Source organism: Elizabethkingia miricola (assembly GCF_001675285.1).
Lineage (GTDB): Bacteria > Bacteroidota > Bacteroidia > Flavobacteriales > Weeksellaceae > Elizabethkingia > Elizabethkingia miricola.
The window spans coordinates 1-173,137 of sequence record NZ_LSGQ01000032.1 but is presented as its reverse complement, the minus strand read 5'-3'; the positions used below and the strand labels follow the sequence as shown (position 1 = coordinate 173,137).

149 protein-coding genes and 2 tRNA genes are annotated in these 173,137 nt (G+C 35.1%); 80 read left to right on the top strand and 71 right to left on the bottom strand.

Features of this window, described 5'->3' with window-relative positions:
- Positions 1–41: 41 nt before the first annotated feature.
- The 20 genes from ATE49_RS19135 to ATE49_RS19040 all read left to right on the top strand — a co-directional run bounded on the left by ATE49_RS19135 (position 42) and on the right by ATE49_RS19040 (position 24,532).
- Positions 42–115: transfer RNA gene (locus tag ATE49_RS19135), tRNA-Asp, on the top strand.
- Positions 116–1,141: 1,026 nt separating this feature from the next.
- A complete protein-coding gene (locus tag ATE49_RS19130; RefSeq protein ID WP_065083403.1) occupies positions 1,142–2,278 on the top strand; it encodes a helix-turn-helix domain-containing protein in 1,137 nt (378 codons plus the stop codon).
- A gap of 105 nt (positions 2,279–2,383) precedes the next feature.
- Positions 2,384–4,783: an outer membrane beta-barrel family protein gene (locus ATE49_RS19125; protein ID WP_169817124.1), complete on the top strand. Its 2,400-nt coding sequence runs from the start codon at positions 2,384–2,386 to the stop codon at positions 4,781–4,783.
- Between the two features lie 244 nt (positions 4,784–5,027).
- Positions 5,028–6,422, top strand: coding sequence for a serine hydrolase (locus tag ATE49_RS19120; RefSeq protein WP_065083401.1), 1,395 nt, complete (start codon positions 5,028–5,030; stop codon positions 6,420–6,422).
- Positions 6,423–6,667: 245 nt separating this feature from the next.
- Positions 6,668–7,180: a hypothetical protein gene (locus ATE49_RS19115; RefSeq protein WP_234107953.1), complete on the top strand. Its 513-nt coding sequence runs from the start codon at positions 6,668–6,670 to the stop codon at positions 7,178–7,180.
- A gap of 669 nt (positions 7,181–7,849) precedes the next feature.
- Complete coding sequence (locus ATE49_RS19110; RefSeq protein WP_065083400.1) at positions 7,850–8,521, top strand: response regulator transcription factor; 672 nt, start codon at positions 7,850–7,852, stop codon at positions 8,519–8,521.
- Positions 8,522–8,540: 19 nt separating this feature from the next.
- Positions 8,541–9,083: a type VI secretion system TssO gene (gene tssO, locus ATE49_RS19105; protein WP_065083399.1), complete on the top strand. Its 543-nt coding sequence runs from the start codon at positions 8,541–8,543 to the stop codon at positions 9,081–9,083.
- Positions 9,084–9,093: 10 nt separating this feature from the next.
- The gene (gene tssO / locus ATE49_RS19100; RefSeq protein WP_024566860.1) at positions 9,094–9,621 is read left to right on the top strand and encodes a type VI secretion system TssO; all 528 of its coding nucleotides are present in this window, start codon (positions 9,094–9,096) and stop codon (positions 9,619–9,621) included.
- A 16-nt stretch (positions 9,622–9,637) separates the two neighbouring features.
- Positions 9,638–10,552 carry a PKD domain-containing protein gene (locus ATE49_RS19095; protein ID WP_059155447.1) on the top strand — a complete coding sequence of 305 codons (915 nt, stop codon included), beginning with the start codon at positions 9,638–9,640 and terminating at the stop codon, positions 10,550–10,552.
- A gap of 25 nt (positions 10,553–10,577) precedes the next feature.
- Positions 10,578–12,944 carry a type VI secretion system protein TssR domain-containing protein gene (tssR, locus tag ATE49_RS19090; protein WP_065083398.1) on the top strand — a complete coding sequence of 789 codons (2,367 nt, stop codon included), beginning with the start codon at positions 10,578–10,580 and terminating at the stop codon, positions 12,942–12,944.
- Positions 12,945–13,065: 121 nt separating this feature from the next.
- Entirely contained in the window at positions 13,066–13,473 is a 408-nt protein-coding gene (gene tssD / locus ATE49_RS19085) for a type VI secretion system tube protein TssD (protein ID WP_065083397.1), read from the top strand.
- A gap of 54 nt (positions 13,474–13,527) precedes the next feature.
- Positions 13,528–14,406, top strand: coding sequence for a lytic transglycosylase domain-containing protein (locus ATE49_RS19080; protein ID WP_260256204.1), 879 nt, complete (start codon positions 13,528–13,530; stop codon positions 14,404–14,406).
- A 74-nt stretch (positions 14,407–14,480) separates the two neighbouring features.
- Positions 14,481–14,921, top strand: coding sequence for a GPW/gp25 family protein (locus ATE49_RS19075; protein ID WP_034870016.1), 441 nt, complete (start codon positions 14,481–14,483; stop codon positions 14,919–14,921).
- A gap of 22 nt (positions 14,922–14,943) precedes the next feature.
- On the top strand, positions 14,944–16,824 hold the full coding sequence (locus ATE49_RS19070) for a type VI secretion system baseplate subunit TssF (RefSeq protein ID WP_065083395.1): 1,881 nt from the start codon (positions 14,944–14,946) through the stop codon (positions 16,822–16,824).
- Positions 16,825–16,854: 30 nt separating this feature from the next.
- Positions 16,855–17,799 (top strand): hypothetical protein, encoded by a 945-nt coding sequence (locus ATE49_RS19065; RefSeq protein ID WP_065083394.1) that lies wholly within the window; start codon positions 16,855–16,857, stop codon positions 17,797–17,799.
- A gap of 54 nt (positions 17,800–17,853) precedes the next feature.
- Positions 17,854–18,774 (top strand): TssN family type VI secretion system protein, encoded by a 921-nt coding sequence (locus ATE49_RS19060; protein ID WP_065083393.1) that lies wholly within the window; start codon positions 17,854–17,856, stop codon positions 18,772–18,774.
- Positions 18,775–18,783: 9 nt separating this feature from the next.
- Positions 18,784–19,929: a hypothetical protein gene (locus ATE49_RS19055; protein WP_059155455.1), complete on the top strand. Its 1,146-nt coding sequence runs from the start codon at positions 18,784–18,786 to the stop codon at positions 19,927–19,929.
- 53 nt (positions 19,930–19,982) lie between these two features.
- Positions 19,983–20,525: a type VI secretion system contractile sheath small subunit gene (locus tag ATE49_RS19050; protein WP_081278516.1), complete on the top strand. Its 543-nt coding sequence runs from the start codon at positions 19,983–19,985 to the stop codon at positions 20,523–20,525.
- 27 nt (positions 20,526–20,552) lie between these two features.
- Positions 20,553–21,917, top strand: coding sequence for a DUF5458 family protein (locus ATE49_RS19045; RefSeq protein ID WP_065083392.1), 1,365 nt, complete (start codon positions 20,553–20,555; stop codon positions 21,915–21,917).
- 122 nt (positions 21,918–22,039) lie between these two features.
- On the top strand, positions 22,040–24,532 hold the full coding sequence (locus tag ATE49_RS19040) for an ATP-dependent Clp protease ATP-binding subunit (protein WP_065083391.1): 2,493 nt from the start codon (positions 22,040–22,042) through the stop codon (positions 24,530–24,532).
- 51 nt (positions 24,533–24,583) lie between these two features.
- Here ATE49_RS19040 and tssD (ATE49_RS19035) read toward each other — a convergent pair whose 3' ends face one another.
- Positions 24,584–24,991, bottom strand: a complete 408-nt coding sequence (tssD, locus tag ATE49_RS19035) for a type VI secretion system tube protein TssD (RefSeq protein ID WP_065083390.1) — start codon at positions 24,989–24,991, stop codon at positions 24,584–24,586.
- A 268-nt stretch (positions 24,992–25,259) separates the two neighbouring features.
- On the opposite strand from tssD (ATE49_RS19035), the gene ATE49_RS19030 reads away from it, so the two are divergent.
- The 13 genes from ATE49_RS19030 (at position 25,260) to ATE49_RS18970 (ending at position 42,012) form a co-directional block, all read left to right on the top strand.
- Positions 25,260–27,233: a type VI secretion system Vgr family protein gene (locus tag ATE49_RS19030; protein ID WP_065083389.1), complete on the top strand. Its 1,974-nt coding sequence runs from the start codon at positions 25,260–25,262 to the stop codon at positions 27,231–27,233.
- Between the two features lie 2 nt (positions 27,234–27,235).
- Complete coding sequence (locus ATE49_RS19025; RefSeq protein ID WP_065083388.1) at positions 27,236–28,882, top strand: T6SS phospholipase effector Tle1-like catalytic domain-containing protein; 1,647 nt, start codon at positions 27,236–27,238, stop codon at positions 28,880–28,882.
- A gap of 55 nt (positions 28,883–28,937) precedes the next feature.
- The gene (locus ATE49_RS19020) at positions 28,938–29,948 is read left to right on the top strand and encodes a DUF2931 family protein (RefSeq protein ID WP_234300294.1); all 1,011 of its coding nucleotides are present in this window, start codon (positions 28,938–28,940) and stop codon (positions 29,946–29,948) included.
- 49 nt (positions 29,949–29,997) lie between these two features.
- Positions 29,998–30,954 (top strand): hypothetical protein, encoded by a 957-nt coding sequence (locus ATE49_RS19015; RefSeq protein WP_260256203.1) that lies wholly within the window; start codon positions 29,998–30,000, stop codon positions 30,952–30,954.
- Positions 30,955–30,983: 29 nt separating this feature from the next.
- Positions 30,984–31,451, top strand: a complete 468-nt coding sequence (locus ATE49_RS19010) for a DUF4280 domain-containing protein (RefSeq protein ID WP_065083386.1) — start codon at positions 30,984–30,986, stop codon at positions 31,449–31,451.
- Between the two features lie 4 nt (positions 31,452–31,455).
- The gene (locus ATE49_RS19005) at positions 31,456–34,017 is read left to right on the top strand and encodes a hypothetical protein (RefSeq protein WP_065083385.1); all 2,562 of its coding nucleotides are present in this window, start codon (positions 31,456–31,458) and stop codon (positions 34,015–34,017) included.
- Positions 34,014–34,919, top strand: coding sequence for a hypothetical protein (locus tag ATE49_RS19000; protein ID WP_034869993.1), 906 nt, complete (start codon positions 34,014–34,016; stop codon positions 34,917–34,919). Before ATE49_RS19005 ends, ATE49_RS19000 begins: the two co-directional genes overlap by 4 nt.
- 51 nt (positions 34,920–34,970) lie before the next feature.
- Entirely contained in the window at positions 34,971–35,513 is a 543-nt protein-coding gene (locus ATE49_RS18995; RefSeq protein ID WP_233174271.1) for a hypothetical protein, read from the top strand.
- A gap of 26 nt (positions 35,514–35,539) precedes the next feature.
- Positions 35,540–36,235 carry a hypothetical protein gene (locus ATE49_RS20645; RefSeq protein ID WP_233174272.1) on the top strand — a complete coding sequence of 232 codons (696 nt, stop codon included), beginning with the start codon at positions 35,540–35,542 and terminating at the stop codon, positions 36,233–36,235.
- Positions 36,236–36,564: 329 nt separating this feature from the next.
- The gene (locus tag ATE49_RS18985; RefSeq protein ID WP_065083383.1) at positions 36,565–37,626 is read left to right on the top strand and encodes a linear amide C-N hydrolase; all 1,062 of its coding nucleotides are present in this window, start codon (positions 36,565–36,567) and stop codon (positions 37,624–37,626) included.
- 296 nt (positions 37,627–37,922) lie between these two features.
- Entirely contained in the window at positions 37,923–39,503 is a 1,581-nt protein-coding gene (locus ATE49_RS18980; protein WP_065083412.1) for a tetratricopeptide repeat protein, read from the top strand.
- A gap of 497 nt (positions 39,504–40,000) precedes the next feature.
- Complete coding sequence (locus tag ATE49_RS18975; RefSeq protein ID WP_233174273.1) at positions 40,001–40,201, top strand: hypothetical protein; 201 nt, start codon at positions 40,001–40,003, stop codon at positions 40,199–40,201.
- 20 nt (positions 40,202–40,221) lie between these two features.
- Positions 40,222–42,012, top strand: a complete 1,791-nt coding sequence (locus ATE49_RS18970; RefSeq protein WP_065083382.1) for a hypothetical protein — start codon at positions 40,222–40,224, stop codon at positions 42,010–42,012.
- A 231-nt stretch (positions 42,013–42,243) separates the two neighbouring features.
- Here ATE49_RS18970 and fabF read toward each other — a convergent pair whose 3' ends face one another.
- Positions 42,244–43,488: a beta-ketoacyl-ACP synthase II gene (gene fabF / locus ATE49_RS18965; protein WP_065083381.1), complete on the bottom strand. Its 1,245-nt coding sequence runs from the start codon at positions 43,486–43,488 to the stop codon at positions 42,244–42,246.
- 2 nt (positions 43,489–43,490) lie between these two features.
- A complete protein-coding gene (locus tag ATE49_RS18960) occupies positions 43,491–44,042 on the bottom strand; it encodes a TetR/AcrR family transcriptional regulator (RefSeq protein ID WP_065083380.1) in 552 nt (183 codons plus the stop codon).
- A gap of 215 nt (positions 44,043–44,257) precedes the next feature.
- On the opposite strand from ATE49_RS18960, the gene ATE49_RS18955 reads away from it, so the two are divergent.
- The 16 genes from ATE49_RS18955 (at position 44,258) to ATE49_RS18880 (ending at position 57,659) form a co-directional block, all read left to right on the top strand.
- On the top strand, positions 44,258–45,190 hold the full coding sequence (locus ATE49_RS18955) for a ring-cleaving dioxygenase (protein WP_065083379.1): 933 nt from the start codon (positions 44,258–44,260) through the stop codon (positions 45,188–45,190).
- A gap of 108 nt (positions 45,191–45,298) precedes the next feature.
- Positions 45,299–45,598: a GNAT family N-acetyltransferase gene (locus ATE49_RS18950; RefSeq protein WP_059345431.1), complete on the top strand. Its 300-nt coding sequence runs from the start codon at positions 45,299–45,301 to the stop codon at positions 45,596–45,598.
- A 24-nt stretch (positions 45,599–45,622) separates the two neighbouring features.
- Positions 45,623–46,576, top strand: coding sequence for a VOC family protein (locus ATE49_RS18945; RefSeq protein WP_065083378.1), 954 nt, complete (start codon positions 45,623–45,625; stop codon positions 46,574–46,576).
- 4 nt (positions 46,577–46,580) lie between these two features.
- Positions 46,581–47,201, top strand: a complete 621-nt coding sequence (locus ATE49_RS18940; protein ID WP_065083377.1) for an alpha/beta hydrolase — start codon at positions 46,581–46,583, stop codon at positions 47,199–47,201.
- Positions 47,202–47,263: 62 nt separating this feature from the next.
- The gene (locus ATE49_RS18935; protein ID WP_065083376.1) at positions 47,264–47,614 is read left to right on the top strand and encodes a cupin domain-containing protein; all 351 of its coding nucleotides are present in this window, start codon (positions 47,264–47,266) and stop codon (positions 47,612–47,614) included.
- Between the two features lie 26 nt (positions 47,615–47,640).
- Positions 47,641–49,251 carry a Na+/H+ antiporter gene (locus ATE49_RS18930; RefSeq protein WP_065083375.1) on the top strand — a complete coding sequence of 537 codons (1,611 nt, stop codon included), beginning with the start codon at positions 47,641–47,643 and terminating at the stop codon, positions 49,249–49,251.
- Positions 49,252–49,278: 27 nt separating this feature from the next.
- Positions 49,279–49,590 (top strand): hypothetical protein, encoded by a 312-nt coding sequence (locus ATE49_RS18925; RefSeq protein ID WP_059155082.1) that lies wholly within the window; start codon positions 49,279–49,281, stop codon positions 49,588–49,590.
- Positions 49,591–49,601: 11 nt separating this feature from the next.
- Positions 49,602–50,180: a Crp/Fnr family transcriptional regulator gene (locus ATE49_RS18920; protein WP_034870556.1), complete on the top strand. Its 579-nt coding sequence runs from the start codon at positions 49,602–49,604 to the stop codon at positions 50,178–50,180.
- 136 nt (positions 50,181–50,316) lie between these two features.
- Complete coding sequence (locus tag ATE49_RS18915; protein WP_065083374.1) at positions 50,317–51,195, top strand: pirin family protein; 879 nt, start codon at positions 50,317–50,319, stop codon at positions 51,193–51,195.
- 36 nt (positions 51,196–51,231) lie between these two features.
- On the top strand, positions 51,232–51,762 hold the full coding sequence (locus ATE49_RS18910) for a YceI family protein (protein ID WP_065083373.1): 531 nt from the start codon (positions 51,232–51,234) through the stop codon (positions 51,760–51,762).
- 33 nt (positions 51,763–51,795) lie between these two features.
- On the top strand, positions 51,796–52,476 hold the full coding sequence (locus ATE49_RS18905; RefSeq protein WP_059155085.1) for a hydrolase: 681 nt from the start codon (positions 51,796–51,798) through the stop codon (positions 52,474–52,476).
- A 49-nt stretch (positions 52,477–52,525) separates the two neighbouring features.
- Entirely contained in the window at positions 52,526–54,301 is a 1,776-nt protein-coding gene (locus ATE49_RS18900) for an amidohydrolase (RefSeq protein ID WP_065083372.1), read from the top strand.
- A gap of 37 nt (positions 54,302–54,338) precedes the next feature.
- The gene (locus ATE49_RS18895) at positions 54,339–54,968 is read left to right on the top strand and encodes an isochorismatase family protein (RefSeq protein WP_065083371.1); all 630 of its coding nucleotides are present in this window, start codon (positions 54,339–54,341) and stop codon (positions 54,966–54,968) included.
- Positions 54,969–54,980: 12 nt separating this feature from the next.
- Positions 54,981–55,418: a DoxX family protein gene (locus ATE49_RS18890; RefSeq protein ID WP_065083370.1), complete on the top strand. Its 438-nt coding sequence runs from the start codon at positions 54,981–54,983 to the stop codon at positions 55,416–55,418.
- Between the two features lie 112 nt (positions 55,419–55,530).
- Entirely contained in the window at positions 55,531–56,898 is a 1,368-nt protein-coding gene (locus ATE49_RS18885) for an alginate export family protein (protein WP_065083369.1), read from the top strand.
- 11 nt (positions 56,899–56,909) lie between these two features.
- Entirely contained in the window at positions 56,910–57,659 is a 750-nt protein-coding gene (locus ATE49_RS18880; protein WP_065083368.1) for a M17 family peptidase N-terminal domain-containing protein, read from the top strand.
- A 41-nt stretch (positions 57,660–57,700) separates the two neighbouring features.
- Here the strand turns inward: ATE49_RS18880 and ATE49_RS18875 are convergent, their stop codons facing one another.
- Both ATE49_RS18875 and ATE49_RS18870 read right to left on the bottom strand, forming a co-directional pair.
- Positions 57,701–58,363, bottom strand: a complete 663-nt coding sequence (locus tag ATE49_RS18875; protein WP_065083367.1) for a WG repeat-containing protein — start codon at positions 58,361–58,363, stop codon at positions 57,701–57,703.
- A gap of 39 nt (positions 58,364–58,402) precedes the next feature.
- Positions 58,403–59,227, bottom strand: coding sequence for a glycoside hydrolase family 16 protein (locus ATE49_RS18870; protein WP_065083366.1), 825 nt, complete (start codon positions 59,225–59,227; stop codon positions 58,403–58,405).
- A 281-nt stretch (positions 59,228–59,508) separates the two neighbouring features.
- Here ATE49_RS18870 and ATE49_RS18865 point away from each other — a divergent pair, with 281 nt between their 5' ends.
- From ATE49_RS18865 to ATE49_RS18845, 5 genes are all read left to right on the top strand, one after another.
- The gene (locus ATE49_RS18865; RefSeq protein WP_234107959.1) at positions 59,509–60,405 is read left to right on the top strand and encodes an alpha/beta fold hydrolase; all 897 of its coding nucleotides are present in this window, start codon (positions 59,509–59,511) and stop codon (positions 60,403–60,405) included.
- A 54-nt stretch (positions 60,406–60,459) separates the two neighbouring features.
- Positions 60,460–61,107: a GNAT family N-acetyltransferase gene (locus tag ATE49_RS18860; RefSeq protein ID WP_065083364.1), complete on the top strand. Its 648-nt coding sequence runs from the start codon at positions 60,460–60,462 to the stop codon at positions 61,105–61,107.
- A gap of 189 nt (positions 61,108–61,296) precedes the next feature.
- On the top strand, positions 61,297–62,769 hold the full coding sequence (locus tag ATE49_RS18855) for an AraC family transcriptional regulator (RefSeq protein WP_065083363.1): 1,473 nt from the start codon (positions 61,297–61,299) through the stop codon (positions 62,767–62,769).
- Between the two features lie 527 nt (positions 62,770–63,296).
- Positions 63,297–63,491, top strand: coding sequence for a hypothetical protein (locus tag ATE49_RS18850; RefSeq protein ID WP_065083362.1), 195 nt, complete (start codon positions 63,297–63,299; stop codon positions 63,489–63,491).
- A gap of 85 nt (positions 63,492–63,576) precedes the next feature.
- Positions 63,577–65,466: a fibrobacter succinogenes major paralogous domain-containing protein gene (locus tag ATE49_RS18845; RefSeq protein WP_065083411.1), complete on the top strand. Its 1,890-nt coding sequence runs from the start codon at positions 63,577–63,579 to the stop codon at positions 65,464–65,466.
- A gap of 136 nt (positions 65,467–65,602) precedes the next feature.
- On the opposite strand, the gene ATE49_RS18840 is transcribed toward ATE49_RS18845, so the two are convergent.
- Positions 65,603–67,021 carry an aminotransferase-like domain-containing protein gene (locus tag ATE49_RS18840; RefSeq protein WP_065083361.1) on the bottom strand — a complete coding sequence of 473 codons (1,419 nt, stop codon included), beginning with the start codon at positions 67,019–67,021 and terminating at the stop codon, positions 65,603–65,605.
- A gap of 98 nt (positions 67,022–67,119) precedes the next feature.
- Here ATE49_RS18840 and ATE49_RS18835 point away from each other — a divergent pair, with 98 nt between their 5' ends.
- Positions 67,120–68,016: a DMT family transporter gene (locus ATE49_RS18835; RefSeq protein ID WP_065083360.1), complete on the top strand. Its 897-nt coding sequence runs from the start codon at positions 67,120–67,122 to the stop codon at positions 68,014–68,016.
- 39 nt (positions 68,017–68,055) lie between these two features.
- On the opposite strand, the gene lgt is transcribed toward ATE49_RS18835, so the two are convergent.
- The 9 genes from lgt to ATE49_RS18790 all read right to left on the bottom strand — a co-directional run bounded on the left by lgt (position 68,056) and on the right by ATE49_RS18790 (position 77,403).
- Positions 68,056–68,895: a prolipoprotein diacylglyceryl transferase gene (lgt, locus tag ATE49_RS18830; RefSeq protein ID WP_021346648.1), complete on the bottom strand. Its 840-nt coding sequence runs from the start codon at positions 68,893–68,895 to the stop codon at positions 68,056–68,058.
- A gap of 7 nt (positions 68,896–68,902) precedes the next feature.
- A complete protein-coding gene (locus ATE49_RS18825; RefSeq protein WP_065083359.1) occupies positions 68,903–69,370 on the bottom strand; it encodes an OsmC family protein in 468 nt (155 codons plus the stop codon).
- Positions 69,371–69,419: 49 nt separating this feature from the next.
- A complete protein-coding gene (locus ATE49_RS18820; protein ID WP_065083358.1) occupies positions 69,420–70,499 on the bottom strand; it encodes a serine hydrolase domain-containing protein in 1,080 nt (359 codons plus the stop codon).
- 131 nt (positions 70,500–70,630) lie between these two features.
- Complete coding sequence (locus tag ATE49_RS18815; RefSeq protein WP_065083410.1) at positions 70,631–71,452, bottom strand: GLPGLI family protein; 822 nt, start codon at positions 71,450–71,452, stop codon at positions 70,631–70,633.
- 352 nt (positions 71,453–71,804) lie between these two features.
- Positions 71,805–72,260, bottom strand: coding sequence for a GyrI-like domain-containing protein (locus ATE49_RS18810; RefSeq protein ID WP_065083357.1), 456 nt, complete (start codon positions 72,258–72,260; stop codon positions 71,805–71,807).
- 222 nt (positions 72,261–72,482) lie between these two features.
- Complete coding sequence (locus ATE49_RS18805) at positions 72,483–74,015, bottom strand: hypothetical protein (protein ID WP_065083356.1); 1,533 nt, start codon at positions 74,013–74,015, stop codon at positions 72,483–72,485.
- A 39-nt stretch (positions 74,016–74,054) separates the two neighbouring features.
- A complete protein-coding gene (locus tag ATE49_RS18800) occupies positions 74,055–75,575 on the bottom strand; it encodes a hypothetical protein (RefSeq protein WP_065083355.1) in 1,521 nt (506 codons plus the stop codon).
- Between the two features lie 117 nt (positions 75,576–75,692).
- Entirely contained in the window at positions 75,693–77,186 is a 1,494-nt protein-coding gene (locus tag ATE49_RS18795; RefSeq protein ID WP_065083354.1) for a hypothetical protein, read from the bottom strand.
- A gap of 37 nt (positions 77,187–77,223) precedes the next feature.
- The gene (locus ATE49_RS18790) at positions 77,224–77,403 is read right to left on the bottom strand and encodes a hypothetical protein (RefSeq protein WP_065083353.1); all 180 of its coding nucleotides are present in this window, start codon (positions 77,401–77,403) and stop codon (positions 77,224–77,226) included.
- A gap of 742 nt (positions 77,404–78,145) precedes the next feature.
- Between ATE49_RS18790 and ATE49_RS18785 the strand changes: the two genes are divergently transcribed.
- The gene (locus tag ATE49_RS18785) at positions 78,146–78,679 is read left to right on the top strand and encodes an alpha/beta hydrolase (protein WP_143349680.1); all 534 of its coding nucleotides are present in this window, start codon (positions 78,146–78,148) and stop codon (positions 78,677–78,679) included.
- A gap of 9 nt (positions 78,680–78,688) precedes the next feature.
- On the opposite strand, the gene ATE49_RS18780 is transcribed toward ATE49_RS18785, so the two are convergent.
- The 5 genes from ATE49_RS18780 to ATE49_RS18760 form a co-directional block, all read right to left on the bottom strand.
- Entirely contained in the window at positions 78,689–80,236 is a 1,548-nt protein-coding gene (locus ATE49_RS18780) for a glycosyltransferase family 39 protein (RefSeq protein WP_065083351.1), read from the bottom strand.
- A 105-nt stretch (positions 80,237–80,341) separates the two neighbouring features.
- Positions 80,342–81,385, bottom strand: a complete 1,044-nt coding sequence (locus ATE49_RS18775; protein ID WP_065083350.1) for a phytase — start codon at positions 81,383–81,385, stop codon at positions 80,342–80,344.
- 12 nt (positions 81,386–81,397) lie between these two features.
- Positions 81,398–82,660 (bottom strand): right-handed parallel beta-helix repeat-containing protein, encoded by a 1,263-nt coding sequence (locus ATE49_RS18770; RefSeq protein ID WP_065083349.1) that lies wholly within the window; start codon positions 82,658–82,660, stop codon positions 81,398–81,400.
- A 7-nt stretch (positions 82,661–82,667) separates the two neighbouring features.
- The gene (locus ATE49_RS18765) at positions 82,668–85,424 is read right to left on the bottom strand and encodes a TonB-dependent receptor domain-containing protein (RefSeq protein ID WP_065083348.1); all 2,757 of its coding nucleotides are present in this window, start codon (positions 85,422–85,424) and stop codon (positions 82,668–82,670) included.
- Between the two features lie 295 nt (positions 85,425–85,719).
- Positions 85,720–86,766: an NAD(P)-dependent alcohol dehydrogenase gene (locus ATE49_RS18760; protein ID WP_065083347.1), complete on the bottom strand. Its 1,047-nt coding sequence runs from the start codon at positions 86,764–86,766 to the stop codon at positions 85,720–85,722.
- A gap of 717 nt (positions 86,767–87,483) precedes the next feature.
- Between ATE49_RS18760 and ATE49_RS18755 the strand changes: the two genes are divergently transcribed.
- From ATE49_RS18755 to ATE49_RS18745, 3 genes are all read left to right on the top strand, one after another.
- Complete coding sequence (locus ATE49_RS18755; protein WP_143349679.1) at positions 87,484–87,747, top strand: hypothetical protein; 264 nt, start codon at positions 87,484–87,486, stop codon at positions 87,745–87,747.
- Positions 87,748–87,808: 61 nt separating this feature from the next.
- Positions 87,809–88,561, top strand: coding sequence for a GLPGLI family protein (locus ATE49_RS18750; RefSeq protein WP_065083345.1), 753 nt, complete (start codon positions 87,809–87,811; stop codon positions 88,559–88,561).
- On the top strand, positions 88,548–89,423 hold the full coding sequence (locus ATE49_RS18745; protein ID WP_081278515.1) for a GLPGLI family protein: 876 nt from the start codon (positions 88,548–88,550) through the stop codon (positions 89,421–89,423). The genes ATE49_RS18750 and ATE49_RS18745 overlap by 14 nt, the downstream gene beginning before the upstream one ends.
- A gap of 11 nt (positions 89,424–89,434) precedes the next feature.
- Here the strand turns inward: ATE49_RS18745 and ATE49_RS18740 are convergent, their stop codons facing one another.
- The 3 genes from ATE49_RS18740 to ATE49_RS18730 all read right to left on the bottom strand — a co-directional run bounded on the left by ATE49_RS18740 (position 89,435) and on the right by ATE49_RS18730 (position 91,524).
- On the bottom strand, positions 89,435–90,238 hold the full coding sequence (locus tag ATE49_RS18740; protein WP_065083344.1) for a helix-turn-helix domain-containing protein: 804 nt from the start codon (positions 90,236–90,238) through the stop codon (positions 89,435–89,437).
- 17 nt (positions 90,239–90,255) lie between these two features.
- A complete protein-coding gene (locus ATE49_RS18735) occupies positions 90,256–90,657 on the bottom strand; it encodes a GlcG/HbpS family heme-binding protein (protein ID WP_065083343.1) in 402 nt (133 codons plus the stop codon).
- A 78-nt stretch (positions 90,658–90,735) separates the two neighbouring features.
- Positions 90,736–91,524, bottom strand: coding sequence for an SDR family oxidoreductase (locus tag ATE49_RS18730; RefSeq protein ID WP_065083342.1), 789 nt, complete (start codon positions 91,522–91,524; stop codon positions 90,736–90,738).
- A 191-nt stretch (positions 91,525–91,715) separates the two neighbouring features.
- Between ATE49_RS18730 and ATE49_RS18725 the strand changes: the two genes are divergently transcribed.
- From ATE49_RS18725 to ATE49_RS18710, 4 genes are all read left to right on the top strand, one after another.
- Entirely contained in the window at positions 91,716–92,096 is a 381-nt protein-coding gene (locus ATE49_RS18725; RefSeq protein ID WP_065083341.1) for a hypothetical protein, read from the top strand.
- Between the two features lie 65 nt (positions 92,097–92,161).
- The gene (locus tag ATE49_RS18720; RefSeq protein WP_059155497.1) at positions 92,162–92,431 is read left to right on the top strand and encodes a YHS domain-containing protein; all 270 of its coding nucleotides are present in this window, start codon (positions 92,162–92,164) and stop codon (positions 92,429–92,431) included.
- A complete protein-coding gene (locus ATE49_RS18715; RefSeq protein WP_065083340.1) occupies positions 92,428–93,117 on the top strand; it encodes an SCO family protein in 690 nt (229 codons plus the stop codon). The genes ATE49_RS18720 and ATE49_RS18715 overlap by 4 nt, the downstream gene beginning before the upstream one ends.
- A gap of 21 nt (positions 93,118–93,138) precedes the next feature.
- A complete protein-coding gene (locus ATE49_RS18710) occupies positions 93,139–93,819 on the top strand; it encodes a superoxide dismutase (RefSeq protein WP_065083339.1) in 681 nt (226 codons plus the stop codon).
- Between the two features lie 63 nt (positions 93,820–93,882).
- On the opposite strand, the gene ATE49_RS18705 is transcribed toward ATE49_RS18710, so the two are convergent.
- From ATE49_RS18705 to ATE49_RS18680, 6 genes are all read right to left on the bottom strand, one after another.
- Positions 93,883–94,605, bottom strand: a complete 723-nt coding sequence (locus ATE49_RS18705; RefSeq protein WP_065083338.1) for an MBL fold metallo-hydrolase — start codon at positions 94,603–94,605, stop codon at positions 93,883–93,885.
- 18 nt (positions 94,606–94,623) lie between these two features.
- Positions 94,624–95,826, bottom strand: coding sequence for an MFS transporter (locus ATE49_RS18700; RefSeq protein ID WP_065083337.1), 1,203 nt, complete (start codon positions 95,824–95,826; stop codon positions 94,624–94,626).
- A gap of 215 nt (positions 95,827–96,041) precedes the next feature.
- Complete coding sequence (locus ATE49_RS18695; RefSeq protein WP_058878578.1) at positions 96,042–96,611, bottom strand: DUF417 family protein; 570 nt, start codon at positions 96,609–96,611, stop codon at positions 96,042–96,044.
- A gap of 71 nt (positions 96,612–96,682) precedes the next feature.
- Complete coding sequence (locus ATE49_RS18690) at positions 96,683–97,507, bottom strand: AraC family transcriptional regulator (protein ID WP_065083336.1); 825 nt, start codon at positions 97,505–97,507, stop codon at positions 96,683–96,685.
- Between the two features lie 104 nt (positions 97,508–97,611).
- On the bottom strand, positions 97,612–99,132 hold the full coding sequence (gene eptA, locus ATE49_RS18685) for a phosphoethanolamine--lipid A transferase EptA (RefSeq protein ID WP_065083335.1): 1,521 nt from the start codon (positions 99,130–99,132) through the stop codon (positions 97,612–97,614).
- The gene (locus ATE49_RS18680) at positions 99,077–99,946 is read right to left on the bottom strand and encodes a phosphatase PAP2 family protein (protein WP_065083334.1); all 870 of its coding nucleotides are present in this window, start codon (positions 99,944–99,946) and stop codon (positions 99,077–99,079) included. The genes eptA and ATE49_RS18680 overlap by 56 nt, the downstream gene beginning before the upstream one ends.
- Positions 99,947–100,471: 525 nt before the next feature.
- On the opposite strand from ATE49_RS18680, the gene ATE49_RS18675 reads away from it, so the two are divergent.
- Positions 100,472–102,859: a TonB-dependent receptor gene (locus ATE49_RS18675; protein WP_065083333.1), complete on the top strand. Its 2,388-nt coding sequence runs from the start codon at positions 100,472–100,474 to the stop codon at positions 102,857–102,859.
- 254 nt (positions 102,860–103,113) lie between these two features.
- Positions 103,114–103,590 (top strand): hypothetical protein, encoded by a 477-nt coding sequence (locus ATE49_RS18670; RefSeq protein ID WP_065083332.1) that lies wholly within the window; start codon positions 103,114–103,116, stop codon positions 103,588–103,590.
- Positions 103,591–103,622: 32 nt separating this feature from the next.
- On the opposite strand, the gene ATE49_RS18665 is transcribed toward ATE49_RS18670, so the two are convergent.
- From ATE49_RS18665 to ATE49_RS18630, 8 genes are all read right to left on the bottom strand, one after another.
- Complete coding sequence (locus ATE49_RS18665; RefSeq protein WP_009091048.1) at positions 103,623–103,994, bottom strand: Fur family transcriptional regulator; 372 nt, start codon at positions 103,992–103,994, stop codon at positions 103,623–103,625.
- A 110-nt stretch (positions 103,995–104,104) separates the two neighbouring features.
- Complete coding sequence (locus tag ATE49_RS18660; protein WP_065083331.1) at positions 104,105–104,890, bottom strand: phosphatase PAP2 family protein; 786 nt, start codon at positions 104,888–104,890, stop codon at positions 104,105–104,107.
- The gene (locus tag ATE49_RS18655; RefSeq protein WP_065083330.1) at positions 104,887–107,916 is read right to left on the bottom strand and encodes an efflux RND transporter permease subunit; all 3,030 of its coding nucleotides are present in this window, start codon (positions 107,914–107,916) and stop codon (positions 104,887–104,889) included. Before ATE49_RS18655 ends, ATE49_RS18660 begins: the two co-directional genes overlap by 4 nt.
- 4 nt (positions 107,917–107,920) lie before the next feature.
- Positions 107,921–108,847 carry an efflux RND transporter periplasmic adaptor subunit gene (locus ATE49_RS18650; protein ID WP_065083329.1) on the bottom strand — a complete coding sequence of 309 codons (927 nt, stop codon included), beginning with the start codon at positions 108,845–108,847 and terminating at the stop codon, positions 107,921–107,923.
- A gap of 2 nt (positions 108,848–108,849) precedes the next feature.
- Positions 108,850–110,115: a TolC family protein gene (locus ATE49_RS18645; protein ID WP_065083328.1), complete on the bottom strand. Its 1,266-nt coding sequence runs from the start codon at positions 110,113–110,115 to the stop codon at positions 108,850–108,852.
- A 154-nt stretch (positions 110,116–110,269) separates the two neighbouring features.
- On the bottom strand, positions 110,270–110,698 hold the full coding sequence (locus ATE49_RS18640) for a hypothetical protein (protein WP_065083408.1): 429 nt from the start codon (positions 110,696–110,698) through the stop codon (positions 110,270–110,272).
- A 78-nt stretch (positions 110,699–110,776) separates the two neighbouring features.
- Positions 110,777–112,027, bottom strand: a complete 1,251-nt coding sequence (locus ATE49_RS18635) for a sensor histidine kinase (protein ID WP_065083327.1) — start codon at positions 112,025–112,027, stop codon at positions 110,777–110,779.
- A complete protein-coding gene (locus tag ATE49_RS18630; RefSeq protein ID WP_065083326.1) occupies positions 112,028–112,702 on the bottom strand; it encodes a response regulator transcription factor in 675 nt (224 codons plus the stop codon).
- A gap of 189 nt (positions 112,703–112,891) precedes the next feature.
- On the opposite strand from ATE49_RS18630, the gene ATE49_RS18625 reads away from it, so the two are divergent.
- Both ATE49_RS18625 and ATE49_RS18620 read left to right on the top strand, forming a co-directional pair.
- Positions 112,892–113,773, top strand: a complete 882-nt coding sequence (locus tag ATE49_RS18625; protein WP_065083325.1) for an AraC family transcriptional regulator — start codon at positions 112,892–112,894, stop codon at positions 113,771–113,773.
- A gap of 800 nt (positions 113,774–114,573) precedes the next feature.
- Entirely contained in the window at positions 114,574–115,392 is an 819-nt protein-coding gene (locus ATE49_RS18620) for a class I SAM-dependent methyltransferase (protein ID WP_065083324.1), read from the top strand.
- A 276-nt stretch (positions 115,393–115,668) separates the two neighbouring features.
- On the opposite strand, the gene ATE49_RS18615 is transcribed toward ATE49_RS18620, so the two are convergent.
- From ATE49_RS18615 to ATE49_RS18575, 9 genes are all read right to left on the bottom strand, one after another.
- Positions 115,669–115,735: transfer RNA gene (locus tag ATE49_RS18615), tRNA-Asn, on the bottom strand.
- Between the two features lie 279 nt (positions 115,736–116,014).
- Complete coding sequence (gene ccoG, locus ATE49_RS18610; protein WP_065083323.1) at positions 116,015–117,451, bottom strand: cytochrome c oxidase accessory protein CcoG; 1,437 nt, start codon at positions 117,449–117,451, stop codon at positions 116,015–116,017.
- Between the two features lie 267 nt (positions 117,452–117,718).
- Positions 117,719–119,962: a CocE/NonD family hydrolase gene (locus ATE49_RS18605; protein ID WP_065083322.1), complete on the bottom strand. Its 2,244-nt coding sequence runs from the start codon at positions 119,960–119,962 to the stop codon at positions 117,719–117,721.
- A 62-nt stretch (positions 119,963–120,024) separates the two neighbouring features.
- The gene (locus tag ATE49_RS18600; protein WP_065083321.1) at positions 120,025–120,513 is read right to left on the bottom strand and encodes an anthrone oxygenase family protein; all 489 of its coding nucleotides are present in this window, start codon (positions 120,511–120,513) and stop codon (positions 120,025–120,027) included.
- Between the two features lie 78 nt (positions 120,514–120,591).
- Entirely contained in the window at positions 120,592–121,350 is a 759-nt protein-coding gene (locus ATE49_RS18595; RefSeq protein WP_065083320.1) for a helix-turn-helix domain-containing protein, read from the bottom strand.
- Positions 121,351–121,394: 44 nt separating this feature from the next.
- A complete protein-coding gene (locus ATE49_RS18590; RefSeq protein ID WP_065083319.1) occupies positions 121,395–122,879 on the bottom strand; it encodes a tetratricopeptide repeat protein in 1,485 nt (494 codons plus the stop codon).
- A gap of 277 nt (positions 122,880–123,156) precedes the next feature.
- Complete coding sequence (locus ATE49_RS18585; protein ID WP_058878348.1) at positions 123,157–123,483, bottom strand: DMT family transporter; 327 nt, start codon at positions 123,481–123,483, stop codon at positions 123,157–123,159.
- A gap of 205 nt (positions 123,484–123,688) precedes the next feature.
- A complete protein-coding gene (locus tag ATE49_RS18580; RefSeq protein WP_065083318.1) occupies positions 123,689–125,098 on the bottom strand; it encodes an alkaline phosphatase in 1,410 nt (469 codons plus the stop codon).
- 238 nt (positions 125,099–125,336) lie between these two features.
- On the bottom strand, positions 125,337–126,398 hold the full coding sequence (locus ATE49_RS18575) for an NADH:flavin oxidoreductase (RefSeq protein WP_065083317.1): 1,062 nt from the start codon (positions 126,396–126,398) through the stop codon (positions 125,337–125,339).
- Positions 126,399–126,532: 134 nt separating this feature from the next.
- On the opposite strand from ATE49_RS18575, the gene ATE49_RS18570 reads away from it, so the two are divergent.
- Positions 126,533–126,880, top strand: coding sequence for a winged helix-turn-helix transcriptional regulator (locus ATE49_RS18570; RefSeq protein WP_059155525.1), 348 nt, complete (start codon positions 126,533–126,535; stop codon positions 126,878–126,880).
- A gap of 10 nt (positions 126,881–126,890) precedes the next feature.
- On the opposite strand, the gene ATE49_RS18565 is transcribed toward ATE49_RS18570, so the two are convergent.
- Both ATE49_RS18565 and ATE49_RS18560 read right to left on the bottom strand, forming a co-directional pair.
- Positions 126,891–127,256 (bottom strand): winged helix-turn-helix transcriptional regulator, encoded by a 366-nt coding sequence (locus ATE49_RS18565; protein ID WP_009091027.1) that lies wholly within the window; start codon positions 127,254–127,256, stop codon positions 126,891–126,893.
- 100 nt (positions 127,257–127,356) lie between these two features.
- Positions 127,357–128,862 (bottom strand): amidohydrolase family protein, encoded by a 1,506-nt coding sequence (locus ATE49_RS18560; protein ID WP_260256202.1) that lies wholly within the window; start codon positions 128,860–128,862, stop codon positions 127,357–127,359.
- 346 nt (positions 128,863–129,208) lie between these two features.
- On the opposite strand from ATE49_RS18560, the gene ATE49_RS18555 reads away from it, so the two are divergent.
- Complete coding sequence (locus ATE49_RS18555; protein WP_065083315.1) at positions 129,209–129,841, top strand: NAD(P)H-dependent oxidoreductase; 633 nt, start codon at positions 129,209–129,211, stop codon at positions 129,839–129,841.
- Positions 129,842–130,067: 226 nt separating this feature from the next.
- Positions 130,068–130,499: a DinB family protein gene (locus ATE49_RS18550; RefSeq protein ID WP_065083314.1), complete on the top strand. Its 432-nt coding sequence runs from the start codon at positions 130,068–130,070 to the stop codon at positions 130,497–130,499.
- A 64-nt stretch (positions 130,500–130,563) separates the two neighbouring features.
- Here the strand turns inward: ATE49_RS18550 and ATE49_RS18545 are convergent, their stop codons facing one another.
- A complete protein-coding gene (locus ATE49_RS18545) occupies positions 130,564–131,361 on the bottom strand; it encodes an AraC family transcriptional regulator (protein WP_065083313.1) in 798 nt (265 codons plus the stop codon).
- A 133-nt stretch (positions 131,362–131,494) separates the two neighbouring features.
- Here ATE49_RS18545 and ATE49_RS18540 point away from each other — a divergent pair, with 133 nt between their 5' ends.
- The 5 genes from ATE49_RS18540 (at position 131,495) to ATE49_RS18520 (ending at position 138,420) form a co-directional block, all read left to right on the top strand.
- Entirely contained in the window at positions 131,495–132,817 is a 1,323-nt protein-coding gene (locus ATE49_RS18540) for a TolC family protein (protein ID WP_065083312.1), read from the top strand.
- A gap of 4 nt (positions 132,818–132,821) precedes the next feature.
- Positions 132,822–133,886, top strand: coding sequence for an HlyD family secretion protein (locus ATE49_RS18535; RefSeq protein ID WP_058878356.1), 1,065 nt, complete (start codon positions 132,822–132,824; stop codon positions 133,884–133,886).
- On the top strand, positions 133,879–135,471 hold the full coding sequence (locus tag ATE49_RS18530; RefSeq protein WP_065083311.1) for an efflux MFS transporter permease: 1,593 nt from the start codon (positions 133,879–133,881) through the stop codon (positions 135,469–135,471). Before ATE49_RS18535 ends, ATE49_RS18530 begins: the two co-directional genes overlap by 8 nt.
- A gap of 331 nt (positions 135,472–135,802) precedes the next feature.
- Entirely contained in the window at positions 135,803–137,680 is a 1,878-nt protein-coding gene (locus tag ATE49_RS18525; protein ID WP_065083310.1) for a sensor histidine kinase, read from the top strand.
- The gene (locus tag ATE49_RS18520) at positions 137,680–138,420 is read left to right on the top strand and encodes a LytR/AlgR family response regulator transcription factor (protein WP_065083309.1); all 741 of its coding nucleotides are present in this window, start codon (positions 137,680–137,682) and stop codon (positions 138,418–138,420) included. Before ATE49_RS18525 ends, ATE49_RS18520 begins: the two co-directional genes overlap by 1 nt.
- A 58-nt stretch (positions 138,421–138,478) precedes the next feature.
- Here ATE49_RS18520 and ATE49_RS18515 read toward each other — a convergent pair whose 3' ends face one another.
- Complete coding sequence (locus ATE49_RS18515; protein WP_065083308.1) at positions 138,479–139,603, bottom strand: agmatine deiminase family protein; 1,125 nt, start codon at positions 139,601–139,603, stop codon at positions 138,479–138,481.
- A gap of 224 nt (positions 139,604–139,827) precedes the next feature.
- Here ATE49_RS18515 and ATE49_RS18510 point away from each other — a divergent pair, with 224 nt between their 5' ends.
- Positions 139,828–140,331: an SRPBCC family protein gene (locus ATE49_RS18510; protein WP_065083307.1), complete on the top strand. Its 504-nt coding sequence runs from the start codon at positions 139,828–139,830 to the stop codon at positions 140,329–140,331.
- Between the two features lie 52 nt (positions 140,332–140,383).
- Here the strand turns inward: ATE49_RS18510 and ATE49_RS18505 are convergent, their stop codons facing one another.
- The 3 genes from ATE49_RS18505 to ATE49_RS18495 all read right to left on the bottom strand — a co-directional run bounded on the left by ATE49_RS18505 (position 140,384) and on the right by ATE49_RS18495 (position 142,621).
- A complete protein-coding gene (locus ATE49_RS18505) occupies positions 140,384–141,412 on the bottom strand; it encodes an Atu2307/SP_0267 family LLM class monooxygenase (protein WP_065083306.1) in 1,029 nt (342 codons plus the stop codon).
- Positions 141,413–141,528: 116 nt separating this feature from the next.
- Positions 141,529–142,062 carry an NADPH-dependent FMN reductase gene (locus ATE49_RS18500; RefSeq protein ID WP_059155535.1) on the bottom strand — a complete coding sequence of 178 codons (534 nt, stop codon included), beginning with the start codon at positions 142,060–142,062 and terminating at the stop codon, positions 141,529–141,531.
- 217 nt (positions 142,063–142,279) lie between these two features.
- Positions 142,280–142,621: a hypothetical protein gene (locus ATE49_RS18495; protein WP_143349678.1), complete on the bottom strand. Its 342-nt coding sequence runs from the start codon at positions 142,619–142,621 to the stop codon at positions 142,280–142,282.
- A gap of 486 nt (positions 142,622–143,107) precedes the next feature.
- Here ATE49_RS18495 and ATE49_RS18490 point away from each other — a divergent pair, with 486 nt between their 5' ends.
- Together ATE49_RS18490 and ATE49_RS18485 are read left to right on the top strand one after the other, a co-directional pair.
- Positions 143,108–146,206, top strand: coding sequence for a TonB-dependent receptor plug domain-containing protein (locus ATE49_RS18490; RefSeq protein ID WP_065083304.1), 3,099 nt, complete (start codon positions 143,108–143,110; stop codon positions 146,204–146,206).
- 26 nt (positions 146,207–146,232) lie between these two features.
- On the top strand, positions 146,233–147,849 hold the full coding sequence (locus ATE49_RS18485; protein WP_065083303.1) for a SusD/RagB family nutrient-binding outer membrane lipoprotein: 1,617 nt from the start codon (positions 146,233–146,235) through the stop codon (positions 147,847–147,849).
- Between the two features lie 310 nt (positions 147,850–148,159).
- Here the strand turns inward: ATE49_RS18485 and ATE49_RS18480 are convergent, their stop codons facing one another.
- The 7 genes from ATE49_RS18480 to ATE49_RS18450 form a co-directional block, all read right to left on the bottom strand.
- Positions 148,160–149,197 carry an alpha/beta fold hydrolase gene (locus tag ATE49_RS18480; RefSeq protein ID WP_065083302.1) on the bottom strand — a complete coding sequence of 346 codons (1,038 nt, stop codon included), beginning with the start codon at positions 149,195–149,197 and terminating at the stop codon, positions 148,160–148,162.
- A gap of 480 nt (positions 149,198–149,677) precedes the next feature.
- Entirely contained in the window at positions 149,678–150,277 is a 600-nt protein-coding gene (locus ATE49_RS18475; RefSeq protein ID WP_065083301.1) for an HdeD family acid-resistance protein, read from the bottom strand.
- A gap of 571 nt (positions 150,278–150,848) precedes the next feature.
- On the bottom strand, positions 150,849–151,052 hold the full coding sequence (locus tag ATE49_RS18470; RefSeq protein WP_065083300.1) for a hypothetical protein: 204 nt from the start codon (positions 151,050–151,052) through the stop codon (positions 150,849–150,851).
- Between the two features lie 60 nt (positions 151,053–151,112).
- Positions 151,113–151,697: a hypothetical protein gene (locus ATE49_RS18465; protein WP_081278513.1), complete on the bottom strand. Its 585-nt coding sequence runs from the start codon at positions 151,695–151,697 to the stop codon at positions 151,113–151,115.
- A gap of 433 nt (positions 151,698–152,130) precedes the next feature.
- Complete coding sequence (locus ATE49_RS18460) at positions 152,131–152,931, bottom strand: LuxR family transcriptional regulator (protein ID WP_065083299.1); 801 nt, start codon at positions 152,929–152,931, stop codon at positions 152,131–152,133.
- Positions 152,932–153,302: 371 nt separating this feature from the next.
- Positions 153,303–154,775: a tetratricopeptide repeat protein gene (locus ATE49_RS18455; protein WP_065083298.1), complete on the bottom strand. Its 1,473-nt coding sequence runs from the start codon at positions 154,773–154,775 to the stop codon at positions 153,303–153,305.
- Positions 154,776–155,198: 423 nt separating this feature from the next.
- The gene (locus ATE49_RS18450; RefSeq protein ID WP_065083297.1) at positions 155,199–156,485 is read right to left on the bottom strand and encodes a DUF389 domain-containing protein; all 1,287 of its coding nucleotides are present in this window, start codon (positions 156,483–156,485) and stop codon (positions 155,199–155,201) included.
- 376 nt (positions 156,486–156,861) lie between these two features.
- Here ATE49_RS18450 and ATE49_RS18445 point away from each other — a divergent pair, with 376 nt between their 5' ends.
- The gene (locus tag ATE49_RS18445) at positions 156,862–158,589 is read left to right on the top strand and encodes a hypothetical protein (protein ID WP_143349677.1); all 1,728 of its coding nucleotides are present in this window, start codon (positions 156,862–156,864) and stop codon (positions 158,587–158,589) included.
- A 190-nt stretch (positions 158,590–158,779) separates the two neighbouring features.
- Positions 158,780–160,369: a discoidin domain-containing protein gene (locus ATE49_RS18440; protein WP_065083295.1), complete on the top strand. Its 1,590-nt coding sequence runs from the start codon at positions 158,780–158,782 to the stop codon at positions 160,367–160,369.
- Positions 160,370–160,482: 113 nt separating this feature from the next.
- Here the strand turns inward: ATE49_RS18440 and ATE49_RS18435 are convergent, their stop codons facing one another.
- The 11 genes from ATE49_RS18435 to ATE49_RS18380 form a co-directional block, all read right to left on the bottom strand.
- The gene (locus ATE49_RS18435; protein WP_233174262.1) at positions 160,483–161,004 is read right to left on the bottom strand and encodes a methyltransferase domain-containing protein; all 522 of its coding nucleotides are present in this window, start codon (positions 161,002–161,004) and stop codon (positions 160,483–160,485) included.
- Between the two features lie 7 nt (positions 161,005–161,011).
- Positions 161,012–161,767 (bottom strand): SDR family NAD(P)-dependent oxidoreductase, encoded by a 756-nt coding sequence (locus ATE49_RS18430; protein ID WP_065083293.1) that lies wholly within the window; start codon positions 161,765–161,767, stop codon positions 161,012–161,014.
- Positions 161,768–162,119: 352 nt separating this feature from the next.
- On the bottom strand, positions 162,120–162,935 hold the full coding sequence (locus ATE49_RS18425) for a hypothetical protein (RefSeq protein ID WP_233174263.1): 816 nt from the start codon (positions 162,933–162,935) through the stop codon (positions 162,120–162,122).
- Between the two features lie 245 nt (positions 162,936–163,180).
- A complete protein-coding gene (locus tag ATE49_RS18420) occupies positions 163,181–165,364 on the bottom strand; it encodes a thioredoxin-like domain-containing protein (protein ID WP_065083292.1) in 2,184 nt (727 codons plus the stop codon).
- A 4-nt stretch (positions 165,365–165,368) separates the two neighbouring features.
- A complete protein-coding gene (locus tag ATE49_RS18415) occupies positions 165,369–166,271 on the bottom strand; it encodes an ABC transporter ATP-binding protein (RefSeq protein WP_065083291.1) in 903 nt (300 codons plus the stop codon).
- A 256-nt stretch (positions 166,272–166,527) separates the two neighbouring features.
- Positions 166,528–166,743, bottom strand: a complete 216-nt coding sequence (locus tag ATE49_RS18410; RefSeq protein ID WP_065083290.1) for a (4Fe-4S)-binding protein — start codon at positions 166,741–166,743, stop codon at positions 166,528–166,530.
- Positions 166,744–166,828: 85 nt separating this feature from the next.
- The gene (locus ATE49_RS18405; RefSeq protein ID WP_065083289.1) at positions 166,829–167,284 is read right to left on the bottom strand and encodes a heme-binding domain-containing protein; all 456 of its coding nucleotides are present in this window, start codon (positions 167,282–167,284) and stop codon (positions 166,829–166,831) included.
- A 2-nt stretch (positions 167,285–167,286) separates the two neighbouring features.
- Positions 167,287–167,868, bottom strand: coding sequence for a DUF3347 domain-containing protein (locus ATE49_RS18400; protein ID WP_081278512.1), 582 nt, complete (start codon positions 167,866–167,868; stop codon positions 167,287–167,289).
- A 753-nt stretch (positions 167,869–168,621) separates the two neighbouring features.
- Positions 168,622–169,887, bottom strand: a complete 1,266-nt coding sequence (locus ATE49_RS18390) for a thioredoxin family protein (RefSeq protein WP_260256201.1) — start codon at positions 169,885–169,887, stop codon at positions 168,622–168,624.
- 466 nt (positions 169,888–170,353) lie between these two features.
- The gene (locus ATE49_RS18385; protein ID WP_065083287.1) at positions 170,354–171,964 is read right to left on the bottom strand and encodes an FISUMP domain-containing protein; all 1,611 of its coding nucleotides are present in this window, start codon (positions 171,962–171,964) and stop codon (positions 170,354–170,356) included.
- 24 nt (positions 171,965–171,988) lie between these two features.
- Positions 171,989–172,189 (bottom strand): hypothetical protein, encoded by a 201-nt coding sequence (locus tag ATE49_RS18380; RefSeq protein WP_081278517.1) that lies wholly within the window; start codon positions 172,187–172,189, stop codon positions 171,989–171,991.
- Between the last annotated feature and the right edge of the window lie 948 nt (positions 172,190–173,137).

Sequence of the window (173,137 nt, the reverse complement as noted above, 5' to 3'; positions counted from 1 at the left end):
GTCCGGATCGCAGAGGTTTTTATCAATTTCCTTAAAAAATTGATCCGGTAGTTCAGCTGGTTAGAATGCCGCCCTGTCACGGCGGAGGTCGCGGGTTCGAGTCCCGTCCGGATCGCAAAAGGTCTACAGATATTCTGTAGACCTTTTTTATTATGTACCAGTTTCGAAAGGAGCTAAAACCACGATCTGAAAGTGGCCCCCATAAAAAGGAAAACTAAAACTTACTGAAAAGTAAGAAGAGCCCATTGGCCAGCTTGTTTAGGAATTGACCTTCGATGACGTGGGCTTCTAGCTCGTGTCCAGGATGAAACCATTTGTACAAAATCTGTGACTTTGACCGGTGCTGACATTGCAATTATGGGTATGGAAGTATAGTAGTGTTAGAAATTATCTTGATGATTATCAGGAGATCTTGGAAATAGATGTAAATTTATAAAGGAATGTTTGATTAACATGAGCAAGAAGCTCGCGCCAGCGGAGGAAATATTATAATGTTATACTGAGCTTAGTATGTAGTGAATCTGATGAACTATCGAAGTATTAAGCTAATAAAGTGTAATAAGTAATAGTTTAATAACATTTAAATAAGCTCTAATAATATTAAGTTTTTGATTTTTAATTTGAGTTATATTCACTTTCTTGATTAAAATAACGTTACTCCGAAACGCTCTGAATATTTATAATCTATAGAGTTAAAGCGTCTAACAGAGCTCCCAATTCATTATGACGGACTACATTTAAAAGGTTTGATATTACATTATTCAGGTGGGCGGATTCAAATATTCAACATTCATTACTATAATTTGCAAAAAATTTTGAAAATCCCTCGTTAGCACCTGCATATTGCTCGCGCTCAGAATGAATAAAACTTTTGCAATAGTGAGAGCTTCCTTTTATAATATGAGCAGGAAATAGAAATTTAATGAGAAAGGGGAGTTTATGTTATAAATTTTGCTGCAGTATTTAATGATTTTATGTTTGTCATTACATCAAAATAAGAATATTGTCCTCGTAATTTTTTAATTCTAATAATCGATGCTGAATTCTACAAGTGTTTTGTCTTAAATAAATATGTCGTTCTGAATTTTTCATGAAAAATATCTTTGAAAAATAAGTACATTTGGCCTTGCTTTAAAACGATATGGACAGGTACAATTTTCAACATCTCTTTTCCTCTGTTGGGATTTTCATGATACTTTTGCTTGCCTTGTTCCTGATTACTGTAAAAACTAAGCACAGACTTTCAAATTGGCTTCTTGCTTTCTTTCTTTTTACAAATGCAGTTGATGCTATCAAATTTTTGCAACACGGATTTCCGGTTAATTATATTAATCTCGAGGCTTTTCGTTGGAGTACTAATTATGTGGTTTCAGCATCATTTTACCTTTATGTATTGTCTGTTTGTTATACCAATTTTCGGTTAAAACCGAAACACTTAATACATGTTATTCCGTTTTTGGCGTTCAATGCGTTTATGATGTGGGGAATTTATTTTAGTGATAGACCTGCGAAAATAAAATTCATCAACAGCATGAACGATATGCCACTCTTGCAATTTTTCCTCTTCCTTTTCGAAGCGCTGTTTCAAGTCTATTTTATTGCCTCGTTTTTGGCAATTAGAAAGGCTAAAAAAGTATATCTCGAGAATTACACAAACCCAAATATTTCAGCACTCAATGCCCTTTACAAAATAACAATTCTCTATTACGTTTTGCATTTTATTGTCCTGATAAGATGGTTGGTTACGTATATTTTTGGTGTCGGCGAAATTCGAGCGTGGATTGTGACTCTTGATGGATTTGCATTTTTATTTTGTACCTGTTGGTATCTTTTTGTTGCGTTAAATAATCCCGAATTTTTTCGTGGTGTGAATTCTGATTTAAAACCAATTACCGAAGTTGTTCCAAAACAAAAAAACATGCCTTTATTGGTTGACGGAAGGAATAAGGAAGTCGAATTTTTAAAAGATTTCATGAAGGAAAAAGAACCTTATTTGGATTCTTCATTAACGATTCAGGATTTGGCGGAGCAAGTTGAAATGCCTGTTAAAGATTTATCGACTTTGATTAACTTGTATATGGACAAACATTTTTTCGATTTTGTAAATGAATATAGAATTGAAAAAGCCATGCAAATTCTAAAAGATCCTTTTCAAAAAGAACTGACCGTTTTGGAAATTTTGTATCAGGTTGGTTTTAATTCCAAATCCTCATTTAATACTTCCTTCAAAAAATATACAGGAAAAACGCCAACTGATTTTCGAAAAGAAGCTTTGTAAAATCGAATTATTTGCTGAAAATACGTTCGATTTTTTTTAATCGGTCGTGTATCAACGCTTTTTAGATCAGCTTTGCAGAAAGTTTTAATCTAAAAATAAATGACATTGAAAAGTACACTTCATCGCAAATCTTTTTTAATTTTAATTGCTTTATTACTTCCGTATTGGGCAATTTGCCAAATAGAAGTAACGGGAAAAGTAAAAAATGGAACAACGCCTATTCCATTTGCAAACGTGGCTCTTGTAGATTCACTTGGCGTTTTAAAATCTGGAGCAACGACAGATAATAATGGTATATTTACAATCAGGACTGTTAAGGGAAAATATAGGCTCAAAATTAATTTGTTGGGATATGAAAGTTGGGATAAAGAAATCAACTTAGAAAACAATAGTACTTTAGATGATATCATTTTAATCTTGAATTCAAGAAATCTGGAAGAAGTCGTTATAAAAGGAAAAAAAAGAGTTTTCGAACAACATATGGATCGTCTGGTATTTAATGTTGAAAATAGTCCTACTGCAAATTCAGGTAATGCTTTAGACGCATTAAAAGTAGCTCCAGGACTTATGATTCAAAATGGATCTATTAGTATTTTGGGTAAAGGATCGTCGCAGGTAATGGTTAATGGAAAATTGATGCAAATATCGGGTGATGATTTAGTCAGTTTTCTGAATTCAATTCCGGCAGGCAGCATCAAAAAAATCGAAATTATAACCAATCCGCCAGCACAATATGATGCAGGAGGAAATGGCGGACTCATCAATATCATTTATAAAGAAGGGATGAAAAATTCTTGGAAAAATTCATCTTCTTTCACTTATGATCAAAGCCATTATAATTTTTTCACACTAGGCAATGATTTTTTATACAACAAGAATAAGCTTAGATTTTCTTTAGGTTTAAACGGAACTGTTGGTGCATTTAGAGCTTTTGAAAGTTTTGATGCTTTATCTGCAAATAAGCTGCAAGAGCTGAATTCGGACACAAAACAAAAGAAGAATAGTTTTACAGGTCGAGCTTCTTTTGATTATGATATTACCAAAAATACTGTTTTAGGTTTTATGTATCTAGGTAATCAGAGAAGACCTGATCAAGATAATAAATCAACCACCCTATTATTTGATTCCAATAATACTCTTGAGCAAATTATTCAGAGTAAAAGTTTTAACGACAGAGAATTTAACAGCAATATTTACAATATGAATGTGATGTCGAAATTAGATACTTTGGGAAGAAAACTTACTGTAGATTTTAGCTATTTAGATTACAGTGTAAAGCAAAATAATAGCTTCGCAACAAATACATCATTTCCGAATGATCCAACGTTTATACATCAAACATCAGCCATTAACAATTCAGGGCAGGCTATAGAAAATTTTAGTGCAAAAGTTGATGTAGACCATCTTACTAAATTTGCCAATTTCTCGTACGGAGGTAAGCTAAGTTTTAACAAATCAAATAGTAATGTCAAATTTTTTGACGCTACTACAAATCCGCCTGTTTTAGATGTGTCACAATCGAATGAGTTTGAATATAAAGAGAATATTCAAGCCTTATATGTGAATTCTTCAAAGAAAATAAATTCAAAACTAAGTTTACAATTAGGTTTAAGAATAGAAAATACGGTTACAACAGGTTTCTCGAAGACAATAAATCAAACAAATAAGAAGGATTATTTCAAATTGTTTCCTACATTTTATGCTTCTTATAATCCTGATGCGGAAAACAATTTTGCCCTTAATTACGGGAAAAGAATTAACCGCCCAGGGTTTAGTGAGTTAAATCCATTCCGGTTTTATTTGAATAACAACAGTTATTCTGTGGGGAATCCTTTTTTACAGCCTTCATTTAGTGACAATTTTGATTTAACGCATACGTTTAAGAAAAAACTAAGCTCAAATGTATTTCTTAGAATTACCAATGATAACTACGGATTACTATTTACGACAGATACAGAGCGTGATACACAGGTAATTACTAGAAAAAATTACTCAAAGGAATATTATTATGGCATTAGCGAAAACTATACATTCGATAAATATTCTTGGTGGACAAGCCAGAGTGCTATATCACTTTTAGCCTCTAAAACTACCTTATTTGATACTATAAATGCAGAGGTTCAAAACGGGATGAGGTTCTATTTTAGTACGAACAATACTTTTTCATTGACCAAAACAACAAAGTTGGAAGTCAATTACTGGTACAGCTCGCACCATAAAAGAGGTCTCTATGAAATGGGAGAATACTCCAGTTTTGATATAGGCATTAGGCAAAGCTTACTAAATGATAATTTAAAAGTTATGCTTTTGATAAATGATTTATTCAATACATCATATCAAAATAACATCATATCGATTGTGAACGGAGTAAAGCAAACAGGAAATTTTAATTACAGTAACCGATTTTTTAGGCTTTCTCTTCTTTACAGTTTTGGAAGTAATAAAGTAAAATCCGACAATCGAAAATTTGGCAATGAAGAAGAGCAAAGACGTTCTGGAGTTTAGTATCAAAAAAAGCTTCTAAGAAAAGAACTCATAATTTTAGAATTCTTTACGAACTTGGTTTCAGTTCTAAATCATACTTTTATTCCTTCCTTCAAAAAATATACTGGAATTGCTCCAGCAGATTTGAAGAAAAAACCAAATTAATTCGTCTTACTTTCTCATAAATGAGTTCGACTTTTTTAATCGGTCGCGTATCATAGGTTTTCACAGCATATTTGCAGAAAGTTTTTAAAATATAATTACAATGAAAAAAATAATTGTCTTAATATCATTAAGTATTTTATTCACCAATTTTCTTTCAGCTCAGAAGCCAGTTGAGCAAGAAACAGAAATCAATCAAATTAATGAACTAATGACCAAATCCTACGAAAGAGGTTTGTTCAACGGAAATGTTTTGGTCGCTAAAAAAGGAAAAATCATCTATCAAAAATCATTTGGCTTTACCGATGAAACAAGAAAAGCGCCTTTAACGAAAAACTCCATTTTTAATTTTGGCTCTATTGTAAAGCAGTTTAATGCAGTTGCTATTATGATGTTGGTGGAGCGTGGTCAGCTGAATCTTGATGATCCCATTTCGAAATATAATTTGGACTTGCCAAAATGGTCAGAAAAAGTGACGACCAGGCATTTAATCAATTATGCCAGTGGAATTCCTCGCATTGAAAACAAAATGATCGTCCCAAAAAATAATGAAGAAGCATGGAAGATTTTGAGGAAAACGGACACCCTGTTATTTGAGCCGGGAAAAGGCTATAGATACGATAATGGCAATGTGTTTTTGCAAAGAAGAATTATTGAAAAGGTAACAGGAATGACTTTTCAAGATTTTGTGACTAAAAATATTATCAAACCTTTGAAAATGACTAATTCTGTTTTTGATGCAAAATCAGGATACAAAAACCGAACATCATGTTATGATATGGACAATGTGAGATGTCCGGAAATGAAATTTATCAGTGGTTGGCTTTGGTTAGACATTAATGATATGTACAAATGGATTGAAGCGATGAATCATAACCGTTTAATCTCTAGAAAGTCCTTTGAAACATTATTGAATAATCCTTATGCAAAAGAAGAAGGAGGATCGCTTGGTAGATTTTATGAAGAAGATGAATTGCAACGACACAATGGTATTTCGTATAAATTTGAATCCATTCTATTAAACGATATGAAAAATGATGTCATTGTAATTTTAGCATCCAACAACCTCAATAAAGTTTATAGTTTAGGATACACAATCCGTGACATTATGCTTGGAAAAGATTTTGAAATTCCTAAAAAATCTGTTTACCGAGCGATAAGAAAGGAATCTTTTACTGATATCAATAAAGCGAAAGAAGCTTATTATTTACTCAAAAAAACTTCTGAAAAGGAATATAGCTTTGAGAACCCAAGCGAGCTGAATACTTTAGGCTATGAACTATTGAGAGCGAGTAAAATATACGAGTCGATAGAAATATTCAAGCTGGCAATAAGTGAGTTTCCTAAAAACGCGAATCTATTCGATAGTTTAGGAGAAGCCTATTTTACAAACAAGCAATACAATATGGCATTAGATAGCTATAAAAAAGCAATAAGTCTTGGTGGAAGTAACGGTAATGCAGAAAAAATGATTGATAAAATAAATAGCTTACTGTAGGATAGGTTTTTATTGAAAAAATAACAAGTCCCATCAGGGCAGCAAGAGGCTTACAGATATTCTGTAAGCCTTTTGCTTGTACTAAGTTTATATATTGCATTCTGAATTATAAGAATCTAGCTATATCTAATGGGTGAAATATTATTCTAAATAAGAAAATTGGTCAATTACATAAAAATCCCAATAGACTATATAACTTGTTTTTTTGATAGTGTTGAAGTGAGTTTTTTTGTGGAAAAAAGATTATGAAACAGTTTTTATTTTACTTGGTGACTTTAATGTCTATTATGACTACAAGCTTAAAGGCGCAAAACAAATCATTTGAGAATGATACAAAAACAATTGATGCATTAATGAGAGCCAGTTATGAGGTGGTTTCTGGTGAAAAAGGAGCAAAAAGGCAATGGGAGAGGGATAACTATTTACATCACCCAAAAGCGGTGTATTCTTATTTTGATAAAAAGAAGCAAGAACAGGTGGTGATGACATTGCAAGAATTTCATAAAGAAACTGATGATATGGTTTTTAATACTGCATTTTATGAAAATGAAATTAATCGTGAGGTTAGGATTTTTGGAAATATTGCACATGTTTGGAGTACTTATGAGACAAGGTTGGTAAAAGGCGGAAAAGTTGAAAGAAGAGGGATAAACAGTATTCAGCTAATCTTTGAGCATAATCGGTGGTACATTATTTCGTGGACATTTTCTGCGGAAACAAATAATAATTTGATTCCCAAAACATTTGATAAAAACTAAATAATCCATTATTGAATAGGAGAGATCTTTTAGGAAATTTTTGACATTTTATAAAACAATTAAAGAAGAGAATAATGGTTTAGTATGAATTAAAAATACAGACTTGCTTTTTTACATAATCAATACTTATATTTTAAATAATTTAAATAGATAATTAGATATATACTTTTGCTCTTAATGTATATATGATTATATTTTTATTTTATTCGGATTATATATTTAAAAATATTCTTTTTTGATAAAAAAAGATGCTTTTTATTGTCGATTTCATTATTTTTTTTCTTTTGTGATCAAAAATATGAGCTAAGTCACAAAAATGGGGAAATTCACTCCTTTTGAACAAAGTTTTGCGTTTTATTGCCATTTTTCTGAATCTTACCTAGCCATGGGTACTTACAGTTGATTTCTTATTTCAAACTCAAAATTGGAATTTTCAGACAATTATAAATTATTATTCGCCGAATAGTAGTTTGAGGAAAAATAAACTAAAACTTGATTGAACGTATACTTTCTTGTAAATCAAGAATTAGTGAGTTTTAATGTTAGTGGCTAAGAGCTAAAAGCTTATGTTGCCAATAGGTTTAAACTATTGTTAACATAGGATTTTTAATTTTTATTTTCTGATTTATAAAAGTTTTTATACTTTAGTCGCTACACCAAACACGATACATGGAAAATAACTCTAACAGCGTTATTCGATTTTCTATTGCTGATAGTGACTTTTACTTCAAGCAGTTTTTATTAAAAATGCTCTTGGAGAACCCTTTTTATAGAGTTGTTAATGACTGCAATAACGGTCACGAACTTATCTCTAGACTCTATCGCAAACAAGAAGATGTTTTTTTAATTAATTTATACATGCCCATTCTAAGCGGGCTGGAAGCTATAAAATTTATTCGTCAAACGAATAAAACTACTCCTATTATCACCTACTCGGCAACCTATCAGAATGATATGGATGCTATAGTATCCGAAATACCCAATACCTATTACTGTCAGAAGAACAGCATTGTAATAAGAGATATACTCAGAAATAGTATTTTATCAAAAAAAGTAGATTTTGAAGATTATCGCCAGGAATGGTCACAACAAATGCTGGAGGTGCAGGATTATATGGAACGCCAAAAGAAAAGCCAGCAGGATTTGTCTCTGTCCGAAATACAGATGATTAAACTTTGTTATGAAGGCTATAGTAACAAGGATATTGGTGAGAGAATGAATCTTAGTACAAGAACAGTTGATACTTATATCAAACGATTGACTGAAAAGCTTGGGCTAAAAAGCAAGTTGGATCTTGTACGTTTCTGTGTGGAGAGTGGCTATTATAATACCAGTATTTAATTAATTAAAAAACAAACAAATGATTTCTTCAGGCCAGGAAAAGCTAAACAGAAAGGATGTAAACAAGGGAATATGGAAGTTCATTTTCTCTTTTCTGTTCCTTTCGGGATTCTCATTCCTCTCTGTTTTTTTATTTTTTAAAAGCAGTGAGTACCAAAAAGAAAATATTCAGAAAGAGGTAGAGAACTACAAAAATATACTGAACAAAAACGAATTACTACAATCCAAAATGGAGGGCATTTATTCCAAAATGTCGATGATCGCCAATGACAAAGTTCAAAATGACGATTTCTTAAGAGATAACATTGTAGAAGATATCCATGACTGTAAAAATATCATGGGAAAAGACAGTGTAAAAGAATTTAAGCAATATGCCTCTTTACTGAAGAATATCAATGAGATGGTCTCGCTTAAAGACAAGCTTATTTCTGCTTCATTAGAAGAAAGAGCGGCACTTAATAATCTGCAGGAATGCCAGGGACGATTAAATATTGTTACCAGTAAGATATTAAACGATGTGCCAAAAGTAGGGCCAAGAAGAAGACCAAGATCAATAAGATAATATAGGAAAAATGCAGTTTCAGGTTACTTTATCCAAGAAAGAAAAAAGGTATTACTTTGTATACCTCTTTGGGATGCTTTTATTAGCAGTTGTTTTTTTAGGTATTATTTTCTTAAATAAACTGGAATCCCCTTTCACTCATTCCGATGCTTTGGCTATAAAGACATTGCAGGAGAAATCTATTTTCAATAACCGCCAGCAGGCAATACAGCCAACGATAGACAGCACATTTATTAAGCTGAAAAAATTGTCAAGCGAAAATCAGCAGCCTGTTGAGGAAAATGAACTGAAATATGATATTAATGATATCAAAAACGCATTTTCGGATATTACCTCTGTCGATGCAAGAAAAGATAACTATGCTCAGATTGCAAAATTTTATAAGATGTATTATGATGATAAAAAGATCATTGTAAAAAAGAATGAGAATGTGAAAACATTCACCAAGCAGTATGAAGAATGCACAATAGGGATGAAGGATATGCAACAACAAATAAAGCAGAGAAAAAATGCCCAAATCATAAGTAACAGAAACTAGAAACAAATATTGAAAAATGAACTACTTTCAAAAAAATAAAAAGAATATAATTATTGCTGTTATTTCTACCTTACTGGTTGCTTCACTAATTGCAATCTGGTTACAAAGAAAATCAGTGAATAGTTCGGAGAATATTGTAGCTGCTGTATTTCCCGCAAATCTAAGTTTAGGTGACTCGCTTAGATTTGAAGATAAAACACTAAATGCTAAAACCAAGCAATGGGATTTTGGCGATGGTAAAGTTTCAGAGAAAAACAAGGGAATCCATATGTATACTAAGCCTGGTTTTTATGAGGTAAAGCTTACAATAGATAACAAATACACAAAGACATTCCCAATCTTGGTTTCATCTGTTGTCCGCCCGGTTTTAGCTCCAGAGGAAAGCAGAATCGATGCGCAAACCCAGGCTTTACAGCTGGAAAATGTGGTCTTTAGAGCAGTAGCACCAAATGCCAAAACATTTTCATGGAGATTTGGGGAATCAGGAAATATAGATTCAAAAGATAAAATGGCGATTTATTCTTATAAAAAGCCTGGTAACTATACTGTTACACTACTCACGGATGACAATCCGCAGCCTATTGTCCATCAGATAAGAATCTTACCTGCTTATAATCCGAATGAGCAGCTGGAACAGGATTTATCTTCAATCGATGACACATACAGTGATATTGATGATGATATCAAAAGAACACTACAGCAAATTGCTGATGGCAATAACTTCAATGGCAATTATAATTATCTGTTAAAGACTTATTTCTGTAACAACGACAATACTGTAATGATTGTAAATAATGGAAAGCCTAAGAACTATTATTATTATACAACAGGTTTGCAGTTTGACAAAAATAATACAATCCAGGAGGTGAAATCAACGTTTGATAATAATCAGAAATGTATTATTAAACTGGAAGTGACACAGAGTAAATAGTTTGTGAAAAATTAAAAGACGAGTAATGAAAAACACCAAATCTACATTATACATTTTAGGATCTGCTTTACTGGTTACAGGATGTCAGGTCAGAGTACCTTCAGTAAAAACACCTGCACCGGATTATTATGGAGGTATTGAACAGAATATGGTCATTAACGGATATCCTAAAGATCCTCTGCCATGGATTACTTTCTCTGACAGGTCAAAGAATACTGCCTTCTTGAAGAAAGAAAAGAATGAATCTCCTAAGGAAATCAAGTTCCTGGAACCTCTTATGGTAGTAGATTATAATAAGTCGAGTAAACTAGTAAAAGTAGCGGAATATAATGCCGATGCTCTGATGAAGAAGCTTCCCGGGAAATCTGTGAAATCTTACGGATGGATATCGGAGGATAATCTATTATTATGGAATAGTGCTTTAAGAGACCGTACATCCGGATTTATTATGAAAGCGGCTATTGTACCGGGTAATACAGATGTAGTTAAAAATACAGGAACGTATATTAAAAATGATTCCGCAGTAGTTTATTCTTCACCCAATCTTTCGGATCCGGTAAAGAAAAAGATTCCTATTGGAGAGCTGGTTTATGTGTATAAAAAAGCAGCTGATAACAAAGGCTATCTGGTAGGGAAATCTCCGAAAATCAACATGGATAGTATCGATAAAGATATCTATGGTTGGGTAAGTGCCAATATGATTGCTACATGGGGAGAGCGCTCGGCGATAAGACTAGACAGAAAAGCTGATTACAGCAAATTTCCACTTTTTGGTATCTACAGTGCACTTCCGGAGTATACAGATGAGAAACCTATAGTACCTATAGCAGATGCGGCTAACAGAAATGAAATAGAAAATATATTCCCGACTTCTACAACACTTAATAAGAATACAACGAAGTACTTTACCAATGCATTCGATTACAGCCAAAATTATATTTTCAATGTATTAGGTGAAAAACTACCTTTCAAAAGGTATAAAGAAATTACCAAAAGAAATAAGAACCTAAATATTGTATTTGCTATCGATATCAGTGCCGAAAACAGAGCTTATGCACCAATTGCGAAATCTGTGATTCAGGATATCCAGCTTAAGATGCAGAAGCTGTCTTACTACAAGGATGTAAAATACAGCGCTGTTTTATATAAAAATAATACTTGTGGACCTAACGTCATAGCGTCTGTACTTTCCAGTGATTATAATGGTATTTTTAAATACATAGATGATAAAACAATGGAAATGCGTTGTGAAGGTATAGGCGGGCAGCCGGTAAACGAAGCACTCAGCACAGCCGGACAATTGCTTAGTACAGTTCCGGACGAGACAAATTTAATTGTCTTAATAGGTTCTACAGCATCTTCCGGGATGAATACATCGAGTGCTGTGAGATTTATTTCCAAGGCGAGAGCTAAACTAATTGCCTATCAGACACAGTCCAGATCCTCTGATGCTTATAATGATTTTGTATTACTGGCACAAAATATTGTAACAACTACAGCACAGAATATTACAGAACTCAACAAAGAGAAAGTAGCTGATCAGAGCCTTATTCTAAACAAAAATAATTTCAATTTCATCGAAGGAGATTTAGGTATTTATTCCTTAGACTACCCTAAGAATAGTATGACACAAGGATTTGTCATCTATCCTAAGAAAAGGGAAGACAATAGCAATTCGCTTCTTATTAAGGCAATGGATACTCTGGTAACACAGGTTACAGATGAAAACAAAATCACAGATAAATCTTTAACAGCCTATTTTAAGTCTCCTGTAGGATCGGGTAAAACTACTGTTGATGGTAGATATGCATTTATGTTTCCGGATGTATCGAACCCGCTTCCTGCTTCATTTGCATCACAGCTGGTTACTTATGATTATCCAACAGTAGCTTCGGGATATCTTCCTGTAGATATGAGAAAAAATAATCCGGGAATAGAAAAAGGGATACTGGTTTCTGAACAGGAGTACGACCAGCTTAAAAACTTCTATGATCAGATATACAAGCAGACAAATCCGGATAGCAAAGATTTTAATCAGAAAAGAGCAATATCCCGCTATGTAAAATTACTAAAGGAGAACAATCCTACTTTGGATGAATTTGATACAAATAAGATCTACAGTCAGCCTATGAGAGTAGCGGTTGCTAAAAGTACAGGTATGGATAACTCTGATGAAGTGATGATGTCTGAGATTAACCTGGAACGTTGGAAAGATAAAAAAGTAATAGGCAGAGAAACTGTACAGACCTATTTTAAAAATTATAAAGTATTGTCCAATAGATTGTTGGAGAATAAAAATAATCCAAAATATAAGGTAATTCAGAATGGTACAACGTTCTACTGGCTGAACGAATATTTCATGCCTTTTGTTACAGACAGAACAAAACCTTAATGAATTAAGCAGTAGTAGAATTACTACAATTTGTAAATTTTCCCTGAAGGGGCAATTTACTCTGATAACAGAATATTATTTTTGATAATAACGAAAATTTTCTTTTAAAAGTATTGAAATTATGGCAGTGAATAATTCCAGAGGTGTGCTCAAGTTTAATGGAGGAGCAGCACAGAAAGTATTGAAATTAAACTATAGCGTACAACGCTCTACGGATGTATCCGGAAGAGTTGCATCAGATGCTTCCAATGCGCTGGTTAAGATTACAATAGAAGCAGGGGAAAACGCTCATGTCCTGGAAAGTCTACTGAACAATAAGTATAAGCCCACAACAGGTGAGGTTACATTTAATAAAGCCCACGAGGAAGGTACACTTATCAAACTTAGCTGGGAGAACGGTTATGTAATCCAGCATGAAGTAGATTTTAATGCAATCAATGACAACAATATGCATATTACCTTCGTTGTCAGTGCTGAAAAGATCAATTACGGCGGGTCATCTTATGATGGTATATGGCCGGGAAATTAAGTACAACACCAGACCGTTGAGATTGTAAGTTTCAACGGTTATATTTTACAAGATATGAACTTAAACTTTTGCAAATTATTAGCTTGCGTAACTTTACTTATGTTTTGTGGCAAAAACGCCACGGCACAGGTTTTAACGGTTACTGATACGTCCGATGCTCATGCAATGAGGATAAAGAGTACAATAAATGCTAACAGAGAAATTGTTGACTTTATAGAGCATAGCCTTGCTCAGAGAAAGTTACCTAAGCATTTAAGAAATCTTCCTCTTTTGGAATCGGGATTCGACAGAACAAGAGTTTCTTCTACAGGTGCTGTAGGGATATGGCAAATTATGCCGGCTCATGCGAACTATTATGGATTACGTGAAAGTGATCGTTCAGATATTTATAAAAGTACCCAGGTGGCTTTAAATTCTCTGTCTACTCTTCATCGTAAATATAAAGACTGGATTAGTGTTTTGGCGGCTTATAGCTGTGGTGAAGCCAATGTAGCAAAAGCTATGGAAAAGGCAGGATCCAAAAATTATGAGGACTATTACATCTATCTCCCGGATGAAACTACAAATGCAATCAGAAAATATATCAACGCCTGTTATGTAACAGGAGAGCTGGATCAGTTATTACCCGGAGGGTCTGCTAATGCTGCTAAGCTTAGAACGAGAGCTGCTGATAATGATCCGGAAGTACAAAACAATGCAGAAGAGCAGCCTGTTGATCCATCGCTTTTAAAAACAACGATCAATTCAGGTTATGATCTGAGGACTATTTCACAATTTTTAGGTATTAAACAGGAAGATCTTCTTTACTGGAATCCTAATATTGAAAAGAATTTAAACGAAAAACAAGAGGTTAATTTTTATCTTCCTGCAGAACAAATGGGAAGATTCGAGGCTAACAGAAATAAAATTCTAAGGCTCTCTTTAACGAAGTAAAAAAAGATTTTATTTATAGCAAAACTCGATTAAATGTTATAATTTAATGGAGTTTTATGTTTATTAGAATAGCAATGGAAGGCATTAATTACAGATTCCCCTTTAATCCCTCTGCTTTGATGACAGAGAACGGCAGTATAGAAACTTGTGATATAGCAGAAAGTATAGCACAGAATATTATGCTGTTAATTATTACCAAAAAAGGGGAGAATCGGTACGACGAAAACTATGGTAACGATGTATGGAATGTAGAGTTCGACAATGGTATTTCTTCGGCGGTTTGGGAGAATGTATTTATCAACAGCCTTAAAAGGCAGATCTCAGATTATGAGCACAGGCTGGTAAATCCTCAGATTAAAGCGCACATTGTTTTTGTAGAGCATAATTATGATACCCGAAACTTTACAGAGATAAAGAAAAAGGTAAAAATTGCTATCAACGCGAAACTGGAGGCTACAGGAGAACAATTCAATTTTGCTACTGAATTATTTTTAAGCCCGATGTCAATCGATTAAAAAACTTACACACCACACACAAATGCACCTAGACCAAAATATTTATTCGAAAGAAACAATTAAAGCCCGGATGTTGCAGAATGCAACAAAACTATGGGGTGTAAAAAGTATCCAGTCTTTGGATCCTTTTGTAAAATTATTAATAGATGCTTTCAGTACAGAAGTGTTCAAAGCCAATAATGAAATTCAGAATGTAAACAGCAGACTTCTGGAAAGGCTGGCAAGAATGCTTACACCTACCAAATATACCCATCCCGTACCGGCTCATGCAATTGCATTTTATACACCAGAAGAGGATGTGGAATATGTAATGGATTACACCGAGTTTTTCTTTAAAAAAAGTATCAATTCATTCAGCAAAACACAGTCTGATAAGCAGGTAGATGTTCCTTTTACGCCCGTAGACAATATCAGAACCATAAAAGCTCAGGTAGGTGCGATGATTGTAGGAAATACCTGTTATGCATTCGATGAGAACCTAAACAGAACACCTATATGCAGAATAAATAATCGTATTGAAGATTATAGAAAAATAAGCATCGGAATCAATGTTTCCAAATATGGTGCAGGCAGACTTCCTGAGAAGTTAAGTCTTTTTTGTGCAAATACAGCTTTCGAGCATATTGATTATGTGTATAGACTTTTGCCGCACGTAAGAGTAACCAGTAATGGTAAATCTCTCAGTATTAACCCGGGATTAAGCTATACCGACCAGCGCAAATATGAGGGCTTTGAAGAAGTTTTCAAAGAGCAGTCTATCCGCTACAAAGTGACAGAGGATATAAAAAAAATATACAATTCAAAGTTTATTGAAGTTGAAGGTATTCATGATGATCTAAAACTTCAACCAGGCTATTTCCCATTTGAACTAGGCTACCTTAAGGGTCAGGCCCCGGCGTTGGACCAGCTTATTCATGACAATAGCTTTCTCTGGCTAACTTTTGAATTCCCGCCACAATTTACAGATCAGATTCTGGATAATTTCTCTTTTGCACTCAATGCTTTTCCGGTTTATAACAGAGGCTGGAAAAAAACAGAATATATTCTCGATATCATGGGAAACAATATCCCTTTGGAAACAGGAGTAGGTGAGTACTTTCTCTATGTTGAAGAGGTGGTAGACGGAGAAGGAAAGAAATACGAAGAAATCCCTTTTACACCCAATGATCATCTTAGCAAAGGACTTTATACCGTAAGAAAAGGCGGTATGGAAAGGTTTAGCAACCGCAATGCTGTCGATTTAATGGTGAATGTACTGGAGCTTACACGTGATGAGGTTGCTGCATTCTCTGTTTTCAACAGAGATAAGCTTAGAGATCTTTTAGGGGAAATGTCGGATAAGATGAAGGGCATGATTAAAAAAGTTGAGAATGCTGATAAAGATCTGGTAGAAGATGTCAACTACGTGATTATAGAACCAATTGAATCTTCGGTGCATACATACGCCGCATTCTGGATTACCCATTGTGCTCTGGCCAACCACATCAGACCTGGTACCACGCTTAATTCTCAGCAAAAAGCAAAAAGCATTATATTCTTAACAGAGAGTACCGGCGGAGATCTGGAACAAAAAGGATCGGATAGTATTCAGGCTTATCGTTATGCGCTTATGACAAGAGATAAGATTGTGTCGATAGAAGATATAAAAGCTTATTGCCAGATGGTGATGAAAGACGAGCTTAAATCTATAAAAGTTAGCCGTGGAACTATCATAAGTGACAAACCAAAGGAAGGATTTGTAAAGACTATTGATATTAGTATTGTCGCTCAGAATTATGCCTTTTACGGAAAGAGTTATTGGGACAATCAGGCAACGGTTTTAATGAATAATATTAAGGTAAGAGCAATAGACGGTGTTATTTACCGTGTGAAAATAGAGGAAGGCTCTGCAGTAGAAATTTAAAATATAAACCGAATTAAAACCAGGTGATATATGCTAAATGGTGAAGGCTCATTTACGGACAGAAAATACAACCAGTTACAAACAGATTTCAGGGTAGAAGCTGTTGCGGCAAATATTCTTAAATATTACGATGCAGAAGCTGATATTTATATTAAACGTATAGGCCTTAATGACAGAGCCTATTTAAAGGATATTAAAGGAATTACTACATCTTCCTATGATCTGGATGAAGAAAATATAATAATAGAAACCTACAGGGAAGGTATATACGATTACTTGCCGGAGGGCGTTTTTCATCCGCCTTCATTGGGAGCATCCAGTACGAATATAGATAGTGTTGTACGGGAAATAAGAAAGCAAAAAGCAGTTGAAGAAGATGCCCGAAAGTTTTTTCAGCCTTTTGAATTGGAGTTCTTTTACACCCATGTAAGCGCGTTGCTTAAGGAATCAGAATTTGATGCAGAAAACAAAACTAATGCGCTTTTAGAATTTGCCTGTGAACTGTGGCCTGTACTAAGAAAAATAGACCTGAAGTCGGCTAAAATACTAGTGCATATTCTGCCGTTTATTCATGAGGTAAGAGGGAATAAAAACTGGATTGAAAAATTTTTAAGTGCATTTCTGAATGTTCCTGTCAATATTAGTTTTTTACCCAATATTGTGGAAGAGCAAGATGATAAAGAAGGAATAACAGCATTGGGCAATGCCCGTTTGGGAGTTACGTTTATTCCTACCGGGAAGCATATGGACGGAGACCGCAACTGGATGATTAATATAGGGACGATTCCCTATAATGAAATACACCGTTATATTCCGGGAAGCTCCTTTAGGGAATTGCTTAGAGAATTGTATGATTTTTTCACTCCGGTTTCGGTAAAAATATTTGAAAATTTCATTACAGAAAAAAAAGATGAATCGTTTGTTTTAAGCGTTGATAATGAATTGAATAGGTTGGGGTATTCAACCTTTTTATAGCTCAGAGAAAAGTGTTACATTTACTATGTATATAAAAGAAAATTATTGTTTATTATGGAGTTAACCTCTATCAAAGGTGTTTTTTTAAGGTATATTTTGATGCCGCTGTTTGCTGTTACTATGATGTTTATAATGGGCATTATAAGAAAGAATACTCCTGCAGTTAAGCTAAAACATATTATTGTTTATGTACTGCTTGGCGGACTTATTCTGGCAATCCCCGGTTTTTTCGGATTTACCGGAAATCTTTTTAATCCTTACTGGTATTTAGGCGCACAGGTTGTCTTTCTAGGACTGGGTATTTTGCATGTTAATTTATTACATCATTACTTCAGAAAACATTTTACTTCTACAACAAGAAGTATAATTTTCGACTGTATTCTCAGTATTACCTGTATAGCCTTTGGAGGTTATCTTTTTGTATTAATTTTTAAATGGATTAGTACAGGACTTGGAAACCCATTTATGGCAGCAACGAGTATGGTCTCTTTTGTTATTCCGTTACTTTTCTATTACTGCTATATTTCCTTTATCAGTATTCCTTTCGACATTTATAAAACTTGGAGATATAATCCGGATGAAAAGCCCTTCAATTTTCAGGGGGTGGACTTTGATAAGCTCATGGTACTCAATGTAGAGCTGAGTAAAAATTTGGAGGATCAACAGCGTTTCAGAATAAAAGCTAAAACATTGCCTACAGGCATTACTTATGGAGAATGGTTCTTTAGAGTAGTAGACGATTATAACCACAAAAACCCTAACTCCAAAATCCAACTGACGGATTACAATAACAATTCCTATTACTGGATTTTCTATATCAAGAAATCTTTCTTCAGCTCCAGAAAATATATTGATTTTGAAAAAGATATTTCTTCGAATAAGATATCCGAAAACCAGGTCGTTATATGTAAAAGAGTAATACAGCATCAGGAAGAAGGCGAAAAAGAAAAATTAGTAATAAGTGAAGCTAAATAACAGCACCAAATGATACAACCAATTAAACACAATGCCATCAATTGGGTGGATGGGATGAAGGTCTCCCAAATGCACCTTAATGAGCAGGATAATTTCATCATAGATAGTATAAGGGATTCTAATTCCTTACAGATTAATAATTTCAATTATGGATTACTGCCTATGACAGGGCAATTTTCCGAGAAAACCGTTTTCGAGATTTACAGCACGGCAACCAACGATGCCCAGCTGGTTATTAAAAACTGCAATGCAATAACCCTGGCTGGTTACAGAATTGAAATAAAGGATTTCAATATGAATATCAGAAGTCTGGCTAAAAACCTTAGCGCTACTGAAGATAGTATTGATGGCGATTACTATATTCTGATTTCTGTAAATCCGTTTAACAAAGTTCCTTTTGGTGAAATCGATCCAGAGGAAATACCACCGCGTCACCCTTATTCCATGCCAAACTATAATATAGAAATGGTAGACGTAGCAGCGCTGAATAATAATTTGGCTGGTGGCAATTATATCGTGCTTGGAAAAGTTAATTTCAGAGCCAATTTTGCTCAGATCGACAGCAGCTTTATTCCACCATCCACCTCGCTTCAGAGTCATCAGAGATTGGTAGATTATTATCAGAGTTATGTAAGATCAGTATCCAATCTTCAGCAGTATGCATTTAAGATTATTCAGAAATCTTCACATAAAGATCAGAATACGGCATTAGCCAATAATGTAAGAGCACTTTGTACAAAACTTATCAATGCTTTGGCAGATAATTACTTCAGTTTTAAAAACTTGGTTCCGGAGCAGCCTCCGATTTATCTTATTGATGTTTTTTCGAAAACAGCTTTACATTTATACAATGCTACACAGATGATTCCGAATGCTGAATTAGAGGAAATGCTGAACTACAGCCTGGAGTGGAGTGAGATTGCACCGCATACTTTCCTGGGTCAGATTACTACAGTATCCGAAATCAATTACGATCATTATAACTGTGGAGAATACCTAAGGAATATTCAGTCGCTTTTAAACTGTTTGGAAACTGTTTTCGGAAAGCTTAGCGAGCTGGATTATATCGGACAGAGAAAAGAAAATATTATTGTAACCGAACAGGAAATAAAATCCAATACCGATCCTAAAACGGGATGGAGTGTACTGGATTAAAATAATAAATAGGGGATTACGTTCTTCCGTTTTAGAAAAACTTTTAATAAAACATGTCTAATTTTTTTTCTAACTTTAAGAAGTTGTTCAGTAATCTCTTTGAAAAACAAGATGATAAAATAACAATTAAAAATAAAAAAACATCAAATATGGCAATGTATAATTACGGTGTCGGCGGAAATGAGATTAAAGTAGATGCCAATGAAGCAATTCAAGAAATACAGGAAAACAGATCCTTGTTAGTGAGTCAGTTAACGTCAGATGAATCTATGGTTCCTGAGGTTGTAAGAGGATTAAAAACAATAGAGGATATTTTCAGACATTTTCAGCCTTCTGTTTCCGTGCAGCACGAAAGAGAAGACGGATCATTTGTTGATGAAGAATTTCGTTTTCAGACTTTAGGAGATTTTACCCCTAAAAGTTTAACTCAGAATTCTCAGTACCTACAACAACTTAGTATTGAACAAGAGCAGTATAATAAGATTTTGCGTCAGCTGAAGAATAATAAAATTCTTCGTAATATGCTGGAAAACGAGCAGACAAAAGCAGCTTTTGTAGAAGTTTTAAAAGAAGTAGCAAAAGAACTTGAAAAATAGTTTTTCATCAAATCAAATAACATAATTATGGAAAATAAACCACAGGCGGCACCACAGCAGGAAAGTCAACAGCAGCAACAGCAACATTCCGGAGCAAAGAGTAATCCGCTAAACGAATTGAATAAAGTAGGCGGATTTGGATTTGTAGAAACCGTTATTGACGGCATTGCTAATATGAACCCTACAAGAAAGGCAAGAAAAGAAATCTTCTTAAATGATGAAAATAAAGACAAAGAAAGAAAAGATTTATTACAAAAAATCAATCTTTGGGTGAGTCTTTTAGAAGGTGAATCTTCGGCTGAAAAAATGGCTGAATCTGCTAAAAATAAGGCAAATAGCGCCGAGCATAACCTAAAGCATAATCTTAAAAACGCTTTGGATTCTGTAAGAGACCTTGAGACATCTTACCGTACCGTAGCGCAATTTTATAAAAATACAGAGCTGGATAAAGTAGACAATGTAAGCATTGTAAATGCTTCATTAGAGCAGATGAAGGATCTGGATAATCCGTTATTTATCGATGCTATTGCAGATGAGTTTAAACAAAACTATGATAGATTAGACCTAAGGGATAACTATTCTATTCTGGCAGTTCCGGGATATCTGGGCTCCAATAAAGTAGTGGAGAAATGGGCTAAAATCTGTAATGAAAATAAAGTCATGATGGTAACTGACTTTGCCAATTTAGATAAACCAGATGATGTGGTAGACCTTTTCCATTCGGCTAACCTTACCGGTGGAGAGCTTCACAGAAGTAATGTTATTATGACATGTAACTGGCTTGTCGGCAGAGGAAAAGCTGAAGAAGTAGGAGAAGAAGAAAATGTAGATCTTCCGCCATCTACTTCCCTGGCAGGTAAAATCCACAGAACATTAATGTCTCAGGTAGCTGCCGGTAAAAAACACGGTAATATCAATGAGGTTGACGCTGTTAAATTCGATTTGAAGAAAAGCGAAATATCTCAGTTAGAAAAAATGGGATTGGTTCCTATGGTGAACGAGTATGGAAAGATTATGGCTTTCTCTGCTAAAACATTGTTTACAGGAGATAATATCGGACTTCAGACATATTCGGTTGTAAGAGTATTCGACTATGTAACGAAAGTACTTTTAGATTTCTTAAACAGAAGGGCTTTTGAAAACTGGACACCAAGAAATGAAGATGATCTTCGTAAGCAGATTGTCGCTTTTTTAGATGGTATTAAAGGAGCAGATAAGCTTATCGAAAACTTTAAAATCGTAAGATTCGAGCAGGATAAAGTAAATAAAGACCGTGTATGGTTGGATATTCGCTTAACACCTTATTTCCCGACTAAGAGCTTCGTGATTAAGCTGGATGGTCATAAAGGAGATGATGGTAATGAGTGGGATGCTCAATATACGCAGGAATAAACAGCTGAAAATTATAATATTAAAGAGGGATTTCATAATAAAACATGAGGTTCCTCTCTTTTTTCCAATGTAAGAAATATCTTGAATTGGAAGACACACCACATCAAATCAATAAAATATAAATGAGTGTATTAATTTCAAATGAAACTGTTAAACAGTTATTTCATATAGCCCAGTCTATTGCCAGGGAAAATTATAATTCTACCTATGGAGCTCCGCATCTTTTGCAGGCTTCTGTGCATCAGGATATAGGACTTCGCGAATTTTTACAAAGTATAGAAAAAGATCCGGGGTATTTATACGATTGGGCAGACGTCCGTATCGAGGATTATCCCAAAACGGCTCATTTGCCACAAGAAGTTGAAGCCGCAGATCATGTAAACGAAATTTTATCTCAGGCTGATGATATCCGCATAAAGCTGGGACTGGATGAGGTTACTCCGGTTTGCGTTTTAGCCAGTATTGTAAAACCACATGTTGTTTATGATACACAGGAACTAAAATCACTTCCACTTCGGGAACACGAAATATTAAACCATTATAGAGGAAATAAAGTAAACTCCCAGGAAAGTGGAGATGATGTACTGAGTTCTCCTTCCTACGAAAAACAATCTTTTCCTTCTATAAACAGCTATTGTATTGACAAGACACTGGATGCTGCACAGGGAAAACTGGATGATATAATGGGAAGGGATAAAGAATTAAGAACTCTTATAGAGATTCTTTGCCGGAGAAGTAAACCCAATGTGATTATTGTGGGAGAACCAGGAGTTGGTAAAACTGCTTTGATAGAAGGATTTGCCCAGGAAATTAATAAAGGTAATGTCCCTGAATTATTAAAAAATGCAACTCTGCTAGAGTTAGATACCGGAGCATTACTGGCAGGAACTTCTTATAAAGGAGAAATAGAAGACCGACTGAAAAAAGTAATTAATGAATGTAAAAAAATAGATAAAGCTGTTTTATTTATTGATGAAATTCATGCCCTTTTAGACAGCAGAGGCAGTGCCGGAAATGTAGCCAATTTGCTAAAGCCGGAACTTGCCAGAGGAGAAATTACCGTAATAGGAGCTACAACTCAGGAGGAATACCGTAAGATTATTGAACCTGAAAGAGCTTTCAACAGACGTTTTGAAGTTTTACTGGTAGAGGAACCTGATGATGCTACCTGTGTCAAAATGATAGAGGTACTATTAGACGGGTACAAAGATCATCATAAAGTTGAGGTTGAAAAGTCTGCACTTTCTGAATGTGTACGCCTTTCCAAAAGATATGCGAAAGGCAAAAAGCTGCCTGATGCTGCTATAGATTTATTGGACAGAACAATGGCAGCAATCAAGATGCTTGATGAGCTTTCTGAAAATGAACTCGCAAAATGGAAAGAAGAATATGATCATCTATTGAAACAAGAGTATTTAGATGACAAAGACTTACTGAACGAATTAGTTTGGCATTACAGGCTTTTACAGGACAGATTAAGTCCTATTTTATGGGGTTCCTTATCCGAACAGCATCAGGTAGACAGTTCTATGAATGTGGAAGAGGTAAAGAAAATTATCGAAGATACTTATACTGAACTTCAACAACATGCCGGTGTAAAACGAGAGAAAGTAGGCAAACTTGAACTGGCTGCTGTAATGGCTGCAAAAACCGGAATTCCAATTGGAAAAATTCAGGCTCAGGAGAAGGAAAAATTAATCAATATGGAATCCTTACTCCTAAAAAGAGTGGTAGGACAGGATCATGCACTAAAGATATTATCAGATGCTATTGTTGAGAACAGAAGTGGTCTTAATAAACCGGGGCAGCCTATTGGTTCATTCTTCTTATTAGGCCCTACGGGTACCGGAAAGACTGAGTTGGCTAAATCAATTGCCGAGCTTCTTTTTAATGACGAAAAAGCGATGGTTCGTTTTGATATGTCAGAATTTAAAGAAGAGCATTCTGCTGCATTATTATACGGAGCGCCTCCGGGTTATGTTGGCTATGAGGAAGGCGGAATGCTGGTGAACAAAATCAGACAACAGCCTTATACCGTAGTATTATTTGACGAGATAGAAAAAGCTCACCAATCTGTATTTGATGTATTCCTTCAGATAATGGATGAGGGAAAAGTCCATGATAAACTAGGAAAAGAAGGTGATTTTAGTAATGCACTGATTCTCTTTACTTCGAATATAGGTAGTGAAGAAATTGTAAGAAAATTTGAAGAAGGGATAACACCGGAATCTAAAACTCTGATGCAGATAATGTCAGATTCAGGAAAGTTCCGTCCGGAATTTTTAGCACGTATTACCGAGATTATTCCTTTTGCACCAATCACAGAACACGTAGCAGAAAGGATATTCAGAATTCAGTTAATATCCCTGATCCAGTCTCTTATCAGATTGGGTATTGATTTTGAAATTTCGGATGCTGCAGTACATCATTTAGCTGTTAATGGTTTTAGCAGCAGATACGGAGCCAGACAGATATCAGGTGTAATTCGGACTCAGCTTGCCCGCCCAATTTCCAAAAAGATTGTACGGGAGGAAGTGAAGGCTGGTCAGATTATTAAAGTTGACTGGTCTGCAGAATCTGAAACATTAAACTGGGAAATAAAAGACCATATATAAAAAAAAGCGGAACCTAGGTTCCGCTGATTTTTGTTTTTACTTAAGAAAATCTTAGTTAGTTGGCCAGATACCATCGTAAGCACCACCACCATAAGTGATTTTCTCAGCGCTGATAACGAAGCTAACCAACATGTTATTGCTGTCGATAGCATCAAAGTCAACTTCGTGCTGGATTACATATCCGTTTTCCCAGTTAAGTTTGATAAGCGTTCCTTCCTCATGAGACTTATTGAATGTAACCTCACCAGAAGTTGGTTTGTATTTACCATTCAATAGAGATTCGATGATGTCAGATTTTTCAGTCGCTTCTACAGTGATTTTGATAATCGCGTTAGAAGGATCAGAAGCAACTCTACCTGAAACGTCAGTAGAACGTGCAACGCTGTAATTAAGTTTTAATACTTTTTGATCAGTACCGTTGTTGAATTTTAGAAGAGCTCTTGAATTGTTAGCAGCCATAATTTCTAGTATTTAATAGTTAAAGATTGATATTTTGATTTCAGTGTTATACTCAACTTTCATTTCTGTTAAGTCAAAGATATAAGGCTTTTATCATTTGAAAATCAATAAATTCGGAAAAGATTGAAATTGTAGTAATTCTACGATTTTATATGATTTTCAAAAAAAGTACATTTGTTTAGTACATTGGAGAAGTATATTTTCTACGTAATGAAATTCTATACTCTTCAATTGAAAAAAAATATAAAACCCTCAAATCCCAATATGTATGAAAAAGAATGGCCAACCGGAAGACGTATTTTTTTCTCCTCCAAAATTTGCACCGGACAATAATGCGGACGGCATAAAAGAGAACCACCACTCGGGTATAAACAGGCTTGTAAAGCTTTCTATTATAGTTGACGGGCAGGTAATTAAATACTACAAGCATTTTAAATTAAAGCAAAGTGCAAAGGGGCATCATTATTTTGAGCTCACTCTTGCTCATGATGCTTTAGGTGAAAGACAGGATCATCAGTTAGGTCAGGCGAATCAGTTTTTGGGGAACCGCCTTACAGTTAAAATGATGTATAAGGATATCGCGTCGAGCCCGGAGCGTGTGTTTGTAGGTGTTATTACTCAGGTAGGATTTAGCCAGGATAGCCATAGTTTAGGGAATATTGTATTAAAAGGTTACAGCCCGACTATTTTGTTGGATGCAGCGCCTCATACCCAAAGTTTCGGGGGAGGGCAGCCTGTTAATATGGGGATTATAGCGACGAATGTCATCAAACAGGGTATAGATAACAGTAAATACGATGTGCGCGTTGATGCGAAAGCATCTTCGCAGATATTATATAGCGCTCAGTATGATGAGACCCATTACAATTACTTGGCAAGAATGGCAGAAGCCTATGGAGAGCAGTTTTATTATGATGGAGAGGTGCTTCATTTTGGTAATATGCCGCCGCAGAATAAACCTATAGAACTCACTTATGGCAGTAATGTAACCGATGTAAATGTAGAATTAAAAGCGGTACATCTTAAACCTGAATACTACGGATATAACAGTAGTAGCAATACAAAACTAACTTCCGGAGAAACCTCCATCAATCATAAAAGTGATCTGGCCCAGAAAGCCTATCAGAAGAATAAAGGAATTTTTACGACCCCTTCCTTACGTGTAGCTCCAATAAAGGCAGTTACGGATATGGATGTGGTGAATTCTCAAACCAGTACTTCGGGAAGTCAGGCGGTGGAAGTCTTTACGGTATCCGGAGGAACAACGGTACCTTTTCTTTATCCCGGTTGTGTATCGGATCTTAAGATGCGCAAACAGGACAGCAACCAGACCAGTTATTTTACACGACTTATGGTCACCGAAGTTACTCATGAAGTAGATACCTTAGGACATTATACAGGACACTTTGAAGCTATAGCATCCGATACAGGTTACATGCCCAAACCGGAGTTTGTAGTACCTATAGCCCAACCTCAGATTGCGACAGTAATCTCTAATACAGATCCTGAAAGTCAGGGTAGGGTAAGTGTCAAGTTCGATTGGCAGCAGAGTGATACCACCAATTTTATCCGTATGATGAGCCCTGATGCAGGGGGTACGGATCAGATCACCCAGAATCGTGGTTATGTAGCGATACCAGAGGTTGGAGACCAGGTGATGATAGGTTTTGTGCATAATCATCCGGACAGACCTTTTGTAATGGGCGGTATTTTCCATGGCGGAACAGGTCTTGGAGGAGGTGTTAACAATCATTTGAAATCTATACAGACCAGAAGTGGAATAAAGGTTTTGATGAATGATGCTGAGGGAAGTGTAAATATTATCGATCCAAGTGGTAATACCTATTTCATGGATGGAAAAGGAAATATAACTGTAACCGCTCCAAAAGATATGAACTTTAATGCCGGAGCAAACCTCAATATTTCAGTAGGACAGAATATGACCACTACAGTAGGTGCCAATCAGAGCAATACTATTGGAATGAACAAAGTAGATAATATCACAATGAATCATAATGAGAGTGTCGGGGCAATGAAGAATATGGCTATTGGAGCCAATTTTATGACCAATGTGACCGGAAAACTCACCCATTATGTAAAAGGAGATATGGAAACCTTTGGAGAAAAAGAACATCGATTGACAAGCCTGAAGGGGGTAGAGGTAAACAGCAAAGGTAATGTAGAACATCACGCTGAAAAAGAGGTGATGAATAATAGTGGAGAGAAATCTAAAAGCCAGTAAGAATGAGTATTGAGTATTTTGTAGAGGGTAAGATACTTACGCAGACTGAAGGTAATAACACTACTTTTTCCAAAGAAGGAATTGTACATAACAGTACGCAGTATGTTAATCAGAAAGGAGCAGATACAGGGGTGAGTTATAATTCTCCAAAGACTGTTCACCCTAATGATAAACCAATTAGTACTGTGGATGTAAATCTTAATCTTTTCTTTGACGGGACTTTTAATAATAAAACAAACGTACAGGAAGGAATGCAAAAAGATCCTTCTAAGCGAAAAGGAAGTTATGATAATGATTTTAGTAATGTAGCCAGAGGCTACGATGCTATTGATGCAAATGCAGAGAATCAGGTTTCATGGTATATTGAAGGTATTGGAACTGTAGATTCCAAAACAGATAATGATACTTTGGGGCTGCCTGCACGTGGTGGCGGACTCGGTGTAGGAGAGCGGGGAATTGCAGCTAAAGTAACAAAAGGATGCATTAAAGGTGCTGAAGTACTCAGAACTAAATACAGAGGGAAAGTTATTAATGTTTTAACTGTAAATGTATATGGGTTTAGCCGTGGTGCAGCCGCAGCACGACACTTTATGCATGTGGCTACAAACGCACCGACAACACAAAAGCTTAGTAAAAATAAATTGCAAATATATCCACCTGAAGTATTTGAAAAATCTGATAAAGAAGAGCGTTCGGAGCAATTTTTTGTCCTAGAGAAAACAGATTCTCATCTTATGAATTATGGATACTTCGGCGCTTGTCTGCTGAAAAATGAATTGGTTGTTAATCAGGTAAGATTCAATTTTGTAGGACTATATGATACGGTAGCATCTTTTGGTATCAACCATAAAGGTTTTAGTCTTTTTGGTGTGAGTATTATTGATAGTGATGCCGAGCAATTAGGTCTTAATGCTGTTAAAAACGGATCGTTTGTATTTCAAATCGCGTCTGCTGATGAATATCGGGATAATTTTAGTTTGACTAATATAGAGAGTGCAGGAATAAAAGGGCTTCAGATTACGCTTCCTGGCGTACACTCCGATATTGGTGGCGGATATGTAGATAAAGAAAAAAATAAAGTATTGCTTTATGTTGAAAGAGGAGGAAGGACAGTATGTGATAAGTTCAGGAAAATCTTAATCGAGGAGGGCTGGTTCAAAGATTCCAGCAATGAAATATGGGTAGAACAGGATGATCTTCATTTAAGTAATGTGAGTCCTCAATACAAGCTTTGGGGAGAAAGAACGTTATCTAATCATTACGATAAAGTATCACTATTCCATATGTTTGAGTTTTCGAAACAATTTAATGTAAAGTATAATCCTAGTATTGAAAAGGATAATAATATTACAGATAATTTTATTCTGAAAATCAGCAGCCAGCTTCTGGGTTACATTCAAAAGTGTAATGAACTTAGAAATAAATATGTAAACCTTTACAATGATGGGGCTAATCCATCCGATCAGCAATATGTGAAGACCGCAAAAGAATATTCATATTTGGACTCATTTATTAATATGGAAGATCTTAAAAAACTAAGACGGGAGTATCTTCACTGGTCTTCCAATATGGCTACTTTCGGAATGGGGCCTCGTGAATCAGGAGCCTTGACTAACTCACAACGTAAAAGGTATATCATAGATGGATAAATTTAAAATCATTATATTTTTATTGGGAATTCTCCCACTTATTAACTGCCAGAAAATGAAAAACGAAAAACCTATGCTATCTTATAATGTGCAGATTTCGCATCCGGGGAATAACTATCTTATAACTCCGGTAGAGGATAATATTATAACATTGGAGGGAACACCTGCTCATTTACCTTATGGCAGTTCTTCAGGAAGCTGGGGGAATTCCGGAAAAGGATTTACTGAACAGCAAGGGACACCTATAGGTGTTAATATCGTTTATTTTTCCAGATATGAAGATGCTTTTTATCGTCTTAAAGTTGATTTTCCAAAAGATAAAGTACAGGATCTGATACAAAGAGCCTATGCTAATGCAGAATCTAAATCTTCAACGAAACCTTTAAAAGAATATATCAATATAAATCAGGAACCTGACTATGATAAAGCCTATAATGGTTTAGGAAAATCCTATGACAAATTCAGTGATCTTATTTTTGGATTTGCTCCCAATGGTATGGTGGTAGTATGGCTGGGCTTTGGTCCCACGCAGATAGAGCTTGGAAAGTATACAGCCGAGCGTATTAAGGATGATAAGGTATATGCTGATAAACTGTTTTCAAAGATTTCTCAGACAAGAGAAGATATTAAGAAAGATATGTTTATAGATGGAGCTTCTTCAAAACAATGGGAAGATTACAGGACTCTTTATAAATGGTCTCCTAGAATAAGTTCTGAGAATAAAGGTTTTCGATTGTTTAATGTAAATGTTGATTATTATAATGCGGAAAGAGAAACAATGCTTCGTCCATGGGTAGAAAATATACCGGTAAAAGACAGGGCTATTCCTAAGGAGGTCACTTTCTTTTGGGAAACAGCAAAGGGAGAATCTTTTGAAGGACGTGCATTTTTTGATTGGCAAAAGACAAATGAAGCTTTTAAAAGAGCTGGTAATAATTTAAAACTAGAGTTTAAAATTACTCCCGATAACAATAATTATGAAATTCTCTTAAATGGAGAGCCTTTTAAGGCAGATAGTCTGAGAGTATACAACAGTAATTTTACATTTAAAGAATCTTATAAGTAATTGTAAATAAGTCGATTGTTTTTAAATGGTTAGTGCAGATAAAGAATATGTGAAAATAAGAATTGACGGAATTCTTAATCTGGAGGAAATCTCCAGAGGCTATGAAATGACAAGTGAGGAGCTTATAGAATTTCATAATAAGCACTGTGCTCTTCACGAACTTCTGACATTGACATTACCTAAATATGTTGAACATTTATATATTCCTGAAAAAGCTTTTAAAAAACAGGAAAGCAATCAGCTGAAAAGTACAAAGCTGGATTTACCCAATACAGAAAGCACAAAAGTATATGGCGTTATAATGAAGTTTTTTCCTAAAGAATTGCAGCTTCATTATAAGATAAAGATAAAAAGGAAACAAAATAGGGTAGAACTATCCAAAGAGAAAACATTTGTCAATAATCAGGAGGTCGATAAGATTGTAGAACAAATTTTTGAAAAGGCAGAGCAAGCACTTTATCCATTAAAAGTTATAATAAAAGATAACGGGAATATTCTAAGAATTGATAATGTTGAAGAAATAGCACTAAGATGGAGGTCTGAACATTTACCGAAAATAAGAGAATACTATGTATCGGAAGTTGCTAATGAAATGATAAGACGTTTAGATATTGCATTAGGAGATGTAAATAAAAAATTAGATCTGCTTTTTAGAAATATTTTTTATAAGCTTTTTTTTCTTGACGTGTATCTGAATTATGAGCAGTTTTCTAAAAGTGGGGTTCTTGATATTTATTTTTCAGGGCTTGGACACGGAGTCTCTTATGAAACAGAAAAGATGGTAAATAAGCAATATACTTCCGGTAATAAAATTGTATTAGAAATAAAAGGACAAGAGCAGGAAGATCCGTTGAATATAAAATCGACAAAAGGACAGATAGAGTTACTTTACAAATTACATAAAGAAACAAGGGAAATATTTTCTATTAATGGAATAATTTCAACCTTTAAGAAAGCAATAGAGCACAGAATAGAATTTCAGCTTTATGAATTGAATTCTCAATAAATTAAAATAAACACTAAAAACACCAGAATATGAGTGAAAAACATTTAGTCTGTCAAGGAGCGCTGTGCATGTGTAATTTTGGTACAGCGCCGGATAAGCTTAAAGTGAAAACTCAAAGCAAACGCTATATTAATGATAAAGATGGTGCTGATAAGCTTATGGCTACCCATATGGATATTGGTAAGACTTTTGAAAAAAACATGTTTGGAAGCTGTAGCAAGATGAACAATAACCCTTGTCAGGTTAGCGTTACAGAATGGAGTGGGTATTATGATAAAATAACCTTAGAAGATAATAAAGGTAAAGCCTTATTGGAAAGTAGTAAAGCTACTTGTCCTATTGGGAGTAAAGATTGTATCAAGATCGTCAATCATGGTCAGACCGCTGAAGTTTCTCCCCAAAGTGTTGAAAATGCAGACCAAGAAGTATTAGCAGAATTGTTCCCGTTTGTTCCTCTGCTTCAGGAAGAGGATAAAATACTTAATATTCAAAATTAATATTATGAAAAAGTCCCTACATATAAAAATTGTAGATAGCCCAAGTAGTAAATTAGATATGGATATGGGTTATGGTGTTTTAAAATTGCCAAAAGCCTCTTCTTTTTCTGTAGTTGTTGAAGAGTATGAGAAAGAAACTAAAGCTCTAAGTGAAGGTTTTAATAAAAGTGTTGAATTATCCAAAAAGAGATGGGATGAGAGAGCGAAAGCAGGTTGGTCTGCTAAAAAGTTGTTGGAAAACTGGAATGCCAATGAGGAGGAAAGGCTAAAAGCCTATAAAGAGAAGCAGAATAGTATTCAAGAAAAATATAAAGATGTTAACTGGACTTGGATATTAGCGCCTAAAAAATTAGACCCTCAAAATTTATCACATAATGAATCTTTTAGCAAAGGGGTTACAGGAATGCAGACTGTAAATTTTCCTGAGGTATTGGAAGGAGGAGGGCTGGCATATCTTGAAGCTTTTTTCCCGGAAACAGGAGCTGAGGGTAAGAAACCTTATGGGATTTTTGTACGAGCAATAGGAAAGCCTTCTGTTATAAGAACGGAATGGACGGATATGCAGGATAATCCAATACCAAAAGGAACAAAAGTCTGTTGGGGATCGCACTTGAAATTACATATTTATACCTCGGGCTTATATGGACAGGAGCTAGAAATAGCTTTAAAGGATAAAGATACTTTTATACTGGATTCGGATGACGATTTGAGTTATGGAGGATCCAAAACTTTTATGTGTGAGGTTGATGCTGTAAAAGCCAATAAAAATGAGGAAGGAAAGCAGGGAGTAGCGGGGTTAATCACTGAAAATGAGGAGAAAGTAAAGCGAACATATATCCAGAAATCGGTAATTAATGTCTGGGTAGACTATAGTTGGATAAAAGAAGGCGGGAGTAATATTAAAATATATTCGTTGGTAAAATCAATTCAAACACGTAAATTCTTTGAAAATTTTGAACGAAATTATTTAGAAGTTGCCTATGAAGGTAAACCATATAATTGGGAAAGAGATTCTTCTAATAAACCGGTATTAGTTGGACAAATAGAAACCAATATAGCTGCTTATCATCCTTGTCTTTATAAAGAGGTTATTTTTAATCCTATTCCGGAAAGTGATACGGAAAAGAGTAGAGTTCTTTTTAAAGAGCAGGAAGGAGTCTCATTTCCGGACTTATTAAATATTCCTATAATATGTCCAGACGTTGATCATTTGAAAGATTATAGTATTGAATTAAAGCAACTTGAAACAACTGAATGTATCTTTACAGGTAAAAAAAATGATCATACAACTAAGGCATTAACGGTATTAAAATCTCCGGAAAACTTTAAAAATATTAATGTTAGTAGTAATGTATTAAGCTTTAAAGGCGCATTCAACTATCATCCAAGTAATGATAATCTATTGGAAAAAACAAGCTTTAAAATGCTTGAATATATTTGGCCTGTTAGTTTACCTAGAGACAATAGTGCTAGTTTGGACATCATGGCTTCTACATGTAGGTACTCAAAGCAATTAAAAATTTTGGTATATCCTGATGTTAAATGGGCACTTGATTTTAGGTTTGGGATGAAAGGTCCGGAACAATATACCCATACCAACCTTCCTAATTACCCAAGAACTGATGCGGAGGATGCAAAAGATCCTAAGTCTAGATATAGTGATGCTTTTTCAAAGTCCAATAAGGCTGGAAGAATAAATAAATATGGAATGGAAAAAAGAGCCAATGGAATGGAATTGGAATTCCAATTGGTTTTAAAGGCGGAGTATAACAAAGGAGAAGAAATTGAACTTGCTGATAAATATGCACAAAAAATAAAAAAGTTTTTAGAATTGCTATTAACTTTAAAAGAAGGATTAGATAGGTTAACCAATATTGATAAAATTAATTCTGGGCATAAATCAGCTGTAAAAGGACTGGGGAAAATTCTAAAATCGCCTATTGTCGGGACTATAGATTACCCTGCAATTAGTATCGGAGGTAAATGGCAGGCAGCAATTAAAGAAGATACCAACGAAGTTTATACAGATGGTAAACTAATGGTAAGATTTAATCCACTACTTAAGGGGGATGTTTCTTTAGATATTATAGCAGCTGTATCCTATGTTCCCGCATTTGGGCAGGCTGTAAAAGCTATTGAAATTGCATTAAATACAGTTGGAGCAGAGTTGAATTTTATGCTTACTTTATTTGGTCAGGTAAATGTAGAATTTGAATATGCCTTGGCGGAAAAAGGAGGTTCAAATTTAAATTTAAATGGAGAAATTGGGCTTAGATTATCCTTGTCTGCTAAAGCTAAAATCAGTCTAAGTGCTGTTGTATTCTCAATCGATGGAGAAATACAAGCAGAAGCTTATGCTGTAACATCTGTAAAGCCAAAGGCAAGTATTGGGCACGATAATAAAGGTACTTTTGTAGAAGCAAAATGTGATTTCATGGGCATTAATATTGTTTGTATTATTACGGCGAAAGGAAAGAATAATCAAATACAATATAAGGATACTTATAACATACTTGATAGAGAAGATAATTTTGTGAAAGGTAAGGGTTATATTATAGAAGCATGAGAAATTTAATAATAATAGTTTTTATCCTTTTTTATGGAAAAGCTAAATTCCAGGATAAAGCAAATACGATGATTAAGAAAGTAGAAACAAAAAATAAAAAAATGGATATCCAAAAACCATATTATACCGCAAAACTTCAAGTTCAAGCCTGTTATTACGAAGTATTTTTAAATGATATACCTGTATTTAGTTATGGTGTAAAAGGAGGAATGACGAATGAAATACCTTTGAATACTTGTATTTTGACTAGCGGCAAACAGTTATTAAAAATACGTCTATCACCAATGTTTAATAATATGCAATTAAATGCAAATACTGATTTATCTGTTGATTTTGGGTATAGTGAAGTTATAGATGGAAAGAAAATGAGTGATTATGTTTCTTTGGGGAAATTTCAGCTTCCTAAGGAAATTTTAGAAAAAAAATTGCCATATTATGAAATAGAACTGCCCTTTGATGCTTCTGTATCTTGGAATTATAAAAGTATTTTGGAAGACGCACAAGATTTATCTAATACTACAACATTTCTTGATGAAGGAGCTAGAAAATTCTATAAAGTTCTTCAAAGTAAAGATTCTGAGAGTTATTTTGAAATAATGAAACAAAGTATAAAAATGCAAGCTCAGATGGAATATATGTCCAAACAAGAAGTAGATGATTTATATAAAGAAACTAATTTATCAAATATAAAAAAACTCTATCCTTTGGAGGACTATGATATTAAATTTTATGCTAAAGGAAAACTGGTCAGATTTGTTAGTAAGAAGAAGGACGAGAATGGAAATCAATATTTATTTAAATATACAGTTCCACCATTAATGGCTGGGAAACAAGACGGAGAAGGAGCATTTAATTATCTTTTCTATTTACCAAAAGGAAAAAAACAATTAGAAGTTTTTTAATTTAATACTATGCACCGATATCTTATTTCGAAGGGTGAAATTCCGTTTGTCATGAATAAGTTTAACCGGAGTTTATGGCTTTCATTATTAGTTTTCCCTTTTGTATTAACTATCACTTTTTTACCACTTTATTTTATTCTATTTTTTATCAATATGATTGTTTTGGAAGGATATTTTGAGAATCAAAGTATTCTTACTTATTATGTGATTGGAATTATTGCTATAGTCATAATTAATTTTTTATATGGAAAGATTATTCTGGGCCATAAAATTAAAAAAGGAAAGATATATAAGGTGCAAGAAAGGTTTTTCATCAAAAAAAAAGATACTTACACCTACACATCTGAAACTGTTTCTAATAGTGATTATTTTAGATTATATTTAATAGGGGAGGATAAAGAAGAAAAAGGGATATATATTTCTAAAGAGGATTATAAGAGAATTAATGAAAAAACAAGTATTATGCTGGTATATTTCGAAATAGTAGATATACCAATAGAGGGATTTTATGAAGATGAAAAATTAGATTTTTTTCGCTTTTTTGTTGTGAAAAAAATGAAGCATTTTGTCAGACAATTAACATACTGGCGATAGTTAAGCTTTATATAGACACGTAAAATATGAAAATCGTAAAAAAAGTTATAAATATTGGTTTTACATTCTTATTGATATCTTGTGTAAAGTCCCAAAACTCTAATTATATATGTAATGATTGTGGTAGTTTTGATTTGTCTAAAATCTCTTTTAATGAAGATGTTGATCAACTTACATCAAAAACAGAAGTGTTCAAAACCGTTTTTGTAAATGAGGGATGTGAAGAGAAAAGAATGGAGGACATTTTAAAAGCTGATAATGTATGCGCTTTTAAATATAATCTTTATGAAAATCCAAAGAATAAGATACATTTGTCATTCTCAGATAAGTTTAAATTTAATAATCTTCATCTATTAGCTGATTCAAAAAAAGGATTGGTTGCCTATTCTTCTTCCGAGGATTTCAATGGAGGAGAGAAAGGCTTTACATCGTTTGTAGACTTTTTAACAAAAAAGTTGAACACAAAACCACAATATAATATTTTGCTTATAGATGAAACTATTGTTTATCAGTGGGATACGAACTCTTATATTTATCAATTAACAAGGGCAAAAAATAAACAACAAAAAGAGGCTGTAATCAATGGTAAAACAATAGCGGATAGTTATTATTATGTAACATTAAGTGTATATCAAAAAGATAAATTAAATGCAAAAATTAAAAGCATTATTCCCCGTAATGAAAACTTTATTATCTACAATGATAAGTATTTTAAAAAGTAAAAACTATTTGTATAGCTGGAAGTTATTAGATAAATGAATTTACATTCAATTATTACAAAAGCCCACAATATTGTGGGCTTTTGTAATAAATATGCTGTGCCTGATGTGTTTTTAATTTCTAATTATGATTAATTGTTTATAAAAGCATTATAATTTATAAATATATAATAAATATTATTGAGTAATGCACTAGATTAAATAAATTTAGATCCTATTTTAATGATTGTAATTCTTTTTATCATTAATTTTTTATTTAGTTTTCACTGAATTAACATGGTGTTTTGAGAATTTTTTTCTATTTTTAAGATAATTATTAAATCCATAATCATATGAAAAAAAATTATTCACTTAAACAAAAATTGCTACTCGTTTTAGCCTTTGCAGTAGCTCCATTTGGAAGTTTTCTGGATGCCTGTACCAGAGTAGTATATAAGGGCCCTGAAAATAATGTGATCACTGCCAGATCAATGGACTGGAAAGATGAAATAGATGCCAATCTATGGGCTTTTCCCCGTGGGATGCAGCGTGACGGAAATGTTGGCTCTAACTCCATAAAGTGGACCTCAAAATATGGCAGTGTTATTACAAGTGCATGGGATATTGCGACTACTGATGGTATTAATGAGAAAGGGCTTGTTGCAAATGTACTTTGGTTAGTAGAAAGCCAATATCCAAAGTTTAATCCGAAAGGAAAATCCAAAGGTGTAACTATCGCAGCATGGGCGCAATATGTTCTGGATAACTTTGCAACGGTAAAAGAAGCTGTAGACGAGCTTAAAAAAGAGAAATTCGTTATTGTTTCGGATTTTATTCCGGGAACACAGAAATTTACAACTTTACATTTATCTATTTCCGATGCTACAGGAGATAATGCTATTTTTGAGTATATCAATGGTAAATTAGTGATTCATCATAGTCCTTCTTATACAGTAATGACTAATTCACCTGAATTTGATAAGCAACTGGCAATTAACCAATATTGGCAGGGAATTCCCGGAACAGTTATGCTGCCGGGAACTAACCGTGCTGCAGACCGTTTTGTAAGAGCTTCTTATTATATCAATGCTATTCCACAAACTGCAGATGTACGGACATCTGTTGCCAGTGTATTTAGTGTGATTAGAAACTGTTCTGTACCTTTTGGAATTTCTTCGGAAACAGAACCTAATATTTCGTCAACAAGATGGAGATCTGTTGCGGATCATAAAAATCTGGTTTATTATTTTGAGACAGTGAAGACTCCTAATACATTCTGGGTAGATCTTAAGAAATTAGATTTTAGTAAGAACGCTCAGGTGAAGAAGCTTAGTGCCAGTAAAAACGAGTCTTATGCCGGAGAAACATCACAACAGTTTGTCGCGGCTAAGCCTTTTACATTTATCGGAATATAAATTTGTTAATCAATAAAAGAGGCTGGTTATGAAAATAATCAGCTTCTTTTTTTTGCAGTGTATGTGGTAATGCGCCATTGGATTTGCATTGGTTAAAACAAATTCCCAAGGATATATTTTATAAATTTTAAAGCCTCCAAATATGCAGGGTATACTCAGCATATTTGGAGGCTTTATTTATTGGTATAACTAAAAAGGTGCTTGTTAGTTCATAGATAATATTCGATTTTTCCACTTTTATATTAAACTTATATTTGCCGCCGAAAATAGACGGGGTCAATAAAAATAAAGTTAATATGAAGCATATTTATTTTTGTTTATGTTTCTTTTTTAGTATTTCTGTAATAGGTGGTGAGAAATCGAACCACAATTGTTACCGTTTTATATATACTCCAAATATTTCAGAATTATTTAAATCCTTATTTAGCAATGATTCTTCATTGCAAACCGAAATAAAAAAGACTGATAGGTTACTACAATTATCCGATTCTTATTTGTATAAGGATACCTATAAATCAATGATGTATGCTCAAAAGGCAAGAATATTAGCAGAAAGAATTGATGACTCTAAAAGAAAGGCTGAATCTTATTATTATATTGCAAGAGGACTTATTTTCCTAAGACAGTTGGAAGAAGGCTATCTGTACATAGAAAAAGGTATGAATGAGGAAATTGTTGAAAAAGATAGTTTCTATAAAGCTCTGTTTTTGAACTTAAAAGCAATATACCAAGGTAAGATTTCATTATCTCAGAAGCAATTAGAAGGGAGTTTAAAGGCATTATATCTGATTGACTCAAATAAAGATATAAACTCAAGACTATTATCCTCTCAACTTTATATGCTTATAGCAGATGCTTATACTGAGATGAATAATGATCAGAAAGCACATTTCTATGTGGATAGATCGATTAAGTCAATTGAACGGATTTCGGAACAAGAATACCTGCGAGCTAAAAAAATATATTACTGTAAAGCCTATATTTATTTTTATAAAGCCTGGATATATCTTAAACAAAATCAGCCTGATCTTGCTTTTCCTTTTATTCAAACAGCATATGATGAAGCGTTAAAAGAAGAACAGGGGTATGTGGCTCCTTTTCTGGAAATATATGGTGATTACTATCAACAGACTAAAAACTATTCTAAATCAATTGATTATTATTTACAGGCCATAAATAATAAAAAAGAGTTCTTGCAAACATCTGAGTATGTGCAGTCAAAAATTGCCTCTGCTTATAAAATGCTTGGGAAATATGATAAAGAAAGTTTGTATTTGAAAGAATCTTCCGATATGCTGAAATTAAATGTCGAGAAAGATAAAATACACTTACAAAGAGAGTTGCAAAATATTCAAAAAGATTATAATAATGAAAAGGGTAGAGATAAAATACAAAATAGCATAATACTGATATTTATAATATTGAGTTATGTTTTTGTACTGTTATTATTTCTCTTTAAATACCGTAAAATTAAAAAGAAGAAAAAAAAGATTATTGAAGAAAAAGAAAAATTACTTCTTTTTAATAATGCTATAAGTGCAGAGAAAGAAGATATGATCAAAAAGTTTCAAAAGTTTGAGAAAGATCAGTCTTTTTCTGATGTAATACAGATGGCCAAGGATAATTCTCCTCAGTTTTGGATTAGTTTTCATCAATTATACCCGGAAGTGTATGACAAAATGATAAATGTTAATCCGAAGATAAAAGTTCCTGAGCTTACTTTTTGTGCTTATCTATACCTTGGCTTTTCTACGAAAGATATTGCAGAATATACCTATGTAACAGTCCGGGCTGTAGAGACAAGAAAAAGCAGGTTACGTGAAAAGTATAATATTTCTTCCGGTACAGATTTTTATAACTGGATAAGAGAATTATGAGATAAAGCTAGATGACTGTTATCTTACTTTCTCTATACGGAACCCGAGCATTTTACTTTTATTGAGGTTTATAATAAGATGTCTTCTGGCAATATTTTTATATCATTTTAAAAATTATTTCATAGCCCTTACTTTTTGGTAAGGGTTATTTTTTTTGCTTTGGATAATATCTGGATCCATACTTTTTATTTTTTACATCAGTGCGTTTTGTTATTTAGTGTGCTTATTTATAGTGTTTTACATTTTATGTAGTAGAATTGTGGTAACGGTAAATTTGCAACAATATTTGATATTATATAATCTTTGCATCACTAAAGAACATGCTTCATAAAGGATGCTGGTTCTTTTCTAAAACACAAATCTTTTTTTAAATTTTTTCGAAAAACGATCATCATTTGTTTTGTGAAAACCATGTTTGGTTTTGAGCGGATATAATATTTATCCGCTTTTAAAACAAATGATTTGTAATAGGACAAACAATTTGAAATACAATAATTATGATGAAAAACGACAAAGAAATTTTATGCAAAAAAGAATATGTGCCTCCTGTATTAATGGCCATATTTATTGAAATGGAATGTGGTATTGCTGCGAATTCTGCGACATTAAATCCAGGAGATACTAATACACCTGCTACTCCGGGTATTGGAGATTGGAATGATGGTGGAAATACCGGAAATGGTGACTATGATTTTTAACCCTTTAAAGAAGAAATATTATGCAAAATAAGAATAAACTCATTTGTGCACTTCTGCTAATAGGGGGATGCATTGGTAGTATCAGTTCATGTTCATCTCGTGAAGACGGAGGAACTACAGAGTCTGACGGAAAAACAGTGCTTAATATCAGTCCTAATATTATTGAAGATGAGATTATAACATTAGCTAATACTAAGACTAAAAGTGGAAGTAGTGTTTTACAGAATTCTGTTATAACTAAAGAGCAAATGTCTTACGGAAATGATTTTGATGCATTGGTTGAAATAACTGCATCTTCTGGAAAGCTTTCTAATGCTACAGCTTCTTTGGACAATAAAGCTATTGCTGCAGCCAATCCCAGAATGGGAAATGGTATTAGTTATGTTGTTAGGATTTTTCAGGATAATGCGGGGAGCAGAGGAGCACAGATTGGCTCTGATTATACCTTTACAGTTGGGGGGGCACCTCCAAAAATAACAGTAGATGGCGGAACAAAATACCAATGGTATGCTTTTTCATCCAATGAAGCAACTGTTCCTGCAACAATGATAGCAGCAGGGAAATCTGTTATTGATGCCCCGGTTTCATCCAATAAAGATATTTTATATGCCTCAGGTACAATTAGTACTGTAAGTGGGAATAATTATCTGGATATTAATTTTAAACATATGACTACCCGTATTGATGTAAATATTGACAGTAAGGGAATGTTTGTACCAATGTCAGGAAATAGTGATGCCACTGCAAACATCGGGACATATAATGGAACTACATTTACTGGTATTATTACACAGCAGACTTTTGATTTGGGGACAGGTAGCTTCTATGGAGGAGCAGCTCCGATTCAGTCGGATAAAGCTTTGGATTCCCAGGTGTATTCTTCAAAAGTAGTGAGTTTTTACAGTTCTTCCGGAGTCTTTATTCCTTCCGGAAATACATTAAAGGTAAAGCTTACTAATATGGAATTCAAGCAACTTAATAATGTATTGCATAAATTTAACCGAGTGTCTTATGTCACGTTGCCACAGAGTTCCTCAAAATTACTGGGTACAAATTTTAAATATAATGTAAACGTACGCTTGATACAATCTGCAGTAAATGTTGGCGGAGTATTGTGGGCACGTAATGATATCTCTTACGAAGGTTCTAATAGTTATAATGTTCCAAATACGCGTATTAATGGATTTGACGGATTTCAGCCCATTGGTAATCTATCACCTACAGTGTATTATTGGAGTTGGAATGCCTTAAGACCTACAGATGCTCCTAATAGTGGCAATTACGATACTACACAGGATCCTTGTGTACAGCTATATCCGGTTGGTACATGGCGAATGCCAACTTCAGTCGAAGCTACAGCATTGACAACCAAAATTCCTGATAATACCCGTGCTGGATTTAGCATTTATTCTAATAATGCTAATTTTGGAGTTACTTTTAATCATACTGCAGGGGCTAACACTCCGGAGTATGGAAGTGCAAGAAGTGAATTGTATATTCAGTATAATGGTTATCGTCCTGTAAATTATACGCCAAATGAAAATTCTCCATATCCTAATAGCATTACTGGATGGACTTATAATGCAAAATCGACCCCTATTTCTTCTTATCCCGATACTGTAGGAATGTTCTGGACAAAGGATCCTGGTGCAGCTGCCGGGACAGCAAAAGCTTTTGTTTGGAGGGCTTCATTTTCTAATAATGGAACAGAAAATACAGCTTCTTTTCCTGCAGGTAATATTCAGGATATTGATAAAAGAACAGGCCTGAATATTCGTTGTGTACGATCCGTAGCAGCACCTAATACCTAAAATATTTATATCCGGCTTGAGCTTAAATATAAATGTATGGGATAATGTTATACAGAAGTTAAATAAACAATCACTTATTATAAAAACTGTCAATATGTGTTTAGTAAGTTAATGCTATCATTATGTTTTTGTTTTTTGACAGTTTTATATTTTTACGGGCAATCAAAAATGATTGCCCGTTTTTATTATGATTATCTTCACTGAATAAACAGTCAGATAACAGATTATTATTTATTCTGCGTACTTTTTGAAAATACTTGTGGCAATATGGCCGCCGAACCCAAAAGTATTGTTCATTGCGTAGTTGATTTCTTTATTTTGTTTTTTGCCGAGTGTAAAGTCAAAGACGTCTTTGTATTCAGGCTCCGGTTCCAGTGTATTGATTGTAGGAGGAATAATATTTTCGCTTACAGCCTTAATACAGGTGATCGCTTCAACAGCACCGGCTGCACCCAGTAAATGACCGGTCATTGATTTGGTGGCACTAATATTCAGATTATTCTCTCTTCCAAAGATTCTTTCGACAGCCTTAAGTTCACTGAGGTCACCTTGTGGAGTAGAGGTGGCATGAACATTTAAATAATCGATCTCTTGTGGCTGAATATCGGCATCTTCAAGAGCTGCCAGCATTCCAAGATATGCACCTTCTCCATCCGGATGAGTTCCGGTAAGGTGATATGCATCTGCAGCCATTCCACCACCCACAATTTCAGCAATAATATTGGCACCCCTTTTCTTCGCGCTTTCCAACTCTTCCAAAATTACGGCGCCGGCGCCTTCACCTATTACAAAACCATCCCTGTTTACGTCGAAAGGTCTTGATGCAGTTTGAGGATTGTCATTGTTTGTAGAGAGTGCTTTAGCAGAGTTAAATCCACCTACAGAGCTTTCCATTATAGCGGCTTCTGACCCACCGGTAATAATCATGTCGGCTTTACCCCATTTGATATAATTATAGGCATCAATAATAGCAGTGTTAGAAGTGGCACAGGCAGATACTGTTGTGAAATTTATTCCGCGCAATCCGTATTTTATAGAGATTACCCCCGATGCGATATCTACAATCATCTTCGGTATGAAAAACGGACTGAATCTGGGAGTTCCGTCTCCTGATATATACTCAGTCATTTGTTGCTGGAACGTTTCAATACCACCATTTCCCGAACCCCATATTACACCAATACGGTTTTTGTTCATTTTCTCAAAATCAATATTTCCGGATTTTACAGCTTCTTCTACTGCAACTAATGCATACTGAGTATACAAATCATATTTCCGTGCTTCTGCTTTTTCTATAAAATCCAGTGGATTAAAATTCTTAAGCTCACAGCCAAATTTGGTTTTAAACTTTGAAGTATCAAATCTTGTAATAGGGGCAGCACCGCTTTTACCTTCTGTTAATGAGGCCCAGAAGTCATTTATATTATTTCCTATCGGGGTCAATGCTCCAATACCTGTTATAACTACTCGTTTCATATCTATGATGTTAAATCGTCTATAATTGTGTTCTTTATTTCCTGAAAATTGTGCTGGTAAGTAATTCTTGAAAGATGTTCAGCACCCAGAATATTGGTAATAATCATTAATGCTTTGGTACGATGATCCATGTTATATTTGAAGTCACCTTCTTTTTTACCATCTTTTAAAGTGTCAGTTAACCAGTTAAGTGTATTATCTGTTAAGATTTTAAGCTCAGTTTGCACCTCTGGTTCAAAAGAGAAATAGTCATTGGATAAGGATCCTAAAATACTAATCCGTCCTTCAGATTTTGCGGCTGTATATACAGAAAGGAACTTAATGATTTTTTGTACAGGACTCTCATTACCAACCCTCTGCTTGAATTTCTCTAAAAGGATAAGATGTTTCTGGATAATCGCAATTACCAAAGTGGTTTTGGTAGGGAAATGATAATGTATAGATGCATTTTTAATCCCTAGTTCTTTAGATATATCACTGAAACTAAATGCATTATATCCTTTCATTCGAATCAGATTATCACCCAGTAAGATTATTTTTTCTCTTGTACTCATAATGCAAATATACTTACCTACTAGTAAGTAGGCAAGTTTTCAATCAAAATATTTATTAAATTTTAGCGTTAATCTCAACAGTATCAGTCCTGACCTGCTTTTAAAGGCTAAATTCAATTGTGATTTGTATGAAATTTTAATTGAGAGGCATTAATTAAACTAGTTAAATGCATTCGGGTTTGGCATGTTGTAATTTTACATAAAAATAAAAAGACATGGAAAACAAAATATTAGGATTGCATCATATTACAGCAATAGCTGATAATGCAAAAAGAAATCTTGACTTTTATACGAAAGTATTAGGTGTACGTCTGGTAAAAAAGACCGTAAACTTTGATGATCCCGGAACCTATCATTTCTATTTTGGAAACGAGACGGGAACTCCCGGAACTATATTGACTTTCTTTCCATGGGAAGGAATTGGTAAGGGAACTAATGGTGCGGGTATGGCAACTCATATCGGTTACTCAGTTCCAACAGGAAGTATTGAATTTTGGAAAAACCGTTTGATACAAAACGGAGTTAATGTAGAAGAAGGAAATGTTTTTGGTGAAAAAATGATTTCTTTTAAAGATCCGGATGGTCTGCAATTGCAATTTATAGAGCCTGAAAATAAAGACACCCGAAATGCATGGACTATAGATGGAATAAGCAATGAAAATGCACTAAAAGGTTTCCATAATGTAACACTTACCTTGCAAAAGGCAGAGCCAACTATAAAAGTGCTAACAGATGTATTGGGCTACAGTCTGCAAAAGCAGGAAGACAGTCGTTATCGCTTTGCAACTGATACTATAGACACAGCTAACTTCGTTGATATTATAGAGAATTCTTCTGTAGCATATGGACGAAATGCTGCCGGAACAAATCATCATATTGCCTTTCGGGTAAAAGATGAAAATACTTTGATGGAATACCGTGACAAAGTATTGTCAGCGGGGCTCCAGATAACACCTAAGATCGACAGGGATTATTTCTATTCGTTATATTTCCGTGAACCGGGAGGTGTTTTGTTTGAGATTGCTACGGATAACCCAGGATTTATGCGGGATGAAGAATTGGCAGAATTAGGAACACATCTTAAACTTCCAAAACAATATGAAGGGATACGTGGTAAAATAGAAGAGGCTTTACCCAATCTGTTATGATTTTATTAAATTTAGGGTAGGTTCTTGGTTTTCTTATGGGAAACTACCCTGAATTTAAATTATAAGTAAAAAGAGACTTTATTTGGAAACAACAGCAAAAAAATAAAAATGGAAAGAACAGAAATTGTATTAAATACAAATCAGCAAGGGGAGATACAGCTATTTTCTGATGACAGAAAAGCCGGGAAAATGGATGTTTCCGTGGCTGAAGGTAAATTAACAGTATATCACACTGAAGTAAATCCTGAGTATGAAGGCAGAGGGTTTGCTAAATTATTATTAGAAAAACTGGTTTCATATGCAAGAGAAAACAATCTGAAGATTGTACCACTTTGTCCATATGTTCATGCACAATTTAAACGCCATCCTGAAGAATATGCAGATGTATGGTATAGACCACAAGCCTAATTGTAAAAGTATTAATTAATAGAGATGTCATTAATTACAGGTTTGCATCATGTAACTGCAATAACAGGAGATGCACAGGAAAATATTGATTTTTATACAGGCGTACTCGGACTTAGACTTGTTAAAAAGACCGTGAATTTTGATTATTCAGAGGTTTATCATTTTTACTTCGGAGATGAGTTCGGGACACCGGGAACTATTATGACAACTTTTCCGTATGGAAAAGGTTTGGTAAACGGCAGACATGGAAAAGGAATGCTGAATACAACTGCTTTCTCTGTAGCAATGGGCGGGTTGGATTATTGGCTGGAAAGACTGGATCGGTTTGGGATTCCCTATAAACAACCTCAGGAGCGTTTCTCGGGGGAAGTGTTTATTTATCTGGAAGACTATGATGGGCTGGGGCTTGAGCTTGTATTCAATACAAAAGATCCGCGAAAAGGCTACAGTAAGGAAACTATTCCTGCAGACTATGCTATAAAAGGAATTCATCATGTAGAAATTTGGTTAGCATCCTATGAACGTACGGCTGCATTACTCACAACACAGATGGATCATGTACTTGTTTCTGAAAGTTCCGACCGTTTCAGATTTGCAACCGAAAATGCTCCCGGAAAGTATGTAGACTTATTGTGTACACCAGCAGCATTAAAAGGTCTTGCAGGAAGGGGAACAGTGCACCATGTTGCTTTTGCTACACCAGATGCTGAATCTCAACTGGAAATGATGGATAAACTGGACCGATTTGGTCTGGAACATACAGAGGTAAAAGACAGGAAATATTTTACTTCTGTGTATTTTAAAGAACCGGGAGGTGTTTTATTTGAAATTGCAACCTCCGGACCCGGATTTTCTGTAGATGAAGAATTGGCTTCTTTGGGAGAGAATTTAATGCTGCCAAAGCAGTTTGAAAAAGAAAGGGCACATTTAGAAGAAGTATTACCCCAATTTGTTTACCCAGTAGAAAAATTTAAATAAGATAATGAAGCATATTCTTGATATAAAAACAGCCGGAGCTCCTTTAGAGCGGGCTGAGAAAGCACTTATCATGATTCATGGACGAGGCGGAAGTGCCCAGGATATATTGAGCCTGGCATCCCATCTTCATGTAGATAATTATGCATTGGTGGCGCCACAGGCTACTCATCAGACGTGGTATCCTTATTCATTTATGGCACCCGTAGAACAAAACGAACCCTGGCTATCCTCGGCAATTGATATAGTGTCGAAAACTGTTGAAAAAGTTCAGAAAGAAGGTATAAAGCCAGAGAATATATACTTCTTTGGTTTCTCCCAGGGGGCTTGTCTTACGTTAGAGTTTTTAGCACGCAATGCTCAGAGATTTGGTGGTGCAGCAGCAATTATTGGTGGAGTTATCGGCGATAAAATTAATAGAGATCATTATAAAGGAAATTTTGAAAATACCCCTGTGTTGATAGCGACAAGCAATCCTGATTTTCATGTTCCTGTAGAAAGAGTATATGCGACAACAAATATTCTGAAGGAGATGGGAGCTGACGTTACCGAGAAAGTCTATCCTAATTTTGGGCACTCCATTAATCAGGAAGAATTAGAATTGGCCAATACACTAATTTTTAAATAGGTGATAAAGCTATACCCAAAAAGTAAATTATTGTTTTAATAGATTTCAGAGAACAGTAGTATATGAGAGTAACCCGTATATACAATGATAGTAATGGTGACTCCCATTTTGAAGATGTAGTTGTTGCTTTATCCGATTATGGAAGCATTGGCTTTTTATCTCAGAATATTAAAGTCAGTCAGTTACAATTTAGAAAAGTATCGCCTGAATATGACTATGATTTTCATTGCGCTCCGCAGAAACAATATATTGTATTACTGGATGGCGGGGTAGAGATTGAAACATCTTTAGGACAGAAGAGAGTTTTTCAGTCAGGAGAAGTCTTATGGGTAGAGGATACGATAGGAAAAGGACACAAAACCAAAAATCTGGAACACAAAGAGAGAACATCTTTGTTTATACATATTGATTGAGTTTGGAATAATAAATAAAAAATAAAATGCACGAGAATTTACTTTTAGTTCTGGGACTATTGGTTGTGGTTATGTTATTGGTTATGCTGGCTCAGAAAATTAAGATAGCATATCCTATATTTCTGGTTTTGGCAGGTTTGGGGATCAGTTTTATTCCCGGAATACCCGGACTTAAGCTCGATCCCGAGATTATATTTTTAATCTTTTTACCACCAATACTTTATGAGGCTGCATGGTATACTTCCTGGAATGATTTCTGGAAATGGAAACGGCCTATATCTTTACTGGCATTTGGATTGGTATTTTTAACCTCTGTAATTGTTGCCTATGCCTCCCAAATGATTATTCCTGGATTTACGCTGGCATTGGGCTTTCTGTTGGGGGGGATTATTTCGCCTCCGGATGCTATTGCTGCAACAACAGTGCTGAAAGGGATGAAAGTTCCTAAAAGAACATTGGCGATATTGGAGGGAGAAAGCCTTGTGAATGACGCATCTTCACTCATTGTTTTTCGTTTTGCATTGGCAGCCATTCTTACAAGTACCTTTTCGATGCAGGAAGCCACAGGGCAATTCTTTATTGTAGCCGGTATGGGAATTATTGCAGGGATATTGGGGGCACATATATTTTATGCAATTCACAGATTTCTGCCAACAACTCCGGCTATAGATGCAGCACTTACGGTTATCACACCTTACGTACTATATTTAGTAGCAGAGCATTTTCATTTTTCAGGAGTAATGGCAGTCGTTAGCGGTGGACTTTTCATGTCATTCAGAGCCCATGAAATGTTTAAAACCGGAAGTACAAGAATAAATATGACAGGAGTATGGAATACGCTTATCTTTACGATGAATGCTCTTGTATTTATTTTAATAGGATTAGAGCTTCCGGAAATCATTAAAGGATTGGGCCAGACTTCTATTGTTCAGGGAATCCAGTATGGAGTGTTAATCAGTCTGATTATCATTATAGTCCGTATACTATGGATTTATCCTGTGGCGCACATTCCGCGCTGGCTAAGTAAGAACATTAAAAAAGATCCCTCACCAGGGTGGAAAAATCCACTTATTATTGGCTGGGCAGGAATGCGGGGCGTTGTATCTCTGGCCACAGCACTGTCTATTCCGGTGTTGATGAATGATGGTACTGCTTTTCCGTTCCGAAGTCTTATTATATTCATAACCTTCGTTGTCATCTTTATAACGCTTGTATTTCAGGGGCTGACATTACCACTCATTATAAAGCTAACGAAAATTGGAGAGCTGGATGCAATCCTTCCTTCACACGAACAGCAGGCAGGTATCCAAATAAGATTAGATACTGCTGCAATCAATATGCTGGATAATAAGTATGAAGAAGAAATGCAGCATAATAATCTTGTAAGAGACTTTAAAGAGCATCTTGAAAATGATTCTAAGATGCATGAAAAACACTTAAGTTCATTAGAAGTTTGCAGTAACAGACAAAAGGATTTAAAGGTATATCATGAAGTAGTTTTGGATATTTATGCCATGCAGCGTAAAGAGCTTTTCAAAATGAAAAGAGAAAAACTGTTCAGTGATGATGAAATCAGAAAGGCAGAATCACAGCTTGATCTGAATGAATTAAAAATAACAGGAAATAAACATTTGTAAAACACCTTGGATAACCAACATATAAAAATGAAAACATTAAATTTTTTAGTTATCGGAAAGAACCAGGAAATTCTGGATGTTTTAAAGAGACTTATCGAAAATAATGAGGGATGGAATGCAGAAATACTTTTCGATGAAGAGGCATCATATGAGTCTCTGAAAACTAATGATATAGATGTTCTCCTTCTGAGCTCAGGCTTGGACTCGGAATATGAACAGGAAATAAAAAAATACACATTATCTTTAGGCAAAGATATTAAAGTGATAGACCACTACGGAGGCGGAAGCGGACTACTTAAAAATGAAGTATACAGCCTTTTTCCGGATCTGAATTCTTAAAATTTTAAATTATGTTTGAGAAAATTATTGAAAATGTAACCAGATGTATTGAGCTTACTGAAGAGGAAAAGCAAAGTTTTACAGATCTTCTGGACTGTAAAGCCATACCCGCTAAAACCATTTTGCTTCGCGAGGGCGAGATCTGCCAGTTTGAAGGTTATATTCATAAAGGCTGTATTAGAACCTATTATATAGATGAAAATGGTTTTGAAGTAACATTATATTTTGCGGTTGAAGACTGGTGGGTAAGTGATATCGCATCTTTTCATGAACAAAAACCTTCCCGCCTTTATATAGAAGCATTGGAAGACTCTGAAATATATATGCTGACACCGCAAACGAAAGACATACTTTTGGAATCAATTCCCAAGTTTGAGAGGGTTTTCAGGATGTTGGTGCAAAGGAATCTGACAACACTTCAGAACCGCCTGGTTAATACTATATCTAAACCGGCAACCGAACGGTATCTGGACTTTATAAAAGTATATCCGTCTATTCCTCAGCGGGTTCCTCAGTATTATATAGCTTCTTATTTAGGAGTTTCAAAAGAATTTGTAAGTACCATCAGAAAAAGACTTTCCAATAAATAACATTGCTGTTTTTTATTTATTGCCAGGTAGCTATGCTATCTGGCAATTTTTTTTGTACTCCAAATCATTTATTAAACTAGTTAAATGGAATTGGTTTTTGATGAGTATAATTTTGACCTATCAAAAAACAATACTAATGGACAGAAAAGATTTCATAAAAAAAGGTTTGCTTGGTACAGGCATTTTTGCAGCGTCTGCTGCTCTGGGAAATCTCCTTAAAAATGATATTGATGAGATTGAACCATTAAAGCCTATTGGTTTTAATCATCTGCCAAGTGACAACTCCAAAATAAAAGACAATTCAGTATTGCACAAGGCAGATTCCCGAGGTGTTGCGGATCATGGCTGGTTATTAAGTCATCACACCTTCAGCTTTGCAAATTATCATAATCCTGAGCGTATGCATTTCGGTGTATTAAGGGTACTGAATGATGATAAAGTAGAAGGCGGGAGAGGTTTTGGAACCCATCCACACGACAACATGGAAATTATAAGTATTCCGTTGGAGGGAGACCTGGAGCACAAAGACAGTATGGGAAATCTTGCGGTTATTAAAAGCGGCGATGTACAGGTGATGAGTGCCGGGACCGGAATTATGCATAGTGAATTCAACAAGAACAATGACCAGTTGGTAAAATTCCTACAGATATGGGTATATCCTAAAAAAAGAAATGTAGTACCAAGATATGATCAGATTTCTCTCAATATAAATGACCGTTATAATAAGTTTCAGCAAATTCTGTCTCCTGATCCGAATGACGAAGGTGTATGGATTCATCAGGATGCATGGTTTCATATGGGAGCATTTGACAAGGGATTTATATCAGAATATCAGCTTAAGAAAGAAGGTAACGGTATATATGCTTTCATTATAAAAGGAAGTGCTGTAATAGAAGAAACAGAACTTCATGAAAAAGACGGTTTTGGAATATGGAATGTTTCCAAACTTCAAATAAAAGCATCAGAGCAGGGAACAGAAATCCTATTGATGGAGGTTCCGATGACGCTGTCCTAAATAATCTATAAACAATATAACAACTAATTTTTTAAAATGGCAAAATCAATTTGGGCAATAGACCCTACACATTCAGAAATTGGCTTTAAAGTAAAGCATATGATGTTTACTAATGTTTCAGGGAAATTCGAAGAAATTTATGTGAACCTTGAAAACGAAGATGATCATTTTGAAACTTCAGATATTACATTTTCAGCTGAGGTTAATTCTGTAAATACCGGAAATCTGGACAGAGATAACCACTTAAGAAGTGCTGATTTCTTTGATGCTGAGCACTATCCAAAAATTACTTTTAAATCCACAGCAGTTAAAAAAATAAACGAAGGTGAATTTCAGATTCTTGGTGATCTGACTATTAAAAATGTTGCCCAGAGTATAGCATTAGATGCTGAGTATAGCGGGCTGATGAAAGATCCGTGGGGAAATACAAAAACGGGACTTTCTATTAATGGTAAAATTAACAGAAAAGATTTTGGACTAACCTGGAACACTTCATTGGAAACAGGTGGTGTACTGGTTGGAGAGGAAATAAAATTAACAGCTGAAATACAGCTTATCAAACAATAAATTATAGTAATACACTAACTAAATACTTTAAAGATGAAAAAAACAATCTTATCTTTTGTACTAGGGCTAATATCACTAAGCGTTTCAGCTCAAAAGCCAAGCCCGGCATTATTAACACCTACTAACCATGCTTTGGTTCTAATCGATCATGAAAGCCAGATGGCTTTTGCAACAAAGAGTATTACAACCGAAGAACTGAGAAATAATGTTGCACTTACAGCTGGAGCTTCTAAAATATTCAATGTTCCGACTGTTGTAACAACTGTTGCCGAAAAATCTTTCAGTGGTCCGGTTTTCCCTGAGATCTCTGAGTTCTATCCGGAGCCTTACATCGATCGTACAACAATGAATACCTGGGAAGACGTTAATGCTTATAAAGCTATTACCGGAAAAGGTAAAAAGAAGCTTGTTTTTGCAGGACTATGGACAAGTGTATGTATTGTAGGACCGGTACTTTCTGCAATTAATGATGGTTATGATGTTTATGTAGTAACAGATGCTTCTGGAGATGTTTCTAAAGAAGCGCATGATCAGGCGGTAACACGTATGGTTCAGGCTGGAGCACATCCGGTTACAGCAACACAGTATATTCTGGAATTGCAAAGAGACTGGGCAAGACAGGAAACTTATAAAGCAGTTACCGATTTAGTGAAAAAATACGGTGGTGCTTATGGTTTAGGAATGCAGTATGCACACGACATGTTAAAACACTAATCTAATCTGAAGGCAGGCTAATTGCCTGCCTTCTTAAAACTGTTTTATTATGAAATCATTAAACAGAATTGTTCTTTCATTATTAATGATTAGTGGAAGTGTTATAAAAGCACAAAAAGCAGATATCATTGTTACGAATGGAAAAATTACAACTTTAGACGGAAGAAATCCAGAAGTACAGGCGGTGGCCATTTCCGGAAATAAAATTTTGCAAACCGGAACAAATGCTCAAATACTAAAACTAAAATCCACAAATACAAAATTAATAGATGCGAAAGGTAAACGGATTATTCCGGGATTATTCGACAGTCATTTGCATGTGATTCGCGGTGGACGTTTTTATAATACAGAATTGCGTTGGGATGGTGTCACTTCATTAAAGAAGGCGTTACAAATGCTTAAGGAACAGGCAGCCCGTACACCCAAAGGCCAGTGGGTACGTGTTGTCGGTGGTTGGAATGAATATCAGTTTGAAGAAAAGCGTCTTCCAACCCTTCAGGAAATAAATGAGGCGACTGGAGATGTTCCAACATTTATACTATATCTGTATGCAAAAGCATGGTTGAATAAAGCCGGATTAAAAGAGCTGAAGATTACAGCTGATACAGCTAACCCTATACAGGGATTGATAGAAAAGGATACTAATGGAGATCCGACCGGGTTATTGGTTGCAGAACCTAATGCATTTATTCTGTATTCAACTCTGGCAAAATTGCCTGAACTTTCACATGAGGAAAAAATAAATTCCACTTTACAGTATATGACTGAGCTTAATCATTTAGGGGTTACTGCGGTAATGGATGCAGGTGGAGGATTTCAAAATTTTCCGGATGATTACGGGATTACCGATGAATTAAATAAACAAGGAAAAATTACCGTGAGACTGCCTTATTATTTATTTGCTCAGAAAAAAGGAACCGAACTGGCAGACTATACAAAATGGACTGGAATGGTAGATATAGATCATCACACTTCGAATGGACATAATGAAGTTGATTACTATGTAAATGGCGGTGGTGAAAATTTGGTTGCTGACGCTGCGGATTTCGAGAATTTTTTATTCCCACGCCCTGAGTTACCGGTTACTATGGAGAAAAATATGAAAGAAGTCCTGAGTTTACTGGTGAAAAAGCGTTGGCCATTTCGTATACATGCTACTTATAATGAAAGTATTTCCAGAGATCTGGATGTAATAGAAGCGGTGAATAAAGAAACACCTCTAAACGGATTACCATGGCTGTTTGATCATGCTGAAACGATAAGTGAGGAGAATATGCAGCGTATAAAAGCATTGGGAGGAGGTATCGCAATTCAGCACAGAATGGCATACCAGGGTGAGAGCTTTATTCACCGCTATGGCAAGAAAACAGCTTTGGCTGCACCTCCGGTAAAACGTATGTTGGAGCTTGGAATTCCTGTAGGACTTGGAACTGATGGTACACGTGTAGCCAGTTACAACCCGTGGGTAGCATTATACTGGATTACTTCCGGCAAAACCGTTGGCGGAGCTCAGGTTATGGCTAAAGAAAATACACTGGACAGAAAAAAAGCATTAGAACTCTTTACCTATGGTGGCTACAGCCTTATTAAAAATACTGATAAAGGTAAAATCCAAAAAGGTTTCTTCGCAGATCTGGTGATTCTGGATCAGGATTATTTCAGTGTTGAAGAATCTGAGATTAAGAACATAACAGCTAAGCTGACAATTGTGGATGGTAAAATAGTATATGGTGATACTGACTATAAAGCTATTGCACCTAAAGTACTGGAAGTTATTCCGGAGTGGTCTCCTGTCAAGTATTTTGGAGGCTATCAAAAAAACTAGAATATAAAAAGACAATAACCCAATCTATTATTTTATTATGAAACCAGCACAAAGCTTATTAACACCGGACAATCACACTCTGGTACTTATCGATTTCGAGGGACAAATGGCTTTTGCCACCAATAGTCATTCCATGCAGGAATTACGTCAGAATACCGGACTTATCAGTGGGGGATCAAAAGTTTTTGGAGTGCCTACAATTGTAACTACAGTAGGTGAACATCATTTTGCAGGGCCTGTATTTCCGGAAATTTTGGAGTACTATCCAAAAGAAGAATATGAATATATTGACCGCACATCCATGAATACATGGGAAGATGAAGCTGCGTATAAAGCAATTGTCCAGCCCGGAAAAAAGAAAATTGTAATGGCGGGATTATGGACAAGTGTGTGTATTGTATACCCTGCATTATCTGCCATCGAGGAAGGATATGAAGTATATGTAATTGCGGATGCCTGTGGAGATGTAACCATGGAGGCACATAACAGAGCTATGGAGAGAATGGTTCAGGCAGGAGTACAGCCTATTACTTCGGTACAGTATGTTTTGGAGCTTCAGCGGGATTGGGCCAGACCAACAGGCGGGGCTGTATCCAGACTTATGAAAAAATATGCAGGAACGTATGGAATCGGAATGCAGTATGCTGAAGGCATGCTCAGACATTAGAAAAAAAACACAATGAAAAATATTTTACGAAAGTTAATCTATACTCAGCCTTTGGGTAATAGTTTTGATTTAGGCATGCTTATATTCAGGGTTTTGCTATCTGTAGAACTAATCTATGCACATGGATTAAAGAAAATCGGAATCGGAGTGGGAGAAGCGGAGATAGTACCTAATCCTTTAGGACTTCCCGATGTTTTTAATAGTCTTTTTGCTGACGCTGCCAATCTTATATTTCCATTGTTTGTTATAATGGGTTTAATGACCAGATTGGCTGTATTACCTATTCTGGCTGTAACGCTTACCGGTTATTTTGTGTTGCATTTTCATGATGCTCCGCTTATAAAGGATACTCCTTATATGTATAGTTTGTCCTATTTACTTATTTTATTTTTTGGTGCCGGAAAGTATTCTTTGGATTATCTGATTGAAAGAAAAATGGTGACAAAATAGAAATTTGATTTAGAGAAGACGAAATTAAACTAGTTAAATCAATAAAGATAATAACCGGAATAAATTTGTTGTCATTATTAAACAATAGCACTAAAAACAGACTAATACCTATATGAGACTACTGTTAATTCTTTTGTTACTATTTTCAGCATATGCTTTCTCACAGGACTTTCCGGCGTTTAAGCTGATGCGGTATGATGAAGATTATTCTTTTCTTAAAGATTCAGCCCGCAGTTTTTATAATTCTGTAAAATATATGTCAGTGACTAAGGATAAAAAAGTCTTTCTCTCCTTAGGTGGTGAGGCCAGAGCCGAGTTTGTAGATTTTAACAACGAGGATTGGGGGCGTCTGGGTATAGGAAGTAATCCCTTTTTGCTCCAAAGATATAGTATTCATGCAGATCTGCATCTTGGAAAGCGTGTCAGAATCTTTGGACAATTACGCAGTGCGTGGGAATCCGGGCGTAAAAACGGTCCCCGCGTTATAGATGAAGATCACCTGAATATACAAAACCTGTTTATAGATGTAGACCTTATTAAGAATCAGAAATCCAGTCTTACTTTAAGAGCCGGAAGACAGGAAATGAATTATGGCAGCGGCAGACTAATTTCTGTGCGGGAAGGCCCTAATTTAAGATTGTATTTTGATGGTGCAAAGCTGATGTATAAAAAAGGTAATTTTAGTTCCGATGCGTTTGTAATGGCAGACAGCAGAGTAGGGACCGGAGCTTTTGATAATCATTCTACAAAGAAAATAAATCTGTGGGGAAGTTATAATACCTTTATTTTTCCTAGAAATGGAAATTTAGAATTATATTACATTGGAATTCATAGAGATAATGTAGCTTTTGAAGATGGACTTTCTGATGAAAACAGACATACAGCAGGAGCACGATTCTGGAGATATGGCGGGGGATTTATTTATAATATAGAGGCCGCATATCAGTTTGGCAGGTTTGGGAAGGGTAATATTAGTGCCTGGACCGGATCAGTAGATATAGGTTATATGTTCGAGAATATTAAAGGAAAGCCTACAATCAATTTAAGGAATGATTATATATCAGGTGATTCGCAGAAAGGTGACGGCAAATTGCAAACTTTTAATCCAATATATCCCAAAGGCGGTTATTTTGGTTTTAGCCCACAGATAGGCCCTGTAAACCTTATTGATATACATCCTTACGCAACTTATAATATTACCGATAATATGACTGCCCAGGCAGATGTAGTACTCAATTGGAGATATTCCCTTCAGGATGGGATTTACAGGCCGAGTGGCAGTCTGAATCTGCCTTCTTCTAATTCTCAAAAGAGATATATAGGAACGGCCTTCTTAGGAAGTATAACTTATAACATTAACCGATTCCTGAGTTCAACTACGGGAGTACAATATTTTAAAACCGGCGGTTTCATCAATGATGTGGTTCCGGATCATAAAGACGGATTATTTATTAACACAAAACTTGTATTCAAATTTTAAACAATTATTTTATGAAAACTATAGAATTCAGAGGCCTGAAAAAATCTTTAATGATTTTTGGTTTCTCATTAATGACAACAGTAAGTTTTGCTCAGCAAACAACCACTTCAAATTCATCAGCAACTCCTACAGCTATTGGAACAACCAAAACATGGGGAAGTATAGACGGAGTACAAATGATAGGAATGGTGCAGGGACCTTCCGCTGCAAATGCAGAATTACAGATAGCCTGTGTATTCGAATATACCGAAGGTGATATTTTTGTTTCTCCGCCTGCGCTACCGGCAGCACTTAACGGATTGGTGCATTTGGATGAAGCCCTTAAAGGAAAGCTTACAGAAATCCGCAAAACCGGAGAGTTTAAAGGACATGCATTGGAAACACTTTTACTGACGCCTCCTACAAAGACTCTTGGAGCCAGAAAGTTATTATTAATAGGATTGGGTGACCGCAATAAATTTACACCGGAATTAATGATATCAGTTGGTGAAATTGCAACCCGCGAAGCATTGAAATTAGGTGTGAGCAACTTTGCATTTGCCAGTGATCTTAAAGATGCCGGAATAGATTCTCCAACAGCTCTGGTTGCCGGAAATGTGGTAAGAGGGGTCGTTAATGAATACCGGACTCAGAATATTCTGAAATCACAGAAATTAACTACTTTCAAACCTCTGAATAAAGTATTCTTACTGGCAGGACCTTCTTTTTTTACAGTTGCTGGCGGTGGGATAGCTGAAGCGATTGCACAGTATAAAAACTAAACTAAAAAAGCAGGAGAAAACTCCTGCTTTTTTTATACTGATTATAATTTTTTTATAATTTGTCCTTTTTTATCAAGCAAAACCTTTTTATTTTGGAAGGTTATTGCTTGCCTTATATCCTTTTTAAAGGGAATTATCTTTTTAAATCTTTGACCAGCTTTATTGATATAACCTGATTCGGTTACATTTCCACCCCAATTCCAGTGTACATCTGTTAGAGAACCTCCCTCTCGGGCAATCTGTGAAGCAGTTTTTCCATTGTCATAAATTCTTTCTCCACCTATAGAATATTCTGCTAATCCGTCTTTAAAAGGTGTTACAAAATCAAACTGAGCACTAATAATCTTTTCTCTGCTAAGATTGGCAAAACCAATTTTTTTCCCTTCAGTATATCTGAATAGACCTTCCTCTACATAGTCAGGTCCGTTATCGTAGATATAAGGTATTAAAATAATACTTCCATTTTTACTTATTCCTGTCCATCCTTCTTTTGAATCCAGTACAATTGCCATTTTACAGAGATCGTCAGAATAAGCTGAGATAAACTTCGCAGGGATTTTTATTACATTATTATGGTTTTTATAACCATATAATGCTGTTCCCGAGGCTGAATCTGAGAATATTCTATAGCACTCATTTCTATCCTGAGCTGCACAAAAGATTATAGGTATAAAAAGGGTAATAAAAAGAAAACGAAAATTCATAGCAGATATGTGTTAGTACCAAATATATAAATTTTGTTATTATTTTTTAGATTCTTGTTCAAAGCTGTAAAATCTTACCCGGTCGATTTCCATTTCAACAGGTAGTTGTTTAGGATCTACTTTACCAACCCAGGAGCCTCCAAGCTGCATATCCAGCAACAGGTAATATTTGTGATCTGTAAAAGGAAATTGCCCCTGTTTATCTGTTTTTATGCGGGGATAAGAAAATGTTCTATGGCCGTTGATAAAGAAGACCAGGCTGTCACTGTGTAACTCCACTGCATAAGTGTTGAAAGAGTCTGGTTTTATTTTTCCGGTACTTCCGTGTTTCGGATTATTTTTTATGTTAAGTCTGTGTGTATAGTAACTGTGAACAGTCTGGTAGGCAATGCTGTCATGATTTAGTCTTTCCATAATATCTACTTCACCACCCTCAGGCCATTTGCCATTCTGGGCTAGCAACCAGAAGGCCGGCCAGGCTCCTTTTGCAGCATTTAGTTTAGCCCTCACTTCCCAGCGTCCTAATCCAAAAGCAACCTTATCTTTAGTGTAAATGCCACCCGTAAGAAATTTTGCGGTATCCTGAGATAGATTGGTATTATTAATTCCGCGGAGTATTAGTTTTTCATTTCTCATATCATAACATTTCTCATCGTTACTCATATGTCTGTCCCAGTCAGAAGTTCCTCTGGGAATCTTGCTCCAGTATTTGGCATTGAATGCTTTTTTACCGTTAAAATTATCCTGCCAGACAAGTTTCCCTTTGTGGTACTGATTGCTGACTGAGCATGAGTATAGAAAGAGGAACAGAGGGAAGAGCAGAAATATACGGAGCATATTTCTGGTTGAAAGTTGATTTTTCATGATAGGTTGTTATTAGTTTTGTTTTATGGAATATAAAGATAGAAAATACCAGGCAGAGTGGTGTGAATAAAAGTATCCATTAATTTATAGTGATTTTATAGGACTAAAGAAGATCAAAAATATTCTCGATAAACTATATTCATATATAAATACAATTTGTTATCATTGTATTTACGATATCATAATATAATAGAGATTCAGAAATGGTTAAAAAAAGTTTTTTATTGATTTTGCTTTCAATATATTTTGTTTGTTTAAGTCAAAAAAATGATAAAATTAATATGGCTAAAATAGACACTACTGAAGTCATTCCAATAGGAGGAATTAAGCAGTTCATTAGTATAAAAGGCAATAACAAAGAAAAACCGATTCTTCTATTTTTGCATGGTGGGCCTGGTACATCATTAGTTGCTGTTTCTGAAAAATTTACAGATAAGCTGAAGGATGAATTTGTGGTTATAAACTGGGATCAGAGAGAAACCGGGGAAACATTAAAACTAAATTCAACGCAACAGGATCTGACTCCTGAACTTCTAAAAAATGATGCTTATGAAGTTGTCAATTACCTTTTAAAAAGATTTAAGCGAGAAAAACTGTTTTTAGCGTCTCACTCATGGGGATCAGTTCTTGGTTTTGATATTGCTAAAAATCATCCCGAATTATTATATGCCTATATTCCGATAAGTGCAATTGTCGATATAAATAAATCGTCAGAATTAACAGTAGATATGCTGAAAAAATGGGCTGTTAAAACTAATAATGTGGCAGCAACGGAAGAACTTAATCTGATAAATATTCCTTTTACAAAGCCTGATGATTTATTCTATTCCCAGAAATGGTTATTTATTCATAACGGAGTAGATTTTGCTAAAAAAGAAGATTTTAAACCTACTTATCACAAATGGCTGGCAATCTGGTTCCCGATGTGGAAAAAATCTGTAGAAGGAAGTCTTTTTAATACACTTCCTGAAATTGATACTCCGGTATATTTTATTGAAGGAAACGGAGATAAACAGAAATCACATTATCTTGTTGAAGATTACTATAAATTTGTTAAAGCACCGAAAAAGGGAATGTTCTGGATGAAAAAATCAGGGCATACCATTTTTAATACAGAACCAGATAAATTACAAAAAGTAATCATTGAGAAGATAAAGCCGGCAGTATTTGTCCAGTAAATGGTTTTATTTACATTATCATGTACCTTTATTCAGGTTTATAAATTCTGATTTATGAAAGAAATAATTTCTGCTGAGCTAATAGAAAAATGGTTGAATGGCTGGTCCGTATCCAGAGGAGTACCATTACCTGTTAAATATAAATCCGGATTTAAAGTAGATGTGGGCTGGGAAGAGCAAAAAAGTCGCTATGTTTTCCCTGTTCTGAATGAAGACTTAATTCATTTGGCAGAATCGATTAATGAGCCGTGGGTTTTTCTTAAAGTCTGCGCTCCATGCAACGAGCTTACACAAATATTGCCTGATCGATGGGCCATTCAGCCTCAAGGCTATCTGATGATGAGCGAAAATAACCCTGAGAAGTTTGAAAACCGAATACTGGCAGACGGCTATAGTATGGAAACTGAAATTTCTGATGATGGAGTTTATCTCATTAAGCTTAAAGATAAAAATAACGGGCTAGCTTCTTCTGGCAGAGTTGTATGTACTGATGGTTGGGCTATATATGACCGAATAGAAACCAGTCAGTTTCACCAAAGAAAAGGATTGGGAAGTTATTTATTTGCTGAACTTCAGAAAGTAGCAGAAAGAAAAGGGATTGCCAACAATATTCTTGTTGCTACAGAACAGGGGCGTTTATTATACGAATCTTTAGGTTGGAAGGTAGTAAGCCTGTATACCTCTGTTGTTATTGTTCCTTAAAAAACATTTACTTAAGCTGAATTTTACATTATCATAAATAAAATATCTTTATTAAGAATAGAAACATAATACAGGTACAATTGGTGTAATGCTATTTTTTATATGTTTATTATTTGTTTTTTCTTTATAATTGCTTTCGGATATTTCAGGCTAATAATTCTGAATATTCCGAGCTACACACAATGATTTATGATGAAAAACCTTTACTTACTAGTAGTGCTACTGCTTTTTCCTCAGTTCGTATTTTGTCAGAACTTAAATGAGAGGTATAATGAATTAAGAAAAGAAGTAAACAATTCTCCTGATAATGTCATAAAAGAAAGCAAAATATTAAAAGAGAAAGCTTTAAAGACTAATACATTCGATATTGTATCAAAGGCTGACTATATTACAAGTTTTGCATTTTATTTAAAAGGAAGTCCTGATTCCTGTATTTATTATGCTAATGCCGCTATTGAATCTGCTAAAAGGAATAATTACAATGTAGGAGAGGCGCTGGGGTTGAGGATTCTTGGAACGCAGTATGCTAAGATGGGACTGTTGGACAAATCCAGAGAATTGCTTGATCAGGCACTTGTTTTGGTTTCGAAGCAGCAAAATGATGAGGCTTATGAAATTAAAGGCGGAATTTATGCTTCTTTACTTGTGCTAATGGATAACAATAAGGAACTGGATAAAAAGATTACCGTTGCCCAAAAAGCCATTAATAGTTATTTGAAAGTAAGTAACGAAATTTCCAGAAAAGAATTACTGCCTTCAGCATATACGAACCTAAGTTATCTGTACTCCAAAACCAAGAAATACGATTCGGCTTATGTATACTCACAAAAAGCTTTGGAGTTTATTAATATTAACGATACTTATAAACTGGCTTTTACTTATCATGATATTGGTTATCTTTTAGCGGCACAGGGAAAATACTCTGAAGCTATCGAGCAGTATAAGAAAGCTTTAAGCTATTGCAAGGGAGAAAGTTTTTATGATAAAAAACTGGAGATTTTAAAAGGTCTTTCTGAGGCCTATGGAAATGCAGGAGATAGCAAAAATGCACTTTATTATTTACAGCAGTACCAAAGATTATATCTAAACGGAACTCAGAAAAACCAACATGCTGTAAATGAAATATACAATACGGCCAGTAAACCTGCTCTTATCAGAATAACTCCGATTTTAATAACAACAGCATGTATTGCTTTTGGATTGGTTGTCATTTATTTCTTTTTAATTTATAAAAAGAAGTCTGAAAAAATAAACAGTTCACAAGAAGAAAAAAAAGAGCCTCTGCAGATTGATGTTAATATAAGTACAGGAACAGAAGAAAAAATTCTTTACAATCTCAACGAATTTGAAAAGCAGGAAGCTTTCATAGATAAAGAAACTTCTTTATATAGTGTTGCCAACAAATTCCAGTGTAATACAAAATACTTATCACTTGTTATAAAGAGACATAAAAATAAATCATTTGTTCAGTATATCAACGATCTTAGAATACAGTATGTTATTAATAAACTGAAAACAGATCCCAACTTTAGTAAATTTAAAATCTATTATCTGGCAGAACTCTCCGGATTTTCTTCACAAAGAGCTTTTACATCTGCATTTATCAATAATACTCAAATGAAGCCCTTGGAATATATAAAGAAATATTATTCTAAAGAGTAAGAGTCTGTTTAAATTTTATAGTTAATACTTCTTCGATAATTCGTCAGGCTCATTACAGGCTTAGCTCAGAGTCACATTGTTTATCTAAAATATCTTTCTTTATAGGTGTCAGACTGAGCCTGTCGAAGTCTAGATTATTTTTGAGTTAAAATCTAAATAGGCTCTAAAGGAAGACTTTAAGAGATATTTTGTCAGATCAAATTGCTCTTTTCAATATGAAATCATAGGATTATTTTGATTCCTGGTGTAGAATTTCTGAAAATGGCTCCCCATTTTAATAAAATACACCCTGATTAAGTTGTTTCTGCAATGTGTTTATTTTTAGCGCGTTGTATTTTTGTTTAGGTTCGTTTTTCTGAAAATGAACCTTTTTTTTTGTTGTTATTTCCTTTATTGTCTGTTCCTTTTCTTTTAGGATGATACATGAATTTTCATATTTGTGAATAAATTTTTACGACCACAGTTCCTAATTCACATGGACAGGAATTTATTAATAGACAAATAAAAATTTTAAGACACAAACAAAGATGGAAAAAACAAAAAGAGATGAAATGTTATTTCATGGAAAAAAGCACGTGTATATACCACCTGTATTTGAAATTGTTTTGGTTGAAATGGAAGCCGGAATATCTGCTACATCTGCACTAATAAAACCTGATACTACTGTACAAACAGATTGGGAAGGGACAGATACCCAAACCGGGGAAATTATTTGGGAATAACCTTCTTTTATCATTAGAGCTTGTTTACAGAGCGTTAATGGTATTCCCATGCTTTAAAAACATTTTATCTAAAAAACAAACAAATATGAAAACAGAAAATTTTAAAAGTTTAAGTATAACTTTATTATTAGTACTATTATCTTCCTGTAGAAGTAACGATACAGACAATACTTTAAATCCTGATTCTAAAGCTAATACTGCTATAAAAATTAATCTATTGAGTTCTGATTTTGAAGGAGCTGCAGAACCAGCGTTTACAGCATCAATTGGAAAAGGAAGTATAGGAGCTTCTAATGCCGTACAAACCCAGATTGCAATGATAGATCCAAGTACCTTTATTTCAACAGAAGTTACTCCGGTTTTTAATGGATTAAATACTCAGGCAGCTATGGGTGGTACAAAAGCAGCAGTGAGTGGCAATAATTTAGGAAATGGGATACAGTTTCGTGTTATTGCCTATAGAAGTGCATCCTCTACAAGCCCCGGAGCCTATGCTGCTCACAGAGATTATAGAGTGAACGGTGCTAATGTAGAGCTTGTTAATCCCGCAGAAGGTGATCTTTGGCTGGATAATAGTATTTCTTATGATATAGTAGCATACTCTTTTGCAACAGCTTCTTTACCTAATATTACTACTGAAAAAGGTAATATCAGCGGTGCTAAGGCCGATTATATCAATAATACTGATATGATGTATGTAAAGATGCTTAATCAGACATTTGCGAAAGGCAGTAATACACTTGGTATTATTCTTCGTCATAAAACAGCATTAATAGAGAAGGTAAACGTAAATATATTAGACTCTCAACTATCTTTTTCGGGAAGCGGTATAACGAACACTGTACTGACGATACCACATGCTAAAGATGGATCTATAGCTTTCAGCGGGGCTAATGCCGGAATCATCTCCGGACGTACTGACTATGAAAATAAGGTCATTAATCTAACGTCAATTGATGGTATTGCAAAATCTCAAAGTCAAACGCTAAATAATGTTTTAATTAATACCAATACCAGTATTGATAATAGTAAAACGGCTGTTTTTTCGGCTAATGTTACTATAACAGATAATACAAAAACGCCTGCAGTTACTAAAACACAGTCGATTAATTCCTCGTTTAAATTGCTTCCGGAGTATAAGCAAAATCTGAATGTTGAGATTAAAAAGTGTGGCGCGTATACAAGACCAAAAGGTGCCAGCCAGATGACCATTGAAAATAAAATCTGGCGTGAGTTTATGTGTAATGATCTTGGAGTGGATACCAGTGGTAACTTTAATCCATTTGACGTAAGCAGTTCCACTAATATTAAAAGGTTCCATGGAGCCAGATACGAGTGGGGAAGTAATGGATTGAGTAATCAGCAAAATATAAGATGGATTACTAAGGACGTAGATCAGGATACAAGGTATAATCCGGGATTAGCCTTCAATTCTCCGGGAGCTCCGGCAGGTAACCCCAATGGTGCCGGATGGAGAGGAATAGGATGGATTGCAGGAGGATTGTTCCCATGGACAGATACTTCTGCCGGAGCATCAACACTTCCTGCAAACTCGTGGACGACTAGTGGTAACGGAGGGGTAAACAATCCATGTCCTAGCGGCTACAGAATTCCTACTAAAGAAGAATGGACAGATGCAGCTAATGCCGGAGATGGATTTAATAAATTCACAAGAACAGGAAATGCGAGCGTTGATTTTGGAGATGAATATGGAAGAGGGCGTTGGTTGGGAAATGCATTATTTATTCCTTTCGGTGGTTATCGCCGCATTACTTCCACCAAAGTTCCGAGTTCTGCTCAAGGAGAATTGGCAGCTCGCCGCACAGAGAATGCATTTTACTGGACAAGTTCAAGAGATGAGAGTGGGGCGGATTTGGTTTACTTCTCTTCCATAACACCATCAGGAACTATCTCTTCCGGTACAACGCATCCTACACACGGGATGGCTGTTAGGTGTATAAAAGAATATAATTAATTATAAGCTAATTCCTTTGAAAACAAAGGAATAGTTTTTCATAAAACAATCTCATCATTTGTTTGTAAAACTGATATGTTTTACCGGTAGTTCCAAGAGCTACCGGTTTTAATTTATATACTTTTTATAAGTATAATTATTTAATCAGTGTTTTGGCCAGATTTCCCACTTCAATTAATTTTTCTTTCAAAGACTCATTCCATGGTAGTCCCAGAGTCAGGCGCATACAATTGTGGTATTGATCCTGGAGTGTAAATACACGCCCGGGGGCAATACAGATATTCTTTTTCATGGCCAGTTCAAACAGCTCGACGGTATTAATACCTTCCGTGAATTCCACCCATAAGGCAAGTCCCCCTTTAGGCTGGCTTATTTTAGTCCCTTCCGGAAAATATTGAGCAATAGTTTGTGCGTAGTTTAAATAGTTCTCCTGAAGTGTTTTACGAAGCTGCCACAAGTGCTTTTCGTATTTACCGCTTTTTAAGAAGCTGCCTACGCTTTCATTAATAATGGAATTGGAGCAAATAGAGTGTACCAGTTTTAATTTCATAATCTGGTCTTTGTATTTTCCCGGGGCAATCCATCCTACACGGTATCCCGCTGCAAGGGTTTTGGATATAGAGCTGCACCAAAGTACATTTCCTTCTGTATCAAAAGCTTTACAACAGCTAGGTCTTTTGTTGCCAAAATGAAGATCTCCGTATACATCGTCTTCCACAATAGGAATGTTATGCTTTGATAGAAGCTCCACAACAGCTTTTTTATTTTCATCAGGCATACAGCTACCTAAAGGAGTATTAAAATTTGGAATCAAGAGGCATATATCTATCTTGGAAACCAGTTTTTCCAGTTCATCAACCAAAAGTCCGGTTTCAGGGTGGGTCGGAAGTTCCAGTACTTTTAATCTCAGACTTATTGCCAGCTGCAATATTCCCGGATAGCAAGGGCTTTCTATCGCAATTGTATCTCCGGGCTTGGTAAGAGCCATCAAACAGAAAGATAAAGAATTCATGCCGCCGTTGGTTGTGATAATATCATCTTCATTTAAGTTTCCTCCCCAGTTAAGAGACCTGGCTGCAATCATACGGCGAAGTGTTACATTGCCTTGTAGAGATTCATAGGAGGTTCCGCCTCCTTTTAGAGTTCTTGTAGCCTGTATCACTTCCTTCTTCAGTTGGGGTAGTGGGATCAGTTCCCCGTCTGGTGCACCAATAGAGAAAAGTGTTAAATCTTCACGCCCAATATTTGTAAATACCTTATTAATAAGTTCATTGGGCTCATTACTGCTGGCTATAGGGGATGGCTTACTCGTCTCTGGAAGTGGTAAACGCAGGTATGGAAGCTGGCTCACAAAATATCCCGATTGAGGTACAGAGTAAATCAGAGACTGAGATTCCAGCTCCAGAAAAACTCTTTTAGCTGTGTTCATGCTTACGTTATGATTCTGGCATAAAGTCCTCACAGAGGGGAGTCTTTCACCTTCTTTCAAAACTCCATTTTTAATTTGAGCTGAAAGTTTATGTGTAATGGAGCTGTATAGGAAATCGTTTTTCATATTACAAATATATCTGTATCCATTGAAATTTCAAAAATTGAGACTGTATTTATTTTTTTGAACCTCATAATTTTGTTTTCAATAAAAATAACAACATGATGAGAGATACTGTAATATCTACTACACAAAATGACAATACAACAAAAGGCTGGGTTAATGGCTTTATAGGAGTCTTACTTTTCAGCGGTTCATTACCAGCGACGAAAGTTGCTGTTATGGATTTATCGCCATATTTTGTAACAGCAGCAAGAGCTTCCATAGCGGGAGTACTAGCACTACTGGTTTTGCTTATTTTTAAAGAAAAAAGACCCTCGAAACAGCAAATAGTTCCTATTATGCTCGTTTCCATCGGAGGTGTTGTCGGATTTCCGTTATTGTCTGCAATGGCCTTGCAACATTTTACCTCTGCCCATTCCATTGTATTTATAGGTTTATTACCATTAGCAACTGCTATATTCGGGATTTTTCGTGGCGGAGAAAAAGCACCAAAACCTCTTTTTTGGGTATTCTCAATTTTAGGAAGTCTATTGGTTGTAGGTTATGCAGTTGCTCAAGGAATCTCTGTAGCCCCGATTGGAGATCTATTAATGATTCTGGCAATTATATTATGTGCTTTGAGTTATGCTGAAGGTGCAAAACTTTCAAAAGATCTGGGTGGATGGCAGGTTATTTCATGGGCACTGGTTATCGCATTGCCGATTACAGCTCCGTTAACCTTCTTTCTGCTTCCGGAATCTTTGGATACAGTAAGTATTCCTGCCTGGATGGGAGTTGCTTATGTTGCTTTGTTCAGTATGTTTATAGGATTTATATTCTGGTACAAAGGACTTGCACAGGGAGGCATTGCAGCAGTAGGACAGCTGCAGCAATTGCAACCATTTTTTGCATTGGCGTTAGCTTCCACCTTGCTTCATGAAAAAGTAAGTATTGGTATGATTGCAGTCACTTTAGGAGTTATCCTTTGTGTACTGGGTGCCAAGAAATATGCTAAATAAAATTTCAGTTTTTTTTAGACTGGGGCTCTTTTGCCTGATTTATGAAGTCTGAAGTTTCTTCATGCCCAGAAGATTCTTAATGATAAAAAAGAGTCCCAGTATTATAAACGGAATACTTAAGATTTGTCCCATATTTAAAATCATTCCGTGTTCGAAATTCACCTGGTCTACTTTTATAAATTCTACAGCAATTCTTAAGATGAAAATAAGGCAGATGCTTATTCCAAAATAAAAGCCTTTTCCTGCTTTAAAGATTCCTTTCTGGTAGATAAAATAGACCAAAAAGAAGATAATAAAATAGGAGATTGCCTCATATAATTGAGCAGGATGTCTCGGAACATCATCTACATGTCTGAATATAAATGCCCATGGTAAGTTAGATGGGGTACCTATTATTTCTGAGTTCATCAAATTTCCTAATCGGATAAATGCACCGCCTAAAGGAGCAACAATAGCAATGATATCGAAGATTCTCAGAAACTGAATTTTGTATTTCCGGGCATAGAATATCATCATAATAATAAGACCGATTACACCGCCATGGCTTGCCAGTCCTGCATATCCGATAAAATGATAGGCACCGTCTTCACCTTTCTGAATAGGTAAAAATATTTCCAGCGGATGTTGGGAATAATAATCGAAATCATAGAATAGGCAATGTCCTAATCTGGCACCAACCAGAATGCCGATAAATGCATAAGCAAATAAAGCTTCGTGTGCTTTTTCACTCAGCTGCTCTTTTTTATATACTTTTCCAAGAAGATTATAGCAAAGTATTAATCCTATACAAAATAATAAACCATAATATTTTAGCGGAAATCCACCACCTATATTAACGATTTCAGGATTTACATCCCAGTTGATGTAGAGTAAACTCATTGATTTTTTATTTTGTTTTTACTATTGGATTATGTTTAACAGGGAAATTCACAGAATTAGCGATAAAGCAGTATTCATTTGCCTTTTTATGAAGTTCGATAGCCTTTTCAATCATATCGCTGCTTTTCACAATAACAACCGGATTAAGTGTTACTTCTTTAAAATAGCCATTCCCATTTTGTTCTTCAAGCATTATACCCTGAGCTTCATCTGTATATTCTTCTACGATAATATGATTTGCAGAACAAAAGTGCAGGTACCAAAGCATATGGCATGAAGAAAGAGATGATACCAGTAAATCTTCAGGATTGTGTTTGGTTGGGTCACCCAGAAAAGCAGGATCTGAAGATGCCTGAATTACAGGTTTTTGTTCAACAATAATATTGTGTTTTCTTTCGTAATTTTTATAATGATCTGTACCCGAACCTTTATTACCGGTCCACTCAACCTTAGTCTGGTAATGGTGCTCCTTCATAAGTGTTTTTCCTTTTTTGCAGGTCAAATATACGGAATAAATGCTTAAACTATTTTTGTCCTCCTAAGGTCTTGATAGCCAGAGCAGCAATGTCTGATATCACTTTTGTAGGAGAATTACAGTCACAGTTGCTTAGTCCAAGAATATAGATGTCCTGTTTTGGAAAATAGATTCCCATTGTTTTAAATCCAAAAATGCTTCCGCCGTGTTCTCTTGTCGGCTGCCCTGTAATTTCTTTAATATGCCAGCCGTAACCGTAAGTAAACTCTTGTCCGTTGTTGAGTTTGTATTTTCTAAAAGCTTTCTGGACATTTTCAGGTTTTAGCAGTAAATTCTGATTAAGGGCTTTCTGCCACTTTAGCATGTCAGCTGTAGTAGACATTAACGATCCCGATGAAAAAGGAACACTAAAGCTGATAATTGATTTATTGACATAAAGATTTCCTTTCTGATGATAACCATAAGCTCTGTTTTTAATCACTTTTCGATCACTTGCATAATATGAATTTGTCATGCCTGCTTTATCAAAAATATTTTTCTGTATAAAATTTTCGTAAGTAACTCCGGAAGTCAATTCTATAATATAGCCCAGTAAAACGTAGCCAGCATTGTTGTATTCAAATTTCTCTCCCGGAGCAAAATCTATTGGTTCATTTTTGAAGAAATCAACCATCATTTTGGGAGTCATTTCCCTCTGTGCGATATCTTGTAAAGATTTCATTTTTGTAAAGTCTCTGATTCCGGAGGTATGAGTAAGCAGATGATGAATTGTGATTTTATCTCCGGAAGGGTAGTCCGGTACATATTTGGAGACAGGATCTGTTACTTTTAGTTTTCTTTGTTCTTCAAGAATAAGTATTGCAATAGCTGTAAACTGTTTAGTTATAGAGCCTAATTGGAAAACATTTTCAGGATTCAGATCTGTATTTAATTCCAGATTAGATTTACCGAAAGCTTTCTTATACATAGGTTTTCCATTCTTTGCAATCATAAATACTCCACCCGGGTCATTGATATCTCCAAATTCTGTTTTGATAATACTATCTGTTTTTTGCTCCAAATTCTGAGAAAATAGTGTAGTAATGGCAAACAGAAATAGAAACGCTGAAAAAAATCTTTTACTGTACATAGTTTTAATTTATATTATGTAAATGTATATAATACTATGTTATGCAAGATAATGTATTTATAAAATTAACTGAGCAAATACTTGATTTATTATTCCAATACTATTTTTACTTAGATTATACTTAAAAGATTCTAATGCCTCTTTAACATCTCTATTTCAATGATGTTATTATCTTTTAAAAAATCTTCTTTATACTCTTTTATCAGTTCACGCTTTCTTTCAGCACCATTTATAAATTTTCCTCCTGAGTAATGATCCGGAATTTCACCAATATTACTAGACGGATCACTTCTGTAATTTCTAAATGCTTTTATATATTGTGGGTAGGTTATTTTTATGGCATCAGTATCTCTACTTCTTATGGGATATACAAAATTTCTTTTTTCATGTTTGATACCCTTTAGTTCCCAGATGTAACTTTTAGTATCATCTTCGATTTTTACTATTAATCCGGGCAATCCTCCAAATTTATACGGACCATTTGGAATAGGAATTTCCTGACAAAACCATGCCGTCCATTTTCTTCCTCCGTATTTTGCAGTTGCCTTTTGAGCCTTAAGGTTTAGTATCTGAATAGTCTCATGTGAGAGCTCCCAATGAATTTGAATTTCTTCATTAATATTATAGCGTCTGCTAGCTATATTTTCAAAGAATTCCAAATTATTAGGGGAATCGTTTCTTTTAATTACTCTGGTATAAGTCATGATTTTATTTGGAGGCATAGAGTTTATTCCTCTTTTAAAATTTTCAGATAGTACAGAATCTACTGCATAGGCACTCTGACTGAAATATTCAGATTTTTCCTTACCAATGCTTAAAATCATTATTTCATTCTCAATATTTTGTTTTTGAGTGGAATCAGAAATGTATTTGTACTCATAAATAAATTGTTGATTCTGACTGAAAAATATATTGCTGATAAGAAGTACTAAAAGTAAAATGCATTTGTTCATTTTAGTATTTCTATAGACCATATTAATTAAGACTTGAAAAGAATAGATAATATATTGAACTAATACTTGTTTATTTGAATTTCGTTTAATAGATATTTGTGGTGATTTGAATTTCATTGTAAAATGGTTAAGTTTTTTTATTGATTTTTAGTTTTTAATAAAATTAAGAAAAAAATGAATTAAATGCTTTTGATAATATTCATTTTATGCTATCACCTTATTTGTAAAATAGTTTCAGAAATAATTTATAATATCCGGGTCTATATACCGATTTACAGTTGGTTTAATAATAAAAGCCGGTAAAAGAATATTTACCGGCTCTTTCTATTTATTATGAAAATGTGTAATGTTATTATTTAACCGCTATGAAAATATCAACTTCAGCATTTTCAGGGTTTTGTGCTTTTTCATCATAAATTTCAAAATCTGCAGTATAGCTTCTGTCGAGATCCATATCCCATATTTTCAGCCACTCATTGTAAACAATACCTTCCGCCAGGTTTCCTTTTGTAGTTTGTTTACTATAATCTGAAGATTCAATAATCTTCCCGACCATTCCCTCAGGAATCTTATCCAGGTTGTTTACTTTACATCCTAAAATAGTAGTATAAGGTTTTGTGTAGTCTTTCTCGTAATCTGTGTAAATACAATAAATAGAATGATCAGCCTTATTCGGTATCTGGTTTATGATCCCTTCTGTCATAAACTTATTCCATAATACCGGAATATCCTGGGCTGCCTTCTGATTTTCATTTGTTGTTCTTACGGCGATACCTATTACGTAAAATGTGTCGAGCTTGTGGTGCATAATTTCTTAGTGTTTACTTTTATGACCACAAATTTATAATACTACTGTGACAACCCTTTGTCAGCAGTAATTTAGTTCTGCAAATAATAAAAAACGGACAGCCTGAAAGGCTGCCCGATAAAACTGTTGTATGAGACAGTTTTTACACATAAATGAATGATAATATTACGATGAAATAATATTCAGGTTAGATTTATAATACTATATTTATACTTAATGTGATTATGGAGCACATGTTACAATCTGTTTACCAGTTCCGTTACCGGACATATAGGTAATGTTAATGACAGACTGTGTAGCCGTAACAGTATTCGTTCCGGTCGTATTCCATTTTATGGTATTAAGTGTATTTCCGTTGAATAATTCCAAAGGCTCCAATGCTCCTCCGGATGATTTGCTGCCAAAGAGTGAAATTTTTCCGTCTTTACTAATTACAACTCTTACCAGTGGAGCAGAAGGTGTTCCTTCAAGATCCCAAATTTCATAGGTCCTTTTTGCAGGAAGTGCAGCCGGGCGTAAAAGTGCAGGTACAACATCGCTTCCGTATACTGTTCCGTCTGCAAAACGTACTGTACGGGTAGCACCATCGTTCCCCTGGAAATTTATTTCTTTAGTTGCCATTTGGGTTCCGTTAATAGTAAGGTTGAAAGAATTATCCAGCTTGTAAATATCGAATACAAAACCAAAGTCAGTAGCCGGCATGGTGAACGTTTGTGTAACACCATCTTTTACAGAAAAAGGAACCGGATTAATATCCTGTCTGCATGGCCCCAGTCTCAGATTCAGATTATATTTTACTCCCGGAGTAATTTTCAGTTTATCTATTGTCATGCTTTTCGATACACCATCTACGGTTACAGTACCCAGATTAAGCTGCCCTGTCGTAGTGGTATTAGAAATGACCTGTGTGGCACTGCTTGTTGCTATGGGTAAGTTTTGAGCAGAGAAAGACACAGGCTGATTTATAGAACCATTATAGGTTAAAGCATCTGTAGCAAAGCTAATGTCTGCAGAGCTATTGGCAGGTGAAATAGTAGCATTGGTTACTGCAGAAATATTTCCTACCTGTCTCGCATCCAGCTTTGTAGTAATCTGACTGTACTGGTGTTTTAGTACTATATCCAGATTATTAACCCCGTTTCCGGTTACGGTCATATTCTTTTTGAAATACATAAGATCTCCGCTGATACTGGATAATTTTGCATTAGCCAGAGTTCCGCCGTTGTTTATAGATGGGGTAGAAGAAGCACTATTTACAGAGTAAGCAACAAAAGTATAATTTTGACCGCCGTTTAGCAGAAAACCATCAGTTTCTCCATTTTTATAAGCAAACTCTTTTTCCGTAACATAGTTTCCGTTACTGTCATATACAGCTACTTTATATCTCACACCAGCACCTAACTCTGTTGGCGGTGTTGCTGCAGCCACAGGGTTAATAGATGCCTGAGCCTGACTGGATAAGGAAGATGTATTAGACTGAGGCGTAAGAGTTGCCATCACAAAGTTGTCGTCATCAAGCGAAATTTTTGTCTGTTGAGGACTAACGGTTGCTACTCCTGTTTTTCCTGCTGAAGCTTGAAATACTGGTGTTTCTTCCTCAGATTCAATACTTGCAAGGTTTACCTTTACATTGTATACTGAGTTGTTGGCTGTTGTATTGTCGCTTATACTACCTTCCGTACTTCGGCAGGAAGCAGCTGTTAAGGACAATACCAGTAGGGGAAAGCCTACTGCTTTTAATTGTAATTTCATCATTTTGTATTTTAAATTGTGTGTTTTTTGTGCTTTTATTTGTTATGGTGCACAGGTGACAATTTGTTTTCCTGTTCCAAAGCCGGACATATATGTTGTCCCAAATACCATCTGGGTAGCAGTTACAGTATTGCTTCCTTTGGTATTCCATTTAATTTTGTTAAAAGAGGAACCATTGTACAGTTCCATAGGTTCCAATGGTCCGCCGGAAGATTTACTTCCGAATAATGATACCTGGCCATCTTTACTGATGACAACTCTTACCAGTGGTTTACCGGCAATACCTTCCATGCTGTAAATTGTAGGTATTCCATTGCTTCCATATTTTGTTTTATCCTGAAATCTGATTGAAGAAGTTGATCGTCCGTTTACACCATAACCATCTTCAAAATTGATCTCTGCTGTAGACATTTTTGTTCCATTAATTGTAAGATTAAATGAATTGTCCAGTTTGTAGATGTCGAATGTAAATCCAAAATCTGTTGCCGGCATTGTAAAGGTTTTGGAAACACCATTGGCAACATCAAATTTTTCGGGTAATATATCCTGTCTGCATGGGCCAAACCTTAAGTTTAGATTATATTGTACTCCGGGAGTAATTTTTATTTTATCTAACTTCAGATTCTTTGTTACACCATCAATGGTAACGGCACCTATATTTAATATCCCTTCAGGATTTGTGTCATTTGTTCTGGCAATGACTTGTGTTGCAACACTTGTCACTACAGGATCATTTAGCTTAGATTGAAAACTAACTGCTTGTCCTCCAGAGAGGGAATTGTTATAAGAAAGAGCGTCGGTTGCAAAGCTAATATCTGCAGAAGCAAATGCAGGAGTAAACGCAGCATTGGTAACAGCCGAAATATTTCCGACTTGTCTTGCATCCAGTTTCGTAGTGATTTTACTAAACTGATGCTTTAACATTATTGCTAATTCATTGACTTTATCACCCGTTACTGTCATATTTTTTTTAAAATACATCAAATCTCCGCTTACTGCTGCCAGTTTAGCCATAGTAAGTGGGGCTTTGTCATCAAAAATATTAGGTGTAGGTGAATTGCTGTTTAATGAATAAGCAATAAAAGTATAATTCTGATTACCATTTAAAAGGAAACCATCCGTTTCATTCTGTTTATAGCTAAACTCTTTCTGGTCTACATAATTTCCGCTATTATCATAAACTACTACTCTGTATTTTATACCATTTTTAAGCTCGTTAGAAATCACACCAGCTGTCAGAGGACTAACGGATGCCTGAGCCTGACTGTTTGGTGAGGAAATATTTGTGTTAGGTACAAGTGTAGCTGTAACAAAGGTATCGTCTTCAAAAGGAATAACTGTCTGCTGAATATTTCCGGAAGAAATTCCTTTTTTATTTGCAGAAGCCTGAAGTGCGGGAGTTTCTTCAATAGTTTCAACTCCGGAAAGCTTTATCTTAACATTGAGTGCAGAGGCAACCGTTGTATTATCATTTATGCTTTCTTCAGTACTGCGGCATGATATTGTGGTAAGGAGTAAAGTTAATAAGAAGCTCACCATTTTCAATTGTAAAGGTTTCATCATTTATGTGTTGTGTTTGTGATTTAACTATCAAAAAAATGCGGGCAATACGGGTATTGCCCGCTTAAAAAACTGTCAACAGCTTTTTATTAATAAATGATAGATAAATGAAATTTTATATTATGGATCGCAGGTAACAATCTGTTTTCCTGTTCCAAAACCTGACATATAGGTAGTTCCCAGTACCAACTGAGAAGCAACTACTGTATTGTTTCCTGTAGTATTCCAGGTAATTTTATTAAATGAATTACCATTGAATAGTTGTAATGGCTGAAGTGCCCCGCCAGCGGTTTTACTTCCGAACATAGATATTGTACCATCCTTACTGATTACAACTCTTACTAAAGGTTTTCCTTCAGTTCCTTTCATGTTGTAGATAGCAGCAATAGTACCATCCTGCCATGCAGTACCATCTGCAAATCTGATATTCTGGGCAGGCGAAGACCCTCTTTCAAACTGAATTTCTCCGGTAGCCATTTTAGTACCATTGATGGTAAGATTAAAAGAGTTATCCAGTGTATAAATATCGAATACAAAACCAAAATCCGTAGCCGGCATAGTAAAGGTTTGTGTAACTCCATCCTTCACAGAGAATGGAACCGGATTAATATCCTGTCTGCAAGGTCCAAATCTAAGATTCAGGTTATATTTTACTCCCGGAGTAATTTTCAGGTTGTCTATTTTTGCAGGCTTAGTGACTCCGTCAATAGTTACATTGCCTAAATTAAGCTGCCCGGTAGTTGTAGTATTCGCTATGACCTGGGTTGCACTACTTGTTAATACAGGCTGGTTAAGGTTACTGAAACTAACACTCTGGCCGGCGGAAAGAGGACCATTATAAGTTAGAGCATTTGTTGCAAAGCTAATATCAGCAGAACTATTGGCTGGCGTTATTGCAGGGCTGCTTACAGCAGAAATGTTTCCAACCTGTCTCGCATCCAGTTTTGTAGTAATCTGGCTGTATTGGTGTTTTAATACAATATCCAGATTGTTAACTCCGTTTCCACTTACCGTCATATTTTTCTTAAAATACATAAGATCACCACTAATACCGGATAATTTTGCGGCAGCAAGAGTTCCGCCGTTGTTTATAGATGGGGTAGAAGAAGCACTATTTACAGAATATGCTACAAAAGTATAATTCTGACCGCCGTTTAACTGGAAACCATCTGTTTCACCGTTTTTATAAACAAATTCTTTTTCAGTAACATAGTTTCCGTTGTTATCATATACAGCTACTTTATATCTTATACCAGTACCTAATTCTGTAGACAGAGTTGTTGCCGCCATTGGGTTAATAGATGCCTGTGCCTGACTGGCTAACGAAGCTGTATTAGACTGAGGCGTAAGAGTAGCCATTATAAAGCTGTCATCACCAAGTGAAATCTTTGCCTGTTGAGGGCTGGAAGATACTGAGCTTGATTTACTGGCAGAAGCCTGTAAAACAGGAGTTTCTTCAATATTTTCTATTCCTGAAAGATTTACCCGTACATTGAAAGCCGAGGGATTCGTATTATTGTCCTCTATGCTGCCGTCAGTACTTTTGCATGAGATAACAGCAAAGGATAATGCTAGCAGCGGAATGCCCGCAGCTTGTAATTTTAACTTCATCATTTAAATTGTTTGTGTTTTGTTAGCTTAATTTACTGGTCTACCATTCGATAGTTCGGTTATCATCCGGGTCTTGTGTCCATTCTTCCTGAACCTGACCACCGCTATTTGGAGGGACAACTCTTGCAGAGCCGGCTGCTATACCTTGCTCCATTTCCAACCATAATACATCCAGCGCAGGAGCAGAATACTCCTGTTTAAGGTTTTCTTTAATCATCATTTGTAATCTTCTTTATTTGTTTGTGTTTTATCTAAATCTCCAACATGTTGGAACTGTGATCCAATTGTATATATAAATTATAATAACCAGCATTCTGCACACTATACATGTGTGATGTGAGGTTTAATTTATTACGCTCTCAGTGATTTGGATTTCGGGTCTTATTTTGAGCAAAAAGCTTGTGCTGTGTAAAAAAATATTTTTACATCAACTTTTTATTCAAAAATCTAAATAGTACTTAGGTAAACAGAAAGGCTACCCCTAATTGTGATTAATAAGTTTCTCATCATTGTGTGTTGTTTGTTTGTGTTTTTGTATTCGTAAACATCCTATAAAAGAGGATGTTGTATTATTACGATGACAAATATAGAGTTTTTAATTTTATTAAGAGTACTGTATGCCAATCATTTATGTCAATTATGATAATTTTAACAATCTATTTAGTTTTTTTTAGCACTGGTTTTCTTAGTATTCATAGGGGTTGTTTCGTGTTTTGTGTATGTGGTAAAAAGTGAAATATTTTTTTGCCTGTATTTTTTTCTGCCCCGGTTTCTGATGAAATTTAAAATTATTTGATCAATTTTGTCAGTGCATTTTTAACTTTAAATAGTATAAAGTTTTTCTTTTTTTATAAATCATTATGAAATTTAAATTAACTATTTTGACATTGTTGTTTTGTTGGCCGGCAATATTTTTCGCCCAGTCTCAAAAACACTATATCATCTTTTTACATAATAAGTTTTTGGAAAGTCACGCCCTGAATGAGGAGCATCCCCAATATGGTATTGCAGAATACAGAGCGATTATTCATAAACTTGAAGATCAGAATACGATTGTTATTTCTGAAAAACGTAAACCCAATACAGATATAGAAGCATATGCAATGAGAGTGAAAGGTCAGATTGATAGTCTGTCCCAAAAGGGAATTCTTATAAGAAATATTGCCATAATAGGAACTTCTCAGGGAGGTTTCATTGCTCAATATGTTTCTTATTATATGAAAAATCCGGAATTAAAATTTGTATTTGTTGGTTCCAGTTTTAAAGATGATTCTTTAAGCAAAGATGCTGATCTCAGACTTTATGGGAAAATACTTTCTATTAATGAAAGCTCTGATAAGGGCAATATATCCTTGTCCGATCAAAAGAGGTTTATAAAGTCTAAACTAAATTCTTTCAAAGAAATAGAGCTTAATACAGGATTAGTTCATGGTTTTTTATTTAAAGCCTTGGATGACTGGATAATGCCGGCAAAAAAATGGGCTACAGGAAAGTGATTTATAATTCTATCTGGCTTTTACCTTATTAATCTCTTCCTGGAGTCTTGGCCTGATATCTATTTTAGCACCGGAGAAACTGAAGATTGTGGCACCATATTCCCGTGCGTATTTATTGGTTACAGAATCTGCTATTATACTATGTTTAAAGAATGGTGAGGTCTCCTTTAATTCATTGTTCCTTTCATTTTGGTTTTTCACACGGATAAGGTGGACGTACTTTTTATGAAGGTCGAACCAGTTGATATAATCAGCATTAAAAGAAACGGCTCGTATCCCGTATTTTGAATAGAAATTAATGGCGCCAGCCTGTCCGTAATTATCACATAAGACAAGTGTATGTGCCGGATCATTGAATTCTAAATAAGCTTTGTCAACTTTAGCTGCTAGTTCTTTCCAACCCAGCATATCTGCAAAATCCTGAGGCAAGGGATACTCTTTACCATCTTCCCAGCGAAGCATCCCCAGCTTATGAAAAGTTTCTTTGTGCGTTATATAGTAGTCCGGGCTTCTGTTAGGGAAAGCGACTAAATACATCGGGATAAAAGAGGCTATAGCCAGAATAACACACACGGGTTTTAAAATTTTCAAAGATTTTTTCTCCAATAGATGTGCTATATAAACAGAGCCAAAGGCAAAATAAACAGGATAGATACCAATGGCATAATAATCTTTTGCTTTTAGGAAAAGAAAAATGCCAAGAGTAATGAAGAAAGACCAGAATAATAAACGATATTTCTTAAAGGGCTTGTACCTGATAAGAGAGAATATTCCGATAAGTATTATAATATTGGTTCCCGGAAAAAATAAGAACTGTGAGCGTATAAAATCCAGTCTGTTGACATTTACAAGCTGTGTGTCCGCTAATTCTTTCATGTGATGGACAACCGGGAAGTTATTTTTGTACTGCCACAAAAGATTTGGGAGGATTAATACAAATGCCAGCACCAGAGCAAAATATAACTTTTTGTTTGAAAATATTTTTCTCTCAGGTGTTATAATAAAGGCAGGTAAAAGTCCAATAGCAGCAAATACAATATTGTATTTATTCAAGAATCCAAAAGCAAAGGTAATTGCAGCATAATATAACCACTTAAACTGTTGCTGACTGATATATTTTATAATGAAAAAGTAGAGTAGGGTCCAGCAGAGTACATCTAGCGAATTTGGCTGATAAAGGGTATTAAGACGGAATAAAACTGAAAAGGTAACACAGCTGGCTCCCAGAACGAGCGCAAATAAATTTCCGCCAAGTTCCTCAATTGTTTTCCATACTACAATGGTGGTTAAAGCACCGAATAGTGCAGGAAAAAATTTGATCCAGAAAACAGAATTTCCCAAAAACTTTATAAGGTAGGATATCCATGAAGTAACCGGCGGAACGGATAGATATCCCCAGGCTAAATGATTCGCCTGATCCAGGTGGAGGTATTCATCTCTTTGTAGATCATATTCAGGAAGTATGAGTGAATACTGTATAAGGAATTTCAGGAGGATAAAACTAAACAGTACAGTGGTTTTGATGAAACGATCTGAGTTTATAAAATTACCTTTCATATTACAGTATGATTTTAACGAAAAATAAAGCAGACTTAATAAAGCCTGCTTTACGAAGATACAGTAAATAATGTAATATTTTGAAAATCTTTTTATTATGGTTTGTTAGTTGACATCCAGCTCCTCACCGGCGATATCTTCCCAACGGTAATAATGAAAAGTTTTATCATCACTCATCACAACAAAAAGGCCATGTCTGAATGTTGCATTCAAAGGAATACTTACCATATCAGAGCCATCACTTTTGTTGGCCTGGACTTTTACAATTTTCAGCAGTTTGTTTTTCCCTTCTCTGCTAAAGATATGGAACTTATTAGCGCCCTGATCAGAAACGAGAATATAGCCTTTTTTAGTCTTTGTTTTGTAAATGGAAATTCCTTCATGATCTTCTGTAAAACCGGTCTGAGCAAATACGCCAAGTTCCTGGTTGCCTTTAGCGGGATCAGCATAGTATTTTCTTACGCCAAATTGTTCATCCGAATAATAGACATAACCATTCTCATTATCTACAGCAATAGATTCTATTTCCTTTTTACCGCTATAATTACCAAATTTCCGCACAAGTTTAGCTTCTACAAATCCTTTTCCGGAATCTGATAGCAGATACTGCCAAAGATAGGTGCCGTCTTTTGGACCCGTTTTTCTGCCTGTAATAGCATATATGTTTCCTTTTGGATCAGTATACAAAGCAATCCCCATAAGGTCTCTTTCCCCTTCTCCGGTTTGTCCTTCAAACATTGGTAAACCTCCGTTATCTATAGGCTTCATATCCGGCAGAGAAAAAATTCTTAGTTTATGGGTATACCTTTCTGTTGTTACTGCAATATCCGTCTTTCTACCATTTAGCGTCAGTCCGTAGGCAATATCAACATTATTAGGCCGCTGTAATCCCGTCACGGAAAGATCCTTTTGTATTTTGCCTTCCAGATTAAAAACAAAAAGACCACCATTGATGTCTTTGTCCGTGCCTATTACAAGACTTTTAGACGGATCTTTAGGATTTACCCATATAGCAGGATCGTCGGAATCAAAATTTACAGGCTCAGTAACAATAACCGGTTTAATAATTTCCGGAGAAGCAAGGACTTGCTTTTGTCCGGAACAAGATAATGCAGAGAGGCTGATAAGGGTATATAAATAGTATTTCATGATATCATTCTGTTATTGTCCGTATGCACCGATATAGGATGATGGTTCCGGAGATTCATAAAGTGTATTATTAATTGTAAGTCCTTTCGGGAAATTACGGATAATATTTGTGCTTCCTTTGCTTAGGGCAGGAGAGCCTGATGAAAGATGAAAATCCCATGCATCATTAAATAAAGCACTGGTATAGCTATTATTCAATGGATAATTCTTAAACTTAGGATCGTTTGCCTGAGGAGTTGTACTGATAATGTCATTGCTCCCGCTAAGGATATCACCATTATTGGGTGTAAATCCAGTTACAGCATCGGCTGAATAACCATAATAAAGGTTATTGGAAGACTTGGAGCGGATATCGGGTTTGTTTTTAGTATCCTGTTTGATACCAAATCTGGTATTGGCAAACAAAGTATTGTAAACTTCAGCATAAACAGAACTTTCCAGCCATATGGATCCGCCTTTAATATCGGGTCTTCTCCAGCCTGTATTGATAATAGTATTGTTATAAGTAACTACATGGGCCTGAGGTGAGCGGCCTCCGGAATTGGAAAGTTTTAGCGCATTGGTATTGTTGGAGAAGAATAAATTGTAACTAACATCGGCAAGTACTCCGGATTTAATGTTTACGCCTTCTCCGCCTTTATTTCCAGTGCTGTAAAATTTATTTTTGGAAATGATAAGCTCACCACCTTCTAGGTAAGTAGCATCATCGTGAAAATTGCGGATAATGGAATTGGTAATAACCAATTTTCCTTTGGTATTAGAGAACCATAGAGCAGGAAGGTTTTCACCAGCTTTTGCTTTATATAATCCCATTTTTACTGATGTTGAAGCCTCGGTAGTAGTGGCTCCGCCAAGTTCTATAATGGTATGATCCAGCAACATTTCAGTACAGGTAGGAGTCGCCAGAATTCCGCCCCATATCTGCCCCCATGAATCTGGTTTTCTGGTTTCAGCTGGACCTGTTATTTTTACAGGATTCACAACAGTTCCCATACTGTAAAGATTTCCTTTTACAACAAATTCCGGTTTTGTATTGGGATCCATAATTACAGTAACACCCTCTTCCAGGACCAGGGATTTTCCTTCAGGGACAATAATATCCCCGCTTACATATATTGTTGTGTTTTTGTTCCATATACCGAATACTTCTCCGTGTACACCACTGGTATTTGGAGCTTCTACAGATGTGTCCACCATAGAGTTGGCATTCTCACAGGATTGAGTAATACTCAGTAGAAGAGCTAAGGCGAATATTTTATAGTATTGTGTTTTCATTGTCTCTTTAGATTTTGAATTTTACCCCCAGTAAATAGGTTTGTCTGTAATAATCTTTACGAATAAGGGTTTCGTTATCAGATACCTTCTGATACGGAATATTTTGGTTTTCCGGATTGCTCCCTTTCATAAATAGCTCCATCGGTGTGTTCAATAGATTATTAGCCTTTAGGAATATTGTTACACCATTCTTCAGCTTCTTTTCTATAGAAAAATCCAGCTGCACAAATCCTTTTTGCCAGATATCATTATCCAGATACTGAGATATTGTATTAATTCTTTCACCTGTATAAGAACCGGCCAACTGTGCATCCCAGCCATTTTGTACATCTTTGTAGAGTAGGGAAAGATTGGCTATATGTTTACTTTGCCCATACAATGGCCTTTTCTGCATTACCTGAATGGTCTCCAGATCACCAGCCTGGTTTCTGATTTTCTGACTTTTAGGAGTTTCAATGTTACTATTGGTAAAGGTATAGTTGGCTTTGAATCCTATTTTATTGAAGAATTTTATAACATCTACTTCTACACCAAAATTACGAGCTGTTCCGAAGTTACCCGGGGAATAGAAAATATCCTGAGGTCTTGTAGGATCTGGCTGTAATGTATATTCGATAGGATTTTTAATCGTTTTGTGAAATACACCCACCATATACTGATCTGTTGCATTGGGAAAGTATTCGTACCTGAAATCCAGATTGTCTGCCAAAGCTCTTTTCAGATCGGGATTACCTCTTTCCTGAAATTCTTCATATACAATTCTGGAAGGTACTATTTCATAGAATCCAGGTCTGTTGACAGAGCGGAAATAGGTGGCTCTGAAGTTTTGATTGTGGTTGAGTGTATATTTTAAACTAAGGCTTGGCAGGTAATCTGTATACTTCTGATTCATTTCAGGTTTAGATTCTCCCTGTGGAAAGTAGAGTTTGTATCCCTGATTGGTGTTTTCCATTCTTAAACCTCCCGAAATATGAAGATCTTCTATCCTTGTATTAACCATTAGATAAGCAGCTGTTGTTTTCTCAGTAGCATCGTATGTTAAAGGGTTGGCTACTGCACCTTTTGGATTTTGTACCTCATAGTCTATATCCGTATAGCCTTGGTAATCAGTTCCCCATTGTGCTGTAGGATTTACAGGTTTTAATACGTAATTGTTGTAGAAACTGCTTCTTTTTTTATCTCTGTATAAACCACCAAATTTAATTTCAGATCTATTACCCAAATCCAACCCAAAATTCAGATACCCTGCATAATCATTATCAGTATTTCTTTGCCAGCTTCTACTGGCATCGGTTGGAGAAGTATGGTTTTCAGCAAAGTTTTTGCGTACCCCCAATGTACCGAAAAGGGCAGTGTCCGGAAGCTCATTACTGGCAGAAGATACAACTGCTGACCAGTCCATATTCAATAATCCAGGTACTAGTCTATGCTCGCCCTTTAAAGTAGAGTTCCATACTCTTTGTTGTTGCAAACGTGTTCTGTTTTGGTAGCTAAGTGAGGCATTTCCCAATGCAGGATCATAAACGGAATTAGAGAAATTGGTATTGAGGTTTTCTCTAAGCTGGGTATCTCTAAGCTGTACAAATAAGTTATATAAAGAGAGACTGTTGTTTTTGTTGAATTTATAGTCTAATTTGGTATGAATTCCCAACCTTTGCTGATTTTCGTAATAGTTTCTGTCACTTTGGGAAGTAAGCACAGCATACTTCATAACATCTACATTACTGGAATTAAAGAATTGACTTTCTGTAAGACGGCTATTGTTTTGGAAGCTTACAGCTCCTATGAATCCTAATTTCTGATTGAAAAATCTCTTTCCGTAAGAAACCCCACCACTAAAGTTAGGCATAGCGGTAACATTCTCTATTCTATAGTTGTTTCTTGGGAAATTTGCATTCTTAGCCTGATAATTTTTACCTCCTAATTCGTATGGAGAACGGAAATTAATCTGATCTGTTGGAAAGGTTTTAAATTTTCTGTCCATCAGCATCTGACTGTACCCCAATGCCAGGTTTACATTGATCTCCTCACGGGAAGGAGCATCTTTCATCACCATATTTATAGCTCCACCTACTGCATCACCTTCCATGTCAGGTAATAAAGATTTATAAACCTCCAGTCTGTCCAGTAGCTCAGCAGGGAATATATCCAGGGGAATATACCTGTTTTTACCATCAGGGCTGGGTATTTTCACACCGTTTACCAATGTATAATTATACCTTTTATCCATCCCCCGAAGGATAGCATATTGTCCTTCACCATTACTGCTTCGCTCTACCGAAATCCCGGAAACTCTCTGGATTACATTGGCAACACTAATATCCGGTGATTTGGCAATTGCAGCTCCGGAAACAATATTAACTACTTGTGGTAGCTTTTGCTCTCTCTTTCTGGCAAATGCGTCGGAATCAGCTTTTTTGTTTCCTTTAACACTAATCCGCTCAATCTCTTTTACTGCAGAAGTTCCCATAAACACTTCAACCTCATTCTTTTCCTCGGCAATAACAATTGTACTGTGAACTGTTTTAAAAGGATTGTAAGTAATAGTGTAAGTATATTGTCCCGGAGAAAGGTTTTTGAACTTAAATTCGCCATCCAGTCCGGAATAAGCTTTTTGTTTTCCGGGGAAGATCTGTACTTCTGCGCCGGTTACTACTTCTCCGGTTTCGGAGTTGAATATTTTACCTTTAAATTCCTGAGCCATTACCGCTGCTCCCGTAGTGCAGAGCGCAATGAACATAGTCTTTTGTAGAGCTGTTTTCATCCTCACTTTTTATAAAGGCAAAAGTATCGGTTAGAGGCTGAAACCCGATGAACAGGGCGTGAACTGTCTATTAAGGAACTGTAAATGGAGGAGGAGTAAAATGAATTTTTTGTTAAGTTTTTTAATCGGTTTCAGGGATAAAGAAGATCCGGGGAAATTAACAAGTATGAATTAAAGTGGCTGATAACCTGTCGCTTATTCATGAAATAAGTTTTGTTTTATTTAAAAGCACTAAAGAGCTAGATAAGTTTTATAATAAAAAGCTCTACTTTATGTAGAGCTTTTTAAATTTATATTAATTTGTTAATGTTTTGCTATCGATAACAAACCTATACCTTACATCACCTTTAAGCATTCTTTCGTAAGCATTTGTTATATCTTTGATATCGATGAGTTCAATATCTGAAACAATATTGTTCTCTGCACAAAAATCCAGCATTTCCTGAGTTTCTTTAATACCGCCGATACCAGAACCTGCAACACTCTTTCTTCCTCCCAGAAGCGGAAAAATTCCCAATTCCATTGGTTTGGAAGGAGCTCCAACACATATATGAACACCATCTGTTTTTAATAACGAGATATAAAGATTCATATCGTGTTCTGCAGAAACAGTATCCAAAATAAAGTCAAAGGAACCTTTTACAGCTTTCAATTGCTCCGGGGCACTTGTTACAACAAAATGATGAGCTCCTAATTGCTTGGCATTTTCTTCTTTTGAAGGAGAAGTGCTTAGAACCGTTACTTCGGCACCAAAGGCAACTCCAAATTTTACAGCCATATGTCCCAATCCTCCTAAACCTAGAACGGCTAGTTTATGACCTTTGCCAACTTTCCAGTGTCGGAGAGGAGAGTAGGTTGTGATACCGGCACAAAGTAATGGAGCAGTAGCTGCTAAATCTAATTTTTCAGAGATATGCAGAACAAACTCTTCTCTGACAACAATGGTATCAGAATAGCCTCCATAAGTAGGATGTCCGCTGCGGTCAAGATTGTTGTAGGTTTGTGTATTTCCTTCCAAGCAGTATTGCTCTAAATCATTTTTGCAGTTTTCACACTCCTGGCAAGAATCGACCATACAACCTACTCCTGCAAGTTCACCGACCCTGAAGTCTTTTACATGATCACCTACTTTAACAATTTTGCCTACAATTTCGTGTCCTGGTACCATTGGAAACAATCCGGGAAACCAATCATTTTTTATTTGATGCAGATCCGAATGACACACACCACAATACATAATTTCAATTTGTACATCATGAGCTCCAACCTCTCTTCTTTCAAAATTCCAAGATGCTAAATCAGAATTAGGGTCTTGAGCTGCATAGCCTTTTGTTTTAATCATAATAATAAGATTTGTTTATTCAAATGTAATAACTATCGGCAGAATTTTTATGTTCATATTACCTTTTTTGTAACCAGGGCAAAGAATTAATTTAGCGTTAAAATACAATTCTGTATATAAAAAATGATACTGTTCTTAAAACTTAATTCATTATCCGCAGCAAACTCTTCTTACAGTTTTAACTACATAATTTCCATTAGTATACGGGATAAACCCTAGACTGTTTCAGCAGTATAAAGACTCTTAGTGTTCAGTACCAGCATACTATTCCTTACGATTTTACTTTGTTTAACTTCTTAAATGTTAAATTTTTATTTAATCTGTCGTTAATTAATGAATAAGGACAGGCTTTATTTGTTTGTTAGGTTGATATGTGTCAAATTTGATTTGGAAAGGATGAAATATTTTTTTGTATGTATATGACATATAATGAATTAGTCCTTAATTGTTTATATGTAATACCGGGTTTTCAAATTCCGGAATGATGAAATTGAAATTTCAATCTTTAGCTTTCACTCACCATTAATAAAGAGAAATTTTTCAGATAAAAAACACTACCTAAAAATGTTGTTTATTATTACGATTTACTCCCACTCGTTTTTGTAGTGCGCAATACAAATAGAAATGTGTTTAGATAAACTCAAAATCAGGTTTATGGATTTAGGATAAAGTTTACATCCTAATATCTTAGTTTTAATGGGAACACACCTTATTATTATGAAAAAAATATTATTTATTGCAGCTTTAGGAATTGCAGGTATTATGAGTGCAGACAACTTTGTATCCCCAGAAAATAGTATGAAATTTAAATTTCAGGCAGAAGCACAATACATTTTTGGTACGTGTACCATGACGTTTACTGCCTATAATAGTGCAGGAGAAGCACTTTATTCCTGGACAGAGTACAGGCAGGCGGATAGCTATGAGCAATGCATGGATATGGGATTGAAAAGATTAAATGAGTTGAATAACAGGAGATAACCAGATGTTTTGTAATAATGGAACAATTAAATTCCATTATTACTTTATTAATTGCTAAATTATGAATAAGATAATCTGGTTATTATGTCTTTTACCTCTTATTCTGCCTGCTCAGAATTATCATGTGGAATATATTAATAGGAATTCTCCTCTAACAAGATTTAAGGAGAATTTATACATTCAAAAAGATAATTTTATTAGTATACGGGATTCCGTTGTAATTAGAGATGCTGAAAAAATAAAACAGCTACAGGACGGAACAGGTAATGGTTTTGGCTTTTTCACTAAAGATAAGTTGCGCCCTGTAATTTATTATAAAAGCAATAAGGATAATAATGTGATTATCAGAGACTATATAAAGGATAAGGTATATTTTATTAAGGATGAAATTCCTTTAATCCGATGGAATACTAATTATCCGGAGACAAAGATAATAGCAGGTTACGAGTGCAATAAAGCTACAACAATATTCAGAGGGTCAAAAATCGTGGCTTATTATACCAAAAGTATTAATATAAAGACCGGTCCCTATAAATTCAATGGATTACCAGGATTGATTCTGGAAGTATATGAAGAAAATAGTGATGCTAATCTATGGACGGCAACAAAAGTGGAGCCCTTGTCAGCTAGTTTTTCAGGTATGGTGATTCCGTCTGGTGTAAATATTATTAGCTTAAAAAGCTTCAATGACAGAGTGCAGAAGAAAAATGATGAAGATTTTGAAAAAATACTGGAAACAATACCCAAAGGTGTTGAAATAAAAAGAAATAAAACTGAAAGAAAAGGTATTGAAAAAAAATATGAATGGGAGTAGCAAAAAAATAATATTAGCTTTTACTGCAATTGTTTGCTCATTATGGTTTTATAGTGCTTTTGGGCAAAATTACAGGGTAACTTATGATTATATTTTTAAGAGAGATTCTGCGGAGATAAATTCTGTGGAGAAAGAAACAATGTTTTTAGATATCAGTAAAGGCGGTTCAGTATTTTTTAGCTATCCAAAATTTATATATGATTCATTAGTTACCAATAGATACATTAAAAACAGACACTCAGGGGATATTGACTTTTCAAATATCTATGACAAATCAAAAATTTCTTTTTCTGTCGAAAAAAAATATGTTAAGCATGAAGTTATCCTGAATACAGTTTTAGGAATTCAGAAATATACGGTTGCCGATGATATCAGTATTAAGTGGCAAATTGTGCAGGAAAAGATGATTTACAAAGAATTTAGCGTACAAAAAGCAGTGTGTGATTTTGGAGGCAGAAGATGGATAGCCTGGTATACAACTGAAATCCCGTTTTTGGACGGTCCGTATAAGTTTCAAGGATTGCCTGGACTGATTCTTAAAATTGAAGATACAGGAAAAAATCATGTTTTTGAATTTACGGGAATCAGGAATATGCACTCTTCTGAATCTTATTTTTTTCGGCTATATGAACCAGAAAAAGAAAGGATTACAAATCAAAAGTTTAACCTTTTATGGAAAGAATATAAAAAAGACCCCGGGAAAAATGTTAAAATGCTTTTGTATAATTCAGGCACAGGTATGAAAATTTCATGGAATGGTAGAGAGTCTACTGTAAGTGAAATGATTAGAAATACAGAAAAAAACGCACAACAAGATTTAATCAGAAATAACAATTTTCTGGAACTTTCTCTCTACAGATAGAAGAAATCATTTCATATTTCGGAAGTTGTTTTACCAAACTTTTGTTTGAAGGTAAAATAAAAGTGCGAAAGATTTTCAAATCCCAAATCCAGATAGATATCGGCGGGTTTCTGTTTTTGATGTTTAATCAGATAATAAGCTTCGTCCAGACGCTTGTTTCGCAGCCATTGCTGGGGTGGAGAGTTAAATACTTTTTCAAAATCCCTTTTGAAACCTGAAAGACTTCTGCCAGTAAGCCTGGCAAAAGATTCTGTAGATACATTAAATTTATAATTAAGATTCATAAACTCCTCCAGATCTATTTTATAAGGCTGGGAGAAATCAAATAAGAGATGTCTGAAATCAGGATTGCTTTGTAATAATAGTTCAAGAGCTTCTCTTATTTTTAGATTAGCGAGATTAGAATCAATATTTATATCCTGATCGATATAAGGAATTAGTGAAAGGAAATAATATTTCAGAAAATTGTTGGGTTCAAAGAATAGCTCGGGCATACTTTCAGAATGTCCCTCTGTTACAATTTTATACTCCAATGCATATTGTTGTAACACTTCTTTATCCAATGTGATAGATAAGAATTCATATTTGCCTTCTTTTGAAGGATATTTTGTTGAGCGGATCAGTTGATTTTTTCTTACCAGTACAACGGAACCTTCAGGAACGATGGTATTACCCCGGGCATGTTGTGCATGAGTTTCTCCAGATAGTTGGAATCCCAGGAAGTGTTCCGGAATAAATTCTTCCTGCCCTGTGTACTTTTCGAATGCACAGGAGTAGACCAGTTTATCAAATACTATATCCTTCTGACCTTCCATTTTGCTAATATCTTAAATTATAACGGTATATAAGTGCCAGCATAGGCAATTTCTTTATCCTGCTCAGGAGTTCCACCAGAAACGCCTATTGCTCCAATAATATTCCCTTCTTTGTTTTTTAGAATCGTGCCGCCTGGTATAGTTAATAAACCATTATTGGAATTTATCATTCCATATCCGTGTATAGACGAGCCGGCAATCATACTTCCCATTATATCACTATCGGTTCCGAACATTATAGCTGTTTTTGCTTTTTTTATGGCAAAATCTATAACGCCATATACACTGTCCAATCTCGCAAGCGAAACCAGATGCCCTCCGGTATCTACAATTGCGATGCTTACCGGAATTCCGAGTTCTTTAGATTTTTCAATAGAAGCATTCATCACTTTTACTGCTTCGTTATATAATATATTCATTGTCTTTGTGTTTTAGTTAATGTTTATGCTATACAGGCAGACAAAAAATCTGCCTGTAAGCTTTAGAAAAGAGATAAGTTAGCTTTTGGCATTCCAGGCATCAGCTTGTAATTGTTTTACAAAATCTTCCGTTTCTTTTGGATGTACATTTCTGAAGTTTGACTGATCGTCAAGAGCTACATTTACAATAACTTCAGCCATAGATGTAGGATCAAGCTGGTGGGCCAGAGAATCTGAGGCACTATCGAATGCCGAAGAAGGAGTGAAATTTACATTAGGATCGTACCAGCGGAATATAGAATCCACTCCGCGGTCATTAAATCCTGTACCAAAAACTCCGGGATTGCAGGTTGCTACCTTAATGCCAAAAGGTTCCAGTTCTGTTTTAAGTCCTTCTGCAATTGCTTCTAGTGCATGTTTGGAAGCGCAGTAAGCGGCAACATAAGGAACAGTCCATAAGCCACCCATGGAAGAAGTGAATACAATTTTACCAGATTTTTTAGCAACAAATTTTTTGATGAATCCTTGTGCCAATTCCAGTGCTCCGAAAACATTTACATCAAACATTGAACGTATCAGATCCAACGGTTGCTCTGATATAGGTCCTCCTTCCATAATTCCGGCATTGCTAATGAGGATATCTATGTCGTATTTTTTATGAATATAGTCAATATCACGCAGGTTGGTGATATCAAGTTTATCTACCGTCAATTCGATTCCTTTCTCCTTAGCCTCCGTTATAAGATCACTCATCTGAGGATAGGTCTGGACTGTAGCAATTACGTTGTGTCCCTTTTTAGTGAGTTGAAATGCTGCTATTTTCCCAAAGCCACTTGCTGCTCCGGTAATTAAAATGGTCTTGCTCATATAAATTGTGTTTTAAATGTTACAAAGCAAAATTGAACCAAATAGTTATAAAATTTATTGTTGTAAAGTTCAGTTTTATATTGCTATAAAGTCCATGTATTTAGCGTTTATAATACCTGCGTATGACTTTCATCAGATAATGAATAAAAACAGATTTTGTATTTGTACCTTTGACTGACAAAAGCTGGTAATTGAAGTCTCTTATTTCGATATTCATCATATTTACAATCGCATTACGTCCTGTATTGCCATTATTAGACTATGCTCTGAATTACGATTATATTGTAAACAGACTTTGCGAAAACAGAAATCGCCCGCAATTAGACTGTAATGGTATATGTTACCTGTCTAAAGAGCTGGTAAAGGTATCGGACAGTTCTCCAAAACAGGAGAATTCCAAGATTAATATTTCCAATTTTATCGATGCTTTTATTGTAAATGAGACTTTTACTTTTAAGTCATTGTTTAACAATATGACTCATAAAGTAAAACCAAGCGTTTACTATTCAGATTTCTACGACTTTACTTCACAGACCAGAATATTCAGACCTCCTTTGGTTTCGTTATTTTAATTTTTACAACAAAATGCTTTTAAATCTAAAGCATTGGATTTTAGTTTATAATTTATCGAAAAATAATGAAACAATATATATTGGTGATGCTGTGTTCAGTATCAATTTTCTCCTGTGCAAAACAAGAACCGACTGTAAAACACGTAATGAAAGCTGGAGAAGGACCTAATCTGAAAAATGTAAAGGTGGTAAATGAAGATGACCCGGTGTGTCATATGAAAACTGCAGAGTTTTTGAAAGATACAGCCGTTTACAAAGGTAATGTCTATGGGTTCTGTAGTGACAATTGTAAGAAGACCTTTAAGAAGAATCCTGATAAATATGTACAAAAATGAAGAGCAGTAGCAAAAGGAAGCCTCAGCAGTCTTCAAGGGCTAAAATTGTAGTTCCGTTGATCGTACTGGCGGTGGTATTTGTAACGATTGGTTTGGGAATAGGTTATTTTAAAAGAGATCTTTATACTGTAATGAAGGTTCCTGAATTTAATCTTACTGATCAGAACAACAAGAAAATAAATAACCATGATATGCTGGGGAAAGTTTATTTGGTGGAATTTTTCTACAGCAGATGTCCTACTATCTGCCCTGTAATGAATCAGAACATGCGGCATATAGAAGATGAGGTTAATAATCCAAATTTTGGAATTATTTCTATCAGTATTGATCCAACGAATGATACACCTGAAGTACTGAAAAATCATGCTGCAATGATGGGAGCTAAATCTCCAAACTGGCATTTTCTTACAGGTGGCAGAGATTATATCGGGAAAATTGCAGACCAGTTTAATATTTATGTAGGGGATAAAGAAGATGAAGCCGAAAGCCTTAATCACAGTGGTATGATCGCCTTAGTAGATCAGCAGGGTAATATACGCAGCAGATATGGCAAAGACGGAATGCCTATTTTGTATTATTCCGGACTCAACTATGAAGATCCACAAGGAAAAAATACCCAGCTGAATGGTAAATACCATCCGGACAGGGAATTATTGATAGAAGACATCAAAAAACTTTTGAAATAACGAATCATAAAATACAACACTATGAAATTATTTGGAGCAGCCACATTAGGATTTGTACTTGTGGCACAGCTGGTATCAGCACAATTTAAGCAGGTACCATTACCTTATGCATATAATGCATTGGAAGGATCAATTGATGCACAAACAATGGAAATACATTACAGTAAACATGGTGCAGCATATGTAGCAAACTTAAATAAGGCTATTGCCGGAACATCTTTGGAGAAAGAGAGTCTTGTGAAAATACTTTCCGGAATCTCAAAACAGAGCCCGGCGGTAAGAAACAATGCTGGTGGCCACTATAACCATGAGCTATTCTGGACAATCCTTACTCCTGAAAAGAATACTCAGCCATCAGAGAAACTAGCGAAAGCTATTAATCAATCTTTTGGTAGTTTCGATGCCTTTAAGGAAAAAATGAGTAAAGCAGGAGCAGATCGTTTTGGTTCTGGTTGGGCATGGCTTATTGTAACACCAGAGAAAAAACTAGCAATTACTTCTACTGCAAATCAGGATAATCCATTAATGGATATTGCTGAGGTGAAAGGTATACCTGTTTTAGGAATCGATGTATGGGAGCATGCCTATTACCTGAAGTATCAGAATAAAAGAGCTGATTACCTAAGTGCAATATGGAATGTAATTAACTGGAAAGAGATTAATAAGAGATATGAAGCTGCTTTAAACGGAAAAACTGAATAATCTTAGTTCAGACGTTAATCTATAAAAAAACACCACTGATTATAAGTGGTGTTTTTTATTGCTTTATAATGAGAGTAATGGATATTCCATATCATGATAAAATAAGATTTTCCAATTTTCTTCCTTTGCCTGTTTTTCCCATTTTATGCGGTCCTGTAATGCTTTTTTGCCATCATAATCCGACTTATACGCTAAATGGTATTTGAAATAAGTACTTTGAGGCAGATTGTCAGCGCCATAAAAAGCAGTTTCATTATTTTCTTTAATCCAGAAAACCTGATGAAAAGGAGAGTGCCCTCCGGTGACTTCAAAAGATATTTCATCTGTAATATTTCCTCTGTTTTCATTCATCCATACTAGTTGAGAATGCTGTACTGTAAATCGTAAAATATCCAAATCATAAGAAGGGCTGCCTTCTTTTGTGAGTGCAAAATTATACTCTCTTTCCTGAAGATATATTTCAGCATCCGGAAAATTTAATTCCATACCCTCCGAAGTTCTGTTAACTAGCCCGCTGATATGATCTTTATGAAGATGAGAAAGCAAGATCTTATTGATTTGTTCTGGTTTTATTCCGGCCTCAGCAAGCTTTTGAAAGATTTTCTGCATATTGCTTTCTTTCCATCCGATACCGGCATCCAGTAATATATAGTCCTGTCCGGTGATAATAAGAAAGGGCTGAATAGCCATTTTTAACCCGGGGGATATGCCTGCATTTTCTAATAATACAAACTCTTTTTGAGAATTAACAGAAAAGTTACCTTCTTTTAAAGGGATAATCTTCATGTATTTTTTATGTTTTTCTTAATTAATTTGATTTTGATTTGTCCTGTTGCTTTTCGCAGTAAGGAAGAATGTTATGAGAATAACAAACATAAGAAACAGAATAAAGCCCATCCATGAAGTTGCATGCAAAAGGTAACCTGTACCACTTCCAAGCACACTGGAGCCAAGATAATATACCAGCCAGTAAATGGATGTGGCTGAACTTTTTCCTTCTTTAGCATGCATAGCAACCATTCTGCTGGCCATGGTGTGTACTGCAAAAAATGAAAAAGTAAGCAGTGCAAGACCTATGATAAGTATATAAATGTGTTTAGAAAATAGCATTACAACCCCAATAAACATGCTCATGATAAAAACCTTCAGAATATTCTCCGGAGCATATCTTTTTACCAGTCTGCTGGTGGCCATTGTACCAAATACACCAAAAGTATACATCAGAAAGATAAAGGCAACAAAAATATGGTGTAATGAGAATGGAGGAGTTTCGAGACGAAATGTAAGATAGTTGTATACGCTTACAAATACACCCATCAGTAATGCTGCAATACCATATAATCTAAGCATATAAGGATCCGATAGGAACCTTCTCATCTGTTTGAACTTCTGGATAAAATCGGTTTTCTGTGGTGTGAAAAAATGTGATTCAGGGAAAAATTTCCAAAATATAAGCCCCAATAATAAACTTTCGATTCCTATCACGAGAACAGCCGCCTGCCAGCCCAGTTCTCCGGAAACAATTGTAGCCAGTATTCTACCGCTCATCCCCCCAATTGTATTACCGCTTACATACATGCTGATGGCAAGCCCCACAATAGCCAGATCTACTTCTTCGGTAAGGTAGGCAAGGGCAACTGCTGAAACTCCTGATATTACAAAACCTTTAACAACGCCGATTGCAATTAGTAAAGTAAGACTTTCTATACGGGCTGAAATTATAGTAAGTATAGCAGAAGCCAATAAAGAAAACACCATAAGTTTTTTCCTCGAAAACTGGTCAGCTTTAAAAGCAAAGAAAAAAAGACCTATAGCCATTCCTATTGTTGCAGAAGAAACTAATAACGAGCTGTCACCAACAGAACGGTTGAAATGTTCAGCAACCATAGGAAGCAACGGTTGAAATAAATAGAGCTGTGCAAATACAGAAAGCCCTGAAAGAAAAATACACAGTTTTATATTTCTGAAACGCTTGCTGTCTTTTTTTGTTTTTGTGGTAATGCTCATTATAGATATCCGTATAGGAACTTACGTTTTAGAGATATATGCGTTATACGGTGGTGCTAATTTCTGCATATTTTCTAAATATGAAAAGCACTTTATTTGTAGATTATCTATACAGCATTTAGATAATTTTTATAATTATGACATTTGATATAACCTTATAGATTCAAAGAACCTATAAGGCATATGTATTTAAATATTTTAGGATAAGTATCAACCTATTTTTTCAAAAGCTGCCTTGCAGATTCCGAAGCAGTAACCAATCCAGCAGCCATCATAATAATATCTTTCAGAACCAGTCGTCCGGCACCAGAAAGATAAGGGAAACCATATTGTGGAGTAGGGAAGTCACCGCCCAGATCAGGAACATAAACCTCCGGAGTGGTGATCAGGAATGACAAGGTGACAAGAGACATCAGGAAAGTCAGAATGCCTCCATACAGGCCAAATTTAGGAATCCATATACCACCTAAATTTAGTAAACCAATTAATATGATAACAGTGCCAAGTCCGTATGCAAAAATATAAGTGCCATTGGCTTTATTCCATTCAATATTTTTTTTCAACATTTTTCCTTCGGGATTCTTATAGTCTTGATATTCCGGAGCTTTCTTCTGGTACAAAAAACTCATGAAGGGGCTATTGGCAACGAAAGGAACAATACCATCTGCTTCATATTGGAAAGCCTTCAGACCACCAATCCATGCCATAACTATAAAAACAGAAATACGGAGAATATTGATAAAATAGTGCTGCCCGTTGACCAGTAAGTGAAGTAAATTTTTCATGTTCTTTTTTTATTACAAAGCTATTGCCTGTAATATTCTGATGACATGGACAAATTCGTCTTTGTCGTGTACTATTCCGCTACAATGGAAATTCCCGTTTTGGTTCTGAACTCTGATGGAGAAACACCAACATTCTTTTTAAAATAGCGGCTGAAATAATGTTCGTCTTGGAAATTTAATTGTACAGCAATTTCCTTTATAGAAAGGCGGGTAAGGTGTAATAGCTTCTTGGATTCCAGGACGACACGTTCCTGAATAAATGCAGAAGGCGTTTTACCCAGCTGGTTTTTTATTTTTTTGCTAAAGCTATCTGTACTGAGGTGAAGCTTTTCTGCATAAAAATTAACTGATTTTTCCTGAGAAAAATTTTCTTCCAGCAATTTCTGGAATTCGCTGCCTTCATTATTTTCAACCGTTAAAACTATAGCTGTATTATCTTCAATATAAGATTTCTTTACTTTACTGGATAGTGCGAGGATAACCTGTAGATAAGCTTTTATTACGGCTTCTGAAAAATCAGAATGATCATTGAGTTCCTTTTCTATTTTCAGGATAATTCCTTCAATTTCTTCAAGAGATTCCGGACTTAGACCAACATAAGGTAACAGATAGATATTATTGAATAATAATCCATTGCAGGCAACCTCCTGTTTATGATACTCTATACAATAAAAATCTCCATGAAACAAAAGCTGGATTATTACTTCAGAAGATTTTCCTGCCCATGTAATATGCTGATAAGGGCTAAGGAACAATAATGCCGGAGTTGTAATCTCATAAGTAGTGAAATCTACTATAACTTTTGTTGGACCCTGAATTAGAAAAACCTGATAAAAAGCTTTATGTTGCGGGTCCTGATTTGTTTCAGTAGTGATATGATTAATCTGAATCAGCATATCAGAAGCAGATATTTTTTTATGAATGATTGATGTCTAAAGTTATCAATTTTTTTTAATACTGTGCGATAATTGCACACTACGGATGAACTTAAGAATATTAATTATTTAAAAATGTTCATTTTTTCATCATAAATAGGGCTTTGCACCCCTAAAAAGTTTAGAACACTGTGAAATACTTGATTCTGAGAAACAGTATTGCTAGGTTTCAGCTGTTTTGAGCCATCAGATACCCATACAATAAAAGGAATTTCATATTGTTCTTTTGGTGCAATACTGATGGGAACCCCATGCATGTACAGGTTCTTTTCACCTAAAGATTCTCCATGATCCGACACATACATCATGGCACTGTTGTAGCCATTTAGCTGTTTCAGATCTTCAATTATACTGTGTAAAATATAGTCTGTGTACACAATAGTATTATCATAAGCATTGATGAGCTGTTCTTTAGAACAGTTCCCTAACTCCACACTATTACAGACAGGTTTAAAAGTTTCAAACCGTGAAGGGTATTTTTTGCTGTAAGTGGGACCATGGCTTGTGCTGGTATGTAAAATGATTAGTATTTTATTCTTTTTGCTGGCCATTATTTCCTCTTTTAATCCGTTTAAAAGAACGCCATCGTAACCACAATCTTCACCTTTACATTTTGCTTCCAGACTCTCTTTGTTCTGGTAGTTTTTAATATGCACAGGAGGCTCACCCCAATTGGTTGTCTTCCAGATTACATCTACATCATTTCGGGATAAATAATTGGGCAGAATCTCATACAGATCGTCGGTGTTTTTATGCTCCAAAATACACTTTACACCGGCAGTGGTATAGGTTGCACAAGATGTGGCATTGAAACTATGTACTCCGGGAGTTTTAGAAAGCAGGGGATTGGTATTTTTCTTATACCCATATAGCGAAAAATTCTCTCTTCTTGCGGATTCTCCTATAACAAGTACCATAACAGACTTTTGGGTATCCTTTATTTTAGCGTCTGGTAATAATATTTCTTTTTCATTCTTTTTAGCCTGATGGATATAAAAGAGAGAAATATTGACTGAATAAGACCAGGGCATTGCAAGCCCTCCCAATGTTTTTGAATTTTTATCAATCCATAGCCAGTTGCTTGCATTGGCAAATGCCAGAATAACCATGAACAGTAATGTGAGTGATGAGGTAATCAGAAATTTCTTTGGTACTTCTTTTACAATCTTTGTTCTGATGATAAATACAGAAGGGAGTATTCCAAGTATAATAAGGTATAATATCAGTTTATAAGAGAAAAAGCTGCTGGACTCTTCGTAATTGGTATTGAGAATATTTCCAATCATACTCTCATCTATTATCACACTGTAGGTATTGATAAAATAAACCGCAATAGAGTTAATGATAAAAAATAAGACCAGCAAAACCTTTCCTGCAATGCGCGACAGAAAAAGAATAAGATAAAAAGTAAAGAAGTTTGCGGCCAGCATTAATATGACCAGGCTTATTATAATACTGAAGCCACTAAAGGTTTTGTAATCAACATTAGCTACGACAAACTTAAAAAACGGAAGATGAAATAATAGAAAATTAAGAAAGCTTATTAATAATGAAAAATCTCGTAATTTTAAATTTCTTTTTAGCATATATATTGGTAATTATATGGAGTACAACCATAAGATTAATGAGTGATAAATAAAATATGATCAACTTTTCATTAATAAGCTTATTGATTAAAACAATACTACAAATTGCAATAACTAGCATGAAAACAGGATAATACCTCTTGTCGCTTATCCATGTCCATGTTTTATATTTCTGGTTGATAAATATACCTAAAATTCCCGATAGATAGCCAAGTACACCACCTGCAATAACATCTAAAGGATAATGAGCTCCAACACCTACTCTTGTAAAAGCAATCATGAGTCCTGCAAACGTAAATGTAGCAATCCAGATAATTTTATAATTTAGTTTTTTAGGCATAAACGAAAATAATAAAACGGTAAGGATCGTAAAAATAGTAATAGAGTGCCCGGAAGGTAAGCTATTATGTCCCGATAATGTTTTTCCTATAATCGTAAAGCTATTATTATCAAAAACCGCAGCAGGTCTTGGTACCGCAAATAAAGTTTTTATAGGGGTACAGAATACTGCTGAAATTATTGAAGCAGTTATTAATGCCCCCCATACTTTTGGCGCATAGACAATAAGAATAGTTAAAAACGATAAAAATACAAGTGCATCGCCCAACTGGGTAAGATTATACTGCACACTTGGATATTGAGATAGTTTGGAATTGATGAGAAAAAATAATGGAGTCTGAAGTTGTATATAAGATCCAATATTTAGAGACCCTGTGATGTAAAGAAAAAGAATACATAAAGCAACCAGAACCACCGGCACATAAAATAGATATAGATGAAGTTTAATGTAATTATCAGTAGTAGTTTTGTGCATAGTGTTTAATTTTTAATCTAGTCTTCTTTATGGGCTGCAATGTACACAATATTAATTAATTATATAGTGTTTAATTTTTATTTGTGTGTTATTTTTATCAATGTTGTTTAACTATAATTTGTCTTTTTATACTACACTAACCTACAACGTTATATTTTTTTGCAAAAATAGGGTGCAGCAGATTTAGTTGTATATTATTTAATGTTCATATTATAAGCGATTTATGTTTGATGATGTTCATATTGGCTTAACATTTCTTGATTCGATAATTATCTTAATATGATGCTGCAAATAAACTATAACATCTTTAGAGATTTAAATTTAAATGATGAATGGGTAAATAAAGGTGATGTAATGCGTTTATTGAATGTTGAGAATAAAATATCATGCTGCTAATATTTATTTTACTGATTTCTAAGGTTAAAAAAGAATTAAGGAAATAATATTCCATTTCAATAACGCAACTGTGTTGCGTTATTGAAATGGAATGTATAGCTTTGCCCCCATATTAAAATATGATTATACATGAAGAATGCTGTTATTTTTTTAATGGGGAGTTGTTTTATTTCGTACTCTTCCAGCCTGAAAGCTCAGGAAAAAACTGCCGGTAAGGATCCGGTGAAAAACATTGAGTCAGTCAATATTTCCGGAAAACAAAACCTGGATGCGCTGACTGTACCCAGAAAAATCTTAGATTTTATACAATCCGGCACACTTGGTGAAACTTTAAGTAAAATTCCCGGAATTCAGAATTCTTACTATGGACCCAATTCCGGAGCTCCCGTAATTCGAAGCCTTAGCGGGAACAGAGTAAGAGTATTGGAAAATGGTGTTGCAGTAAACGATCTCTCAGGAATCAGTCCGGATTTGAATATTGATACTGAAATTAATAATGTGCAGAGTATCACAGTATATAAAAGCTCGGCGGCAGTATTGTACGGTGGTAAAGCTATTGGTGGGGCTGTTGATCTGGAAACAGACTATATACCGCGACAGCTCCCTGCAAAAGCTTTCGAATTCAAAGGTTTTCTTGAAGGCGGAACTAATAGCGGTCAGAGACAGGGATTTTCAGCAAAAGGTAAAGTTGGAAAAAACTGGGCATGGACGGTAGGTGCAAACAATTATAAACAGGATGTTGTACGGATTCCCGGATCTTCCAAAGATCCCCGTTGTTACGATCCGCAGCTGGTAGGGTTTGACAGCGGACTACAGGCAATGTGCCAGCTGGACGTGCGTTCCAGAAATGTACTGAATAAAAGTCTTTTTCCTTATATAGACCAGTTCGCAAAAGACCATTTTGTAGAATATGAACTTTCGGAAGATGACCTTTATACTTTCAGACCAACCTACAGGAATTCAAAAGACGGAAAGGATTATCCGAATCCTAAAAACGATTTATACATCCCCGGTCAAGATCCTACGAAAGACCGTTACACACGAGAAGTAAACAGTATAAAAGATTTAGGTCCCGTAAAAGACGGTGAGATCACAAACAGCCATTCGGAGAGAAATTCTTTTCATATTGGTACCGGTTATGTTGGGGAGTCCTTTTATGTAGGTGCTGCTTATCAGAATTCTTACTCCTATTTTGGTGCTCCAGGTTATGCAATGCCAAAGATGCCGGAGCATTCACATGGTAATAAGCCTCAGGAAAAAATAGATTATCTTCCGATTAATGTAATGAGCTTAACGCATAAAGCCATGCTGGAATCTGCTTATAAATTCCGAAATTTCTCTTTGGCCAGTATAAAACTGAGCTATATGGGTGTTTTTTCCGAGAACACAGAAATGCTGGGTAGGAGAAGAGCTAATCAGCTGGATGTAAATCAGCATAACGGGCGTATAGAATTTGTACAGCAAAAGATGAAATTCTTAACAGGAACAACCGGTGTGGAAGTACAATACCGAGAAATGGATGGCAGTGGAAACCTGCGCTATTTACCCAATAATATCAGCCGTGAAATAGGCTTCTATACGATGCAGCATCTTAACTTTAATTTTCTTGAATTCGATCTGGGATACCGCAACGATCATGTACAGCGAAGAGCGGATGCAGATAAAAACTATGTAAGAAGTCGTGGTATGTCTGGTGGAAAACTCTCTGACAGAGATTTTACTCTAAATCAGTATCATGCGGGAATGACGTGGAATATATTTGAAAAAGCTTATTTGAAAGCACAGTATAACCACTCTGAAAGGGCTCCCGAAATAAATGAGCTGTATGCCGGAAACAATCATTATGCGCTAATGGTAGAAGAAAACGGAGACGACAGACTAGATAAAGAAGTTGCAAAAACATGGGAAATAGGAGGTGGACTAAATCTAAAGAATGTGCGGCTGGCAGCGAGCTGGTATCATACAAAATATGATAATTATATTTATCTGGCTCATACAGGAATTTCCAGAGCCGGAGGATTTTCGGTAAAAGAGTGGCGTAGTGATAACACCGAAATCAATGGTATAGAAGTAGAAGCAGCATACAAATTTGACCTGACTAAATTCGGAAAATGGGAGGTTGGTTCCTATTTTGACCTGGTACGGAATATAAGTGTAGCCGATTCTTCCATCAGAAAATGGAGTGATGGAGATTATATGCCGAATATGCCAACCAGCAGATTCGGATTTAATCTGGCAGGTACTATTGATAGATTTAGTCTCAATGTATCTCTGGATCATTATATGAAACAAAAATATCTTGGTAAAAATATCAACCCGGAACTTCCTATGCCGGCATATTCGCTTTTAAATGCACGTATTTCTTATGAAAGTACCTTAAGTAATTTGAATATTGAATATTATATTACCGGAAATAATCTGTTGAATAAAGAGGCCAGACCACAAAATTCACCTCTGAAATTTTTGGCTCCGTTACCGGGAATTAATATTTCTGTGGGCGTAAAGATAAAAGTTTAACAGACAAAAATTTATATAACACTAATATGGCCTTTACCAAATTAAGTAAAGGCCATTGTATTTAGTATTTAGTATTTAGTATTTAGGACTTTAGGCTTTATCAGATAATGCCATTATCTAAAAAAAATCAATTTTAGCCGTCTCTGTGAGATTAGTTTTTAATTATTATTCAATAAACAATGAATATTATAAGACTTATTACTTTAATTATCAGATAATTTTATTAATTTTCTATATACTAATTAACTAATAACATGGACGAACGAATTGAAAAGCTTAAAAATATGCAGACTGGTTTGCTAATTGATGTTGTAAAGAACCATAAGAAGCACGGATATCCCTTAGAACTTCGTGAAGCTGCAATTGAGACCCTTAAAGACAGAGGTATAACTTCTGAAGAACTTGAATTATCAGGGAATCTTTATAACCTGCAATATGAAGAAGCGATGACTGAGTATAGAAAATTTAATATAAACTCTACTCTTGGCTTTATTTTATATATACTTGCTGTGTTAACAGCCTTCGGCAGATCAGGAATATCAATTATTATTTATTTGGCTGCAATGCTGTTTATTGGTTTGGCATTTAATAACTCGAAGAGAATAGCACAAATAACAAAAGACGATCTTCCGGATTATTATATTGTTTTATTGCCAAGTTTTTTCTTTTACTTCATTATGTTTTTTATCACAAGAAAACAGGTAAAGGAAAGAATCGATCTGATGACATAAATCCCGATAAAGAAGAGTGTTAAATATTTTTATTATTTAACACATCTCGGGCAAACACCAGATAGAACAAAGTTCATATCCTGTACTTTATATTCCTTTGGAAGTTTATAAACAGGTTCTACATCTTCAAGACAAGAAACTGTTCCGCATTGTGTACAGCTAAAGTGCGCGTGGTTATGATGATGCTGAGCATCACAATGATGACAGGCAGCAAATTTCTGATGACCATCTATGTTGATAAACCTATGGATGTGTCCTTCGTCAGTTAACCTGTCCAGTACCCGATAGATGGTAACCCTGTTACACAATCCTTCTGTCAGTTTTTCTATTTCAGAATGAGACAGCGCAACTTCAGAATGATTAATCAGTTCCAGTATTTTTGCTTTGGCAATCGTGTTTCTCATTTTTTTGAATATTTAATCTGCAATAGTATTGCAATTGTAAAGATAAGCTTTATTTTTCACAGATAAATGAACATGGAGCAGTACTTACTTCTGAATTATTTCAGAAGCCGTTAAAATTGCTTTACATAGCCTATCGTAAATTGTTTGTTGCTATATCCGGGAAACAAAAAAGCCTGATGCTTGGTATTCCCGCCAATATGGATTTTATCATAAAGCCAGTAAGAAAGAGTAGTGGAAAGAATCCCTATTCCGGCTCCTGCTGCAACATCTCCCAGCCAATGCTTATTGTTATACATCCTTAGAATTCCCGTTCCTGTAGCAACGGCATAACCTGCAATACCTATCCATGGAGAAACATTCCAATATTCTCTGCGAAGAAATTCGGCAGAAGCAAAGGCTAAAGCCGTGTGTCCTGATGGAAAAGACTGATTATTGCTGCCATCAGGTCTTTCCTGATGCGTTAATTTCTTAGTGGGTACAACAATGGCTGTAGAAATTCCTAAAGACATGGCATATACAATTAATTCTTTTTTTACCGAGCTTTCCCCCTTTACTCCAAAAGCCTGAAGAGCAAAGACTGCAGCGCCGGGTACAAATTGAGTATAATTATCAATTGTAGTTCTAAAGGTAGGGTGGTCCTCAGTTATTTCGTTTCGGGTATCAAAGTTTATTTTTTTTAACCATTTGGTCTCTGTAGCCAATACACCATAGGTAATTAAGACCCCGGGGATGATAAATTGTTTAGGTTTCAACTGAAAAGAAGTACGGGCCGGTAAACTATCCTGGATTATACTGCTATGTTTTATACTTACAAGACTATCCTTTGTTTGTTTATTCAGGCTGTCATTCTGGGCAAATATTGCTAATGGCAATAAGAGAAAGATTAAGAATTTCATTCTTCGGTATGTTTTAATTGAATTTTGTTTAATAAAGTCGGAAATACAATAAGTAAAAGTGGCAAGGCTACCATAAATCCACCAATTACAGCAATGGCGAGCGGCTGGTGCATCTGTGCGCCTGTACCAATGCCCAACGCCAGAGGCATTAAAGCTATAATAGCACCTAAAGCAGTCATTAGTTTTGGTCGGAGCCTTGTACTGATAGCATATATAATGGCCTGCTCTTTTGTTTTGGATGCAAGGCTTTCATGAAATTGTAAGTAAGTGAAAATAGCATTCTCTCCAATAATTCCCACCATCATAATCAATCCGGTATAGCTTCCTACATTAAGCGGTGTATTGGTAAGGTATAAGAGCAATATCCCTCCGGAAATACCTAATACAGAAATGAACAGAATAAGAAAGGCTACGATAATATTCCGGAAGAGGAAAAGCATAACTGAGAATACTAGCAGACAGGAAACTCCCAGTATAACGAAGAGTTCTTTGAATGATCTCTGCTGTTCTGCATATGCCCCGCCATAGATGATATTGTACCCTTTCGGTAGTTTTATTTTTTGATCGATTTGCTTTTGGATTTCTTTAATCGTTCCACCCAAATCTCCATTATCCAATCTGGCTGTTACGATTCCTAAAGTTTGTAAATCTTCTCTGTTGACTTCTGCGGAACCACTGGTAATATTGACTGTTGCGAACTCACTTAGTGGTTTCAAAGTTCCGTTGGGTAATGAAATCATACTGTTATTAATGTCACTCAGAGACTGGTTAGTCCTGTTGTTGTATAACAGTCTGATAGGGGTAAACTGAACCTGATCAAAAATATTGCCAGCAATATTCCCATCCAGATTGGCCTGTAGCTGGCTTTGGAAATCGGGCAGAGGAATCTGATACTGAGCCAGAGCCTGTAGTTTTGGGGTAACAATCATAGAAGGACCAGCGATAACAATTCCATCAAATACATCGGCAGTGCCATTTACTTTTGCGACAATATCAGATACTTTTTTGGAGTAATTTTCAATGACCTTTTGATCAGTACCAAATATTTTAATTTCAATAGGCTGAACACTACTCATCAAATCACCCAGCATATCAGAAATTACCTGTCCGAAATCTACCGTTAAAGGAAGTCCGGAAGCTTCTATTTTTGAACGAATCTCATCTGTGACTTCTGCAGTTGTTTTATTTCGGTTCTTTTTTAGCTGGATCAGATAATCTCCGGTATTAGGCTCTGTAATGAAGAATCCCATCTGTGTTCCTGTTCTTCTGCTGTAAGCGGCGACATCAGGGTTTGCAACGATTATTTTTTCGACTACTTTTAGCTCCCGGTCTGTTTCTTCCAATGAAGTTCCCGGCGGCGATTTATAGTCTAGTACAATACTCCCTTCGTCCATTTCCGGTAAAAAGCCTGTAGAGATGTTAGGCAGAATAAAAGCAGTACTTATAACAAGCAGTGATATAAAAGCATAGCTAAAGACAGGCTTATGGATAAAGAAACCCACCCATTTTCTTTCTTTTACATCGTGATGCTGAAGATTTTTTTCTTTTATTTTTTCCGTAGAGAGGATCAGATAAACAATCGGTAATAACAGCCATGTAGCAAAGAAAGAGCAGACTAAGGTAATGATCATTGTATTTGTCATTACTTTAAAATAAGCTCCGGCAACACCACTCATCAGGATAAAAGGTAAAAATATAACAATCGTGCTCAGCGAAGAACCAATCATTGCCTTTAATAAATAATTAATCGCCTTTTGTACGAGTGTCCTGGATGACTCTTCAGGGTGTTCCTCATGTGTACGGTGTATCTGTTCCACTACGACAATAGCATCGTCTATAATAAGCCCTATTGCAGCGGCAATAGCACCTAAAGTCATAATGTTGAAAGTCTGCCCGATAGCATATAATACCAACAGTGTAAGGCTTAAGGTAATGGGTATTGTGATTAATATGACAGCGCTTGCCTTCCAGGACCGAAGAAATATAACGGCTACAATAATAGCAAGGAGAAGACCTATCCAGAGAGCATCTGTTACACTCTTTATAGAATCATTTACAAAATCTGCCTGAACGTAATAAGGTTTTAGCACCACATCTTTAGTCAGTGTTTTTTGCAGATCATTAATTTTTGCATCCATTGCCTTTGTCAATTCTACAACATTTGCATTGGGCTGCTGAATAACAGCAATTAAAATACTTTCTTTTCCGTTAGCATTGACTTTAATATACTGCTTGGCCTGATGAATATTAATCTCGGCAATATCTCCTAATAATACAATTCTGTTTCCATTATTGCTGATAACCAGATTTTTGAGCTGGTTTTCATTGCGGATTTGTGCATCGGTAAGGGTTAGGTATAAATACCTGAAATCGGAAGAATATCCATTAGATTTAATAAAGTTTGTATTGTTTATAGCCTGCTCAACGGAAGCTGAGGTAATTCCTAATCGGGCCATCATTTGCTGATTCATCAGAACCCGAAACTCTTTATCTTGTCCGCCTATTACCCTTATTTCGCTCACTCCGGGAACCTGAGAGAGGAAAGGTTTGATTGTATAGAGTGCAAGCTGCTTAAGAGCTATAGGGTCTTTGGTATCAGAGTTCAACGAATATCCCATTACCGGAAGAATGGAAGGATTCATTTTTTCTACCGTGATATTAGTCTCGGGAGGTAATTGATTTCTAACTTCATTAATGCTGCTTTCTACCTGTTGTTTTGCCAGATCAACATTCGTGTTCCAGGAAAGAAATGCTGATATTTCACAGCTTCCCCGGCTGGTTGTGCTTTTCAGAACCTGCAAATCAGGAACTTTCTTTATAGCATTTTCCAATACCTTTGTTACGCCTACACTCATCTGGCTGACAGGCTGCTGTCCTGCGTCTGCAATGATTTTTATTTTCGGAAAAGTAACCTGTGGAAACAGGGCAGATTGTATTTTGGTGTAAGAATAGATGCCGCCTGTAAGGATGAGAAAAATCAGAATCAATAAGGGGCTTCTGTAAGTTACAAAAAATGACTTTTTCATCTGATTACTGTTTTTTTATTTTTACAGTTGCCGTGTCACTCAATCCAAAGTTTCCGGATGTAACAACTCTGTCTTTCGTGGATAGATTTCCCGATACTATTTGAATATATTTATCGGTTTCAGCTCCTTTTACAATTGGTACTTTTACAGCAGTTGTATCACCAAGCATTTTCATTACCCAAAAAGAAGACTGAGTTTCATCGCTCAGCACCGCCATTTTAGGTACGGCTAATCCGTAGGCTGTTGATTTGGAAAAGCTGACTGTACCAATTAAATTTTCCGGAATATTATCACTGTGAGGAACTTTTAAAAGAACTTTTACTGTTTGGGATACAGCATCTACTGTGGGCATTACTTTGGCAACTTTAGCAGGCAGGCTGCTGCCATCAGGTAATTTTATTAATAGGTCACTTTTATCTTTTATCAGCTTCAGGTATTCATAAGGTACATCTACTATAAATCCGAAACTGGAAGCATCGGTAATTGTTGCCAGAATTTCTCCATCCTGTACATAATCACCAATCTGATGGTTTAACATGACAACATACCCTGTTGCAGGGCTAACGACAGTTGTTGTTCCATTGAATCTAAAAGATTTATCCAGTTTGTTAATGGTATTGCCTAAAGCTCTGGCCTCTTTAGTTTGCAATCCAAAAAGTACAGATCCGCGGGTTATACGATCCCCAAGTCGTACATTCATACTAGTAATATAGCCGGTGCTATTGGCTTTAGCATCCGATTTTAACAGATAGCTTGCTGTCGCATTCAGAGTTACATTGTTATCGAGATGGATGGTATCGGAAGGATAAGCAACAACCACCTCTGTTTTAGGTTTTGTTTCTGTATTCGATTCTTCGGTAGAGGCTGCATCATTTTTTTTGCAGCTCAGTGCGGAAGTAATAACTAATATGAGGTATAAAAACTTTTTCATGGCTATTGGATGATTAAATACTGCATCTGGTTCTGTAGATTGAATAAAGTTGACTTATACTGTATAATATTGCCTTTAAGGCTAAGTAAATTATTGATGGATAAAATAAAATCAACCATCCGTACATCCCCTGTAGGTAATTGCTTGGCATTGGCTTCCACCAGAGTTCTTGCATAATTAATCTGCTGGTTGGCAGTTTTTATCATGCTGTAGTACTGATCCATCTGATTCTGAATCTGGAATATTTGCTGTTGATACTGTCTTTCTGTTTGTTCCAGATATTTTTGGCGTGTCTGTAAAGCCAGCTGATTTTGTTGCAGAAGCATTTTCTTCTGATGACCATCATATATGGGGATAGAGACTCCCATGCCTAATCCTAAACCAAAATTTTTATAAGGGGTTTGGGCGAATGAAGTCTGGTATCCGCCATCGGAAAATGCAGTGATTTTTGGTTTATAATTGTATTTTATAATTTCACTGTCATTGGCAATTTTCAAGCTGTCGGCTTTAAAAGATTGAGTATATACACTTTCCTTAAAATCAACAGGAGAGAGTGTTTTCGTAATATCAGGAGCTTCTAGGCTTGGAAATCGGGTATCTACAATGCCACACAGATAATTGAGTAATGCATAATTGCTTTGCCATTCGGCTTGTTGCTGCTGCAGGGTAAGCTCATTTTGTTGTAAAGTAACCTTAAAAGTGAGGTAATCTGTTTGTTTGAAAACAGAACTTTGGGTTAGTTTTTTCAGAATTATATCTTCCTGATTCAATAGGCTTATTATTTCCTGGCTTAATTCATAGCGCTGCTGACTGGAATAAGTAGCTATATATTGATCTGTAATCTGTTTATTCAGTGTTTGGATGCTAAGATTTTTTTGTGCTAAAATTTGTCCAATGTTTGCATCATAGGCTTTTAGCCTTGTGTTGAGATTATTCCGGCTTATAAATTCTTTTACGACTCTTACACCTGCAAACAAGGATTGTCCGTTGGTTAGAGCATTGTCATATCCCCAACCTTTAATATTAGGTGAATAGCCTGCGGTAGCTTCTCCGGTAACAATAAAGCCATATGTGGCTCTTAATTTCAGACTGTCGATTTTATTGAAGATTACCTGATTGTTATAATCATTGAGCAAAGGACTGTTTGCCTGTGCAGTTTTAATGAAATAGGGTAGTGCATGCCCCGTCTGTGCTTTTACAGAAAAGCAGAGTGATAAAGCAATCAGAGCTAAAAACCACCAGGCGGGATATTTATATACAGTGTCCATACAGACAATTTCAAATTGTTGACTCAAAGATGAGATCCAATTCTGTATAGATTCTGAATTTTTGGATTTTAGACTGTTTTTTAATGAGAATATCAAAACAAAAAACCGGCTGTTTCCAACCGGTTCTTTATCAACATTTCATTTTTCTATAAGATTAATCTTTTTTCAACGTAACAAAATTACCTTTAACATCAAATAATGCGTCTCCCGATTTTACTTCGGCTTCATATAATACTGTTCCATTTGCTTTGGTAATTTTAGCTGCTTCTTTTATAGGACCTAGCTTGTGCTGGGTAATGTATTGGGGAACTGAAGCAGGAAGTTGATCAGCAGCTATTTCAACTTCACTTTCTTCCAAGGTACCGGCTGCAGTGTATAAAACACTCATTTTTTTTCCGTTTTGTTTGAAACCGGCTTCATATTTTCCATCCTCTTTTTCCCATTTAGCTTTAATGTTCGGATGTTGTTTCTGAAATGCCTGCTCTACAACTGAAGGAACTTTAACATTTTCTTTTTTTTCTTGTGCCAGTGCCACTGTACTGAATCCCGTTGCAAATACCAACGCTAAAATTGTCATTTTCATTTTACATTTTTTTAAATTGATGTTGTAAAACTCAGTAGACATTCTGAAGAGATCCTGAATTTTTTTGATAAGTAAAAATTAATTGAAATTAATACTAAAAAGATGCATATCATTAATAAATTGGTATTGAATGTCGTAATGATACAGATCGCATATTTTTTTACTCATTTCAAGACCTAATCCAATACTATTGGTATTCTCGGATTGCTTTTTGAAACGTTGGAACAAGTCTTTTTTATTGAGTTCGTTCTTCCCATAATTGCCAATAACAAGCTCTTGAGGGGATGTTCTTATCAATACTTTTCCGTCATTTTCGGAATGTCTTATCGCGTTGGACAAAATATTGCCAATTAAGATATCGATGAGAATTGGATTGGCAATGATTTCAATTTCATTTTCTATGTGGATTTCCCATTGTATATATTTTTGGGCAGCTGGCTCTTCATATTGACTCAGGAGCTTTTGAATACTGGTATTGATTTTTAATTTTTCGGTATCCGGAAACTGATTGTTTTCAATTTTAGTCAGTAATAATAGGGTACGGTTGAGGCGCTGCATTTTGTTTCCGGCAACAGAAATTTCTTCTATCAGGTCAGCTTGTTCCTGAGAAATTGGAGAAGTCTGCATCAGCAGTTCCAGATTGCTCTGCATGACAGCTATCGGAGTTTGCAATTCGTGAGAGGCATTTTCCGTAAATTCTTTTTGTGTCCTGTAAAGTTTCTGATTACGTTTGATGAGATCTTTAATGGAGCTTCCTAAATTTTTAAACTCTTCAATATTAGTGGGTATAAACTGATAATCTTCGTTGCTGTCGACTCTGTAAAGACTTAATTTATGAACGATATCATTGAAGGGTTTCCATAATTTTTTAGAGAGTTGGAAATTAATAGCAATCAGGCCGGCCAATAATACAATAACCAATACTAATTGAAGAACCAGTATACTGTTGAGGAGGTCTTCATCCTCTATCATAGATTTCTGAATCCGTATTTCGTACGGTTTTCCATTTACAATTGTATTCGAAACAGAAATCCTGTGCATCACTGTTTCGTTATCATCGGGTATAAAAACAGGCTGATTGTACAGGGAATCAAAAACTTTGGGGTTATTAGACGGGCGAACGATAATACTGTTTTCAAAGGAAATAAAATTGTCAGGTATTGTCGTTTTTAGCTGCTTTTCAATCCATGCTTTCTGATGATTTATATTTTCATCCAGACTCCTCAGCATCAGGTAGCGTAACGAGAAATAGAAAGCAGGAATAGCTATTAACAGAATAAGAATAGCATAAATGATATAGCGACGCGATATGTAGCTTATTAATTTCATTTAGTATTCAAATTTATACCCCATTCCGTAAACAGATTTCAGGTAGTCATTACAGCCGGCTGCTGCGAGCTTTTTTTTCATGTTTTTAATATGGGCATATATAAAATCATAGTTGTCGTAGACATCTGCATTTTCCCCGGAGAGGTGCTCGGCAATTGCTGTTTTAGAGAGAACTCTGTTCTTATTAATCGTAAAATAAAGCAGTAAATCGTACTCTTTTCTGGTAAGGTCAATAGTCTGATGGTTAGCCGTAACTGTTTTGGCAAGTGTATCAATGGTAATTTCATGAAATACCAGAATATTACCGCCATTAAATCTTCTGCGGCGTATTACGGCAGCGATACGTGCGCTTAGTTCTGATAAATGAAAAGGCTTTGGAATATAGTCATCTGCACCCAGCGTTAATCCGGCTATTTTATCATCAATGGAGTCTTTTGCAGATATAATAATTACTCCATCGGTTTTATCGTTTTCTTTTAAGTTTTTTAAAACACTCAATCCATTACCATCGGGTAATGAAATATCAAGAAGAATGCAGTCATAATCATATGAGTCCACTTTTTCAATTGCAGTATTGAAATTTGTAGCTGTCTCACAAAGGTAATTTTCCTGCTTTAAGTAGGTGGCAATGCTTTTACTCAATGCAATTTCGTCCTCAATGATGAGTATTTTCATGCTGTCATTTTATTCAAAAATAAAATTAAAATCTGAAGGAAAACTGAATTTATAAAAATATTCGGTATAACGGACCGGATTTGTAAGAAACCTTTGTTGTTGTCTTAGCAAACCGATTTTTCAGTTTCTTTTAATCACGGCTGCGATACTTACAGGATTTTCATTACTTTTAGGCTCTGAATTTTCATTATGGATTCTATCTCTGTACTTCATATGGGCCTTTTTCAGGAGAATAATGTGTCTTCTGGTTTTTATTTTAATACCATGAAGGGGCATTTGAAGAGTAGCCATAAACATATTGAAAAACCCCATCGTCATGATTTTTATGTAACGGTACTATTCACACAGGGGAGTGGAGTGCATGAAATAGATTTTCAGAGCTATGATGTACAGGCAGGCAGTCTGTTCTTTCTGTCACCTGGTCAGATACACAGTTGGGAGCTTTCTGCTGATACAGATGGCTATATTTTCTTTTTTTCGCAGGAATATTACAATATGCATTATGTAAATCAGAAGCTGAAAAACTTCCCATTTTTTGCCTCGGTTTCTTTTCCCAGAAAACTTCAGTTAGACAATCAGAACCTGCATAAGATTAATTCCTTGTTTACAGAACTTCAGGAGGAAAGCTTACAGGAAAATCTGATGCAGAAAGAGAATATTCTGGCTCTTATTACGAGAATCTATATTCAGTCGGTAAGATTATTTTCAAAAGAACAGCAACTACTTACTTCGGGTAATGTGTTTTCATATATCCGCCATTATCAGGAGTTCGAAGCGCTTTTGGAAGAGCATTTTCTGGTGCAGAAATCCAGCTCTTATTATGCCGGTTTACTGGGAATAACGGCTAAGCATCTTAACCGTATTACCCAGACTGTAGTACAAAAAAAGGCTTCCGATATTATCACCGAGAGAGTAATACTGGAAGCCAAGAGAATGTTGATTTATCTGAACGAAAGCCTTACAGATATTGCTTTCAAACTGGGATTTGAAGAGTACTCTTATTTTTCCAGGGTATTTAGTAAAAATACCGGGGAGACTCCTTCACATTTCGCTCTGAGGCATAAATCGTAGAGTATCATATTGAGCCAGAGCCTGTAATGAGCCTGACGAATTATCGAAATATAATCAGTTTTCTTGTAGTTCCAGAGTAATCTATTGCGCAGCAATTCGTGCGTTAAAAGCATGGTTGAATATAAAAAATTATTAATGCCTTCGTGTTTAATATTTATCGCAAGGAACGCAAAGATTTCTTACCTGCTCATACTGTTTTTAACGAACGCAATGCCGCTAAAGCTCAGCAATTAGATAATGATTTTAATCTATTAAACCATTAAGAAATTTAGAGTATTCAGATTTTAAAATCTGCTAAATTTCCTTAATTTCTAAATGATTGAAATATAATCAGTTTTGTACACTTCTGTAATCAATCCATTGCGCAGCAATTCGTGCCTTAAAAGAATGGTTGAATATAAAAAATTATTTGTGCCTTTGTGTTTAATATTTATCGCAAGGAGCGCAAAGGTTTTTTCCTTGATGCTGCTTTTAACGAACGCAATGCCGCTAAAGCTCAACGATGATTATTTTGATCTCTTTAAGCTATTAAGAGTATGCCTAAGTTTATCATAAAAAAATAAAAATAGCGATTGTGAAATAAAAGATACAAAATTTATAGTTTCTCATAACCCGCCATTTCGCCAAACCGATATTAGCTGTAGTCTTTTTGTTTTAAATTACTATCTTTGTCTCATTCTATACTAAGTATGACATACCACCTTTGTTCTAAAGGTTCTTTACAACTGTTATATGCAGTTGCGGTTTCCTATTTATATCATTTTATTTTTTAATTGGGCGTTTTCTACGCAAAACTTAGTATGAGAAAAACTAATTTAATTAGTTCATCTATTGAACGTTTTTATAATAAAGCATCTGAAGAAGACAGACTTTCTAAAGGAATGGGCATCTTCGAATTTGAGAGGATTAAATCCCTTATTGAATTGCATTTAAAACATCAATCTATCATTCTTGATATTGGTGGAGGTACAGGAAAATATTCCGAATGGTTATCAAAATTGCAACATCAGGTTTATTTGGTAGAACCTATTGAAAAGCATCTTCATATTGCAAAAGACAGATCCAACAAACTAAAGAATAAGTTTCAAGTTATCAAAGGCGAAGCCCGTAAACTGGAATTTCCGAATAATTTTGCGGATGTTGTTATTTTACATGGACCTCTCTATCATCTGCAAAAGGAAGAAGATAGGCTTCTTGTGATAAATGAAGCGAAAAGAGTTGTAAAAAAGAGCGGAATTATATTGGGCTTCGGAATTAATTCCACAGCTTCTACATTAGCAGGTTTATTAAACGGACTGATTTACAAACCTACTTTTCTTGAAATGTGTAAAAGTGAATTATTGACCGGAATCCATAATCCTCCGGATGATTTTCCTTGGTTGTTGGCAGAAGCATTTTATCATAAACCTTCAGAATTTAAAAATGAATTTTTAAAATGTAATTTGAAGATTGAAAAGATATATGCAGTTGAAGGAATTATTTGGCTTGACAGTAATTTTTTTGCCAATATGTTGGATGAAGAAAGAAAGAAAGTACTGAAAGAGCTTTTGTCAACAACAGAGAATGAAGAATTCTTATTGCCTTTTAGCCCTCATATGATGATTGTAACCACAAAATAAGTTTAATTTTAGTAAGAAAAAGGGTTGTATTCTTTACAATCCTTTTTTTATACTATTTGCCGAAAGATTGCCAATAACATTATTTTTCACGAAACAACTCTACAAAAGCATCATCAGACAACTTGTTCCATAATTCGCTAAATCATATAGTGAATATAGCTAAATAGCGATAAATATTACACACTACAAAACAAAATGGATAACAAGGTAATTACTTAAAATTCAAAGTAAAGCCACAAAAAAAAGCCCTGCAGTACTGCAAGGCTCTATTATTGCTCCCCTCTTGGGCTCGAACCAAGGCCCCTCTGATTAACAGTCAGATGCTCTAACCAACTGAGCTAAGGAGGAAACTTATTTTTTTAGTTTCTAAATTAAAAATACTTAAGTCACTTTAGATTATTACTTCTAACAGACAGGAAGAAATTAACTTAAGATTAAATATTTTTTGCTCAATACAAAGTAATGTCATGCTTAGCAGAGTTCATAATAAGCTTGACGAACCAAACTATCGAAGCATTTAAATCCTTACGTACTTTCATGTGTACTATTATAATGTCATCTTGAGCATAATCGAAGTATTACCTAAAGTGTCAAAAAATAAAGTTGAAAAACTAAACAGGTTCTATAAAGCAAATTTAAAAGGACCTTCAAAAGTTGTATTGTAAGAGGTAATCATTTTTCCTTTTTCATCAAAAATACCAATGGTAATATTCTGCTTGCTCAGCCGCATCTCTTTTTCCGGGAATGCTATACTGATATTTCCCTTTATAATTTCGTTTTCCTTCAACGTTATTTTAACGGGACCATAATAGGTAATGCTTGCATTAGCAGGGTTCAGTACCTTAATTGTGATAATTTTTTTAGAATTTTCCTTGTTCAGGAAGGTGTAAGTATAAAGGTTATTGATTTTTCCGTCTGTTATCTGGAAAGAGGTTCCCGGAACTTTCAGGAACTTGGCTTCCATACTTCCTCTGTCATACATCAGGTAGCCTACTAAGCCTACTAATAAAGATAATGCTACAGTAGTAGCTTTCATCCTTGGAGTAAACTTAAACTTGGTACCGGCTTCTATTTCCTGTTCTGTAGCATAGCGTACCAATCCTTTTGGCAAGCCTACCTTTTCCATAATTTCGTCGCAGGCATCAATACATGCTGTACAGTTGATACATTCCAGCTGTTGACCGTTTCTGATGTCAATTCCCGTAGGGCATACTACAACACATTGGTTACAGTCTATACAGTCTCCTTTACCAAGAGCTTTCCTGTCTTCATTGTTTCTCCATTTCGAACGGTTTTCACCACGTTTATAATCGTAATAAACATTGATGGTCTGTTTGTCTATGAGCACGCCCTGTAATCTTCCGTATGGGCATATCAGGGTGCAAACCTGTTCTCTAAGCCATGAAAATACAAAGTAAAATAAACCCGTAAATACAATCATTACAATGAAGTTCACAGGATGGGCTGCCGGACCTTCCTGCATTATTTTAAAGACCTCTTCATAGCCTACGATATACATAAACATAAAATGTGTAATGACAACAGCGATAAGTAAAAATACCGACCATTTTAAAAGACGCTTTCTTATTTTTTCAGCATTCCATTCCTGTTTGTCCAGTTTTATCTGCTTATTACGGTCACCCTCTATCCAGTATTCTATTTTCCGGAAGATCATTTCCATAAAGATGGTTTGCGGGCAAAGCCAACCGCAGAAAATTCTTCCGAATACAATACTGAATAACATAACGAATATTACGGAAGTTACTGCTCCTATAGCCAGGATAAAGAAATCCTGAAGATAGAAAGGCTGACCGAAAATAAAGAAATGTCTGTCCAGAATATTGAAGAGAAAGAACGGATTATTATTAATTTTCAGAAAGGGGAGTATAAAAAATATAGCGAGCAGAACATAGCTGGTATAATCTCTGTAGTTGGTAAATTTTCCTTTTGGCTTGCGGGGGAAAACCCATTTTCTTTTTCCGGTTTTGTCCATCGTTCCGACTTCATTTCGGAAACTTTCTTCCTGAAGATCTACAGGCGCCTGGAATTGAGTATTCATTACTTTTCTTATTTTCTGAATTCAGAGAACAGGGAAGTATGATAGTAATAAAATTACCGTATATGCCTTTGTTTCTCTGATATTATTGTTCCTTATGCAAAGCTCTTAATTATAGGGACAGACCACTAATATTATATTCTTCTGCAATTGTACAATTCGGACATTTTAGCAAAATAAGATATGATATAGATCATTTTAATTCTTACAGAATAAAAAACTGAGAATGTCTAAAAAGTCATTCTCAGTTTATAAAAGAGTTTTATCTGCTTATTTTTTTAATGGAACTTCAACAAAACTGTCATTATACCATTTGATTTCCATAGGGATTTCGGCATCTTTTATAGTTTCAGTACTTACATCTTTTCCGCTACCATAGTTAATCTGCCATGCCGGGCTTTTCTTGACTCCAATTTTTAGTAATATTTTACTGCCCTTTTCTATTTTTTTGCTTACAAAAGGTGTACCTGTTACAGGAATTATTTCTTTTTTACCGGGAGTTAATAATTGACGCTTACTTCTGTCTTTAGCATAGCTGGCTCTGGTAATGAAGCTGGAAAGAAGAAAATATTTTCCGTCAGGAAGAACCTGATATAACTCTGCAGCAATGTCACAATCCTTTTTATTGATTGAAAAATTTAAGCTTGCCGAAAAAGAACCGGTCAACTCAGTATCTTTATCAAAAACTTCCGATGCAAATAGGGTACTGTTGTCTTTTTCCTGTATTGAAGTATTGATGAGCTGAGGATTATCTGTCAGTATAAATTTATCGACATCACTTCTGTCCTTGAAGTTTACATTTAAAGTAGTGAATGCCGATTTACTTGCTTTGTTTTCCTTAAGTTTTAAATCTTCACTTAAATAGTATTTTACCTTTGTCTGGTCAAATTCCTGCATTGAATTGGCACTTTTCCAGATATTATCTCCCATTACTTCATAATTGATTTTTCCTTTCAGAAAATCGGGTTTGCTTTTTCCTTTTAAGATATAATCAAACCACTGATAACAAATTTCATTTATGTCAAGCTCCGCAACAGAATCTATTTTTACACCCATCACTTCGGACATAACATAGCCCTGGGGACCGTAATGATCATAAGGTCCTATAACGACATAATGATCAGCATTTGGATTGTACTTTATATGATTTTTATAATAAAACATAGCACCCAGCTGATCGTCGTCAAAATAACCTGTTGTGGTAAGAATAGGAATGTTTATTTTTGAATATTCCTTTGGATCGGGAGTCATGCTCTGCCAGTAAGTATCATATGACGGATGCTTTAACCAACGCTGAAAGATTTCATTTTTTTTGCCATTAATGGAATCTAGCTTATTAAAAGCTAAACCACTGGTGTACCATTTTTTATAAAGATCATTCCATTTTTTCTCATTAGTAAACCCTGCGCTATCTGTGAGTTTGTTTACCGTAACATAGTCAATCCATCTTAACATATAACTCATAAAAACATTACCACTCATTGGATAATCTATTCCGATGCCTACAGGAGCCTGAGGGATAATTGTTTTAAGTGCCGGATGTAATTTTTTTGTAGCAGCCCATTGACTAAATCCAAGGTAGCTGCCTCCAATCATTCCTATGTTTCCGTTGCTCCATGGCTGCTGGACAATCCAATCAATTACTTCGTTAATATCTTTATATTCATGTTCAAATGGCTCTATGTTTTCTTTACTTCGGTATTTTCCTCTTGTATTAATGTATACACAAGAGTACCCATTACTGGCAAGTTGTTTAGCGGTTTCAATATTCTGGGAGTCCGAATAGATCGTATTGACAATAATTACAGGTCCGGGATGTTGTATTTTTTTATTGATAACCGTAGAGATACTGATCTCTTTTTTATCTTTCGTATAAACAATAATACTGTCATTTACTGTATAGCTTTCCTGATCTAATTTTCGCAGAAAGGGAAGCCCCTTCGTGTATGTTGCTTCAGCTATAAGGTTGGATCCATATTTTCTGAATAGTAATAATGCAGTTTTCAGATCGATGCTGCTTTTACCGGTAATATCGCTCTTGATGAAGTTGTTAAGATCTTCTTTAGTATCTTTTGGAGAAAGGTTAAAGGAATCGGGCATAAATACCTGGGAATTGCTTGGTAAGGAATTATATTTTTTAAGTAATTCTGCCTGATATGTTTTATTAAAATCCTGCTTATTATTTAGCTGTAGCAAGGTGTTTATATACACTTCATACTGGGCTCCCATTGCGGTGGCTATTTTGGGATTGCCTTTCATGTAGCTGTTTTTTATAGCATTTAGCTGCTCTAATGCTGTTTTATAATCCCCCATAACAAAATTCATCCGGAACAAATTATCTTTATCAGTTATTTCTTTACTTTCTGCGGTCTGCTTTTTTACAATAGGCCCCAGGTAGTTTAAAAGAGTTTTTATATTGGAAGAATCGATTTTTTTGAACTGACTAATCGGTATGTTTTGAGAAAAAAACAGAAGGCTGAAAAATAGTGTGACAAGGCTTAGTATTTTTTTCATAATATCTTTTTTGGCGGGCGGAAATTACAAAATAAATTCCTTGTATAGTGAAATAGATGTAATTATTTTCTGTATATACAGGCTATAATGACTAAAGTAATACTAATTGCCGCCGAAAAGGTTCTTACTGTATTCCAGAAGTTCCAGGAAGCTTCAAAACTGTCCCGTATTTGTCGGATTGAATTCTGTGTTGAATTGGAAAGGTCCAATAGATCCAGTTTATTGTTTAGCGGAACATTAAATATCGAAGTAATTCCAAATACTCCTGCGATATAGAAAAGTGATGCAGCCAATAACAGCAAAAAGGTAGTTTGATTATTATGATATTGCTGAAAAGTTGCTATTGGCAACATAATTAATGCTCCAAAGAAACATGCAAAGAATATTGGGTTTAGTATTTCCCGGTTAATGCTTTGCATTGCCTGCAAATATTCGCGATCACCTAGTTTGCCTAATCCTAAATTAACGGATACCGAATAAGAAAAGAATAATCCGGCCATTAGTGCTGTCGTTATGCCAGTCAGTATAAGTGTGATGTCCTGAAGTTTCATTGTATTTTGTTTTTAAGTTAACAAGACAAAGTTGTACAATCAAAGACGTAAAAAATAGAATAAAAGCGACACTGAAAATCAGGATGAATAAGATTTGGGTGTTTTACCGGTGAATGCTTTGAAAACCCTTATAAAATGGGATTGGTCTGAAAATCCATTTTCATAGACAATATCTGAAAGCTTGTTGTAATCTTTGGATGTTAATTGCTGTAACGAAGTCTGAAATTGGATGATTCTGGAAAACTGTTTAGGAGATAAGCCCGTTTCTGCCAGAAACCTTCTTTCGAAAGTCCGGATATTAAAATCCAATTCCTGAGCAATCTGTCCGATAGATTCTGTTCCGTTGCCGGTGATAATCATTCCTAAAGCACGACGGATTTTAAAATCCAAATTATCTTTTTTCTTTTCAAAATTCCTGAGAAGATAGCCTTCTATAAGCTGCCTGTACTTATGAGGATCATTTACAATGCGTAAATTGTTCATGATTTCTTCTGTATCTTCAGGAATATAGCAGTTATCATTAATCCTTTGTGGTTCTATTTCATAAAATGACTTCAGAACGAACGGATAAAGCTGGTAAACAATAACGGTGTAAGAACCTTTTATTTCTAATTCTATTGGGATTAAAGTTTGTCCGTAAATAAACAGATCCGGCATTTCTTTTAGATGCGGAATTACTGTTAACCCGCCGCCTGTTTTATTAAATAAAAGTCCGGGATGTCCATCTGCAAAGAATGGAAGTCTGGTTATATCCGGATTTTTATCATCTTCAAAGATCCAGATATTTTTTACGAAGAGAGAAAGCGGCTCGTCGGGGATTATTTCCTGAAAACTCATCTATATAATTTCATAATTCGTTGCAGGTTATAGTAATAAACTGTTTATTTATCCATCAGCCATACATATATATTCTCTTCTGTAGATATATCCAGTTTTTTTCTGATTCTGTATTTCTTGCTTTCCACAGCACCAATAGATAAACGTTTTATAGACGCTATCTTCTTAGTATCAAAATTTAACTTCATCATAGCACAATACTCCATATCCGATTGTGTTAACTTGGGACTGATTTTTAAAAGATTCTCGCTAAATCTGGGAAATATTTCATTAAATTTTAAATAAAAAGAAGGATCATCCTGTTCCGCCAGATTAATCAGCAGGCTAAGGGTCTCATGGTTAAGCTGTTCTTCTTCATTTCCTACAGGAGATTCGGTTATATGATCAACTGAAGCTTTTTTAGTAAATCTGCGTTTTATGAAAATAAATAAAGCAACTGATAACAATGCTCCAATAATATAATAAGGCTTGGCAGAACTCAGGAAAGACTCTTCAGATACATTTTCTTTTTTTTCATATTCAAGTACTTCACTTACACTTTCTCTCTCTGCAAGATTCAGGCTGTCACTTAGTTTTTTTTGTTTTTCAAGGTAATAAGATTCTTTTTCATAATCTTTTAGTTCACGATAGCACTGAGATATTCTGAGGTAAATATCTTTTTGGTCATATCGATGACCAAATCTTTTGGCTTGCTTTAATGCCTGCTCATAGTATTCCAGAGCTTTAGTGTAATTTTTTTTCTTTTGTTCTAAGAAGCCCCGCAGGTTTTTTCCGATAATTACCCACGGAAATTTGTTTTTGTAGAGGAGATCTCCTTCTGAGAGATATTTTTCAGCCTTATCGAACTCACCCCATTCTATATATGCCGAGATTAATAATCTTTGGCAAATAATTCTGGTCATGGTTCTGTTAAAGGTGTCTTGTTCAAGTTTTTGAGCCTGATTGTAGGAGTCCAGCAAGTAGTTTTCTTTTTCTCTTCTGCTTAGAACCAGCTGATGTTGGTTCAGATCACTGGAAAATATAAAATGATTATTCCGGTATATTTTACCATAGCGTTCTGCATCTGCTTTATATCCGGGAACCCTGGCCATTAATTCAGTAGCGGTCTTGTAGTCTTCCAGCGCCTCGTTAAAATGCCCCAGCTTGGAAATAGCTCTGGCTTTTGAAATATAGAAAAGAGCAGTATATTTAAGATATTTATCATTATTTTCAGTAAGATTTATACCCTCATTTATTTTTTTAAGTGCTTCTTTAATATTACCATTGCGGATATAATAACTGATCATGGGAAGCAGAGCTTTCGCCTGCCCCTCAATATAGCCTGCCTCTTTTGACTGATAATAGATTTCAGTACTTATTTTTAGTAATTCGCCCGTATTATAACTTATATTTTTATTATCGGATGGCTGATCCAGAATTTCCACTTGCTGTACTATTCTGAAAAGGCTGTCCATTTCTTTTTCTTTTTTATTCTGAGCAATACCCAGACAGGAGAAAAGAACGAAAAATAAGAGTACTATTTTCTGCATAGTCCTTAGATACCGTGTTTTAATAAGTTTTTTTTATAATGAATTTACCAAATCCAAAGATACTATTAGTTTTGTTATGCATTTAATATTTGTAAAAAATAATGACCATAATATCACAATTAATAGAATGTATTTTTATATAACATTATAATTGGCTGATTATTATAAAACCAGAATAAGATAATACATATTAAAAAGCCCTTTCTTTGAAAGTGCTAATAAATAATCGGATTATAAGAATAAAGTTAGGATTTTGAACTTCGGGTAAGATTTTTTTTTAATGTGAAACTGCTTTTAACCCAACTATAGAACCTACTAATGTCGTAAGAAAGAATAAACGCCAGAAGCTTGCCGGGTCTTTGAATACGAAAATTCCCATGAGAACGGTTCCTACAGCTCCCAAGCCTGTCCATACAGCATAAGCGGTACCAATAGGCAGAGTTTGCGTTGCTTTAATTAGTAGTGTCATACTTATAGTGAGGCACAATATAAAGCCACCATACCACCAGTAAGATTCAGTTCCGGTTGTTTCTTTTGCTTTTCCCAGACATGAGGCAAAGCCTACCTCGAATAATGCAGCAATAACTAAGATAATCCAGTTCATATGTTTTGTTTTGTACAAAAATCAGGACTTTGCTGCATATTGTATTTTACATATGATAAAAAATTAGACAGCCGAATATTTCGACTGCCTATTAAAACTGTTAACAAACCAAATTTATTGTTATTATGGTAGAATTACTCCGCTGAAATAAATTAACAGTTTTGTTGCAGAATAAGCTTTAGAGTATTTATTGTATCTGTGTTTTCTAACTTTTATCCGATAGGGCTGTGGCTTCCAGCATGAGGTAATGTAAATCTGTGTTTTTGACAAAAGGTTTCAGGAGTTCACTTCCCGGTCCATACATTGCTAGTTCTACATAATCTCCGGAGTGGTCCATACTGATCCAGCCTACGGAATTGTGTTTTTTCTGAATTTCCGAGTAAGCCTTGAATGGCATTTTTTTATAATTGTATAAACCTTCTTCTTGCTTTTCTGCACCTGTATAGAAACTGAGCAAATGTTTTGCTTCTTCGTCGGTAAGGCTGAACTTGTTGGTTTCAAAAATCCAGTCTTTCATCTGTTGAAGGTTAAAGCTCTCGTGGATGTTGTTTAGGATATACTCATTGGTATACTTATAGTTCGCTATTGTATTGAAGTTTTTAGTTGCTTCGTTACCATATATAGTTCCAGGATTAGCATTTCCGTGATCTGTAGTTATAATTACAAGAGTATTGCCATCCTTTTCAGCAAAGTCCATTACCGTTTTTACAGCTTCTTCAAAAGCCAGCTGATCATGAATAAGTGCAGCAACATCATTGGCATGAGCTGCCCAGTCTACTTTTCCGCCTTCAACCTGTAGTACAAAGCCTTCTTTGTGATCTTTCAGTTGGTTTATAGCAGTTTTAGTCATCTCAGAAAGCGTCGGAGTATTCTGAAGCTGTGTTATATTATTTCTGTCGATACTATAGGGTAGTGCACCGGTACTAAAAACGCCTAATAATTTTTTTCCTTTTTCTGCTTTTTGCAAATCAGAGCGGCTTTTCAGAATCTGATAACCTTCTTTTTGGTACAAACTGTAAACATCTTTTTTGTCTTCTCTTTTTGCAGCATTAAAGAATTCGTCTCCGCCTCCCATCATTACATCAAAACCTGCCTGTACATATTTTTCCGCAATCTCCGGCTCAGCATTTCTTTTTTCAGAATTAATACAGAATCCTGCAGGTGTTGCATGCGTAATAGTGACGGTAGTTACACAAGCTGTCTTCTTACCGGCTTTCTTAAATTTCTGCCATATCGGGGTATGTATTTCGCCATTAGCACCAATGTTCAAGACACCGTTTTTTACGCGTTTTCCTCCGCCAAAAGCAGAGCTGGCTGCTGCAGAATCTGTAACAATAGAACTGGCAGAGGCTGTATCCATCAAAGCACGGCTCACTTTGTTTTCCAGATAAAGCCCAATCCAGTAACTGTTTTTTCCAAGTGTGTTCAGGGAATATTGATTTGCCATAGCCAGAGTTCCGGAACTCATTCCGTCACTAATCATAAAAATGATATTCTTAGCTGTCTTTTTTCTTGCTGAATTAGGATTTGTACTGCCTGCAAATAAACCGATAGGATTTATCGTCAGAAATCCTGAAAGTACTGCTGTCCCTTTTAGAAACCTTCGTCTGTCCATTTTCTAATTAATTAACGGACTGCAATATAAGAGTTAAATTTAATTATTGCAATATTGTTGCGTTAATTAATTGTAAACGAATATTAATTTTTATGTTGAACTATTGCTGAAAAACTCATATTAGGAATGCCAATGTTCCTTTTGAAGTTGAGTAAGAATAACAGTAAGGATATAAAAAGAACCCGGCTAAAATCAGCCGGGCTAAAAGATTATCTTTTTGGATTAATCATTACTATGCTTAATAAAGTACTTTTAAGCTTTCTGCAGAGAAGTCGGAAAGTTCTTCCGTATTTCCGGTTTTAATTTTTTGTACCCATTGGTAGTCACTTAATATGGCTCTTCCTACTGCTACAAGATCAAAATCCTGTCTGTCTAATCTTCTTAGTAATTCAGAAAGGTCCGTTTTTTCAGTTCCTTCGCCTGCAAAGGCAGAAAGGAAATCACCTTTCAGACCTACTGACCCTACTGTAATAGTTGGCTGACCGGTGATTTTTTTAGCCCATCCGGCAAAGTTAAGATCCGAACCTTCAAATTCAGGTTCCCAGAAACGGCGTTGAGAGCAATGGAAAATATCTACGCCGGCTTCTTTTAGTGGTAATAACCATTCTTCCATTTCCGCAGGCGTAGTTGCTAATCTGGCTTTATAATCCTGTTGTTTCCATTGAGAAAGACGGATAATAATTGTGAAATCTTCACCAACAGCTGCTCTTATAGCTTTTACAACTTCTACAGCAAAACGGTTTCTCTCTTTTAATGTTTTTCCGCCATATTCATCAGTTCTGGTATTAGTACCTTCCCAGAAGAACTGATCGATAAGATACCCGTGTGCACCATGAATTTCCAGACAGTCGAAGCCAAGATCTTTGGCCGCTTTTGCAGAAGCAGCAAATTGTCTGATCGTATCTTCTATATCAGCAATGCTCATTGTAGCAGCAGCTTCCATAGCGACTTCAGGATATTCTTTGCTCATTCTGGTATCACCTACATGCCATATTTGTGGTCCCATTTTCCCGCCTTCTGCATGCACCTGATCAATTACATTCTTCCAGCCCTGTAATGCTTCAGTACCATAAAAATTGGGGATATTCAGTAAATTTTTAGATGCCGGTCTGTTAATCACGGTTCCTTCAGAAAGAATAAGTCCGACTTCTGAAGCAGCTCTTCTGGAATAATAATCAGCCATTTCAGGAGTGGGGATTCCTGCAGCTGATTGTGCACGGGTCATAGGTGCCATTACAATTCTGTTTTTCAGGTGAAGGTTTTTATAAATAAAGGGACTGAATAATGAGTCTGTATTCATTTTTGACAAAGTTTTTATAAGGTTGATTTTACTTTTGTTACACAAAGTAACTAATAATAATTCATTTTTGTACCTATTAAGTAAAAATAGTGGTAACTTTGCTGTAACCAACAATAGTAACAAAGAGGTAACTTATGAAACAGAAAAGAATAGCAGAGTGTGACTGTCCGCTGGTAAAGGCAATGTCTGCCCTTGGGAATAAATGGAAACCTGTAATTGTAAGGGTTATAAAAGATCGTACACTGCGTTTTGGAGAAATTGCGGCGCGTATTCATGTAATATCCCGAAAAGTGCTTACCGATCAGTTGAGAGAAATGGAACAGGATGGATTGATTACCAGAGCCGAGTTTAAAGAATTACCACCAAGGGTGGAGTATACCTTAACTGAAAAAGGGCTGGCGCTGCTGCCTATTCTATTTATGCTGGAGGACTGGGAAAAACAATATGAAACTAAAGAAATTCCGGAAGTAGCGGAGGTGTGATATTTATCTCTTATTTATTTCCGTTCTGGAGTAGTTCCTTTCTGTAATTAATGCCCCACTTGGACATGGTGTCGATAACATCATGAAGGCTTTTTCCAAAGTCGGTAAGTTCGTAATCTACTGTTACAGGCATGGTATTGTTCTGGGTTCTTGAGACAAGATTATTCATTTCAAGCTCTTTCAGCTCTTTTGAAAGTGTCTTTGCAGCTACTTTTTCCAGTTGTCTTTTAAGATCCATAAACCTCATTTTGCCGGCAAAGTATAAGTGACTGATGATAATGGTTTTCCATTTTCCGCTCAATAAATATACCGTATCTTCCACACCGCGCAGGTGCATTTTGCAATCCGGACCCAATTCAGTTCTTTGCTTTTTCATAACTTAAAAATGAAATGACAAAATTAGCTTTTTTGATTGTACAAAAATTTACCCGGTTACTAAGAGGTAACTAATTACCAGGTATATATTTACTACAGTCTTAATTCAGTTTTTGATTCATCTGTGTGACGAAATCTATCCATTGCTTGTCCAGATAGAGAATAGCTTCTTTCTTTTCTTTCTCGTTTAAGGAAGAATAATTAATCGAGTTGTAGACTAACTTCTTCAATGCCTTCACATCTAATTCCCAGTATACAAAAGCAACCCAAAAATCATAACTAAGACCTTCGTATCCATATACTCCCGGATCATCACTGTTAATAGAGCATTGTACTCCGTTACTTAACAATACCCTTGCAGGGTGATTTCTCATATCACTGACATATCCGAGAATCTGATTGCTGATTGGACTTACTTCAACCAGTTTGTTCTGCTTTTTAATCAGTTCCATTGTTTTTGGAAAATAGATCAGATTAAGGCCGTGACCAATTCTTTTGTTATTGAGGAGGGTAAGATCCAGAACATTTTTATTAAAAACAGAATTGCTTTCCCCGGCATGAAGGAAAAGCGGCATGTCGACACCGTATTTTTTTGAAAGACTGTTTAGCTTCATCCAGCTTTCATGGAAGGAATAAATACTGTTTCCGGCAGCTTCATCAGCAACAAGATCGAACCCTGTAATCATATCCGGAAACTCTTTTTTAAGTTGGAAAGCTGCTTCAAGTTGTTGATCAACTCCTTTAGAATCCAAAAATTTAAAACTTGAATAAATCAGCTTCAATGTAAACTGTGGGGCTGTTTTATGTATTTCTTTAAGAATATCCTGTAGGTCTGTAATAGATGTATTTAAAGAATATTTTCCATGTTCAAAATCATAAAGCTGATCAAAAATAAATCGGATTTCTACATGCTGCACATTATCCTTTATTAGATCCTGAAATCCTTTCAGATAGTATGCTTTAAAGAAAGGACGGTAAGACAGTAATGAACCTGTGCGCTTAAAACGCTTTTCAAATTCTATCCAGTAATCTGTATAGTTGCAGAGCTGATCCCGTTTAAGTATCAAAAGTTCTTGTAACTGCTTTTCAAAGCCATGATCAGAACTCAGTTTTTCATCAAGATTAACAAATCCTGCCGGAACCTTGTCTTTTGCAAAAAATGCCATTTGTCCGAAAATATACTGATCATTATCTTTCTGAACGTAAATATAACTTTCTTTATACTTTCTCGCTGTTTCAATTATCCATTTGGCATCAGTAATACCGCCGCTATGTGTATGCAAAAGTCCGCCTTTAGGCATAGACCGGATAATATCAAATAATTTGCTGTTTTCAATCAGAGGCTTTATCTGGTTGAAGGAGCTGTTATACAATGGAACTTTTTGCTTTTCGGTTTCGCTAAGGAACTCTTTACGCAGTTGAAACAGTTTTTTATCCAACACGCTTTCTGCGCCGGACAATTTTAAATCAGAATCAAAGCTTAATGCCTGATTCTTTTTGTCCAGTAAACTTATTTTCTGCTGATATGACAGTTCCTGAGCGGTGATATATTGATTCCCCGTAAGAGGAAGCCCTAAAAGTAATATGTAAAGAAGAGTTTTTTTCATCATAATATTGTGGATGCACAAGATTGTGCTTAAAATGATTTAATTATTATTTCCGGAATAAAAAATTGTGCAAATAACGGGATTTCATATTATTTATGAAAATCTGTTCTCTGAATGCAAATAAAAAGCCATGATTTCTGCTGACATTATATTTGTGAAAATGTTTAATTCACCAGAAACATTTCTTTATTATTAACAATAGATAGTTACTTACTGGTAACTGATTACATTTGGGTAACAGGTGTATATAAGCAACCTTTTGTCATGTAACTTTGCAGAGTAATAATGAGAATTTAGAATACAGCATCTCATTATTTATTATTAGAAATAAAAAAAAAACAGAATTATGTCATTACAAAGAACGCTGAACTGGAGATCCGCTACCAAAGCTTATAACGGAAAAACTATAGAAAAAGAAAAGCTTGAACAAGTTCTGGAAGCAATACGTCTGGCACCATCCAGTTCTGGCCTGCAGCCATTTAAAGTTTTAGTTATTACGAATAAAGGACTAAGAGAAAAGCTTCAGCCTATTTCCCGTGATCAGGATCAAATTGTAAAGGCATCTCATATATTGGTTTTTGCTGCATGGGATGAATATACAAATGAAAGGATAGATTCATTTTTCGAGTTTAGCAATCAGGTACGGAATTTACCGGATACTACAACAGATGAATACCGTTTGAATCTGTTGGATTTATTAAGTAAACAAACGAAAGAAGAACATTTTGTAAATGCAGCAAAGCAAGCCTATATTGCATTGGGTTTTGGGCTGCTTGCAGCTGCGGACCTCAGAATTGACGCTACTCCTATGGAGGGCTTTGATAATAAAGCGGTTGATGAGCTTTTAGATCTTCCGGCGCAAGGGTTAAAAAGTACTGTAATATTGGCTTTAGGATATAAAGATGAGGATACTGACTGGTGGAGCAGATTAGATAGGGTGAGGAGACCTACAGAGGAGTTATTTGTAGAAATTAATTAGGTAAAAACAACATGTAAATAGAAAAGAGAAGGTTTATAATCTTCTCTTTTTTATTTTTGAATAAAATTAAACGGAAATATCAATCTGAGTTCATGAAGTAATAAATAATAGACAAGTATCTGCTTTTATTTTGTATAACATTTTATTAATGAATACACATAAAAATAAGGTGATTTATCATTAAATTGCTGTATCATATTAAAATATAAAAGTAAAGTTTAAAAAAATGAATTATCAGATCCTTAGAACCATTATTGATACAGAACTAAAACGATTCGAAACTATTTCTGAAGATGAATGGTCTTATAAAGCCTCTCCGGAGAAATGGTCCCGAAAAGAAATTATAGGACATCTTTGTGACAGCGCTTTTACAAATATCCGCAGATTTGTAGTTACACAGTATAAAGAAAATGAGAATATTGTATATGATCAGGACGAGTGGGTTAAAGCTCAGAACTATCAGAATATTCCTACTGCAGAAGTTATTAATCTTTGGAAATCGCTGAACTATCAGATTGTTTACATCGTAGAAAATATGCCCGATGAAGCACTACAAAGAACCAGTGATACCTCAAAGGCAACACCCGAGATTCTGACTTTGGAAGTTCTTATCAAAGGTTATATAGATCATCTGCATCATCATCTAAAAACGATCTGATTATAACTGAAAGATCATCACAGATAACTGTGATGATTTTTTATTGATTTTTAAATTTTCGGAATTAGGCAGAGCCTTTTGTTTTTCTTAGATCTGATGGTCTTGACTGGGTGAATTCATGAAAAGTATCACTAAAGGTACTGATACTGCTATAGCCGACTTCGTCAGCAATTTCATTAATAGACTTATGGGATTTAAGAATAAGTTCTATGGCTTTAACCATTCTCAGCGTTTTCAGATATTGCAGAAAAGAGATATCCAAAGTAGATCTGAAGAGCCTTGATATAGATCTTTCACTCATTCCGAAACGATCGCTGATACTGACTAGGGTATGCTTATCACCAATATTACGATCCAGATACAGGAGAATTTTATTCATCTGATAATCATCCGTCATAGGCAAAACAATTGGTAAAGCATATTGACTGACTTTGGGAAGTATATTCTTTAGCGAAATCAGGAACTCAAAATTGTAGTCTTTTGCTTTCACATGTTGTTCATCCCATGTCTCGGTATATTTAATCATCTGAATGAGCAGTTCTGAAGCAGGATAGATTCCAAGTTTAGTATAAAATGCATCCGTGTTGTCATCATGAGCATAAAAATAAAGCGAACGGAGTACCGTAGCAGAATGTCCTATGCGTAAAAGATGCTCCATGCCTTGTGGAATCCAGAAGAAATGCCGGGCTGGAACAACATAAGTTTTCTTATCCGTTGTAATATAGGCGATTCCGCCTTCCACATAGCTCAGTTGTCCCTTTGTATGTCTGTGAAAAGGGATAAGTTTTTCAGACTTTTCATGCATCACAAAAACACTTTTGGAGTGCTTGTCAATATCTGGTAATGCTGCAATTAACCCCATGATTTTGCTTATAAGTTTAAGAATTCAAAGGTACAATTATATTGGCCGGAATCAGGTAAAAATTGACTATTTTGGATAAAAATAATATTCCGATAGAAAATAGCTTTGCAGTCTGATAATTCATAAATTCTCGATGAAAATTTTTTCTACCCTGGCCTTTATGCTGGGGACACTATTTCCGGCATTAGCCAAGACTCAGGTTCTTAAAAATGACACACTTTACCTTTCCTTAAAGCAAACATGGCAAAAGGCAGAAGAAAATAGCCGTCCTATTCAGATGAGTAATATGGAAACTGATATTTCGGCTGCTAGAGTAAAAGATGCTAAACTGGAACGTCTTCCTGAACTGCGTGTAAAAGGTTCTGTAGAGAAGGCATCTAATATTCCGGTATATGAAAATGGCCTGTTCTCGAAACCGACACAGCATGAGGTCATCCATACACTTTACAGAGCCGGGGCCGATTTTTATTTTAATATTTATAATGGTAATAAGCTTAATATTAAGATAAAACAGGAAGAAATTCTTCAGAAGATCAAAGAAATCCAAAAAGACGAGAGCGTTTCCGACATTCATTACAAAGCAGCTTCACTGTATCTCGATCTTCAGAAGAGTTTGATGTTCCGAAAGCTTATAAAAGAGGATATCCAGGATCAGAAGCTGCAGTTGAAAGAAATACAGTCTCTTTATAAAAATGGTGTGATTTTGAAAAGTGATGTTCTCCGGACAGAACTCGATTTATCTAAAAGAGAGATGACCCTAATAACTATTGAGAATGATATATTAATTGCCACACAGAAGCTTAATATTATCATAGGAGTTCCAGATGAAACAGTTGTAGTTCCTGAAGATACTGAGATTGGAGATGAGAAAAATATTACTTATGATCAGTATCTGGAACAGGCATTCCAATATTCGTTTGACTATCATATATCCGAACAGCAGACAGAACTTAGCAAGCTTAATTTAAAGGAAGTTAAGGCCAATGTAAGACCACAGGTAGGATTATATGGAGAATTCTATTTTGCAAATCCACAGATTTTCCTGTATCCCTATAATCCCAACTGGTATTCATTGGGGATTGTTGGTTTAAAGGCTTCATTTTCTATCTCTTCTCTCTATCACAATACGCAGAAAACTCAGGCTGCAAAACTGGAATTAGAAAAGGAAGAAATTGCACATAAAAATACTGAAGACAAAATCCGACAGGATGTAAAAGAAGCTTATTTACGATATACTGAAGCTTTGGAGCAGGTGAAGCTTGCAGAAATTAATGTTTCTCAGGCAAAGGAAAATGCACGGATTATTAAAAACACTTACTTCAGTCAGACTTCTCTTATTACAGACCTTTTAGATGCCAATATTCAGCTTCTTCAAACCCGGTTTGAACTCGAAAGTTCAAAAATTATAGCTCAAAACAAATATTACTTATTACAAAACGTTACAGGAACTTTATAATACCATGAAAAAGAAATATACAGCCACAGATAAGCTTATTACAAAGATAACAGGGTGGATTACAATATTTGTTGTACTAATATTAGCAGTTTGGGGAGGAATAAGCCTCTTTGATTATTATAAATATGAGCAAACCAATGATGCACAGGTTCAGGAATATGTAAATCCTGTAATTGCAAGAGCAGGAGGTTTTATTGTAGCTGTAAAATTTGAAGAAAATCAGAATGTAAAAAAAGGTGATACACTTTTAATTATAGACAACAGAGAATATATTTTGCAGCAGGAGCAGACCAGGGCTCAGCTTATTAAAGCGCAGGCACAGTTAAAAGTTCTTGAAAGTACTGTTCATACAATGAGTAAAGAATCCTCGGCTTCAAGAGAGCAGATTATGGCAAACAGTGCCAAAGTAAAAAAACAGGAACTGGATTATACCCGGTATAAAAAGCTTTATGATGAGGAATCTACCACAAGACAGAAGCTTGAAGATGTTGAAGCAACACTGGAAGTGAACAAAAGTGACTATAAGTCTTCACAGGATGCTTATGCTGCATCGGTCTCGAAAATAGAAGATGTAAGAGCTGAAAAGGAGGTTGTAAAGGCTGAAATCGTAAGGTTGGAAGCATTACTTGGAAGACATAAACTGGAAACCAGCTATACTGTTGTTACAGCTCCTTATAACGGAAGAATGGGCAAACGTAGTGTAGAGATAGGGCAGATGATAGATGTGGGGGAGCCTCTGGCTTTTATTGTTAATGATCAGACCGATAAATGGGTGGTGGCTAACTACAAAGAAACTCAGATTAGCGGAATGCATATTGGTGATAAGGTGAGAATCATTGCAGATTCCTATCCGGATAAAGAATTTAAGGGTACAATTATATCACTTTCTCCGGCTACCGGTTCCAGCTTTTCTTTGTTACCGCCAGATAATTCTACGGGTAACTATGTAAAGATTGTTCAGCGTATTCCTGTAAGAATAAGAATCGATGGACAGAGATCCGAAACAGAGATATTAAAAGTGGGAATGAATGTGAATGTATATGCTCCAAAAAAGCACAGTAATGGTTAGAAGGAAAATTCCTTTTTTTAAGAATTGGGCACCAGATTGGTTTGTGAAGTTTTTTCTATTTCTGATGACACTTCCGGGGATTGCAATTTTCTTTCTGCCTCTAACCAATATTGAAGCAGCTCGTGGATATTATGGATGTGAAACAGGAGATATCCAGTTTTCCGTGATTTTGTTTTATGCAGGTTATGTGGGATTTTACAGTCTTGAAAGAAGGTTTTTTAGTTTTTTAGCAGCCAGAGAATACCTCTTACTGTTTGTAAGTCTGCAAATATTCAATTCCCTTATTTGTTATCTTACCCACGATATTTATATCCTTTTTCCTGTCCGGTTTATTCAAGGGGTTCTGTTTGCCTGCAATGTAAATCTGTCCCTTACCTTATTCTTTTCAAGGCTGAGTAGTGAACGGGGAAGGGAAGTAAGCTTTTCGATTTTTTTCGGACTTTTAATTTGTGCTGTACCAGTCAATAATCTTTTAACAGCAGGGATTATCGACGCTTATAACTTTAATATTATTTATAAAGGAGCTATATTCTCCTATGTACCCTGTCTTATTTTTCTGGCATTTGCCATGAATCATTACCGTAGTGGTAAAAGATTTCCTCTTTATAAGCTGGATATTCAGAGCTTTATGTTGCTCAGCGGATGTCTTGTACTCTTTGGTTATATTATGATTTTTGGGCAGGAGTACTACTGGCTGGAAGATCAGAGAATTTTTCTTAGTGTTATAGGGATTTTTATACTTTCAATATTAATGCTTATCCGCTTTAGGGCGATGAAGCGTCCCTATATTGATCTTAGAGTTTTCAGGTACAGAAACTTCATTATAGGTCTTTTATTTCTCTTTATTCTCTATATCTGCAGATTTGCTTCGGGAATTACCAATACTTATTTTACTTCAGCCTTGCATTTTGACCCTTTCTATCTGTCATATATCAATATCTTTAACCTTTTGGGTATTGTTGCAGGTGTTATTTTAGCCTGTTGTATGGTTATAAGGAAAGTCGGAATACGTTATATTTGGTTTTTAGGCTTTTCATTGCTCCTTGTTTTTCATGTAGTGATGTATTTTTCATTTGATATTGAGGCTAATCCCTTTAATTATTTTATTCCTTTGGCGCTTCAGGGATTGGGAGTAGGGATACTAATGGTACCTACGATTATATATATTATCTCTGCTGTTCCTTTTTTTATAGGCCATTCCGCCGCCGCTACAGCGCTTACCATACGCTATCTGGGGTTTTGCGCAAGCATCGGGATTATTAACTTCTTTCAGCTTCTTGGGAAAAGCAGACATTATAATGCTTTTCAGGATCATTTGACTGTACTGAATCCTGCAGTAAAAAGTATTTTGAGTAAACAAGCTGGAAAACTAAGTGCTAAAGGCGTGAATAAAGATCAGATAATAAGAGCCTCTGATAAATTATTGTTGAAGAAAGTAGAGGAACAGAGTCTTTTAAGATTTAGTATGGATTATTATGAAATGATGAGCTGGCTCCTTTTTGCTACGCTCCTGTTAATCCTTCTTTTTCCCTATCTGAACAAAACGATATTACACCTGAAGTCCAGAAGACTTTCTCCGGCCTAAGTTTTATAACTGGCTAGTACGAATATTTCTAAAGAGGTAACAAATATTGACAGAATCATTTCAAATATTAATTCCCATAATTGTGAAAGAGAATAATTATCCAAATTTGAAATGTAAAAGAAATGTGAAATATATATTCCTCATCTAGTTATATTCCTATTCACCAAATCCTTAATTTTAACTAGAAAAGTAAAGGGAGGCCTAATAGCCTCCCTTTCTTTTTTACATAAGAGCTATGAAAAAGAATATGTATATAAAATCACTTTTTCAGTATAATTAGTATTTAAATTATCATAAGACTTACTTATCTTGGTATAACCAAAATCAAGAAATGCCAAATTGCTTAAAATCCAGACTTCTATATATAATTTTCATTTTCTCTCTGTTGTTGACTACCAGCTGTGACAAAAGAACCAAAGAACAAAACATTGCAGATAAACAAAATACAGATAAGAATTTTATAAGTTTTGCGATAAAAACAGATATAGTTCCGCGTCCGGGTAAAGAAAAAATATTTATAAAACTCGATAGTATAACTAATGGCCTTAGTGTAAAGGACAAAGCTTTGTACCGCGATTATATGAAATATGCTCTGAGTAAAAAAGACAGCTCAGATTATTATTTAAGTAAAATAGACACTGTAGGAAGATCAGTAGATGTAAGGGATCTTATAGAACTCTATACTTTTAAAGAAGGTTTTAAGTCAGACGCTATAGGTCCTAAGATTACGGAAGCCATTTTTAGAAAGATTAGTAGTGAAGAAAAGAGAAAAAGTCCTCTTCTTTTTAAGTATTATGACTTAATGGCCCAGGCATTCTATATCAATAAGAATATTGTGAAGTCAACAGAGTATTTTAAGCTTTCTTTTGACAATAACCCAGAGAAAAATACAGACTCCGAAAAGATTAAGTACTATGAGGTTTTATTTTTATATGCCATGGAAAGCTCCAATATAAAGGAGATGGAGATTAATCAGAAAAAGGCTGAGCATATTGCCCAACAGGAAAAAAATGAATATGAGCTTTCTAGAACCATGGATTATAAGGCTATTATTTACGGACTTAAAAAAATGCCGGATAGTGGTGTCTATTATTCTAAAAAATCTTTCCAGTATTTGGAATCTACCAATAGATTAAATCCTGTGGCCTTTATTAATCTTGCCATAAATTATAAGGAAAATAGGGAATTTGATAACGCCATAAAGTATAGCGATGAGGGTATAAAATGGTCCGTGAAACATAAGGATTCAAGTGGAATGGCAGAATTTTATGCTGTTTTATCTGATGCCTATAAAGGGAAAGGAGATTATAAGAATTCCTTAAAAAATATTGATACTTTTTATAAACTTAAGCTCAAGAACATTAATGATATTCAAAAAGACAAGGTTTATGAGATTGAACAAAAATTTAAATCTGAAAACAAAGATTTAACAATTAGCAGTTTAAAGACTAAGAATAAGCTTAATAACAGAATTATACTACAGCAGAAATGGCTGATGTTTATTGTGGGAGCTACATTCTTACTGGGGGGATTTGTACTCTATAACTTTCTTAAAAGAAAAAATCTTCAATCTAAGGCAGAGAGGCTTTTAGTTGAAAACGACAAACTGAAACTAGAGCAGAAGACTTTCCAGCTAAAAATAAGTCCACATTTTATATTCAATACCGTTAGTAACCTTCAGGGATTAATTAGTGAGAAGGAGACGACTAAGTCAATTAGCTATCTCACCAAATTTGCCCGACTGATGCGTAATATCCTGGAATATGAAAAAGAAGATTTTATTTCTGTTGAAGATGAGGTCAGGCTTCTGGAAGATTATATGCAACTGCAGCAAATGAGATTTAAAACCAGTTTAGAATACAATATAACAATAAATGACAATGTCCGTCCATATTTCCAATTAGTTCCACCAATGCTGCTGCAGCCTTTTGTTGAGAATTCTATTATACATGGATTTGGTAATATAGATTATACCGGAAAAATTAATATTATATTTGAAAATAAGACGGACTTTATGGAAATCATTATTCAGGATAATGGCAGAGGAACAGCACAACATACAGATGTAAATAAACAGTCATTGTCTACATCAATTACAAGACAAAGACTGAATGTTCTCTTCCCGGGAACCAATTCTTTTGTTAAGACTGAAGCTTCGGATAATGGTTTTAGAGTAGAGATTAATATTCCAATTTTAACAGAAGACTAATGAGAGTATACGTTCTTGAAGATGAGGAGAATATTCGTAATTATATTTTAAATATCCTTAAAGAGATTCCTGAAATTGTAGTTGTTGGATATGCAGATCAGGTTAAGAAGGCATTGGAAGAAATTCCAAAGCTGGAACCTCATTTAATTTTGGCAGATATCCAGTTAAAAGATACCATAAGCTTCCGGCTATTCGATACACTTGATATCGAAAAATATAAAGTAATCTTTATCACTGCCTTTAGCCACTATTCAATCCAGGCACTTAATTTAGGCGCTATTGGTTATCTGTTGAAACCTATAGACGGTGATGAGCTAAAAACGGCAATACAAAAGGTAATTATGAAAAATGAAGCTTATTTAGTTCAGCAGTCCCAGTTTCAGTTGGCCAACAGCTATATTGAAAAGCCAAAAGAGGTTGAAAAGCTTGTTCTGAAAAACCGGGATTATCTTCAGATTATACGTTGTGATGATATTGTATACTGTGAAGGGGACAAGGGCTATACTACATTTTTTCTGAATAACGAGCCCGGAGTTTTGGTTTCTAAAGTTCTTAAAGAGTATGAAGCTTTGCTTTCTACCGCTAATTTCATTAGATGCCACCAGTCTTATCTTGTTAATATGAATTACGTTACCCGCTACTTTAAAGAAGGCTATTTACAATTGAAAACAGGGGTTAAAATTCCTGTATCAACAAGAAAGAAAGATGATGTTCTCCGATACTTAGAACAACTTTTATAAGTTTTATATACGACAAAAACTACCTATAGAGGTAGTTTTTTATTTTTATAACATAATCTTATCGGGGTTGCTGTTGTGTAACACAGTGTACCATACCACCATTGGCAAAGAGATTCCGGCAATCGATTCCGACAACCTTTTTATCCGGGTACAGTTGTTGGATGATGTTGTTTGCAACCGTATCATTAGGGTCATTATAATTAGGAACCAATACCCGGTTGTTGGCGATATAATAATTGATATAGGATGCACGTCCAACTTTCTTTCCATAGGTAGTTGTTACTTCATTTTTAGTTAAAGGAACTTTTACAAACCGATAAGCAGTATCATTTTTTCCTGTGGCATTGTACAGATTATTAATGTCATTATCAGGAACCTGCCAGTAAGCAAGATCGCTAGAGTTCATTGTAATAATCGTAGATGAGTTGGCAAATCTGGCAAATCCATCAATATGCATGTCAGTGATATCGAGACCTGCTTTTCCTTCCAGCCATATAAATTTTGTAACACCAAGATTCTTAGTAAATATTGTCTCGGCTTCTTTTTGAGTCATTCCCGGATTTCTGTTGCTGTTAAGAATAGAACTTTTGCAAGCCATTAATACTCCGTTTCCATCAATTTCAATACTTCCGCCTTCATTTCTCATTACTGAGTTGAGGTCAATTTTTGGAACATTAGTGTCTGCTGCGATTTTGGAAGGAACAGCATCACAACTGCTATACTGAGCCTTTTTACCCCAGCCGTTAAACCCCCAATCCTGAATAAATAATTTGCCATTGTTATCTTTTACATAAATAGGTCCGTTATCTCTAACCCAGAAATCATCTGTCTGATAAATTTTAAAATCAATATTACTTAATGGTATTCCGGCATCATTTAATAAGGTGGTTATACGTTCCTTTTCGGTATTGTCATAAGCCACAATATGAACCTTTTCGCTTTGTATCAGCTCTTTGGTCATTGCTATCCAGATGGGATCCAAACGATCGCGGTAAGTAGTCCCATATTGATATTCGTGTGGCCACTGCAGCCAGGTTCCTTCATGTGGAGCTGATTCTTCTGGCATCTTATAAACAACTGCGGAAGGATCTGAAGTTTCTGATGGCTTGTCTGTCTTTTCATCCCGGCTGCAGGATAGTATAATAATAGGCAGTACTAAAAGTGCTAATTTTCTTATTTGCATAATTAATCTTTTTTGACAGGGCAAAATTAGATCAGTAAATATTGCCAGACTTGTCCAAAAAGGACAACTTTCTATGCAGTTTAAATTCCCTGATATCTCATCTTGTATAAGTTTTGTGTAATCGTAATTGGTTGATTTAAAGTTTTGTAATTGAACCTTTGATTAGGAATCAGGCATTGAATTATTTGGTAACTTTGAATACACAACCATCAAAAATATTAAAAATGAAAAGTGATCTTTTTTTTGATTTTTCTATAGACAAGGAAAATAATACTATTGTAATCAAACGTGAATTTAATGCAAATTCAGAGCAGGTGTGGCAAGCCTGGATAAAAGCGGAATTTCTTGACAGGTGGTGGGCTCCGAAACCTTACAGAGTCGAGACAAAGACTTTAGATTTTACTGAAGGAGGGATATGGTTATATGCAATGGTAAGCCCTGAAAATGAAAAGCTTTGGTGTAAAGCCGATTATGAAAAGATAGAATTCAAAAAGCTTATTGTATGGCTTGATGCTTTTTGTGATGAAAACGGAAATGAAAATACCGAAAAACCACGTTCTAACTGGAGTATTAATTTTTCCATGGATGATCATCTTACAACTGTGCATATAATCCTTAAGCATGATAGCTATAAAGATGTAGAGACCATGTTGGAAATGGGCTTTAAAGAGGGCTTTACCATGTGTATGGAAAACCTTGATGAATTATTACAGGAAGTAAATAAGTAAATATTTTATTATAAAGCTAAAAAAGCTCCTCAGTTATGAGGAGCTTAAATTTTTATGCTTCGTTAATCAACGGAATTACCTTTTTACCGATTAGTTCTATAGATTTATAAACCTGCTCTTGGGTAAGCCCCGGATTATCCATCTGAAATGTAAATCTTGAGATCCCACCCAAAGCTTTGCTGTGACGAAGTATCTTTGCTGCAACTTCTTCGGGACTTCCTACAACATAAGCTCCGGTTAATCCGGCTTGTGCCTCGAATTGCGATCGGGTAGGTGTAGGCCATCCTCGCTCTTTCCCTATTTTGCCCATCATCTCCTGGTATCCCGGAAAGTATTCATCTTTTGCCTGAGCTGTATCTTCAGCGACATATCCCAGAGAGTGTAATCCTACTTCTAATTTTTCACGGGAATGTCCTGCTTTTTCTCCTGCCTCGTAATATAAATCAATCAAAGGTCTGAAATTATGAGTTTCACCCCCAATAACAGCGACCATTAATGGAAGTCCAAGTTTTCCTGCCCGTATAAACGATTCTGGTGTTCCACCAACTCCTATCCACACAGGAAGAGATTCCTGATATGGACGTGGATATATAGACTGCTCATGTAAAGGTGCACGAAACTTACCTTTCCATGATATTGTCTCTTTATCCCGAATAGCGAGCAGTAACTCTATTTTTTCTTCAAAAAGCTGATCATAATCCTGAAGATTAAGTCCGAATAAGGGATATGCATCGATAAAAGAGCCTCTCCCGGCAACAATCTCTGCCCGGCCTTTTGATATCAGGTCAAGGGTAGCATATTCCTGAAAAACTCTTACAGGATCTGCAGCACTTAACACTGTTACTGCACTAGTAAGCTTAATGTTTTTAGTACGAGCGGCGGCGGCAGCAAGAATAACAGCCGGAGCCTCGTCTAAAAACTCTTTTCGGTGATGTTCTCCAAGCCCAAAGACATGTAGTCCCATTTTATCAGCGTGTTCAATTTTACTAAGCAAAGCCTCTATAGCTTCTATATTTTGCTGAGGATTTAGCGCATCTTGATATGCTCCGGTTGCTATAAAGCTGTCTATTCCTATTTCCATAATGTGTGTTGTTTTGGGAATTTCTAATACAAATATCGCGTGTTTAGCTTTGGTTTTCCTTGATATAGGATAAGAAATCCGGTGCAAAATAATCCGGTAATAGTGCTTAAATTATATTATGCTGAAATCTGGGATTTAAAACTTTTAATTTTATTATTTAATTCTTCTAACATCTCAGTATTAATTACTCCATTTTCCAAATCAAAATTTTCATAGAATTTTGGCAGCGAGAAGTTCTCCATGACAACAGCGCCAAACTGTGGAAAGAAGGTTTTTGCAGTGTTCATCACATTTCCGCCACCATAGCCTCCGGGCGAAGTACTCATTAGTAACATGGGCTTATTTTGAAAGACCTTCACGTTTATTCTTGATGACCAGTCGAAGACATTTTTAAACGCGGCACTATAAGATCTGTTATGCTCGGCAAGAGAACAAATAATGACATCGCATTCCTCAATTTGTTTTAAAAAACCATGTGCCTGATCTGGAAAGCCTTTTTTCTCAAGATCTACTGAGAATACGGGCATAGAATAATCATTAAGATCGATCAGGTTGATTTCATGACTTTGAAAGTCCTTTAAAACAAATTTCACAAGTTCCCGGTTGATAGAAGTGGAAGAGGTGCTTCCTGCAAATGCTAATATTTTCATATTGACTGTTTTATTTTCTGTTTAAGTTTTAAAGTTAAGCTACAAACCACAAAGTGCATAAAGTCGTTTGAAAAGTTCTCTTTGTGAAAGGCTTAATTAAATATAAGGAACATTGCTGTAAGTTTTTACAGCTGAAATTATCTGTTATAGAATAATCTGGAAATTAAAAGGCTATTATTCTGGTTTATAAAGAAATAAAACAGAATATCTTTATAAACTATTGCCATCTATTGGGATTCATATCATTATAATCAAGTATTTTGTATAGTGTATCTTTTCGGTAAACATAAATTTTGGTATCACCCTTTATCTTCAGAATAGAGTCACCAACTTCTACATACTTTTCCCACTCATCTTCGCGCAATGGAGATACTTTGATTCTTCTTTTCTTACTACTTAGAGTATATGCGTTGTGATTTCTACTATCATTAAATATGGTATCAATTTTAAATCTATAATCATCAGGCTTATGATAATCAATAATTTGTTCCTTACCAGTTCTTTTATCCGTTAATTCGCAATATCCGGAATAAATCATTAATCCTATAAGACCCAGCATGAAAGGAATTATTGTTACTGATAAAAGAAATATTATGGCTTTTTTGCTAACACCTTCCATTAAGTAAAATAAGTATCGAATAAAGATACAATAAAAAGCAGGTAGCTAGGATTAAATGAAATGCCTTTTTTATTTAATAAATTAAATAATATGATGAGAATATCTTCTTTCAAAAAAAGATATTTTGTTATTGTTATATCTAATCTTATAAGCTGCTTTTTTAAGTATCCGATAACATACCTTAAAGAAGTGTTACCTTTTTTTAAGCAAATTTTAAAGCCAAGATTTCATTATGAATAAGAGTTTACATCATTTTTAATAACTGAGAATAGAATAATGACTCAATAATAGCGGTGTTGGGTTTATATTTGAGGTGTTTTTAGAAGGCTTTTAGAATGGGGAAAATGTTAAAATTTTCATAATGTTTTATTCATCCGTTCTTAACCTTTGCCTCTGATTCTTACTTCTACATTTGCTTAAAAACTAATGGAAAAAAGATTACGAGATGCCTTTTGTGTTTTGGGACTACTATGTCTGGCAGGTCAGGCAAAATCACAAAAGAAAGATTCTACATCGGTTAAGGGACTGGATATTCAGGAAGTGGTCATTACAGCGATGGGGGTTAAAAAAGAAGTAAAGAAGCTTGGATACGATGTTACTGAGGTAAAAGGAGATGTGGTAAACAAGGTACGTGCTGCCAATCCTTTAAATGCACTTGCCGGTAAGGTTGCCGGTCTTAACATCGGAGCCAATACTGAAATGTTGGGGCGCCCTGAAATTGTACTAAGGGGAAGCAAAGACCTGTTATTTGTTGTGGATGGGGTTCCGATTAATTCTGATACCTGGAATCTCAGCCCTGATGATGTGGAGAGTTATTCTATCTTAAAAGGACCTAATGCTGCAGCATTATATGGCTTTCGCGGGATTAACGGTGCTATTATTATTACCACAAAAAAAGGAACCAAAAACAAAAAAGGCTGGAGCGTAGATTTCAATAGTACTACGATGTTTGATACCGGTTTTATTGCCTTACCCGAAAGCCAGTATGAATATGGAAGGGGTACAGGTTTTAAATATACCTATGGAAATGTGCTTTATGATAACGGGCAAAGGCTTCCTGAATGGGGACCCCGTTTTGAGGGTCAACCTATTCAGCAGTATGACAGTCCGTGGGATCCGGTAACCCAAACCAGAGGAAGAACACCTTGGCTGGCAAGAGGGGTGAAAAACTTTGAAAACTTTGTACAGGGGGGAATGACCAGCACAAATAATATCTCATTATCCTCTTCCGGGGAAAATTATGATGCAAGATTATCATACAGCCACTTATACCAACAGGGTATGTTTCCAAATACCAAGTTGAATGCTGATAATTTTAATATTAATCTGGGATATAAAATCAATGATAAGCTAAGATTTGATGGAAATCTTAACTTAAGTCTTCAGTATACGCCGAATATTCCGGATGTAAACTACGGGCCGAACAGTTATATCTATATGTTCAAGGTATATGGTTCTTCGGATTATGATATCAATGATTTAAGAGACATTTATAAAGGACCTCAGGGAGTTCAGGATCTTATGCAGTACTCTTCGGAATATGGGCGTTTGAACAGTGCCTGGTTTATGGCGAACGAATGGTTGAGGTCGCACCGCAAAACAGATGTCTATGGATATTTAAAAGCCACTTACAGTGTCAATAAAGATCTGGATATTAGTCTTCGCTCGCAGATTACTACATGGAACCAAACGCGTACGGAAAAAGTTCCGCCTTCTACCAATCTGAATGACTATGTTCCATGGTATAGTTTCGGATGGTATGGTGATTACAGAGTAGATAAGCGTAATCTTCTGGAAAATAACACCGATCTAATGGTTAATTTCAATAAGAAACTAGGCAATTGGAATGTTTCCGCATTAGGTGGAGCTAGTATGAGACTCTTCCAATATGAATCAGACTGGGCGACAACCAAAGGGCTTGCGATTCCTAAACTTTATTCTCTTTCTAATACCAAAGCTCCGGGGCTGGCTTATTCATGGGAATCACAAATGCAGGTATACAGTGCTTATTACTCTGTGGATTTTGGTTACAAAAACTACTTTAACATCAATACAACAGGTAGATTAGATAATCTCTCTACTTTAAGAAAGGGCTATAATACCTTCTTCTATCCTTCGGCATCCATCAGTTCAGTACTTTCTGATTACCTGAATTTTGGAAATACCTTGTCTTATCTTAAAATAAGAGGCTCATTTGCAGATGTTAAAGGAGCACTTACGTCTTCCACTATTGGCTCTGCTTATATGGGGATTACGGGTAATACTCTGAATTCAGGACTTCTCCGTTATGGATCAGAACTTTATACTTCTTACGACGGACCTACCTATTCCAATCAGAATGGTTACTCGAATAACAGCTATTACAACGGAACAGCTTCTGTGGATTACTCGACAGTTATTGCCAATCAAAATCTTAACCCTTACCGAAGAGTTTCTTATGAAACAGGTATTGACATGAAATTCTTTAAAAACAGAGTGGGGCTTGACGCAACATACTTCAGAACTATCAATGGACCGCAGATCTATGCACTTGGGAATGCTCCTTCCGTAGGACAGAATTTTCACAATATTAATGGTATTACAACCCTTAATCAAGGATTTGAGGTGAGTCTGAACGCTGCAATCTTTAAAAGACGAGAGGGCTTTAACTGGAACCTAAGTGCCAATTGGAGTACCTACCGTGAAACCTTAAAAGAAATTGCGGATGGCTATAATGAACTGTGGCTAAACGGGCACAATTATAAAGTGGGGGATCGTATGGATGCTTATTATGGAAGAGCTTTTGTAAGAGATAATCAGGGAAATATTGTCCATACATCAGCAGGACTTATCTACCAGCCGCCAAGTGGAGATAGTCAAAATGCGTTCCTCGGCAACTTAAATCCTAATTTTTCGTTAAGTATTACCAATAATTTATCTTATAAAAACTGGTCTTTAAACTTCCAGTGGGATGCCAGAGTGGGTGGAAAGATATATGACTTTATGTATGCCCAGGCCATGAACGGAGGTACAGCTTATGAAAGTGCTGCCGGTGATTTTGGTGATGCCAGATACAAAGAATGGGTTTCCTTAAGGGATAATGGCACAATTAATCCTTCCTATTTGGGCCAGGGAGTGGTCATTACTTCAGGAACACCCAAATTTGTCAATGGGCAGATTTCTAATATGAGCGAACTTACGTTTGCCCGTAATTCAACTCCCGTTACTGTGCAGAGTTATATTACCAATTTATATAACAATACCGAATACTTTATGGTCGACAGAAGTTTTGTGAAATTAAGGGAGGCGAGTCTTAGCTATTCTTTCCCTAAAGAGTTTCTTGAAAGAACCTTCTTAAGATCTCTAAGCCTTTCTATTGTAGGAAGAAATCTTTTGTATTTCGCGAAAAGAAAGGATATGGATATGGATTCTTTTGCTGCAGGATTCAACTCTTCAGATAGATCAGCTGGTGGGGCGAAAGGAAATGTAGGTTTACAGAGTACTTCTACCAGAACGATAGGTTTCAATGTAAGTATCGGCTTTTAATCAACACTTAATTTAAAAGGAAAACAATGAAAAATAAATGGATATATAAAATTGCAGTGCTATTTTCTCTAGGCTTTATCACGGTAAGCTGTAACAGAGATGATGCCTTACTTAGCAATCCCAATTCAAGATCAGAAGATGCACTTATTCCGCCTTCATTAATTTTAAATCATATTACATCGAATCTGATTAAATCCGATGAAATGCCTTTCTCTCAGGCCCATAAAACCAATCAGTATTTTGTCAGCAATTACAGCTATTACTGGGGAAGTAACTCTTACAGCTGGACAGATTCGGGGAATGAATATGATATTTACCTGTATTCTGTTAAAATGGAGGATCAGGCCAAAAAACTTGGTGATCAGGCACAGATTAGTTTCTATACCTCGCTTTCTAAATTCTTTAAAGCTTATTCCTCTATATGGCTTTCTCAAAGGGTGGGAGATATTCCGATGACTGAAGCCGGAAATGCTTTAAACCTGACTCCAAAATATGATTCACAGAAAGATGTCTTTAAAAATGCACTAAATCTTCTTAGTGAGGCTAATACTTCTTTAGGAACTACTATTACGACTTATCCGGCCTTAAAGAATACAGTAGCTGATGCTTCGGGAGATATCTTTGGACTTACTTATTTTCAATGGCAAAAGGTTATTAATACTTATCGTTTAAGGGTTTTAATAAGCTTAAGCAAAAGACAAAGTGATACACCGGATCTTAATGTTAAAGGGCAATTCGCTGCAATACTGAATAATCCTACTTTGAATCCGCTAATGGAATCTATTTCGGATAATATGCTTTATAAATTTAATGCCAGTTATAATCCCTATCCAGTATATACCAGTAGGTCATATACTTATGGAGCAAATATTGCTAAAACAATTCTGGATATTACCACTTCTACGAAAGATCCACGAACTTTTGTTTTTGCTACTCCGGCGCCGGCTAAATATAGGGTAGGAGGTGTTCCTTTTTCAAGCTTCTCGGCTTATGTAGGGGCCAGTACCAATACAGCGCAATCTGTTTTATTTGCGGGAACCGATACTGCAGGAAATACTGCGACGGATAAAGGGGATTATTCCTATATCAATTATAAAAGATATTTCTCTTCTCAGGATGGATCCACAGCGGAGCCTTATGTACTTATTGGTTATTCCGAGATGTGCTTTAATATTGCTGAAGCTCTTAACCGTGGATGGGCAAGTGGTGATGCCGGTGATTGGTATACAAAGGGAATCAATGCTTCTTTAAGTTTCTATAAGCTTTCCAATGGCAGTAGTCTGAGTATAGGAGATAGACTTGGAGGTACTCTTGGAAATGTAACAGTAGATACGAATACTTTCCTTTCTAATGTGGCTTACTTAGGAAATACAGCTGAGGGGTTAAAGCAGATTTTAACGCAGAAGTATGTATCTCTATTCTGTAATTCTGGTTTTGAAGCTTTCTACAACTGGAGAAGAACCGGGTTTCCGGAATTTCAGCAAGGTGGAGTAGGTATCGGAACACCTAATAACATGCTGCCTTACCGCTGGACCTACCCTCAGGGTGAGATCACTTATAATAGTACCAATTATCAGAATGCTGTACAATCTCAGTATGGAGGTAACGATGACATCACTAAGATGATGTGGCTTTTGAAATAAGTAAAATGTGAAAGATAATTTTAATACCTAAAAAAGGCTGCCATTTCACTGATGAATCAAGGAGATCTTTCATTGGCATGAGTAAAATATACCAGCGTAAATTAATTTTTACTTTTTTTCTATAACTTCACATGTAACCCAGGGATTAGAGCTAATCCTTGGGTTTTGTTTAATACTTTTTGGGATTCTTCTGGATAAAATAAATGGATGGAATACAGCCATATGGTATATCACCTTCGGGTAATTAATCTAATATTAGAATCTTTAATAAAGAAACTTCACTATTTACAAAATTAATTCTGTATAATCTTTACTTATCATTCTTCTTTACAATATTTTCAGATAGTAAAAGAATCTCTTTGTTGATTATGTCGGCATTTTCTTTTTTTGTAATGATAGTACCATGGCTTGCATTCATAACAATTTGTTTTCCATTAGAAGAGAGTTCTTTTAGTTCTTTTTGCATATCAAACCATAATTGAACCTGTTTCTCAGGGTCAATTCCTTCCTTTCTGTCTTTCTCTTTTTGGGATTCTTTATACTGTTCTGCAGCAGTAAATACCAGGACAGGTAATGAACCTAAATCTTTTGCTTTACCTGCTCGCTGCAATACTCCGTTTGTTACTTCATTTTCTCGTAAGAACATACGATAAACTTCTCCAGAATTGGACATTAGTGATCGTGATCGCTCATATAATTCTTTGGGTAAACCATCACCTTGATACACAGGTTTACCAATTGTGTTATCATAAATACCTAAAATACCTAAATCTGCAAATACGGATCCTATTTTTAAAAGTTTTGCTTGTCCTTTTGGAACTAATTCTTTTTGAGCTAATCGCTTCCATTGTTCAGGATGGCTTGAGTCTATAAAAACGATTCCTTCAACTTCGTTTGGATAAAGATCTCTGAATATTCGGCTGTAAGGCCCTCCCATAGAATGACCTACCAGAATGTATGGTGGTTTTTCGCCAATTTTTTCTAATAATTTATGGAGTTGATGTGCATAAAATTCTGGAGAAATATTATCATTATTACTCGATTCACTAAACCACTTTCCATCTCTGTCATAGCGTATAACCCTTGTATTGTTTTTCAAACCTTCTGCCAGCCAATGTAACATGTCTGTATTACTTTGTGCTCCGGCTTCAATAATAATAGTGGGTAGAGATTTCTTTTCACCTTCTGCTCGTACATGAATATTAGTGCCATCAATATTAACTAATTTACCCGGTGGAACTGGTTTAGGACTAAATAATCGATAGCATAGCCCTGAGAATAATAATAGTATTAGGATTCCTGCGATAAGTTTACCGGTAAACTTAAATATTTTTAAAACTAATTTCATATAAGATCTTGAAACTTGACAATGGCAGCAATTTTGGAACGGAAGCTTTCAGCTAAAATAAGTCTTCTGTTATCCATTAAACTATCATCCATTGTTTTTTATAGTATACATTTGCAATATTACTGCTGATATGCAAATTTAAGCTTTATACTAATATAATTTAATGCTAAATAGATATAATCGCAAAATAATTTATACTTTATTCAAAAATATATTTAAGAAATTTAGAGAGAATTTTAAATGGTGTTTTGATATTTCTATCCAGAATTTTGGTATTTGCAAATACAATAAAATTATCTTGAGCCCTTGAAACGTCTACATTGAGCATAATATCTCTATAACCAGAGATTATTTTACCAATATGACAAACATTTCATTTTTTGGTATTGCGGTCTCAGGAGCTAATTTCTCCATCTGAAGAATATTTAGTTATCCATTAAAAACTAATATATAATATAATTGCTTTCTGATATATCGGTACTAAATATCTTCATCCAGCTTACGCATGAGTTTACGCATAATGTAATGATGCTGATTCACTTTTCTATATTCTCCAGAAAGCAAAATTGCAGCAATGCCAATGCTTATAAAATGTAAGGCTGTGACAAAATTAATCGGAATACCAGCTGAGGCTGGATTTAAAATTAGTAATGTAGAGAAAATAATTCCTGCAGCACTCCATGTGGCAATACGTCCCCAATGATAATGCTCGTGTCTTTTCAAATCGATTGCAGTGCCCAGCATGGTAATTGAACGCAATAAAGCCGTTAAACCAATAATAAGGACAGATGATTTTCCTGCATAAACAGTTAAATAAATTCCCAGGTCCAGAATAAGCATTCCGTAAATCAGATACCAGCCCCAGCCATTAATTATTCTTCGGTTTTGAAAAGAAAATATAAGGCGAAGCAGCCCCGCAATAATGAAGACAACTCCGTAGAACAGAATATACTGAGTATAGTTTGCCTGTGGTATTATAAATAAAAATATTCCCATTATTATAGAGAGAATACCTGCTATCACAGGAAAGTACCAATCTTTTAGAGAACCTCTGATAGTGGTGTTAAAAGAATCATTCATGTTATTTTAATCAAGTGTGCTTATTGTTATGCAAATAACGGACAAAAGTAGCTGTATATGCGTTAATTAATGATTAATTATGATGTTTTTAAGACTATTTTATTTTTTTTTAATAGTATTAAGCAAAAGTATCCTCTGTTGTGTTGTCTAAAGTTCTTTATTCTATGGTAAAAAGAACATAGGGTAGATGTAAAACATTCTGTTTCAGTGGAAATTGTGGTGCAAAACAACGCTCCGGCGGGTGTTGGTAATTTCACTAAAAGAAGGAACTTTTATCATCATTTGTGTTTACCGGAGCGTGTAATTCATAGAGTAGTGGTTTAGAGTGAATCTTATTCTCAAGACAAAATTAGTATTCGGAGAGTAGTAAGCCGAAAAAACTGTATTTTGATTTTTATCAGAGGAGCATGTGATTTCTTACGGTATTACCTAAAGTGAATTAAAATGTTGATTGCCAATAGTGTTTATTTGTAAAAAGTATTTTGATAGTATGATTATACTTCATGCGAATACAGAAATAATTCTTGGGTATAGTTTTAAAGAGTGCTTTTATAGTGTATTCATCCAATAATTACTTGCTGGATTCTGAAAGATTATCATTTTCTGTATTATGATTTATAGAGCTGGCTAAAGAAGTAGGTATTATTCCTTTTTCATGTGCTATGATAGTAACATTTAATCTTGGAGGAATATAATCTTTTTTCAATTTTTGTTCAGATAATGATTCTCCAGGTTTTGCTTCTTGGTCGGGAATATTGTTAATTGGAATCTCCATAATTTAATCTTGAGTTTATTGGTTATGTATAATTTTAAATATGCTGGCTATTTTACACCCCTATTTAAGGTCCCTGCTTAAGATCTTTATTGATTTATAATGTCTGTTGAGTTTTTTTAATTCAGATACGAGTAATATATAGCTAAGTGCAATCATAATAAATAGTCCTGCTATAATAAGAGCGATAGGAATGAAGTCGAATACAGGATCAACGACAAGCATAACGGAAAAGAGAATGGCCATACCACTTGGTCTTGCCGGTATTATCCAATCAACAGAAGATTGATTTCTAAGATCGGTTGCCAGGCTTAATAATAAAAAGCTTTGACTTAAAGAAATATATCCTAATAAAGAGATTGTAAAAGCCCCCTGATTGTACAGGTATGAAAAGGTTATTATTACTATAAATAAGCTGTAATAAGTATACCAGTTCCATTCTTTAATACTTTTACTGTTTTGGAGAAAAAATAAGATTCCGGTAACAGAGGATAAACCAAAAGCAATACCCAATGGTATATATGTAGGAGGCTGTGACGTTATAAAACTGAAAATTGTACCTGCTATAAACACAGTACTGTTTAATATCAGAAGAAAAGAACCTTTTACAGAAGATCTTATTGATATATTAAAAGAATGCAAATTCATAATAATTGTCTTTATAAAATAAAAAATGTCTGTTTATATAAGTTTGATAGATGTTCTAAGGAGTTTAATTCTTTGGCCTTTAAAGGAGATTTCTGCTGTTTTTTTATAGAAATAACAGGGATATTATAAATTCTAAAAAATAATTTTATAAAAAGAGCGGGGAAACCCCGCTCTCCAACTGTTTCCAGTTTTCACAAACAAATAACAAATAAATGATGATCTTGTTATTCTCTTTAATTAGCTTATATTACTATAAAGGCTAATAATTTTGTTATTCTCATTCGCTATTCAGAGATTATATTGTTAATCATATTTTCTTCCTATTTCCTTTATAATAATATTTATTTTCTGTTTGTAAAGTTATATATCAGATTAGCAGGAAGAAATAGCATGAATCTGTCATTTTTTATGTTAATCAAGTATTGGTTTTGATCTAAACTGATAGTATACAGTTGTTTATGCTAAAAGCGATAAGCTCTGTAGACGTTTTTGTATTCGTTTTCTTTCTCAGATTACGTTTATGATTTTCTACTGTATGATAGGATATAAACAAATGTTCTGCAATTTTTGGACTGTTTAATCCCTGAGCCATAAGCATCAGTATTTCTTTCTCACGCTGTGTCACATTAGGTTTGATTTCATCCTGCTTTGTATCTTTTAGCATAATGTGTTTAGAGTATTGAATTTCTTTACCCTGGTCATCTATTATTGACAGCAGTGGCATATGATTTATCGGAAAATGAGACAGATCATAAATAACAATTAATGAACTTTCGATTTGATTATATTTATTGAAGCATTGTTTAGGTGCCTGAATAAGTACCCATCGGTAATTGTTTTCATGGTTAAGCATTCGGACATAAAAATTAAATCGGATATTATTTTTTTCCGGTCTGCGCATATTTTTATAAATTCTTGCAGACGAAACTAAAGCAGAAAGTAAGTATTGACCATCTTCAGGATGAATTAGATCTAAAAAATGCTGTACATTCTGATTGCTCCATTCTTTGTGATTATACGGGGTGTGAATTTCTATATTCGGACTTACATCTATTGTTTTCATGGTGATACAGTCTGCTACAAACCAGAAATAATGACCTACAGCAAAGTTCTTAAGGTTTTCTGTAATACCTGAATATATTACAGAGTTGTCTTTTTCATTGGACTTATTATAGACTGAAAAATACTCTTGGAATTGTTCCGTGCTAATGGGTATGATTTTTTTCTCTGCCATGACTGTTATACTTTAATATCTGTTTATTTAATTGTCTATTAAATGATCAATTGATGGGTATATTTTAATTGTAAACTGCCCCGCTCACTATTCTTTATGCTAAAACTATTATGGGGACCATTTCATCAGGTGTGTTCTGATTCGGGGCAGTAGTGCAATTATTTAATTTTTAAAATGACCTGCTTAATAACTCAATAAAAACAAGTGATCTTATTTACATGGCAAATGTATTGTGGAGTGAGCATGCGACTTCAGAAATGTCTATTCCGATTTGTTTCGGGGTAGCATTCGATTTCTTACGAAAAAGTTAAAACCACATAAAACAGGTCGTTTTATGTGGTTTTTATGTTAATATTTATTAAGAAACTATTTTATTTATCCATTAGCCATATATAAATGTTTTCTTCGGATGTTATATTTAATTTTTTTCTGATTCTGTGCTTTTTACTTTCTACAGCACCTACAGAATTTTTTTTAATGGTGGCTATTTTTTTTGTATCAAAGTTCAGTTTCATCATTGCACAATATTCCAAATCGGATTGTGTAAGTTTTTGATTTATGTTTAGGAGCGTCTGGTTGAAATCCGGGAATAATTCCTGAAATTTTAAATAAAATGTACTATTATTGCTTTCAGCCATTTCTATTAGCAGATTTAGTTTTTTATGATCTTCACTATCCTCATTGTCGATTTCTGTTTTTCCATTTAGGACGGGAAACTGTGTTTTACTTTTTTTTGACTGTTTATAAACAAAATAAACTGTAATCAATAAAGCAAAAAGAACTGAAAAATAATAGATAGTGGCATTGTTTTCCAGTTCTTTTTGCTTTGTCTTCTTTTTAAGTTCATCTTTCAGTATATAATTACTGGCTTGTTTTTCTACTTTAGAAAGGCTGTCGCTTAACCTTTTATTATGTGCGAGATAGTGAGATTCGTTTTTGTAATCCTGTAATTCGTGATAGCTTTCAGCAAGAAGGGTATATATGAGCTTCTGATCGTATACAAGTTTATAAGCCTTGGTAAGTTTCAGAGCAATCTCGTAATGCTCTACTGCCTTTGTGAATTTTTTTCTTTTCGTTTCTATTTCTCCCAGAAGTACATTGCGTGTTAGTTCCCATGTAGATACAGTGTTTTTATTGATTTTGTCGCCTTCTGCAATGTATTTTTCTGCTTTCTCCAACTCTCCCCAATCTGTATAAGCAGAGATTAGCCCTTGCAGGCTTTTAGTCATAATGTAAGACTTTTGTGGATAATCTGGTGTAATTTGAAGAGCCTCTTTATAGGCACTGTGTACATAATATTCTAATTCTTTTTTGCTTAGCGGATCCTCCTGATTAAGCTCATGCACAAACTTAATGAGAAAGTAGGTAAGGGCCTTGTTGTAGTGTTTCTGGTTATTGTATTTAGCCGGAGCTTTATCTGCAATATTTATTGCTTCCTGAAGAGCCTGCAATGCTCTTTCGAAGTACCCGAGTTTTGAAAGGGAAGTCCCCTTGGAAATAAGCAAAGTAGAATAATCCATGATATATTTCTTATCTCTGCTTGTCAGAGCAATTGCTTCGTCAGCCTTTGCCAATGACATTTTTGTATTCCCTGTATTGGCATATATTTCTGCCATATAAGTTAATGCGTCAATTTGTCCGCCAACATAGTTTATTTCTTTAGACATGTGATAGACTTCCTCACAAATTTCCAAGGCTTTACCTGTTTCTTTCTTTACGTAGGGATTTTTGGTTTCGGATTTAATGGTATTGAAAATACTGTCTATTTCCTTTTCTTTTTTACTTTGTCCATATATAATGGTGTGTAAAACAACTAAAAATAATAATAATAGGTTTCTTTGCATAATTTAGGAATACTTGTTGATCATATTATCATTGTTTTTTGGCGCTTTTTGAATTAAATTTTATGTGATTTATTGAAATAAATATTTATTGTAAATACTTATAAAGTACAGTGTTCTTATTGAAGAGAAATTTAGTTACGGTACTCTCTCTTTTGGATAGCTAAACTATAAACTTCATACTGAATTTTACTTTTTGTTTTATGACGATTTCTTATGATTTCTTACTATAGCATGCGATTGCTGTATATTGCACCTAATATCTCATGTTTGTATTTTGTAGATGATTTATGATGTTTCAGAAAATAATATATTCTCTTTGAGAGTGTCGGAAAGGCTGCCTTTTAGAAAAATAGAGATATGAAAAAATATTTCTTTATACCAAAAATGGCATTTTTGGTAATCCCTGAAAATAAAAAGTCTGTTTTATTCTTCTTTAATCAATTTAAGACTGCTGTCTCCCAATTGTTCGGCTATCCATTTTTTTAGCTTTTCTTCGTCTATTTTTTTACCCGATTTATATAATATGACAGTAGATGTTGCCGTAGAATCGTTTGGATAATAATTATCAATTTTTCCAAGGGATACTTCCGAAATTTCCGGAAAAAGAATTTCGATTTCTTTAATAAGCTTTGGATTTTCAATTTTATATTTTTTCAGCTCAGAGCTTAGTGCATTGAGCTGTAGATCCTTTTCGGAGAGATTGGTACTTTGTTTATTAATCTCTGATAGAATTTCAGTTTTCAAATCCGAGGTGTTCTGTTTTATAGTAAGCTTTGTATTATTGAGCCCATAGTCAGCCAGCTCTTTATTAAGTGTATTGATTTCGGTGCTGTCAAATTTTTTGGAAAGGAATGCCAGTTCAATTGTTTTGGGACTGGAGTTGTAACTGATTTTTTTATAGAGCGTTATATATCCGTTGTTGTAAAACTTATCCTTCAGAAAACGTTCAGTATTCTGAGAGAATTTTCTTTCATTCAGTAGATTATAAGCAAGGTAGGAGCTTGGAATAATCATTAATAGCATCAATACAGTAATGGTAATTCTGAGCTTTTTATCAAAAGTTGAATTCCCTGTAGTAACAGGGCTGTATTTCATGTACTTAATGATAAGGAAAGTGGAAATACCAATGAAAAAACAATTGATACTATAGAGATACAAAGCACCAGCAAGAAACTTGAAATTTAAAGTTGCCAGTCCAAATCCTGCTGTACACAAAGGAGGCATTAGTGCTGTAGCGATAGCAACACCCGGAATCGGATTTCCTTTCTCTGCCCTTGTGATGGAAACAGCGCCAACTATACCGCCAAAAAATGCAATGAGTACGTCATATATAGTGGGGGAAGTTCTTGCCAAAAGTTCAGATTGGACTTCTTTAAAAGGACTTAAGTAGAAATATAAAGAAGAAACAAAGAGACTGACTCCGGTAGCAATAATCAAATTTTTAAATGATTTTTTCAGCAATATAAAATCATAGGTAGCGAGGGCAAATCCTGTCCCGACAATAGGTCCCATTAATGGAGAGATAAGCATGGCCCCGATAATAACAGCTGTTGAATTCACATTCAGACCGATGGAGGCAATCAGTATAGCACAAGCCAATATCCAGAGATTGGCACCTCTGAACGAAATATTTTTTAAAACACCATCCTGAACCTTTTTACGGTCTTCTTCGCCACTATGAAGACCAAATAAATTACTGAAATATCTCATGCTATGTTTTGACAACAAAATACGTAAATATCTGTAAATAATACTACTGTGAAAGTTAGATTACCAGGTTTTATGCTAAAGATAAGTTTTAATGTTTTTTATTTAAAAAATATTAACTAATTTTGATATAAATATAGTATTAAGGCTATATTTTAATTTTTATTTTAATGCATTGATGGTTTTGATGAATATTTGTAATTGGTTGTATGGGTGGGCTTGTGAAACGTTAATAATTTCAAATTATTAACGGTAAAAAATGAAGAATAGCTTAAAAATTGCGTTGATGAATGTGCGCAGTTTTAGACAGGAGCTATTGGGTTTTAATCACAGGTAAAAATAATAGATCTGTAAATACCTTCACAAAATATATAGAAAAATGAAATCATTGATTTTTTTTAAAAATACGTCATTAAAATCTCCATTGATATTAATGGCGGGATTATCTTTAGGAATTGTTTCGTGCAGAAGCACGGATAATGTAGCTGATACTGGGAGTGGTGGAAAAGCCATTGTAAAAGTAAATTTACTGCGAACAGAAACTGAAGAAGACAAACCTGTAAAAATAGGTGCTTCAAATCAGATGCCGGCAAATCCAGAAGTACAAAAGCAAAAAATAGTTTTTGATGATAAACACAGTTTTGATGTTACTTTCTCTCCAGTTTCAACTGTGAATAAACTTGCGGCTATTAATCCTATGGCTGCAACACCCACACCGCTAAATCCAGGTGTAATGTACAAAGTAGTGGTTTATGACAGTAATGGTGGGTTTGTGGATCAAAAGAACTTTACTTATGGGGTAAACGATACTTCAGGCTTTCAGTTAAACGGAGGGCAGAATTATACTTTTGTTGCTTATTCTATAAATAGTAAAACGGCTGTTCCGGATGTTGATAACCCTAATTCTTTGGCCAATGCAGGAGTTGTAGGAGCTTCCGGTGATTTAATGTATTTTAAAACCAATATGACGGTTTCAGGAAATCAGGACAATAACCTGAATGTGATCTTAAAACACCGTTACAGTCAAATTACAACAAGAATAGATGCAACAGGGATTGGGAATATAATGAATGCTACCGGAGTAATGACACCTACAAATACCTCTGCAAACCTAAAGTTTGCAAATGATCAGGTTCTTACTTACAACGGAATTGATCCTAATGGTACCAATGTAGTTTTTCCGGCTTCGGAATTGGGAAAAACTACAGCCAAGAGTGATCCTACGATTTTGATTTCTGATACAAATCTTAATGGTGAGCTTAATCTTAATTCTCTGACCATAGGAAGCACAACCAGGAATAATATAAAAGTAAAGAGCCTGAAAGTAAATCCGGGATATAGATATGATCTGACACTTAAATTAGATGGTGCTTTGAGGACGATTCGAATTCTTAGCATCGTTCCTGATGGCTGGAATTCTAATTTATCAGACGGTTTATACACTAATATAGCCAGATCCAAGTTAGACAACTCTGCCAACTTTGGTACTAATGGAACTGTGAGAATTAATGGATTTTCTTATGCGACACTTAATGTAAGTACGGCTACGGATGCTGATATAAGAGCAGCAATAGATAATGCAGATATTGTCTGGATAGGTTATGTGGCTAATAGTTATTTACCAGTGGGTTCTGCTAAAAGAACAGCATTAGAAGATAAGATTAATGAGAAAAAGAAATTTTTCTTTGTAGGAAATGATAGTGATTCAGGTGGCGGGTATTTTCCTGGTTTTAGTACTTTAGCAGGATACGACTTTGGTTATTATACATTTGCCACTACTCAGGTTTCTGTAATAGAAGGGGCAGGACCTACTAAAGGTATTTTTGGAACAATTCCAGGAACAACTACAATACAACAAACTCGGGCTATAGGTAAAATTAATCAGTATCCTCAGGGGGCAACTCCATTTCTTTTAAATCCAAATTCTACTTATAATGCAGTATCAGGAGATAACTTTGTCAGTGTAAGTGACATTAATTGGTATATTAACTATGAAGTTACTGATGGTTTTTATAATGGTACAACAAGTTGTACTGATAATCAGTATTCAATAATGTTTTGTAATATTTTTGAAACGGCTATTAATTATATAAAGAATAATCCATAGGTATTTTTTAGGGTTATATATAATTGTAATATTCCTGTAAAAGGGATATTGTCATATAAATTAAAATTGCGGAAAAGTTTTCAAATCAGCCATTAATTTGATTTAAATTCCATTTTAACGTTTTTATTTTGCGAATATGTAACTAAAATATAGTATATTTAACCGAAAATTAATTAAATTCTACCAAATCATGAAAACAAAACTATTCAAACCCTTATTGGGCGCATTTTTGCTTGCCTTTATGTTAAATTCCTGTAAAAGGGATATCACCTCTGAAGGGGAAACAAGTCCTCAGGCCAATGCCGGTATATCAACTGCAACAATTACCAACACCTGGCGTAATAATCCTTACAAACTGAATGTAATCTATTTTGTGCCTAATGATGTAGACACTATTGCAAATTACCAGAAAAGACTTAGTAATATTATGTTACAATTGCAGAAGTTCTATGGTGACAATCTGCAAAGAGCGGGGTATGGGTATACATCCTTTGGATTAGATCTTCTATCGGATACCAAAGTGAATATTATTACGATAAAAGGAACAAAAGGAAAAGCTTCTTATCCGTATGAAGGCGGTGGTGGAGTAGTACTGGACGAAGTAAGGCAATATTTTACGCAGAATCCTTTACAGAAAAAGAGTGACCATAATCTCATTATTATGCCTTCTTATAATTCAGATCCTAACAATCCGGGCGGGCCGCCATTTTATGGCTTAGGAAGAGATTGTTTTGCATTGGATTATCCGGGAATGGATACCGATAAGCTCGGTGTAGCAGGAGCAACCGGGGATCTCGCTACAAAGTGGATTGGTGGTCTTGCGCACGAATTAGGACATGGACTGAATGCGCCTCATAACAAAGAACATAAAACAGATAAGCCTACTTTAGGAACTGCGCTAATGGGAGCAGGCAATTATTCTTATGGTAAAACACCTACTTATATTACCAATGCAACATCAGCATTATTTTCTCTTTCTCAGACATTTGCGACAACAACGAGAAGTGATTGGTATGCTTCAGTACAAAACAGCCTGGTGAAACTAAAAGGAGAATTTCGTGATAATAAGATTATTATCAGTGGTAAATATACTTCGAGTCTGCCTGTAAAAGTGGTAAATGTTTATCATGATCCTTTTCCGGCTGGTGGTAATCAGGATTATGATGCCGTAGCATGGGATACCCATCCGACAGGTGGAGATTCATTCTCTGTGGAATGCCCGTTAGATGATTTTTATACACTATCCGGACAATATGAATTAAAGCTTAATTTCTATCACGAGAACGGAACACTTGTAACTTACAAATACCAATATGAGTTTGTAAACGGGGTTCCAAATATTTCAGTAATCAATACAAAAGATTTGTTAGACAGAACAGGATGGCAGGCACTTTCTGCAGATAGTCAGGAATCCAGTGACGGAGTAATTGCTAATATTCTGGATGGTAATTCTTCAACGGTATGGCATACCAAATGGAGAGGAGGAGAAGCTCCATTACCACATCAGTTTGTAGTAGATATGGGAGCTGCAAAAACGATAAACGGTTTTGCTTTTACCAACCGAAGTAATCTAAATGGCGCAATGAAAGATATTGAAATTTTTAAAAGTAATGATAACAGTACCTGGACAAGTATAGGAACTTTCTCACTGAAAGCTCAGCAAAACTGGCAGTATGTAGATTTGGCTCAGGCACAGTCTATGAGATACGTGAAAGTGAAAGTGACTTCTACTAATGGAGGCTTCCAGTATACCCATCTGGCGGAATTTGCAGCATATTAACTATTAGAATACTTTTAATAACTTAATCAAAAAGCCCTGTCGAAGTTTTATACTTTGACAGGGCTTTTTGATATTAATCATTCAGAATGCGAAAAATTCTTTCGGAACCAATCCTAATATTCAGCGATAGCAGTATACATCACATCATTCCGATAAACAGATTTACGCTGGGCAATTTTTTCTGTTTTAGGATATCCTAACGTAGCGAAAAGTTCTTTTAATTCAACGAAGCTTATAGGATAAGGAACCCATGAATTTGCTCTTTGAGTATCATATTCAATAATCACAAACCTTCCTTTCGGCTTCATTTTTAACTTAAGCTTCCTGAGAAGCTGCTTTTTGTCCAATATATAATGAAGAGAGTTTGCCATTAGAATACCATCCAGATTTTCTATATGTTTTGGAAGGCCTTTGGAAAAGTCATGCTGAATAAATTCAGTTTTAATCCCCGGATTTACAATCGGGAGGGTTTGATTATCTTTATCTATTGAGTAAATCTCACTGCCGTCAGAAAGAATTTCTGCCAAGGCACTGGTATATAAACCACTTCCACATCCCAGATCAGCCCATTTTTCAATGTTTCCGGAATCCTGAAATGCGGGATTAATCATATTGATAGCTTCAGTAAGAGTCAAAGCCTTTTTATAAGTGAATACCTCCGGATACTTCTATTCTTTGGCCATTAATCCATTTAGACTCATCGGAGCAAAGGAAAGCTACTACAGAACCTATATCATCAGGAAGACCAACGCGTCCTAAAGCTGTTCCGCCAGCAATATTTTTGTTAATCTCTGCATTGTCACGAACAGCACCACCTCCAAAATCTGTTTCAATGGCGCCAGGCGCTACAGCGTTCACTCTTATTTTCTTGTTACCAAGCTCCAAAGCCCAATATCTGGTGATTGTTTCCATTGCAGATTTTAATCCTGCATACACAGAGTAGCCAATCATGGAAAATCTGGTAAGTCCGGTCCCTATATTCACAATGCCTCCGCCATCATTCATAAAGTTTATAGCGCTCTGTACAAGGAAGTAAGGGCTTTTCAGATGAATATTCATAAGTGTATCAAAAGATTTGTCATCTGTGTGCCCCAGAAGAGTTGGGAGCCCTATTCCGGCGTTGTTTACCCAGTAATCTATTTTTGCACCATCAAATTTATCGTTAAGTATATTGGACAGCTGATTAAAGAAGAGATCGAAACTGCTTTGTCTTTCTACATTAAGCTGAATTGCTGCTGCTTTTCTACCCAAAGCTTCTACTTCTTTTATCACTTCATTCGCTTCATCCTCTTTACTGTTGAACGTAAATATTATGTCTTTTCCGCCTTTAGCCAGATTCAGAACCATATCTTTTCCCAACCCGCGGTTACCACCTGTTACAACTGCTATTTTATTCATTATTAATGTTTTTATTGATTAGGTTATCAAAGTTATTATAAAATAAATCAGCAAAAAACAGGAGGTAGTTAGTTTTAACTATGTATCGTATTTATAATATTAATATCATCAGATATTATTATAAAGTGTATAATGCAAATTAGTAACTGTTTTTTTATTTCTTATAGTCTTTTTAAGGTAGCAAAGGCTAGAAGGAGCTTAATTTTCTCAAACCCTAAATAGTGGAAATAATTTTATCATTCAAGCTGAGCTGAGTTTATGGTGAATTTGATGAACTAAACTATTGAAGCCTACATTTTTTGAATGAATATCTAAGCGGGGCTTGAGTAAATATAGATTTAGTTGTCATACTCTAAGGGCATATTTTTTTGCCTTCTTTTCCTATAATGCTGTCTACTTTTTGATAAGAAAACCCTAGAAAGTTTTGTTTTCCGCTTAAGTATAATACAGATCCGGGATCAGGATCATGAATAGTACTGCAAGTATATCCAGTTTCAGTATTAGCCGCTGCATAGACCCAGAAGACTTCTTTTTTGCCATTACTAAGTTCTATATTCCAGTAACGATGATGGTAATATTTTCCGTGAACAGCACCCGTTGATGTGATTTCAGCGCTATAATGCACTTCTTTTTGTGGCATGTAATAGATTGCTGTACATGTAATCTTATCAATAATCCACAGGCTAACCGCTATAAGAATGAAGACATTTAAAACAGCTATAATTTTTTTATATAAGGGTTCAGTTTTTTGTATAAATTCCTGAATAACGGTTTTTATTCTGATTTTGGAGCTATGACATAAAACGGCAATGAAAAATAATATTATGAGAATATTAATAATATAGATGATTATATAATTTTTATTCCATAATAGCTCTCTCTGCCATACAATGTCTGACTCCATAAATAAAGTGAATATTACGAGAGGAATCGCCCATGACATAGTGAACTTATTAGGAGAACGAAAAAGAGATATGATAAATACAATTATGGTGAGACCAAAATAAATAAGCAGAGCAACTGTAAGCTTCATCTTTTCCGGAATTGAAGGAATCATAAAGCTCAGTCCAAAGAGAAGTAATGTTAAAGCTGAAGGTATAAGCCCAATGAGCATTTCTTTTTTGTTATTCGTTTTCTCAATAACCTGTGGCTGCGTTTTCTTTTTCATCTCTTATGGCATGTCAAAATTTTCATCTTTATATTTTCCGGCTGCTTTCGCTATATGTAAGCCCAAATTATTTATAGGGATTTTGTGAAGTCAAGTGCTGATTTTTTAGCTTTTATCAAATATAATAAAAGCTGATGATTATTCATATTTTGGAGAAATATTGTTTCGGAGATTAGAGCGTTCAATAAAAAAACCTTGTCCATTTATATAAAATAGACAAGGTTAATGCTTTATTTATAATGAAGTTAATCTTTTTTAATCTGATTCATGATCTCAACAAAATTATCTTCATTCGGTGAAGGCGCATTCATATTGTAGATTTTGCCTTCCGGATCCAAAATAATAAATCTTGGGATTCCCTGTATTCCATAATCCATAGCAAACTTATTAGAATCTGCCAGATGCCATTGCAGTGTTTTGGACGGTTTCGTTTTTAAGAAGTTTTTCCATCTCTGCTGATCCTGATCTACGCTAATAGAAATGAATTTAATATTTTGGTAATATTTGTAGCTTCTTTCTCTGGCTTCAAATGCAGGACGTATTTCCAGACAAGGCTGACACCAGGTAGCCCATAAGTCGATGATGACATATTTTCCGCGGAACTGAGAAAGTTTTTGGGCTTTTCCGTTATGATCGGTAAAGCTGAGATCGGGGAAAAGCATACCTTTCTGGCTCTGATTTAGTGCCGTTAACTTGCTTTTAAGATACTGCTTTACCTCTTTATCCTCGATATAGTCAATTTCAGAACGGTACAGATTATTCCGCGAAGCACTATCAGATTTCAGTTCCAGCGATTTGTAAAGTTGTGTACCGACAAGTCTGTCTTTTTCTATTCCGGCAGGCAGTGTATTAAGCTTATTAAAAATAAGGCTGTCATTGCCTTCTGCATTAGCTTGTCCGGCCATCAGCTGATTTAATCTGTAGTCCAGATAGTTGTTGTTTTTCTTTAAAAGACGTACCGGGCTTTTTACAGTGTTTTGCAATTCATTCATAAGCCCCTCCGGAGCGGAAGCAGCATCGGATATTTTTCTGTAATTATCGATGTTGCTAAGGAACTTTATAGCCAAAAGTTGTTTTCTGTATTCTTTAAATTCATTGGAAAGGCCAAAATTTTCAGATGTAGAGAATTTACTAAGGTACTTCTTACTGTCATCCCATTCCTTTTGTATTTTGTTATAGAATTCTTGTGGATTTTTAAATTCTTTATTGTCCAATTGATATTGGAAATTTCCGGCAAAGTCCTCTTCTGTATCAATATAGTTTTGCTCTGCTTTTCTGTTGCTTTTTACATAGCTCAGCATTTTTGTAGCATTCAAACGGAAGAACATGTCAAACCAATCGCCTTTACCAAATACCAATGGATATTTCTTATCTCCGAACTCCATAACATATTCATCCATCGGAATATTCTCTTTTGTTTCCCATTTAAACTGATTATTTGTAACAGGTATAGACGCTATTCTTTTATGAAAGTCTTTGGTGAAAATACGTACTGAATCTATTTTTACATCGGTCTCAAATTTTCCGGCAATACTTGTGAGCTCCGGATTGGCTTTGGGAATAACAGGTTTTGTCATTGTAAAGAAAATGCCCCCAAAAATAATAACAGCAATAATGCTTACAAAAAGAGATTTTTTGTTACTGATAAAGGCACTGCGAAATCCTTTTTTTGCATACCAGAAATATCCGGCAATAAGAAAGACAAGCATCCAGAATAAACTGAGGTATTCCGAATAAGAAACAATATGATTAAGACTTCTTACATTATTGTTTTTACTCATAATGTAGAAAACATTGTATGGTGAATATTCTATATTAATCCTCTGTACCAGAGAGAAAATATTGAGAATAAGTCCTAATATTCCTAATAAAAAAGGCCAGATAAATCCGGAAATTATAACAGAAATCATAAGTTGCAAGGCTATAATTCCTAGTGCCGACATCATAATCCTGAACAGGGTTTCGCCCAACCAGGTAAAACTAAGGTCCAATACTTTAGCCGGATCTGGGTATATATAGTATTGTGCAACAGCAACAATAGCTGTTACCAACAGAAAACTTACTGCACAGATAAAAGCCATAATAACCAGGTTGATATACTTGGCCATATAGATGTTCAGCTTGCTTACAGGTTGGGTTTCCATAAGCAGCCATCCACCATTTTTGTGATCAGTCTGGGCAATTCTGTTTGCTGAAATAATAATATACAGCAAAAAGAAAAACATAACGAACCCCTTTAGCGAGTCCTGTACAGCGGTTTCGATAATTGGATATTTTAGAGTTGCTGCATCGATATTATGATCCTGAAAAAAGTCTGTTATAAATCCTAAAAGAGGCATAACAGCACCTATGGCAATAGCAAGGTATACCAATCCTAAACCTTTGGTCTTTAACCATTCTACTTGTATTGCAATTAATAGTTTTTTCATCGGTTTAGTTTTTAGTTAGTTCTATAAACCAGTCTTCAAGACCAGTGTTACTCTTTAATTCAAAAATTTCAGCTTGTTGAGAAACGAGAAGACTATTTAGTGCGATCACTTCTTCTTTGCTGCCTACAGCACATTCCATGGTATTTTCATTAATGATTTTCGGACTGTATACAGATGGTATTTTATCTATAAACTGGTGTGCATTATTAATACCAACCTTTACTCGGCTATACTGGTAAAGTGTATTCAATTCTTCCTTACTTCCCATAAATTTTATTTCACCATGAGAAATAATGGCCAGATGTGTGATCATTTTTTCGATTTCCTGAAGCAGATGGCTGGATATGAAAATAGTAATTCCTTTCTCACGATTTAGCTTCAGAAGCAGTTCCCGAATTTCGATCATTCCGTTAGGATCCAGGCCATTTACAGGTTCATCCAGAATAAGCAGCTCTGGATTTCCTAAAAGAGACATCGCTATGGCAAGTCGCTGTTTCATTCCAAGAGAATACTTTTTCATTTTGGTATTCCGTGCATCCCATAGACCAACAAGATGCAAAACTTCTTCGGCATTTTGTTTTGGAAGCTGTCTTAGTTGTGAAAGTACCATAAGATTGTCCCAACCGGATAGATGATCGTAAAATGCAGGATAATCTATCAATGAGCCTATCTTGTTGAATCCCTCAGGATAGAATGTATCCAGTTCTTCGCCGAAAAGTTTAATGGTTTTATTGGTATCGGTAAGTGCACCAATGATGAATCTCATAGTTGTTGATTTTCCGGCCCCGTTTGCACCCAGGAACCCAAAAATACTTCCTTTCGGAACATTAATAGTTAGGTCTTTTAATATAGGCTTCCCTTTATTGAAAGAGAAGCTTAAATTTTTAATATCAATTGTGTTCTCCATAGTAGTTTATAATGTGATCTATTTATGTTTGATCAGTCTTGGGGAAAACAGAATTGTTACAAAAAAAATGAAACTCAGATGCAGTAAGGATAAGGATAGGCTCTGGAAACCTTTTGTGGATGGGGTTTTGAGTATTTAATAAAAAACCTTACAAGCATTTAGAGCCTGTAAGGTTATCTGAATTAAAAATCTGTTGTATTGTCTTAAAAGATAAAGTCGAAATTGTAATTCGTTCCTATCATTTTTCTTTTTACAGTTAATGATTTAACCGATATCCTAATGCTCCGGTGGGGCATCGTTCAATCTGTTGCTTCAGTTCGTCTGCAGTTGCTTCAGTGGGTGTAATCCAGGGTTTATCCTTTGGGTGATATACTTTAGGCAATGTTTTTACACATACTCCGGCGTGCTTACAACGTGAAGGGGTCCAAAGGACTGTGATATCCTTGTTTTCCGAGTATTCTTTTGTTTCCATCTTATTTGTTACTTATTGTTCTATGTATAAAGTTAAGCAAAAAATGCTGATTATAAATAGTAAAAGCTCCATCATAAACAGAGAATTAGTCATTCATGTGAATAGATTCTATCCACTTGAAAAGCTCTTGCTTTTGTGCTTCGGATAGCTTTGCATGTTTATGAATCCCTAAATAAGAGGGAAGAGGCATTTTATTGTTTTCTATTTGATCTTTTATTGCACTTAGTTTATTTCTTTTCTTACGGCTGCTGTAATTTCCCCATTCGTTGAAATTCAGTTCCTGTTTTCCTTTATTAATATGCATTTCCAGAAAGTAACTTACAGGCTGAACATAAGAATAAAAAGGATAATTGGTATTGTTGCTGTGACAGTCGTAACATGAATTTAGCAGTGTGCGTTTTATACTTATAGGCGGACTGTAAATCCGCATGAAATCAGAAGAAGGAGCCTGTCCTTTATTTATATTCCGGACAGGCTGGAAAAACTGAATAAACAATAAAAGAATAATTCCCGCAAAGAATACTTTTTTGATTGCTTTCATTGTTATAACTCTTTTTTTACAGATCCACAGTCAGACATTTTTGGTCCATAGTAAGGATTTATAATTTCTTTCTTTTCACTTACCCATACAGCACCTTTTTGTTTATTATACATCGGACAAAAATCCAGATAAAGCTTTAAACCCGCTGTACCAAAATTATCAGTAAGGTCATTAATATCTCTGCTCAGTAATGCGAAATGTTCCCTCTGATGTTCAACATTTCCAGCATTGGTACTAATGTGCTCGGCATTTTCACGAATGCTTTCATAGATATCAATAAATATAGACTTCTTTTCCTTATCCAATGTATCTGCATTGGTGGTTTCCAGAGTTTCGAAGAGCTTTTTTGCTGCTTCAGCAGTAGCTTCTCCATCATCTTTTGTTAGTGCATTTTTTATAAACAGATAGCTGCTAATGATTTCTTTTACTGAAAAGGGAGTTTCAGGTTCTTCTGCTCCGGTGACATCTTCAGAATTATTTTTATTTATAATATTTTGTCTCTCTTTGTCTTCAGATTTTATTTTTTTGTCGGCACAGGCTGACAGGCTCAGTCCTATAAGTGCTGTTATGATGATATTTCTCATTTTCAGAGTATGTTTTTTTTAGATGAGTTATTTATACCAGTTATTTAAGACTGAAATATTATATTCAGAAATACAAATAGGTATGTGGATTGATGATTTGTAGTTGTCCTAATTAAGCAGGCTAAAACTGCATCACATTTTATGATGTAAATATTACTGCGGACAAAATACAATTTAGGCTATACGTAATGAAATTACCTTATTTTAGGTGTAAGCCAGATAAAAAGAAAACCTTTAGAAATATTGTACTCAGGATTAATAAAAGACGACCTGTTATAGTGCATCGCTTTTTCAAAACTGAAATTTTGTGAATCAGGAAGAAGGGTAGTAGTACAGCAGGTAAGACACTTGCATTGTTCTGTACAGTTTTGGCGGTTCTGTCGGGAATTACAGCCTTCACAACCATTGCAATATTCTTTTTTTGATAATTCGGCTTTATAAACGGATTCCGATACAGGAAATACATTTATACCACAGGCAGTAACTTGTCCGGGGATAAAAAGAAATCCAAAGAGGATTATGAGTATGAATCGGTATTGCAACATATTAACGATAACAAATTTAAAAATTTATTTTAATAGTAACTCTCTATTTATCATTATACCGAAATTTATATTTTGTAGATATGAAAAAAACAGGCAACCCTTTTGAAGTTGCCTGCAAGAAAACTTTTAAAGAACACTGTAGTGTCATTAATAGAGCCCGGTGTTTTCACCGGATGAATATAGATTAATAGTAGAATATAGTAATGATTTAAAAATTTATAGATGCTCCTCTGGATATAATTTTCCCATTGGCGTCTATTAATATTAATGTAGGCACTCCTGTTACACCATAATTTTTATAATTATCACCATTTTCTCCAAGGTAATCACAATAGCTATCCTTCCAGGGGAATGTCTTAGCCTTATTATTGTATTCAGCTTTATCTTTGTCGGCTGATAATGTTATAATATGAATGCCTTTATCAACAAGCTTTTGGTAATTATCTTTCAGTTGTTGTAATTGCTTGTCACATTCATCACAGTCTGTAGACTGATAGAAAAATAATAATGTATGCAGGCTTGTATTATCTGCTGTTTTTAGTGTTTTGGTTATTTGTTTTTTATTACTTACATCCTTTGAAATAATAAGATCAGGAGCCTGACTTCCTGTAATTCCTTTTGTATAAGAGGCCAGATCCCCATCGAATTTTGATATTTTTCCGGAACCTGTTATCATTGTAGCTATCATTGCTATATATTCATCTTGTCCTTTTTGTGAGAGGTAATAAGCTGTTCTTTGTGCCAGGCTTGTATAAATTACATCTGAATTAATCTTGCTGCTGATTTTTCTAAAATCTTCTGCAAATTGTTTTGGATCATTTATCAGCTGGGTATGGATATTTATCCATGTACTGATGATACTGGACCAGAATCCGGAGGTGTACAATACCTGCCAGTCCAGTTCATTAATTATATACTGATGAATATTTTTTGCTTTATCTTCTTCTTTTTCAGTTAACACAGGGTTTATACCCTTTGTAATATTTACAATCTGAAGAAATTGGCTGATATAATCTGAATTGGATCTGAGTTTATCCTGAAAGTTGCTGTAGGCCTTAGTCTGATTTTGATATTCCTGTTGAAAAACCGGATAATTTACATCCGTTGGAGCAAAAGCTTTTAAAGATTGCTGCATGGCTTCATATCGGAATAAGATTTTTTGCTGCTCCCGGGACAGTTTACTCAGTTGGGTATTGCCTGTGTTATTGGTATAGATAATACTTTCTTCAGTAGGCTGTGCTACTATACAGCTTACCGAAAAGTCTTTTCCGGGAATATACATATCCAATCCGCCCCCTTCTGTAGTTCCGGTAATCAGCCATCTGCTCATGCCATGATAAGGTACATACTCTTTTGGAATAGTTAATCTGAATGTCCCATTTTGTGGAATAATTCCTTTATATATAACCTTTTGGTTATTGCCCTGAAAGATAGTAAAGTCATAATGCTTTCCTGCAAAATGAGGAAAGTTCATTTCGACACTTTGTGCCTGTATTGTTAGACAACTAAAGACGAAAAGGAGAACAATTACTTTTTTTAAGTTCATATTATATTCTGAAATCTGTATTGTAAAATGAATGATATTTTCAATCATGAACCAAAACCAGACTACTGTATTCATCTGGTTTTTGTTACTAAGCTTTTATTGGGATAATTTAATTATCCTGGTGCCTGGTTAAATTTCATATTCAAAACTTTTTTGATCTATTTCCTCAATTTTCTTAATTTAAATAAACTTTGTTTGTTTTTTCAAACATTAAGACATTCAGCTAATTAATAAAGTAAAATTTGATTTAAAATCATTAAGGCTTAATTGTTTTAATTCTTTAACGCTAAAATATTTTACAAATTTAAGCAAGAGGCTTTTAGTTTTTTAGGCGTCTTTCTTTTATATATACTTAAAGGCTTCTAAATCCTTATTTATAATATAGTTTCTTCAGTTAGTTGGCGATACAACGAACAGGCAGTGCATTGCCACTTCCAGCTGAAAAAGTTGTAGAATTGGTAACACCAGGAAAATAAGTATTATCAAACTGTAGAACATTATAACTACCATTGCCATTACTTGTCCAATACCATCCCGCACTGTTTCTCTGTTGTATTGTAGAGGTGGCATCACGGTATCCTGCGGCAGGAAGAGAGATTGAATAAGCGGTATTGATTTTAGAAGTAAATATTCTGAAAGAGTCGTAACTTGTATAAGAAGATAGCCAGGACCCCTTTACAGTGTTAGAATTGTAAGTTCCACTTCCTAACGTTCCATTTAGGCCTTGAATAAGAGACTGAAGCTCTGATTGAGTAGGTATTCTGTAACCACTCGGGCAAGGGTTGTTACGGGCATTTGCACCGACCCAGGCATCATTATTAGTTTTATCACCATTATAAGTATAACTAATAGTAGCACTTTGTTGATCTAGTGTCTGAGAAACAGATTCAGTCTTTGCTCCCCAATTATATTTGGCACCATGAACTAATGCGTTATTAGACGGATTATTTGGATCCTGACTATAATCGGCTCCAAGGTTGTGACACATAAAATTTGTATTTATTCCGTTGATATTAGCACCACATTTTGCCAGTTTTATAGTAAGGTTTCTTCTGTAACCGGGTTTGATCAGAAAACTATTGGGCAGCCCTATAGTTTTAAGAGCACCTCCGCCAATGGCCACATCGGCTGAAAAGGAACCCATTTCAGAGGCGTTTATTAATATGTTATTGGCTGTTTGTGTAGTTGCCGCGGAAGACAAATTTGGAAATACAAGTGGAATACCTCCTGAAGCCGCATTAGCATAATTACTGATACTACCATCGGCCAGACTTATAGTTGATGTTGTATAATGCGGAGTAATTTTAGCATTCTGAATATTTGTGATATTACCATAGCCTGAAGCATCTATTATAGTCGTTATTTCTGTTATTTCATGATTTAATGTAATGGGTATTTTATTAACTATGTTAGCCCCATTGGGTGTAAAAGAGGTTTTTACAAACATGAAATCCCGGTTGGCATCATTATATTGAAGTGTTGTATCGGAAGCACTATATGCAGGTAGATAAGAACTTCCATAGGAGTAGGCAACAATAGTATAATTAACACCGTTAGTCAGCATTAACGGATTCCCCTGAATGCTATTGCTTGCTCCTATTGTATAGTCACTGTAACTTTCTGCAGTTGTGCTATTGTTATAAGCAATTACCCGAAACTTCATACCTTGGGTTAAAGGACTTCCGCTTATTACTGCAACAGGATTTAAACCTGCAGAGTTTTTAAGAGAAGTTGTAGCCGGTGTATATTCTACAGATATAATATGACTGGGATCCACCAACACGCTATGAGTTTGCGCGACATCTGTTACTGTTCCCAATTTTGCTACGGATGCTTGTGCATTTCCGGATACATCTGTAAAAGATGTACCTAGTAAATTAACATTCACTGCTGAGATACCCGATGCCGAAAGTGTATTTTCAGAATCAGTAGTACGGCAGGAAGTTGTCCATAGTAATAATGATATTACCGCCAGAGATGCAGCCCTTTGTATATTTTTGTTCATTTTCTGTGTTTTATTTATTCACTATTAGTATGGCGCTATCAGGGTTGTATCATCCTGCCCGTCCCATTGGGTTGTAACTTCACCATTTGTACCTGTGCCAACAGGTACCGTAATAACAGATTGCACAGCAATACCATATTCCATTTCTATAAAATCAATTGTTATAGAAGGAGGTATATAATCTTTTTTACAGTTTTCTACACTTGTTTTTTCATTTTTTTTCATTATTTTCATTTTTTTGTTGAATAGAGTTATCCTTCAGGAATACAATAGTACTCCTGTTTTAGGTGTTTTATTGATACTACAAATCATACAGAAGTCTGAACAACTGTATAAAATGAATATTTAATTAAGAGAGGGGATTTGATTTAGTAAGATCTCGCAAGACCTTGTTTTTTTTGCTGGGTTGTTCATCATCTTTTGTTTTTTTGTATTTGTTATATCATAATACTCTTTTCATAAACTGTTTTTTAGACAGAGAATTATAATTGGATTGTGTTTTTAGATTTGTCAATATTTATTTTCTTTTTATAAAGAAAATGATACTAATAAGTCTTAATGCAAAATTGAATTTTTAATTGTATTAAAAAAATGACAGATATGTGTTATTTTTTTGGACATCTGGCTGCTTTTTATATTCATTCTTTAATAGACTCTGTGACTGGGATAAGAGGAATTTGATTGCCTGGCTATTATTTCTGATAAAATATAGTACTTGGAAAAGGCTTTGAAAATTCTGTTAATTAAAAATGGGTAAACCTGATTGGTGAAGGTTTACCCTTAAAACTGCCAATTAACAAAAGCATGATGAGAATTACAAATCCGGTACTTTACCAGAATACATCAGCAGTTTTTAAGTAAAAAGTGATTAATTATTTTAATAAAAGTTGATTGCTAAAAAAGCGGGCGGAGAATGATGAGGAATCCGCCCGAAAACCGTAAGGTTTCACAAACAAATGATTTTAATTTTATTCTCAAGTGTGTTATAGAGAATCTTCTTATTTATTTGGGGGAAATATAATGCTGTATTATTGTCTGGATAATAATATAATTAGTCTTTATGCACTAAGAATTGCATAATAGATATGTATTTGTGTTTGTTCATTATTCGTGTTTGTTTTATGCAAAATTATAGCTTAGTAAGGTTTAGTTAAATAACAGATATGTGTCATT

What these genes read in the sequence shown, in the direction of transcription:
- ATE49_RS18415 (WP_065083291.1), bottom strand. Translation starts at nt 166,271, where the DNA reads ATGGAGAACACAATTGATATTAAAAATTTAAGCTTCTCTTTCAATAAA.
- ATE49_RS19005 (WP_065083385.1), top strand. Translation starts at nt 31,456, where the DNA reads ATGAAAAAGTCCCTACATATAAAAATTGTAGATAGCCCAAGTAGTAAA.
- ATE49_RS18560 (WP_260256202.1), bottom strand. Translation starts at nt 128,862, where the DNA reads ATGAAAAAAACTCTTCTTTACATATTACTTTTAGGGCTTCCTCTTACG.
- ATE49_RS18875 (WP_065083367.1), bottom strand. Translation starts at nt 58,363, where the DNA reads ATGAATTTTCGTTTTCTTTTTATTACCCTTTTTATACCTATAATCTTT.
- ATE49_RS18565 (WP_009091027.1), bottom strand. Translation starts at nt 127,256, where the DNA reads ATGAAAAAGCAAAGAACTGAATTGGGTCCGGATTGCAAAATGCACCTG.
- ATE49_RS18760 (WP_065083347.1), bottom strand. Translation starts at nt 86,766, where the DNA reads ATGATTAAAACAAAAGGCTATGCAGCTCAAGACCCTAATTCTGATTTA.
- ATE49_RS18910 (WP_065083373.1), top strand. Translation starts at nt 51,232, where the DNA reads ATGGCAAAATCAATTTGGGCAATAGACCCTACACATTCAGAAATTGGC.
- ATE49_RS18750 (WP_065083345.1), top strand. Translation starts at nt 87,809, where the DNA reads ATGAATAAGATAATCTGGTTATTATGTCTTTTACCTCTTATTCTGCCT.
- ATE49_RS18795 (WP_065083354.1), bottom strand. Translation starts at nt 77,186, where the DNA reads ATGATGAAGTTAAAATTACAAGCTGCGGGCATTCCGCTGCTAGCATTA.
- ATE49_RS18620 (WP_065083324.1), top strand. Translation starts at nt 114,574, where the DNA reads ATGAGAAAAACTAATTTAATTAGTTCATCTATTGAACGTTTTTATAAT.
- ATE49_RS18445 (WP_143349677.1), top strand. Translation starts at nt 156,862, where the DNA reads ATGAAATCATTGATTTTTTTTAAAAATACGTCATTAAAATCTCCATTG.
- ATE49_RS18455 (WP_065083298.1), bottom strand. Translation starts at nt 154,775, where the DNA reads ATGCAAAGAAACCTATTATTATTATTTTTAGTTGTTTTACACACCATT.
- ATE49_RS18480 (WP_065083302.1), bottom strand. Translation starts at nt 149,197, where the DNA reads ATGAAATTAGTTTTAAAAATATTTAAGTTTACCGGTAAACTTATCGCA.
- ATE49_RS18775 (WP_065083350.1), bottom strand. Translation starts at nt 81,385, where the DNA reads ATGAAATACTATTTATATACCCTTATCAGCCTCTCTGCATTATCTTGT.
- ATE49_RS18440 (WP_065083295.1), top strand. Translation starts at nt 158,780, where the DNA reads ATGAAAACAAAACTATTCAAACCCTTATTGGGCGCATTTTTGCTTGCC.
- ATE49_RS18705 (WP_065083338.1), bottom strand. Translation starts at nt 94,605, where the DNA reads ATGAAGATTATCCCTTTAAAAGAAGGTAACTTTTCTGTTAATTCTCAA.
- ATE49_RS18855 (WP_065083363.1), top strand. Translation starts at nt 61,297, where the DNA reads ATGATGAAAAACCTTTACTTACTAGTAGTGCTACTGCTTTTTCCTCAG.
- tssD (WP_065083390.1), bottom strand. Translation starts at nt 24,991, where the DNA reads ATGGCTGCTAACAATTCAAGAGCTCTTCTAAAATTCAACAACGGTACT.
- ATE49_RS18690 (WP_065083336.1), bottom strand. Translation starts at nt 97,507, where the DNA reads ATGCTGATTCAGATTAATCATATCACTACTGAAACAAATCAGGACCCG.
- ATE49_RS18885 (WP_065083369.1), top strand. Translation starts at nt 55,531, where the DNA reads ATGAGACTACTGTTAATTCTTTTGTTACTATTTTCAGCATATGCTTTC.
- ATE49_RS18870 (WP_065083366.1), bottom strand. Translation starts at nt 59,227, where the DNA reads ATGAAAAATCAACTTTCAACCAGAAATATGCTCCGTATATTTCTGCTC.
- ATE49_RS18825 (WP_065083359.1), bottom strand. Translation starts at nt 69,370, where the DNA reads ATGAAGGAGCACCATTACCAGACTAAGGTTGAGTGGACCGGTAATAAA.
- lgt (WP_021346648.1), bottom strand. Translation starts at nt 68,895, where the DNA reads ATGAGTTTACTCTACATCAACTGGGATGTAAATCCTGAAATCGTTAAT.
- ATE49_RS18970 (WP_065083382.1), top strand. Translation starts at nt 40,222, where the DNA reads ATGCAAAATAAGAATAAACTCATTTGTGCACTTCTGCTAATAGGGGGA.
- ATE49_RS19020 (WP_234300294.1), top strand. Translation starts at nt 28,938, where the DNA reads ATGAAAAACGAAAAACCTATGCTATCTTATAATGTGCAGATTTCGCAT.
- ATE49_RS18975 (WP_233174273.1), top strand. Translation starts at nt 40,001, where the DNA reads ATGATGAAAAACGACAAAGAAATTTTATGCAAAAAAGAATATGTGCCT.
- ATE49_RS19095 (WP_059155447.1), top strand. Translation starts at nt 9,638, where the DNA reads ATGAACTACTTTCAAAAAAATAAAAAGAATATAATTATTGCTGTTATT.
- ATE49_RS19045 (WP_065083392.1), top strand. Translation starts at nt 20,553, where the DNA reads ATGGAAAATAAACCACAGGCGGCACCACAGCAGGAAAGTCAACAGCAG.
- ATE49_RS18650 (WP_065083329.1), bottom strand. Translation starts at nt 108,847, where the DNA reads ATGAAAAAGTTTTTATACCTCATATTAGTTATTACTTCCGCACTGAGC.
- ATE49_RS18580 (WP_065083318.1), bottom strand. Translation starts at nt 125,098, where the DNA reads ATGGACAGACGAAGGTTTCTAAAAGGGACAGCAGTACTTTCAGGATTT.
- ATE49_RS18500 (WP_059155535.1), bottom strand. Translation starts at nt 142,062, where the DNA reads ATGAAAATATTAGCATTTGCAGGAAGCACCTCTTCCACTTCTATCAAC.
- fabF (WP_065083381.1), bottom strand. Translation starts at nt 43,488, where the DNA reads ATGAAACGAGTAGTTATAACAGGTATTGGAGCATTGACCCCGATAGGA.
- ATE49_RS18545 (WP_065083313.1), bottom strand. Translation starts at nt 131,361, where the DNA reads ATGGGGTTAATTGCAGCATTACCAGATATTGACAAGCACTCCAAAAGT.
- ATE49_RS18880 (WP_065083368.1), top strand. Translation starts at nt 56,910, where the DNA reads ATGAAAACTATAGAATTCAGAGGCCTGAAAAAATCTTTAATGATTTTT.
- ATE49_RS18400 (WP_081278512.1), bottom strand. Translation starts at nt 167,868, where the DNA reads ATGAGAAATATCATCATAACAGCACTTATAGGACTGAGCCTGTCAGCC.
- ATE49_RS18945 (WP_065083378.1), top strand. Translation starts at nt 45,623, where the DNA reads ATGTCATTAATTACAGGTTTGCATCATGTAACTGCAATAACAGGAGAT.
- ATE49_RS18530 (WP_065083311.1), top strand. Translation starts at nt 133,879, where the DNA reads ATGGTTAGAAGGAAAATTCCTTTTTTTAAGAATTGGGCACCAGATTGG.
- ATE49_RS18810 (WP_065083357.1), bottom strand. Translation starts at nt 72,260, where the DNA reads ATGCACCACAAGCTCGACACATTTTACGTAATAGGTATCGCCGTAAGA.
- ATE49_RS18800 (WP_065083355.1), bottom strand. Translation starts at nt 75,575, where the DNA reads ATGATGAAACCTTTACAATTGAAAATGGTGAGCTTCTTATTAACTTTA.
- ATE49_RS19115 (WP_234107953.1), top strand. Translation starts at nt 6,668, where the DNA reads ATGAAACAGTTTTTATTTTACTTGGTGACTTTAATGTCTATTATGACT.
- ATE49_RS18385 (WP_065083287.1), bottom strand. Translation starts at nt 171,964, where the DNA reads ATGAACAAAAATATACAAAGGGCTGCATCTCTGGCGGTAATATCATTA.
- ATE49_RS19040 (WP_065083391.1), top strand. Translation starts at nt 22,040, where the DNA reads ATGAGTGTATTAATTTCAAATGAAACTGTTAAACAGTTATTTCATATA.
- ATE49_RS18515 (WP_065083308.1), bottom strand. Translation starts at nt 139,603, where the DNA reads ATGCAAATAAGAAAATTAGCACTTTTAGTACTGCCTATTATTATACTA.
- ATE49_RS19110 (WP_065083400.1), top strand. Translation starts at nt 7,850, where the DNA reads ATGGAAAATAACTCTAACAGCGTTATTCGATTTTCTATTGCTGATAGT.
- ATE49_RS18960 (WP_065083380.1), bottom strand. Translation starts at nt 44,042, where the DNA reads ATGAGTACAAGAGAAAAAATAATCTTACTGGGTGATAATCTGATTCGA.
- ATE49_RS18895 (WP_065083371.1), top strand. Translation starts at nt 54,339, where the DNA reads ATGAAACCAGCACAAAGCTTATTAACACCGGACAATCACACTCTGGTA.
- tssR (WP_065083398.1), top strand. Translation starts at nt 10,578, where the DNA reads ATGAAAAACACCAAATCTACATTATACATTTTAGGATCTGCTTTACTG.
- ATE49_RS18495 (WP_143349678.1), bottom strand. Translation starts at nt 142,621, where the DNA reads ATGCTGGGTCTTATAGGATTAATGATTTATTCCGGATATTGCGAATTA.
- ATE49_RS19050 (WP_081278516.1), top strand. Translation starts at nt 19,983, where the DNA reads ATGTCTAATTTTTTTTCTAACTTTAAGAAGTTGTTCAGTAATCTCTTT.
- ATE49_RS18390 (WP_260256201.1), bottom strand. Translation starts at nt 169,887, where the DNA reads ATGAACTTTCCTCATTTTGCAGGAAAGCATTATGACTTTACTATCTTT.
- ATE49_RS18460 (WP_065083299.1), bottom strand. Translation starts at nt 152,931, where the DNA reads ATGGCAGAGAAAAAAATCATACCCATTAGCACGGAACAATTCCAAGAG.
- ATE49_RS18675 (WP_065083333.1), top strand. Translation starts at nt 100,472, where the DNA reads ATGAAGAATGCTGTTATTTTTTTAATGGGGAGTTGTTTTATTTCGTAC.
- ATE49_RS18995 (WP_233174271.1), top strand. Translation starts at nt 34,971, where the DNA reads ATGAATAAGTTTAACCGGAGTTTATGGCTTTCATTATTAGTTTTCCCT.
- ATE49_RS18790 (WP_065083353.1), bottom strand. Translation starts at nt 77,403, where the DNA reads ATGATGATTAAAGAAAACCTTAAACAGGAGTATTCTGCTCCTGCGCTG.
- ATE49_RS18575 (WP_065083317.1), bottom strand. Translation starts at nt 126,398, where the DNA reads ATGAATACAGACTCATTATTCAGTCCCTTTATTTATAAAAACCTTCAC.
- ATE49_RS19025 (WP_065083388.1), top strand. Translation starts at nt 27,236, where the DNA reads ATGAGTATTGAGTATTTTGTAGAGGGTAAGATACTTACGCAGACTGAA.
- ATE49_RS18835 (WP_065083360.1), top strand. Translation starts at nt 67,120, where the DNA reads ATGAGAGATACTGTAATATCTACTACACAAAATGACAATACAACAAAA.
- ATE49_RS18475 (WP_065083301.1), bottom strand. Translation starts at nt 150,277, where the DNA reads ATGAATGATTCTTTTAACACCACTATCAGAGGTTCTCTAAAAGATTGG.
- ATE49_RS18860 (WP_065083364.1), top strand. Translation starts at nt 60,460, where the DNA reads ATGAAAGAAATAATTTCTGCTGAGCTAATAGAAAAATGGTTGAATGGC.
- ATE49_RS18700 (WP_065083337.1), bottom strand. Translation starts at nt 95,826, where the DNA reads ATGAGCATTACCACAAAAACAAAAAAAGACAGCAAGCGTTTCAGAAAT.
- ATE49_RS18645 (WP_065083328.1), bottom strand. Translation starts at nt 110,115, where the DNA reads ATGGACACTGTATATAAATATCCCGCCTGGTGGTTTTTAGCTCTGATT.
- ATE49_RS18540 (WP_065083312.1), top strand. Translation starts at nt 131,495, where the DNA reads ATGAAAATTTTTTCTACCCTGGCCTTTATGCTGGGGACACTATTTCCG.
- tssO (WP_065083399.1), top strand. Translation starts at nt 8,541, where the DNA reads ATGATTTCTTCAGGCCAGGAAAAGCTAAACAGAAAGGATGTAAACAAG.
- ATE49_RS18815 (WP_065083410.1), bottom strand. Translation starts at nt 71,452, where the DNA reads ATGAACAAATGCATTTTACTTTTAGTACTTCTTATCAGCAATATATTT.
- ATE49_RS18590 (WP_065083319.1), bottom strand. Translation starts at nt 122,879, where the DNA reads ATGCAGAAAATAGTACTCTTATTTTTCGTTCTTTTCTCCTGTCTGGGT.
- ATE49_RS18940 (WP_065083377.1), top strand. Translation starts at nt 46,581, where the DNA reads ATGAAGCATATTCTTGATATAAAAACAGCCGGAGCTCCTTTAGAGCGG.
- ATE49_RS18570 (WP_059155525.1), top strand. Translation starts at nt 126,533, where the DNA reads ATGAAACAGAAAAGAATAGCAGAGTGTGACTGTCCGCTGGTAAAGGCA.
- ATE49_RS18510 (WP_065083307.1), top strand. Translation starts at nt 139,828, where the DNA reads ATGAAAAGTGATCTTTTTTTTGATTTTTCTATAGACAAGGAAAATAAT.
- ATE49_RS18900 (WP_065083372.1), top strand. Translation starts at nt 52,526, where the DNA reads ATGAAATCATTAAACAGAATTGTTCTTTCATTATTAATGATTAGTGGA.
- ATE49_RS18695 (WP_058878578.1), bottom strand. Translation starts at nt 96,611, where the DNA reads ATGAAAAATTTACTTCACTTACTGGTCAACGGGCAGCACTATTTTATC.
- ATE49_RS18505 (WP_065083306.1), bottom strand. Translation starts at nt 141,412, where the DNA reads ATGGAAATAGGAATAGACAGCTTTATAGCAACCGGAGCATATCAAGAT.
- ATE49_RS18600 (WP_065083321.1), bottom strand. Translation starts at nt 120,513, where the DNA reads ATGAAACTTCAGGACATCACACTTATACTGACTGGCATAACGACAGCA.
- ATE49_RS18550 (WP_065083314.1), top strand. Translation starts at nt 130,068, where the DNA reads ATGAATTATCAGATCCTTAGAACCATTATTGATACAGAACTAAAACGA.
- ATE49_RS18845 (WP_065083411.1), top strand. Translation starts at nt 63,577, where the DNA reads ATGAAAACAGAAAATTTTAAAAGTTTAAGTATAACTTTATTATTAGTA.
- ATE49_RS18665 (WP_009091048.1), bottom strand. Translation starts at nt 103,994, where the DNA reads ATGAGAAACACGATTGCCAAAGCAAAAATACTGGAACTGATTAATCAT.
- ATE49_RS18555 (WP_065083315.1), top strand. Translation starts at nt 129,209, where the DNA reads ATGTCATTACAAAGAACGCTGAACTGGAGATCCGCTACCAAAGCTTAT.
- ATE49_RS18605 (WP_065083322.1), bottom strand. Translation starts at nt 119,962, where the DNA reads ATGAAAAAAATACTAAGCCTTGTCACACTATTTTTCAGCCTTCTGTTT.
- tssO (WP_024566860.1), top strand. Translation starts at nt 9,094, where the DNA reads ATGCAGTTTCAGGTTACTTTATCCAAGAAAGAAAAAAGGTATTACTTT.
- ATE49_RS18740 (WP_065083344.1), bottom strand. Translation starts at nt 90,238, where the DNA reads ATGGAAGGTCAGAAGGATATAGTATTTGATAAACTGGTCTACTCCTGT.
- ATE49_RS18745 (WP_081278515.1), top strand. Translation starts at nt 88,548, where the DNA reads ATGAATGGGAGTAGCAAAAAAATAATATTAGCTTTTACTGCAATTGTT.
- ATE49_RS18955 (WP_065083379.1), top strand. Translation starts at nt 44,258, where the DNA reads ATGGAAAACAAAATATTAGGATTGCATCATATTACAGCAATAGCTGAT.
- ATE49_RS19080 (WP_260256204.1), top strand. Translation starts at nt 13,528, where the DNA reads ATGAACTTAAACTTTTGCAAATTATTAGCTTGCGTAACTTTACTTATG.
- eptA (WP_065083335.1), bottom strand. Translation starts at nt 99,132, where the DNA reads ATGCTAAAAAGAAATTTAAAATTACGAGATTTTTCATTATTAATAAGC.
- ATE49_RS18670 (WP_065083332.1), top strand. Translation starts at nt 103,114, where the DNA reads ATGGACGAACGAATTGAAAAGCTTAAAAATATGCAGACTGGTTTGCTA.
- ATE49_RS18680 (WP_065083334.1), bottom strand. Translation starts at nt 99,946, where the DNA reads ATGCACAAAACTACTACTGATAATTACATTAAACTTCATCTATATCTA.
- ATE49_RS18635 (WP_065083327.1), bottom strand. Translation starts at nt 112,027, where the DNA reads ATGAAATTAATAAGCTACATATCGCGTCGCTATATCATTTATGCTATT.
- ATE49_RS18770 (WP_065083349.1), bottom strand. Translation starts at nt 82,660, where the DNA reads ATGAAAACACAATACTATAAAATATTCGCCTTAGCTCTTCTACTGAGT.
- ATE49_RS18865 (WP_234107959.1), top strand. Translation starts at nt 59,509, where the DNA reads ATGGCTAAAATAGACACTACTGAAGTCATTCCAATAGGAGGAATTAAG.
- ATE49_RS18730 (WP_065083342.1), bottom strand. Translation starts at nt 91,524, where the DNA reads ATGAGCAAGACCATTTTAATTACCGGAGCAGCAAGTGGCTTTGGGAAA.
- ATE49_RS20645 (WP_233174272.1), top strand. Translation starts at nt 35,540, where the DNA reads ATGAAAATCGTAAAAAAAGTTATAAATATTGGTTTTACATTCTTATTG.
- ATE49_RS18630 (WP_065083326.1), bottom strand. Translation starts at nt 112,702, where the DNA reads ATGAAAATACTCATCATTGAGGACGAAATTGCATTGAGTAAAAGCATT.
- ATE49_RS18640 (WP_065083408.1), bottom strand. Translation starts at nt 110,698, where the DNA reads ATGAAAATGACAATTTTAGCGTTGGTATTTGCAACGGGATTCAGTACA.
- ATE49_RS18905 (WP_059155085.1), top strand. Translation starts at nt 51,796, where the DNA reads ATGAAAAAAACAATCTTATCTTTTGTACTAGGGCTAATATCACTAAGC.
- ATE49_RS18755 (WP_143349679.1), top strand. Translation starts at nt 87,484, where the DNA reads ATGAAAAAAATATTATTTATTGCAGCTTTAGGAATTGCAGGTATTATG.
- ccoG (WP_065083323.1), bottom strand. Translation starts at nt 117,451, where the DNA reads ATGAATACTCAATTCCAGGCGCCTGTAGATCTTCAGGAAGAAAGTTTC.
- ATE49_RS18820 (WP_065083358.1), bottom strand. Translation starts at nt 70,499, where the DNA reads ATGTACAGTAAAAGATTTTTTTCAGCGTTTCTATTTCTGTTTGCCATT.
- ATE49_RS19030 (WP_065083389.1), top strand. Translation starts at nt 25,260, where the DNA reads ATGAAAAAGAATGGCCAACCGGAAGACGTATTTTTTTCTCCTCCAAAA.
- ATE49_RS18890 (WP_065083370.1), top strand. Translation starts at nt 54,981, where the DNA reads ATGAAAAATATTTTACGAAAGTTAATCTATACTCAGCCTTTGGGTAAT.
- ATE49_RS18420 (WP_065083292.1), bottom strand. Translation starts at nt 165,364, where the DNA reads ATGAAAAAACTATTAATTGCAATACAAGTAGAATGGTTAAAGACCAAA.
- ATE49_RS18470 (WP_065083300.1), bottom strand. Translation starts at nt 151,052, where the DNA reads ATGGAGATTCCAATTAACAATATTCCCGACCAAGAAGCAAAACCTGGA.
- ATE49_RS19075 (WP_034870016.1), top strand. Translation starts at nt 14,481, where the DNA reads ATGGAAGGCATTAATTACAGATTCCCCTTTAATCCCTCTGCTTTGATG.
- ATE49_RS18535 (WP_058878356.1), top strand. Translation starts at nt 132,822, where the DNA reads ATGAAAAAGAAATATACAGCCACAGATAAGCTTATTACAAAGATAACA.
- ATE49_RS19120 (WP_065083401.1), top strand. Translation starts at nt 5,028, where the DNA reads ATGAAAAAAATAATTGTCTTAATATCATTAAGTATTTTATTCACCAAT.
- ATE49_RS18780 (WP_065083351.1), bottom strand. Translation starts at nt 80,236, where the DNA reads ATGAAAGGTAATTTTATAAACTCAGATCGTTTCATCAAAACCACTGTA.
- ATE49_RS18735 (WP_065083343.1), bottom strand. Translation starts at nt 90,657, where the DNA reads ATGAATATATTATATAACGAAGCAGTAAAAGTGATGAATGCTTCTATT.
- ATE49_RS18980 (WP_065083412.1), top strand. Translation starts at nt 37,923, where the DNA reads ATGAAGCATATTTATTTTTGTTTATGTTTCTTTTTTAGTATTTCTGTA.
- ATE49_RS18525 (WP_065083310.1), top strand. Translation starts at nt 135,803, where the DNA reads ATGCCAAATTGCTTAAAATCCAGACTTCTATATATAATTTTCATTTTC.
- ATE49_RS19060 (WP_065083393.1), top strand. Translation starts at nt 17,854, where the DNA reads ATGGAGTTAACCTCTATCAAAGGTGTTTTTTTAAGGTATATTTTGATG.
- ATE49_RS18915 (WP_065083374.1), top strand. Translation starts at nt 50,317, where the DNA reads ATGGACAGAAAAGATTTCATAAAAAAAGGTTTGCTTGGTACAGGCATT.
- ATE49_RS18925 (WP_059155082.1), top strand. Translation starts at nt 49,279, where the DNA reads ATGAAAACATTAAATTTTTTAGTTATCGGAAAGAACCAGGAAATTCTG.
- ATE49_RS18850 (WP_065083362.1), top strand. Translation starts at nt 63,297, where the DNA reads ATGGAAAAAACAAAAAGAGATGAAATGTTATTTCATGGAAAAAAGCAC.
- ATE49_RS18840 (WP_065083361.1), bottom strand. Translation starts at nt 67,021, where the DNA reads ATGAAAAACGATTTCCTATACAGCTCCATTACACATAAACTTTCAGCT.
- ATE49_RS18660 (WP_065083331.1), bottom strand. Translation starts at nt 104,890, where the DNA reads ATGAAATTCTTAATCTTTCTCTTATTGCCATTAGCAATATTTGCCCAG.
- ATE49_RS19065 (WP_065083394.1), top strand. Translation starts at nt 16,855, where the DNA reads ATGCTAAATGGTGAAGGCTCATTTACGGACAGAAAATACAACCAGTTA.
- ATE49_RS18380 (WP_081278517.1), bottom strand. Translation starts at nt 172,189, where the DNA reads ATGAAAAAAAATGAAAAAACAAGTGTAGAAAACTGTAAAAAAGATTAT.
- ATE49_RS19000 (WP_034869993.1), top strand. Translation starts at nt 34,014, where the DNA reads ATGAGAAATTTAATAATAATAGTTTTTATCCTTTTTTATGGAAAAGCT.
- ATE49_RS18710 (WP_065083339.1), top strand. Translation starts at nt 93,139, where the DNA reads ATGAAATTATTTGGAGCAGCCACATTAGGATTTGTACTTGTGGCACAG.
- ATE49_RS18595 (WP_065083320.1), bottom strand. Translation starts at nt 121,350, where the DNA reads ATGAGTTTTCAGGAAATAATCCCCGACGAGCCGCTTTCTCTCTTCGTA.
- ATE49_RS18920 (WP_034870556.1), top strand. Translation starts at nt 49,602, where the DNA reads ATGTTTGAGAAAATTATTGAAAATGTAACCAGATGTATTGAGCTTACT.
- tssD (WP_065083397.1), top strand. Translation starts at nt 13,066, where the DNA reads ATGGCAGTGAATAATTCCAGAGGTGTGCTCAAGTTTAATGGAGGAGCA.
- ATE49_RS18450 (WP_065083297.1), bottom strand. Translation starts at nt 156,485, where the DNA reads ATGAGATATTTCAGTAATTTATTTGGTCTTCATAGTGGCGAAGAAGAC.
- ATE49_RS19130 (WP_065083403.1), top strand. Translation starts at nt 1,142, where the DNA reads ATGGACAGGTACAATTTTCAACATCTCTTTTCCTCTGTTGGGATTTTC.
- ATE49_RS18930 (WP_065083375.1), top strand. Translation starts at nt 47,641, where the DNA reads ATGCACGAGAATTTACTTTTAGTTCTGGGACTATTGGTTGTGGTTATG.
- ATE49_RS18655 (WP_065083330.1), bottom strand. Translation starts at nt 107,916, where the DNA reads ATGAAAAAGTCATTTTTTGTAACTTACAGAAGCCCCTTATTGATTCTG.
- ATE49_RS18430 (WP_065083293.1), bottom strand. Translation starts at nt 161,767, where the DNA reads ATGAATAAAATAGCAGTTGTAACAGGTGGTAACCGCGGGTTGGGAAAA.
- ATE49_RS18490 (WP_065083304.1), top strand. Translation starts at nt 143,108, where the DNA reads ATGGAAAAAAGATTACGAGATGCCTTTTGTGTTTTGGGACTACTATGT.
- ATE49_RS18805 (WP_065083356.1), bottom strand. Translation starts at nt 74,015, where the DNA reads ATGATGAAATTACAATTAAAAGCAGTAGGCTTTCCCCTACTGGTATTG.
- ATE49_RS19055 (WP_059155455.1), top strand. Translation starts at nt 18,784, where the DNA reads ATGATACAACCAATTAAACACAATGCCATCAATTGGGTGGATGGGATG.
- ATE49_RS18425 (WP_233174263.1), bottom strand. Translation starts at nt 162,935, where the DNA reads ATGAAAAAGAAAACGCAGCCACAGGTTATTGAGAAAACGAATAACAAA.
- ATE49_RS19010 (WP_065083386.1), top strand. Translation starts at nt 30,984, where the DNA reads ATGAGTGAAAAACATTTAGTCTGTCAAGGAGCGCTGTGCATGTGTAAT.
- ATE49_RS18935 (WP_065083376.1), top strand. Translation starts at nt 47,264, where the DNA reads ATGAGAGTAACCCGTATATACAATGATAGTAATGGTGACTCCCATTTT.
- ATE49_RS18410 (WP_065083290.1), bottom strand. Translation starts at nt 166,743, where the DNA reads ATGGAAACAAAAGAATACTCGGAAAACAAGGATATCACAGTCCTTTGG.
- ATE49_RS18485 (WP_065083303.1), top strand. Translation starts at nt 146,233, where the DNA reads ATGAAAAATAAATGGATATATAAAATTGCAGTGCTATTTTCTCTAGGC.
- ATE49_RS19070 (WP_065083395.1), top strand. Translation starts at nt 14,944, where the DNA reads ATGCACCTAGACCAAAATATTTATTCGAAAGAAACAATTAAAGCCCGG.
- ATE49_RS18520 (WP_065083309.1), top strand. Translation starts at nt 137,680, where the DNA reads ATGAGAGTATACGTTCTTGAAGATGAGGAGAATATTCGTAATTATATT.
- ATE49_RS18715 (WP_065083340.1), top strand. Translation starts at nt 92,428, where the DNA reads ATGAAGAGCAGTAGCAAAAGGAAGCCTCAGCAGTCTTCAAGGGCTAAA.
- ATE49_RS18465 (WP_081278513.1), bottom strand. Translation starts at nt 151,697, where the DNA reads ATGAATTTGCATTCTTTTAATATATCAATAAGATCTTCTGTAAAAGGT.
- ATE49_RS18765 (WP_065083348.1), bottom strand. Translation starts at nt 85,424, where the DNA reads ATGAAAACAGCTCTACAAAAGACTATGTTCATTGCGCTCTGCACTACG.
- ATE49_RS18720 (WP_059155497.1), top strand. Translation starts at nt 92,162, where the DNA reads ATGAAACAATATATATTGGTGATGCTGTGTTCAGTATCAATTTTCTCC.
- ATE49_RS18625 (WP_065083325.1), top strand. Translation starts at nt 112,892, where the DNA reads ATGGATTCTATCTCTGTACTTCATATGGGCCTTTTTCAGGAGAATAAT.
- ATE49_RS18585 (WP_058878348.1), bottom strand. Translation starts at nt 123,483, where the DNA reads ATGAACTGGATTATCTTAGTTATTGCTGCATTATTCGAGGTAGGCTTT.
- ATE49_RS18405 (WP_065083289.1), bottom strand. Translation starts at nt 167,284, where the DNA reads ATGAAAGCAATCAAAAAAGTATTCTTTGCGGGAATTATTCTTTTATTG.
- ATE49_RS18985 (WP_065083383.1), top strand. Translation starts at nt 36,565, where the DNA reads ATGAAAAAAAATTATTCACTTAAACAAAAATTGCTACTCGTTTTAGCC.
- ATE49_RS18950 (WP_059345431.1), top strand. Translation starts at nt 45,299, where the DNA reads ATGGAAAGAACAGAAATTGTATTAAATACAAATCAGCAAGGGGAGATA.